Below are 230,686 nucleotides of genomic sequence, written 5' to 3'. Positions count from 1 at the left end.
GATGCTTATATCGGTGTATTAATTGATGATCTTGTGACAAAAGGGACGAATGAACCTTACCGTTTATTAACTTCTCGTGCAGAGTATCGTTTATTACTACGTCATGACAATGCTGATCTTCGTTTAACAGATATTGGTCATGAGATGGGTCTAGTAAAAGAAGATCGTTACGAGCGTTTTATGGAGAAAAAGCAGCATATTGCGGATGAAATGGACCGCTTAAAACAAACACAACTTAAACCAACAGAAGAACTTCAGTCGATTATTCGTGAAGTTGGTGGTAGTGAGTTAAAAGACGGAATTAAAGCAGCAGATTTACTAAGAAGACCAGAGATGTCTTATGCACATATTGAACGTGTATCACCTTCACATGTAGAGATTAGTGAAGATGTCAAAGAACAGGTAGAAATCCAATTGAAGTACGAAGGATATATTGAAAAATCTCTTCAACAAGTGGAGAAACTTCAAAAAATGGAGAGCAAACGAATTCCAGAAAATATTGATTATGACGATATTAACGGTTTAGCTTCTGAAGCTCGTCAAAAGTTAAAAGAAGTACGTCCACTTTCTATCGCACAAGCATCTCGTATCGCTGGTGTAAATCCAGCTGACATATCTATATTGCTTGTTTACATTGAACAAGGTCGTATTGCAAAAGTCTCTAACGAGTAAGGGGTGCTTTATGAATAAAGAACAGTTTAAACAAATGTTACTGGAAAAAGGTATTACTTTAACAGAAAAGCAAATGAAACAGTTCGATCAATACTTTCACTTGCTTGTAGAGTGGAACGAAAAAATGAATTTAACAGCGATTACGGAGGAACAAGAAGTGTATTTGAAGCACTTCTTTGACTCTGTGTCTGCTGGTTTTTATCTTGATTTCACAGAAGAATTAACACTTTGTGATGTTGGAGCGGGAGCGGGATTTCCTAGTGTTCCTCTAGCTATCTGTTTTCCAAACATACAAGTAACAATTGTTGATTCATTAAATAAACGAATTACGTTTTTAGATACTCTGTCAAAAGAATTAGGTCTTACGAACGTTCGAGCGTTTCATGACCGTGCGGAGACTTTTGCTCAAAATAAAGATCATCGTGAACAATATGACATCGTAACTGCACGTGCTGTTGCTAGAATGTCAGTGCTTTCGGAGTTATGTTTACCACTAGTAAAAGTTGGAGGTAGATTTGTTGCTATGAAAGCAGCAAGCGGTGATGATGAGTTGTCGATAGCGAAAAAAGCTATTACAACAATGGGAGCAAAAGTGAAAGAAACATATCGCTTCTCACTTCCTTTAGAGGATAGTGAACGAGTTATCTTTGAAATAAGCAAAACAAAGCCAACACCGAAAAAGTACCCAAGAAAAGCAGGTACTCCTAATAAAACGCCAATCGAATAATGTAAATGTTGCTTCATTTTTCCTATAAGTATGCAAGAGATTTGTAGTCGTTAAGCAGGATTTTGTCGTACAATAGAGAATAATAGTATGTAGGAGTTACAACAAAGGTGGTGTAAAAGGATGAAAAGTCCTTTTTCTCGACTCTTCGGTGTTTCAGAAAAGGAAGAGCCTGTTCAAGAAAATACACAAGAAGTGGAACAAACAGAACCGATAGAAGTGGTAGAAGTGGAACGAGATGAAGTTCACCAAATACCTATTCATCAGATTGTACCTAATCGTCATCAACCTCGAACTGTCTTTCAAGAGAGCAAAATAGCTGAGCTAGCGGAAACAATTTCTCAGCATGGTATTATTCAGCCTATTGTATTGCAAAAAATTGCAGAAGATCAGTACGAGCTCATCGCTGGAGAACGAAGATGGCGAGCTGTTCAAATGCTTCAATGGGAAAGAGTTCCCGCTATTTTGCGTACAATGTCTGAAGAAGAGATGGCTTCTGTCGCGCTTATTGAAAACCTTCAACGGGAAGAGTTATCTCCGATTGAAGAAGCATTTGCATACGAAAAGTTATTAAAGTTTCATGGCTTAACGCAGGAAGCACTGGCACAAAGACTTGGGAAGGGTCAATCAACCATTGCGAATAAATTGCGTTTATTAAAGCTGCCTAAAGAAGTGCAAGATGCAGTTTTACAAAAATTTGTTACAGAAAGACATGCTCGTGCATTAATACCTTTAAAGAAACCGGATCTTCAAATTGCTTTGTTAGCAGATATTATTGAGAAATCCTTTAATGTTAAGCAAACAGAAGACCGTGTATCTAAAATGCTAGAAAAGAATCCAGAACCATCAAAAGCAAGACGAAAGGCGTTTAGTAAGGATATGCGTATTGCTGTTAACACGATACGTCAGTCTTTAACGATGGTAACGGATAGTGGAATAAATTTAGATGCTGCAGAAGAGGAATTCGACGAGTATTATCAATTTACGATTAAAATTCCTAAAAAGAAATCTTAATAGATAACTAGAGGAAAAGCTGTTGATGATTTGTCGACAGCTTTTCTTTGAGCTTTTTTCTTACAATTGGTAAAATAAAAAAGAATAAAATACGTTACCACAAGGGGAGCGAAAGCTGAGAGTGAACACTTATGTGTTCTGACCCTTCGAACCTGTTAGTTAATGCTAACGTAGGGATGTGGAAGAGCGCATGAATACTTGGAATTCATGCTGTTTTCCCTCTCTCTTTTGGTACAAAAAAAGGAGAGTTTTTTTATGCAAACAGGAAAATTAGTAAAATTAGTGGAAGCAAGTATCATGGCGGTTTTTGCGTTGCTAGTAGACCTTTTACCTTCCATTAAACTTTCACCAAGTATCTCTATTTCTTTTGCCATGGTGCCCATATTAATTTTGGCTATGAGAAGGGGAGTTGGAATTGGGCTTCTAGGAGGATTTTTGTGGGGGACGCTGCAAGTTGTGTTAGGTGAAGCGTGGATTGTAGCTCCTTCTCAAGTAATTATTGAGTATTTCATTGCTTTCACTTGTATCGGATTTGCTGGACTTGTATCGAAGAGAGTTACTAGATCGTTACAACAAAAAAACGTCAGTGCAATATTATTTGTGTTAGCAGGTGTCATGATTGGGACAGTAGCGAGGTATTTTTGGCATTTCATCGCTGGCGTAGTTTATTTTGCAGAATACGCTCCAGAGAATCTATCTCCGTGGATCTTTTCTTTATACGCGAACGGATTAACAGCGTTAGGGTCTGCCATTCTATGCTTTATAGTAATTAACTTATTGGTGAAGACTAGAAAGCAACTACTAATCCCAGAAGAGCTCGTTGACCGTGCAGCATAAGTGTGAATAGAAATGACTAAAAGGTGCTGAAGCGGAATTAATTCCGCTTCAGCACCTTTAATTATTGTGTATCGTGTGCAAGGGAAGAAATTTAAAAGGAGAGTAACCGTATTTTTTACACTCCTACTTGTATCCTCCTATTTCTCTCTTTATTTTGACTAAATAGGCATACTTTCTCTCATTCCTAACATTATTCGATAAATCTTTCTACTCAATTCATTTTATTCACACTCTTTTTCTATTTTTTTGATAAAATAGTAATCAGGCTTGCCATTTTAGAAGGAAACTAGAGGTAGGTGAAAAGAATGGGCAAGATCATTTCGATCGCTAATCAGAAAGGCGGAGTAGGAAAAACCACTACTTCCGTAAATTTAGGAGCTTGTTTGGCTCATATAGGTAAAAAAGTTCTTTTAGTTGATGTCGATCCTCAAGGAAATGCCACAAGCGGTGTTGGTATTGAAAAAGGAGATGTACATCAATGTATTTACGACGTATTAGTAGACGACGTAGAGATAAAAGATGTTATTTTACCGACAGCTGTACCAGGATTATCTGCTGTACCTGCTACCATTCAATTAGCTGGTGCAGAAATTGAACTTGTTCCAACTATCTCACGAGAAGTTCGCTTAAAAAGGTCTATCGAGCAAGTAAAAGACCAATATGACTATATTATTATTGATTGTCCACCATCTTTAGGTTTATTAACGATTAACTCTTTAACAGCTTCTGACGCAGTACTTATTCCAGTTCAATGTGAGTATTATGCATTGGAGGGTTTAAGCCAATTATTAAACACTGTTCGCTTAGTTCAAAAACACTTAAATCATGAGCTAATGATTGAAGGTGTGCTGTTAACTATGTTAGATGCAAGAACAAACCTAGGCATACAAGTTATAGAAGAAGTAAAAAAATACTTCCAAGATAAAGTATATCGTACAATTATTCCTCGTAACGTCCGATTAAGTGAGGCTCCATCGCATGGTGAACCAATTATTATTTACGATGCAAGGTCACGTGGAGCAGAAGTATACTTAGACTTAGCAAAAGAGGTGGTTGCGAATGGCTAGAGGGCTTGGAAAAGGCATCAACGCATTATTTCAAACACCAGAAGTGGAAGCGGGAGAAAAAGTAGAGAAGTTAGCGCTAGAAGAGCTTCGCCCAAATCCTTACCAACCTAGAAAGATATTTCAACAAGAAGCAATAGATGAACTATCCGCTTCCATTCGTGAACATGGTATTTTACAACCTATCATCGTTCGTAAAGGAAGAAAAGGATATGAAATTGTCGTCGGAGAGAGACGTTTCCGTGCGGCTAAACAAGCTAAGCTAACAGAAATTCCTGTTGTTGTTCGTGATTTGAACGAGCAGCAAATGATGGAGCTTGCTGTGTTAGAAAATCTTCAACGTGAAGATCTATCCTCTATTGAAGAAGCGATTGCGTATCAAACTTTGATGGATAAACTATCTTTAACACAAGAAGAGGTAGCAAAACGTTTAGGAAAAAGTAGACCACACATTACCAACCATCTTCGTTTATTAACATTGCCTGATAAAGTTCAACAGCTAATCAATGATGGTAAGCTATCTATGGGACACGGACGAGCTTTAGTTGGTCTGAAAAATAAAACTCAATTAGTAGCTCTAGCAGATAAAACAATTAAAGAATCATTGAATGTACGACAATTAGAATCTATCATTCAACAATTAAACGAAAATGTTTCACGTGAAACAACGAAAAAGCCAGAGAAGAAAAATGTCTTTATCCAAGAGCAAGAAGAATGGTTAAGAGGGTATTTTGGAACAGCAGTTTCCATTAAACAACAAAAGAAAGATAAAGGGAAGATTGAGATAGAGTACTATTCCAACGAGGATTTAGAACGAGTCTTAGAACTCCTTTCAAAAAAATAAAGTAAGAAGGTCAACGCATGGTTTTAGAAGGAACTTTAGTAAACGGTGCGACAATCATCGTCGGTACACTGATTGGGTTATGTTTTAGAAGAATTCCAGACCAAATGAAAGATACAGTTATGAAGGTGTTAGGACTAGCTGTTATTCTCCTGGGCATTCAAATGGGATTAGAAGGAAATGACTTCTTAATTGTTATATTCTCTTTAGTTATTGGTAGTGTACTAGGAGAATGGTGGCGATTAGACTTAAAACTTCAATCTATTGGTGAATGGCTGCAAGTAAAAATGAAAAGTGAGAAAGAAACACCTGTTGCAGAAGGTTTTGTTACAGCAACACTAATCTTTGTAATTGGAGCTATGGCCATTTTAGGACCTTTAGATAGCGGTATTCGACAAGATCACACGGTTCTTTATACAAAGTCGATGATTGATGGTTTTACCTCGATTATCTTAGGTTCTACACTTGGGATAGGAGTATTGTTTTCTTTCATACCGGTTGTAGTATATCAAGGTAGCATTGCATTACTTGCAAATGTGATAAATCAGTTGGTTTCAGAAGAATTGATGGCAGTATTTATTGCTAACTTAACGGCTACTGGTGGTATCTTGATTATGGCTATCGGCCTATCTGTTATGGGACTAAGCCAAATTCGGATTGCAAATTTATTACCTAGTATCATAGTGGTTGTCCTTTTGACTGTAGGACAGTCTATGTGGCCATTTTAAGAAATAAAACAGCTTCCTGTAAAAATGGAAGCTGTTTTATGTTATGTGCCAAATAACAACTCATGGAATCTTTATGCATTCTTCTCATCATTAAAATATTCTTTTGAAAGAGCATCATATCGTTTAGAAAAGGCACTTACCTTATAAATGGCATCTGCTATACACTTCGCCATCTCCATTACTAGAAATAATCTAGTATTTTGAAGTACCATGTACTCCATAAACCCGCTAACATTTACAATTCCTGTAATATGAATGTCTCCTACAGGTGGTAATTCTTTTTGTACTCCTGCACCAGGTTTTAGAGGTCCTTCTAGCACTTGAACTCCGCCAACACTTTTAAGCCTTCCTAAACAAGCATCTATTGCTACAATAAATGCGTCCGGATGAAGAGCTTGAATAAGCTCTAACTTTTCTGTTAAATTTACGGCATGAATAGGGTCTTCTAACGTACCGTAAATATAAAACGGATCTACTTGCTTATCTTCTAACAGTGATCCAATTAAAGGACCAAGAGAATCACCAGTAGAACGGTCTGTACCTATGCAGATGAATACTATTGGCTTGCCCGATGTAATCGGTAAGTGTGGCCATAATAAAGTAGCCAATTTTTGACCACTATTTTCTTCATCGTAAAGTATTCGATTGGATTCTGGTGGCCTTGGAAAAAGTCCAAATGAGCTACTCATGACGTCACTCCCTTTTTTTCATACTAGCAGTATACGAACCTACTACGATTTCTATACGTTTAAATGAAAGATTTTTTCACTAAACTGAATAGTAGAGTAGTTTTGAATCAGGAGTTGTGGAAGGAAATTTGGTAGAATAGACGTCATATAGGATAGGATGGTGTAAGTTATGGACAAAAACTTAAAAGAAGTTGAAGGTGCTCTAAATGAGTCAGCAGAAAAACTATTAGATAAAGAAATGTGGTTGAATATAGGTGAAATCACGCTACAAATCATTGTTATCCTTTTGTTAACAATGATAGCGCAACGAATTGTCAAATCCATGCTTTCAAATGTGTTTAAAGTTAGATCTCGTACACCTTTAAATTTTTCACAAAGAAGAGAAACGACACTTCAAAAATTACTAGAAAATGTCGCGACATATGTTATTTATTTTGTGTCTCTAGTAACTATTTTAGGAACGTTTAATATTAACGTACAAGGTTTAATTGCCGGTGCCGGAATTGTCGGTTTAGCAGTTGGTTTTGGTGCTCAAAACTTAGTTCGAGACATCATCTCGGGTTTCTTCATTATTTTTGAAGACCAATTTTCTGTTGGCGATTATGTACGAATAGGTCAAGCAGAAGGATTTGTAGAAGAGATTGGGCTACGTACTACAAAAGTAAAAAGTTGGACCGGAGAACTGCATATTTTTCCAAATGGTAGTATTGTAGAAGTAGTGAACTTTTCTATTCATAACAGTATTGCTGTTGTAGATATATCAATTGCTTATGAAGGTGACATCGCAAAAGCAGAAAGTGTCATACAAGAATGGTTGCAGACGGTACCAGAGAAGTATGTCGATGTAGTGAAAACACCTGAATTGCTTGGTGTTCAAACATTGGGTGCTTCTGAAGTCGTTTTACGTCTCATCGCCGAAACGTTACCAATGAAACACTTATCTGTAGCTAGGGGGCTTCGCAAGGATCTAAAAGTTGTGTTAGATCAACACGGTATAGAAATTCCTTTCCCTCGTCTTGTTATGTACTCTCGAGAAGAAGAAAAGCAAAATGTACCGGCGACAGAATAAGGAGGTTATCTAGATGGAAGCAAAAGAGTTTGGTATTTACGATGTTGTGCAAATGAAAAAAGCTCATCCTTGTGGTACAAACGAATGGCAAATTATCCGATTAGGGATGGATATTCGAATCAAATGCCAGGGTTGTGGCCATAGTGTGATGATTCCAAGGCGTGATTTTGTTCGTAAAATGAAAAAAGTGTTAGTAAGGCATGAAGAATAACACTACATTGATGGATTTCCAACTGTAAAACATTGTTTTTTAACGAAGCCTTTTCTATAATGGAAAAGGCGTTTATTTGTTACGTAACCAGTAACAACTCATCGTTAGCCACGTCATGTGGCTTGCTATTAATTTAGTCTCATTTTCATGTATTCTTATAGACTTGTTAAATTCACGATGATTTTTCATTTGTTTTTAATAGAGAAAATTTAATTTTGAGGAGTGACCATAATGGCATTAACAGCTGGTATTGTAGGTTTACCGAACGTTGGTAAATCAACGCTATTCAATGCAATAACAAAAGCAGGTGCAGAATCTGCTAACTATCCTTTCTGTACAATTGATCCAAACGTAGGAATCGTAGAGGTTCCAGATGAGCGTCTTCAAAAGCTAACAGAATTAATTCAACCGAAAAAAACAGTTCCAACTACTTTTGAGTTTACAGATATTGCTGGTATTGTAAAAGGTGCTAGTAAAGGGGAAGGTCTAGGTAACAAATTCTTGGCTCATATTCGTGAAGTAGATGCTATTTGCCAAGTAGTTCGTTGTTTCGTAGATGAAAACATCACGCATGTTGCTGGTACAGTAGATCCAATCGCTGATATCGAAACGATTAACCTAGAGTTAATTCTTGCTGACCTTGAATCAGTAGACAAGCGCCTTGCTCGTGTCGCAAAAATGGCAAAGCAAAAAGATAAAGCTGCAATGGCAGAAGAAGAAGTGTTAGTGAAAATTAAAGCTGCTTTAGAAGAAGAAAGACCAGCTCGTACAGTAGAGTTTTCTGATGAGCAAGCTCGTATTGCAAAAGGTCTACACCTTTTAACAGCGAAACCCGTACTTTACGTTGCAAACGTAGGGGAAGATGAAGTTGCGGATTCTTCTGATAACGAATTAGTACAAAGAGTACGTGACTTTGCTTCTAATGAAGGCGCAGAAGTAATCGTTGTTTGTGCGAAAATTGAATCAGAAATTGCTGAGTTAGATGATGAAGAAAAAGCAATGTTCTTATCAGAGCTTGGTATTGAAGAGTCTGGGTTAGATCAATTGATCCGTGCTGCTTACTCTCTTCTTGGCCTAGCTACTTACTTCACTGCTGGTGTGCAAGAAGTTCGTGCGTGGACGTTCCGCCATGGTATGAAAGCACCTGAGTGTGCTGGAATTATTCATACTGATTTTGAACGTGGATTTATCCGTGCCGAAACGGTTTCTTATGAAGATTTAGTAGCGGGTGGAACAATGTCTGCTGCAAAAGAAGCTGGTAAAGTACGTTTAGAAGGAAAAGAATATATCGTAAAAGACGGAGATGTGATTCACTTCCGCTTTAACGTTTAATAGTTAAGGCCACCTATTTAATAGGTGGCCTTTTTCGTATGTTATGTGACCAGTAACAACTCATCGTTAGCCCCAAAAAGGCTTATTCCTATAGGATTCGCCCTTGCGTTATGAAGTTTATGACATTCCTTAAAGTGACATCTATATGCAGCTTTGTCTATCTTTCTGTATTTGTCATAAAATTTTAACAATTACTTAGTAAACCACTTACATTGTTTAGAAATTCTTTACACCTAGTTTATGTAGTAATAACAATCAGTCGATAGACTTGAGCTAGGATTAACAGAAAGGGGATTTCTGACATGGACAGGGCAAGAGAATGGATTACAAAGCATGATGAGACTTGGTTTTATCTATGTAATCAATCTCAACCAGCATTTATTCAATTTTTCAAATGGATTACGCATCTTGGTGGAGCGACACTGACTATTGGAATACAGTTGTTTTTTATCCTGTTTCCTCAGTTTGAACTACGAAGAGTTGCCATTGTAGCAGCTGTTGCTCTCACAATTAGTCATATTATTGTTGTGTTAATAAAAAGGTTAGTTAAAAGAATTCGCCCTTATTTGTCACTACCAAATGTTACGCCTCACGGGCACTTATTTAAAGATCATTCTTTCCCATCAGGACATTCGACAGCCATTTTTTCTGTCGTAATCCCATATATGTTAGCAATGCCTAATGTGACATTTATTTTGTTACCTCTTGCAGGTCTAGTTGCTTTTTCACGAGTAGTGCTAGGAGTGCATTATCCAACTGATATTGTTGTAGGTTCTTCTTTGGGTACTATCACAGCTATGTTCGTGTTTGCTTTGATATAAAAAACTGGAGGAGTGGTCGATATGCGAGTTGCTTTATTTACCGATACGTACTTTCCGCAAGTAAATGGTGTTGCGAGGACCTTAAAAAGATTTGTGGATCATATGGGAAAACGTGGGATACAAGTAGAATTGTTCGTCCCTGAAATGGAAGAAGCTCCTGTTTATCCAAATACACATCAGTTTACAAGTATACCTTTTGTGTTTTATCCAGAATGTCGCACGGCCATTGCAAATCCAGCCAAAATACAGCAACGATTACGTTCATTTCGACCAGACATTATCCATGTGGCAACACCTTTAACCATGGGACTTTACGGGGCACATGCAGCAAAAAAATTAGGGATTCCGCTAGTAGGTTCTTATCATACGCATTTTGATCATTACTTAGAATACTATAAATTAACATGGTTATCACCGCTGTTATGGAGATATATGAAATGGTTTCATGCACCGTTTGAAAGAATTTTTGTTCCATCTGAAGAAACAAAAAATCATTTAGATGACAAGGGGTTTGAGAACTTATCGATATGGTCACGGGGTGTAGAGCATACCTTTTTCCACCCGCAACATGCATTAAAGAATGCGATTAGAGAGCAATACTCTATTCATGAAAAGTACGTCTTCACTTACGTAGGAAGAATTGCTCCAGAGAAAGACTTAGAGACTCTAGAGAATATTATCAAGCGTTTTCCTTTAGATAAACAAAAAGATGTACATTGGGTGATTGTGGGGAACGGACCAAGTTATGATGAGTTTAAGCAATCTATGAGTGATCGTACAAATGTGACGCTAACTGGGTACATGAGTGGAGAAGAATTAGCTGGTGCTTACGCTGGAGCAGATGCATTTGTTTTCCCTTCACCAACGGAGACGTTCGGAAATGTAGTCTTGGAAGCATTAGCCTGTGGAACACCATCATTTGTAGCGAATTCAGGTGGAGTAGCAGGGATTGTTCAGCACCATAAGACGGGTGCCATTTGTGAAGCAAGAAATGCAGAGTCTTTTATTGGAGAGCTGGAGAACTTTATGGATAATCCATCGAAACAGAGAGAATGGTCTTTAGAATCGAGAGCCTTTGCCAAAATGCAATCTTGGGATGCCATTTTTGATCAGCTTTTAAGTGAATATGAGGAAGTATTGTTTAAGCAGCCGATGTTAAGGCATGCATGAGGATGGCGACTGTCTGGGGTGGAACCCTTAGGCGGTTTTTTTATTTTTATACTCATCTGGGACGAGGGAAATGGAGCTGAGAAGAGAATAAAGTGCCTAAAACTCATGAATCACCAAGAAAAGTATCTAAAGAAGAGAATAAACCAATCTTAGAACCTTCATCGACTAATATTTTTATTAAAGAGTAATATCAATCCACTGTTTAGGAGAATTCTCCAGAAACCCTTTGATTCTTAACAGGTTATATGCTATAATTCTAACTTGTGAGTAATGAACGCATTGCTCCTTGCTCCTCTTAAAATAAGAAGAGCCGCATAGTCCATAAGGAGGTGACACAAAGATGACAAAGTACGAAGTTATGTACATTATCCGTCCAAACATTGAAGATGAGGCGAAGAAAGCGCTAGTTGAGCGTTTCGATAACGTTATCACTTCTTTCGGCGGTGAGATCATCGAGTCTAAAGAGTGGGGTAAACGCCGTTTAGCGTATGAAATCAATGATTTCCGCGATGGTTTCTACCACATCATCAAAACAAACGCTCCAGCTGATGCTGTTAGAGAATTCGAGCGTCTTGCTAAGATCTCTGAAGATGTGATCCGTCAAATCGTAATCCGTGAAGAAGCAAAATAATCAATAGATTTTCCAATACTGCTTATAGCAGATAAAAGGAGTTGATTCTGATGATGAACCGTGTCGTATTGGTCGGTCGATTAACGAAAGACCCTGAACTTCGTTATACACCTAGTGGAGTTGCTGTAGCAACATTTACTTTAGCGTGTAACCGTCCTTTTACAAGTCAAAACGGAGACCGTGAAGCGGACTTCATTAACTGTGTTGTCTGGCGTAAACCGGCAGAGAACGTTGCTAACTTCCTTAGCAAAGGTAGTTTAGCTGGAGTTGATGGCCGTATTCAAACTCGTAGTTTCGATGGACAAGATGGTAAACGTGTCTTTATTACGGAAGTAGTAGCAGAAAGCGTTCAATTCTTGGAGCCTCGCTCTGCGAATAGTGGTAGCTCTAACCGTGGTGGACAAGACTTCGGATATAATGGTGGTCAACAACAGGGTCAAGGATCGAGCCCATTTGGTAATCAGAATCAACAACGTAACCAAGGCTTTACTCGTGTAGATGAAGATCCATTCTCTAATGACGGTAAACCTATCGACATTTCAGATGACGATTTACCATTCTAATACAGTAACCTTGAAAAATAAAAAATGAAGGAGGCGAATATAATGGCAGGAGGACGTCGTGGTGGTCGTAAGCGCCGTAAAGTGTGTTATTTCACAGCTAACGGTATTACAAGCATCGATTATAAAGATATCGATCTACTGAAAAAGTTCATCTCTGAGCGTGGAAAAATCCTTCCTCGTCGTGTGACAGGAACGAACGCGAAATATCAACGTATGTTGACTATCGCTATCAAACGCTCTCGTCAAATGGCATTACTTCCATTCGTAACTGGAGAGTAAGCTAGACGGGAAAACCCCCTATTACCTTGTAATAGGGGGTTTTCGTTTGTTTAGTCAGCGTTATTACTTCTATCCCCTCTCAAAGTACCCCTATTCTTGATTCTCGTTTCAATCATCGATAGAATAGTGAAAGAGTCTGTCTATTGAAAGGAATGAGGTTGTGGAAAATAACCAACTTTGGCGAACAGGTTTACTCTTAGGTGCTTTATACATAGCTGGGATTACTTTTACGGCATTTGTCCCTTATTTAGCGCTAGTAACCATGTTTTTATTGCCTGTTCCCGTAATGTTTTTTGTTTATAAGCATGAACGGAAGCCTATCCTAGTATACATATTACTTACTTCTTTACTTTCTATTGTCATAGGTAGTATAGGAGTAATTCCTATCGTTGCTATAACCATGATAGCTGGATATATCATAGGTACCTCTTTAAAACAGAAGTGGCCATATTTAACTACTTTCATGGCGGTTAGCATGAGCTTTTTGGTCTCTTTTGTCTTGTCTTATGCATTGATCTCTGTAGTGGCTAATATTAATGTTTTCCAAGAGTTAATAACAGCTGTAGAGCAATCAGTAGAAGACAGTATGGCTACATTTGAGAACCTAGATGAGGAAACGAGACAAGGTTTAGAAGAGCAAGTGGAACAAATCCCACAAGTAATTCAGACGCTAATTCCTAGTGCTTTAGCTTTAACTTCAGCTGTAGCTGGATTTTTAATGATACTAATTGCTTTTGTATTTGGAAAACGTAAAGGGCTTCCTGTGCCAAAAGCACCGTCACTTGCATCTATTTCGTTACCAAGGTCTATCATTTGGTACTATTTAATTGTTTTATTACTTCTGTTATTTGGACCTGTGGAATCTGGAACATATTTAGATACTGCATTGGCTAACTTGCAGTTTATGTTACGAGTATTGCTCTTTGTACAAGGTATCACTTTCCTCTTCTTTTTAGCACAGTGGAAAAAATGGCCTAAGGCATTGCCAATTTTAATTTCTTTCTTTACCGTTATCTTTTTCCCACTAGTTCAAATCGTTGTATTCTTCGGTATAATGGATTTAGGATTACAACTGAGGCAACGATTAACTGCACAGAAGAAGTAAGGCAAAGTAAACAATAGGAGCTGATGACATGCCGTATTTTATTACAAGGCGAATGATACGTTATCCGCTATATGGGTTAATTTCCGTCTCTGTTCTTATTAGTATTTTATTATTCACTTATAACTGGTGGCTTAGTTTAATTAGTGTGCTAATTAATGGGGCATTATTTTATGCCGTATTCTACTTAGAACAAAAGACGTTTTTAGATGTAGAAGAGCATATTAATACCTTATCTTATCGAGTTAAAAAAGTTGGCGAAGAAGCGCTAATGGAACTTCCGGTGGGAATTATGCTAATAAACGATGATTTCTTTGTAGAGTGGACAAATCCATACATGGCTGCTGCCTTTAATGAAGACAGTGTAGTAGGGAGATCCCTGTATGATGTAGGAGAATCTTTAATTCCTCTGATTAAACAGGATGTTCAATCTGATGTTATTACTATCAATGATAAAAAGTTTAACGTCATACTACGATTAGAAGAAAAGCTATTATACTTTTTTGATGTGACGGAGAAAACTGAAATTGAACGTAAGTATGAAGATGAACGAACAGTCATCTCCATTATTTTCTTAGATAACTATGATGAATTAACGCAAGCGATGGATGATCAAACACGTAGTACACTTAACAGTATGGTGACCTCTACATTGAATAAGTGGGCAAAAGAAACGGGAGTGTTCCTAAAAAGGGTTTCCTCTGAGCGTTTCATCGCAGTCTTTAATGAACGTATTTTACATGTTTTAGAAAAAGAGAAATTCTCTATCTTGGATGAAGTAAGAGAGTTAACCTCTAAGCAAAGTGTCCCTCTAACCTTAAGTATTGGAGTGGGCACAGGGGTGTCCAGTTTACCTGAGCTAGGAGCGTTTGCTCAGTCTAGCCTAGATTTAGCATTAGGGCGTGGTGGAGATCAAGTAGCGCTAAAGCTTCCTAATGGTAAAGTAAAGTTCTATGGTGGTAAAACGAATCCGATGGAAAAGCGTACACGAGTGAGAGCTCGCGTCATTTCTCATGCATTAAAAGAGTTAATTGCAGAGAGTGATAAAGTAATCGTAATGGGGCATAAACACCCTGATATGGATGCAATAGGAGCTTCTATAGGGGTTCGAAAGATGGCGGAAATGAATGGCGTAGAAGGGTATGTTGTGTTAAACTTCACCGATATAGATACTGGAGTAAGAAGATTGATCAAAGAGGTTGAGAATTATCCAGATCTATACGACCAAATTATTACGCCGGAAGAGGCTTTAGAGCTAGCAACGGAAGATACCTTATTAGTAGTAGTCGATACACATAAACCATCCCTTGTTATAGAGGAAAAACTGGTAAATAAGGTAGATAGAATAGTTGTTATTGACCACCACCGTCGTGGGGAAGAATTCATTAAGAATCCTTTACTTGTTTACATGGAGCCGTATGCGTCTTCAACGGCAGAATTGGTAACAGAATTATTAGAGTATCAGCCGAAAACAGATAAGATTAGCATGCTCGAGGCAACTGCCTTATTAGCTGGAATTATTGTTGATACAAAAAGCTTTTCCTTGCGAACAGGGTCACGTACGTTTGATGCAGCTTCTTATTTAAGGGCGCAGGGCGCGGATACAGTACTCGTGCAAAAGTTCTTAAAAGAAGATGTAGAGACATACATTCAACGAGCGCGAATCATAGAAACGGTAGAATTTATTTATGATGGAATTGCCGTTGCGAAAGGTTCAGATGAAAAAATACATGATCCAGTAATTATTGCACAAGCTGCAGATACTTTGTTAACGATGGATGGGGTAATAGCTTCTTTCGTCGTGTCACGCCGAGCAGAAAATATGATTGGAATTAGCGCTCGTTCATTAGGAGATGTTAATGTTCAATTAATTATGGAAAGCTTAGAAGGTGGCGGACATTTAACAAATGCAGCAACACAATTAACAGATATAACAATTGACGAAGCGGAAGAACGACTTCGTACTGTAATAAGTGAGTATATAGAAGGAGGAACCGAAGAATGAAGGTAATTTTCTTACAGGATGTAAAAGGGCAAGGTAAAAAAGGTGAAGTAAAAAACGTATCAGACGGTTACGCACATAACTTCTTACTGAAACATAATAAGGCAGTGGAAGCAACATCAGCTAACATGTCTAAACTCGAAGGCCAGAAAAATAAAGAGAAAAAAGTAGCTGCAGAAGAGTTAGAAGATGCGAAAAAGTTAAAAGAAACATTAGAGGCATTAACTGTTCAACTGACAGCAAAGTCTGGTGAAGGTGGCCGCTTATTCGGATCTATTACAAGTAAGCAAATTGCTGAACAACTGCAAAAGGTAAACAAAATAAAAATCGATAAGCGTAAGATTGATTTAGACGATGCGATTCGTACGCTTGGTGTGACAAAGGTACCAGTGAAACTTCACACAGAAGTGACAGCAACGTTAAGTGTGCATGTAAAAGAGCAATAATACAGACGCCCTGATGCCCCTGTTTTCAGGGGCATCTTTTGTTACGTGACCGGAAACAACTCGTCGTTAGCCACGTGATGTGGCTTGCTCTTAGATGAGTTTCCTTTGAGACGTGCACAATAGTTGTTGATTTACTAAAAACAGTCTAACTTCAGTTACGCAAGGTAGTTATCAGTGGGTTACCTGGTGTTAGCTATGTATCTTTTAAAGTTCATTCGAAAGTAATTTCGATAGCAAGTATGACACTACTTTAAACAGCAAGGGAGTGAATTCCATGGATGAAATGATGAACGACCGTATGCCTCCTCAAAATATAGAAGCCGAACAAGCAGTAATCGGTGCAATCTTTTTAGAACCTTCTGCATTAACAGTAGCTTCTGAGTTACTAATACCTGACGATTTTTACCGAGTTAGTCATCAAAAAATATTTAATGTCATGTTGGCATTAAATGATAAAGGGAAAGCAGTAGACGTTTTAACTGTTACGGAAGAGTTATTAAACAATAATGAGATTGAAGATGTTGGTGGCGTTTCGTACTTAAATGATCTAGCAGGATCCGTTCCGACTGCTGCTAATGTAGAGTACTATGCAAAGATTGTAGGAGAAAAATCTTTACTAAGACGTCTTATTCGAACCGCTACTTCGATTGTCCAAGATGGTTATCAGCGCGAAGGAGAGGTAGAAGCTCTCTTAGCGGAAGCGGAAAAAAACATTATGGAAGTTGCACAACGAAAGAAAGGTGGCGCTTTCCATGATATTAAAGATGTGCTCGTTCGCACATACGATAACATTGAAGTTCTTCATAATCGAAAAGGCGATGTTACAGGACTTGAGACTGGATTTGTTGAGTTAGATCGTATTACTGCAGGATTCCAGCGAAATGACCTTGTAATCGTAGCTGCTCGTCCTTCAGTAGGTAAAACAGCATTCGCCTTAAATATCGCTCAGAATGTTGCACAGCGCACTGGAGAGAATGTAGCTATCTTTAGTCTCGAGATGGGTGCTGAACAGCTAGTAATGCGTATGCTCTGTGCGGAAGGAAATATTAATGCCCAAGCATTGCGTACAGGACAGTTAACGGATGAAGATTGGCGTAAATTAACGATGGCTATGGGGAGTTTATCCAATACAGGTATTTTTATTGACGACTCTCCAGGTATTCGTATAACGGATATTCGTTCTAAGTGTCGTCGTTTAAAACAAGAACATGGACTTGGAATGATTATGATTGACTACTTGCAGCTTATTTTAGGGAGTGGACGATCTTCTGATAACCGTCAACAAGAGGTATCAGAAATCTCTCGTTCCTTAAAAGCATTAGCACGTGAGCTACAAGTTCCCGTTATTGCCCTTTCTCAGCTATCTCGTGGAGTAGAATCACGTCAAGATAAGCGACCAATGATGTCCGATATTCGTGAATCAGGTTCCATTGAGCAGGATGCCGATGTTATAGCTTTCTTATATCGTGATGATTATTATGATAAAGAAACAGAGAGTAAAAATATTATTGAGATTATTATTGCCAAGCAACGTAATGGTCCAGTAGGTACAGTCGAATTAGCATTCGTAAAAGAGTATAATAAGTTCGTGAATATAGAACGACGATTTGATGATATGGGTGCGCCGCCTGGAGCATAGCATAAGTCGAAACGAAGAGCTGTCTTTCCAATAGACAGTTCTTTTTTTATTGTTAAATTATCGAACGTATTGTGTGAAATAACTTTGTAATGTTCGTGTTTGAGTTGACTAGTTTCCATTTTTAATGGTAAACTAATCATGTTTGAAAAGAAATCTCTTAATTTCAAGAGAGGCGGAGGTATTCTGATGACTTCAGTAGTAGTAGTTGGAACGCAATGGGGCGATGAAGGGAAAGGCAAAATTACAGACTTTTTATCTGAACATGCGGAAGTAATTGCTCGCTATCAAGGTGGAAATAACGCTGGACATACAATTAAATTTGATGGAGAAACGTATAAGCTTCACTTGATTCCATCAGGTATTTTTTATAAAGAAAAAGTTTCTGTTATCGGTAACGGAATGGTAGTAGATCCGAAAGCATTAGTAAAAGAATTAGCATATTTACATGAGCGTAACGTGACGACAGATAATTTACGTATCAGTAATCGTGCACACGTAATTCTTCCTTACCACTTAAAGCTGGATGAAGTAGAAGAAGAGCGAAAAGGTGCAAATAAGATTGGTACAACGAAAAAAGGTATCGGACCTGCGTACATGGATAAAGCTGCACGTGTTGGTATTCGTATTGCAGACCTTTTAGATCGTGAAGCGTTTGAAGAGAAGCTTGCTCATAACTTACAAGAGAAAAATCGTTTATTAGAGCGATTCTATGAGACAACTGGTTTTACAATGGAAGAGATTCTAGACGAATACTATGAATATGGCCAACAGATTAAGAAGTATGTAGTGGATACAAGTGTTGTGTTAAATGATGCATTAGACGATGGTCGTCGAGTATTGTTTGAAGGAGCACAAGGTGTCATGCTAGATATCGATCAAGGTACGTATCCATTTGTTACATCTTCTAATCCAGTAGCTGGTGGAGTAACAATAGGTTCTGGTGTTGGTCCTTCAAAGATTAATCACGTTGTTGGTGTTTCTAAGGCTTACACTACTCGTGTTGGTGATGGTCCTTTCCCTACAGAACTAGTTAATGAGATTGGAGATCAGATTCGTGAAGTTGGTCGTGAATATGGTACAACTACTGGTCGTCCACGCCGAGTTGGTTGGTTCGATTCAGTTGTTGTTCGTCATGCACGTCGCGTAAGTGGTATTACTGATCTATCTCTTAACTCTATTGATGTATTAACAGGTATCGAAAAGTTAAAGATCTGTACTGCATACAAGATTGGTGACGAAGTGATAGAAGAGTTCCCTGCAAACTTACGTACACTAGCGAAGTGTGAACCAGTCTACGAAGAGCTTCCAGGTTGGACAGAAGATATTACGGGTTGTCGTTCTTTAAACGAGCTTCCTGAAAATGCACGTCATTATCTAGAGAGAATCTCTCAATTAACGGGTATTCCTGTGTCTATTTTCTCTGTAGGACCTGACCGTGCACAAACAAACGTTGTGAAGAGCGTTTGGAGATAATTCTTTAAAAAGAGATAGAAAGAGGACCCTCGTGGTTCTCTTTTTTTGTATGCTAATTATAAATTCTTAAGTAATATAAATCTGGGGAAGCGCCAGCGGTATAGAAGACAGGGGAAGAACGTGTTTAGGTATATCAGGGGAAGCGCCAGCGGTATAGAAGACAGGGGAAGAACGTGTTTAGGTATATCAGGGGAAGCGCCCGTGGTATAGAAGACAGGGGAAGAACGTGTTTAGGTATATCAGTGGAAGCGCCCGTGGTATAGAAGACAGGGGAAGAACGTGTTTAGGTATATCAGTGGAAGCGCCCGTGGTATAGAAGACAGGGGAAGAACGTGTTTAGGTATATCAGTGGAAGCGCCAGCGGTATAGTAGAAAGGAAAAAATGTGTTTAGGTATATCAGTGGAAAAGCATACGATAAAGTCAAAGGATATAAAGTAAGTTCAAGTATGTAGGAATAAGTTAATAGAGATAAAGGAATATAAACGATTTGTAAAGTTCGTAAATATTATTTGAAGAAATTTGACGAATTGTGTTGCTTTTTGAAACTTTTCTATGATAATATAAAACTCGTTGTTACGAAAGAAATACGGCCCGTTGGTCAAGCGGTTAAGACACCGCCCTTTCACGGCGGTAACACGGGTTCGAATCCCGTACGGGTCATCATCGTAGGAGGCATGACTGAGTGTCTCTTACGATTCTTGTAATAATATGCCTACATAATAAAGTAACTTAGGTCCCGTGGTGTAGCGGTTAACATGCCTGCCTGTCACGCAGGAGATCGCGGGTTCGATTCCCGTCGGGACCGCCATTTTACCTTTAGGCTCAGTAGCTCAGTTGGTAGAGCAAAGGACTGAAAATCCTTGTGTCGGCGGTTCGATTCCGTCCTGAGCCATCACAAAAAAGTGCTGCGATGACTTTGCTCTCGTAGTGCTTTTTCTTTTGTTACTATTTACCTATTGTCTCTATAACAAAAGTAATGTTACAAACCTGTAACATTACAAAAGTCCTCCTCATGTCGAATGTAGGAGGACTTTTTCGTATTAAACACTATATATTGTAGAGATTTGTCGCTTACCTTTACTAAATGTAGAAAACAAAGTGTTTTAATGTAGAAAACAGTAGAAAACAGATATTCCAGAAACTATACAGTTATGTTACAGATCAGGGAAATTGCCGTACTCTTACTTAAAATATGCTATGTTAGTTTAGTAGAAAAATGTAAATAAAACTTAAGTACTAGATTAATATAAATTGTTTTTACTAGGAAACGTTACAGGAGGAAAGCAAAGCATGAGCAAGCGGTCTTTACTAAATACAAGTAATATACGTTTAACATCAACTATAAAGAAAACTGTAGTAGCTGCTCTTTTCTTATCATCTGTGATTGTACCAACTGCAGGAGCGAATGAAGGAAAAGAGAATCTGCGCACAGTATATCATGTGTATATGAACGGAAATCATGTAGGTATTACAGCAGAAGCTGACTTAGTTAAACAAGCAGTGCAAGCAAAGATTGATGACGCAGAAAAACGTCTTGGTGATTTAAGTATTGAAGTAAAAGATCAAGTAAGTCTAATTCCTGAACAAGTTTTCCGTAAATCAACGGAAGAGCAAGAAGTTTTAACCTATATTAAGGATGAGTTTGAAGTACAGGTTCCTTCTATTTCCATGATGTTTGGTGATGCTGATGCACCTCAAGTCTATGTGAAAGATCAAGAAGCTGCAGACGAGTTGATAAAAGAGTTAAAATTAACACAGGTAACAGAAGAAGAACTTGCTTTGGTAGAAAAACGTAAAGAATCTACTGAATCTTTACCCGCTTTAGAAAAAGATCAAACACGTATGACAGATGTTCGTCTTTCCACAGATGTTATGGAAGGTGAAGAGACGGTTGAAGTGGCTAAAGTACTATCTGTAGAAGAGGCAGTAGAGCTTATACAAAAGGGAACTTTAGAAGAACGTAAATATACTATTCAAGATGGCGACGTTCTAGGGAAAATTGCCAGCAAACATAATTTATCTACAAAAGAACTACTAGAATTAAATCCTTCTTTATCAGAAGATGGATTTTTACAAATTGGTGATGATCTTAATGTTACCGTCTTAAAACCAATTGCAGAAGTATTAGTAGAGAAAGAAGTTTTCACAACAGAGACTATTGCATTTGAAAAACAAGTAGTAGAAAACGATCAATTACCTAAAGGTGAGACTCGTGTGAAGCAAGAAGGGAAAGACGGTAAGAGTGAATTGACGTATCGTGTCACATCTACTAACGGTAAACAGGTAAGTAAAGATGTTATTACAGAAAAAGTTGTTTCTGAGCCTGTAAAATATATCGTGGAAAAAGGTACTAAAGTAATTCCTTCACGTGGAACAGGAGAGTTTGTCTGGCCAGCAGTAGGAGGATACGTTTCTAGTAAAATGGGAATGCGCTGGGGCCGTATGCATAAAGGAATTGATATTGCGCGTCCAAGCGAGCGTACAATTAAATCTGTTGATAACGGCAAAGTGGTTTATGCAGGTTATGATGGTGGGTATGGTAACAAGGTAGTGGTAGACCATAATAATGGTTACCGTACAACATACGCTCATCTAGAATCTATTTCTGTTTCAGTTGGTCAAACAGTTGAAGCAGGAGGAAAACTTGGGGTTATGGGTTCTACTGGTCATTCAACAGGTGTTCATTTACACCTTGAAGTAGAGAAGAACGGTAAGTTAATAGACCCACTAAGTAAGCTGTAACGTGTTAGGTTGATGAGAAGGAGAACTTTTCATCAACCTTTTCTATTTGGGAAAAATAGAACCTAATTAGATGTTAGATGATTTATTGAAATGAACATGATAAATTAAAGATAGGATAGGCTAACTATATAAATAGTTGCCAGAAGGGGTGCGAAAAATGTTAGATAAAACGATTTTAGTCGTAGATGATGAAAAGCCGATTGCAGATATATTAGAGTTTAATTTGAAAAAAGAAGGTTATACCGTTCATTGTGCATATGATGGAGACACAGCTATTAAGATGGCAGAAGAAATTAAGCCGGACCTGATGTTATTAGATATTATGTTACCTGGTAGAGACGGCATGGAAGTTTGCCGTGAGATCCGAAAAAAATATGAAATGCCTATTATTATGTTAACGGCAAAAGACTCTGAAATCGACAAGGTACTAGGTTTGGAGCTTGGAGCAGACGATTATGTAACAAAACCCTTTAGCACAAGAGAATTAGTTGCACGTGTAAAAGCAAATATTCGTCGCCATCAAACGGTTCCTGCCACAGAAGAGGAACTAGAGAATCCAGAAATCGAAGTGGGAGCCTTAGTAATTAAACCAGACGCTTATGTTGTCCAAAAGCGTGGCGAAACAATTGAATTAACTCACCGTGAATTTGAATTATTGCATTACTTAGCTAAACATATTGGACAAGTAATGACTCGTGAACACCTACTTCAAACGGTATGGGGATATGATTATTACGGAGATGTTCGTACGGTAGACGTAACGGTTCGTCGTTTACGCGAAAAAATTGAAGATAACCCGTCTCATCCTGTTTGGATTGTGACTCGTCGTGGAGTAGGTTACTACTTACGTAACCCTGAACAGGATTAAAGAAATGAAGAAAGTTGGTTTTACTCGTTCAATACATTTAAAGTTTGTATTGATTTACATGCTATTAATCCTTATTGCGATGCAAATTATTGGTGTGTATTTCGTAGGGAAATTAGAGCAAGAATTTGTAGAGAACTTTGAAGAATCTGTAAGACAAAGAGTTAATTTGTTAGAGTATTACTTAAGAGAAGAGTTAGTAAAAGATCGCTCAGATAGTGAAGCGGTGCCACTAGAGCAGGATATCACTAAAATACTAGATGACTTTGTAGCTTCTGATATTAAAGAAGTTCGTGTCATTAATTCCGATTTTCGCATCATTGGAACATCTGATCCTAATCGACGAGATAAAGTGGGTCAGAGTTCCCCTGAAGCAATTGTGAAACGCTCCATGGTCTTTAATGAAGATTTTGAAGAAGTAGTAATCGATCCTGAAACAGGGGATCGTCTTTGGATACGGGCTTCTCCTATTACTACTTTAGGGGAAGTGGAAGGGGTTATCCTTGTCATGGGTAATCTTGAAACCGTGTTCTCTCAGTTGAAAGATATTAATAAGATCTTCTTTAACGGAACGGCGATAGCTTTATTGATTACAGCACTATTAGGTATTTTATTAGCACAAACGATTACTAGACCTATATCTGATATGCGTAAACAGGCATTAGCTATGGCAAAAGGAAACTTCTCAAGAAAAGTTCGAGTTTATGGATATGATGAAATTGGACAGCTTGCTATTACGTTTAATAATTTAACGAAACGACTCCAAGAAGCACAAGCGATGACAGAAGGAGAACGTCGTAAATTATCTTCTGTATTAGCCTATATGACAGATGGTGTAATCGCCACGGACCGCAAAGGACGAATTATCCTCATTAACGAGCCTGCTGCAAAACTTTTGAATGTTTCACGTGAAACAGTTATGTCTCAGCCTCTTGTAGACTTATTAGAGATTCAAGATACGTATACGTTTGAAAATATTATGGAACAGAATGATTCATTAATACTGGATTACAGTACACAAAATCAACCATATATGCTACGTGCAAACTTTTCTGTGATTCAAAAGGAAACAGGTTTTGTAAATGGTGTAATCGCCGTTTTACATGATGTTACGGAGCAAGAAAAAATCGATATTGAACGTAGAGAATTTGTTGCAAACGTTTCTCATGAGTTGCGTACACCTTTAACAACAATGCGTTCTTACTTAGAGGCCTTGGCAGAGGGCGCATGGCAAGATGATGAAATTGCTCCACGTTTCCTAGAGGTTACGCAAGAAGAAACAGAGCGTATGATTCGTTTAGTTAACGACTTGTTACAGTTATCCAAAATGGATAGTAAAGATTACCGAATGAATACAGATTGGATCAACTTTACTTCTTTATTTAATAGAGTAATTGACCGTTTTGACTTATCTAAATCACAAAATGTATCGTTTAAACGCTTGTTAATTGAGGAAGCTGTATTTGTGGAAATAGATCAAGATAAGATTACACAGGTGCTTGATAATATTATCTCTAACGCTTTAAAATACTCTCCTGAAGGTGGACAAGTAACGTTTACAACTAGCTATAAGGATGAGTTTTTACTTATTAGTGTGAAAGATGAAGGTATGGGTATTCCAAGAGATAAAGTCGAGAAAATCTTTGAGCGTTTTTATCGCGTAGATAAAGCTCGTACACGCCAACTTGGAGGAACTGGTCTAGGTTTAGCCATTGCACGGGAAATGGTAGAAGCGCATGGCGGTAGAATATGGGCAGAAAGTGAGGAAGGAAAAGGTACTACTATTTACTTCACGTTGCCATACGATCCTGCACAAGAGGATGAGTGGACATGATGAATTATGAGCATATAAAATCGTTTTTACTAACTATTTTAATTATATCTAGTATTATTTTAACCTATAGCATTTGGACGTATCAGCCGGATTATGAATTACTAGATGATCAAAGCGTCAATGAAGTTACTATCGCAAGAAAAGATGAGTTGTCTAACGTAATTAGTCCAATAAAATTGTATTATCATACGGATGGTAGCCACTATTCTTTATATGATGTAGACGATGTTAAGAGTACGTCAGACGTGATGAAATCGTGGCAGTTGTATAATCTTCGGGACCCTAAAGTGTATACAGATGCTGGCTTAGACGATTTATTAAATGAACAAGGGAAAGTGGCGTTGATTTATCCAGATCAAATTCCGTTTGATTTATTTCGAACCTTTATAACATTCGAGGATAAAGATATTCCAGTGGCAACATTTGATCGGATTGTGATTGAAGAAGAATTTACGAACTCTGATTCTGGAATGATTTATTTCGTCAACACAGAAGAACGTAGAGTATATGGTTGCAGTATAAGAGGACGAGATTTAGAAGAATTTATGGCTTCATTAGGAAACCAGCAAGAGAAATGGACATTGTCCTATCCTTTGAAACCTAGTGTATATGAGACCATTTATTTGCCTCAAGAAGCGGTAGAAATAGAAAAATTTCGATATGTACCTCAGGAACTAAGTCCAGAACTGTTTAAACGAGCACTATTTTCAGAACCTAGTATTGTTCAAAGTAACATGACAGCTACAGGGGAAGAGTATACAGATAGTTTTAACTTAATGAAAGTTCAAAGAAGACAACAAGCTTTGACATATGTTAATCCTGCTCAAGAACCAGAACAGTATACTGCATCTCCCAACTTATTGAAAAAAAGTTTTGATTATATTAATACACATAGTGGTTGGTCCGATACGTTTTACTATGAGCGAGTGGATGCTTACCAGCAGTTAGTGCGTTTCCGTTTGTATATTCAAGGTTATCCAGTATTCGGCGATGTTACTAGATCAGTGATGGAACTTGCTTGGGGTAAAGATCAGATTTATCGTTATGAACGGCCATTGTACACCATGGGTTTACAGTTACCAACAGAAGAAATTAGTGTTGAACTACCAAGTGGGTATGAATTTGAGACATGGATACGTAAGCGTGATGATATCATGCTTTCAGATGTTTCAGATGTCACCATTGGCTACCGTTTAACTGAAGAGAACAATGGTCAAGAGACAATATTTAACCTTGAGCCAAATTGGTACTACCTTTATAATGGAACATGGTTACGAGCGTCGATTAAAGATGATAGGGAAGGAGAGATAAACGTTGGATTGGAGTAAAACCAAATCAATCTTTATTATTGTCTTCCTTATTCTAAACATCTTCCTTTTGACGCAATACATGAATAAACTCTCAGCGAACCAGTTAAAGGTTTTTACAGATCCCACTTTTGAGGATAACTTAAAAGCCGAGGGAATTACCTTTAGTAATTTACCTACTGCACCTGAAACGGACAGTATTGTAAGTGCTAAGACGCGATCTTTTACTGAAGAAGATGTTAGTCAATTAGCTGGACAAAAAGCAACTATTAGAGAAGAGACTACACTAGAGTCTGTGTTTGATGAACCAATTCTAGTAGAGGATCTGTCTAAGCTTCAAGATGTATTAGCAAATCAGATTCTTTACCTTTCAGAGTATAAATATTGGGAGTATGATATTGAGGGAAATCGAGTAGTGTATAACCAGGTAGTTGATGGACGAACGATTTACCAAAATAAGAACGCTCAAATTGTTTTTACGTTGAATGATCAGGGAGAGATTATCTCATATCGTCAGACAAAGTTAGAAAACTTTCAAGAGGTAGCAAAAGGTGAAAAAGAAATTCTTCAACCGATGCAAGCATTGGAAAGTTTATATAAAAGTCGTAAGTTGCCTCCTCAAAGTAAGATTATTGGTGCGGAGTTAGGTTATCACACGTACGTTCAGTTAACCGAGTCACAAGTACTAACACCTACGTGGAATTTCGTTGTAGAACGAGATAAAGAGAGAAATAATTACTTGGTTAATGCTTATAATGAAGGACAAGTCATTGAAGTCACGCCAGAAGAAAAATAGGATGAAGAGGTCGCATGAGGAGCGACCTTTTCTTTTTTCTTATAAGGGAAGGAGAATATGTGCATGTCTATTAAGTTTAGTGTGCTGGCTAGTGGTAGTACAGGTAATGCGATATATGTGGAAAATGGAGAAATTTCCTTTTTAATCGATGCGGGTTTAAGCGGTAAGAAAATGGACGAGTTATTGGCAAAAGTGGATCGAAAAGCTAGTGATTTATCTGGGATTCTGGTAACACATGAACACAGCGATCATATTAAAGGACTCGGCGTAATGGCTCGTAAGTATAAGTTGCCTATCTACGCAAACGAGAAAACGTGGCAAGCGATGACTCCATTGATTGGAGAGGTGCAAAGTGATCAGAAGTTTACCTTTGATATGGAAACAACGAAGCATTTTGGGGGATTATCTATTGAGAGTTTTGGCGTTTCTCATGATGCTGCAGAGCCAATGTTCTATGTGTTCCATCAAGGAGAAGAGAAGCTTGTGGTTATCACGGACACTGGGTATGTCAGTGACCGTATGAAAGGTACGATTGCAAATGCTGATGCGTATGTATTTGAGAGTAATCATGATGTTGGGATGCTAAGAATGGGGAAATATCCTTGGTCCGTTAAACGTCGTATATTAAGCGATGTAGGGCACGTTTCTAATGAGGATGCTGCATTAGCGATGCATGATGTCATTGGAGACCGTACAAAGCATATTTATCTTGCTCACTTGAGTTTAGATAACAATATGAAGGACTTAGCGCGAATGACGGTGAAGCAGACGTTAGAAAGTGTTGGGTCACCTGTAGATGAGCAGTATGAGTTAGTAGATACGGATCCGTATGAGCCAACTCCACTTCGTTCACTTGGAGCGGTATTGGTGTAATATATATGAGAAGTAGATCAAGGATGAATTCCCTGATCTACTTTTTTCATATGAATGATAAAAGCTCTTAGCTATTTACAGGATCTGAATCCTATTAATAGAAGCCTTTTTTATCTAGGTGGCAATTGAAACCCCTCGAATAGTCTCCCCCCATGTGGTGTTAGTACTTCGTCTACTAAGTGTAGTAAAGGTTCTTTTTGATCTTCTTGATAATATGCTTCTAACGCTGCTATGTATTGCCATGCTAGCTCCTCATTAAAGTGTTTAAGGGAGCGAAAAATCCACTTAGAAGAGCCAATCCATTGTTTATTAGTCCGTAGAATAAACTCATGAAGTTGATCTGCTATAGAGTTTGCTATACAGATACCTTCTGCTCGGTTAGTACATCCAATGAAATCATCCAGTGCATCTGTGAGGAAGTATCTTTTTAGACGAATAGTGTGTTCGTCCCATACTTCTGGACCTTGCATCAGTTGTAGTGATGCTTCTTCTTTTACTAGTTGTAAGAAAGGATGATCTACTAAAGGAGTTCCCTCTGCAATCATTCTTTGAAGCGTTGGTCTTGCTCGTTTGGCGTCAGATTCAAAGTAAGTTTTGTAGGTAGTTTTGTTGTGAATAAATAATTCGACTGGCCAACCTTCATAAAGAAAAGACTTGCGTGTAGCCTCAGTAGTATGTTTGTCGATGATGATAATATCTAAGTCGGAAGTTGCTGTTGCTTGTCCACGTGATACGGATCCAGCTAATACTGCAGCTAAACAAGTTGGAGCTACTTCTTGAATGAGTTTCTGCGCTGTTTCCAGTGCGGGTTTCCTTTCCATGTTTATTCCTCCTAGTATGTTTTCTTTAGTGTAGTTTCGGGTATCCTCCAAGTAAAGGGAATTTTTCAGATAACTTTCTGTATTCTTAAGTTTCTTTTCATGAAATTTTCATATTTGGTGGGTAAGATAAAACTACATAAGCCAAACTAATGATTAGTGAAATTGAGGAAAGGATGGTTTTGCAATGGGATACTATGATGATCACATGCAGGATCCACAACGACAAAATAGAAAACAAAAAGGGAACCGTGGAGGCACCATATTAGCTAGTTTAACGGGTGCAATACTTGGTGGCTTTCTGGTATTAATTTCGGTTCCACAGTTATCAAATATGGGCATTTTACCGTATGATATGGATTTACAAGGTAGTGTAACAGAGGAAGAGTCAGCGCCAGACCGTAATGCCATTCAAGGGGAACGTGTTTCCTTTGACGTAAATACAGATGTTACGGAAGCTGTGCAAAAAGCTGAAAAAGCAGTAGTCGGTGTTACTAGTATTCAATCTGGCTCAGGTTTCTGGAATAATAATATGCAACAGGAAGCGGGAACAGGTTCTGGTGTCATTTATAAAAAAGAAGGCGGGAAAGCTTTCGTCGTAACGAATTATCATGTTATTCAAGGAGCAGATGCCATTGAAGTTTCATTAAGTGATGGAACGAAAGTACAGGCAAAAGCTGTCGGGGAAGATCCATGGACAGATTTAGCAGTTCTAGAAATGGATGCTTCTCAAGTGAAGCAAGTAGCTGAGTTTGGTGATGCAGAATCTCTTAAAACAGGTGAACCAGTAATTGCAATTGGTAACCCGTTAGGCTTGCAGTTCTCTGGTTCCGTTACGCAAGGAATAATATCTGGTCTAGAACGTACAATCCCAATTGATATTAACCAAGATGGTGTGCAAGATTGGCAAGCAGATGTTATTCAAACGGATGCTGCAATTAACCCTGGTAACTCAGGGGGAGCGCTTGTAAACATGGCTGGTCAAGTTATTGGAATTAACTCGATGAAAATAGCACAATCCGCTGTTGAAGGTATTGGTCTTGCGATCCCTATTAATTACGCTGAACCAATAATCTCTGATTTAGAACAATTTGGTGAAGTAAAACGTCCTTCTATTGGTGTTGCAATTCAAGATGTTTCGATGGTATCTGAGTATCATCAAACAGAGACGTTAAAGTTACCGAAAGACGTAAAAACAGGTGTAATGGTTCAACAAGTTGTACCAAATTCTCCAGCTGAATTAGGTGGACTTCGTGAGATGGATGTCATTGTGGAGTTAGATGGAGAGAAAATAGATACGGTAATTGATCTTCGAAAGCATTTGTATGAAAAGAAAAAAGTAGGCGATGCGTTAGAGGTAACCTTCTATCGTGGTGGTGAGAAGCAAACACAGACGATAAAGTTAACAGATGAGTCTCAATTATAAGGTATGTGGATAAAAGTTAGAGAATAACTCACGAAAACTTATCCACAAAACAGGAAAAAAGCGGCCAAAACGTGGTCGCTTTTTTTGTTGTGAGTAAATGTCCTGTTGATAACTTTATATGTGATATACTGTATATTGGTTAAAAACTACGGAAAAAACGTTGATACGACAGCGTTTTCAATGGTCAGAAAATACTAACAAGATTACAATCAATTTATCCACAGGGTGTTTATAACTTTTTGGATAGAATATATATGGTGGAGAACATATATTCTTACACAATATACAGACTTGTTTTGTGGATATGTGGACAACTTCTGTGGGTAACTTGTTTGTAAAAGGAGGAATACCTGTGAATATCTCAATTATTACGGTTGGAAAGTTAAAAGAAAAGTATTTAAAGCAGGGAATCGCGGAATATACAAAACGTTTATCAGTGTATTGTAAAATAGATGAGATAGAAGTTCCTGATGAAAAAGCACCTGAAAATCTTAGTGATGCAGAGATGATGCAGGTTAAGCAAAAGGAAGGAGAACGTATTTTAGCAAAGATTGGCCAGGATGTACATGTCATTGCGTTAGCAATTAATGCAAAGCAGCGAACGTCAGAAGAATTTGCCAGAGAACTGGATAAGTTGGGGACGTATGGAAAGAGTAAAGTAGCATTTGTTATTGGTGGTTCGCTTGGATTGAGTGATGAGGTGATGAAGCGTGCGAATGATACAATTTCTTTCTCAAAAATGACGTTTCCTCATCAGTTGATGAAACTTGTTTTGGTGGAGCAGATCTATCGTGGGTACCGAATTAATAGGAATGAGCCTTATCATAAATAAAATATTACTTTTGTTAATTCATTTTTATATCTTTAGTTTTTTACTATTACATTATAGGTTGTCCATAAAATTCTAAGTAAATTTGAAGGATAAACCCCATGTTGTGTGGAATTATTTTAATGAATAAGGTTAATGTCCTAGTTTATTTTATTAATATATTAAAACTAATTTAAAATTTAGTTTAATGTGGAGTATACAAAAATGAAAGTTGGGAACAAATTATGAACTCAAGTAAGAGTGTAATAGAGAAATTAAATGTTAATAAATATGAAAATAAATTAATATTATATAAACCACAAGATGTAGAAGATTTCGATGAAGTTGAATTTGACGTCGAAGTAAAGAAAGAAAAGTATGACTTTATTTGTGCATTTATCTTTGATTTAAATGAATTTTCAAAGGTATTACAAGAGGTTTTAAAAAAACAGTTGTTAAAGGACAACGGTTACTTGTTTATTGCATATCCTAAGAAAAACAATCCAAAGTATGATCAATACATAGAGCGAGACAGTATTTATACAGAAGATACTTACACTAGCGATGGCTATGTGCACGGAAGTAATTTAAAGTTTTCACGAATGATTAGTTTAAACGATGTTTTTACTATTATCGGTATGAAAGCCATTCCCCAAAAAGCGCAAAAGGCAAAGAGTACTAAAAGCAGCCAATGTGTCGATGACTATATTGAACATATAGAACTGATAAAAGCTTACATAAAAGATAAGGAAAACATTTCAGAATTATACGAAAGTCTTACACCTGGTTATCAAAAAGACTGGGCTAGATACGTGTACAGTGCTAAACGAAAAGAGACACAGGAAAAACGTTTGTCAGACATGGAGAGCATATTAGAACAGGGGTATAAGTCAATGGACTTATATCGAAGAAAAAAGAAATAATCTAAATTAAATGTAAACAAAAACTCCCTCGTATTTTTGAATGAGGGAGTTTTTACTTCTAATTCTTATTTAATCGCCTTACTTACTTTCAATTTCTTTCCTTTAATCGTAGCACCATCTAATGCCTGTAGAACTAGCGAACCTTTCCCATTCAAAATATCTACATAAGACATTTGATCATGGATAGAGATAATACCGATATCTTCTGCTGTCACTCCAGGAATCTTCGCAATTGTTCCAACAAAATCAACGGCACGGATTTTCTTCTTTTTCCCGCCTGTAAAGTGAAGTTTCATAATATCTTGATTGATTCGTGCTGTTTTGTTGTTTCTGACCACACGCTTGCTAGAAAGTTTCTCTTCAAAAGCTGCTTTATTACGAGTGACTTCTTGCTGTTTTGGCGCCTCTACAACAGGTAGTTCAAAATCGACGTATCTTTCAATTGCTTTTACGAACTTTCCTTCATATGGGGTTGCAAAAGTAACCGCTCTTCCGGTCTTTCCTGCACGACCTGTTCTTCCTGTTCTGTGCACATAGCTCTCTTTTTCCATCGGAACATCATAGTTGATGACAAGTGTTACATTATCAATATCGATACCTCTCGCCGCGACATCAGTAGCCACAAGATAACGGAATTTTCCTAGTTTAAAGCCTTCCATCACGGAGAAACGATCTTCTTGTTCTAGTCCACCATGTAGGCGCTCGCAAGGATATCCAGCTTTATTCAGTTCGTTGTAAACAAGATCAACATTTTCTTTCGTACGACAGAAAATCATACAACTGTCTGGATTTTCTACAACCGTAATGTCTTTAAGAAGAGAAATTTTTTCATCCTCTTTTACTTCCATTAAAGAATGTTCGATTGTATCGGCTGTCACGCCAGTTGCTTCGATCTCAATTTGAGTTGGATTTTTCATATACTTATGACAAAGATTTTCTACATCTTTCGGTAACGTGGCTGAAAAGACCATTGTTACTCGATCAGAAGGCAATTCGTTTATAATTGCTTCTACTTCATCAATAAATCCTCTGTTAAGCATCTCATCAGCCTCATCAATGATTAGATACTTTATTTGATCCAGTTCTAACGTACCACGCTCAATGTGATCCATGACACGCCCTGGCGTACCAACGACTATGTGTGTTTTTTGTTTCAATTCTTCCTTTTGTTTAGAAAATGGTTCTTTACCATAGACTGCTACTGCTTTAATACGTTTAAATCTACCGATGTTTGTAATATCTTCCCGTACTTGAACAGCAAGTTCTCTTGTTGGGGTAAGGATTAAAGCTTGTGGTTTTTTCTCTTCCCATTCCACCATGTCGGAAACAGGGATACCAAAGGCAGCCGTTTTACCACTTCCTGTTTGCGCTTTTACAACAAGGTCTTGGTTTTCTATTGCTGCTGGGATGACTTTACTTTGGACCTCTGTTGGAGTTTCATATTTTAAAACAGCTAATGCTTTTTTTATCTCAGGGCTTACAGGGTAATCTGTAAAACTTGTTTTCGTCATTTTTTTACCTCTTTACTTGTTTTTTCGTCCTATGTATAGGATTCTCTATCACCAGTATCGTATGCATGATTCGACTATGCTTCATTATACTTGAAAAGTGATAGATATATTGTTTTTTTCATAAGTTTTAGATAGCAGTAGTAGAAAATGGTGACTCGTACCCAAAACTTCATCACCATATATTACAATGAAGAAAAGCAAAAAAGAGTTCATGTTACTTTATCTATCTAAAATAGGAGATGAACAAAATGGAAGTAATTTACCTTGCAGGAGGGTGCCTCTGGGGAGTACAAGCATTCATCAAAACATTACCTGGTGTCACATCGACAGAAGCAGGCAGAGCAAACGGTACTAGTAACACGCTAGAAGGGGAATATGATGGGTATGCGGAATGTGTAAAAACTACATTTGATCCAGCTGTATTATCTGTAAAAAAGCTGATGGAGTACTATTTCGAGATTATTGATCCTTACAGCGTAAATAAACAAGGAATAGATGTGGGAAAAAAATATCGTACTGGTGTGTACAGTGAGAATCTCTCACATATACAAGAGGCTAGGGTTTTTATAGATAAGAGACCAGATGCCGGCCGTATCGTAGTAGAAACACTTCCTCTTACTAATTATGTAAGAAGTGCAGAGGAACATCAAGATAGATTAAGTAAATGTCCGAATGATTATTGTCATATACCGAACGAATTACTAAACAAATATAAGCAATAACTTGTTAGGACCAAGATGTGAATTCGTTGAATACCAGCGATTCACATAATAGGTCTTTTTTATTTCGATAATCTGTCAAAATTCTTAAGCATGAGTCAAGCCACGCATTAGTATACATTTACAGACTCCATCTACGCATAAATCCGTATGATAAAAAGTTTATTTACGCTACAAGAACAATTTGTTGACAAATTTAGGAGTTACCTGTAACTTAAAACCGACTATCTCTATCTGTTTTATTACTTTAACAAATAAAAGGAGGTTTTTGTTTTGGACATGGGATTTGTTTTACTCAATATAGCCCTGTTACTTGGACTTATTTATGTACTTATTCGTATGCAACAAAAACACGTTTCGTTTAGTAAACGTGTGTTCACAGGGTTAGGATTCGGTATATTACTAGGAACATATCTTCAAATAGCTTTTGGATCTGATTCTGCAGTAGTTAGTCAAACATCAGAATGGTATAACATTGTAGGTCGTGGATATGTAAAGCTCTTGATGATGATTGTTATTCCTCTAATTATGGTATCTATTATTCAATCGATTATTAACTTAGAGAAAACGTCTCAACTTGGTAAAATGTCATTCTCTATTATTGGTATTTTAGTAGGGACGACTGCTATCGCAGCAGTTGTGGGAATTGGAAGTGCTTTTCTTTTTGATTTGAATGCTGATCAAATTCAAGTTGGTCAAGCGGAAGAAAGTCGTGGATTGTACTTAGAAGAAACGTTAACGCAAGTAGAAGGTATGTCTACTCCTGCGAAAATTTTAGAGTTCTTTCCAGCGAACCCATTCTTGGACATGACGGGAGCTAGAGCGACATCTACTATTGCAGTAGTTATACTTTCTGCGATTATTGGTATAGCTGTATTAGGAGTAAGACGTAAGCAACCGGAACAAGCAGAGATTTTCGTAAAAGGGGTTAATGCAATCTATACGGTTGTCATGCGTGTAGTAACACTGGTACTTCGTTTAACACCTTATGGAATCCTAGGGCTAATGGCGACAACAGTAGCCAAGACAAATGTAGCTGGTATTTTAGAATTAGGTAAGTTTGTCTTAGCGTCTTATGTGGCATTAGCAGTAATGCTTGTCATTCATTTATTACTCATTTCATTTGCTGGTTTAAATCCATTAACATACCTTCGTAAAGTAATTCCTGTTTTAGGTTTTGCTTTCACATCACGTTCTAGTGCGGGAACACTACCGTTAAATATCTCTGCTCAAAAGAACAGCCTTGGTGTCGATGAAGGAACAGCTAATATGAGTGCATCATTCGGGGCTACAATAGGTCAAAATGGATGTGCAGGTATTTATCCAGCTATGTTAGCTGTCATGATTGCACCGTCTGTAGGAATCGATCCGTTAAGTCCAGGATTCTTGCTACAACTTGTTCTAATTGTTGCTATTAGCTCATTTGGTGTAGCTGGAGTAGGGGGAGGAGCAACATTTGCAGCATTGATTGTTCTATCTTCTATGAACTTACCAGTTGCTCTTGCAGGGCTTTTAATCTCTGTGGAGCCATTAATTGATATGGGGCGTACAGCAGTGAACGTAAATGGAGCGATGACTTCTGGAACATTAACTTCACGCTTCTTACGCAAGTTAAATATCGAGCGATTTAATGATCCTAAGGCAGTGGAGAAAGATATTGCTCTTTAATCATAAAAAAGAACGGAGCCGATTAACTGCTGGCTTCGTTCTTTTTTGTACCTCTTAACTCTTTACTTGAGACTTACAATAAACATCCACAAAGTGACTAGGATTTAACTTTTCACCTGTCACACGGCTAATTTTCTCGTTCCAGTCATAAAGAGCAGCGGGCTTAAAGAAATCATTGATTAGCATGTCTCCTGTTTCTTTCGTGAAAAAGTCAGGAGAAATCTTTGTTTCCACATGACGTAGAAGTTGAGCAGCCATTAGTTCACCTAACAGATAGTTTTGATAGTATACAGGTGCTAAAGTGAAATGGATTTTTGCAGCCCAATCTGGATTGTCCGTATTTTCAGGAGGAGTTACCAGTTGGATTTCATTAACGGTTTTCCACCAAAGAGCATTTAAATCTTGATCTGGATTTTCGTACAGTTCTTTTTCAAAAAACACAAATGTGATAATCCAACGAGCAGAGATAAGCATTTGCAGTTGTTGATACTTTTCTAACTCTGGTGTAAGTGTATCTACTGTTGCTTCTTCTACTTGCAAGAAGCGGCGCAACCAACGAGGGTCTTTTCCCATTTTTCCAAATAACATGGCAATAGCTTCTGTCGTTAAAGTATGGCTAACGGTACGCAGTCCAAATGGAAGCGTAGAATCTACATACTTAAAATAAGCAGCGTGACCAAATTCATGTAAGTTTGTTTCCATCCAATACGCATCTTCCGTTAAGTTACATAGAACTCGAACGTCCCCTTCACGATCATAATCTGTACAAAAGGCAGTTGGATTTTTCTTTTCTCTAGGGAATAAATCACTATTTGCATATAGGTCATCAATTTCGATTCCCATAGAATTAAACGTATCTGTAGTGATTTGTAAAATGTCTTTCCCTTTATAAAAAGGATCTAAGTTCGTAGCATCTGATGGTGGTGCTTCTTGGAAAAAGGGATCAACGTAATGCCAAGGACGAATTTCTTCAGCGGTGATACCAAATTTAGTTGCTAAACGTTCGTCTAGCTCTTTTTTCATCAGGCGATACGCTTCGTCTGATTGAGTAATAAGATCATTAAAAATAGCAAATACTTCATCACGGTCAAGTTCTTGTAAAGCAAATCCCATTTGATGATGGTTATCATAACCAAGAAGCTGTGCAGCTTCATTACGCTTCTTCACAAGCTCGATTAAGCCTTTCTCTACGACTTTTCCTACTTCTTTACTAGCAAACCAAACTTTCTTACGTAGTTCCTGGTCATCACTGTTTACAAGAATGGAACGAATCTCGTTAGCAGAATATTTCTTTCCATCTACTTCAGGTGTATACGTATTAAATAGTAAATTTAGTTCAGAAGAGCGCTTGGCTAAATCAGCAATTATTTCTTCCGGTAGTTGGTTGGCTTCCATTTCATGAAGAAGAAGCTGTAACTGTCGTTTTTCCACTTCTGTTAAGCTTTCTGTTCTGAAGAACTGTTTTGTTTTCTCGTAGGTTTCTTTAGAAGAGAATAAGAGACTATATTTTGTATCAGCTTCACTTACCTTATCTGCCCACTCAGGATCTCCAGTTGTTTGCACCATCCAACTAGCTACGGATCCCTCTTTATATAAAACGTGCATTTGGTTATTTAAATCATGTAAGAATTCTTGTAGTGTTTGCATATGTATCACTGCCTTTCTAAGTTTAAGTAGTCATCGTAGTAACAATATTATTAGTTCGATAAAGTTTTTCGTAATCCTTTAATTGTTTATTGAAATGTAGAAAGTGAACTAAATTTTATAAGGTCATTAGTAAATGAAATTATCCCTCATAAGGAAGCGTTATGATAGTTAGGAGGGTCAATTGGAAGAATAATATATTAAGATTTAGTTGGATTGTACCAAATGTTATGTGTTACTTAATATTTACTCTTATATCTTCCTATGTCTTTATTGATTCAAATGAATCAGAGGAAATTAATAGTCTATCAATATGGGTTATAATGATGCTATTACGCTTAATCGTTTCTATATTTGGTAGTTATCGAATTTGGACATGGATTAAGGAAGGTAAGATGTGAAAATTAGAAGGAGTAAAGTATGAATATTATAAAACAAAGAGTGATACAAGCGATGGAATTAACAAATGAATTCTATCAAAATTTAGAAGATGTCGATCTTAGACTTAAAATACCTAATGTACCTTCTAATACAATTGGAGAACAAGCATATTGTATTATAGGAGCAAGAGAGAGTTACTTAGAAGCGTTAAAAGAGGGTCAGTGGAGTAAGTTCCGATGTAGTTTAACGGATTCTACTGAAAAAGAATTAGTGGTTAATAAATTAACAGAGTCAAATGCTAATATAGGGCTATTTTTAGAGAAACATATAGACGTTGAAATTAATATAAACTTTCTTATTGATTTGTTAGAACATGAAGTACAACATCATGGCCAGTTGATAAGATTTGCTTATGCAAATAAGTTGATCTTTCCCGAGAGTTGGCATAACCGATATACGGTGTAGCATTTTTTGTATCGATTTTTTAAAAATAACTGGGTTAAATTGTTATCACAATTTATATTTACATTTTAAAGATGCCTAAGTAAACTTGCATTTGATATCAAGTAACAAAACATGATATAAGTGATAGATGTGTATTATTAGTCTTTTTACTATTTTGTTCATTATATAGATTTGTCATTACAACGAGAGGATTTGAGTTTGTCATGAAAGAAAATTTTTGGCGTGATCTACCACGACCATTTTTTGTGCTAGCACCTATGGAAGACGTAACAGATGTTGTGTTTCGTCACGTAGTTAGTAAAGCTGGGCGTCCAGATGTGTTTTTTACGGAATTTACGAACTCTGATAGCTATTGTCATCCAGATGGTATTAATAGTGTACGTGGTCGTTTACTTTTTACAGAAGACGAACAGCCTATGGTCGCTCATATTTGGGGAGATAATCCTGAATACTTCCGTCAAATGAGTGTAGGTATGGCGGAGATGGGCTTTAAAGGGATTGATATTAATATGGGCTGTCCAGTGCCGAATGTGGCATCAAGAGGAAAAGGAAGCGGACTTATTTTACGCCCAGATGTTGCTGCAGATTTAATTCAAGCGGCTAAAACAGGAGGATTACCTGTTAGTGTGAAAACACGTCTTGGGTTCACGGAAGTAGAAGAATGGAAAACGTGGTTAAAGCATATCCTAGAGCAAGATATTGCAAACCTCTCTATTCATTTACGTACGAGAAAAGAAATGAGTGAAGTCGATGCACACTGGGAGCTGATCCCGGAAATTAAAACATTACGTGACCAAATAGCACCGGATACGCTGATAACGATAAATGGTGATATTGCAGATCGCCAGGTGGGTCTTGAACTTGCTGAGAAATATGGAATTGACGGTGTCATGATTGGACGAGGTATTTTTAAGAATCCATTTGCGTTTGAAAAGGAGCCAAAAGAACACAGTCCGAAAGAGTACCTAGACTTGTTGAGATTGCAACTCGATCTTCAAGATCATTATTCAGAGATGATTCCACGTTCCATTACGAAGCTTCATCGTTTTTTCAAAATCTACGTGAAAGGATTCCGTGGAGCTGGGGAGTTACGAAACCAGTTAATGAACACGAAGTCTACGAATGAAGTTCGTGATTTGTTAGATAGCTTTGAACAAGAGAATCCTGTGGAGTAAGATATGTTTACAAAAAGGGAACTACCACTTTCATTTGGTAATTCCCTTTTATAGTTCTCAGAAATAAATAACAAATGAATAAGTATCAGTAATGGTAAATATTACACTATGCTATTTGCTTCACTGTCGCCCAACCGCACCGATAGAAATAGTAGTCACAAACTACTATTCTATCTCTTGAAGGAGCGACATCTATGAAAAAGACTATTGCAGCATTATCCTTCTTTACCATTCTTGCAAGTCCTATCGGTATCCCATCTGTAGAAGCGGCAGAACACATCGTGCAACCGAATGAAAGTCTCTTTCTTCTGTCACAGAAGTACGGTACTACTGTGAAAGATATTAAGTCGTCAAACAATTTAACAAGTGACATGATTATCGTTGGTCAAAGGTTAACAGTACCAGACAGCATACATATTGTGCAATCAGGAGATTTTCTTTGGAAAATTGCAAATCAATATGGTGTAACGGTTGCCCAATTAAAAGAGTGGAATCATTTAACTTCTGATATGCTATACCCTGGTCAACAACTATCACTAAATGCAACCACGACGATGAAAAATACACCTGCTACCATTACTGGTGAGCTTTATCGAGTAGTTTCTGGTGATTCTTTGTCTGTTATTGCGAAGCGAGTAGGAGTCACGGTAGAACAGTTACGTCTGTGGAACCGCCTAACATCTGATTTGATATTTGTAGGGCAAGAATTAAAGATAACTGGTCCTACAATTAGTAAAGTAGTAGATATCGCAAGTGCCCAAACTGGCATTCCGTATAAATGGGGTGGTAGTACGCCTGTAGGTTTCGATTGTAGTGGATTTGTTTTCTATGCGTTTAGTCAAGCAGGTTATGATGTGAAAAGATTAACAACAGAAAGTTTTTATGCTACTGGAAAAGAAGTAGGAACTCCGCAAGTAGGAGATATTATCTTCTTTAAAAATACGTACAGAACGGGCCTTTCTCACATGGGGATTTATTTAGGGAATCGCCAATTTATCCATGCTAGTTCTTCTGCTGGAATCACCGTATCATCCATAGATAATACGTACTGGAACCCTAGAATAGTAGGCTATAAAAGGATTCATTAACCAGAGCAGGTAAAAACGAGGGTATGGAGTAAAAGTTTCCATGCCCTCATCTAGTTGTATCAACCGATTCAGTTTGAGAATTTGAACGGATCTTTTTTTGGACATATTGACGAAATTGAAGGAAAAACAAAATATTAAACGCCATGACAGGGAGATAAAATAGGAGAGAGTACCATAATTTCCATTATTTATAGGTAAATAAGTTAAAAAACTTTACAGATATCCATTCTAAAATACAAAGAAGCATTGCTCCAAAGATAATGTACATAAAAGAGTTTAGCTTATACCTTGCGTAGAAGTACATTAAGATAAGAAGGGTGAAAGGATAGACAATGTTTTGCAATAATATATCCATTATTTCACCACTATTATGATCGACGGTATCATAAAAATCATATGGCTTCATAGCTAAGAAGTAGTCACCTAACGTCGTGTAAAGAAGGTTTAAAAGTAGAATTGCAATAATCTCTGTTGTTAAAAACACTTTTTTCTTTTTTTGTAGCACCGTAATACAGACTATTACTAGCACAGATATGGCCAAAGTAAAGTATTCGTTTTCATCAAACTGCTTTGGAAGGATAGGTTGGAAAATGTCATTAGATTTTTGAAGAAATCCGCTCATATAATCCGCTCCTTCCTTAGCACTTGTTGAAGTAAGTTTGTGAAAAATAAGGTGAGAAGTATGACTAGCATGGAAAAAAACATATCAAGAGAGGGGTACCAGCTAATACTTTGAGATTCTAACACCCCTAGAATTAAGAATGTTTTTTCTACAATAACCCAAAAAAGAATCCAAGCAAAGGTTGCTGTTAGTTTTCGAAACAACGTCCAATTCAAACGATAAATAACCATTAACCATAATAATGTGATTGCAAAAACAACACCATATTGCAGACGTACTGTCCAAAATGGAAGATGGTCTTCTACTACTCTCAAACGGTCATACGGTGAGGATAAGGTATAAAACAAATGTTGACAAAGATAAGACGTAAATAGGAATAAGAGAAAAATTTCAATTGGTTTAAACCATCTTCTCATGGAAAAAAAGGTAAAAAACAAAAGGATAGAAAGAATGAGAATAACAAAGAATGTTATAGATAAATTCATAGTAAAACTCCAATACTGTATCAAGTAGTAGGTAGTTTTACCAATTAAATGTAGAAACATGTACTATATTTTTAATAGAGCGGTGTTTGTTCTTTTGAACATTATAAATAGTGCTACTAGTTACCTATTCTCCTGCATTCTACGTATATTTTCTGTATGATATGGAGATCCTTCTACTTCGTTAACGACACAAAATGGATTGCCATCTAAGTCAAAGAAGTCAAAAAACTTCATGCCTCCGAAATCCTTTATGTCAGTAGCTTTTACTCCCGCATTGGTAAGGTGTATATAAGCAGCTTCAATGTCTTCCACAAGAAAGTTAAAATAACCATTTGATTGACCTAGAATTGTTTCGAATTCAGTTGCTTGTTGATTTTTTACTTGTACCAGCGCTAGTTGGGTAGGGCCAGTTGATAAGTAGAAACCCGCTCCACCTTCCCAGCGATCAATGAGCTTTATATTTAAATTAGTTTCGTACCAATTAATGGCTTTTTCTAAGTTTGTTACAGGGATGAAAATGCTACCTACTCTGAACATACTATTCCTCCTTTTTTCTTGGAACTTTTAATTTCTCCCTTTTTTAACTGTTTCCCTCTACTTCACTTATAAACGCATGAGTATTTCCTTCTGTATCGTAGAAAAACACCATCCACGTTTCTACATTCCCCATCTTTGACACCACATGTGGCTCACCACGGAATACAACTTTCTTTTTTGCTAGTTGGTCATACGTATCTTCTATATCATCTACTTGAAAATAAACGACAGAGCTCGCTGTAGCATATTCTTCTTTTTCTGGAAGAGATAAAAGAATTCGAAGTCCATTGCTTTCTAAAAAGGCCATCGTATCTGTTTGAAACAAAAGAGAAAGTCCAAGAGTTTCATGATAAAAACTTATAGCACGATCAACATTCTTCACGGGTATACCAATCTGGCCAACTTTACTAATAGAAATCGTCATAAAAAAAGGCTCCTTTTTATAAGGTACATACAGCATGCTTTGGATTTATCTTCCTTTATTATACAAAATAGATAATAATAGAGATAGAATAATATCTAGAATACTTAGATAATCTAGTTATTTAAAAAGGCAATGTTATGAAAGGTGGAGAAAGATGAATAAGTATGTCAGAGCTGTAACATATGTAACGGCTTATTTATTATGTTTTGCGTTCATCGATTATTTTGTTCACAGTGGTTTTATCAATTATTTATGTAAGGGGCTTCTACTAAGCTACTTAGTTTTTCCTCCGCATAGGATCGCAAATGAAAGGTAAAGGGAAATTTTAAAAGAGAGGTTTCTCTTTTTAGTTACAACCTATCTCTTGCAATCCCTACAACCTCCATATTCCCATTCCCGTCAAATTATGCTCTAATAGAAGAAGCATTAATTCAGTCACAAGTAGTAAAAGAAGTGAGGAGTCAACCTTGAGAAAATTTAAGAAGTTCTATTTAGAGATTACAAGCGTATGTAATCTTGCCTGTACCTTTTGTCCACCGACCGAACGCCAGAAACAGTTTATTTCTATAGAAGATTTCACTAAACGATTAGACCAAATTAAGCCCCACACAGATTATATCTATCTGCATGTAAAAGGGGAACCATTACTTCACCCTAAGATTGGTGATTTGTTAGACATTAGTCATGAAAAAGGATTTAAAGTTAATATTACGACCAATGGTACGTTAATTAATAAAAAAAGAGAAAAGCTATTAAACAAACCCGCGCTAAGACAGATGAACTTTTCGCTTCATAGTTTCGATGGACATATTGGTTCAAAGGATAAAGAAGGGTATGTGCGTAGTATTCTTTCTTTTATTAAAGAAGCTACAGCGGATTCAGAACTTATCGTTTCGTTACGTTTATGGAATTTAACAGAAGATAATAAAACTAATTTAGAAAAAGAAAGAAATAGAGAGTTGCTTTCTATCATTGAGAGAGAGTTCGATTTAGATTATAGAATTGAAGAACGGGTTAGTCCTGGAAAGGGAATTAAACTAGCGGAACGAATTTATATTAACCAAGATTACGAATTCCAATGGCCAGCGCTTCATGAAGAAGAGGATGATGGTAAAGGTTTCTGTTATGGTTTACGAAATCAAGCTGGTATTTTAGCTAATGGTACAGTGATTCCATGTTGTTTAGACGGGGAAGGTGTCATTAATCTTGGAAATATTAATCAAGACTCTTTTACTGATATTATCGAAATGGACCGCGCGAAAAACTTGGTCGATGGCTTTTCTAGAAGGGAAGCGGTTGAGGAGCTTTGTCGTAAGTGTGGGTATCGTAAGAGGTTTGGGAAGTAGGAGAGAGGTGTCTATTGAAGCACCTCTTTTTTTTACGAGTACTTAAGAATTTGTCTCCATCCTTTTCTCCAAAGTATACACGATTGTTAGTATTTATTAATGGATAAAGGAATAGTAAAATTATTAGAGAATATGAAATAAATGTAAGAGTATGAATAGAAATAGGTACAGAGTAATTTGCTATTAATCAAACTATTCTAGGAGGACAAGAGATGACAAAAAAGAAAATGTATATCATCTGGGGACTCATCACTATGTTTCTTATCGCTCCATTAGCCTCATGGGGGATAGGGATCCTTTATGGAGTTAGCGAAGGAAGCGGATTTGCGGCTGGATCGTTATTTATTGTTTTGTTACCTATCTTTTTCTTCATAGGTGTTGGCATCCTAATTAAAGGATTTTTAGAATTAAACTAAAGATGTAAAAACCTCGTTAGCAAATTTTATAGCTAACGAGGTTTTTCTACTTATTTGGAAAGATCACTTGGAACACAGTTTCCGCATCAGAAGATGTAACCGTAATGGTCCCCCATATTGATGAACAATTTCCTTTACAATAAACAAACCTTGGCCACGCTCTTTTCCTTTTCTTTCTTTGGTTGAAAATCCTTGAATAAAGATTCGTGTCGTGTCCTTGATCTTACTACCTGTATTCATAACAGAGAAGAAGTATTTTTCTTCTTTTGAATAACAAGATATACGCACACATCTATTATCTTCTGGTAATTCTAATGTTGCCTCCATCGCGTTATCAATTAAATTAGACAAAATCTTAATTAAATCGATGGTTTTAATTCCTTCAAATTTACTATCTGAAACATTTAATTGCATATCCACTTGATAGTTTTGTGCAGATAATTTTTTCGTTTGAAGTAAAACAGAAAGTCCAGGATGCTGTACATCTAACTGAAGAGAATCAATAGATTTAACTTCACTAGATAGGGATGTTGCATACTCTAAGGCTTGTTCATACCGACCGATTTTTAATAACCCATGTAAAACCTGAACGTGGTTACTAAAATCATGTCGAACAGAGTACACAGAAGCAATTAAACCTTTAATTTCAGACTGATATGTATCTTCTGTTGCTGCAACTTCACTTTCTACGGTTCTTTGGTACCACCTTTGTAAGAAGAGAAAAGATAGGACGACTATGAGTACAAAAAGCCCGTTAAATCCGAAAATTGCTAGGCTGTTTTGAAGCACCTCTGATTTTGTTTCATTTAGAGTATCAATACTAACATCGATTCCTAGATAGCCAATGATTTGTCCAGATTGGTCCGTTATAGGTGCTCCAACAGATATATAATTCACATCATAATTAGGATCATAGATGGAGTTTGTTATGTATTTCTTCCCTTCATATGCTAGTTTTACTTTATCTGGCGGAACAGTACAAACCATGCCAGTGTAATACTCCATGTCTGTATCCTCGGGCAATCCTGCTATCATGACATGAGATACTTCTGGATTATCAATCTCTAACGTGTATACGAAAAGAGCACCTATTTTATCGTTAGCATCACGCAAGTCATTGCGTATTTTCCAATAGTTTTCATCTTGATCTTTATCTAATAAAAATCGTTGATATGTATCTATATCGAAAGATTCTGCAATAGATGTAGCCGCAGAAAGGGTTCGTTCTCCAATAGATTCTTCAACAGTATTTTTGATATTAACATAAGCCATATAGATGTTTATCCCTGTAAAGCATAGAAATAGAATAATAGATAGGATGAGAATTGGTTTTAATTTGTTTTTCATGGTTGTATTATATCGTAAATTTAACCATATTGAACCTCTGCTTATTATAATTGTAAAACAGCTAGGTAAAATGTTTCACGTGGAACAATTTTTACTTTTACATCTGTTGCAGCTACTACGCTATATGGTAAAATTTACTTAAGAGATGTATGGGAAGGGGAATCGACACTATCTATGTGGACTAACTTGTAATGATTAGTAATTGGATACTGACAAAAACGAACCTATTACAATAGGACGTTTATTTGTCTTTCTAAAATCATTCAAGGGACACATGGTGTGGACAATATTATCCCCATCGTCAAACAGTTACCTTTGTGTACCTGTTTTTATTTTGGGTAAAAATACATCTCTATTGGCACATGCTAGAGTCCTCATACTAGGAGGAAAATCAATGAGTAAAGAATTTGTAGAAGAAAAGTTATCAGGCGGGAACGTCTCGAACGTATATAGAAACGGAAATACTGTCTTACGTGATAGTAAACCAGAGAGTGCTAGAATTCATTTGTTGTTGAAGCACCTTGAGAACAAAGGGTTTTCTCATGCTCCAAGGTTTATAGGTGTAGATAAGCAAGGAAGAGAACAGTTATCTTATATTGAAGGAGAGGCTGGTAATTATCCTCTAAAACCATACATGTGGTCGGAAAGTGTTTTGGCAGGCATAGCAAAAATGCTTAAATCATACCACGATGCAGTAAGTGATTTTCCTGTAACAGAGGGTTGGAGTGCTTATGATTTAACACCCAATAATACAGAAGTCATTTGTCATAATGATTTTGCGATATACAATATTATTTTTAATAAAGAGCAACCAGTGGGGATTATTGATTTTGATCTTGCAGCTCCTGGGCCAAGAATATGGGATATTGCGTATACGCTTTATACATGTGTACCTTTGAGTAGGCATTATCATACAGAAACAGGGGAAGAAATAAGATATAATCCAGAAAGTGGTGCTGCGGAAAAGAAAGAGAGAGTCAAGTTATTCTTTAAGGCATATGGGTTAAACGGTTTAGAGAAAGGTTATTTAGATATGATTATCTTACGTTTAGAAGCCTTATGTCACTTCATGAAGAGAAAAGCTAGTGAGGGTGATGTGGCGTTCCAAAAGATGGTGGATGAAGGGCATTATGAGCATTATCAGAAGGATATAGCATTCATTCAGGAGTTTGGGGGCGACTGGGTGTAAGTTTCAGTTTAGAGGTATAAGATCATAATCTTATACCTTTTTTTATTAATATTAATTAATATTATTATGAACTCTTAATGCAATTGGGAAAGAAAGTATATGTATTACTAAAATAAAAAGAAGAACATAGAGTAGTTCAATGATAACATTATACTGATAAAGCAAAATGGTGAAAATGATAGAAACTAGACTACATAAATATGCAGTATGTCCACTTCTGCTGTTAATCTGAAAGCTTCTTTCATCAGCAGGTTCATTGGGAGGGAAAACAAAATCTGAAACGATGGATGAGATACCAGCTACAATCATTATTACACTTGGCACTATAAGATTATCATTTAGTAATAAAAAGTTCCTATAAGGCACATTAATATGCCTATTCCAATAGTACAGTTTTTCACTTTGAGCCTCTGGAATTATAGTTTTTTTCGTAAGTTTGTAATTATTGCTCCTTGTATAATAAACATTAAAATAATTAATATCCAAACAGTATCGCGGAAAAATTCTAACGATAGATCTGAAATATATTTATGATAAGAGTCTAATAATAACCATCCAATAGGAAGAATAGGGATGGAGTATTTAAAGGAGATATTCTGGATTTGCTGACCTCGTTCATCCTTTCCTTCCAAGCTATAAGTAAATTTCAGTGTTTTAAAGAAATAATAAAGAAATAGAGGAACAAGAATTATAAATAATAAAATCATTTTGTATTCTCCTTTTTCTCATAGTGAAAAACCTCATTAATATCAACTTCAAATAAGAGCGCAATTTCAAAAGCAAGTTTTAATGATGGACTATAACGATTGTTTTCTAGAGAAACGATTGTTTGTCTACTAACTCCAAGCAATTTTGCTACATGTTTCTGTGACCATTTCTTTTCAGCACGTAAAACAGTTAGCTTATTCTGTAGATTTCCTTGTTCTATTAGGGCCAAAAGAAAAACCTCCAATTACTGGTTATTACCCCTTTAATGTAAAGTATTTTTTACTATGTGTAAAGTATTTTTACTTTTAGTCGTAAATAAGTTACTTCAACTGATTATCTTTGAATTTCATTCCCACATTCCTAGGCTCCAACATACGATACATATATCGACAAGGAAAGGATTGAGAATATGTATCGAAATCAATATCCATATCAAGTCCATCCACATTATTACACGGACCAGAACTATAGAAACTACAGTCATTTCAATACAATTCCACAAAATTACCAATATGCAAGAGCACAAGATTATGGAAAACAGCCTTTTGTATTAGACATCAACCAAGCAACCTTGCAAAACAACACGTACCGTACAGCTATCTGGACTGGTCAATACCTTCAAACAACACTGATGAGCATCCCGGTTTACGGTGACATAGGACTAGAAAGACATCCAGATTTAGATCAATTTCTTCGAATAGAACAAGGGCAAGGGATTGTTCAAATGGGGAAAGATAAGAATAATCTTACCTTTCAACAACCAGTGGCGGATGATTATGCTATCTATATTCCAGCTGGATATTGGCATAACCTGACGAATGTCGGGAATGTCCCCCTTAAACTATATTCTATCTACGCTCCACCTAATCATCCACCAGGAACCGTACATGTAACCAAAGCTGATGCCATGGCTGCTGAAGAATAATGGTAATAACAAGTTTGAGCAGTTAGGGATTTAACAATAGAGTACTAATAATTAAATGTATACAGAAAAAATAGATAACACCTAAACTATTACTTTTTAGGTTGTTATCTGTTTCTTTGTTAAATTAATTGCCACATGGGGCTTTAAGGTATAAAGAGTAATCAAACTTATATATATAGTCTTAATAACGTATAATAGTCACATAAGATTTAATTGAAATTATATGTTGTGAAAGGATGAAGATGAAAGTGGAGAAAGATGCAGCATTTCAAGTCATAAGGGATACCTTGTTGAAGAAGTTGTCACCTTCACTTATCTATATTTTTGGTTCTCAAGTCTCCGGATACACTCATGAAGAAAGTGACTACGATGTAGCTTTTTTAAGTGAAAAAAAGCTACATAACTATGACCGTTTTATCCTTTCACAAGAGATAGCGTCATTGCTGAATAAAGATGTTGATTTAGTAGATTTACATCAGGCGTCTACTGTATTTCAGGTACAGATCATAATGAAAGGAAAGTTACTGTATTGTGGAGATGAAAATAAAAAAGAGTTATTTGAGATGTTAGCACTAAAAAAATATGCTCGGTTAAATGAGGAAAGAAATATTATTATTAAAGAATCTTTAGAGAGAGGATATATCTATGAAGAGTGATGTGATTTTAAATAAAGCGAGTACAATAGAACGATGTTTAAGAAGAATAAACGAAGAATATGAACATAACCCTAAGAATTTAGAGAACTTTACAAAACAGGATGCTATTCTTTTAAATATTCAAAGAGCCTGTGAAGCAAGTATCGATATTGCTATGCACATGGTTGCGCAGAATAAATTAGGAATCCCCCAAAATAGTCGTGACGCTTTTGAGTTTTTAGCGAAAAATAATTATATCACAGAAGAAGTTTCATTTATGATGAAATCTATGGTTGGGTTCAGAAATATTGCTGTTCATGATTATCAAGATATAAATTTAGAAATTGTTCAAGCAATCATAGAAAAACATTTATCAGATTTCAAGTTATATGTAAAACAAGCACTGCAGGTAAATTCAGATATTAATCAAAAATAAGAGGACGATGCACTGTTGCAGAAACGTCCTCTTATTGGCTAAATCCCTGTAACTAAATCTTCCTATTTCTACACGTTAGTCATCTTCCAAATTTCACGAGTCCCCCAAGTTTGTTCTAAAAACACATCACATAGATCAACTTCCCGCTGTCAAAAGGCTGTCCACTAAATTTATCATCTGTTTCATGACCTACAGTTAACTTTTTAAATTGGTGAAGTTTATTAAGTACGACTTAATTTTTTCTATTAACAATGAACTCCAAGAAGTGAATCTAATTAATGTTAATTTTCTTCTGTACACTTACTAAGAAAAGGTCTACACCATGCTTTGAGAATCTGCCAAATATCTATGTTAAAGTTAGTTGCAAAATTATTAGTATAAAAATCCAAACCTTTTCTATCTAGCATCGTCAAAGTAACTAGAGAGGAGCAGATAGCTATGGAGGAAATAGTATTGGTTAATTTAATAGAACATGATCCAGACGCTTTGTTGGATCATTTAATGGACGAACACGGACAAGCTATTTTAAATCTTGCCTACTCGTACGTAAAAGATGTAGAAATAGCTAAAGATCTAACGCAAGAAATATTTATCAAGACATATCAACGCATAGATCAATTTCAACAAAAATCTTCTTTAAAAACCTGGCTTTGGAGAATAGCCATTAATCATTGCAAAGATTATGTGCGGAGCTGGAATTATCGCAATGTCATTACAACAGAAGACAATCTAGAAGAGTCTTTGTCACTGGGTGAGAATACAGAACAGCAGGTAATAAAATTAGAAGAAGAGTCACAGTTACTAAAAGAAGTTTTACATTTACCAGAGTTGTACAGAGAGGTAATATATTTATTTTACTTTGAAGAAAGTACACTTAAAGAGATAGCAGCCTTACTTAACATCAACACTAATACTGTGAAAACTAGATTAAGAAGAGCCAAGGAGCTTTTACGGCAACGACTGGAGGATTAGATATGGAAGAACAATTAAAGAAACTAAAAAACTCTTTACATAACGTGCCAGATCTTACTTTTTCGAATGATGATAAACAAATAATAAAACAACGCTTAGAGAAGAAAGCTGTAACATCTAAAAGAAATCTACTATTGTCTTTATTTCAATTATTAGAGAGACCTAGAAGCGGAACAGAAGTACTAACATTGTTACGTGCCAGAGGTATTAAAAATTATGAATATAATGAAGGTACCTTATTTATTAAGCTTCATGAGTTAGAGCAAGAAGGTTATTTACAATCGGGTTGGATAGATGATGTTAAAGAGTATCAAATAACTAAGAATGGCAGAAAACAATTACATGCATTGGAAAGTAAACAAGTAAAAGAAGCAACCAAACTTCATGAAATTTGGGAGAGATGAAGAGATGAGCTACCTTAAGGAACACTTCTTTTCTGAAGTGCTACAAAATATTATGTCAAAAGAAGTGAGAGAAGCTGTTTGTAAAGAGTTAGATCAACATATTAACTCAACTAAACAGTCTCTTACGGAAAAAGGTCTAAAGGAAATAGAAGCAGAGAAATTAGCCATTAAGCAGATGGGGGATGCTTCAGAACTAGGGATTAAGTTCAAAAATCTTTATCGGCCTTTGTTTGATTGGAAATTGTTTGGAGTCTTTTTCGTTATTATCGTAATGGGTATACTTCCTGTTATTCATGCACCTGGTGATTTCTTAACGAAAAGAATTATTATTACTGTTCTCGGGATTGCTACTGTTATAGGTATAACACTTTTCGATTATCGGATTTTATATAAATGGAAATGGTTAGTTTTTTTAGTAGCTTGTATTCTTATGCTATGGGTAATATTTTTACCGAACGTAACAATAAACGGTAGAGGCTATCTACTTATAGGCGGAGTTTTAATTAATGCTCTAACAGTTATGCCATTATTTATATTATTTTGGGCTAGTTATTTTGTAAAGAAAACAATAAATAATATATATACTTTCCTGCTTTTCCTGCTCACTATTTCTTTATTTATACTAAATATGGATTTTGTTCCTTTAGTACTATTTTGTATCGTGTGGTCAGTATTATTAATTATTAGTAATACTAAGACGAAAAGTAAAATATTCCTAATGTTAACTTTCTTACTATCTATGTTTCTATATTTTACTATGTCGTTTAATACTTACGAGCTAGAGAGATTTAAGACAATTTTAGATTTTCAAAGAAATGGAGATACCTATATAACTACTTATCTGAGGGATTTACTGGCTAATGCAGGATGGTTTGGAAATAGTAGAATGCCTGAGAACTTTATGGAACTGCATACAGATATGGCTTTTGTGAATATTACTTATTTTTTTGGATGGGTAGTTTCGGTGTTCTTGCTTTTGTGTATTATCGTACTGCTAGTTAGACTTTCTTTCATAACTCTAAATATCAAAGATGAATTTGGTAAGTTACTAGTGGCAGGTATAGTAACAATTTTAATTAGTCAATTTGTTTATAATATTCTTATGATGCTAGGATTAGTTCCATACATCTCTATGTCCTTACCTTTTATAAGTTATGGGTTTGGGCCAACCGTTATTAATTCGATTCTCATAGGCCTAGTTTTAAGTATTTATAGAAGAAAAAATCTTATTAAAGGTAAGTAATGGATTAGTTAAATATTTAGCGAGAAAGGAACAAAGATAATAGTGAGAAAAGTAGAGGTTACTCCATATAATGATAAGTGGGCATCTATGTTTAAAGTAGAATGGGAACGTCTTCAGCAAATCTTTGGATCAGTTGCTTTGAACATACATCATATCGGCAGCACTGCAGTCCTAGGGCTAAGTGCTAAACCTGTAATTGATATTTTAATAGAAGTGAAAAACATAACTATTGCCGACTCTTTTAATAAGGATATGGAGGAGCTAGGGTATGAAGTAAAAGGAGAAAATGGAATAGAAGGAAGACGTTATTTTCAAAAAGGCGGGAGTAACCGAACGCATCATGTGCACGTTTTTCAGCACGGAAGTCCAGACGTTGAACGACATGTAGCTTTCAGAGATTTTCTTCGTGTTCATCCAGATGAGGCGGCAAGGTACGGACAGTTGAAAGAAACATTAGCTAGTCGTTTTCCTTATGATATGGCTGCTTACATAGATGGGAAGAATGATCTGGTTTTAGAGATAGAGAAAAAGGCATTAGAGTGGTATAGAATGGTTTAAACTCACGAAGGTTAAAGAATTTAGAGTCTAGGAGAGAATAAGAGGGTCTTAAACTCACGAAGCGTGAAGAATTTAGAGTCTAGGAGAGAATAAGAGGGTCTTAAACTCACGAAGCGTGAAGAATTTAGAGTCTAGGAGAGAATAAGAGGGTCTTAAACTCACGAAGCGTAAAGAATTTAGAGTCTAGGAGAGAATAAGAGGGTCTTAAACTCACGAAGCACAAAGAAATTAGGATCTAGAAGAGAATAAGAGTACCTTTAACTTCTTAAAATAAGCAATTTAAGAAAACAGGAGTGAAATCATGGAACAAAAATTAGTTACTCTATCAGATCGTATTACTTATTTAACACCTGTTGCCCGAACGGATCGTCCCATCCTTATGACGATTACTGGAGAGAAGCATACGTTACTAATTGATGCAGGCAATTCCGTTGCACATGCAGAGTTATTTATGAAGAAGTTAAAGGAAGCGGGTAAATCTCTACCAGATATGTTGGTTCTGACACATTGGCACTGGGATCATATATTGGGACTCCCAGCATTCCAAATTCCGTCTATCTCAACTGAAGATACGAAAAACGAGATGGAAAAAATGGTGCATTATAAATGGGATGATACTTCTTTAGATGAGCGAGTAAAAACAGGAGAAGAGATAGAGTTTTGTGCGAAGGCAATTAAAGAAGAGTTTAAAGGTAATAGAAACATACATGTATCTCTTCCGACTATTACGTTTGAGAACGAGTTAACTCTAGATTTAGGTGGCGTGACATGCGTGTTAAAACAAGTAGGTGGGGACCATTCACCTGATGGATTAGTTGTATATGTTAAAGAAGATAAATTAGTATTCTTAGCAGATTCTATTGCTCCAAACTTATATGCTCCTAATTGGAGATACACTTCAGAGAAAACTAGAATATTACTAAACAATTTAGATGAGTTTGATGCGGAGACATATGTTATATCTCATTGGCAACCAGTAGCTAAAGAAGTGATAAAAACTGAAATAACGTTGTTGAGAACATTATGTGATTTGGTTGAAAAATATCAAGGTAAAAAAGATATGATAACAAAAGCATTAGAGAATAAATATGAGAGAGAATTAACAAATGAAGAGCTAGATAATGTCACTTATTTTGTGAATGGATATGAAGATGCATTAGACTATTAAAATAGAAAGGAGGGCTACATTTGGTAATAGTTCTCTTCTTATTTATTGGAGCTTTTTCGTCATATACTCACTCTTAGCATTTGTTCTTATCAGTTGGAGATTTAAGAGTAGCATTCGAAAAACCACTAACCTACCTAAATACCCATTCTTAAAACTAATATCTTTCCACTATGGGATTTATATAGTTTCAGGAACGATGATTTCAGCGTTAATTTTATATTGGCTACTTGGGTCAGAGGCTGATACAGGACTCTCTTCTTTTACGGATATCGCAACAGCTTCTATTATGTTAACCGGCATGATTGGTCTACTTGGCAGTCCTTTTATTCTATTCGCATATTATTTAGTAATAAAATCTTATAAAAAAGAATATATGGATAGCTGATACTAAATTATATAAAAAAATGAAATAGTTAATGTAACGTGGCTAAAAAGGAATTCCCTTTTTAGCCTTTTTTGGTACGTGACCAGTAAAACTTATTGCTGAATACGTGATGTAACCTGCTTTTAAATGAGTCTCATTAATTATACACGTAGACTTTTTAGTCCAACCAATGCATTATCAATCTGCTCATGGAAATCAAGCGCATCAAGAAAAACTATCCCTTCTACCAACACTAAAGCGAGAGCAGAAACTCTTTCTCTTTCTTCCTTACCATCTAGGAAATTCTTATGAAGAAATTGCCTTAGGTGCAGTATGGATATTATGGGGGCTTTTGGTTTTCTTGCAGCAGCTTTCTTTGAACAATGGAGAAAAGATAAATAGTTTAAAGTTAAAGACTATTAATTGTAATAAGGTGTACACTTTATCTAATTGACGAAGTGTATTTACTTACTACAGTTTTTTTTATATTTGAATGCAACTATTTTTATCGTTGGAACCTCTAACATTATGTAAAGCAAAGGAGGGAGAAAATTGAGCAACAATCATTTAGTGAGAAGAGCACAAAGTGGAGATGGGGAAGCCTTTATTGATCTAATTCGTCAGTACGAATTGACGTTGTATCGAACAGCAAAAAGGTTAAACATTTCGGATGATGATATAGCAGACTTATTACAGGAAACCATAGTAACTGCTTTTGAAAAAATTAGTTCGTTAAAAGAACCGCAGTTTTTTAATACATGGATTTGTAGAATTTTATTAAATAATTGTTATCGTTTCATGAAAAAGAATAAACAAGTTGTGGCGTTGGATGTAGAGACTTTAAACAGTTTGGGTTATCAAGATACGTTATCGATGGAATTAGATGATGCACTTAGTAGTCTAGATAGTATGTATAGAATTGTTTTAACACTTTATTATGTCAACGAATTAACGACAAAAGAAATCAGTGAACTTCTTCAAGAGTCGGAAGGGACAATTAAATCTCGGATTTCAAGGGCAAAGAAAAAATTGAAAAATAACTATTATGCCGAGGGGGTTACATTACTATGAGGGACCATGTAGATGCTAAGTTGCAGGTCGACATGAATAAAGAAACAGAGTTACCGAGCTCTATTAGAAACGCTCTAGACACTACGTATACGCAAATTCGTAAGAAATCTATTAAAAGAAGAAAATCACCATGGGTCAAATCGTTATCAGCAGCGGTAGTAACCTTTTCATTAGTTTCTGGATTGATACTGACAAATGATACAGTGTTGGCAAAGGTCCAAGCTTTTATAGGATTAGGTGATAAAGGGGTTGAGTTAGCCGAAAAGAATGGAGATATATTATTTGTAGGGCACACTCAAACGTCAGAGAACACAACTATTACATTAGAAAATTTATTTATAGACGCTTATCGTTATGGTTTTGATTTTACAATTGATTCTAATCATATGCAGGATAATAATGTAACCGATATGTCTCTAGAGTTTCGCTTATATAACGAAAAAGGGGAAGAAATAGACGCGTTGGTATCGGATACAAAACCTAAAGTGGGGACAGGATTTACCTCTGGAGTGGAGTATCAGCTTCAAGAAAGTAAGAATAATCGTGCTTCCTTACTTATGTTAGCGAATTCTACTAGTAAGGAAGTTCCAAATTTAAATGGTGGAAAGTTAGTGATTGAATCTATTCATTTCCTTAGTACAAAAAATGATTATGTCTCTATTAATGGAAGTTGGTCTTTTGATTTAACGGCAACAAAAGCTGAAAAACAAGCTTTCATTGCAAAGAATTCGGTGGATGGTGTAGATGTAGTAAACGCCGTTATCTCAAACGGTTCCATGCTTGTGACGTACCGGGTAGAGGGAACAAACTACGACGAAAATGATATATTAAGTACTACTATTATAGATGGTATGGGAGAAAAATATCTTTCCGATTCAGCACAGGTAAAACAGTTAAAGAAAACTAACGAAACAGAAATAAGTTTAGTTTTTCCAATAAGTATGTGGAGTAAAGAGGAATTGATATCGCTTAAGGTGAAAGGTTATGAGAAAATTCAACTGGTTCTTCAAAAATGATAGTATGTAACACTTTTAGGAGAAATGTCAGTGATCTATTGGGGCGGTATAGGTGAAGGATGGTTTTCGAATGGAACTGTTTGGTTTCATACCTAGCAATTACTCATTTTGGTTGAGAAGAGATAATTAATTTCTACAAAATAAGAAACCCTTGAATAGAAAGCACACTAAAAGGTAGATGTTTTAGTGCACTATTTCATTCAAGGGTTTTTCTTATTTCTTCTTATCGCCAAATACTTTATTTGTCGCACCTTTTACCATCTTAGAAGAAGTGTCTACTGTCTTTCCGATAACATTGTTTCCGAAACTAGATGTATTTTTTAATACGTTAGATGATACATCTGCCGCTTTCCCAATTAATCCGCCTTCTCCAGAAATTGTTTTCACAACTTTGTTAGCACTATCTACCGTATGGTGGACAAATTCGTTCGCTTGATTGGCGGTATTCTTCACAATGTTTTCGTTTTTTCGTTCTTGTGAGATAAGAATCTCCTCCTTTTTAAGTATTCAACAAATGCTTATGAGGAGGAATCTTAAAATATGCGATTTTTCGCCAATTGTTGGGTTTGAACCATCTTGCTGAGCCTTCCGCTAGAACAATTGCAAGTCTGAAAGTATCTCTGTATGTTATATTCCTCTCTCTAACCCAGTAACAAGGAAAGTTGATAATACAAAGGGATTCCCACAATCAAGTTGAACGGGAAAGTAATACCTAGTGCTAGGCCTAGATAGATGGATGGATTAGCTTCAGGAACAGAAGAACGGATAGCAGCTGGTGCTGCAATATAAGATGCACTACCTGCTAAAACTCCCATTAACATCATACCTCCAACGGATAATCCGGTAACAGAGCCGACTATTACACCGAGTGATCCAAACACGACTGGAAAAGCTAAACCAAGAGCAATCAATTTTACCCCATGAGCAAAAATGTCTGGTAATCGTTGACCAGTTACTATTCCCATTCCTAGTAAGAATAGAACAAGGATGCTACCATAGAGGTCGATAAATAGGGGCTTCACAGTTGGTAGTGCACTCTCTCCTAACGCCCATCCAATTAGTAAACTTCCTACTAATAAAAATACACTTTTTCCAAATAAGCTCTCTCGAATAAGCGATGAATCTCCATTCTTCGAAATTATTCCTAATTGTGGAGCAGTAGAAGAGCTAGATAATTCGCGGCGTTTTAGTAAGAATAGGGCCATAAATATTGCTGGACTCTCCATCAAAACTACTAGCGTATTCATAAAACTTTCATATGAAATATTATTAGATTCTAAAAATGTAATTCCAGCACCGAACGTCACAATACTGACAGAACCATAACTGGCAGCTATAGCTGCGGAGTTCTTTAGATCGATACCAAGCTTCTCGCAAATAATGAGTACGATAATAGGTACCAGGAACCCTAAAAACAACACGCCGAGCACTGGCTGCGTGACATCTGCCAAACTATGCGTGGAAAGTTCGATACCTCCTTTTAAACCAATAGCAATTAATAAATATATACTTAAAAATTCACTTAGTCCTTTAGGGAATTGTAAATCCGATTTCACCATTGCGGCAATAATTCCAAGTACGAAAAATAGTACGGCGGGTGATAGTAAGTTTTGAATAACTAAATCCATTATTTTTCCTCCTTTAAAAGCAGAAAAACCGGAAATAAACAAGCTAATGCTTGCTCATTTCCGGTTTATCTTCAACTTGCTATTTTAGCATTTTGAGTATCTACCAGATTATTTTGTTTCTAACGGTTTTTCCAACATAAACACCATAATTCGTTCGCCGGTTACAGTGCTGATATCTGTGAAAAAACTTGTCACTTGAATACCTGTTATTTCTGACACTATGTTTTTTAAGTGTTCAGATCCAGTCTCTACTAAATCTGCGCGTATTTTCTTAACGGATAAAATGCCTTCTTTTGTTTCTGTCAGTTCTTTTTCGGCAGGTGTTAATATACCTTTCAACAAAACAACTATCATATTGCGGATAATATCTGTTTTTACTAAGACAGAACCTCTGCCTAAATACTCTTTTTCCCACTGAGTTAACGCTTTACTCAGTGTATTTTCTAGTTCACCTTTAGACATACGTTCACCTCTTAGTTCTTAGTAGATCTATTAAGTATAAAAAAACGGTATATTCCTATTGGTAGTGGAACCAAACAAAGAATATACCGATTTACATTGGCCTCAATCCTGTTTGATAAACTTTTTCATTGTACCCTGATACCAGAATATAATGCTAAAGTTGTTTTAAAACGAATTGTTTCCATAGATCTTTCGGACTTTTAACGTTGAAATCATTATATGTGTGATCCCAGGAAGTTGTCAACGGTAATATAGAGATTGGACTATTATCTTAAGTAAATTATTATATTTCTTCGCGAAGAAGTTCCTAATGAACAGAGGGAAATCTTATGGTACCGTCGAAAGTAAATAAAGATGATCTTTAGGAGGGAATACTATGACAATAATCAACGTGTATTTAAACTTTGATGGACAAACAAAAGAGGCCATGGAATTTTATCATGGAATTTTTGGTGGTGAACTATCTTTACAGACGTTTGGAGAAGCGTATGAAAATACATCAGAGAGTGTAAAAAATAGGATTATTCATGCTAATTTAAAGAATGATACGTTGACGTTTATGGCTAGTGATACGCATCCGGAATTTAGTCCTCCTCATAAAGTCGGGAACAATGTTTCCTTATCTATTAACGGATCTGATTTAGAGTTGTTAACAGAGTACTTTCAGAAGTTAGCAGAAGGCGGAGAGGTGACAATGCCTTTAGAGAAACAGTTCTGGGGAGACACTTTTGGTTCATTAACGGACAAATTTGGTATTCATTGGATGGTAAATGTGACAGATGCATAAGAGTGATAATGCCTAGCGTGGTTCGCTAGGTATTTTTATCGTTTCACCTTGATAGAAAGAGTGGTGGAGGACACAAAAAAGAATAACGTGTGCTCAAGAAGGAGAGAGATACCTCCAGAGCACACGATAAATGGATAACGTGTGCTCAAGAAGGAGAGAGATACCTCCAGAGCACACGATAAATGGATAACGTGCGCTCAAGAAGGAGAGAGATGCCTCTAGAGCACACGATAAATGGATAACGTGCGCTCAAAAAGGAGAGAGATGCCTCTAGAGCACACGATAAATGGATAACGTGCGTTCAAGAAGGAGAGAGATGCCTCTAGAGCACACGTTAAATGGATAACGTGCGTTCAAGAAGGAGAGAGATACCTCCAGAGCACACGTTAAAATCAACAACACAAAACAAACGGATGAGCCTCACTAACATCATTCCAAATCCACGTCGACGTTCTCTCCTCATAACACCATGCAGCCAGTGCCGCCGCACACGCATCCACTGTATGTGTTTCAGCATGCAAATTCTCGGGCAATCCATTTAGACCAAGAGCCTGCATCCATTTCACCACCACAACACGTGATTCTTCGTCTTTCTTATACATCAACGCATGCAAAACATCTGGTATTCGACTACCAATCGCTGCGCCGGGGTGCACCTCTAATATGGTGAAGTGCTCTAATTCTTCTTCCATCTGAATTCGTCGCGTCAACGCTATACCTCGAAGCGTCAAGTAAGCCATACGAGTAAGTGTTGGTGGCATCACAGAACTACCGTTTAACCCATACTCCTTCATGAACCACCGCAAACCTTTATCTTGCGGGCGATCTCCGCCTCCATCCTGGTAAGAAAGAGGTGCATCAATTCCAATAGTTACCCGTTCTTCCTGACGTAAATCCATCAACTTATCCATCACCATTTGGTCAGATGCACCTACAATCATTTCATCGAGGTGTAACATCTCATCACTAGCGGTAAAAACAGTCATCACAGTATCTTTCCAGTTGCTCGGTCCAGACAAATCAATTCCAATAATCTTCAACATGCACACCCCACTTATAGGTCAAATGACAGTTGTTCCGGCTTCTCTGTCTTTTTCTTTCTGCTCTCTCGCCTCATCCGACTACCGTGCTTGTCTAGCTGTTCCTTTGATATTTCTCTAGCTTCCTCAGAACGTTTAACACGATACAGTACGTCACGTGCTCTTCGATTAGCCTCCACAATATCGACCATCGGCTCCGGATATCCTAGCGTATCAAATTCTTCATAAAGCCATGGTTCATGAATATACTCATCGGGAACATCTACTAACTCTTTCACAAATCGACGGACAAAAGCACCATTTGGATCATGATTTTTTCCCATCTTAATGGGATTATAAACTCGTATAGTATTAAAACCCGTCGTACCAGCCTGCATCTGCACTTGGCTAAAATGAATCCCTGGCTCGTAATCTAAAAATAATTGAGCCAGGCCCATAGAAGGTCGTCTCCAATCTAACAATAGCGTATTGCAGACAAAGGAAACAAGCATGGCTCTTGTCCGGAAGTTAACCCACCCAGTTTCATGTAAACAACGCATCGCTGCATCTACAAGCGGGATACCAGTTTTACCATAAAACCAACGTTGGCATGCTTCCTCATCCCACTTTGTCCGAATGGTATCATAGGCAGCATTAATTGGTTTTGTCATAATTTCGGGATCACTTTCGAGACGTTGGATAAAGTGACAGTGCCAATGAATTCTAGATATAAATGCTGTTAGCTGTTTTTTGTGAAAAGAATTAGTAGTTTGTTCTAAAGCCTGTCTAGTTTGGTGCACGACTGTCCGCATCGAGATGTTTCCCCAAGCTAAATAGGAAGACAAGCGACTGCAAGATTCAGCAGATGAGTATGGTTTCGAAATGTGCACATTATACGATTGAAACCGATAATCTAGAAAACTATTTAACACTTGGATAGCATTACTTTCACCGCCACGTTGACCTTGTAAAATGGGCCTACCTTTCACAACAAAATCACGGAGTAAATGCAGGTCAGACGAAAGGTTAGAAGGAACATCCCTCACCAGTTCTAACTTCTTTGGTGCAGGCAGAATGTTTCTAGACATAAAATCTTCCCATTTCTCTTGAAATGTATTACGAGACTTAAGTTTACGGACCACACCAAAGTGTTGAAATTCGGTAAAGGGGAGACTTCGTTCTTTCATCCACTCATGCACTCGTAAATCTCGAGCGAATGTAATCGGTGTGCCGTTTTCTTCATGTGCAAACAATCGAAAAGGTCCATGCTTTTCATAAATAGCGGCTAAAACTTCCTCTACTTCTGCGATAGCAACGAACAGCTTGCTCCCTGTTTTAGATAGGTTTTCTGATAAGTCTAGTAAACTTTCCCAGACAAATTGAAAGTGACGCGAAGATAAGTCTGCTTCTTTCCAGATAGAAGGTTCTGCTACATAGATAGGTAAAACAGGACCTAGTTTACTAGCTTCTACCAATGGCTGATGATCCGTGATTCGAATGTCTCGTTTGAACCATACGACATTGATCATGTTAATCACTCCAGATTATCAAATGAATTTTATCTATTGTACAATAGGTGTATAAGATATGTATAACTATGGTGTTTGGTAAATTTAGAGAGGGGATGAGAGTATGAGCAAGTGTGCGCCAATTGTGATTGTCGGGGCTGGAATGTCTGGTTTAATGGCAGCGAAAACATTGCAGGAGAAAGGCCACGACCATGTTTTGGTAGTGGATAAGGGAAGAAGTGTTGGAGGAAGAATGGCCACGCGTAGAATTGCAGAGGGGAAAGCAGATCATGGAGCACAATTTTTCACAGTGAGAACAGGGGAGTTTCAGCGATTGGTGGATGGATGGTTGCAAGAAGGGGTTGTAGAGCACTGGTTTGGAGAGGATTATCCTCGTTATAAAAGTGTAGAAGGTATGAATGCGCTTGCGAAGAGGATAGCGAAGAATGTACCTGTTCAATTGAACACGAGAGTGGAGAAAATTGTGGAGTCAGATGCTGGGTATGAGCTTATAACGAGTAATGGAGATGTCATTGCTGCTAGTGGGGTTATTATTACTTCTCCAGCTCCACAAACAACAGAGATTCTAACAAGCGGGAACGTATCTTTGCGTTTAGATGCGATGCGTAAGCTAGAAGATATTATCTTTTATCCATGCTTAGTAGGGTTATTTCACGTAAAGTCTCCTTCGCATTTGCCTGTATCAGGACACGTAGATACTGACTTGCCTGAAGGAGTGTTACGAGTGGTGGATCACCAGAAGAAAGGTGTATCTGCAGCCGTGACGGTTAGTGTGTATATGACGAATGAGTGGAGTAAAGAGTATTTTGATGAGTCGGATGAGCACAGTCTAGCAAAGATAAAGGAATCAGTTCAACATGTAATAGATTTAGAAAATCTTGAGTCTGTTCAACTGAAAAAATGGCGTTACGCAGAAGCGGTAAAGTTTTTACGCGAACCGTTTGTGGAAGTGACGAATTCAGAAAACCCTATCCTTTTAGCTGGAGATGCATTTTTGAAACCAGACGACCAAGCTACACGTACTAGATTAGAGAGTGCTGTGCTATCTGGCATTGCTGCAGGAGAGCGAATGGAGTCGGTAATGAAGTTGAATGGAGAATAAGATGAAGATTAGAAGTTTAGATGAAATGGAAGCACCTCCGCTAGACTTGTTGTTACTCGCTGATCCTTCGGAAGAGTTAGTGAAGGAGTATCTTCAAAAAGGTCAGTGCTATGTTGCAGAAGATGGAGCCGAAATCATAGGTGTATATGTACTTTTACCAACCTCTAACGAAAACGTAGAATTAATTAATGTTGCAGTAGTAGAGAAATATCATGGTAAGGGAATCGGAAAACAGTTAGTGTTAGATGCGGTAGAGAGAGCGAGAATGAAAGGGTTTAAAACAATTGAAGTTGGTACAGGGAATTCTAGTATCGGTCAATTAGCGCTCTATCAAAAATGTGGCTTTCGAATTATAGGAGTCGATCAAGATTTCTTTGTTAGGAATTATGACGAGGAGATTTTTGAGAATGGGATTCAATGTCGAGATATGATTCGGTTGTCGCAAGGATTAAAATGTTAGTTGGAAAATGTTACACGTGGAACATTTTATAAGCTGTATTTTAGGTTTTCACTATACTTTTTGTTATACTTCAAAAATCAAGAAGTGTAGGAGTGATACGATGAATAAGTTAGAAGGTAAGGTAGCTCTGATTACAGGAGCTGGACGTGGAATTGGACGTGCAACAGCACTAGCATTTGCGCAAGAAGGTATTCATGTAGGACTAGTTGGTACAACTCGTGAAAATCTAGAAAATGTAGCAGCGGAAGTAGAAAAGTTAGGTGGTAAGGCAACTGTAACTGTTGCAGACGTGACAAATTTAGAAGCTATCCAAGAAGCCGTGGGGCAAGTAAAACAAGAGCTTGGGCCAATTGATATCCTTATCAACAACGCTGGTATTGCCAAATTCGGTGGATTCTTAGATCTTTCTCCAGAAGAGTGGCAAAAGATCATTGATGTGAACTTGATGGGAGTGTATAACGTTACTAGAGCAGTACTTCCTGAGATGATTGAACGTAAAACGGGAGATATTATTAACGTATCTTCTTCTGCGGGTCAAAAAGGAGCACCAGTAACAAGTGCGTATAGTGCATCCAAGTTTGCAGTACTTGGTCTAACGGAATCTCTAATGTTAGAAGTAAGAAAGCATAATATCCGTGTGAGCGCATTAACACCAAGTACGGTGGCGACTGATTTAGCAGTAGAAGCAAATTTAATCAGTGGTGATGGAGAAAATATGATGCAACCGGAAGACTTGGCAGAATTAATGGTTGCTCAGTTAAAGTTACATCCTCGCGTTTTTGTGAAAATGGCTGGTATGTGGACGACGAATCCATCATAATAGGAGAAGGCAATGTTGATAAAGCGAACATTGCCTTTTTATTTTGAATGGCACATTTATTAGTTGTACATATTACTATATAAAGTAAAAATATCTTCTTGACAATTACATCCAACACTTTATAATAAGAAACAATATTCTCATACGTTAAAAGCGATGAAGAGAACCAGTAGCGATAACAGAAGCAAACAGAAAGGTGCCGGTTGCTGAGAGGCCCATGTGGAGTTAGCGTGAATACATCTCTGAGCTGTGTACCGAACTTACAGTAGGCTACATCGGGGTTGCGTCCGTCATCAAAGCACAAGTATCGCTTCGGCCGTACTTATGGAGGAGAGCTGCGTGAGTAGTTCTCAAATAAAGGTGGTAACACGTTCATAAAACGTCCTTTAGGTATATCCTAAAGGGCGTTTTTTTGTTACGTGACCAGTAACAACTCATCGTTAGCCACGTGATGTGGCTTGAACTTAGATGAGTATCCATATTCCATAAGACAACTCAGAGTAGTCAAATTAATGTAGCTAGATTCAACTCAATTTTCATTTCCAAATTTAAAGGAGGGCATTCCTATGTTAGTTCAACCATTAGAGCAGTTAGCCATTATTAAAAAAGGGTCATCCTCTATCATTGAGGAGCAGGAATTACTCAACAAACTGGAAAAATCGTTTGCAGAACAAAGACCTTTAAAAATTAAATTAGGATTAGATCCATCTGCACCAGATATTCATTTAGGGCATGCAGTCGTTCTTCGTAAAATAAAACAAATGCAAGACCTTGGGCACGAAGCTATTTTCGTTATTGGAGATTTTACTGGAAGAATAGGTGATCCAACGGGGAAAGCGAAAGGTCGTGTGGCGTTGAGTGATGAGGTGGTGAAAGCGAATGCTGCTACTTACTTTGAACAAATCCAACGCGTGCTGGATCCTAAGAAGACAACGATACGATTTAACAGTGAGTGGTTGTCTGCTTTAACGTTTGAAGAAGTCATTAGGTTAGCCGCAACTACTTCTGTTGCAAGAATTTTAGAAAGAGAAGATTTTAAAAAACGCTATGAAACACAAGTACCAATCGGCATTCACGAGTTTTTCTACCCATTGATGCAAGCATACGATTCTGTCGAATTACAAGCGGATATTGAACTTGGGGGTACGGACCAAACCTTTAATATTTTAATGGGGCGTACGTTACAAAAGCACTTCGACCAGGAAAAGCAGATTGCTATTTTTATGCCACTTTTAGAAGGGCTAGATGGTAAAGAGAAGATGAGTAAGAGTCTTGGTAACTATATCGGCATAATGGAAGCGCCGGAAGTGATGTTTAAGAAGGTGATGGAGGTGCCAGATTCGTTAGTGATGAAGTACTTTGAGTTAGCGACAGATGAACATCCAAATCGTGTGGAGAAGATCCAAAGAAAATTAGAAAATGGAGAGAATCCAAGGGATATTAAGCTAGAGTTAGCGAGGATTATTACAACGTTATACCACGGGGAAGAAGCTATGTTGGAAGCGGAGAAGTTTTTTCAAATTGCTTTTCAACAACGTAAAATACCTGATAATATTCCCGATTTAGTGCTTGAGGTAGAGAAGGATTTGTTAGTGGATATTTTACCGTTATTAATGAAAGAAGGAGTTATTCATAGTAAAAGTGAATTCCATCGCTTGGTGAAACAAAACGGTGTCGCGATTAATGGAGAGAAAATTGAGCTAGATGAGATGCAGAGAGTGATGATTTGTGGTGATGTGCTGCAGATTGGGAAGAAGCGATTTTTTAAAATAGTGAAATAGAAATTATAAAAGGCATGAATTTTACATCATGCCTTCTTATTTAGAATTAGTACGTTTTATCCCCATTAAAAATAGAATTCTTCACCACAACATAATCCACCGTACGTATAGCCTCTAGCTTCGTTCCACCTGCATAAGAAATAGAAGATTGAAGATCTTGCTCCATTTCTGTCAGCGTATCTTGAAGCGCACCTTTGTACTGTACGAACATTTTCTTTCCTTCTACGTTCTTTTTTTCGCCTTTTTGGAACTCAGATGCAGAACCAAAGTACTCTTTAAACAATTTACCATCTTGTTCCACGATTGTTCCAGGTGACTCTTCGTGACCTGCAAATAAAGAACCAATCATGACCATAGAAGCTCCGAAACGTACAGATTTCGCGATATCTCCGTGTGTACGGATTCCACCGTCAGCAATTATTGGTTTCGTCGCTGCTTTCGCACACCAGCGAAGCGCTGCTAATTGCCAACCACCTGTACCAAATCCCGTTTTAATTTTTGTAATACATACCTTACCAGGTCCAATTCCTACCTTTGTTGCATCTGCACCTGCATGCTCCAATTCTCTAACAGCTTCAGGCGTTCCAACATTTCCAGCGATGACAAAGCTTTCTGGTAAGTGAGTTTTTATATGCTGAATCATTCGAATGACAGCATTAGAGTGTCCGTGAGCAATATCAATCGTAATGTATTCTGGTGTTAAGTCAAGTTGCGCTAATTCTTCTACAAAGTCGTATTCTTCTTCTTTTACTCCTACACTAATAGAGGCAATTAATCCTTTTGCATGCATATCCTTGATAAATGATACACGAGTCTCTGGATTGAATCGATGCATAATATAGAAGTATTTATTCTCCGCAAGATATGTGGCAACCTTCTCATCAATGATTGTTTGCATGTTAGCTGGTACAACAGGAAGTTTAAACGTGTGTTTACCAAACGTAACAGAAGTATCACACTCTGAACGACTTTCTACTATGCATTTTGCGGGTATTAATTGAATATCTTCGTAATCAAATACGTTCTCCATCACTAAACACTCCTAAAGCCGAATATTTTATGTTAATTAAATTGTAATTGTTCGTACATTTGATAGTTTACTTGATATTATCACTGGTGTCAAAGTAGAAAGTTCAAATATTTTTATCTGTAGAAGTAGAAAAGTTGTAACAATTACGATTAATATCCCAACTTCCATTATTTTTTTCATAGTCAATTAGCCTATTTCCATGTACGATGGGAATAGGCCTTTAGCTCTTTAAATGGATAAAAAATACAATAGTTCTCATGGAGGATTTTAATGATTAAATTGATGGCTGATTCAACTTGTGATTTATCTGATGCAGTACTCGAAAAGTACAATATCAGCTTAGCTCCACTAACAATCAACATTGAAGGAAAAACATATAGAGATAGAATAGATATCCAACCAGATGAGTTTTACGGACTTTTGGAAGCGCTACCTGAATTTCCAACCACTGGAATGCCTAGTCCTGCAGAATACGTATCTATTATGAAACAAGCAGTAGAAGAAGGACATCAAGAAATTCTTTGTATCTGCATGTCTAGTGGAACTAGTGGTTCTTATCAGTCTGCGGTGTTAGCGAAAGATTATTTCTATGAAGAGTTTCCAGATTCGATTGTGCAAATTCACGTAGTAGATTCGAAATGTATGAGTCATGGAAGTGGATGGTTAGTATTAAAGAGTGCCATGATGAGAGAACAAGGAGCTTCTTTTGAAGAAATCATAGCATTTAACGAACAATATAAGAAAAAAGTGAAGCACTTCTTATCTGTTGATGACTTAGATCATCTGATTAAGAGTGGTCGATTGACGAACACTTCTGCCATGATTGGAAAAGTACTAATGTTAAAGCCGATTATGTCTATGAAAGATGGACGCGGGGCAATTGTGGGGAAGGAACGAGGACTTAAAAGAGTATTAAAACATTACACGCAAGAATTCATTAAACGTAACGAGACTACTGTGACAGATTTTCTTATCATTGGGTACACGTCTGATATTAAAGTAGCGGAGAATTTGAAAGCTAAGTTACTAATGGATACAGACTTTACTGGCGATATACACATTATGCAAATGGGAGTGTCTGTTGGAACGCATGTTGGTTTAGGTGCGATATCGATGTTTTTCGTGGAGAAATAAGAACTGGAGAAAAGACTGTTGAAAAGCAGTCTTTTTTTCTATTAATTGCACAACCAAGTTTTTCAATACTCCATTTATCCTATATAGTTAAATTGTACTAGATATATATAAAATTCAGCGAGGTTGAAAGTATGATTGAAGTTCGATCCACTAACACTACGTTACAAAGTAAGTTAGATATGTTTGTACAAGTAATCCCAACCATTCATGCGATGCTTCCTGATATTGGAATTGGAATCGCAAATAGAAATGAGTGGATTGCATACTATCCGGGAAAGAAAATAAATATAGGAGCTAGTCCAGGGAGGAAAATAGACCCTCAGGAACCGTTAGCTGACTGTATTCGTCATAATAAAGCTATAAAAGAAGAAGTTCCAGAACACTTTTTTGGTGTTTCTTTTACGGGACTTGCTTACCCTATAGTTGAAGATGGGTCAGTAATAGGCGCAATTGCAATCCAAATGCAAGAACAAAACGAGAGAGAACTACGAAAAATATCTGATCAAATTTTTCAGTCTTTATCACAAGCAAATCAACGAGTAACCACCATACATAATAAAGCAGAAGGATTAGCAGCTGTTAGTCAAACTCTCTTAGCACAATCTAATCAAGCGGTAGAAGCAATGAATAATACAGATGAAGTAATTCAATTCATCAAAAATATTGCAAACAAAACCAACATTTTAGGAATCAATGCCTCTATTGAAGCAGCTCATGCTGGAGAAAAGGGTAGAGGATTTAATATTGTGGCAAAAGAAATTCGTAAGCTTTCGCAAGATACACTTGCTTCTACAGAAAAAATTAGTAACACCTTACTTCAAATGCAGGAATCCATAGATGAGATTAAAACAGTTGTAGAACAAGTAGTTTCGGTTGGAACACATCAAGCTATGTCTACGGAAGAAGTTGCTTCATTTATGAACGAAATCGAAGAAATGAGTAAAAAGTTAAATCAATATGCTGCTAAACTTTAAAAAGAAAAAACCCTTCACGGTGGAAGGGTTTTTTCTTTAGTTACGAATCAAATAATCAAATGCGCCTAATGCTGCAGTAGCACCAGATCCCATTGAAATGATAATTTGTTTAAACATTGTGTCTGTACAATCACCTGCTGCGAAAACGCCAGGTACAGATGTTGCACCTTGCTTATCGACAACAAGCTCACCAATACGAGTGCGTTCAAACTCTTCGCCTAACCACTCTGTATTCGGAACAAGACCGATTTGAACAAATACACCTTCTAATTCTACATGTTTTACTTCTTCTGTTTCACGATCCATATACGTAATACCGTTCACTGTATCTGTACCAGTAATTTCTTGCGTTTGTGCATTCGTCACGACAGTTACATTTGGTAAACTATGAAGTCGTTTTTGTAAAACAGCATCTGCTTTTAATTCAGCATTGAACTCAAGAACCGTAACATGCTTTACGATACCTGCTAAGTCAATCGCAGCTTCTACTCCAGAGTTACCTCCACCAATTACCGCAACGCGTTTTCCTTCAAATAAAGGACCGTCACAGTGAGGGCAGTAAGCAACACCTTTGTTCTTGAATTCTTTTTCCCCAGGAACGCCAACATTACGCCAACGAGCACCTGTAGAAAGAATAACTGTTTTACTCTTTAGAATCGCGCCATTTTCTAGCTCGATTTCGACAAGGTCTTTTTTCTCTAAGCTGCGAGCACGTTGTAAATTCATTACGTCAATGTCGTAATCCTTTACATGTTCCTCTAAGCTTGCTACAAGTTTAGGACCTTCTGTTTTCGGAACACTGATAAAGTTTTCGATGCCCATCGTGTCCATAACCTGTCCACCAAAGCGCTCGGCTATAAGCCCTGTGCGAATACCTTTACGCGCAGCATATATAGCTGCACTTGCACCAGCAGGACCGCCACCAACAACAAGTACATCGTATGGATCTTTATCAGCGAACTCTGCTGCATCTGGGCCACTACCCATTTTGTTTAAAATTTCTTCTAACGTCATACGACCGCCACCAAATTCTTCTCCGTTAAGGAAGACAGTTGGAACCGCCATAATTTGTTTGCTTTCTACTTCTTCTTTATAAGCTGCACCGTCGATCATAGTATGCGTGATACCTTCGTTAAGAACACTCATTACATTTAGAGCTTGTACCACATCTGGGCAGTTATGACAGCTTAAGCTGATATAAGACTCAAAGTGATAGTCACCTTTAATGTTTTTAATTTGCTCAATAACTTTTTCATCAACTTTTGGCGCACGACCACTTACTTGAAGTAGTGCAAGTACTAAGGACGTAAACTCATGTCCTAGTGGAACTCCAGCAAATGTTACACCTGTATCTTCTCCAATACGATTAACACTGAAGCTCGGTGTGCGTTCTAACTCAGTTGTTTCTACTTTAATGCGAGGAGACATCGTAGCTAACTCGTCTACAAGTCGTAGCATGTCATGAGATACTTTATCTTCCCCGGCACTAACTTTAAGCAGAATATCACTCTCTAATAACTGAAGATATTGTTCTAGCTGTGCTTTGATATTTGCATCTAATAACATTTAATCAGACTCCTTAAATTTTACCTACTAGGTCAAGTCCTGGAGTTAATGTTTCAGAACCCTCTTCCCATTTAGCTGGACAAACTTCACCTGGGTTTTTACGTACATATTGTGCTGCTTTAATTTTATTTACTAGAGAGCTTGCATCACGGCCGATACCGCCAGCATTAATTTCAACAGTTTGGATAACGCCATCTGGATCGATGATGAACGTACCACGCTCAGCAAGACCATCTTCTTCATTTAGTACTTCGAAGTTACGAGAGATCTTTTGAGATGGGTCACCAATCATGATGTACTCAATTTTGTTAATTGTCTCTGAATGATCGTGCCATGCTTTATGAGTGAAATGAGTATCAGTGGATACAGAGTAAACTTCTACGCCAAGATCTTTAAGAGTAGCGTATTGGTCTTGTAGGTCACCTAACTCAGTAGGACATACGAATGTGAAATCTGCAGGATAGAAGCAAACTACGCTCCACTTACCTTTGAAATTTTCTTCTGTTACGTCGATGAAATCTCCATTGTGGAATGCTTTTGCTGCAAAAGGTTTTACTTCAGTTCCGATTAATGCCATATCGAAATTCCTCCTCAGTTAATTATAATAATTCTAATTCGATATTTATTATTATATATAACGATCTTTTTGTCAAAGGAAAACTTGCTAACTCTGCACAAAAAAACGTCACCCACTTATCTTTCCCGTTTTGAATGGGTTATATAATACCTATTTTCTTCTATGTTATCACTTTGTTGTGACAGTAATCTAATTATATGATTGTGTGAAGAGCTGAACGATTAGGTTGGAGGGGATATGTGTTTGAAAATCTTTCGGATTACTTGAGAATATGGTTGTTTAAAACTCGTCTAGGGAGGGGTTTTGGGAGCTGAGGAGAGAATAGGGGGATTCTATACACATCTGGGGAGGAGTTTTGGGAGCTGAGGAGAGAATAGAGGCGTTCTATACACATCTGGGGAGGAGTTTTGGGAGCTGAGGAGAGAATAGAGGCGTTCTATACTCATCTGGGGAGGGGTTTGGAGAGTTGAGGAGAGAATAGAGGCGTTCTATACACATCTGGGAAGGAGTTTGGCGAGCTGAGGAGAGAATAGAGGCGTTCTATACACATCTGGGAAGGAGTTTGGATAGTTGAGGAGAGAATAGAGGCGTTCTATACACATCTGGGAAGGAGTTTGAAGAGTTGAGAAGAGAATAGAGACGTTCAATACACATCTGGGGTGTAGTTTTGAGAGCTGAGAAGAGAATAAGAGCGCCTTAAACTCACGAAGACCCAGGATTTCTGCCCGTAGAAGAGAATAAGAGCGTCTTAAACTCATGAAGGACGAGAATTTCTGCCCGTAGGAGAGAATAAGGGCGTCTTAAACTCATGAAGGACGAGGATTTCTGCCCGTAGAAGAGAATAAGAGCGTCTTAAACTCACGAAGGACAAGGAATTTTACGCGTAGGAGAGAATAAGAGCTCCTTAAACTCATGAAGGTCCAGTATTTTTACCTGTAGAAGAGAATAAGAGTCCAAGGTCTTCAATTAGGAGTAAAATCGTCGATTCATAAGAAAAATTCCACAGTATATTTAGCCAAAAATTACTATTATCAAATAATTCACAATATACATTCGTAAGACATCTACCACTTTTCCTCAACATATTATAAAATGTTAATAGGGTAACAATGTAGCAACAAAGGGAGGGGAAGTCGCTTCATGAGTCACACACATGAGAAGACAGATGTTATTTTGATCGGTGCTGGGATTATGAGTGCAACGCTGGGTTCTTTGTTAAAAGAAGTTGCGCCTGAATGGGAGATAAAAGTTTTTGAAAAGCTTACAAGCGCTGGGGAAGAGAGTTCGAATGAGTGGAATAATGCTGGGACAGGGCATGCCGCACTGTGCGAGCTTAACTATACTTCGGAAAAGCCAGATGGAACAGTAAATATTTCAAAAGCAGTGAAGGTAAACGAACAGTTTCAGCTTTCTAGACAGTATTGGTCTTACTTAGTGGAAAGAGGATTGATACAAAATCCAGCAGAATTTATTCGTCCAATTCCGCATGTCAGCATGGTTCAAGGGGAAGAAAATATTGCTTTTTTAAAGAGAAGAATGGAAGCGTTGTCAAAAAATCCGTTGTTTCATGGGATGGAATTTACCGATGACCACGCTACACTAACAGAATGGTTGCCTTTAATGATGGAGGGCCGTGATGAAGATGAACAAATCGCTGCGACAAAGGTCGATTCGGGAACAGATGTAAACTTTGGGGCTTTGACACGCATGTTATTTACCTACCTAAAAGAAAAGAACGTAGAAGTTAACTATGAACATGAAGTGAAAGATATTACCCGCACGAAAGATGGGTTTTGGGAGTTAACAATCTGGAATCAAGAGAAGAGAAGAACGGAGCATCATCAAGCAAAGTTTCTTTTCATCGGCGCAGGTGGGGGAAGTCTGTCGCTACTACAAAAAACGGGTATTCCAGAGGCAAAGAAAATAGGTGGTTTCCCAGTTAGTGGCCTATTTTTAGTATGCAATGACCCGGATATTGCAGAGCAGCATCATGCGAAAGTGTATGGAAAAGCAAAAGTGGGAGCACCTCCCATGTCTGTTCCTCATCTGGATACAAGATATATTGATGGGAAAAAGTCATTATTGTTCGGTCCGTTCGCGGGTTTTTCACCGAAATTCTTAAAGTCCGGTTCTAATTTAGATTTAATAAAATCGGTAAATGTAGATAACGTCATCACGATGTTGGCGGCTGGTGCAAAAGAGATGGAACTGACCAAGTACCTAATCCAACAGTTGATGCTGTCACACGAGGCTCGCATGGAGGAATTGCGTGAATTCATCCCTTATGCGCAGAGCGATCAGTGGGAAGTGGTAGTTGCTGGCCAGCGTGTACAGGTAATTAAAGATACAGAAGAAGGCGGTCGAGGAACGTTACAATTTGGAACAGAAGTTGTTAGCGCAAGTGATGGGTCGGTAGCTGCCTTATTGGGTGCCTCTCCAGGTGCTTCAACGGCCGTTCACGTTATGTTAGAAGTGTTAGAAAAGTGCTTCCCAGAGCGTATGAAAGAATGGGCGCCGAAGATTAAAGAAATGATTCCTTCTTATGGAATCGAGTTGTCGAAGAAGCCAGAGTTATTTAGAAAATTATTTGCTGAGAATGAAGAGGCACTTGGTTTGTCTTCACCTGTTGAGGATAGAGAGAGTTTACCTGCTAGTTCATAAGGGGAAACCAGTTGTCTGTTGGCAGCTGGTTTATTTTCTTTAAAATAAAGGTTAGGTAGGCTAAATATATGAAAAACCTTTATCTAGATCTTGTTTCCATGATTAAAGGATTTACCTGAGGCTTTTGATTAGTAGGAGCTTTTAAGCTTTTACTGGCGTGGGTTTATTATGGAATGTTGCTGATTAGAAATTACTTTTTTATTAGGAAGAGAGAAGAAGTCAAAATATCTTCTCTCTTATTGCTTATTTAACCCTATATTTCACTTGCACTAATCCCGTATCAAATGACTGACTTTCCACTAACTCGAGGGTTTGTTGATGATCTAAGTCTTTAAACAATCGTATCCCGTTACCAAGAAGAACTGGAATAATGGAAATAACATATTCATCAATCAGGTTTTGTTCTCGGAGTGCATGCACTGCTCCTGCACCGCCATCTACGAAAATATTCTTTCCCTCTTTTTTCTTTAGCTCATCTACCAAGTCTTTTACATTTCCGTCATAAAAAGTTACGTTATTGTCTTTCCCTTTTTTGGACTGAGAAAGGACGAAGCAATCACGTTCCTTATGAGGGAAGTCTACTGGGAAACTTAATACTTTTTCATATGTTTTACGCCCCATGATGACGGTATCAACTGTTTCAACGAATCCATAATAGCCATAATCTTCATTTTCTTTTTCTACCACAGATAAAAAATCGATAGTATCATCTTTCTTAGCGATGAACCCGTCTAGACTTGCTGCAATGTAGACAATTACTTTTCGTTTGGATGTAGACATGTGGCACCACCTCTTTTTTCTTTTTTAAATAACCTAATTTACCTACATTATATAGGACGGAATAGTAGAAATAAAAAAGAGGCTAGTTGTAAGCTAGCCTCTAAAAAGATATTAAACAGTTTTAGGTTTAGACTTAATCCAACCGATAACTCCAATTAAAATTAGAACCGCCCAGAAGATTCCTTTCCATACAGGCCCTTTGGCAAATTCATAAGAGATAAAACCAAGTGAAGGGTGCGCTAACGTGTATACAGCAAGTTTTACCCCTACCCAACCTACAATGGCAAAAGCAGCTGACTCTAAACCTGGGCGATTCTCTAGAAGCCCTACAAATGCAGAAGCGGCAAAACGCATGATCACTAAACCGATGATCCCTCCAAGTAGGATAACGATGAAGTGTCCACCGTCTAGTCCTCCTATGGTTGGTAAGTTTGTTTCTGGTAACGTGACTGCTAGTGCTACTGCTGCTAAAATTGCATCTACCGCAAAAGCAATGTCTGCAAGTTCCACTTTAATAACTGTTGTCCAAAATCCAGAACCTTCTTTAACTTCTTTCTGTTTTTCTAGGTGTTTCTTTAACACATGTTTCTTTAGCAAGTGGTAACCTGCAATACCTAATAGATAGACGGCTCCAATCGCTTGCACTTGCCAAATATCTACTAAGTAAGAAATTAAAAATAATGAACCGAAACGGAATACAAATGCTCCAGCTAATCCATAAAACAGAGCTTTCTTTCTTTTTTCTTCCGGCAAATGTCTTACCATTGTTGCAATTACAAGAGCATTATCTGCAGCCAAGATACCTTCTAGAGCAATTAATATTAATAAAACCCAACCGTACTCGAACAAAATAGACCACTCCATGCTATTTACCCACTTTCTATTAGATTATTTATCTATAATTCTGTTGCTCGATGACTTGTGCTGATGAGTAAAAATTAAGCGAACGAGGAGGATTCTTTATTTCTCCCGTTACCATATTCCACATCCATGTTTGTAAAACAACTAACAAAGCAATGAAGATAAAATACTTCTGTATCCTATCTACGTCCAACGACAATTCCCTCTCCTTATTGTTTAATGTGAGTTGTACAATAATTAAGTAATTGTCTTATTCTCCTCCTTTATATAACAAAAAGACCTCTACCAAATTGGTAAAGGTCTCATCTACATATATACGTAGGGGGTCCTTTACCGTTAAGGCAAAGGTCTCGCAAGCAACGAAATGTTGCCAAGTATGCCGGAGATGGTAAACCATCACGAAATGACGACAGACTTGTAAGCTACTCCCCTTTGGAGTCAATTTGCTTTTTAAATGCACCAGCCAAACTCATTCGGCTGATAAGAAAAGTATATGCAGAATGGAACCAATCGTCAATATAAATATTTTTACGACGGATTGACATTAATAGTGATTACATGTAATATCATGGTAATTTACTATTAAAAGCCATGAAAAGAAGAGTACACATACGAAAGCAGTACAGAGAACTCCGGTAGCTGAAAAGGAGGATGTGGAAGTGTGTGGAAACAAGTCTTGGAGCTATGCAGAGGATACCATTTTGGTTGATGATGTATCGGGTTCTCCCGTTATTGAGATAGAGTATACCCTACTTTAGGGCCGTACTTGAAAAGGCTTTTGTGGCGACACGAAAGCAAAATGAGGTGGCACCGCGAACTTCCTACTGACGAATGTAGAAGTCTCGCCCTCAAGTTTATTAACTTGGGGGTGGGACTTCTTTTTGTTACGTGACCTGTAACAACTAGTGTTAGCCACGTGATGTGGCTTGAACTTAACTGAGTATCCTTGAATGTCTACCACCTTTTAAAGTGGAAACTCGAACAGAGCAGAGTCAATGTGACTTGCTCATCGATGGAAAATTCAAGGATATCAATTGTTGTGAGGGTAAAATTACATTTCACATAGGAGGAAATCGAGGTGCTTTGGAGAAAGATTTGGTTACTTTTTATTGGGATAGGTGTATCTAATATAGGGGGATGGGTGTACTTTATCGCCCTTAATTTATACGTGTTAGAGGAGACAGGTTCTGCATTTGCTGTATCCATTCTGTACTTATTGGTGCCACTAGCAATGCTTTGTACAAACTTTTGGAGTGGTAGCTTCATCGATCGGTGGAATAAGAAACATATGATGATAGGATTAGATATTGGTAGAGCTGTGCTGATAGGACTCCTACCATTCCTTTCGTCTTTACCTACTTTATATGTATTCGTCTTTATGATTAACATCGGCACAACCGTGTTTTCTACTACATCTGAAGTATATATGGTAAAGCTAGTACCAACGGATAACCGTCAACGATTTCATGCTATACGCAATTTTATACAGTCTAGCGGATTTATTATCGGTCCGAGTATTGCAGGAGGATTAATCTTTATTGGATCAGTCGAGATTGCCATTTGGGCGAATTCCTTCGCTCTACTAGTATCAGCTTTGCTTCTAATGTTCTTACCAGCAGTAGATGGGAAGGATGTGGTGGATAAAATAACAAAAGAACTCATACTGCAAGATTGGAAGCTTACAAGGATATTCATGGATCAAAATAAATTTGTTTCTATTATATATATACTTTTTATTTGGATGATGATTGCGATGGCTACGCTAGATTCATTGGAAGCCTCCTTTGCTATCAAAGAGTTAAAGCTTACAGAAGATATGTATGGGTACTTAGTAAGTGTGGCGGGAGTCGGGATTGCATTTGGATCGTTCTTAAATGCCACCTTATCCAACAGATTTTCTATTAGATTTTTATTACTTTTTGGTGGGATTGGGACACCAGTTGGATATTTGATCTTTGCCACTTCCGTTGATTTTTGGATGTCCGCACTCGGATTCTTCTTTTTAACGTTCTCTCTATCTTTCGCCAATACTGGTTTTTATACGTTTTATCAAAAGCACATACCAGAAGAAATGCTAGGGAGATTTACTAGTATTTTGGGCCTCATGGAAGCGGGATTAGTCATTGCTTTCACTAGTCTCATTGGATGGAGTGCATCCGTGTTTGGAATTAGGGAAGTTTATTTTATTGGGTGTATTTTATTTTTACTCTTAGGATTTTTAACGCTCAGAGTAGTGATGAGTCCCACAGGTCGAAAGTATTTTGGTAAACAACAAGATGAGAGAACTAGCGAGGCGGAGTTTGGTGCCTAACGAGTGCTCAAGCGGCTGTGGAGAGATGGTAGAGCGCAAAATAGATGGAACAATATTTAGAAGAGAATGCAAAGTTTAGAGGAAATTAAACGACTACTTCCAAAAAGCTAAAGGGCAAGCGTCCTTTAGCTTCTTTCTTGTTTAATTACATAATAAATATACAACGTTAAGATACTACCTAAAGTAATGAAGATCCCACCAAGTACTTGGAAAATATCAATATAGTTGTTTGTAATCATCGTGAAGTAAGATTGCTCAAATCCCCCTCTTTCCCTTAACCAATTCTCCGATAAAGCTGTTCCCAAATACACACTAGCGAATAAGAAGATTCCGCCTACTACTAAGGCAGCAATAGATATAAACAGCATATCTGCCCTAACTACATTTTTCATCCAATCCCCCCTGTAAACGTTTACTGCTCTAATTTAGCATATATTACCTTTTAACGCCTAAAATAAGTGAAAATTCTGTGCATTTAACAACATATTGTATATTTATTCATTATAATGATATATTATAGAAAATTAATTTAAGGGAGATGGGGAAATGGCTGTTGAAAAAGTAATGCAAACTACTATAAATAAAAAGACATTTACGTATAAACAGTATGTAAAATTTTGGCTGCCATCTTTACTAGGTGTGCTATTATTCTTAGTACCTATTTCGATTAACGGGAAAGTAACAATTGGACTTGGGATATTAGCAGATGGGTTACAAGGTGCCATTGCAGAGTATATACCTCTTATCATGACGACTATCCTATGTATATCAGCGCTTGGGAGTTTATTAACGAAAGTAGTAAAGGTTGGTTTTGTGGAAAATAGTACCTTCTTATCGGGGGTATTCAAGTTAACTCCTTTCTGGTTAATACTTCGTCTTGTGGGGGCAGTTTTTGCCGTAATGACGTTAGTAGAAATTGGCCCAGAATTTATCTGGTCTGACTTTACAGGAGCTGTAGTGTTATACGACTTGATTCCCGTGTTAATGGTGTGGTTCTTTTTTGCATGTTTATTCATGCCGTTACTTTTGCAATTTGGTTTGATGGACTTTATTGGAACGTTAGTGCGTAACATAATGGTACCTTTATTTAGATTACCAGGTCGCTCGTCTGTGGATGCGCTAGCTTCTTGGATGGGAAGTGGTACGGTCGGTGTCTTGCTTACTACACAACAATATGAATCTGGTTATTACACAAAACGTGAAGCAGCAGTTGTTGCAACGAATTTCTCCATTGCTTCGATTGCGTTCAGTCTAGTGATAGCAAAGTTTTTATCTATTGATCACATGTTTATCCAGTTTTATTCCACCGTTATTGTGACTGGCGTTGTTGCTGCGATTATCTGTCCACGAATCCCCCCTTTATCGAAGAAGTCGGATTCTTACTATGAGCCAGTTGGAAAGCAAATCGAAGAAGATGTCCCAAATGGCGTTTCTAACTTCCAATGGGGATTAGAAAAAGCAGTAGAGAAAGCAGATCAAGTGAAAAGTGTGCGTGGAATAATGAAGTCTAGCTTGTTCAACGTGGTAGATATCTGGTTTTCGTTGATTCCGTTGGTAATGGCAATTGGAACATTAGCGCTTATCATTGCAGAGTTCACACCAATTTTTACGTATCTATCTTATCCGTTTGTACCTTTTTTAGAGTTACTTCATATCCCAGAAGCAGAGGCTGCAGCACCAGCGATGATCGTTGGATTTGCAGACATGTTCTTACCAGCTGTCATAGGAAGCGGTATTGAATCAGAATTAACACGCTTCGTTATAGGGGTTATGTCCTTATCGCAATTAATTTACATGTCCGAAATAGGGATTCTCTTACTAAAATCCAAGATCCCACTAACGATTCTTCAGTTATTTGTTGTTTTCCTACAACGAACGATTATAACTTTACCTATTGCGGCTTTAATGGCTCACGTATTTTTCTTTTAAGAAAGGATTGGATTAGATGAACACGTCTCTCTTATTTTCTACCTCTACTAAATTAGCATTGAAGAATGACCCTCCTGGAGAGTGGATGCCTAATGTTCCAGATGGCGCAATACGCTTAAGTTCAGGGTTTCCATATCCATTGGTTGTCCCAGTCGCAGAGTTACAAAGTGCGGTAAATCGTTTAGTGGAAAAGGAGTGGGATTTGCCACTGCATTATGTGGGAAGTGAGAAGAGTGACCTTTTACAGCAACAGTTACAGGTGCGTTCAGCTGTTCGTGGTATGAAGGTAGCGTCTTCTGAACTGCTTGTTACATCTGGTGCTTGTCAAGCGCTCGATCTGTTGGCTCGCGTGTTCTTGGATGAACATTCTGTCGTGATAGTGGAATCACCAACATATATGGAGGCGCTGGAGATCTTTCGTAACTACACTTCTCATATTATCTCCATTCCGGTGGACGAGGATGGGATACAAACAGATTTGATAGAGGAAGTGTTGCGAGAGAGAATGACGACTGGGCTAGCGATGCCGAAGTTTGTTTATACCATTCCTACTTTCCAGAACCCGACTGGTACGACGATGTCGATGGAGCGACGGGTTTCTTTATTGGAATTGGCGAAGCGATTTGGCTTTATCGTGGTAGAGGATGATGCGTATGGAGAGCTGTTTTTTGAAGAAGCTTTCCCTACGTTGAAGTCATTAGATGAGGATGGCGTCGTCGTGTACGTCGGTTCCTTGTCAAAGTTGGTTGCACCAGGCCTTCGCATTGGATGGATTGCTGCGAGTGAGGAGATTGTATCTGCAGCGTATTGGTTCAAAAAGGATTTAGATCACCCGTTTGCACAAGCGGTTATGGCGACTTATTTAGAAGAAGTGGATTTTGGTGACCACGTTGTGCGATTGCGCGATGTGTATGCAAGGAAATTGGACGTGATGCTCGAGGCGCTGGCGGAATGGATGCCAGATAGCGTTACCTGGGGAGTGCCGAGTGGAGGTTACTTCGTGTGGGTGCGTGTGCCAGGTGTAGATACCGCGGGAGTGTTGAAGGCTGCGTTGGAAGCGGGAGTGTCGTTTATTCCAGGAAAGTATTTTTACTTGGATGGTGAGGATGGAAGGGAGTATTTGCGCTTATCGTTTAGTTATATGAGTGAGGCGAAGATTGTGGAGGGTGTGCGGTTGCTTGGGGATGTGCTCGGATTATTGCAAATTACTGAGTAAGTTAGAACTTGTTTATTGCAGGCAGTCGTTTAAGCGATAAACCCTAGGAAGTGAGGACCCTCAACAACGCGAGGAGGTCGTGAAAAGTGGGAAGAGAGTGAGTTGAGGACCGTCAGCAGCGCGAGGCGGTCGTGAAAAGTGGGAAGAGAGTGAGTTGAGAACCGTCAGCAGCGCGAGGCGGTCGTGAAAAGTGGGGAGAGAGTGAAGTGAGGACCGTCAGCAGCACGAGGAGGTCGTGAAAAGTGGGGAGAGAGTGAGTTGAGAACCGTCAGCAGCGCGAGACAGTCGTGAAAAGTGGGGAGAGAGTGAAGTGAGGACCGTCAGCAACGTGAGACGGTCGTGAAAAGTGGGAAGAGAGTGAGTTGAGAACCGTCAGCAGCGCGAGGCGGTCGTGAAAAGCGGAAAGTCAGTGAAGTGAGGGCCGTCAGCAACGCGAGGCGGACCTAAAATATAGCTTTTCTTAAAAATAACGACCACCTAAAAAATAGGCGGTCGTTTTCTCAAAATAGATCCCTTTTGTAAAACTTGATGGGATTGGTATTATCCAATTGATCAAAATACTTTGCTAAAACGTTTCTTATAGTCCTTTTACATGTAAAGATCCTACAAAATCTTTGTAAGTTTACTGTGGTTAAATCTATATTAGGAAATAAAATGGTAAATTCTTCTGCATTCTTTAGTATTGTCTTCTCCAAGTTCATTTTTCCCCCGCAAGATGTACAGACTACTGACTTTCCATTAAATAAAGTATCAATACTACCACATTTAATACAACGAGCTCCTTTATTTATGCTTTCAAATGAATACTTTGGGATGGTGGGATTTGGGTATTTAGGAATATGAGTATCCATTATAGAGTTGACTAGTTGGTTATCTTTTGGAGTAAGAGAAGAGGTTGATGAACTTATACTTTGAATATGTTTTTTTAGTTGAGAGTTAAAAAGAAAAGGTAGACTCTGGGGAGTTTGATACATAAAGAAAGAGGGATTAACAAAAACAACTTTAGAATTGACCACAGGCCTGTGTCCCATACTTTTTACTAAATGTTGTAGAAGAGTTTCGCTTTTTTGAACTTGGTGCAGAGGGTTTTGAACTTCGAAATGAGGAAGTTTAATCAAGTGTTTATCACCATAAATATAATCTTCTTTAAAATTCTTCACTTCATAGACATATAGTAAACTAGGAAGAACTAATAAAGTATCAATTTGAAATAGCGTATTGTTCCAAGAGAGTAATAAGTCTTGTATAATCACATGTTCGCAGGTAATTTTAGAAGTAAAACTATCAAACAAAAGTTCACCATGATACCCATCTTTTAATCTTTGGTGCCGCTGAGTATCCGTTAAGCTAAAATTAATACGATTGCAAAGGTAGTTATGAATCACCAATTCCTCACTCTCCACCCGCTTTTTCAATATCATTCGCATCAGCCTCCTACAAAATAATAGACCCACGATTGTGGGCCTTTATTACTTTTCGGCAGGACCTCCGAATTTTCCTTCCTGAAAATCGCGGTAAGCTTGTCTGATCTCCTCCATAGAGTTCATGACAAATGGACCGTATGCTACGACTTCTTCTCGGATTGGGACACCTGAGTAAATCAAAGCTTTTGAACGTGTTTTAGCTTTTATTTTAAGTTTGGACTTACCTTTCGCGTTAGAGTTCTCGTTGTAAGTAAGTGTAGCTACGCCTGTTTTTGATAAACGAATACCTGCTTCTCCAAAGTCCATTTCTCCACCCAACATGTATACAAATGCATTATGGTTTTCAGGTAAAACGTGTGTATAAGTAGCGCCTGCACGTAAAGAAATTTCCGTCATGGTGATGGGAACTAAACTATTCATAGGACCTTTTACTCCAGCAACTTCTCCAGAGTAAACACGCAAAGAACCATTTTCCACATTTACTATCGGTGCGTCTTCTAACCGAACATTTTGATAAGACGTTTTCGTCGTTTTTAACGATTTCGGTAAGTTTAGCCATAATTGAAGTGTGTGAATAACGTCCTCATCCACTGCCTCTTCCGCATGACGAGCAGCCCAGCCAGCATTCATGTATTGGACGTCACCTGCGTCCAAAATGGAATGGCCACCAGCGTTATCAATGTGCTCCAATCGACCATCAATGACATAAGTAATCGTTTGGAAACCACGATGAGGATGGTCAGAGAACGTACCTCGCTTAAACCAATCGTCCGCCATTAAAATAAATGGATCAAACTCTGCTTTTCGTTCAGGTGGTAGAACCCAACCTTGTTGTACATGTGGATATCCGTTTTGATTAAATTTTACGTACCAATGATCCTTGATTTCTCGTTGGAAATTAGTCATGTTTATCCCCTTTCCGATCCTTTTATCTTTATCCTAACCGATATAGAATCGAGAAAACAAATAAGATGAACGCCAAAAAGCACTTAAAAGTCCGAACTCTTAAGTGCTCTAAATCAAGTTATTCTGCTTCTTCCTCAAACAATCTCGCAATCTCCACAATAACCTTCACAGCTTTCTCCATATTATCAACAGAGACGAACTCATACTTACCGTGGAAATTCTCGCCGCCTGTAAAGATATTTGGCGTAGGCAGTCCCATGTACGAAAGCTGGGAGCCATCCGTTCCGCCACGAATTGGTTCGACGATTGGTTGAATATCAAAATTAGTCATTGCTTTATGCGCGATATCGACAATATGCTTTACTGGCTCAATTTTCTCTCTCATGTTATAGTACTGATCCTCCATCTCCAGTACTACTCGCTCTTGACCGTACTTTTCTTGAAGCTCAGCTACTACATTCGAAAGTAATTGCTTTTTCCCCTCGAACTTCTCTTTATCAAAGTCACGAATAATGTACTGAAGAGTAGTCTTCTCCACATCGCCTTGGAAAGAAAGAAGGTGGAAGAATCCTTCATATCCTTCTGTTAACTCAGGTGCTTCTTCACTAGGCAATAAACTTTGCAACTCCATCCCAATTTTAATGGAATTGACCATTTTCCCTTTTGCTGTACCGGGATGGATGTTCGTACCATGAATCGTAATAGCTGCACCTGCAGCACTGAAGCTTTCGTATTGCAACTCGCCAAGCGGTCCACCATCCACTGTGTAAGCATACTGGGCGTCAAACGCCTTTACGTCAAACTTATGAGGTCCACGGCCGATTTCTTCATCTGGTGTAAACGCTACGCGAATCTTGCCATGCTTGATCTCTGAATGCTGTCTTAAATAATTCATCGCTGTCATAATCTCAGCGATTCCTGCTTTGTTATCGGCACCTAGTAAAGTCGTTCCGTCTGTCGTCATAAGTGTGTGACCTACGTAATTTTGTAAGTTAGGGAAAGCCGATGGTGACAGGACCACGTTGTTGGCTTCGTGTAACACAATATCGTTCCCATCATAGTTTTCATGAACCTGTGGACGAACGTTCTTTCCTGTGAAGTCTGTTGCGGTATCCACGTGAGCGAGAAAACCAATCGTTGGAACATCCTTTGTTGTGTTAGATGGTAAGGTAGCCATGACATAGCCAAACTCGTCCATCTGTACATCTTCTAAACCTATAGACTTTAGTTCTTCTACTAACTGCTTAGCTAAAACTATTTGACCTTCTGTGGATGGGCAAGATTCATTAGCATCATTGGATTGCGTATCAACTTTTACATAAGACGTTAAACGTTCAATTAATTCTTGTTTCATTATTCTTCACCTTTCCTTAACTGTTCTAAGATTTCTTGTGCTTCTAATCCTTCTTTAAACGTAACGATATTTCCTTTTTCTCCACGAATTGATTTTGCCAGTTCCTCTAGTAAACGATCGTTATCATTAGGAACAGGAAGTGTGTTCATTTTATCCCCAATCTTTGCACCCTCTAGTTGAGCCCAGTTAACAAGAGAAAGAGTCCCTTCAGAACCGTAAACAGTAAAGCGAATTTCCTCTTCTCCAGCAATCTGACTTAAACCGTTGATAACGACAGGCGTTCCATTTTCTAGTTCAAGGTGAGCAATGATGCTATTTTCAGAAGCTGTTGGATCTTCTGGGAATCGAAGGTCCATGTGTTTAACAGAAAGAGGTCCAAACATCGTTTGCATTTGATGGATGTAGTGAACGCCAACTTCTAAAACAAAGCCACCTTGTTCTTTCTTTCCAACCCAATCATTTTGCTGCCATGGACGAGGCCATTCCGGGAAACGTAAGAATAGTTCTACTCTTCTCAGAGAGCCTATGTAGTTTTCTTTTAGTAATTGTCTAAACTTACTACTTCCAGGACTGTAATGAAGTGGGAAGTTCATGGCGTGAACAATGGATGACTTTCTTGATGCATCATGAATCTCCTGTGCTTCTTCTAACGAATTTGCCAATGGTTTTTCACATAAAATGTGCTTTCCTCTAGCAATGGTGTCTAATACTATTTGATGATGGTATTTAGGAGGAACAGCGACATACACAAGATCCACCTTTGTGTCATCCAATAATTGTTGGTAGTTATTTGTAAACGTTCCTATGTTGTATGTAGTAGCAGTTTGTTCAGCCAGCTGCTGGTTGACATCGCACACCGCATAAATTGTATAGTCTGGGTGCTGTTGAAAAGCTGGGATAAGGCGTTGTCCAATTGCGCCTAATCCAATAATAGCAACATGTATCACGAGAACAGCTCCTTATTTGTCAGTTAATTTATTATAGTAAGAATCTTGTTATTTCGTAAAGCGAAATAGATATTTTGTTGATTAGATTGACTTTACTGGCTAGATAGAGTATGATTACATTTATGCGATGAGCCCGTTTGCATAAGACGGATAAGCACTCCTTTTTAAGGAACACGTTGTGGAGCGTGGCTTATGACCGCCGCAAACTTGGAGAGCCCCTTACTTTTGTAAGGGGCTTATTTTTGTTACGTGACTAGTAACAACTCAGCGTTGACCACGTGATGTGATCTGTTTTTAGCTGAGTATCCTATAGCTAATATTATAGTAATAGTGTAAAAACTTTCTAGAAGCATATAGTTTTACAATTCTCTTGTATAGGAGTAAGGTGATAGACATTGTTAAAAGATATACTTCCATGGAAGGAGAATTTGAAATGAACAATCAGCAGGTAACAAATGACTTTAATAAAATCGTAAAAGAGCGTCGTTCCATAAAAAATTATGATCCAACTGTGAAGATTAGCCGAGAAGAGATGGAGGAAATCTTAACCGTTGCAACAACTGCCCCATCTTCGGTTAACATGCAACCTTGGCGTTTTCTAGTGATTGAAAGCCCAGAGGAAAAAGCGAAGTTAGCAGAAATTGCGAAATTTAATCAAAACCAAGTCAACACTTCAGCAGCTGTCATTGCCGTATTTGGCGACTTGCAAAACTTTGATTATGCAGAAGAGATTTATGGGAAAGCTGTAGAAGTTGGCTACATGCCGCAAGATGTGAAAGAGAACATTTTGAACATGTTCACACCGTTTTTTGAGCAAATTTCTCGTGAAGACATGAAAGATATCGTGCTAATCGATGGTGGTCTTGTATCCATGCAAATCATGTTAGCGGCCCGTGCTTATGGCTATGATACTAACCCAATTGGTGGGTACGAAAAAGATAAAATTGCAGAAGTATTCGGAATGGAAAAAGATCGCTATGTTCCAGTGATGCTTATCTCAATGGGGAAAGCAGCTGACGAAGGGCACCGTTCAGTCCGTTTACCAATTAACCGCGTAGCGGAGTGGAAATAAAGGAGAGATTAAGATGATTATTATTCATGCAACGATGCACGTTCAACCGGAAAAAGAGCAAGAATTTCTTGTAGAGTTAAAGCCGTTAGTAGCAGGTTCGCAAGCGGAAAGTGGCAACATTATGTATAAATTAATGAAAGATACAGAGAAGGAACATGTTTATACAATGGTAGAAGTATGGAAAGATCTTGACGCTGTGTCTGCACATAATGCAAGTGACCACTTTACAGATTTCGTTGGCAAAGCGAAGAACTTCTTATCTGCTCCTTTAGATGTGAAGTCATATGATGGTACAGAGTTAAAGCACAATTAAATAATAGTAGAAGGACGCCTCGCGGATTGCGATGGTGTCCTTTTTGTTACGTGAAAAGTAACAACTCATCGTTAGCCACGTGATGTGGCTTGCTCTTAGATGAGTCTCTTTTGAATTATAAACTGATCTAGGGCGGGAAACTCTGTGCCGAGAAGAGAATAGAAAGGGTCTATACCCATCTGGAGTGGGGAAATCATTGCCGAGAAGAGAATAAGAGCCTCTTAAACTCATGAAGGAGCGGAAAATCCAGTCGTAGAAGAGAATAAGCACTTCCCCATCACTCCTTCTCCAAATCCCTCGCTGTAGCACTTTTTTCCACGTCCTTCTGATCCTTAAAGGTTCCTAACGCATAATCGTATATAGGACTTGTTACCCCATACCAATACTGTTCATTTTTATAGTGGTGCCACAGATGCACTTTCTTCATCCACTTTCCCCAAGGAGTTTTCGGATTAATTGGACGGTGTGCGACATAATGTGTGTATTCATAATAAATGATGAAAATTACCACACCGCTAATGAATCCACTAGTTACAGCTAAGTTTCCTGTAATGAAAAATACTAAAATAGCGACTACTACAATATTGGGAACAGAATACCATAAAGGTAAAAATAATAAATGCAGATCTTTTGGTTTTACGTGGTGATCATAATGTACTCTTTTCATCAACTTTAAGAAAAATGGATGCTTTGGTGGCTTCATGTGAAACACGAATCGATGTGTAAGATATTCTCCTAATGTATAGGTAACCATTCCGATAAGAATCGACAACCACTGAGTCCAAGAGGTAGCAAAAGTAAGAAAGAAAAAGAAGCTGCCGATAAAAAGCAAAGATAAACAGATGATATCCGGATAGAACCAAAACTCTTTTTTCATACGGTATCCTCCTCTTTTGTTTATATATAATATGAGTAGACGTGCTACCCTAGAAGTTAAGTTAATACGAATCTATTTGGTTTAATAATATATATGGACCTTCATACTGTTGTAAAAAATCCAGACTTTACCTATACTTCAAATCAGAAAAACGAAAGTAGGAATGCATGTGACTTTTCATAATCAAAAAATCCTTCCAGCGATTAGAACCATGAAAGAGTTTGATAAAATGCTTCAAACATCCTTCCAGTATGGGGTTTTCCTTGATATGCATGTTGGAATGCTAAAGAGCGCAGTCGAGTATGCAAGGCAACAAAAGCGAGAAATGTTTGTTCATTTAGATTTAATCCAAGGTTTATCAAGTGATGAATACGCCACAGAATTCGTTTGTCAGGAAATTAAACCGTACGGTATTATCTCTACAAAAGGAAGTGTTATTAAAAAAGCTAGGAAAAAAGGAATTCATGCGACTCAACGAATGTTTGTCATTGATTCTAGTGCTATGAAGAGAAGTATTGAACTCATACATAAAACAGATCCAGACTTTATTGAAGTATTACCGGGAGTAGTGCCGAAAATTATTAAAGAGATCAAAGAAAAAACAGGAAAGCCTATCTTTGCTGGTGGATTAATTGAAACGGTAGAAGAGGTAGAAGCGGCGCTAGAAGCCGGTGCTACAGCTATCACTACATCAGATCATCAACTTTGGAAACATTTCGATGGAAATTAACTGTGGTAAATGGAGTATTGACAACGCTTACAGCACTTTGTAAAATCGATATCAAGTTAATACATGGTGAAGAGATTAGGAGACTCACAGTTTTGGCCTTTTCATAAGGCTATTATTGTGAGTTTTTTATTTTACTCCAATGGAACAAAAACAGAAGTAGAGGAAATGACAACGTTCTTAGAAGAAGTGATTGGTACAGCATTACTAACTATTTTTGGTGCAGATGTATTTGCGACTGGAATAGCTATCCCACTTTGTATTTAGAATTAATTTAGTAAAATGACAGATCTAATTTATAAAGCGGTATTTGGTGGTCAACTAACAACAAGTTTTTGGATAGTATTAGTAATCAGGTTAGTTGTGTTAGGATTGCCTTATATGAGCGCACGTCAAATGACGACAGAAAAAAGCTAAGAAAAATATACGCATAACGAAGTAGGAGGAGAAACCATGGAAAAATACATTTTATCTCTAGATCAAGGAACAACTAGCTCAAGAGCAATTCTGTTTACTAAAAAAGGGGAAATTGCACACACAGCACAAAAAGAGTTTACGCAGCACTTTCCAAAACCAGGTTGGGTAGAGCACAATGCAAACGAAATATGGGGATCTGTTTTGTCTGTCATTGCAAGCGCTTTATCAGAATCTGGTGTGAAACCTGAGCAAATTGAAGGAATTGGTATCACAAACCAGCGTGAAACGACGGTTGTATGGGATAAAGAAACCGGTATTCCTGTTTATAATGCTATTGTTTGGCAATCTCGTCAAACAGCCGAAATCTGTGAAGAGTTAAAGGCAAAAGGTTTAAACGATACGTTCCGAGACAAAACAGGGCTTTTAATCGACGCATATTTTTCAGGAACAAAAGTAAAGTGGATTCTAGATAATGTTGATGGAGCTCGTGAAAAAGCAGAGGAAGGTAAACTTCTATTTGGAACGATTGATTCTTGGCTAATCTGGAAGTTATCTGGTGGAAAAGCTCACGTAACAGACTACTCCAATGCTTCTAGAACATTAATGTACAACATATATGATTTGAAGTGGGATCAAGAGTTATTAGATATTTTAAGGGTACCAGCTAGCATGCTTCCGGTAGTTCGTCCATCTTCCGAAGTATACGGCACAACGGTACCATATCATTTCTTTGGGAAAGAAATACCAATTGCAGGTGCAGCAGGCGACCAACAAGCAGCTCTATTTGGGCAAGCGTGTTATGAGGAAGGAATGGCGAAAAACACGTATGGGACTGGCTGCTTTATGTTAATGAATACTGGTGAAAAAGCAGTGAAGTCAGAGAATGGTTTATTAACTACTCTTGCCTGGGGAATTGACGGGAAAGTAACCTATGCTTTAGAAGGTAGTATTTTCGTAGCGGGATCTGCAATTCAATGGTTACGAGATGGTCTACGACTAATAAAATCTGCTGGTGACACAGAAGGTTATGCGGAGAAAGTAGCGTCAACAGATGGGGTATACGTGGTACCTGCTTTCGTAGGTCTTGGTACGCCATACTGGGATAGCGATGTACGTGGAGCTGTCTTTGGCATTACACGTGGTACTTCAAAAGAACATTTTGTTCGCGCAACACTAGAATCCTTAGCGTACCAAACAAAAGATGTGCTAACAGCAATGGAAGCAGATTCTGGTATCTCCTTAAAAACACTTCGCGTAGATGGTGGAGCAGTAAAGAATAATTTCTTAATGCAATTCCAAAGCGACATGTTATCGGTTCCTGTTGAACGCCCTGAAATTAATGAAACAACTGCATTAGGAGCAGCGTATTTAGCTGGTCTAGCGGTTGGATTCTGGAGTAATCGAGAAGAAATCGCTACACAATGGAAGAAAGAGAAAGAGTTCGAACCTGCGATGGAAGTTGCGAGAAAAGAGGAATTATATAGCGGATGGAAAAAAGCAGTTAACGCAACAATGGCTTTTAAATAATGGTTTTTCATGCTATAATAAAATTAAGTTAATATTCGGTTAGAGACGCAGAGAGACCATTCTACATTACGAAGCAACTGCTTTTGTAATGCTAGTTTGGTCTCTCTTTTTTTGTACATGATACCTAATAGGAGGTTACACATATGACATTTTCAAGCACACTACGAGAAGAAGTAAAAACACGTTTACAACACACAAACTTTGATCTGATTGTTATCGGTGGAGGAATTACTGGAGCAGGTATTGCGCTAGATGCCTCTAAGCGAGGCATGAAAGTTGCCTTAGTGGAAATGCAGGACTTCGCATCAGGTACCTCCAGCCGTTCTACGAAATTAGTTCACGGTGGTTTACGTTATTTAAAACAATTTGAGGTTAAGATGGTGGCGGAAGTTGGTAAAGAACGTGAAATCGTATATGAAAATGGGCCTCACGTAACCACTCCAGAATGGATGCTACTACCATTACATCAAGGAGGTACGTTTGGTAAGTTCAGTACTTCTATTGGATTAAAAATATACGACTATCTTGCAGGTGTAAAGAAAAGTGAACGACGCTCTATGTTATCTGTATCCGATACTCTATCTAAAGAGCCACTGGTGAAGAAAGATGGTTTAAAAGGTGGCGGTTACTACGTTGAATATCGTACGGATGATGCTCGTCTGACTATAGAAGTGATGAAAGAAGCAGTTGCTCACGGAGCGACAGTCATGAATTATATGAAATCAGCCCGTTTTCTTTATGGTGATAAAAAAGTTATTGGAATTGAAGCAGAAGATCTAATTACGAAAGAACTTTTAGAGATTAAAGGGTCTAAAGTAGTGAACGCAGCTGGTCCTTGGGTAGATGAGGTGCGCGGAAAAGACTACAGTCGCAATAATAAAAAGCTTCGTCTGACCAAAGGTGTTCATATTGTTATTGATCAGAGTAAATTCCCGTTGCGACAAGCGGTATATTTTGATACGCCAGATGGTCGAATGGTATTCGCTATTCCACGTGATGGTAAAGCATACGTTGGGACAACGGATACTTTCTATGACAAGGAAAAAGCAAAACCATACATGACAGATGAAGATCGTGAGTACATTTTGAATAGTATTCACTACATGTTCCCAGAAGTGAAAGTGACAAAGGAAGATGTAGAGTCCAGTTGGGCTGGAATTCGGCCACTAATTTATGAAGAAGGAAAAGATCCGTCTGAGATTTCACGCAGGGATGAAATCTGGGAAGGCGAAAGCGGATTGATTACCATTGCAGGTGGAAAGCTGACAGGATATCGTAAAATGGGAGAAACAGTAGTGGATCTTGTAGTAAAACGTTTAGAAGAAACAGCTAAAAAGAAATTCCCTAAGTCCACTACGAAGAATATGCCAATCTCCGGAGGACATGTTGGAGGATCTAAAGGTTTCCCTAGATTTGTAGAGCAAAAGGCGAAGGAAGCGGTACAACACGGACTTACTATAGAACAAGGAAGTACGTTAGCTAGAATGTATGGATCTAATGTTGATCAATTGTTTAAACTAGCGCAAGCATATAGTGTAACAGACCATACTTCTCGTATTCCGGCGACTCTATATGCTCAAGTAATATATAGCATCCAAGAAGAAATGACAGCCACACCAGTAGATTTCTTCATTCGTAGAACAGGAGCATTGTTCTTTGACATTGCTTGGGTTCGAAAGTGGAAAGACGAAGTGGTTGAGTTAATGAACCACTTACTAAAATGGACTCCGGAGCAGAAAGCAAAATATGTAGAAGAGTTAGAGAAAGAAATAGAATTTGCTGTGGTACCACAAGCATAAGAAGAAAAGCGTCTCTAGACTTTCCTAGAGACGCTTTTGGCATTTATTACAATTTTATAATCTCCTAAAAATGTTATAATTGTCCCAGAAATCAATTTTTAACAACAAGGGAGATTTATTTTATGCAGTGGTATGTAGAAGTTTTAAAAAAATATGCGACGTTTAGTGGACGTGCGCGTCGTAAAGAATATTGGATGTTTGCTCTAATTAGTGCAGTAATATCGTTACTTTTAGGTGTAGTAGACAATTTACTAGGTCTACCATTTGGTTTACAAGTTATCTATTCTTTATTAGTTCTTATTCCAGGACTAGCAGTATGTGTTAGACGTTTACACGATATTGGAAGAAGCGCTTGGTGGCTGTTAATTGTCCTTGTTCCTTTAGTTGGAGCAATTGTCCTTCTAGTATTTGCTTGTCTAGACAGCCAAGAAGGTTCGAACAAATACGGACCTAATCCAAAGACTCTATAATTATATAACGATAAAAAGACGTTGCTTACTGGCAGCGTCTTTTTTATGTAGTCCTCTTTCTTTTCTGTTTAGGTCATTTATTAGAAGGGTAAAAATATCTTTACATAGTATATTCCGATAATCTTTTCAAAGAATAATAAAAAGGGGGGGTTATATGTTTGAAATACGCGATCTGAGATACAAGGATATTATTCATATACCTTCTATGAACATCCCTTCTAAAAGTATTATTAGTATTGTCGGGCCGAGTGGTAGTGGAAAATCAACTTTCCTTCGTTTACTTACTCATTTAATAACCCCTACAAAAGGAAAGGTTTTATATCATAATGAGGACTTAAAAGAGATGGATCCTATTTCCATTCGTAAAAAAATCTTAATGGTCCCTCAATCACCGGTTATGTTTGATGGAACGATTAAAGATAATTTACTGATTGGGTTAAAATTTACTGAACAAGAATTTCCAGAGGATAATCGACTTAAGGAAATATTAAGTATGTTTAGATTGAATAAAGAACTGGCAGAAGATGTTGACCATTTATCAGGTGGGGAAAAACAACGTTTAGCGCTCGCAAGATCATTGTTGATGTACCCAGAGGTCTTATTACTAGACGAACCGACCTCTGCGCTTGACGATGATACGGCCGAAAGTATTATGAGTAGTGTTATGGAGTATGTGAAACAAAAAGAAATGAGTGTGTTGATGGTAACACATGATGAAGAGATAGCAGAGAAATATGCAGAGGATACAATTGACATGGGGCCTTATCGTTTAACGGAAAAGAGGGACGAAGATGAATGATATGATGAATTTGTCTTTTTGGCAAATTGCTTCTGCATACATATTTGTGTTGATATTAATTGCTATTATTCGTTTCAGAAAAATCCCTCGTGAAAAAGAAGTTCTAATTGCGACAGCAAGGATGACCTTGCAGTTAATTATTGTTGGATACATATTAGTATTTATTTTCGATAACGCAAGTCCTTGGTACACTCTATTAGCTGTCTTTGTTATGTTGCTTTTTGCGATTGTTAACGTATATCAGCGCACAAAAGTGACAATCGGAAAAGACATTAAGAAAATTGTGGCTTTTGCAATGACTGTTGGCATTATCTGTACCATAGCCTTTTTTATGTTTGTGGTTCTACAGTTAGAGCCATGGTATAACCCACAATATTTTATTCCTATTGCTGGGATGATCATCGGTAAGTCGATGACAGCTGTCACGCTTGGAGTAAACCACTTGGCTATTGAAATGAAGTCCAAAAAACCTCAAATCGAGGGAGCATTAATGCTTGGGGCTACTCCTAAAGTTGCCGCTGCAGAGGTTGTAAATCAAGCTTTTGATGCTGCGATGTTGCCCACAATTAATTCTCTAGTAGGGATGGGAATTGTATTCTTACCAGGGATGATGACAGGACAAATTATCGCAGGAGCGTCTCCATTAGTTGCTTTAGGCTATCAAATAGCTACCATGTTAGGAGTGGTTGGAAGCGTTGCACTTTGTGTCATTATTTTTTTACAGTTAGGTTATAAAACATATTTTAATGATCGACAGCAGCTAGTGGATTTAGAGGATTAAAAAAGGATGAAACCTAACGAATGAGGTTTCATCCTTTTTTCTTACCATTCGTTAGGAGTGTAATCCAATTCTCTAAACAACTGCTCACGCTCTTTTTTTGAAAGATCGCGCCACTGCCCCATTGGAAGATTTCCTAATGTTATGTTCATGATTCTTGTTCTTTGTAAACGAAAAACTTCATATCCTAACACCTCGCACATGCGGCGAATTTGTCTGTTCAACCCCTGTGTTAAGGTGATTTTAAAATCAAACTTTGACAATTGTTCCACCTTACAAGGTAACGTCTTCGTCCCAAGAATTTTTACCCCTTCAGACATCTGCTTTACGAATTCTGGTGTAATAGGCTTGTCTACTGAAACAATATATTCTTTTTCATGTTTATTCTCTGGACGTAAGATTTCATTTACAATGTCTCCATCGTTTGTAAGTAAAATCAATCCTTCCGATTCCTTATCTAGACGACCTACGTGCGAAATGCGTAGCGGATGGTTGACAAAATCAATGATATTCCCTTTTACACCTTTTTCAGAAGTACATGTTATGCCAACTGGTTTATTTAACACAAGGTATACATTGTTTCTAGCTAAACGAATGGTTTCACCGTTAACCATAATTTCATCACCAGGATGAACTTGATCACCAATTTTTGCTTTCTTCCCATTTATCTTCACTCGACCTTCTTCAATTAACCGATCCGCACCACGGCGAGAAGCTTTTCCTGAATCTGCAATAAATTTATTTAAACGCAAGATAATACACACCCTTAGTTTGTTATTTGATAAAATATAAGCATATTATAGACATTATGATGAATCGACACAAATACACTAACATATAATTTTTAAGACTACGAGAGTAGAAAATTACAGTTTTGTTATGTTTTGTGTCTACAAAGATCCCACCATTCTCGTTAATGGTAGTAACTGTAAAGATTTGAGGTGACAACATGTACGTAGATCTTTTTATTAATATCTGTATTATAGTAGCACTAGCATTTACGTATCTTCAACTTAGGTGGAGGAAGCTACTTTCGATATTTACTAGCGATACGTTGAAAATGATTGACGGACTGGCAGGTGCAACGTTAGGAATCATCTTAATGAATTTTTCTATCGCAGTAACACAGCAAACAATCATTGATTTACGATTTATCCCTGTAATGTTATTAATGATTTTTGTGGGGTTAAATCAAGCCATGATTAGCACTATTCTAATTGTTATCTATCGCTTTTATTTAGGTGCTAATGCCTCTGCAGTTGGAGCTGCCATATTATTGTTAGTTGTATTGATTGGATACTATATCATAATTAAATTAATGAAAGACAAAAAATTAATCAATAAAGTATTAGTAATGTTACTTCATACTAACATTACATTTACGGTTGTTATTTCTGTCTTAGTAAAAGACCTTTCGATTCTCAAAGAACTATTACCAACATATTGGGTTCTCTCGTTACTAGGTGGGGTAGCTTCCGTATTCTATGTAGATTATTTAATACGTTCTCAAGAACTTATGCTGAAATATAAAAATGAATCGACTGTAGATTTTTTAACTGGATTAAACAATGTGAGGGCATTTGATCTTCAATTAAATAATTTAATGTATACTGCAGAAGAGAAAAAAGAAGATTTATCTATTTTAATGATAGATATTGATTATTTTAAAAAAGTTAATGATACGTATGGGCATAAAGCGGGAGATTTAGTTCTTGCTCAACTAGGAGAAATTCTAAGAAAGACTACTAGGTCAGTTGATACTGTTTCTAGAAATGGCGGAGAAGAGTTTTCTGTTTTATTACCGGACTGCCATGTTGAAAGAGCAGAGGAAATTGCAGAAAGAATTCGAGAGACAGTGGAGGCAGCGTCTTTCACTATAAGTGATCATAAAAAGCTGTCCATCACAATTTCTGTCGGTGTTTCCTCTTACCCTCAAATAGTAGAAAATGGGGACGACTTAGTAAGATACGCTGATCAAGCCTTATACAAAGCGAAGAGGCTAGGTAGAAATAGAGTGTGTATTGATTTTTAAGAGAGCCTGTGAGTTTAGCCACTCACAGGTTCTTAAGCATTCTAATTGACCTATTATTCCCGCATACGTTATAGTCAAACCCGATTAAGATTATATGATTAATGTGTTTAATACGAACCATTCATATAGGGTAATCTAATAAAAAACTAATTTAGTCGGGTGGTTAATAATGAAAAATGTCTGGAATTTATATACACGGTCCTCTTTAATTCTTAAAGTTTCCGTTGCGCTTATTTTAGGTATTATAGTCGGAATAGTTTTTGGGGAAGATGCTGCTGTAATAGCTCCTTTAGGAGATTTACTGTTACGTTTGCTAAACTTTTTAATCTTACCATTAATTCTCTTTACATTAATGGTAGGTGTTAACCAAACAAAGTGGAGTACTTTAGGTCGAATGGGAGGAAAAACATTTCTATATTATCTTCTTTCCTCTGCATTTGCGATTATAGTCGGTATAACTGTTGCGACGATTTTTAGTCCAGGAACGGGATTGACTTTACCAACGAATGAGACGTTTGAAACGCCAAACAATCCAGGGATTGTTAGTGTCCTTTTAAATATTGTGCCGAGCAATATTGTTACGGCTTTTACAGAATATAATTTCTTAGGAATTATTTTTACAGCTATCGTATTTGGGATAGGAATCTCCTATTTGCGTTCAACAGAAGAGTATCGTGAGTTTGGAGACCAATTGTATAAAGTGTTAAATGGTCTTAATGAAGCAACCTTGTTTATTATGAAAGGAATTTTACTATATTTACCGATAGGTATCTTTGCAATTATTGCAAAAACCGTTGGAAATCAAGGTCTAGATACTTTGTTGCAACTAGGGAATGTAGTATTAGTACTTTATGTTGCAATAGCAGTACAAATTATTTTTTATATTATTGCGATGGTATTCTTTAAGATTAGTCCTAAACAGTTTTTCACACAAGCTCGTACACCAATGATTACGGCTTTTGTAACCCAAAGTAGTTCTGGAACTCTTCCAGTAACGTTAAATGCAGCGAAAAACTTAGGGTTGTCTAAAAGTTTGTATGGATTTAGTTTACCTTTAGGTGCAACTATTAATATGGATGGTGCAGCAATCCGTATTGCCGTATCTGCTGTATTCGCGGCAAATGTTATTGGTAATCCTTTAACCATTACCGATATGTTGGTAGTGGTGCTAATTGGTACGTTAGCTTCCGTCGGAACAGCTGGAGTACCAGGAGCAGGACTGGTGATGATTGCTACTGTTTTCGCACAACTTGGGTTACCTATGGAAACTGTTGCTTTGTTAGCAGCAATCGACGCATTAGTTGGAATGGGTGCTACGATGTTAAATGTTACGGGTGATCTTGTGGGGACATCTATTATTGATAAGACAGAAAAAAGCGATAATGCATAGCTTGGATAGTAAAAGGTTTGAGTGGTAGGGGATACTGCTCAAACCTTTTTCTGTTCTGTAATGGATGAGTGAAAAAGTAACGTTCGAGATAAACTAACAAAAGTACTTATATAATTGATGGTTGTAACGATAAGTTGTCTTTTGTTATAATGGCCACTTGTGCTTTTCAGAAAAGCTTATTATTAGATAAGGAGGATTACATTGTTTAAACAAGATAATATAGATTGGCCAGTAGTAATAATTAGTGGCGGAGCGCTACTACTATTTGTAGTAGCAGCATTGATAGATGCTAGTCGAGTAGGGGAACTAGTAAGTACATCATTTACCTTCTCGGCTACGTATTTTGGAGCGTTTTGGCAAGTCTTAATGTTAGCGACATTTCTTGTCGCAATAGGGATTGCTTTCTCTAAATACGGGGAAGTGGTGTTAGGGAAAACAAATGACCCAGAATTAAGTACGTTTAAATGGATTGCTATTATCATGTGTACGTTGTTAGCTGGTGGCGGAGTATTTTGGGCTGCAGCAGAACCACTGTATCATTTTTTATCTACACCACCTATGTATGGGGATGTAGCCCCTGGTACAACAGATGCAGTTGCTCCGGCTTTAACTCAGTCATTTTTGGATTGGGGATTCTTAGCTTGGGCGATTCTAGGTACTCTAGGTGCCATAGTTATTATGTACGGGCATTTTCATAAGGGAATGCCACTGAAGCCTAGAACGTTGCTGTATCCGATCTTTGGCGAAAAGATTATGAAGAAGAGTGTATTAGGGACTGTAGTAGATGCTTTTTCAATCATCGCAGTAGCTGCAGGTACTATTGGACCTATAGGGTTCTTAGGATTACAGGCCTCCTATGCTGTTCAATCTATTTTTGGAATACCTGATACCTACTTGACGCAGCTTTTCATTATTATTGGGCTAATCACCGTTGCATCGATATCGGCAGTATCTGGTGTTCATAAAGGGATACAATTGTTGAGTAGATTTAATGTTATCTTTACTATTATTTTAATCTTATTTGTTTTACTTTTAGGTCCAGCTGCCTTTATATTCGATTCATTTATTGGGTCGTTTGGTCTTTATGTTAGGGACTTCTTTATGGTCAGTTTATATCGTGGAGACAAAGATTGGCTAGCATATTGGACAGTATTTTTCTGGGGCTGGTTTATCGGCTATGGTCCAATGATGGCAATTTTTATCGGTCGTATATCTAGAGGTCGAACTATTCGTCAGCTTGTCACAGCAGTAGCTATCATTGCTCCATTAGTGACCAATTTTTGGTTCTCAGTAATTGGTGGTTCGGGTATTTTTTATGAATTACAGAAAGCTGGGTCTGTTTCAGGACCATTAGAAACTGGTGGAATGCCGGCAGCGATGATTGCTATTGTAACGCAAATGCCATTTGGAACTGCGTTAGCAATAGGTTTCTTAGTCGTTACAGTTGTGTTTGTTGCAACAACTAGTGATTCGATGTCCTATACCATATCTATGGCTGTAACTGGTACTGGTGATCCTTCTGGTGCTCTTCGTGTATTTTGGGCTGTTACGATGGGTGCGGTAGCGGCTGTTCTACTATTCATCGGAAATGGTAGTATTGATGCGCTTCAATCGTTTATTGTAGTGTCGGCAGTGCCGGTATCATTTATCTTATTGCCATTATTGTGGTTAGCACCGAAAGTGGCAAGATCACTCGCAATAGAGCAAGGGATAGTACGATTCAAGAATGATTAAACATGTCATATTGATATAATAAAGGCGAGCTATAAATAACAACCCTAAAAACAAATGTGTTATGGTTATTTCAAGTCCATAAAGAGGTGAAGACATGATAAATTTTACTCAACACAATCCAACTAAATTAATCTTTGGTGAAAATCAAATAACATCATTATCCAATGAGGTAGCCCCAAATAGTAAAGTCCTTCTAGTCTATGGTGGGGGTAGTATAAAGAGGAATGGTGTTTACGACGATGTGATGGAGCAATTAAGTAAGATAGATGCTACCGTATTTGAGTTATCAGGAGTAGAACCAAATCCTAGATTGAGTACTGTGCAAAAAGGAGTAGATATCTGTCAGAAAGAAGAGATTGATTTCATTTTAGCAGTCGGTGGAGGAAGCGTCATTGATTGTACTAAAGCGATTGCTGTTGGTGCTAAATATAAGGGGAGCACATGGGACCTTATTACAGGAAAAGTAGCTATCGAAGAAGCATTACCATTTGGAACAGTGCTTACACTTGCTGCAACAGGTTCAGAAATGAATCCTGTATCCGTGATAACAAACTGGGATACGAAAGATAAACTAGGCTGGAGTTCACCATTTGTTTATCCTACTTTCTCCATCCTAGATCCAACTTACACGTACTCTGTACCAAGAGATCAAACCATTTATGGAATAGTGGATAGCATGTCTCATGCGTTAGAGCATTATTTCCATCGTACAGAAAATACTCCTATGATTGACGGTTTTATTGAATCATTACTCAGAACAGCTGTTGCAACAGGTCCGAAGCTTCTAGAGGATTTACATTCATATGAACATCGCGCAACGATGATGTATGTCAGTACAACTGCCTTTAACGGAAGTTTAGCCTATGGAACAGATGGTGGAGATTGGGCAACACATCGAATCGAACATGCAGTATCTGCCGTGTACGATATCCCTCATGGTGGTGGTTTAGCCATCTTATTCCCTAATTGGTTGGAGCATGTTTTAGAAGAAGACCCTTCTCGCGTGAAACAATTAGCAATGAACGTTTTCGGGATTTCTTCAGAAGAAAAAACGGTTGAAGAAATTGCTAGAGAAGGTGTAAATGCGCTCCGAATATTTTGGAAGTCTTTAGGAGCACCAACTACATTAAAAGACTATGATATTGATGATAGTATGTTGGATGTTATGGTAGAAAAAACGTTTATTAAACCAGGCGTAGGCACATACAAGACGATGGATAGAGAAAGCGTTCTTGATATTTTAAAAAGATCATTATAATAAAAGCTCCAGAGTACATTGGTAATATGCTCTGGAGCTTTTTGTATAAATAACCGTCTTATGCTGTCAACATTTCTTTTAGTGGTACTAAACTTTCCCATTCATTATCAGGATGTAACTGTAGTACCTCTACAGGCAGTTGACCTCTATTGATCCATGCTGTATGAAAGCCGAAACTCTTTGCTCCAGTTATATCCCACCCATTTGAGGACATAAACAATACCTCTTCCCTGTTAAATCCTAGATGGTTTAATGCATGCATATAGGAAGCGGGTGTAGGTTTATAGTTTTTGATGTCATCTACGCTAATGATATGATCAAAAAAGGAATTAACTTTAGCATTATCTAAAAGAGGCTCTAACATATCCCTAGACCCATTGGAGAAAACGGCCAATTTCTGATCACCTTTTGTAGTTAACACATCTATGACTTCTGGATAAAGGTCTAAATGAAGATATTGGTCTATTAATCGTTTTACACTTTCATCATCTACCTTTTGGTCATGCAATGTTAAGGAGTATACTAGTGCATCTTTTGTTACTTGTTTAAACGATTTGTACTGACCCATTAACTGACGTAAAAAAGAGTATTCAATCTGCTTTTGACGCCAAGTTTGGCTGATTTCTGTCCCTTTTCCGGGAAAGATTTCGTTTGCAACCTGCTGGATAGAGTGAACGTCAAATAGAGTACCGTAGACATCAAATACAAAAGCTTTAATTGTTGATTGCATATTGTCACCTCTTTCTTCATAACAAAAGCTACAAAGAATCTCTGGGGGATTCTTTGTAGCTACATTAGATATTAATATTCTAGGGGGAATACTATTCTATAGTTATTTATAGACAATTATGCGTATCTTTAAACATTATTCTGTCTCTTTTTTTCGGAGCCAAGCAGTCAATACCACAGCTCCTAACACCATGTTGGCTCCTACCCAAGGAGTATGAATTACACCGATGGAATCTACAATCATCCCACCAACAATGGAACCAATTGCAATCCCTACGTTGAATGCAGCGATATTAAATGCGGAGGCAACATTTACAGCGGAAGGAGTGTACTTTTCAGCAAGAGATACTACCACTAATTGAAGGCCTGGTACATTCATAAATGCAAATAAACCAAGTAAGAAAATAGCAATTAATGCAAGTATCTTTGTCGTAGAAACTAAGCTTAAAAGTAATAAAATAATAGCTTGTCCAACAAACATCCATTGAAGTGCTCGTAACGGTTTACGATCAGAGAATTTTCCGCCTAATACATTCCCTATGGCTACTGCAATTCCATAAACTAATAAGATGATGGAAATAACACTTCCACTAAATCCTACGACATCTTGTAATAGAGGTGTTAAATAGGTAAAGGTTACGAATGTACCTCCATATCCAAGAGCTGTTATAGCGAAAGCTAACATTAACTTTCCGTTACTTAAAATGGCTAATTGATCCTTGAATTCTGCCGGAGGTGCTTGTTTTAAATCTTTTGGGAGTAAAAAGAAAATAGCAATAATGCCGATTATTCCTAGAATCGCGACTCCCGCAAATGTTGCTCGCCAATTAAAGAGTTGTCCTATAAATGTTCCAAGTGGTACTCCAGTGACAGTTGCTACTGTTAAACCAGTAAACATAAATGCGATGGCGCTTGCTCGTTTAGATGGTGCAACAAGATCCGCTGCAATGGTGGCTCCAATGGAGAAAAAGATACCATGAGAAAAAGCCGTTAAGAATCTAGCTACTAAGAGAAGTTCATAACTAGTAGAGAGTGCTGCTAGTCCATTTCCGATAATAAATAAAAGCATCAGGGATAGTAGCAATGTTTTACGATTCATTTTACTTGTTAAAGCTGTTAAAATAGGTGCTCCAATAGCTACCCCAATGGCATAACCAGATATTAAAAATCCAGCTACAGTAATAGATATGGAAAGGTCATCTGCCATAGCAGATAGTAAACCTACGGGAACAAACTCTGTTGTACCAATGCCAAAAGCACTGATTGCTAATGCTAATAAAGCTAACGTACTATTTTTGGATGATGAAGTTGAGCTCATCCGAACCCCTCCTTGTTGTGTTTTTCGAAGAATGTTCTTCGCATGGAACAGTATGCACCGAATAGGAGAAGAGTGGAAGTACGCACTTTAAAGTACGATAGTCACTGTTTTGTGATATAGGTACTTGAAAGTGCCTACTAGTTGTTTTGTAATGTATGGGTAAAATAAATAGTAACTATGTTAAAGGTAAGAGGTGAAAGTTATGAAAAAATATCAAATTCCAGTCGAGGCAGCACTAGAAGTAATCGGAGGAAAATGGAAGGTGGTAATTCTTTGCCACTTAATAAAACATAAACGACGTACCAGTGAGTTAAAAAAATTAATGCCTGGAATTACACAAAAAATGCTAACACAGCAGTTAAGAGAGTTAGAAGACGCAGGTGTTTTAAATAGAATCGTATACAATCAAGTCCCACCAAAGGTTGAATATGAACTAACGGATTACGGTTGGACTCTGAAGCCTGCATTAGACATGTTGTGCGTTTGGGGTGAACAACATATAGAAAAGACGTACCCTGAGAAAGAAGAAGTATTATTAAACCCGGAAGAGTTGGAGCAGACGTTGCAGTAGTTTAAAAATTTAAATATCTTATTCTAAGCCATGCTATCTCGCTATATAGTTAATCAAATAATAAATTTGATGAGGTGAAGAAAGTGTGGAGATACCTAGGTGATCAAGTTCGGTCAGAGAATAATGCTACGCATACGTTTCCGTCCTTTTCAAATAGAGAATTATGGGAAGAAACCCCTGAGCAAACAGTCGTTGATCGGGATGGTGGCCGAATGTCTTCTCCGGTGCACCAAAGGAGAGTTAGAGGTCGTTAAAATGAATATACAAAAAAGCTGGAATGCACCTTTATAGGTTTGTTCCAGCTTTTTTTACAACCTTAATGCCTACGTGCAAAATCCACAAATCGAAACTTATCTGGTCGATGCCTTGATTCTGTGTATTGGAAAAGCGTTGTGTCTTCTAAATACACTTGGCTCTTGACTACTACGATCATATCGTAGCCCTCTAAATCCAGTAGTGCACGATCTTCCTTTGTAGGGGGTTCTACTGTAATCTCTTTTTTAGCAAAGCTTATCGATAAACCTAATTCCTTTTCAATATAGGCATAAATCGACTTTTCACAAGCCTTTTTTGGCAAAGTTGGAATCGCATCTACTACCAAATAATCTTTATCAAGGATGATTTTCTCTCCATCAATGCTACGTACACGATGAAGCTCCCATATCTCTTCTGTTTGACTTAGCTCAAGTACTTCATTTAGAAATGAAGTACTTTGAATCTTTACAAGCTTCACCACATCAGTTTCTGCTCGAGTCCCCATCTTCTTCGCAAGTTCTCGAAAGCTCACCAAACCCGAAATCGGAAAATCAATTCGGCTGATGTCTAACACAACAGACCCTTTTCCACGGATTTTTTGGATATATCCATGTTCGGATAGAAGCTTCAGCGCTTTTCGAATCGTCTCACGTGAAGTTTGATATGTCTCTGCTAACTCATTTTCGGAAGGTAAACTTTGCTTTGGTGCGTATTCACCTGATTGAATTAACTGTGCCAACTCATCATAAATAACACGGAATTTACTTTTCGTCATAATATTTCACCCACATCAGTGTATCATGAACGACGTAAGTGATACACCACTGACTCATATGGTCGAAGCGTAATAGATTCTCCAAAGGCTTTAGAATCTTTATAGTTACTAATTAGGATTTCCGCAGTAAATGCTGTTAAATTATGAGTGAACGAAGTTGTCTTATCGTAGAAGTTATTCACGACTAACAATTGCTCATCTCCATTGGTTCTCACATAAGCAAACACATCTTCATGTTCAGCAGAAAGTAACTTGTAATCCCCAGTCGTAATGACGTCGTACTCTTTGCGCAGTTGAATCAATTTTTGATAGTGATAGAAAATAGAATTTTCATCAGCAACTGCAGCTTCTGCATTAATCTCAGGATAGTTTTCGCTTACCCCAATCCAAGGTGTACCAGTGGTAAAACCAGCATTTTTATCCGAATTCCATTGCACAGGAGTTCTGGAGTTATCACGAGACTTTTGCTGAATAATTGCCATAATCTCTTCTTCCGCAATACCTTTTTCTTTCATAATGGAGAAATAGTTTAACGTTTCCACATCACGATACTGGTCGATAGATGTGAATCCTGGGTTCGTCATCCCAAATTCTTCTCCTTGGTAAATGTACGGAGTTCCCTGCATTAAATGAACAGTGGTTGCCAACATTTTGGCGGAATCCACTCGGTATTCTTTGTCTTGACCATAGCGAGAGACCACTCGTGGTTGGTCATGGTTGCACCAAAACAGCGCGTTCCAACCTCCACCTTTATTCATCTCTACTTGCCATTTAGAAAGAATTTGCTTTAACGCGTGGAAATCCATTTCTCCAATAGCCCATTTTTCCCCATTAGGATAATCGACTTTTAAATGATGGAAATTAAACGTCATACTTAACTCTTTGCTAGATGGATTGGAGTATTGAATACAATGCTCAATAGACGTAGAGGACATTTCTCCAACTGTAATTGCATCGTATTTAGATAAAACTTCTTGATTCATTTCTTTTAAATACTCATGAACGCGCGGTCCGTCTGTATAAAACTTTCGGCCATCACCTGGTGCAACGGAACCGTCGTCATCTGGGAAGTTTTGATCTTTAGAAATAAGATTAATTACGTCTAAACGGAATCCATCGATGCCTTTTTGGAACCAAAAATGCATCATATCGTACACATGTTGCCTCATTTCTTCGTTTTCCCAGTTTAGATCTGCCTGTGTCACATCAAAAAGGTGAAGATAATATTGTCCTGTCGCTTCATCATACTCCCATGCGTTGCCACCAAACTTTGATTCCCAATTAGTTGGCTTATCACGCCAAATATAGAAGTTACGGTACTTGTTATCTTTAGACGAACGTGATTCTTTGAACCAGTTGTGTTCTGTTGAGGTATGGTTTACCACTAAGTCCATAATGAGCTTCATGCCGCGTTTATGCGTTTCTTCTAATAACTCATCAAAATCTTTCATTGTCCCGTACTCATCATGGATAGAGTAGTAGTCACTAATGTCATAGCCATTATCTTTTTGAGGGGAAGCATAAACTGGTGTCAGCCAAAGAATATCAACACCTAAGTTTTTTAGGTAATCTAACTTTTCTTGAATCCCTTTTAAGTCGCCAACACCGTTTCCGGTCGTGTCATTAAAGCTTTTTGGATATATTTGATAAACAACGGATTTTCTCCACCATTCGTTCATTGTTGTCACTCCTCTTCAACTTGTATATACAAGTTTATCTGAATTCTATTATTTTCTCAAGAAATGTTGTAAAGCTCTATATTCTCTAGTATTCCCAAAGCTATGATAGGAAATAAAAAAGAAATCAGAGAAAGTATTATTTTCTCTGATTTCTATGAGGTTATTGTAGCTTGATGCGACGTGCCTTCACATATACGTAAGTTAGAATAATCGGAAGAACAAACGCAATCACCATACCGATCGCAAATGCAAACCAGCCGTCTCGGTCGATGGAGAAGATACCTGGCAATCCACCAACACCGATAGATAATGCCTGTACGTTATTCGCTGTAATCCACATCGCAGCTACAGCAGAACTGATAATAGCTGTGATGAATGGGAAGCGGAATCGTAAGTTTACTCCAAACATAGCCGGTTCTGTAATACCAAGGTAAGCAGATATAGCAGATGTCATAGACAGACCTTTAAGTTTTTCTTCACGAAGTAAGAAGAACATTGCTAATGCTGCAGACCCTTGTGCGATATTGGATAGTGCAAGAATTGGCCAAAGTGGCGTTGAATTTGTAGAACCAATTAGTTGTAAGTCTACTGCTAAGAATGTGTGATGCATACCAGTGATTACTAATGGTGCGTAGATTGCTCCATAAATTAATCCACCAATAATTGCAGCGTTTTCAAATACCCATACAAATGCACCAGTGATTCCATTACCAATCGCAAATGTAATTGGTCCAATGATTGCAAATGCTAGGAAACCTGTTACTAGTAAAGCAATTGGGCCAACAAGTAGAAGCTGGAATCCGTCTGCGATTTTTTTACGTAAGAAAATTTCTATTTTCGCTAAGATGAAAGAAGCAAATAGGATAGGAAGAACTTGTCCTTGATACCCCATCTTATTTATTTCTAACCCAAATAAGTTCCATGTAGGCATGGTTCCTTCTTCGATTGCCTGTCCGTAGCTCCAAGCGTTTAGAAGATCCGGATGAACTAAAATTAGTCCGAGTACTATACCTAAGATTTCACTACCACCGAATCGTTTCATTGCTGACCAACCAATTAAAGCAGGTAAGAAGACGAAAGCAGTGTTTGCAATGATATTGATAATGTTAGCAATATCAGCTATGCCAGGGTACATTTCAATTAGAGAAGCATCTCCAAAAATGCCACCTGCAGTAAGAATGTTGTTAATACCCATTAGAAGACCAGCAGTAACGATGGCTGGAAGAATAGGTATAAAAATATCAGCTAGTGTTTTAACTGCGCGTTGCAGAGGGTTTAAGTTCTTTTCTGCTGCTGTTTTTGTTTCTTCTTTAGAAGATTGTGAAATACCAGCTTCATCTGCTAGTTCTTTAAACACTTTATCTACTAAACCTTGTCCTAAAATAACTTGGAACTGACCATTAGTAGCAAAAGAACCTTTTACTACATCAATTGCTTCTAACGCTTCTTTATCTACAACGCTTTCATCGTTAAGCGCAAAACGAAGACGTGTAACACAATGAGTAGCGGAAGCGATATTCTCTTTTCCACCAATAGCTGCAAGTACTTGTTTAGCAACTTCGCGGTTTTTACTCATTAAGTTCTCCTCCTTTGAGACCGTTTACATGTATTGGAACCTGTATATACAGGTTTTGTTTACGTTTTCATCATAACTTGTATATACATCTTTCGTCAACAAAAAATGTGCTATATTTCGACAAAGTTAGTATGGATAGAAAGTGTTATTTTATGAGGTACCAAGAAAAAATAAAAAAACGTTCTCTATTTTTAAGAGAACGCTACTTCCTTACTATTTTGAAAACGATTGGTTCCACTCATGAACTTTTGCGACAGCGATCGTATCATCTTTCACTTCCCCAGGTTTTACCCCTTTACAAATAACATAGTCGTTAAAGGTCATTCCCATAAATTCAAAGATGTAAGCAAATTGTTGTACTAACGGTAGGGCTTTCACACCAGCATCTTTTCCTCCAGAAATGATGACATAATTCTCTTTCTTTTGTAACTCTGACTTTAATTGGTAGCGGTCGTCTCGCAGGTACTGAGACCAACGATCAAAGAAGTCTTTCATAGGACCACTCATTCCATACCAATAAAGAGGTGTAGCAAAGATTAAACGATCGTGAGAAAGCATAAGCTCCACAAGGTGGTCATAGTCATCTTGTATATGAGTAAATCCGCCCTCTTTATGTCTTTGATCTACAATTGCTTGTATAGATAAGTCAGCTAAAGCTACCATTGTATATTCCGTTCCATTAACAGCTTCTTTTGCTAGCCATTCGCTGTTTCCGTTTTCACGTGTACTTCCTAAAAGAACTAACGTTTTCAAAAAATCTCCACCTTTATGTAGAATTTTTCCTAACATCACTATACCATTTACTAAAGGGCGAACAAAATGGGGAGGAAGAAGGACATTGAATTGGACCGTAGAACAAATGAAAGAGGACTACGCTAACGAAATTATGCAGTGGCGCTATCCTGCTCCGTATGACTTTTATCATTTACCTAACACAGATGATGTGTTTGCCGCACTAATGAATGATATGTATTATGTGGTAATAGATGACCGAGAAGAAATGGTAGGATTTTTTTGCACGGGGAATGAAGCGCAAGTTCCCTCTGGTAATACAGTAGGAGCATACGCCGAAGATTGTATTGATATCGGATTAGGGATGAAACCATCTTTGACCGGTAATGGATTAGGGAAAAGCTTTTTTGGCTTTATACTAGATCAGGTTCAAATGGAAGAGATGCCGTTTAGGGTAACGGTAGCGACTTTCAATCAACGAGCAATCTGCTTATACGGAAAATTTGGCTTTGTACAACAGCATACGTTTCTGTCACCAGTAGGACAGTTTGTTACGATGAGGCGTAATCCATAAAAGAAAACCAGTGTAACTTTGGAGGCAGCACTGGTTTTGGGTTACGTGATGAGATCTGTTTTTAATCGGAAGACAATACGTATTGTACTACTTCGTTTGTTAAATTAGGTACCACCTCTAAGGAGTAGGTCATTTCCATCCGTTCCAATTTTTTATGAGCATCCACGCCGTATGGTCCAATATTAATAACAGGAACGTTCAACGCTCTTATTTCTTCATAATTCACACGCAATTTTGTCCCAAAGCTTGGATTATTTACGTTTGCAGCTCGAATACCTTCCTCGTTATCACTAATTGCAACGAAACTCATATCCGATATATACGGGAAGAAGTTTCTCGTTACGATTGGATAAGCATAAGATGGTTGAACGGTTTCCACTGCTTTTTTTACACCTTCTAGTAATCGCTTTTCTTCATTGGTTTTCCCACTAATCTCAATTCGAGGGGAATAGAGCGATGAGTAAAAAGCGATAATTGTAGGTTGTTTTTCTGGCATCCATCTCCATGCTTCTTCTACCACTCGGGCAGCATACATCCGAGTATCTAGATCCTCTCTTTCCATTAGAGCGGCTTTAAACTCTTCCATGTGTGTTCGATACGTATCGCCATGTAGGTCTACAAGTTGTTGCTCTAATTGCTCATATGTCATTACATTTGACTTCCAAGGTAGAGGATTAGCTGGCTGCCCACTTAGTTTGGCATATGCTTCGTACCTTTGTTGTAAAGATTCCAGAGCATTTGTAAAGGCATCTTCAGCGATAGCGCAGAGTTTGTCGAGAACCATCTTTGGAGTCCAAGAATGGATAAAGAAATTATAGTACACATATGCAGACAAAGCCGTTTGAACATCATAGGAAGGCTTTAAGTCCATTTGCTTTAAGGAAACTGGAGGTACAGTTGTCTCTCCAAGCGATTCATCGCACAAAGCTGGATTATAGTTGATAGCTCTAGTTAATTCTGCCGCAATAAAGTTTGGATCTAACCCTTCAAAAGCAGAGCCAACATGTGTTTCGGCACCTGTAATAAAGAAGGAAGGTAGAAGCTTTCCAACGGTTCCCTGATAAATATATCTGTTTGGATCGTCAGCGTATCTTGGGGAAACAAAGTCTGCATTTACGGCTCCCACATACTGAAAACCGTATTCCTCTTTCCATTTATTTAACGTGGATACCGCTGTTAAAATACCATTCGATCCGTCTTCTTCATCACACTCTCCAACAAAAACGATATTCCCTTCCAGTAGATGAGGATTTTCACTGTAGTAATGTAGTAAAAATAAGTGACTTGCTAGGCCGCTCTTCATATCTAAGACACCACGTCCGAACATCCAATTGTCGGAGTGTACGTGTTCTTTCACATGTTCCGCGAGCGGTTCTTCTTTCAAGGCTTCTTTTAATTTTTCTGGGTTATAAGCTAGTGACTGCAGCTCGTCGTAATCATTGGTGCCAACAGTATCAATGTGACCCATAAGAATAACTGTCCGATTGCTTGGTGCTTTTGTTCCTTTTACAAAAGCCAGAACGTTAAAACGATCTTGTGCGTCATCCACCGTTTTTTCCAGAAGAACTTGGTCGTAGTGCTTTTGAAAATAAGGCATAGAAGCAATAAGAGTGTGTAAGGAATGCGCGATTACTTTTTCTCCTTCGGTGTTCACAATACTTTCTATTTGAACTAATTGTTTCGTATAAGCTAACACTTGCTCGCGGGATTGTAACATAAAATAACTCCTTCGCTTTTAAAAGAATAGTAGCTATAGTCTAACAAAGGTAGAGAATTTTTAGAAATCTTAATCTTTATAAAATCTTTACATAAATAACAAAGGAAATCCAATAAAACTTACATAATATTTTACTAGATACAGAAGAATTTCTTATGATTTGTTAGATTAAGTAAAATTAACCTACATAACGGTATAGTGCTTGAAGTTAAGAAATTATTCTATTTTGTTCTACTAAAGGGAGGATTCACTGTGAAATCGACTAAGGTGTTGATTTTGACCGGAAGCTACGGCAACGGTCATCTTCAAGTAACAACCACACTCGAAAAGCAGTTTCGCGCGAAAGGAATAACGAATGTTACGACATGTGATTTATTTCAAGAAGCACACCCAGCTATTACAAAAATGACGAAATACTTATACATCAAGAGTTTTACAGTTGGTCAGAAAGTATATGGAAGTTTTTATTATGGGACAAACAATATGAAGAATGATTACCGTGTCACGACATGGTTTAACCAATTTGGAATGGAGCGACTAAGAGAAGTAATCTCGAAAGTTCAACCTGATATCATCGTCAATACGTTCCCTATGTTAGTTGTAGGAGAGTGGAAGAAACAAACAGGATCTGCTATTCCTGTTGTTCACACATTAACAGATTTCTGTCTGCACTCTAGATGGCTACATCCTAATGTAGATCATTATTTTGTGGCCAGTGAAGAAATGAAGCAAGAGATGATTGATTTAGGTTTCTCTCCAACATGTATAAGTGTGACAGGAATCCCAGTAAGAGCAGCTTTTGAAGAGAAGAAAGACAAGCTAAATGTATGGATGAAGTATGGTTTAGATGCAACAAAGAAGACCATTTTATTGATGTCAGGTGCTTTTGGCGTGTTAAAAGATACGGACTACTTAGCAACTGAGTTAGCAGAGATGAAAGATTCGCAGTTACTAATCGTCTGTGGCAATAACATAGAGTTAAAAGAGTTGTTGGAGAAGAAGGTAGGAATGTACCATAATGTTGCAATTTTAGGATATGTACAAGAAATAGATGAACTGATGGAAATGGCAACAGTGATGATTACCAAGCCTGGAGGAATAACGTTAAGTGAAGCTCTAGCTAAACATGTTCCCTTGGTGTTATATCGAGCTGTTCCTGGACAAGAGAAAGAAAACGCTCAATTCTTTGAGTGGAAGAAGGCAGCAGTGCATGTGCACACAGTGGAAGAAGTACTCTGGAATACAAGTAGAATACTAGAAAATGAAGAAGTGCGAATAACCATGGAACAAGCAATGATCCAATTATACCAACCTTTTGCTGCAGCTGTTATTGTAGATAACCTACTGGAGATGGTAGAGGAGAGATTGGAAGTCGGCGTAGGATGACACTAGCTAAAAGTCGTTTTATCTATTTAGCATTCATGTTGAGTTTTGCAGAATGTGTAAGAGGGGCATTTATCATTGGGTACCTACCAACTTTTGCAACAGATCAACTACATACCTCCATTGCGATAGTAGGCGTAGCTGTGTCTGTTCATTTTGTGTTCGATGCCTTATCCAATGTCTTTATTGGGTTTTGGATGGAGTGCTTTGGAGAAAAAAGAGTGTTACGGGTAAGTTATATGGTAATGTTCTTTGGCTTATTTTGCATGTGGTATTACCCTAGTTATATGACAGCCTTGGCTGGAGCAGCTTGCCTAGGCGTGGGGCTTTGCCCGGTGTGGATTTATATATTGGCAAAGGTAAAAGGAAAAGAAAGAGGATCGAAAATGGGAGTCATTTACTTAGCCTGGTTAGTGGGTTTAAGCGTAGGTGCCTTATCTATAAACGTATTAATTCAATTCGCTACCATGTTCTCTTTCTGGTTACTAGTAAGCAGTACGTTCGCTAGCTACCTGCTGTTTGAGCTTTTTACACAAGAAAGAATAATTGAGTCTACTCCTTCTCGTTCGTTAAAGCGGGAGTGGGTGGCTACATTAGTAATGATTCGAAAAGGCAGAGTGGTGTATCCAGGGATTCTATTACAAGGTGTAGCTGTGGGCATGTTACTGCCGATATTACCGAGCTTTATCTATCAGGAACTGAGATTATCGCCAACGGAGTATTCCATGCTTTTAGTAGTTGGTGGTGTGTTGATAGGAATATCACTTATTCCAATGGGTAAGTTTGCTGATTTAGTAGGAAGAAAAATTCCTATCTTACTAGGATTCATGACACTAGCTGCAGGAATCTTAGGAGTAATAGTAATCTCTTCTTTTCAAGCTGCCATTGTTGCTGCAGCAATTATCGGTGTAGCCTATGCCTTACTGATGCCAGCGTGGAACTCTTTCCTATCTACTTTCATACCAGATCAGTCTAAAAGCTCCGGCTGGGGTATACTTTCTGGAATTCAAGGGCTCGGTGGAATGGTAGGCCCTATGGTAGGAGCCTTGGTAACAGTCTACTACTCTACGGACACAGCTTTTCTAATAAGTGGAGTGCTGCTAATGGTGGCAGCGGCTTATTATGGAGTTTATTTTTTGCGGGAGAAGTGGTAGCGGAGGGGAGATGAGATAGTACTTATTGCGGCTTAAGCGCTTAAGCCGCAGGAACTTGGGTGCAAAAGCGCTTAAGCCGCAGAAGAGAAGGCAGGAACTTGGGTACAAAAGCGCTTAAGCCGCAGAAGAGAAGGCAGGAAATTGGGTACAAAAGCGCTTAAGCCGCAGAAGAGAAGGCAGGAACTTGGGTACAAAAGCGCTTAAGCCGCAGGAGAGAAGGCAGGAACTTGGGTGCAAAAGCGCTAAAGCCGCAGAAGAGAAGGCAGGAACTTGGGTGCAAAAGCGCTAAAGCCGCAGGAGAGAAGGTAGGAAATTGGGTGCAAAAGCGCTAAAGCCGCAGAAGAGAAGGCAGGAAAGTAGGTACAAAAGCGCTAAAGCCGCAAGGATAGAGAAGGAAGAAGGCGACAAAAGGGTTAAGTCGCCATGGGTGAAGAGAGAAGAAGGCGACAAAAGGGTTAAGTCGCCATGGGTGAAGAGAGAAGAAGGCGACAAAAGGGTTAAGTCGCCATGGATGGAGAGGGAAGAAGGCGACAAAAGGGTTAAGTCGCCATGGATGGAGAAGGAAGAAGGCGACAAAAGAGTTAAGTCGCCATGGATGGAGAAGGAAGAAGGCGACAAAAGGGTTAAGTCGCCATGGATGGAGAGAGAAGAAGGCAACAAAAGCGCTTAAGCCTAAAGTTTATAAGGAAAACACGCCGAAAAACCCAAAGAAAGCCGCAGAACCCCAATTAGGTTTCCGCGGCTAAACGCTCACATTTAATAAGGATCCGATATCCTCGAATCAGTATTGGCTTCATGGACGCCTTCTTCCCCTTTTAAGTTACCCAACACCCCGCGGGAACTCATTTCCGATTGGTCAGCCTTCATCTTTAATCCTTCTGCCACTCGTTTCCCATAATCCGCATCTGCTTCTGAGAAATGTTTTACCATTTGGTCTTGGATCTCTTTACGACAAGTTGCTAAAGCGCCTACCAAGTTGTTGATTAGTTCTTCTCTCTCAAACTCACTCAGTCGTCGATATGTCTCACCAGCTTGACCGAAATTATTGGTGCGATCAATGCTTTCCCGTACTAAATTACCTTCTACATGAGGTGTATGCTCTACGCCTGACTGGTTATGTTCTTTCAGTCCTCCCATAACAGAAGGTTCGTAATTCACATGAGGGTTCTGGTGAGGACCCTTATTGACCTTGTATTCCATCGATCCTGCACGTTGGTTTGTGGCTACATCTTTCTTCGGCTTGTTAATTGGTAATTGCAAGTAGTTTGTGCCTACACGGTAACGCTGCGTATCTGAGTAGGAGTATGTTCTACCTTGAAGAAGTTTGTCGTCTGAAAAATCCAATCCATCTACCAATACCCCAGTTCCAAACGCAACCTGCTCTACTTCGTTAAAATAGTCTTCTGGATTTTTGTTTAGCACCATTTTTCCTACCTTAACCCATGGATATTGATCTTTGTACCACAATTTTGTAGGGTCTAGTGGATCAAAATCTAACTCTGGATGTTCTTCATCAGACATAATTTGAACATACAATTCCCACTCGGGGAATTCTTCACGCTCAATTGCTTCATATAAATCTTGCGTTGCATGATTAAAGTTCTTCCCTTGAACTTCTTCTGCTTCTACTTGAGTTAAATTACGGATTCCTTGAACAGGTTCCCAATGATACTTCACTAACACCGCTTTTCCTTCTTCATTTACCCACTTGTACGTATGTACTCCCGATCCTTGCATATGACGGTATGTTGCTGGAATACCCCAAGGAGAAAATAGGAAAGTGATCATATGTGTTGCTTCTGGCGACTGAGATACAAAGTCAAAGAAACGCTCCATGTCTTGAATGTTTGTTAATGGATCTGGTTTGAAAGCATGTACCATATCAGGAAACTTTAACGGATCACGGATAAAGAAAATCTTTAGGTTATTCCCTACTAAGTCCCAGTTGCCGTCTTCTGTGTAAAACTTTACGGCGAATCCACGTGGATCACGTAATGTTTCTGGAGAATGGTTACCATGAATAACGGTAGAAAAACGAACAAAGACTGGAGTTTGTTGCCCTTTTTTAAATACTTTTGCTCTTGTGTAATTCGTAATCGGTTCATCATTATATGTACCATATGATTCAAAGTAACCATGTGCACCAGCACCTCGAGCATGTACGACGCGCTCTGGAATTCGCTCGCGATCAAAGTGGCTAATTTTCTCTAAAAAATCATAGTTTTCTAGCGTAGTAGGGCCACGGTTACCAACAGTACGAACATGTTGATTGTTTGTTACAGGGTGACCTTGGCTGTTAGTTAATTCATCTGGACCATTAGGTTGATTGGACATATTTTTATCTGACACAAAAAAACCTCCTTTTTTTCATCAAACAGTATTACCATTCTTAAAATTTATAAACCTATTGAAAAACAAGGAAGTAAATATAGGTTAAAGGTTTTAATGTGGAAAAACGATAAAAGAGATGCTATAAGAGCATCCCTTTTGAGAAGTGTTATTTAGGTTGTTTAAAAGAAATTTCTAAACAGAAGTGAAGATGACGACACATTACTTCATAGGAAGTACCTTCAATTTGAGGGTTAACTGTGGCAGAAAACCCATGTTCTTTATGATATGTCCCAATGTACATAGGAGGAGGTAACTCGGAAGGAGTTTCATCTTCAAAAGTGCATTGAGATAATTGAAATACAGGAACTTGAAGCTGATCCCCTTTTACGGTAGAAAGTAGAAGTAGATCTAGTTCTTCGACTTTCACTACTTTATCTTGCCCAGTAGTAATCGTATGTCGTACCGTTTTTTTTAGTGAATTCAATAATAATGTTTGGTGTTCTTTTGTTAACTCTGGCATGTTTGAAGTGGAAGTCATGAGATTTCTCCTTGTTAGAATATTTAGATTAAATAGATTATACCACATGAATGCATTAATATTATAGGATAGTAGATTATGAAAAGAGGAGTAATTATAGAGGTCTATATATTATTTATCTGCGCAAAATAGAAAAAAGACGAGTCAATAGACTCGCCTTTCGTGTTAAGGAATTGAATTTTTGAAGCATCTACACTTTCATCAAAAATTATGTTTTCAATATTCTCTGCACCTTGAATTTGAATAACATTATTATTTTTAATTATTACTTCTTTTACTTCTGCACCACTAAAATCAATCACTGTGTTTTCTTTTGTTGGATTTACAATCACTGTTGTGGCAGCAAGTCCTTCTCCCAGTAAGCGGGCATTTCCCTGCAGTTCAATCCCCTTTGTAATAGGAGAGGTACCATCCATGTTAATAAGAGAACCGTCTACTTTCACTTTAAGTTTATTCGACTTAAACCCTTTAAGGTTATATGTCTTATGGATTTCAAACGGAATAACGTTATTTTCTGCCTTCTCTAATTTTACTTGAATTAGTACAGGATCATGGTCACTTGCACGTCCGTGTTCTTCCATATATGGAGAGTTAATGTTTAGAACATCAATTTCCGTTTGTTCCTTCATGTTATTTGTTACTAAAATATGATCTAGTACTTGTGCGTTTCCTTGATAAACATACGTATAACGCTGCTCAACCGGAAGCTCTTCAATCATATTCGTTAAAATAGAACCCTTAAGTTTCTTCATTGAATTGGAGAACTCGAAGTCGTTGAAATCTCCTAGAAGTACTACGTTCGCATCTTTATCTTTCTCCACAACGTCTTGGACAAAATCGTGTAAGATCGTAGCAATTTTCATACGTTGTACTTCTGACCCTAGGACAGCAGGTTGATTTTTACCGAATAGAGGCTGGTCGCCACCTTTTGAGTTAAAGTGGTTAGCAACGACAAGGACGGATTCTCCTTGGAAATCAAACTGTGCAGCTAGAGGTTTACGGCTACTTCTAAATGCATCGTTAGTTGGATCAATACGACCTGGGTTTAGTGTTAGTTTGCCATTCTCAAAACCTACTGATTGCGTTGCAGTACCTTTTTCAGCACCTTCCGTTAACGCAACACGTTCAGGATTGTATAAGAAACCTACGCGAATATTACCGCCAGGAGCCCCACCGTCTTTATTGTTCTCTGGAGCGATATCGGTATAGACGTATGTTGGACCACCTAAAGCAACAATTTTATCAATTAATTTTTGTGCACTTAGGGAAGCGTCCACATTCCCACTATCAGTTTGACCATCATTATCTTGTACTTCTACTAAACCTACAATATCTGGCATCGTCATGTTTGTGACAATTGCTTCTGCAAGCTTTGTAACCTTGTCATCAGGTGTTTGACCTGAAAAGTTTTCTACATTATAAGAGGCAATAGAAAGTTTATCGTCTTCTTTTACTAAAGTAGTGCTACGACGATTAATTTCTGCCTTTTCTAAAGTAGGTAATGAAGCAGTTTCTGTAAGAAGGCGGAAATTACTAAATCCGTAGCTCATCACTCCAGTAATGCTACCTTTAAACTGGTCGCCAGCTTTACTGTCAAAATCTTTATCATTAGTGAAAACAACAATTCTCTCAGGATTGAAGTCATTTTGTGAAATTCGTAAGTTACCAGTTACCGTATTTGTTTCATAATTACCAGGAATGACAACAATTTCACCATATTTTTGAGGTGCAACTACTTTAGCGTCTTTCACTTCTACTAGCATACCTTCTACACTCTCGTAGAAGTCAATTCCGTCTTCTTCTGGGTCAAACGTTGCGAACGCATCGTTATCAATTACTTCTGTTGGTGGAAAACGATCTTCTCCTAAAACAATTGCTTTTGGTAATGCTTGGCCAGAAGCTAGTTTTTCCGTAGAGCTTGCAGAGATTTGTGTTTCTGTTAAATCTGTTTGTGTTTTTTCCGCATAACCTTCACCATAGTACTCTACTACTTTTCCAGCTACTTTTACTTTGTCTCCAACTTGAAGGGCGTGAGCTTGTTTGTATACATAGATGGCATCAGAGGTCTTATCATTATTGTCTCCTGTTACATCTTGCATAAAGAAGCCGTTTGCCCCTTTAAGTTGAGTTACAACACCTTCTACATTAGATACATTTTGCTCAACGTAAAGGGAAGAATGAGATTCTCCTTGGATATCATAGATCTTTAATTTATCTAGATCTTTACCGATTACGTAAGCGAAACTTGATACGATACTATCACTCAAGTCAATCGATGTTGCGTAAGCTTTTACTGTCAAGTTTTCAGAGATAGTAAAAGGACCTGTGTACTCTATTTTAGTAGGGGAGTTAGTTGGATCTGTCCCGTCTACCGTGTAAAAAATAGTTGCATTCGGAGTAGCTGTGGATAGTTTTACTTGTCCATCTTGTGCAATGACTCCAGCACCAGGATCTGCTTTAACTGGTTGAACAATTGTTGCATCCTCTACAATATCAGCAGTTCCACGAGGGATTATTTGAAACTTTCCGTTATACTCTTGTACGATACCGGTAATAGAATCGTACGTAGTATCAGCTTGTAAGTTTAGATCACGCTTTTCATCACGAACGATAAATTCCCCAGCGGCATCCGTTGCCGTGTAATTTTGAGCAGTGCCAGAGATTGTAACATCTTTCACTGTCGCAAGCATGGATTCTGTTGTTTCGTTTAATTGGTCACTTGTTAATGTAATAGGAGTTGGTACTTCTTCTTGTCCAATTACTGTTGCAACAGCATTTTGCACTTGTAAAAGTCCGTTATATGCTCCTAGAGTTCCAGTTACTTCTACTTTAGCACCAAGAGATAGGTCTGTATTCTTAACGCCATAAAGAGCGATTGCAGCATCTGCGTCTTGGATATGAATAGTGTTAGAAAGTTTAGCTGTGACGATACCTGTAGTGAAAACATCAGAACCGCTAGTTTGAGCTCTTGTTTCAGCGATCGTCTTGTTTACTAGCAATGTATATTCGAAAGTAGTAATCTCGCTGTCTTCTAAATCATTTGCTACAGCAAAAGCTTTAATAGTAGTGTCTTTTGCAATAGTGATTGGAGATGTATAAACTTCACTTTCTTTCGTTGGAGTTGATCCGTCTAAAGTATAATAAATAGTCGTGTTTGGTGTAGAAGACGCTAATTCTACAGTTGAACCTGATGTTAAGCCACCACTAGTTTTGTTTGAAGTAACATTTGCTACTTTATTTGATGGTGTTACTTCTATAAATTCTAGATTAGTGGGTGTTTTTAAACCTGGCATAGAATAATAAGCTTCTAACTTTCCAGTTACTTGAACTTTTTTACCTAAGTTATTGGGATTAGTTTTTAATCCGAAAGTTGAACGATATTGTGTTGGTAACTGTACAGGCATTATCTTTGAAACATCTGTCTCGTTCGGATCATCAGCAATGGCAAAGTTAGTATCAGCAAAAGCTGTACTATCTTTAGTAATAGAATTAGTTGCTTTTACGTATCCAACAATGTATCCTTCAACCGTTGCTAGATCACTGTTACTAGGTTTTGTGATGGCATCTGCTACAGATAATACTGTTTCTGCTTTTACTGCAAACGGGGAAAACATACTAAAGACTAAAGTAAAGACTAGTGCAAAACTAAGTATCGCGCGTACTTGTTTATTTTTCATGTTCCGTCTCCTTTATCATAGGTATGGAGCCTGATAAAACAGGCCCCATAAGGATTGTTTGACTAAAATTTTTATATTGAAATGTTGCTATTAGTCTAAAAACTCCGTATCACCATCCACTTCAACGTTTTCCATCGTTACATTAGCAGTACCTTTAATGAAAAGGTTCCCTTTTATGTGAGCATGTTGAAGAATAACGTCTTCATCTTGAGTTGCTAGTACTGTTATGTCTTTGTAAAACACTTTTACCTCTTCCGGTGTTCCATTAAATTCTTCTGGTGTTACAGTAGAAGGTAGGTTTACTACATCTACAATACGCCCTTCTATAGAAGGATTTACTGTTTTTACATTACGTAAATGTTCCGCGAAATTCTCCCAATCAGATAAACCCAGATCCGTTACACGCCCTTCTTTGTAGGCATTTGCAAATACCGTGTACCCGTCTCCACCTTTAGCTGTAAAGGCGTTAGTTGCAACCTTGTAAGTCTCCTCGTCTTTAATAGAAACGTACTGACCGTTTGTATCTTTGTAAGCTATGGAGACTACACGAGAGTTTACTGGTTTAGTAGAATCGTATACTACCTTCGCTCCAGAAACATGAAGGAAACCGCCGTTTTCACCAGGAACGTTTTTGAAACTAATCTCAAAGGCTTCTTTTAGCTCTTTTCCTGTTAATTGCATGGTTGCTAAGGTGTTACCAAAAGGAAGAACAGAGATTACTTCTCCAACCGTAATAGGTCCAGCATCAATAGAGTTACGGATACCTCCACCGTTTTGTAGTGCCATAATAACGTTAGAGTCGTACTGCTGTGCTTTTGCTAACATTCCGTCTGTAATGACATTTCCAAGTGTCGTTTCGTTACTACGAACACTGGTGGTGCTTCCGTTACCTTGACGTGGGTTCTCTAGAGCATTTATCGCTGTTGCTCCTGTTTCCGTGCTTTCAATTTCTTTAATTTTATCTTGGTACGGTTTTAGAATTTTTAAAGCTTTTTTGTCATCTGCAAATGTCGCCGTTTCTATTAGCTTTCCTTTGTGTGACACTACTTCACCAGCTGAGTTAAAAGATACATCTAAACTTCCAAGGAAATCACCATATTGATAAGCCTGTACAATTAAAGTCTTATCTTTTACTTTACCATCTTTATCAGCGTCAATTACTACTGGCTCAGTTAATTTGTCATGGCTATGTCCGCCAACGATTACGTCAATTCCAGGAACGTTTTGTGCTAAAAGAATGTCATTGTCCACATTTGGATTATCGTTATACCCAATATGTGTCACAGCAACAATCTTGTTAACTCCCATATCTTCGAAAGCTTTAACTGCTTTTTTTGCCTCTTCAATATAATTTTCGAATTGAACTTTACCAGGACTAGCGATATCCGCAGTTTCTTGAGTTGTTAACCCAAAAAAACCTATTTTTTCTCCTTTCACTTTCTTCACCATTCCTTGATAGATCTTTCCGTCTTTTGGCTTACTTGAGATGGTGTCAGAGAATAGACCTTGTAAAGCTTGATCATTAGAGAAGTCTACATTAGAACTTACAAACGCGAATTTAGCTGCTTCTATGAATTCAGCTAAAGCTTTATTACCTTCTTCGTCATTACCTAAATCAAATTCATGATTACCTAGTGTCATAACGTCATAACCCATAAGATTCATAAATTTTAAGTCAGCTTGACCTTTAAATTCATTAAAGTATAGGGTGCCACTAAATACATCTCCTGCATCTAGTAGTAGAGAGTGAGGGTTTTGTTTACGAGCTTCTTTAACAGCAGTCACTAATTTAGGAAATTGTTCTGTACGGGCATGTATATCATTGGTGTGGAGTAACGATAATGTAAATGATGCTTTTCCGGGTGGAGTTTTTTTCTGTGTTTCTTGTTGATCTTTTTTAGCAAATGAAACAGATGGAGAAATGGATATAACTGCAGTAGTTGCTAGTATAGTAGATAATGTTACATGTAATAATTTCTTATTAGTAAAGATGCTCATCTTAATCCCCCTATAAATCTATTTGAATAGTAAGAACAATCTACTTATACCATAGCCGATAACAGTAAATGAATAGGTAATTTAGGGGATAAAAGTTAACTAATGCACGTAAATCCATCATTAATACCGTTACTAATCACTTCATTAGGAATATTTTATTTGTTTTACAAACGAGTAAATAGAAAATTTACATACTAATTTTACTTATTTTGTATAAATGTAATTAATCAGTGATATTGTGGTAATCCATATTAGGTACATTTTTTACTATGATAGAATATAGAGAAACATTATAAGGAGCAAATGGATGATAAAAGAATGGATCTTAAAAGAAGAAAACACCGTTTGGTCAAAACCATTGTTATATTCTATTTTTTCGTTAATTCTCGTAATCTTTATACAAATTATCGATAGAGGAATAATTCCATTAGAAAGTTACTTACCTTCTATTTTCTTAGTAGAAAAACCCCTAGTTGAGACAGTACTAAGTACACTCTCAGGTGCACTATTAACCATGACGACTATTACCTTCTCCACAATCATGGTAGTGTTAACGACGTATTCTACACAATTTTCACCTAGAACTTTAAAGAATTATTTGACGAAACCTACTGCTACAAGAGTTCTAGGCGTTTTTATGGGAGGGTTTGTTTATTCCACTGTCTCGTTATTGATGCTAGATGTAAGTGAAGAAAACAGTGGAGTCGTTCTTTCTGCTACTGTTGGGGTATTAGTAGCACTAGTCTGTTTAGGGTACTTCGCCTACTTTATTCATAATGTAGCAACATTCATTAGAGTATCTAATTTAATAGAGGAACTAACCAGTGACGCATTAGCATCTTCTGTAAAAGAGAAACAAGAAATAGAAGATATAAATGGAGAGCTAATTCACGGGAGTTTTACTTTGTTTAGTAAAGAAGGTATGCCGACAGCTACGATATACGCAAAAAAAGATGGCTACGTACAGCTGATTAACTATAAAGGGTTAGTAGAATTTGCGGAGAAAAATGATTGTTTATGTATGTTTACAATACCTATTGGAACGTACGTGACTACTTCAACGGCTATAGCAACAATAGTAGGTACCAAAACAGTAGAGATGAATAGTGAAGAGTATATAACAATCGGAGCGGAGCGAACGACTCTACAAGACAGAGAATATGGAATTCAAAAACTTGTGGAAGTAGCGCTGAAGGCAATATCACCGGGAATAAATGACCCTAATACAGCAATTGATTGTATTAAGCATTTAAAGGAACCCTTAAAGGAAGCGATATTGATTAGTGGAGTTTACTTGTTATTACCCAATGAGAACGGGGAGCAAAAAGTATTAATACCGAGAAGAACAGCAGAAGATATTCTGTACGCGGCTTTTTATCAACTTGCTCACTACGGTAGGCAAGACGTTTCCGTTCTTCGTGCTATTCTAGAAACGCTACATTTTGTGGAGCACCACAGTAATATTGAAGGGAAAGAGGCTGCACAGAAAATGAAGGATTATTGCAGCGGTAAATTCGATAAGGGGTCCCTACATCCATTAGATAATCAGAAACTTAGTGATCTACTAGAATAGCGAAAGAAATCTTGTTTTACTAATAAAAGGTTTTCTTTTACAATAGAAGAGATGAACGTTAATGAAACGAAAGTGAGTGGAATTCCATGGGACGTAAATGGAACAATATTAAAGAAAAAAAAGCAGCAAAAGATGCTAATACTAGTAAGGTCTATAATAAATTTGCAAAAGAAATCTATGTAGTAGCGAAACAAGGTGAGCCAGATCCAGAGCTAAACACATCGCTTCGCATGGTAATTGAAAGAGCAAAAACGTATAACGTACCTCGTAATATTATCGACCGTGCCATCGATAAAGCAAAAAGTGGTGCAGACGAAAACTTTGATGAGCTTCGTTACGAAGGATTTGGACCGAGTGGTTCTATGATTATCGTAGATGCTCTGACAAACAACGTTAACCGTACAGCTTCAGAAGTTCGTGCTGCTTTTGGTAAAAATGGCGGAAATATGGGTGTATCTGGTTCCGTTTCTTATATGTTTGATGCTACAGCTGTTATTGGTTTCGAAGGAAAATCAGCTGATGAAGTTTTAGAAATTTTACTAGAGGCGGATATTGATGCTCGTGACGTGTTAGAAGAAGACGATTCCGTCATCGTTTATGCAGAGCCAGACCAACTTCACGCCACGCAATCAGCAATTCGTGAAGCTGGTGTCGAAGAGTTCTCCATTGCCGAGATTACCATGCTGCCACAGACAGAAGTGGAAGTGTCAGAAGCGGATTTAGCGCAGTTTGATAAACTGATCGCAGCATTAGAAGATTTAGATGATGTGCAACAAGTCTATCATAACGTTGATCTAGGTGAAGAATAAGGATACTCATCTAAGAACAAGCCACATCACGTGGCTAACGATGAGTTGTTACCGGTCACGTAACAAAAAGTAAAGACGAGGATCATCTCCTCGTCTTTTTTATTAAAGAAAAAAGGAAAGAGGGGACAAAATGGAATTCTCTGTTTTACGGCCGTGTTTTTATGAAAAGCCCACCATAGAACTGGCGCAAGAATTGATTGGTAAACTCTTGGTGAAAAAAACAGATGAGGAAACATTAGTTGCTCGAATAGTAGAAACAGAAGCGTATCTCGGCACCAACGATCGTGCGGCACATAGTTTTGGAAATCGAAGAACGAAAAGAACAGACGTCATGTTTGGACCACCAGGTTATATCTACACCTATCTTATGCATACACATTGTTTAATCAATGTTGTTGGAGGCCAAATTGATCAACCAGAAGCTGTATTAATTAGAGCAGTGGAACCTATAGCAGGTATGGAGGAAATGCAAAAAAGGCGAGGTTCTCTGAAAAGAGATGTGGATGTAACAAATGGGCCTGGGAAACTAACAAAAGCTATGGGAATTACCATGGAAGTATATGGTGAGCCGTGTTGGGGAGAAAATTTATTTATTGCAAATGGTGAAAAACCTTCTTCTATCATGGCTAGCAGAAGAATAGGTATTGATGGATCGGGAGAAGCAGTTGATTACTTATATCGATTTACATCTCCGCAAAGTAGATTTGTTTCTGGAACTAAAAAACAGAATAATGGAATAATCTTGAACAGAGAGGAACAATGAGTGATATGTCTAGAAAATTTATTACAGTGACCTACGAATCTCTGATGTTCATCTTAATCATTACTTCCGTCGTTTTGTCATTTTCTGAAGATCCTGCTTTACAGCTTTTCGATAACTTTGTCTACGGACTATTAGTGATTGATTTTGCTGTAAGATTTTTTAAAAGCCCAAATAAGCGGAAATTTATTAAACAACATCCTTTAGAGATTATTGCACTTATACCATTTGATGCATTATTTAAAGCAGCAAGATTAGCAAGATTATTTATGATATTTCGCCTGTTTGGGCTTGGAAGTAGGTTTATTACACCTTTATTTTCTATTTTACAGACAAATGGCCTAGGTAGAATACTATTATTAACTTGCATGATGATATTTTTAATTCCCATTCCTATACTTTATTTTGAACCTAACATCAGTACATATGAAGATGCTATCTGGTGGGCTATCGTAACCACTACGACTGTTGGATATGGTGATATCTCCCCTAGCTCTCCAGTTGGAAGAGTTTTGGCGGTCATCTTAATGTTCTTGGGAATAGGGATAATAGGTACGTTTACAAGTGCTGTATCGGGATATTTTCTTCAACAACCAGAAAGTAAACAAGAAAAGGTCTCTGATATACTAAAACACATTGAGAAAATGGATTCCCTGACGGACTATGAGGCTGATTTTCTGCAAAAAGCAATTGATGCTAAGCGTTTTTCATCAATTGAAAAAAACAAAGAGCATATAGAGTAAACGACAGATTTGACTTTTATTTTTGGTAGTCGTATCGTGAAGAAAAGGAGTGATACATATGTCAACGATTTATGAATACTCAGCGAACAGATTGTCAGGCCAAGAGGAGTCATTAGAGACTTACCAAGGACAGGTTGTACTTATTGTTAATACTGCAAGTAAATGTGGGTTAACACCGCAATATAAAGAATTACAGGAATTATATGATCAGTATAAAGATCAAGGATTTGTTGTTCTTGGATTCCCTTGTGACCAATTTATGAATCAAGAATATGACGATGCTAATAAGATTGAAGAATTTTGTCAGATGAATTACGGGGTTACTTTCCCAATGTTCGACAAGGTGAAAGTTAATGGTACGGAAACGCATCCACTGTTTACTTTCCTAAAGAAAGAATTAAAAGGGACTCTAAGTAGCGAACTTAAGTGGAACTTTACAAAATTTTTAGTAGATCGTAATGGGAAACCCGTAAAAAGGTATGCACCACAAACAGTTCCATCAAAAATAGAAGATGATATAAAAGAACTTTTATAAAAAGAAGATTGGGATAAATCAAAAAGGTACATTTCGAAAAAACGAATGTACCTTTTTTGCGTGGTATTTGAGTTAATAATACTGCAGAGTTAGTGTTTTTAAAGAATATATCTTTGGGATTGGAGCGGAAGGGGGCGACTCCTACGGGAAAGGCGGGTTACTGAGACCCCACAGGAGCGCGAACTATCGCGACGAGGAGGCATGTCTAGCTCCAGGTTCGCAGATGCTCGACAAACTCAGATGGCCCTGTGGTGGCTGAAGAGCTGCCTCCTCGGTCCCTCCAAGTTTGCTACCGCATCTAAACGCGAGCCTTACGCTTTTCGATACAGCAACCCGCCCCGTGGAAAGCGTCCCCCTGCAGCGGAAATCCCAGTGCAGTCACTTTCAGTTTTTGTCTCAGCCTTTTTTTATCGTCTTAAAGTACCTTTCTTGGAACGCTTGTCCCAATACTTCTTCGCAATTGGATAGATAATAGGAGCATATTTTATAAGTAATCGGATAAACTTTTTCAACAGAAATCCCTCCCTAATTACTAAATATACTTCCCTGCGAAAACGAAAATCAAACAAATAAATAGAAGACTAACTAACTTTTGATACAGACTCACGTGATGATAACCAAATCCTTTTCCACCTAGCATAACTGAACAATAAGATAATGGATAACGTCGTAATACCAATTAAAGCAACGTATGTCATCTGGAAAGCAGACACTGGATAACCAGCGCCACCTAATTCAATTAATAAGGCACCAAGCACAGCACCTGAAGCACTTCCCACAAATTGAGTTAGTTGCTTTAATCCAATAGCTGATGCAACTTGTTCAGGGGATAGGATCATGGATACCTCATTAGTTGAACTAGAAGAAAGGCTGGCAAACCCGAAGCTAGTTAACATGTAACTAAGTGCAATAAATGATTCATGTATAGGAGAAAGGAAATAGAACATTATTGCTGACACCCATAAACAAGCATTTGCAATTAACATGACATACACGTTACCAAACTTTCCAATCATACGACCAACAAACCCGGCAGCTAATGCAGAAACCATAGCACCTGGGAAGATAATTAAGCCTACGGAAGATGGTGCTTGATTAAAGACAAACTGTAACATTAAAGGCATTGCAATTAATAATGCAAAGTGAGTAGTAAATCCAATAAAACTCATATAAAGAATATATCGATATCCACTCATTCGTAACAGTTCAGGTCGAATAAATGGCTCATCTGTCTGATGAATCCTAAACCAGACTGCACTGAATAATACCAATGCTATTGCTAATAACCACCAGTCATTCATAGAGATAAAAAGTAAAAATGATGTTACTCCAGTACCGGTTAATACTCCACCAATATAATCAAACCGAACTTTTCTACTTTTTTCAGTAGGTAGTCTCTTCACTATAATAGGTATAAATAAAAGGACAAAGAGTGTAATAACAAAAAGACCACTCCAATGGATGTACTCGGTAACGGCTCCACCTACAACAGGACCTAAGCCAAACCCTAATGAGGTAGCGGATGCGATATAGGATACAGCATGTCCACGCTTTGCGGGACCAATAAATCTACTGGCATAAACCATAGATAATCCTGGGATAGCGGCTGCTCCCATTGCTTGAAATAATCTAGCTAATAAAAGAGTCGCAAAACTATTTGAAAAAAGTCCAACTAAAGAAGCCACAGCAAAAAGGCAAATTCCAATTACCATTAATCGGCGAATTGGAACAAAGTCCGACAATCTTGTATACGTAATTGTCGCAATAGCTAGGACAATAGAATATCCAGAAACAATCCATGCGCCTTGGGAAGGTAAAAGTGTAAAATCGTTCATAATAGTAGGTAAAGCAACGTTAAACATTGTTGTATTCATCACGACAAGCCAAACGCATAATGCTAAAAACATCATCGTTCTTTGTCTATATAATTGATCGTCCATGAGTATTTCCTCCAAAAAATTGCAAACTATGTTCACTATATCACACAATTTGTCGAATGTTCCATGTGAAACATCGACAAATTGTGTGGGAAATACGACATTATTTTCCGGGGAATAAAACAAATGAAGATTAGGAACAAACATCTCTAGTGACTGCAAAGGGATTACCGCTACATGGGGACGCTTTCCGCGGGGCGGGCATCTGAGCCACCTTTTCCGCAGGAGTCGCCCCCTTTCGTTTTAATCCCTACTTATCATGGGTTTGTAAGGATTTTCTCTGCACCTATTTACTAAACTTTTGTATACACAACGAAAGAGATCTATTAACATGTCTAAGCATGTGTTACAAAATGTTCTAATTAATGAATAGTACCGTTTCCTTGCACTGGCACGTAACTGTTGATCATCGTTTGAGCATCTTGTGGTTGAAGTTGTGGTGCTTGGTAATACTTGTGTTTGTTTTGATATAGGAAAATTTCATAAGACATCTCAATAAAGTTAGGAACGCTATCAGCTAAGATTCGACGCAATGTTGGGTTAGTCATCTCTAATGCTGTCATGCTTAGTAGGGAAGAGGTAGTTTTCATTAAACCTAACATGTAAGCAGAGACTCCGTTATCACTGATGTCTTGAACAGATTGGTTTGGTTTTTTTGGTTGAGTAGGTTGAATGCCATACTGAACTTGTGACCAATCCTGTGCACCCATCTCGTACGTAGTTGTAGGAATAGATGGCTTTTGACCTGATCTAAACGCATTTACCATGGTATTGTAAACTTGAAGTGTATATTGATGTTGTCTTTGGCAAATTTGCTTTAACTCAGGATCTTGAATGTGCTGTTCAAATAACTGAAATTGATCTAAAACGTTTATTATGCCAGCAATAGTTTCATGTGCGTCAAATAACTCATGACCACCGTGATTTTGATTGGATGGCATTCCACCAGCAGTAGGTTGTTGTTGTTGGTTCATTGGATTTAAGTTCATATTCTTTTCCTCCTTTAATTCATAATGAAGACAACATACATAGGTTGCCTTAGAAGGAAAAAGATAAAACAGATAAAAGATGGAGGGAGTAGGGAATTATGGAATTAGCGATGTTTGGTGGTGGATGTTTTTGGTGTATGGTAAAGCCGTTCGATCAGCTCCCTGGTGTCAAGTCTGTTACTTCTGGATATACAGGTGGGAGTGAAGACACAGCTAGTTATGGTGCTGTGAAAGCAGGTGAGACAGATCATATAGAAGTTGTACAAATGGAATATGATGAATCACAAATATCTTATCAACAGTTATTAGACCATTATTGGAAAAATATTGACCCAACTGATAATGGTGGACAATTTTCCGACAGAGGGAGAATGTACAGGCCTGTTATATATTATTACACTACATCACAAAAAGAAGCGGCTATCGAGTCAAAACAAAATTTAGAACAAAGTAGGATTTTTGGTAAACCTATTGTCGTAACGATTCATAAAGCGGAAGATTTCTATCCAGCAGAGGAGTTTCATCAGAATTTTTATCAAAAAAATGCCTTTCGATATGCCCTATATTTAAAAGGATCAGGGAGAGAAGCATTCTTAAAGAAGAATTGGCCACGAGATAAGGAAGAACTTAAGAAGAAGCTTACTCCTATTCAATACGCAGTGACACAAGAAGGAGCAACGGAGCAGCCTTTTGAAAATGCATATTGGGATCAAAAAGAAGAAGGGATATACGTAGACATAATTTCTGGTGAACCTTTATTTTCAACGAAAGACCAATATGATAGTGGTTGTGGATGGCCATCCTTTAAAAAACCAATTGCATACGGCATGGTGACAGAAGAATATGATCTCTCTTATAGAAATACAAGGATAGAAGTGAAGAGTAAAGAGGCAGACTCTCATTTAGGCCATGTATTTGATGATGGTCCTAAACCTACTGGGAAGAGGTATTGTATTAACTCTGCAGCATTAAGATTTATCCCTCTTCAAAAATTAGATGAAGAGGGATATGGTGATTTTGCATTATTGTTCCCTAGCAGATAGCTTGCGAAGTCCGGTAATATCTAAAATACTGAATCCTACTTTAGAGAAAATAGGTAGAACAATAAATGCAATGACACTAGAAGACAATGATGCTGCACCTGTACCAGATGGGCTTAATGCCCAAAACACGGGATATGCAATCCAAAAAAAAGATAAATACAAAGCGCAAATTCGATAATGTTTGTGAAGGTCAGGTCCACCACGCTTGGCAATTTTGTTTAATGGCCCAAAGACGAAATAGAAAATGCAGATTAATGCAATAACACCGATACTATACCAAATCCATTTGGAAGAAGTAACTGCGATATCCGCAACCATACCAGTTAGAATCATGACAATATCCGCAATCACTAGCGCAATTAGAATAGTGAAGTCTTTCTTCTTTTCTCTAAACATGGCTGTTAATGCTAAGGCAACTAGTAACAACGGGGTGGTAATAAGCCAGTCCAAATATCTACCGAAAAAGACGGGAGTACCTCCAAGCTCAATTACACCAATGTCATAAGCAATAGTTAAATACATAGTTCCAGACCAAACCGGGATAAACATTGCGATCAAATACTCGATTCGAGGAATACCTTTTGGTTTTCTACTTAACCACCAAAAATATAGAAATCCAGCAATCATAAAAAAAGCATATACTACATGTGTAGATTGAATAAATGTAGGCATGAAAATGGTCCCTCCTTTTACGGGATGGGACCTAGTATAGTCATAAAAGATGATCTGTAATCGTCTAATTTACAAGTTTTCCATTAAACGTTTAGCAATTCGAGCATAATCATCCCGATCTATACCTGGAGCAAACTCCTCAGGTAAGTTATCCAGATCAGGAATTGGTCCTCCTTTTGGATATCCTTCTTGTACGATGAGACGTTCGCCAGACTCAGGATGAACTCCTTTCCAAATCTTAGAGATCTCTTTATAATCCCCGTTAACACTCCAAGTGTATAATACATTTCCTAGACCTTGATCCTCATACTTTCTAGCTACATCGAACTTACGGTTACTGACATCTGGAATTGGTATCAGCTTCGTTACATCAACACCAGTGGCCATTTCGATTGCTCTAGCATAGGCAACAACGTGTACTCCACCACGAACAAGTAAGTATCCAATCATTTCACGAGCAGTCTCGTGATCTGTCATTTCATATACACGCATTTTATGTGTTCTTGCACCACATTCTAAGAAGAAATTATGAAGTAAATCTAAAACAAGATTTCCACTAGTGAATACGTTATCACCAGTCCATGGTCTTCCCATTGAATCAGCTGCTAAAGATGCTTGTGCTGAAGCGATAAAATGGTGTGTGTTACGCATGTCTTTTCCTAGTCCTAATTGAGGGATATTTGGATCCCCGACATTAAATGTATTGCCAACAGAAAGAAGATTGATTGTATTAGAAACTAACTCTACGTGGCCAAATTCCTCAGCAGTAATACTTGCGACGAGGTCATAGAAAGGACGCAGTTTACTCTTATGACGGAAGTTAAATGATTGATACATATAGTTGTTTAAGGTAGACATCTCACCAAATTTACCACCTAGTAGTTCTTGTACTGCAGCAGCAGCATTTGCATCACCGTGCTCTGGGATAGGTAATTCAATTAACAAACGATCTAATCGTGTAAACATCAGTTGTCCTCCTTATCCTTTTGGTAAAATCCATACGATTTGCTCAATTCGAATAAAGAAGGAACCACCGTGGGAGTCTACAATCGCGTGGTCTGGAAAAGCACCTTTTAACATGCCGGAGACTGTACCTTTTGTCGTTTGGATGACGACTTCGCTACCAACTATGCTGGCTAAAGTTTGATAAACATAGGGATCGATGTTACTGACTAGCTTTGGTGTATGTTCATTCATGGGAAATACTCCTCTCGCCTATTCTTTCAACCACTTAACATATATGACGAGGAAATTTTGTCCTATGCGTGCCTTTTTTTTATCTTTTAATACATAAAAAAGGCTAAGAAAGGACGATAACAGTCTCTTCTCAGCCTTATACATTATTGTTCTTCTAGATATTCCATTGCCTCTTCCCGCGTTTCAAAAGCCATTTCTAAGACATCATCTGCGTAGACATTCCACAGGTCGTGTTCGAATATTAATCTTAGTTTTTCTCCTGTTGAAGACGTAAATGTGACAGCTTCTTTAGTGGACGTAGTGTCCTGACTTGCATTCGGAGATAAAGAAGTAATTGTTTTTGACACCACTTCTTTTAATGCAGCTTCTGAAAAATCTCGGATGGATAAATACCCTTTATCATCTGCCTGGGATGTATATGCATCTTCTAATCTTCCCACATACACATAGCCATTTCCATTAGGATGAAGATGTTTGACTACTATTTTCTTCTCAAATGCACTCTCCGGAAAATGGTAGTTTACTCGTTTAAGAGATATAGGTTTTTTTTGTAATTGAGTGAAAGTATCTAAGATGGCGCTTTTTTCTTTAAACGAAAGCATGAGTAACTCCTCCAAAATGGCTTTTCTTATAGTTTACCTGCTTCTTATGAAAAAGAGAAAATAATTTACTTATTAATTTATGAAACTTTTTCTGTTCTGTTTCGTATTAGTAGTCGTAATACAATAAAGAGGTGAATACATGAATATTTTCAAAAAAATATTTGGTGGTAATAAAGCAATAGATAATCCAATCCAAGAACGTACGTTGCATACCATTCAAGTGGGGGATATTGTCACGTACGACCTAGTGGATTATCAAGTAGTAGGGGTAATGACATATCGACAAAATAGATACGAATGGAAAGCCTATCAATTAGAAAACGTATCTGGTACCAAATGGTTAAGCGTGGAACAAGATGATGAGTTAGAAGTAGGAATATATGAAAAAATAAAGTTGAGGCTGACAGAGCCACTACCCGAAGAGATAACTCATAGTAGAAGAACATATTACTTTGATGAACGTGGTGTTGCTCGTGTTACTGGCCAAGGTCGTAGTCAGGCTGTCACAGGACAGGAATGTCGTTACGCAGGGTATACAGATGAGGAAGAAGAGAATTATCTATCTGTAGAAATTTGGGGTAGTGAGATTGAGGTAAGTGCAGGATATGGTATTGAACCATATGAAATCAAAATATTAGCAGGTACTGCAAACTAAACTTAGGAGGAATTGACATGTTTCAATTTTTTAAGCGTGTAAAAACGGTAGTGGGTTCAGAATTAAATTCTATGTTAGATAAAGCGGAAGATCCGGTGAAAATGTTAGATCAATTTATGCGTGAAATGGAAGCAGATATACGAGAAGCGGAGACAGCAGTTGCACAACAAATTGCCAATGAGAAAATGTTAGAAAAGCGTTTAGTAGATGCAGACGCTATGGTAGCAAAGAGACAAGAGCAAGCACTTCAAGCGTTGGAAGCTGGTAATGAAGATTTAGCAAGACGCGCACTAGAAGACAAACAAACTCATCAGTCCCAAGCAGATTCCCTACGTGAGGGATATGAAAGAGCAAAACGTGATGCACAGGCGCTTCGTGAAAAGCTAGATGAGATGAAACAAGAATATCAAGAAATGAAGTTGAAAAAAGATTCTTTAAAAGCTCGTGCAGAATCAGCTAAGACACGTACAAAAATGAATCGTGCCATGTCTTCTATCGGTGGAGATCGTTCTAGACAAGGTTTTGAACGTATGGAAGAAAAAGTAATGCGTTACGAAGCGGAAGCAGAAACTAGTGAAGATTTACGTTCGTCATCACGCTCTCTTGATGACGAACTTAATCAATTAGGAAAATCAAGTGTAGACGATGAACTTGCTGCTTTAAGGAAGAAATTAGAAACGAAAGAATAATCGTGTATAATAAGGTCATGGGTTATCAACATGACCTTTTCTTATGTAAAAAGGTGGTGAAATCATTTGTTTAAACAAAAACTTGTCATTGGTTCTATTTTAAGTACATTATTCTTAACAGCTTGTACGACTGGAACGGGAACTACACAAACCTTTGATAATAACTCTAGTAGTACATCCTTTTTTAAAGAAGATATAGATAATTTTATATCTAGTAGCTACTCTTTACTTGATGTTGTATCAGGTGAAAATAACCCGAGTATGACAGAGTATATTTACTTGGCAACCAACGCCACGATTGAAGAGGTTTCATCTGAACTACAAGCACACGAGAGACCATATGAAGTCAGTGAAATAAAAAACGACAAACAGATCCTAGTATATGATAATCATTTTGTCACATTAACAAAATACGCAGAGGATGATTCTTCGGTACAGATCCAGTTGGCAACAAAAGAATTTGTTAGAAGAAACTATGCACCTGGTTTTTTTGAAGGATATTTACTTGCAAGTTTACTAGATGATGTATTTGATAGCAGATGGAGAAAAAATAGAAGTAACGAGTGTAGGAAGAATCCAGAGGGATGCTACACAGGTTACAGTGGTACAACAGGTGCTGGTGGATCGTTTCGATCAGCTAATCCGTCTACTCAACCACCTTCTATAAGGGGAAATCAAAATCGAGGTGGCGGACCTGGTGCAGGAAAATAAAATAAAGAGGTGAAAGTATGTTTTCAATTGAGAGTCTATTATTAACATTGATGTATTTTGGTGTATCTATCGCTATCATACTAGTCGGAGTATTCATTTTTGAATTATTAACGACAAAATATAAGGATTGGGATGAAATTTTAAAAGGAAATAACGCTGTAGCATTATCAATTGCGGGTAAAATAACAGGAATCAGTATCATCTTAGGCTTTTCCATTTATCACAGCGTACAGTTATTAGACACGGTAATCTGGGGAGCAATTGGTGTTGTTCTACAAATGGTTGGTTATTTATTATTTGAACTTTTCACTAGAAGATTTTCAGTAGAAGATCAGTTACATAAAGGAAATATTTCAGTGGGGATTATTAGCTTTGCTGTATCTGTAGGCATTGCACTAGTTGTTGGTGCTTCCATTACGTAAATAAAGGGTGCAAAAAATGATACATGATCAAAAACAGACAAACGCTCTGTATTGGGCTTCAGGAATAGTTTCCATCTGTGGAATTATTTTTGAAGTATTGTTTGGAGCAGCTGGTTCTTATTTATTAGGGGATGGTGTGAAGCAGTATACGCTCACCATCTCTCTTTTTTTAACAGGTATGGGGATTGGCTCTGCGTTAAGTGAAAAAGTGACAAAAAACCTTTTACTCTCTTTTGTTTATGTAGAGTACTTAATTGGCCTTTTAGGTGGCTTCTCTATTTTTGTCCTATTCGGTGTTACAGCTTTCTTTAGCTCTGGAACAGATGCTTTTTTCTTGTATACGATGACTCTTCTGGTGGGTGGATTAACTGGTATTGAGCTACCAATTCTCATTAGAAAAGCCAACGAAATTGGGGAGACATTGAGTAGAAGCACGGCAAGAGTATTGTTTTCTGATTATTCCGGTGGATTAATTGGAGGACTGCTATTCGTTTATATCTTAAGACCATCCTTTGGATTAGTGAAAACTTCTTTATTAATTGCAACAGTAAACGTTGCTGTAGCACTGTGGGTACTTTGGTATTTTCGTAAGCAGTTTAAACGGTTGAAAATTCATGCTACTGTAGGAGCAGGATTGTTTATCACGTTGTTTTCTGGTTTGTTCTGGGCAGAAGAGGTAGCATTTACCTTTGAACAAAAACTGTATCGAGATCCTATCATCCACCAAGAACAGACTGCATATCAATCTATTATTCTGACGAAAGAGCAACAAGATCTCCGATTATTCTTGGATGGGCAATTGCAGTTTAGTTCGTCAGATGAATATAGGTACCATGAAATGCTAGTACATACACCTCTCTCAGCAGTTAACGACCCTAAGTCTATCCTGGTACTAGGGGGTGGAGATGGGCTGGCGATAAGAGAGCTGCAAAAGTATTCTACTATTCAAGAAATAACACTTGTTGACCTGGACCCAGCGGTTGTGAACATGGCAAAGAACAATCACCATCTTTTAGCTCTAAATGAAAATGCGTTTGCAGGAGAAAAAGTAAAAGTTGTCCACGAGGATGCGTTTACGTTTTTAAAAGAAGAGAGTCAATTCTACGATGTAATAATTATTGATTTACCAGACCCGAATAATGAATCTTTAAACAAGCTTTATACGCTAGAATTTTATCAGCTAGTTCGAAATCATCTAACGCCAGAGGGAGTAATGATGATGCAAGCAACCAGTCCTACTTTCTCCAAGGAAGTATATTGGACGATAGAGGCTACGGTGAAAGAAACCGGAATGGTAACGAAAACAATGCATATCGACGTACCTAGTTTCGGTGATTGGGGGTTTATTTTAGCTGGAAAGACCCCAATTGAAATGAGAGATCTTAACGATGATATCGCCTTGCGTTATCTTACAGATGAGGTAATCCTCAGTAGTCAAACATTTAGTAAGGATATTGCTCGAGAATCATTAGAAGAACAGCCAAAGGTGAATACGTTAATTAGGCCAATTATCATTGAACTTTATGAGAAAGCATGGAGAGCGTATTAGGTGAATTATTTGTATTATTATCTGGTAAAGGATAAAATAAAAGAAAATTTATGTCTTGGAGGAAACTATGTTTGACCCCATATTTATAGCCATCGCTTTTTTCATGTTTATGTCTTTCTTTTTATCAGGAAGTGAAACAGCATTAACTGCAGCAAATCGGATGAAGGCACAGACGAAAGCAGAAGCAGGAGATAGAGCTTCTGTAGAGTTGTTAAAATTGTTATCCAAACCAGATCGAATGATCACAACGATTCTAATTGGAAACAACATCGCTAACATTATGTTGCCAACATTAGTAACGATTGTTGCTATTGATCGCGGATTTAGCGTAGGTCTTGCTACAGGGATTTTAACAGTTTCATTAATTCTATTTGCAGAAGTAATTCCAAAGAGTATTGCGGCAACTTTTGCCGATCGGATAGCATATCTTGTTTTACCTGTTATTCGTTTCTTAGTAATCATACTAAGTCCATTAACATACATCATTTCGTTTGTTACGACATTTATTATTCGCTTGTTATCAAAAGGACAAATTAAAGAAGCAACCATTTCAAAAGAAGAGTTAAAAACAATGGTTGATATAGCAACCTCAGAAGGTACTTTTAAAGATGAGGAGTACTTACGTATCCGAGGTGTACTAGATTTCCAAACGAAGAACTTACGGGACGCTCTTCAAACTCCACGTGTCGATATGATCGGTATCCCATCTGACGCAGATTTTGAAACAACACGTAAGATCGTTATGGAGCATAATTACACTCGTTATCCAGTGTACAAGGATAATATGGATAACATTGTAGGTGTTTTCCATAGTAAACAATTAATCACTTGGTCTGTAGATCCTACGAGAAGCCTAGATGAATTCATTGACGACGAACCACTATTCGTTATTCATTCCTTATCCATGTCTAGAGTGTTTAAGATGATGTTAAAAGAAAGACGTCATATTGCAATTGTTTTGGATGAGTATGGAGGAACACTAGGATTAATAACAACAGAAGATATTATTGAGACGATGATTGGACAAGATATTGCTGATGAAACGGATGATCAAGAAGATGTCCTAATTGAAGAATTAACTGAGTCACATATTATCTGTCATGGTAAATTAACGCTTCACAGATTTAATGAGGCGTTTAAAACAAGATTACCAGAAGAAGAGGATACTGTTTCTGGCTTTATTTTCTCTCAGCTACGTGACTTCCCAGATGAAGGGGCTACTTTTGATTACCAACACTTACGTTTCACAGTGAACAAAACGGACCAAACGAAGATTATCCAAGTAATAGTAGAGAAAAGAGACCATAGTGACGAACTAGCTACAGAATAAATTAGGTAATGGTTATAAAGAGTCTTATACTAAACAAATAGAACAGGTGCATTCCAAATAGGAGGCACCTGTTTTTTTGTTTTCGTAGCCCAAATAACTCTATCCCTCTAGGCTATAACATATTTTTAGATAAACAGTGATACTTGTCTGTTTGCACTTGCGCTATTTGTACATATGTTACAAGTGAAAGATTATTTCGAATGAAGATATCTTATATGAAAGTAGACATGCTTTGTAATGTAAGGGAACAAAATTGATGGAAGAAATCTTAATAAAGACCGTGTAATTCTAAAAAGGGAATGTAGTATCCCTTGATATTATGTGGAGTGAATATCAGATAGATTTATGAGATAGAAAAATTCGTCTAGGAGGAAAGGATCGAGCGAACGATGTCATTGAGGTATACAATACTAGGTTTAATAAGTGGTAAAAGTCAAACGGGTTATGATATATATAAGAACCTACAACAAGGGGTATTATACGCATGGGGCAACTCTCATTCTCAAGTATATAGGGAATTGAGCAAGTTAGAAGACGAAAAATTAGTAACATATGTAGTAGAGCATCAAGAACAAGCACCTTCAAAGAAAATCTACAGCATTACGAATAAGGGCAAATCAATTTTATTGTCATGGGTGTTAGAGAATGAGGTGAAGGAAAGAAAAGTAAAGGATGAAATGCTTCTAAAGCTAAGTGGGATCCATTTATTAAAACCCGATGAGGCGAAAGCGTTCTTCCAATCTATTTATGATAGAGAAGAGAGTGAATTAAAAAAACTTGAAAAAGAATGGAAGAATGAGCTGGATCAACGCCTCTTTGATGAATCTCCTCTATCAAAAGAATTTTCAAGAAGACTTGCACAAATGTATATTGATTGGTGTACTTGGGCGGAAGAACAACTAGAAGACTGAGGGAGAAATCTCTCGGTCTTCTAATTGTTCAAAGGACAGAACATGGATGATGTAAGACGATTACCAATAAAAAAATCTGTATTTAGCTCTTGCACCTTTTACTATTTTGATATACAATCACAGATGCAAACGATTGCACAAACGCTTTCATTTTAAAAAAATAAAGATAAATTTCTCTAATACAATCGAGAAGAGGAGGAGAAAAAAATGAGTGAAAAGAAAAAGCTAATCTCATTTGATTTTTGGCAGAAGCTAGGTAAAGCCCTACTAGTCGTGGTAGCTGTTATGCCAGCTGCAGGTTTAATGATCTCACTTGGTAAGCTACTAGGAATGTGGGTTGGAGACATCACACTAATGCAAACGATTGCACGTGTAATGGAAGACATCGGATGGGCTATTATTACAAATCTACACATTTTATTTGCAGCTGCAATAGGTGGTTCGTGGGCTAAAGAACGTGCAGGTGGTGCGTTCGCAGCTGTTATCGCATTTATTTTAATTAACCGTATCACTGGTGCTATCTTCGGTGTAAGCGGTGCCAGCTTAACAGAAGAAGGAGCAACAGTTAAGTCTCTTTTTGGAGCTGAATTAGTTGTTGGTGATTACTTCACTAGTATCATGGGAGCACCTGCTTTAAACATGGGAGTCTTCGTAGGTATCATTTCAGGTTTCTTAGGGGCTAACCTTTTCAACAAATACTATAATTACAACAAGCTTCCACAAGCACTTGCATTCTTTAACGGGAAGCGTTTTGTACCGTTCATGGTTATTGTTTGGTCAGTAGTTGTAGCAATTCTATTATCTCTTGTTTGGCCATTTATCCAAGGAGCGTTGAATGACTTTGGTAAATGGATCGCAACTTCTCGTAATACAGCTCCAGTCGTTGCGCCATTCGTATTCGGTACATTAGAGCGTCTATTATTACCATTTGGTTTACACCATATGTTAACGGTTCCTATTAACTATACGGAATTAGGTGGAACGTACCAAATCCTAACAGGGTCTAATGCTGGTTCTACCGTAGCAGGACAAGATCCATTATGGTTAGCTTGGATTGCTGACTTAAATAACTTTATTTCTGAAGGTAACACAACAGGTTATGAAGCATTATTAAATGATGTGACACCTGCTCGTTTTAAAGTAGGTCAAATGATTCTTTCTACAGCATCACTAATCGGTATTGCATTAGCAATGTACCTAAATGTAGATAAAGAGAAGAAAAAAGCGTACAAATCTATGTTCTTATCTGCTGGTTTAGCAGTATTCTTAACTGGTGTAACAGAACCGATTGAATTTATGTTCATGTTTGCAGCACCTCTATTATATGTAGTCTATGCAATTCTAACTGGTGCAGCATTTGCAATGGCCGACATCATTAACATGCGTGTTCACTCTTTCGGTTTTATTGAATTCTTAACTCGTACACCACTGGCTGTTAATGCAGGGTTAACAAGAGACGTATTCAACTTTGTTTTAACATGTATCGTGTTCTTCTTCTTAAACTTTGGAGTATTCTATGTCCTAATCAAAAAATTCAACTTACCAACTCCAGGGCGTGCTGGTAACTATGTTGAAGGTCAAGGTGAAGAAACAACTACAGATGCAAAAGCGGTAGATACAAAAGGTGGACAAGCTGGAGAAATTATTGACATGCTTGGTGGAGCAACGAACGTGGAAGATGTGGATGCTTGTATGACTCGTCTGCGTATAACAGTAAAAGATATGAGCTTAGTAGCACCAGAGGCGGATTGGAAACGTAATGGAGCACTGGGATTAGTTACAAAAGATCGTGGCGTTCAAGCAATTTATGGACCAAAAGCCGATGTATTAAAATCTGATATCCAAGATCGCTTAGGGTTATAAAATGAAGTTACTTTCGTTCAACGTACACGCCTGGCAAGAAGAAGATCAACTTCGCAAAATTGCTGATCTTGCAGCGGATATTGCGAAAGAGAGATATGACGTCATTGCTTTACAAGAGGTTAGTCAACGTATCGACTCTCCACTTGTCGATAGTAATCTTCGTGAGGATAATTATGGTTTGGTACTTTTAAAAGAATTGGAACGATTAGGAGTAACGGATTACTCTCTTCATTGGACACAAGCACATATTGGCTTCGAGGTATATGAAGAGGGAGTTGCCATCATAACGAGACATAAAGTAACAGATGTCCAAGAATTGTTTACGACGACTTCACGTACGATGGATTTTTGGAAAACAAGAAGAATCATTCGTACGGAAATAAAAGTAAACAACGAAGATTATACATTCTACTCGGGTCACTTCGGCTGGTGGAATGACGAAGAAGAACCATTTAAAGACCAATGGGAACGACTTGTAGAAACTGTTCAACCAGATCAAACAACGTTCGTCATGGGGGACTTAAATAATGACGCACTAGTTCGTGCAGAAGGATATGACTATGTTTTATCTGACGGTTTTTATGACACTTACATCCTAGCAGAAAAGAAAGATGATGGCTTAACCATTACTGGAGAGATTGCAGGATGGGAAGGAAATAAGGCTGGAAGAAGAATTGATTATATTCTCGTTAACAAACGTCTAACGGTTCAATCCTCTTTTGTAAGATTTGATGGGAAAGAAACACCTATCCTTTCCGATCATGCCGGAGTAGTGGTAGAGATATAAATAACATTGCCCAAAAAGTACTTAATTGCTTTTTGGGCTTTTTGTTACGTAAGTATGCTTATGTATAAGTAGAAATATTTTTTTATAAACATATAACTACTAGCTAAAGTGGAAAATTAGTTATACTGAGAATATTAACTATCTAGCTTATGAGGAGTGGTCTTTTGAGAAAATGGATTGCTATTATTGTTACTATTCCTGTACTAATTATTGGTTGGTGGCTAGTTTCTCCTTTGTTTTTAGATGAAGTAGTAAATGAAGAACCTGTTACGGTAACAGTAGCACAACCAGAAGAAGCTGAAGAGGCAACTGATCAACAAGTCGTGGAGGAACAGGAAGTAACGACTGTTACTATGTTAAGTGGAAGCTTTGTAGATGCAGATGCCATTCATCAAGTGTCTGGGGATGTAAAAGTAGATGGGGAAAATATCCGTATAGAGAATCTAGATGCTACGAACGGACCTGATTTGTTTCTGTATTTAGTGGAAGAAGGACAAGAAACAAAAGACGGTGTGAACCTTGGTGAATTAAAAGGGAATAAGGGAAACCAAAATTATTTCATTCCAAAAGATATCACGGTCAAAGAGGGAATGAGATTAGTTGTGTGGTGTAAGCAATTTGATGTTGATTTTGGCTACGCAATCTTGTCTATTGTATAAAATAGGGTGTGCAAGAACGTTTTTACGTGGTGGTGCTAGCCACTGCTTTTTTTATGGGTTTCTTTATCTATCACTTACTATATTTTTGTTATAATAAAACAATTAAATTTAAAGAAATACTAGATTTCTTGTGGAAGGAGGGTTCAAGATGTTCGGGTTTATCTTTGATTTAGATGGAGTTCTTGTGGACACAGTCCATTACTATTATTTAGCTACAAAAGAAATCACAGATAGAATGGAAGTCTCTTTTTCAGAAGAAGATAACTATCGCTATCAAGGAGTACCTAGACTGACGCTAATGAAAGAGTTAGCGAGACGCTCCAATAAGTCCTATTCAGAAGAAGAACTAAAATCGCTTGGTGAAGTTAGGAACCAATACTATCAACGATACCTTTCTACTTTAACGAAAGAAAACATGATTCCTGGTGCAGAAGAATTTCTATTGGCTATTTATGATCGAGGGTATCCTATAGCGCTTGCTTCTTCTAGTTCCAATGCGCATTACGTGTTAGAGAAATTACAGATTAAGCATCTTTTTCAAGCTATTATTGATCCTAAAAAGGTCCAAAACGGAAAACCAGCACCTGACATATTTCTTGCAGCTGCAAAAGCAATAAATATCGCACCTGAAAACTGTTTTGCGTTTGAAGATGGTGAAGCGGGATTAACGGGGATTTTGGATACTTCTATGGTTGCTGTTGGAATTGGTCACGAGGAGCATTTAAGTAGAGCGAATGTACATGTGAAGGATTTTAGAGAGATTACGTTAGAGAAGTTGCGAAAGGCAATGGAGTGAGGAGACTCATCTAAAAGCAAGCCACATCACGTGGCTAACGATGAGTTGTTACTGGTCACGTAACAAAAAGGACCGTTTGATCCGTGCCAGATCAAACGGCCGCTGTACGCAAAAGATATCCTAGGGGTAGTAGGATAAAAGGGTTGCAGGGTTGACTAGATCCTGCAATTTTATTATATCCAACAAAAGTTAAGAATTCGTAACAAGTGTATGAAGATAGTAAATAAGGGGAATGGAAGTAAGAATCGTGATGGAACCAACAACCGTCTACATAGTTAGATCATTGCTGAAGTCAAGAATCCTTGATTTTATCTAAAAACTATTTTAGTAATTTACATTTTTACGTTTTGTTTACAATTGTTATGGCGTGAAGCAGTATACGGAGTCATGAAAAAAAGAAAAGAGTGCCATTTGTTTAACCTGATCTCTATGCATTAATAAGAAAAAGCCGAGATGAAATATTCATCACGGCTTTTTATCTTATACGAAGTAAACACGAGCTTCAAAAGGTTGAAGCTTAAGAGTTGTTGCATATTCATGCTTAGACACTTCATAGTTATTTAATAGAAGATTATCAGAAGATAAGGCAAAACCTTCTTCTTCAAATGTAGCTTGCTCACCAGTTAAATTGGCAATTACTACAATTTTTTGGTCGCCTAGTGTACGAGTGTAAGCATAGATTTGCTCGTCTTTTTCTAAGATTAGATCATAATCACCATACGTGAAAATATCGTTCTCTTTCTTGATGCGGATCATCTTTTTATAGAAATTCAAGATAGAATTTTCGTCTTTTTCTTGTACTTCTACGTTGATGTCCACAAAGTTTGGATTTAGTTTCATCCAAGGAGTACCTGTTGTGAAACCTGCGTTAGCTTCCGCTGACCACTGCATTGGTGTACGACTGTTGTCTCGAGAAGAAGCCCAGATGATATCCATGATTTCTTCGTGGCTTAATCCGTCTTCTAGTTTCGCACGGTATAAGTTTTTCACTGCTACATCATCATAATCTTCAAGAGATTCAAATTGTACGTTTGTCATACCAATTTCTTGTCCTTGATAAATGAACGGAGTACCTTGCATTAAGAAGTACATTGCAGCCATACTCGTTGCACTTTCTCTCCAGTACTGACCGTCATTACCCCAAGTAGAAACAACACGTGGCTTATCGTGGTTCTCAATAAATAATGCATTCCAGCCAGCATTTTCTAAGCCTTTTTGCCATCTTGTTAAGACAGTCTTCAAACCAACGATGTCAAGTTGGCGGTCGCTTTCTACATCCCATAGTCCAAGGTGCTCAAATTGGAAGATCATATCCATCTTACCATTTTCTGCTCCTACCCAAAGGTCCGCTTCGTCTATAGAAACGCCATTTGCTTCTCCAACAGTCATAACATCATAGTTAGCGTATGTCTTTTCTTTAAACTCACCCAAGAACTCATGAATGCCTTCTTGGTTCATATGCATGTCAAAGGAAGACACATATTTCTTCTTATCAGGGTTCGGCATGTCAGGGAAACCAGGACGCTTTTTGATATGAGAAATAGCATCAATACGGAATCCGTCAATTCCCTTATCTAACCACCAGTTTACTGTATCGTATAGCGCTTCACGCACTTCACCATTTTCCCAGTTTAAGTCTGGTTGTTTCGTAGAGAAAACATGTAGATAGTACTGATCCGTTTTTTCATCATATTGCCAAGCAGAGCCATTGAAGATACTCTCCCAGTTGTTTGGCTCTTTACCGTCTTTTGCATCTTTCCAAATATACCAGTCACGTTTCGGATTATCTTTTGATTCACGAGACTCAATGAACCAAGGATGCTCATCAGATGTATGGTTTAACACTAGATCAATGATTAGCTTCATGTCGCGCTTATGAACTTCTGTTAATAAATCATCAAAGTCCTGCATGTTACCGAAGTCTTCCATAATATCTTGATAGTCAGAAATATCATATCCGTTGTCGTCATTAGGAGACTTATACATCGGACAGATCCAAATGACATCTACACCTAATTCCTTTACGTAATCTAAACGATTAATAATACCGCGTAAATCTCCAATTCCGTCCCCATTGGAATCTTGGAAACTACGAGGGTAAATTTGATAACCTACTGCTTCTTTCCACCAAACTTTCTCCATGGATAGTCACTCCTTACATACTTATTTTATGAGTTTGTGCAATCGTTTGCACAATTATATATTTAATGAATTACACTAAAATCATTTAATGCAATCGGTTGCATATACATTGTAAGATAAAACGCTTTCAATATCAATCTTTTCTTCCATATATTTTTCGATAAAGAATTTTTCTCTCTCTACATATAAATATAGGTAAAAGGAGAGTGGAGATATGTGGATGTATGTAGATGGCAAGTGGGTAAAAGATGACCAACCGGTTGTCTTTGCACAAAGTAAGGGGGTGCAATATGGTCTAGGTATCTTTGAAGGTATTCGTGCTTATTGGTTAGAAGATCGTGAACAATTGTCTATCTTTCGACTTGAAGACCATATAACTAGATGGGTAGAAGGGGCAAAGATTCTTAACATGGAGTTTCGAGAGAGCATGGATGAACTTGTGAGCATCATACAAGAATTATTATGGAAGAATAACGTTCGACAAAATATATATATACGGCCTGTCGCTTTAAAATCAGTACAGACTATTCGCCCACTTATTAGTGAAGTTGGACAACAAATCATTATCTACCTAACTGATCCTGTTTATACAATAAAGGAAGGTTTAGATGTTCAGATATCCACCTGGACAAGACCATCACCACAGTCATTTCCATTACATATAAAACTAACATCTCACTATCTAACTCTTGGGTTAGCAGCAACAGAAGCAGTTCAAAATGGGTATGACGATGCACTACTTTTAAATGATCAAGGCATGATTAGTGAAGGCTCAGGTGCTAATGTGTTTTTTGTGAAAGGAAACGAGCTATATACTCCTCCTATATCAGACGGAATTCTTGCTGGAATTACACGAGCAACTGTTATGGATCTTGCGCTGGCAAGAGGTTTAATCGTAAAGGAAAAAAGTGTCCCAAGGAGTTACGTATATCAATTTGATGAAGCTTTCTACACCGGTACAGCGATTGAGATAAAGCCGATTTTTTCGATAGATCAAAGAAAGCTTGGAACCGGTCATATTGGACCAGTTACCAAGCTGCTAAAGGAAGATTATTTACGTTTGGTGTACCGAAAATAACTAGTTGGTCTCTTTCACCCGTACACCCACCTTAAACAAGATGATGGAAAGGATAGCTAAAATACTTAACCCTAAATATAAATTACTGTATAAGGCATTTACTGGGGAAGCTGCTGTTAATGGATTGAACTGAATGCTGTTCTCTTGTAAATCCAGTAAACGACCAAAGATTGCAGCCGCGAATGCTCCAGCCATAAAGTTAAAGAGGTTAAATAAGCCCATTCCTACCCCAACATCTTTAGAGGATAGCTGGTTGGTCAGAAGGTCGGCCGTTGAACTTTGTATTAAAGGAAAACCTAGATAGGCAACGATTAAACATGGGATTAGCCAATATGCCGTCTGTCCAACGAAGCTAGAAATTAGGAAAGTCCCTGCCGTCACTAAGGATAAAGCTACAGTCACCACAAAAGGTGAACCCTTTGTTTCTATTAGACGTCCTCCAACTTGACCCATAAACCCAGATAGAATTGCACCAGGGAATAGAATAAACCCAATTTCTAAAGTAGATAAGGTGTTTAAATCGCGTAGCATAATCGGCAAAACAAAGATTAATCCGAAAAGACATGTTGTCCCTAAGAAGCTCGTGCCGATTAACGAGACATATGAACGGTCTTTTAATAAAAATGGATCGATAAATGGATTAGATACTTTGACAATTCTCCAGATAAATAAGGTAGTAAACGTCACAGAAATAACTAGGAACCACCAGTTAAATGTGGTGATAAACCCTAACAAATTAGCGATAAGGACAGAAACTAAGAAAGCTCCAATCCAATCAATTTTTCCTTCTCGTTTCTCTTCTTTTGGAATCCATTTTAAAACAAGTGGGATTGCAAGAGCGGATAACATAGATAAGATAAAAAGGAATCTCCAGTTTAATAAGCCTCCAATTACTCCACCAATAATAGGACCCACTCCAGAGGCAAAAGCTACGGTAGAAGAGATGACTGCAAAAACTTTTCCTCTATTTTGCTGGACAAATCGAGCAGGCACTAAAAAAGCCATAGCTGGAATAGCTGCACCACCTGTTGCTTGAATGAGACGAGCTGCAAGTAGTGTAGGATAGTTTGGGGCTAGGAACCCTAAGAAAGCTCCTATAGCAAACAAACTAATACCAATAGAATAAATTCTCCTAATAGGATAAATATCTGCTAACTTTCCATACAGTAGAGAGCCTATAGCGAAAACTAAAATATAACTGGTTAAAACCCAACTAACCTCAGAGGGATCTAGTTTAAACGTAGCAGCAATATCAGGAATAGCAACATTAAACATGGTTCCATTCACAACAGCGAAAGCTAAGACGGAACTAATAAGTATGACAACTCGCTTTTGTTCTGCCAACGAGAGCACAGGATGTTCGTAGGGATGGTCTTCCATCATAATCAATCCTTTCGTTGTTTTTAGTTTATACAAAGAAATAAATTTCTACGAAAAGTAAAGCTTAAGCATTTTTGGGAAATCTATTGATGAACAACAGTAGGATTGTACAGGAATGTAACTTGGGTTGCACGGATGTTGCTCATGTTTCATGGGATTATGAGAAAAGTAGTACATACAGCTCACTGTGGTACTATGCATGCTCATATTGTGAATTACTGTACACACGGGGTGGAATACATGACAAATAGAAGTATTTTATGTATGATAAATGCATAGTATTCGTAAATATCTTCTGTCTTTTTGAGGAGGACAGTTGTATACATGTTGAGAAAGGGTGGTAGTTCATGGGAAGTCATTTACTAGATCAATTTTTACAAGAAAATGTGCAAGCGTTAAAAGATCAAGGGATATATAATGAAATTGACCCAATCGAAAGTCCAAATGGTCCAAAAATCCGAATCGGAGGAAGAGAGTTAATCAACCTTTCTTCTAACAATTACCTAGGTCTTGCAACGCATGATCGACTTCGAAAAGTTGCTAAAGAGGCGATAGATGAGTGGGGAGTAGGAGCCGGAGCGGTACGTACAATTAATGGTACGTTATCTTTACACGTGGAATTGGAAGAAGCTATTGCAAAATTTAAAGGTACAGAAGCCGCAATTGCCTATCAGTCAGGTTTTAACTGTAATATGGCTGCCATTTCTGCTGTGATGGATAAAAATGATGCCATTCTATCTGATGAGTTAAACCATGCATCCATCATTGATGGTTGTCGTCTATCAAAAGCGAAAGTAATCCGTTTCAATCACTCAGATATGGAAGATCTTCGTCAAAAAGCAAAAGAAGCAAAAGAATCTGGTCAATATAATAAAATTATGGTTATTACAGATGGCGTTTTCTCTATGGATGGAGATATCGCAAAGTTACCTGAAATCGTGAAAATTGCAAAAGAATTTGACATTATGACATATGTAGATGATGCACATGGTTCTGGGGTTACTGGAAAAGGTGCTGGAACGGTAAAACACTTTGGGCTTCAAGATGAAGTAGACTTCCAAATTGGTACCCTTTCTAAAGCGATTGGAGTAGTTGGTGGTTATGTAGCTGGAACACAAAACCTAATTGACTGGTTAAAAGTTCGTTCTCGTCCATTCTTATTCTCTACTTCTCTTACTCCTGCAGATGTCCGAGCAGCAAGAGAAGCGATTCATATGTTAATGGAAAGCACAGAATTACATGATAAACTTTGGGAGAATGGTGACTACCTAAAAGCTGGATTGAAAAAGCTAGGGTTCAACATTGGAGATAGTGAAACGCCAATTACACCATGTATTATTGGTGATGAAGCGAAGACACAATTGTTTAGTAAGCGTCTGAATGAGGAAGGCGTTTATGCAAAATCCATCGTCTTCCCAACTGTTCCAAAAGGTACTGGACGCGTAAGAAACATGCCAACAGCGGCACACACAAAAGAAATGCTAGATGAAGCATTAGCTATATATGAAAAGGTCGGTAAAGAGTTAGAGATAATATAAGATTTTACTTGGAACTGGTTTGGATAGGAGGAATTTTACACATGAAAAAGGTAATAGTAACAGGAGCGCTCGGCCAAATCGGTTCCGAGCTTGTCACAGCAATGAGAAAGCAGTACGGTGCGGACAATGTTCTGGCAACAGATATACGTCACATTGACCATCCAGTTACACAAGAAGGACCATTTGAAGTGTTGGACGTTATGGACGGCGAGCGTATGGCAGCTCTAGCTAAAGGTCATGGTGCTGATACCATGATCCATTTAGCTGCGCTACTTTCTGCAACGGCAGAAGCGAATCCACTACTAGCATGGAACTTAAATATGGGTGGATTAATGAATGCACTAGAAGTTTCAAAAGAGCAAAATATGCAATTCTTTACGCCAAGTTCTATAGGAGCGTTTGGTCCGTCCACGCCTAAAGATGGCACACCGCAAGATACGATCCAACGTCCAACTACGATGTATGGGGTAAACAAAGTATCTGGAGAATTGCTAGGAGACTACTACTTTCATAAGTTTGGGTTAGATACTCGTGGCCTTCGTTTCCCGGGATTAATCTCCTATGAAGTGTTACCAGGTGGCGGAACAACGGATTATGCAGTAGATATCTATTACAAAGCGATAGAAGAGGGTGCCTATACTTCCTTTATTAATAAAGGCACGTACATGGATATGATGTATATGCCAGATGCGATTCAAGCAATTATTGATTTAATGGAAGCAGACCCTACTAAACTAGTGCACCGTAATTCTTTCAACGTAACGGCAATGAGTATGGAGCCAGAAATGGTTGCGGCGGAGATTAGGAAGCACATTCCTACGTTTGAGCTTTCTTATCATGTGGACCCAATTCGTCAAGGAATTGCAGAGAGTTGGCCAAACTCCATCGACGCATCTGCTGCTAAGCAAGAGTGGGGCTTCAACCCAACTTATAGTTTAGAAACGATGACTGTTGATATGTTGGAGAAATTAAAAGTGAAATTAGGTAAATAAAAAACAGATGCTCGGAAAGTTCTCAGTGGAACTTTTTAGGGCATCTGTTTTTTTGCTAATCACTTTACTCCTCGTTTCCTTGAAGTAGTATTTTTGTTCGTTCTCTTAACTTCTTTGGGACAAGTACATATAAAATGTCGTCTTCTTCAATAACGGTATTGCCGCGAGGTGTAACAACACAGTCTCCTCGGATGATTGCCGTAATTAGTGTTTCTTCTGGCAAGATAATCGACTGTAAGTTCTTTGATATAACAGGTGAATCTTTTTTCACCTGTATCTCCATCATATCTGTATTTGTTTTCCCCATAGAAACAAGCTCCATGGAATGGGGAGGGACTACTTTATCGGCTCCTGCCAGTCCCAGTTTGTCAGCTAACTTGGAAATGGTTGCTCCTTGAATTAAAGCAGACGTTAGCACAACGAAAAATACTACGTTAAAGATTAAAGCACTATTTTCTACACCTGCAAGAAGAGGGTAAGTTGCGAGTACGATTGGGACAGCCCCTTTAAGACCGGACCAGGCAATAAACGTTTTTTCCTTTAGAGAAAACTTACTACGTATCATACTGATGAACACGCCTACTGGTCTTGCAACCAGCATTAAGATGATAGAAAGTAAGATACCTTGCCAAGCAATATAAATTAGCTCGTCGACGAAAACAAGTAGTCCTAGAATGATAAACATGACAATCTGCATCATCCAAGCAAAACCTTCGTTAAAGCGGAATATAGAATGTCTATAAGCAATGTCGCGATTACCGATAAATACAGCCATTAAGTATACCGCGAGTAAGCCACTTCCCCCAAGTAATGCAGTTACGCCATAGGTAAATACGGCGCAACCTAATGCGAAAATTGGATATAAGCCGGATGAATCTAAGTTGATTTTATTTAAAGCCCAAACAGCTCCAACACCAGTTAGTAAGCCAAATAATGTACCTAGCCCCATTTGTAAGACAAAGTCCCACAAAAGAGCCCAAGCAGAAAGTTCCGGGAATTGTATGAGCTCAATTAAAGATATAGTCAGGAAAACGGCCATGGGATCGTTCGTTCCTGATTCTGCCTCTAAAGTAGATGCTAGACGGGGGCGGATATTTTTACTTCCAATCGCAGCGAATACAGCAGCAGCATCTGTAGAACCAACAATGGCCCCAATTAGTAAACCTTCTAGCCAGGATAGATCTAATATAAACTTGGCAGCTATTCCAACGATGCTAGCCGTTAATAGTACGCCAATTGTAGCTAAAGATAACGAAGGTGCTATAACAGGTTTTACTTCACGCCATTTTGTCTGTAGCCCACCTTCGAAGAGAATAACAATCAGTGCAAAAATACCTACAACTTGAGAGATTTGTGCATTATCAAAGTAATAAAATTGCGAGAGGAACATACCTACTGCTAAGAAGAGAATTAGAGAGGGAACGCCAATTTTATTTGAGAATTTCGTGGTTAGAACTCCGATTAGTAAGATTAGTCCTGCTAAGAAAATCATGGAATCACCGAGCATAGCGTGTCTCCTTTCTTGTGAATATAAAATTTTAGTGTAGTTCTGCTTTGCAACATAGGGAAGTGGTACTTTCCTATGTTGCAAAGCAGAACTCAGAAAAAGTGAGCAGAACTCAGAAAAAGTGAGCAGAACTCAGAAAAAGTGAGCAGAACTCAGAAAAAGTGAGCAGAACTCAGAAAAAGTGAGCAGAACTCAGAAAAAGTGAGCAGAACTCAGAAAAAGTGAGCAGAACTCAGAAAAAGTGAGCAGAACTCAGAAAAAGTGAGCAGAACTCAGAAAAAGTGAGCAGAACTCAGAAAAAGTGAGCAGAACTCAGAAAAAGTGTAGCATACTTACGTAAAAAAGTTCTTCATGAAGTATTTTGTCGGACCTCATAAGGATTAGATAGTATAAATCTTCTTCTATGGTAAAATATATGTAGTTTTACCACGTTTATTAGTCCTAGTATAGGGGGTGTTCTCTTGTTTACATTAGATGATGCCATATTTTTAACACTCAGTTTTATCATTTCCTGTTGTTCTTGTTATTTTGCTATTTCAGGTACTGCATACGCTACTAAGCGAGGAATGACTCCCGAAGAAATGAAACCGTTCCAGTGGGCTTTTGGTTCCACATTTTTATTCTTATTAAGTCATCTTTGTACAGCGTTTTCCTATTCTCCAGAGCAACTGGTGAAATACGGATGGATATATGCTGGGTCCTTTTTTGTCTTTGCGACAATTGGCACTTATTTAGTCATAAAATATATGACTCGAAAACTTTTTACTCCTAAGCATTATGCCATAGGCTCTGTTCTATTCTTTTTTTCTACCGTATTAGCTAATTACGGAAGTTATTTAGTATTAACGAGAGACATATTAGTTTTTCAGCCAGTATTTATTCTTATTACTCTACTCATTATGTTAGGTGTAGCATTTCCATTTTATCGATTACTTTCTCAATTGTCTTATAGAGTGTTTCCTTCTCTAACAGTTAAAAGAAAAGTAATGTGGAGTGTATTAATGGGCTTAGCATTTGCAGGGATACCTTTTATTACGTATGCTTCTTTAACAGATATACATCTTTATTACCCTTCCATATCCGTATTGCACGCAGATGTTATCCCTTATGCAGTGGTTCTTGGGTCGATGATTATCTTATGGTTAATTCCCGATTTAAATGGGGAAGATTTAAAACTATCACAAGAAAGAATGATTTTAGAAAGCGAAGCAAATTATCAGTCGTTATTTGACCTAAATCCATTAGCTGCTTTTACCATTAAATCAGATGGAACAATAACCAATAGTAATCAGAGAGTATATGATTATTTTGGTTACCGAAAAGAAGATTTTATCGGTAAAACGTTTGTACCGTTTATTCATCCAGATGAGCTAAAAAGTGTATTTGAACATTTTAAAAATTCTTTAAATGGAATCCCTGCCACATTTGAAGTAAGATTGCTACACAGAAATGGTTCTTATCTGTACACAAATGTGTTAATAGCTCCGATGAAAGAGGAAGAAACAATTTCTGGTGTATTTGCTCTCGTTCAAAACAAAACAAAAGAAAAAGAAGCGGAAGCACAAATTGAACAATTAGCCTATCATGATCACCTAACGGGTTTACCGAATAGATTGTTAGCGGAAAAGCAAATCTCCGAATATCTATCAAAAAAACCAAAGCCTGCAGCGCTATTAGTAATGGATTTAGATCGATTTAAAGTAATCAATGATACGTTAGGACATGCTTATGGTGATTTACTTCTGCAAGGAGTCGCCAACCGCTTTAAAGAATGGGTAAAAGATAAGGGGATTATTGCTAGGATGAGTGGGGATGAATTTATCATTTTCCTACCTGATGTGAAGTCTATTCAAGAAGTAAAGATGTTTATCCACCATCTTTTGCAGCAGCTTCATAAGCCTCTTTCTATAAAAGGACATGATATTGTCGTGTCTACTAGTATTGGAGTTACGATGTTTCCTGATGATGGAACAGATATCAATACGTTACTTCGAAGAGCGGACATATCGATGTATGTTGCCAAAAAAGAAGAGCAGAACAGTTTTATATTTTATTCTGCCCGAAATCAAAAATCATCTACAAACTTAATCGAACTAGAAGAAGACTTGAGAAAAGCGTTAACAAAGGATGAATTTTTGTTACATTATCAACCGAAGCAATGTTGTCATACGGGTAAGATAATAGGTGTAGAAGCGTTGCTTAGGTGGGAGCATGGGAAAAAAGGTCTCATTTCACCAGCGGAATTTATTCCTTTAGCAGAAGAAACAGGATTAATCATTCCGATTGGGGAACAGGTTATTGATCAAGCGTTAAAACAATTAAAAGAGTGGCAGCAAACGCTTAGCAGTTCAATCTGCATGGCAATCAATGTATCGGCAAGACAAGTCCATCATGAAAACTTTTTAACGATGCTAACAGGAAAACTGATGAAATATGATGTAGACCCAAAGTGTATTGAAATAGAACTTACGGAAAACACGGTAATGAAGAATTCTAGTCAGTCGTCAAAGGTTTTTGAAAGACTAAAAGATATTGGTATGAAGATTGCGATTGATGACTTTGGTGTAGAGTATAGCTCTTTGAATTATTTGAAGAACTTCACATTTGATACGCTAAAAATTGATAGAAGCTTTATTGCGGATATTACAACAATAGATCACCAGGCAAAGATTGTAGAAGCTATCATCGCCATGGGAAGAGCATTGGATTTAGTAGTTGTAGCAGAAGGGGTAGAGACGAAAGAGCAAGTTGATTGGTTAAAGAGCAGAGATTGCGACGTCTTACAAGGATATTATATTGGTAAACCAATGGAAGTATCTCAGGTAGAAGAACTGTTAAAACAACCAATATCCAATAAATAGAAGTTACAAAGAAGCCGGGTAGATTTTTCACCTGGTTTTTTTCTATATGCAAGTCAACAGGGATTAGAACATCAAAAGAACCACTCTTTTATATATTGTGAAAATTTAAACAAACTCATTTCCCGTTGAAGAATTCCACTATTGGGTATACAATCCATATTTGTGGCTGGATTGTGACGAAACTTTAACAAAAATGTGAGAGTTTGATGAGAAACAGGTGAATCTTTGTGAATATGCGAACAGAGAGAGTTGTAATTTGGTATAGTAATAGCACGATCATGTATGATCAATTTAGGCTTATTTCGATTCATGCATAGTTGCCATAAAAGGAAAAGTAGTTGAAGGGAAGGTGACTGCGCCTATGCGTAAGTGGTGGAAACTCTTTAGCTTGAGCTTAATGATGCTACCTCTATTGGTATTATCGGGATGCTCACAGCTACTGGTACTTGATCCTAAGGGACCGATGGCTGAAATTCAAGCAAACCTAATTTGGCTTTCCATAGGATTCATGTTATTTATCGTTCTTGTAGTCTTTATCTTGTTTACTTATATGCTAGTAAAATACCGTGATCGCGATGGAGATGAAGATTATGATCCAGAACAACACGGTAGTACAAAACTAGAGATTATTTGGACAGTAGTTCCTATTTTAATCGTTATTGCTCTATCTGTTCCTACAGTGCGCGCGATATATGCGCTAGAGGAAATACCGGAGAACGGCAGTGACAAAGATCCACTAGTAGTTCATGTAACATCTGTAGACTGGAAGTGGATGTTTAGTTATCCAGAAGAGGATATTGAAACAGTTAACCACTTAGTAATTCCAGCTGATCGACCGGTAATGTTCCGTCTGACATCAGCTGACTCCATGCAATCATTTTGGATTCCAGCTCTAGGAGGACAAAAGTATTCCATGGCTGGTATGGAGACAAAGTTAATGCTAATGGCGAACGAACCAGGCGAGTTCTGGGGACGTAACTCTAACTTCAATGGGGAAGAGTTTACAGGGCAAGAGTTCACGGTAACCGCAATGGAAGAAAGTGAATTCGACGCTTGGGCAGAAGAAACAAAAGAAACTGCTCCTGAATTAACGCAAGAATTTTATGATGAAAATTTAATGGTTCAAGGACAAGTAGAAGAGATGATATTTAGTGGTACTCATTTAGATTGGGTTAACCACGCACAAAATGCATCTTACGCAGTAGAAGTTCGTGAGCGACTTGGAAAAGAGCCAGTAAACTATCATTTACGTGAAAAAGTGAAAGAGGAAGAATAGAAGGGAGGCGCCTTACCAATGGATGTGAAATGGTATGACTATATCATTACAGGTGACCCGCTAATCTTAGGTGCTCAAGTGTCAATCGTCATGACGTCGATTGCTATCGTAGCGGTCCTTACTTATTTTAAAAAATGGGGTTGGCTTTGGAGAGAATGGCTAACTACTGTTGACCATAAGAAAATTGGTATTATGTATATTATCGCCGCAGTATTAATGTTCTTCCGCGGTGGTGTCGATGCGCTTTTAATGCGTGCGCAGCTAACGGTGCCGAACAATGATTTCTTAAGTTCGCAGCACTATAATGAAATATTTACAACACATGGTACAGTCATGATTATCTTCATGGCAATGCCGTTCTTAATTGGTTTAATGAACGTGGTTGTTCCACTTCAAATTGGAGCGCGTGACGTTGCGTATCCATACTTAAATGCAATTAGTTTCTGGACATTCTTTATGGGAGCGATGTTGTTTAACATCTCTTTCGTGTACGGAGGATCTCCAGCTGCAGGATGGACTTCTTACATGCCACTTGCAGGTAACGAATTGAGCCCTGGTCCTGGTCAAAACTACTATCTATTAGGTCTACAGGTATCTGGTATCGGTACGTTATTAACAGGTATTAACTTCTTAGTAACAATCTTGAAAATGCGTGCACCAGGTATGACATTAATGAGAATGCCAATCTTTACTTGGTCAACGCTTATTACATCAATTATTATCATCTTTGCTTTCCCAATCTTAACGGTTGCTCTTGCAATGATGACAACAGACCGTCTGTTTGGTACTCACTTCTTCACACTTGCTGGAGATGGTATGCCAATGCTTTGGGCGAACCTTTTCTGGATTTGGGGACACCCTGAAGTATATATTGTTATTCTTCCTGCGTTCGGTATGTTCTCTGAAATTATCGCAACGTTTGCGAAGAAAACACTTTTTGGATACAAAGCGATGGTTTATTCCATGGTTGGTATCGCAGCACTTTCCTTCGTTGTATGGGTTCACCACTTCTTTACAATGGGAGCGGGTGAAGAGGTTAACTCCTTCTTCTCTATTACAACAATGGCGATTGCAATCCCTACAGGGGTTAAAATCTTTAACTGGCTATTTACGCTATATAAAGGGAAAATCAGCTTCACGACACCAATGCTTTGGTCTCTAGCGTTTATTCCTAACTTTGTTATCGGTGGAGTAACAGGGGTAATGCTTGCGATGGCAGCAGCCGACTATCAGTATCATAATACGTACTTCTTAGTGGCCCATTTCCACTATGTTTTAATTTCTGGTACGGTATTCGCTTGTTTCGCAGGTCTATACTTCTGGTACCCAAAAATGTTTGGTCACAAATTAAACGATCGAATTGGAAAATGGAGCTTCTGGTTCTTCGTTATCGGATTTAATATTTGTTTCTTCCCGCAATACTTCTTAGGTCTAGATGGAATGCCTCGTCGTGTTCATACGTATGCAGCAGAAACTGGCTGGATGGATCTAAACGTTGTATCAAGTATTGGGGCAGTAGGAATGGCAATTGGTTTCGTTATTCTTGTGTATAACATCTACTACAGCTTCCGTTTTGAAGCTCGTGAAACGTCTGGAGACTCATGGAACGGCCAAGGTCGTACGTTAGAGTGGTACACACAAACACCAATTCCTCACTACAACTTTGCAGTAGTACCAAAAGTAGAATCTTTAGATCAATTCCACTACATGAAGAAAAACGGTTGGAAACCAGGTCAACCTCAAAAGATTGTGCCTATTCATATGCCAAGCTATTCTGGTATTCCGTTTATCCAATCAGTGTTCTTCTTTGTAGCAGGATTCGGTTTAGTCTTTGAGTGGTATGGAATGGCGATTGCCGGACTAGTTGGAGTTCTTATAACTCTTGCAACGCGTTCATTTGACTATGATGACGGATTCTATGTACCTGTAGAAGAAATTCAAGAAGATCTGAAAAAGTCTGTGTAAAGGAGGACGAAACATATGGCATCTGCAAATGATGCGGCATACAAACATATGCCGCTTGAATATCAAACGGAAACAGGCCGCCTAAACATCTTAGGATTCTGGATTTTCCTTGGTGCCGAGGTGGCGCTATTCTCGACACTGTTTGCTGCATACTTCGTCCTTCTACAACGGACGAATGGCGATGTAACAATGGCTGACGTGTTTGCAGTGGATTCTCTACTGATTCAAACATTCATTCTATTAACATCCAGTTTTACATGTGGTTTAGCAATTCATGAAATGCGCGGTGGTAGATTAAAAGGTACTATTACTTGGTTAGTAGTAACGATTCTACTGGGCGTTGGATTCTTATACTTTGAGATTGAAGAATTCTTACACTTCATTCACGAAGGTGCAAATATTGGTACAAGTGCTTATTGGTCATCCTTCTTCTTACTAGCTGGAACTCACGGTGCCCACGTATTTATGGGTATCCTATGGATTATCTTAATCCTAATTCAGTTAAGTAAACGTGGATTAACACCAGTAACTGCACGTAAAGTATTTATCTCTAGTTTATACTGGCACTTCCTTGATGTTGTGTGGATCTTCTTATTCACAGGAGTTTATCTAGGAGGGTTGGTGTTGCAAAATGGCTAAAACAAAAGAAGCTCATGCACACGATTACGATTCCTTTCCATGGAAACACTTGATTGGATTTGTATTATCACTAGTTTTAACAATCGCAGCTGTGTTCGTAGTCCTGAAAATGGACTTCTCTAACGGAGCTACAATGTGGATTATCACCATCTTTGCTCTCGTTCAAGCAGTTCTTCAGCTAGTAATGTTTATGCACATGACAGAGTCTGAAGATGGAATCTGGCAAACTGGTACCATATTATACGCAGCTTTCATTGCAGCAGTAGTAGTAGTTGGATCTGTATGGGTTATGTACTTCGGTATTCACCGAGATCATGAACATAACTCCAACATACCAGCTGGGCAAATGGAGCATAACTCATCCACTGAGGAACATGGTGGAGAGTAACAAATGAGGACTTCCTACGGGGAGTCCTTTTTGTTATGGTGTGGAGATTATTTGTGGAAGAATTGTGGATAGATGTTTGGGTTGGTGCAAAAGCGGTTGTGCACCTTAGATGAATCTCTATTTGTACGGCGTAAGCGCTTATGCCGTTGGTTAGCTTAGAGAAAAGAGGCGGCGTAAGCGGTTAAGCCGCTGTGAAAGAGAGGGAAAAAGGCGGCAAAGCGTCAAAGCCGCCATGAGAGTGGGGAAAGGAAGGCGGCAAAGCGTCAAAGTCGCCATGTGAGCGAGGATAGTAAGGCGACAAACCGCTAAAGTCGCCATGCGATCGAGGGGAAGGAGGCGACAAAGTGGTTAAGTCGCCATGAGAGCAAGGAGCAGTAGCCGACAAACTGCAAAATCGCCAAGAGAAAAACAAATCAACACAAAAAAGTTAACAAAATCAAAAAAACTGTGTACAACAAGTAGGTTTAAATTTATCTCCTTAATAAGTTGTTGAAAAGGTATGGAACAATTCAGTTATCAACACTTTGTCCACAAATATAGACGAAACAAAAAAGCAGCCCTCCACAGGCTGCTTTTTGTATTTTATCGTTGAGTAGAACGTTTCATTTTCTTTAAGAACGGGCTTGCGTATAAGACATAAGCCGCAACGTGTGCAAAAATAAAGTTTATTAAAATCATGGACCAAACACCGATATGACCCATCAGCGTTATTTGTTCACTTGCTAGATAGTAACCAAATCCTACCCATAAACCGATAATAAACGGGATATGGATGATTGCCATTTTACGATGCTCCTTCCACATGAAAAGTGGTGTTGCTGTTGCGATACATAAATATAGTACAAATACATCCATAATTTTTCCCTCCTGTTAATGATAGCGGTTTCAAATTTGTCTAAAAAACATATAAAATGTGAACGTTTTGTTACAACTATAATAACATACTTTATGAAAAAGAAAAGAGCTTGTGCTTAATTTTTTCCAATACTAGAAACTTTCTTCTTTTAATAGGAAAAAGAGTGTAAATTTAGTAAAATAAAAGTACTACCTAAGAAAAGGCGGGTTATGTTAGATGAAGACATGGCTCTATCGTTCAACTATATACATACCTTTTATTATTGGAATTATTTTATTAGAAGAATTGTGGGCCCAAATAGCTTTACTAATCGGTTTGATTTTTTTTAGTGTAAAGACGATAAGGGAGACTACTTCTGTTAAAACTGGGGTAACCATAACGGAAACGCTTTACTCTCATATGCTAGAGTCGATGCCTGATTTTGTCTGTTATAAGGATGGAGACGGAAGATGGTTATACGTAAATGAATTTGGTAAACGTTTATACTGTATGCAAGAAATCAATTACATTGGGAAAACAGATACAGAACTAGGTGAACTTATTCCGTTTTTTAAAGAGTCGTTTGAATACTGTAGAGACTCTGATCAAAAATCCTGGGAAGTGGGTGAAAACACTCGAGGAGACGAAGCTTTCTATATTCCATCAGGAGAATTTAAAACGTTTGATGTGATAAAGATTCCTTTGTTTCACCCAGATGGGAGCAGGAAAGCTTTAGTGACAATTGGTCGCGATATATCTCAATTAAAAGAGACAGAAGCTATTGTTCTTCAAAGAGAAAAGCTAGGGGTCATAGGTGAATTAGCTGCTGGAATCGCACATGAAGTAAAAAATCCGATTACCACTCTTCAAGGTTTCGTCCAATTAATTAGTGAAAGTGGAACGGTGGATAAATATTATACACAGGTAATGAAGGTAGAACTAGATCGAATACATATTATGTCCAGTGAATGGTTGAGTTTAGCAAAACCACAAGCAAAAACCAAAACACCGTGTAACATAATAGAAGCTCTCGATTATGTAACATCTCTACTACAGCCAGAGGCGACAAAAGAAAGTGTAGTTCTAGATTGGGAACCAACTTGGCCACAAGTGGAAGTGATGGGAGATCGACAGCAACTGATCCAGATTTTTATCAATATTATAAAGAATGCTATTGAAGCAATGCCTGCTGGTGGTTATGTTTTTATAAGTTGCCAAGTTGTAGATAGCTCTATTATTCTATCAATTAAAGACACAGGGATTGGAATCTCCAAAGAACGATTAAAGCACATTGGACAACCATTCTTTACGCTAAAAGAGAAAGGTCTTGGATTAGGCCTTACGCTGACTACAAAAATGGTTCAGGAACATAAGGGTACATTAGAAATTACCAGTGAAGAGTCTGTGGGAACTGTAGTGAAGGTAACGTTACCGATTTATGAGGAAAACGTTGCATAATATAAAGAGGGTGCAGAGTAAATTTATAAACTCTGCACCCTTTTTATTAGAAAATTAAATGAGCCATACCCACGATAATTGGCAACGTAATTAATGTGCGAAGTAAGAAAATTAATACTAAGTCTTTAAAATTCACAGGAATTTTTGACCCTAGTAATAGCCCACCAACCTCTGACATGTAAATTAACTGCGTAACGGACAATGCTGCAACGATAAACCTAGTTAGCTCTGACTGTACTTCCGAAATTAAGATTGCCGGTAGGAACATATCTGCAAAACCGATCACAACGGTCTCAGCAGCCTTATTAGCTTCTGGAACTTGCAGAAGTTCTAATAGAGGAACGAATGGCATTCCTAAGTAAGTGAAAACAGGCGTTGTTTCCGCAATAACGACGGCAATGGTACCAAAGGCCATTACGACTGGTGCAACACCCATCCACATGTCTAGAATATTTTTTCCGCCGTCTTTCAAGAACTCACGTACACTCGTGTTTTTCTCTGCACGTTCAACAGCTAATTCGATTCCATGTGCAAAACGACCTTTGCCTTCTGGAATATCTTCTTCCTTTCCATCTGAATCTACTTCTGTTACATACGTGTTTGCTTTTGTAGATAAAGGAGGAATGCGCGGCATTATTATGGCTGCAACAACTCCAGCTAAAACGATGGTTCCATAGAAGGAAAAGAAGTAACTAGATAGTTCAACTTTTTCTAAGATAACGATAGTGAATGTAATAGATACAACAGAGAAAGTTGTCCCAATGACAGCAGCTTCTCTTTTTGTATAAAATCCTTCTTGGTATTGTTTACTAGTTAATAAAACGCCAATAGTGCCGTCTCCTAACCAAGAAGCTAAGGCATCAATGGATGAACGACCCGGTAGTTTAAAGATGGGTCTCATAAATTTAGATAAAAGTGTACCGAATAATTCTAATAACCCGAAATTTAATAGAAGCGGTAAAAATAGGCCGGCAAATAAAAAGACTGTGAATAGAATAGGTAGCAATTCATAAAGGAGTAATCCGCCCGTGTACTCCCCTGTAATTTCTTTAGGTCCAATTTGCCAAAGTGTCATCGCAGCAAATATTGCTCCAATGATACGAGTAATGACCCAAACAAGGTTTACGGCAAATAGCCCTTTAAAGAATGGGTATTGTTCAAAAGCATTAGGGTCTGCTTTTACTTTAATCGTAAAAACGATGGTTAAGATAGCTGTAATAATGATTAACCAAGTCATGATAGTAGGTACAGAGTTACCCAGTAATGCCCCTAATTCATTGGACAGAATAGCTACTGGTATGGTAAATCCTCCGTCATAAGGTAGAGGAATCATAAATAGGATGATTCCTATCAGGGAAGGGATAATAAATAGGCTTAATCCTTTTGTAGATTTCATAATCGTTCCTCCTTTAATGAATGTATATATATAACACATTATTGTATAAAAATAAAAACTCGTCTTATTTTAATACAATAATGTGAATAAATCTACTGGTTTCACTAATCTCTATATAGACGAAACATTCCGAAAACTATTGTATCACAAGTATCATTACCTTGTAAGCGCTTTACACTTTTGTTTGAAAGGAAAGACAGGAAGTATCGTGAAAATAATATCCTTGAATAGAATTACGCAGAGCCAAAACTGTTAGTGTAAGAGATCATCGTGGTACAATACAGATACTACTATCATAAAGGGGCGATTTGACATGGTAATGTGTATAGCAACAGATATGGACGGAACTTTATTGAATCAACATCAAGAGATTACAGAACAAAATCGCTTGGCTTTATTGAATGCTATCGAAAAAGGTGTTCACGTAGTGGTTGCGACAGGCCGTTCCTACGTGGAAGCGAAGAATGTTTTACAAGAAGCTGGTTTGAGAGTACCTCTTATTTGTGTAAATGGAGCAGAAATTAGAGAGCCAGACGGCACAATCATAGAGATGAACGGTATGGGTGTGGAAGAATCTATGCGTGCTGCGTCCATTCTTCGTGAGGAAGATATTTATTTTGAAGTGTATACAAGTCATGGTACCTACACAGAAAATGAGCAACGTGGCGTAGATGTTTTGGTGGATATCTTTTTAACAGCCAATCCAGAAGTACCAAAAGAAGAGGTAGAAAAGAAAGCGCTAGAACGATTCAAAGAGAGCGATATAAAAGAAGTAGAAGGCTATGATACTTTATTTAACAATGATGACGTAACGATCTATAAATTCCTGGCTTTCTCCAGAAAAGATCAGTCGTTAGACAATGCGAATATAGCTTTACGTGAGATTCCTAATTTAGCGATAAGTTCATCAGGTAGCGATAATATTGAAGTAAATAGTCTACATGCTCAAAAGGGGATTGCGTTGAAGAAGTACGTAGAAAAACATAATCTCCTTCTAAAAGACACCATGGCGATTGGCGACAACTTTAATGATTTATCGATGATGAAGGCAGTGGGTATACCTGTAGCCATGGGTAATGCAGCTGAACCAATAAAACAGTACTGTGCTTATCAAACGTTATCCAACAGAGAAAGTGGCGTAGGGTATATCGTCAATAAATTTCTGGAGAAATAGGGAGACTGAGAAGTGATTTTACCCATCTGCCAGAGGGTTAGGAGGAGAACATGAGGATTTTTCGTATTCTAAACAATAACGCTGTTGTAGTGGTAGATGGGCCGCAAGAAAAGATTGTGATGGGAAAAGGGATTGCATTTGGAAAGCGAAACAATGATATTATTCCGAGAGATAAAATAGAGAAAATCTTTATCATGCATGCAAACTCGTCAGAAAAATTTCAGCAACTTTTAGCTACGGTGCCGGAAAAGCATATTGATTTGGCAGAAAAAATCATCAGTCAGGCAGAAAGAGAACTTTCTGCTCCACTAAGTGATCACATACATATTGCTCTTACGGATCACCTATCTTTTGCCTTAGAAAGAATGGCCAATGGATTTGTTATACACAATAAGCTATTAAATGAAATTCGTACATTGTATCGAAAAGAATATGAAATAGGTATGTGGGCGAAAGAATTGATTAGAGAAGAAATCGGTGTGGAGATACCTGAAGATGAAGTGGCACATATTGCTCTTCATATCCATACGGCCAAGATGGACGCTCCTTCTATGAACGAATCGTTGAAGCAAGCAACGATTATGAGAGAGTTTGTGGAGCAAATAGAAGAGAAGCTACAAATTCGTATTGAGGAAGAGTCTATCAACTATCAGAGGTTAATTACCCATCTGCGTTTTGCGCTTCATCGCATCGAGCAAGGGGAAGAATTTCATCCGATAGACGAAGATATGTTAGAACTTATCAAAGAAAAGTATCAAGAGGCTTATCAATGTGCGAAAGAAATCATTATTTCTTTACGAGAAGATGAGCAGTACCATTTTCCTGATACAGAAATTGCGTATATAGCATTGCATATTCAGCGTTTAATGAAGTGAACAATCAGTATTCTACAAGTTTCGACAAGAAATAGGTTTCATCTATTGACGAAAGCGTTTACGATTCGTATACTGGAACCATCAACTTCATACCGCAGGATTGTGACTGGTAATGCAGGCAAGACCTAAGATGTATTCGACGACATAGGTAGATCGTCTAGTTTGACCTACCCATATCTCGGTACAGCTTAGGTCTTTTTTGTGTCTTTACAGTAATTATCACATAAATTTTATGCTTTCACAGCTTTAGGGAATGCTAATAAGTAATTATTATGTCATCCGTACACCAGTCTTCATTCTTGTAAATGAAAGCGATACACAAATAAGAAGGGGGAATTTCGCATGAACCATCGCGAGGTTGCAGAAAAGTTAGTTCAAGCGTTAGGCGGAAAAGAAAACGTCATCAGTGCGACACACTGTGCTACTCGTCTACGTCTAGTGATAGATGACGAAAGTAAGATTGACCAAAGTACAATAGAAGAGTTAGATGGAGTGAAAGGAGCGTTTTCTAGCTCTGGACAATACCAAATTATCTTTGGAACAGGTACAGTAAACAAAGTGTATGCTGAATTTGGCCCAATGGTTGGTGCAAATGTGGAAGGCGGAGACGAAAAGCCAGCTAATCATAGTGATGCTGCGAAGAGAAAGATGAATCCATTTGCACGCTTTGCAAGGACACTTTCGAATATTTTCGTACCAATTATCCCGGCAATCGTAGCAGCGGGTATGTTAATGGGTCTTCTAGGTTTGTTTAAGACTTATGAAATTGTAGATGCCACAAGTGGACTATATACCATGTTAGATATGTTCTCTTCTGCAGCATTTATCATCTTACCAATTCTTATTGGTTTTTCTGCTGCTAAAGAGTTTGGAGGAAACCCCTATTTAGGTGCTGTACTTGGTGGAATTATGACTCACCCTGCACTATTAAATCCTTGGGGACTTTCCAACGCATCACCGGAGAGCATTCAAGTATTTGGATTAAATGTTGAAATGTTAGGATACCAAGGTACAGTAATACCTGTACTACTTGTTGTCTATATCATGTCTAAAATTGAAAAAGGATTACGTAAAGTCATCCCTAATGTTGTAGATTTACTAGTTACACCTTTCTTAACGGTTATATTCACTGGATTTATCGCATTAATGGTTGTTGGTCCGGCTGGACGTATTTTAGGTGAGGGAATAACCACGACCTTAAACTTCTTATATGATACAGTTGGTCCTATTGCTGGGTTAATCTTTGGAGGATTATACTCAACAATTGTTTTAACTGGCGTTCATCACAGTTTCCATGCAATAGAAGCAGAGCTTTTAAATGCAGGTGGTAACTACTTACTACCAATTTGGGCTATGGCAAACGTAGCACAGGGTGGAGCAACAGTCGCTGTTTTCTTCCGTACGAAAAACAAGAAAACAAAAGAAATTGCACTTCCAGCTGCCGTATCAGCTTTCTTAGGTATTACAGAACCAGCAATCTTCGGGGTTAACTTGAAATACCGCCGTCCATTTATCGGTGCTGCAATCGGTGGAGCATTAGGTGGAGGATACGTGGTATTAATGGGCGTAAAAGCAAACGGTATTGGTTTAACTGGTATTCCGATGTTTGCAATTGCTAATAACCCATTGCAGTACGGAATTGCATTTATCATCGCTGTTGTAGGTGCGTTTTTAGCTACACTATTACTTGGTTGGAAGGAAGAGAAATAATAGTCCTTCCTCATACAGTAAGTACGATTCCTTATCGGAGGAAGCCTCCGATAAGGATTGTTTGTTTATAGGAGCTGTAACCCCTTTCCTTTAGAAGAGAGGGTGGTTGGTTTGGCTGATACGGTTTGAGGTAAAATATAAATAAAGAATTCGAGGGAGGAATAAGTGGTGAAGAAGAACGGTGTTATTTCTCTAGGAGAAGCATTAATTGACTTTATTCCATTAGATGATACAAACACAACTTATCAAAAAAGTCCTGGTGGTGCCCCTGCAAATGTGGCTGTTGGTGTAGCACGACTTGGAGCGAAATCTAGCTTTTTAGGTAAAGTTGGAGAGGATGTTCTTGGGAAGTTTATGAAAGAGACACTAGCATCTTTTGGTGTGGAAACGTCTCAAATGTCTTTTACAAAAGATGTGCGTACAGGAGCGGTTTTTGTAACTCTTGCTGAAAACGGTGAACGGAGCTTTGATTTTTACATAGAACCATCAGCAGATCGTTTCCTGGAAGCGGGGGATATTAATGAGCAAGAGTTTACTTCGCATAAAATCCTTCACTTCGGTTCTATATCGATGATTAGCGGTCCTTCAGTAGAAGCTACTCAACACGCGGTACAGTTAGCAAAAGAATCGGGCATGGTTATTTCGTATGATCCTAATTTACGTCTGAACTTATGGCCTTCTGAAGAACAAGCGCGCGATACGATTCTTTCGATGATGGGACATGCAGATGTTGTAAAGATCTCTGAAGAAGAATTAGAATTTCTAACGGGTGAAAAAGATATGGATACAGGTGTCAAAAAACTAGAGGGCTATGAGATTCCTTTCCTATTAGTTACCTTAGGGTCTGAAGGAAGTTATGTGTTTACGAAAGATGGCAGCAAGAAAGTACCTGCGATGAAAGTAAAAACAGTTGATACAACTGGAGCTGGAGATGCTTTTGTATCAAGCATTCTTTACGGTGTACATGAATTTGATGGTGATATAACCGAACTAACTTCAGAAGAAGCAGCCGAAATGGCTCGCTTTGCAGCGGTTTCCGGTGCACTTGCAGCATCGACAAAAGGTGCGATGACAGCTTTACCTACATTAGAAGAAGTACAAAATCGACTTCAGCGAAGCTAAGGAGGATCTCCTATGTCAGTAAACGATCAGCAATTAAGAGATGCAGCGTGGAAAGCAGTAGAAGAGAAGAAAGACGTAGTGGAAAGTGATTCATATCGCTTGAAATTCCATGTGATGCCTCCAGTAGGTTTATTAAATGATCCAAATGGATGGATTCACTGGAAAGGGACATATCACCTTTTCTATCAATGGATGCCTTTTAAGACCGACCATGGAGCAAAATTCTGGGGGCATTTTACTTCCAAAGATCTAGTAAACTGGAAACACGAAGATATTGCGCTAACTCCTTCTGAATGGTTTGAAAAAAATGGTTGCTACTCAGGGAGTGCTATTTCGAAAGAGGACGAGCTTTGGTTGTACTACACGGGTAACTTGAAAAATGAGAAAAACGAAAGAAGTACCTATCAGTGTTTAGCTATTTCGAAAGATGGGCTACGTTTTGATAAAAAAGGTCCTGTCGTAGAGCTGCCAGAAGAATACACGCCTCATTTCCGCGATCCAAAAGTGTGGAGTCAGGATGGAAAGTACTTTATGGTAGTCGGCGCTCAGACAAAAGAGGAGAAAGGAGCGGTAGCATTACTTTCTTCTATAGATGGGATGGAGTGGAAACATGAACGAATAATTGCTGGTGGAGGGAAGGACTCTCTAGGTGATTTTGGATACATGTTTGAATGTCCGGATCTATTCCGATTAGACCAAAAAGACGTACTTGTTTTTTCCCCACAAGGATTAGAAGCGCAAGAGTGGAAATATCAAAATGTTTACCAAGCAGGGTATGTTATGGGAGAGTTTAACGCAACGGATGCGAGTTATACGTTCGGTGCGTTTCATGAGTTAGATCGAGGTTTTGATTTTTACGCACCACAAACAACAGAAGATGAGTTCGGACGCAGAGTTTTAGTAGCGTGGATGAGTGTCCCAGATCAACATGAGCAAGAACATCCAACCATAAAACACGGCTGGATTCACTGCATGACAATACCACGTGAGATAAAGATCGTGCAGGATAAAATTTATCAACTACCAGTAAAAGAACTAGAAGAACTTCGTTTAGGAACACCACGGGAGCAGCAGATTGAGTTAGAGGGTTCGACGTTAACGTTTGAAGCAGCAGACGCCCATGAGTTGCAACTAAACGATATCTCGTTAGACGGTGACTGGTTTGCTGTGGAGTGGTCAGGTGCTGCGAGATTCTCTTATAATAAGCAGACAAAAATGGCAACTTTAGAAAGAGTGAGCTATGTAGACGGCTTATGGGAAAAGCGCCAATGTCCAGTCGAAAACGTAACAGATATTCAAGTGTTTCGAGATACATCTTCTATTGAGGTATTCGTTAATGGAGGAGAAGAGGTATTTACAGCTCGTATCTTCCCTCAAGGAGATGATCCGTTCGTAACCATTACTACAAAAGGAGAGCTTGGTGCAAGCTTTGCGATGTGGGAGTTGGAATCATAAGAAGAATGAAAAGAAGCTCCAGATGATCCTGGAGCTTTTTTTATGGTTTTTTATAAAACCAATCAGGATCGTGATCATACGGAATCCACATGGTTCCTACTGTTGTTGGTGATTCTTCTTGCTGTACTAGGATAGGAGGATTCACTTTCTCTGTTTGTTCTTCTTCTGCTCCTCCACTTACTAAACTACCTACTAATAGAACACTTTTTATCAACATTTATCTTCCCCCTTCCCCTTTATATTTCTTAATACGGACAACTTTTTAAAAAAGTTTCTATATTTTAAAATTCTTTTATCCCTTGGTATGACAGGTTTGATGCTAACAGCGAAAACTTTTTTTAAAAAAATTATATAAAAAGTGATCTAAATAAAATTGGGCTCCGTTATCTTAGTGAATCAACAAAATAAAAAAAGAATGTTTAAAAGGGAGCGTGTAGGAAAGATGAAGAAAAAATGGATGAACAAAATTGCCGCACCAGTCATTGGTGCAACTCTGTTATTCCCAACGGTGGCAGGAGCACAAGAAGCACCTACTGCTAAAACACCAGCAGGAGACCTACGTGCAACACTTGATACATTATTATCAGAACACTACGTATTAGCTGTAACATCTATGATGAAATCGTACGACGGTGCACCTGATGCAGAACAAGTAGCTAAAGCGTTAGATCAAAACGCAGCAGATATGACTCCAGCCATAGCCTCTGTATACGGAGAAGAAGGTTCGAAAGAATTCGAACGTATCTTCCGTGGTCATAACGATTACTCAGCTGACTTCGTAACAGCAGCAAAAGAAGATAATGCGGAACTTCGTGCAGAAGCGGAAGCAGAAGTAGACGAGTTCGTGGAGGAATTCTCTACATTCCTAGATGCTGCAACAGAAGGTAACCTACCGAAAGAAACAGCAGCAGAAGTTCTTGAGTTACACGAAGATCAAGTGTTAATGACATTTGAATCTTACGTAGACGGTGAATATGAAGAAGCGTACACAACATTCCGTGAAGGTTTCAGTCTGATGTTTGATATTTCTAAAGCATTATCTGTCGCAATTACTACGCAAATGCCTGATAAGTTTGAAAGCACAAAAGCAGATACTCCAGCTGTAGAGTTACGTTCTACTTTAAACAAATTAGCATCTGAGCACTTTGCTTTCGCATCTCTTGGCTTACAAAAAGGATTTGATCAAGCAAAAGACTACGACTTTACTACGTGGGCAGAAGATGCTAACACAGCAGATTTTAAAGCAGCAATTGCATCTATTTACGGTGATGAAGGTGCAGCTCAATTTGAAAAGATCTGGCAAGAAAATCACATTACAGCAGAAGCTGATTTAGTTGCAGCAGCGGTTGCAGGTGATGATGAAGCGAAAAAAGCAGCAGAAGATCGTCTTTACAACGAATTCGCAACTGAATTTGGTACTTTCCTAGGAGCAGCAACGGAAGAAAACCTTCCAACTGACGCAGCAATCTCTTCTGTACAAACACATGAGAAACAAAAGCAAGAAGCGTTTGACGCATATATTGCAGGTGACTATGAAACAGCATGGAACAAATTCCGAGAAGGCTTCCAATTTATGTTCGGTGTTGGGGAAGCGCTAGGTGGAGCGATTGTCGCTCAAAACCCTGAAGCTTTTGGTGGTGACGTAACAATGCCAGAAGAAATGCCAAAAACGGGTATGGGTGGAACGGCTGACAATGACTCTACAACTATGGTGATGGTAGGTCTTGGTTCTATTGCAGCGATCGCTGGTGCATTCGTTCTACGCCGTCGTATGAGTAACCAAGCGTAAGAAGTAATGAAAAGAGAAGAGTCCCTCCCCTGGAGCTCTTCTCTTTATTATAAGGAAAAGTAGGTGAAAACGATGAACAAGCGTAAGGTTTGGTACGGGGTAGTTAGTGTAATGATCTTGGCTTCATGCCAAGTTAATGCAGCGTCACCAGGAAAAGAAGAGAGTGCTAATGGAACACCCATTTTAACAGGAGAGGATTTAAAAGGAATCCCGCTAGCGGATGAGTTTGTTATTTTAGATAAACATCGTGAAGCGGTAGTGAAGCAAGCTGAAGCTCAAAAAGCTGTAACGATCGAGCCTACAAGGATTGAAATAGAAAAAATAAATGTTTCAGCAGAGGTTAGTGAAGTGGGAATTCTAGAAAATGGACAAATGGGTGTACCAGAAGCAATGGACGAAGTTGGCTGGTTTGAGCCGGGTGCGAAGCCAGGTGAGAAGGGGAATGCCGTACTTGCCGGGCATGTCGACAGTAGATCGGGTCCAGCGATCTTTTTTGACTTGGAAAAATTAGAGAAGGGCGATGAAGTGAAAGTCACAGACAACGAAGGCCAAACCTTAACGTTCGTCGTAACTGGTAAAGAGCGTTATCCTTATCAAGATGCGCCTATTGGTAACATCTTTGGTGCGACGGATAAACGTGCATTAAACCTAATTACCTGTATTGGTACTTTTAATCGAGATGCTAGGACGCATGAAGAACGCTTGGTTGTCACGACAGAGTTGAAAGACCCTGTAGTGGCTGATAGGGAAAGTAGCGATGTAGGTTACCCTTCTAATGTTAAAGTGAGCGGAGAATTAGTTTCTTGGCACGCAGTGAGGAATGACGCGATCGTTGGCTATCGAATTTACCGAAAAGAAGATGGTGGATGGAAGCATATCGAAAGTGTATCTGCTCACGAACGAAAAAGTATTCATGATGCAAATGCAGAAGAGAATACGTATGCTGTGACAGCTATTCATGTAAGTGGGGAGGAGTCTCTTCGTTCTGCGCCTTCTAGTTTGAAGAGGTAATTAGAAAAGCCAACTAGTTCCTATACTAGTTGGCTTCTGTATTAAGAAACGGTATCCTTGTCAAAATCATAGATGTAGAATCGCTCTGTTTCCACCCACGCTTTTGCTTCTGGATCGCCTGCCTGCAATCGCTTTTCTAAGTCTGCTAACATCCACACAGTTTGGGATGCGTGTGCTCGCATAGCGCTGAGTTTTACTTCTCTCATAGTAGATACATCGTGTAATACATGAGGTGCACCTAATTTTTGGCTTGTATTGTTCGCGAATGCCACTCCGTATAGAGTTGGACGTTCGGAAGCGGGGATTGCACGCATGGCTCTAACTACTGCTCTTGCAGTCGCCTCGTGATCAGGGTGTACCGCGTAGCCAGGATAGAAAGAGATAATTAAGCTTGGCTTCACATCATTGATTAAAGTGGTAACCATGTCCGCCATTTTTTGATCATCTTCAAATTCCAACGTTTTGTCACGAAAGCCCATCATGCGTAAATCTTGAATACCCATTACTTTTGCTGCATCAAGTAACTCTTTTTGCCGTATCTTCGGCAGTTCTTCGCGCGTTGTAAATGGTGGATTTCCCATATTTCGTCCCATCTGACCTAATGTTAAACAAGCATAGGTTAATGGAGTTCCTCTTCCAGTGAACGTTCCAATTGTTCCAGATACACCAAATGCTTCATCATCAGGATGTGGGAATATCACTAGTACACTTTTTTGTTCTTGTATGTTCACGCTTTTCCCTCCCTTATTCAAACGGTGTACGGCTGATTTGCAGTGCAACAGCCAACTTCCCTTGTTGATCATGCCCAGCCATAAGAAGTCTTTCTTCTTCATCTAGCATCGCATGTGTTAAGCCTTCTGCGTAGACCCAGCCAATGGCTAATTTTAATCCTACTCGGTATGGTCCGTCGCCAACAATTTTGCCGTGTTCATAGTGAACTTGGGCATTTCGTATATAAGCTCCTGCTGAAAAAAAGTTCTCATTAAAATGAGAAGCGTAAGCTCCATTCGTTGTTTCTAGGTGCAAATAGATCTCTTCATTTGCAAAAGAATCAATCCAACTCTGCACAGTAGTAGTATCTATCGGTTTCATCGTAAGCCTCCTACGAATTATATAAGCTCTTTATTGTATATTACTAAACGCTGAAAGGAAATGCGAATAAGGGGACTTGCCTAATTGTGGATGATTAGGGGGGAGGGAGGGTAACGTGTGTTCATGATGGAGTGGATGGGGACTAGAGCACACGTTAAAAGAATAACGTGCGTTCAAGGAGGAGTTGGTGAGTTGGAGAGCGCACGTTAAAAGAATAACGTGCGTTCAAGGAGGAGTGGGAGAGTTGGAGAGCACATGTTAAAGAAATAACGAGTGTTCAAGGTGGAGTTGGTGAGTTGGAGAGCGCACGTTAATGGAATAACAAGTGTTCAAGGAGGAGTAGGAGAGTTGGAGAGCACATGTTAAAGAAATAACGAGTGTTCAAGGTGGAGTTGGTGAGTTCTAGAACACATGTAAAGTCCAAATCCAGCTCCATCATAAAAGAGAGGCTGGTACAGAACAAAAAAGGTACATTTCGAGAAAACGAATGTACTTTTTTGCGTTGTATTGAAGATCATGATACTGCAGAATTAGTGCATTTAAAGAATAATTCTTAGGGATTGGAGCGGAAGGGGGCGACTCCTACGGGATAGGTGGGTTACTGAGACCCCACAGGAGCGTTCTTCAGCGACGAGGAGGCTCAGCAAACCGCCCCGTGGAAAGCGTCCCCCTGCAGCGGAAATCCCAGTGCAGTCACTTTCGGGTTTTGTTCCAGCTTCTCCTCAAGAAAATTACTTTTTATTATAAGCACCATGCATAACTGGTCCTACATACTCGTTTAACTTCCAACCGTGCTCAATCGCTGCCGTCACAAACGCTTTCGCAGCATGAACAGCTTCTTTCACACTCTTACCGTTTGCTAGGTTTGCTGTAATAGCAGCTGCAAATGTACAACCAGCACCGTGATTATACGTAGAGTCTACTTTCTCAGCTTCTAGTAACTCAAACGTATCACCATCAAAATATAAATCTACAGCTTTCTCCGTTTTAAGCTCGCTACCACCTTTAATAACAACATGCTTAGCACCAAGATCGTGAATACGTTTAGCTGCTTCTTTCATCTCTTCTACAGAACGAAGTGCACCCATTTCCGCCAACTGTCCAGCTTCAAATAAGTTCGGCGTAACCACCGTTGCTACTGGAAGTAAATGTTCTCGCATCGCCACAGTATTCTCTGGAAGTAATACTTCATCTTCTCCCTTACAAACCATAACCGGATCGATTACCACGTTTGTAATCCCGCTTTGCTTAATTGCTTGTCCAGCCACTTCAATAATTTCAACAGTTGGCAACATGCCAGTTTTCATCGCATCAATTCCTACGGATAAAGCTGTCTTCAACTGAATTTTCACCGTTTCTACGTCAATTGGGAATACTTGATGATGCCAATGGTTTTCAGGATCCATTGCTACAATTGTTGTTAAAGCTGTCATGCCATATGTACCGTGCTCTTGAAACGTCTTTAAATCTGCTTGGATGCCTGCGCCTCCACTTGTATCAGAGCCTGCTAATGTTAACGTCTTACGTAATGCCACGTTTGATCATCCTCTCTTAGTTGCATGTTCCGCTAATAGGAATGGTTAGCGAGTCCATACAACCCATTGTATAATAAAAGGAATTCAAGGAGAAGTACGATGACAAAGGAAGTGAGAAAGTGAAACCGAACTGGATTAACGATTGGACACCTCTACTAGAAGAAGAGTGGTCGAAAGAATACATGCAAAGATTACAAGACTTTATAGAAATAGAAAGAGAAAACGAAATGATCTATCCGCCGGAATCTCAAGTCTTTCGCGCTTTAGAGCTAACACCATTGCACCAAGTAAAGGTCGTCATTCTAGGACAAGACCCGTATCACGGAGAAAGGCAAGCAAACGGACTGAGCTTCTCGGTAGAAAAAGGAGTGCCCATTCCAAAGTCACTCCAAAATATTTTCAAAGAGTTACAAGACGATCTGCAAGTGCCGATCCCAAAGCATGGTGACTTAACAAACTGGGCAAAACAAGGTGTTCTTCTTTTAAACACTACGCTTACGGTTCGTAAAGGGAAAGCTTTTACCCATAAAGGAAAAGGATGGGACCAGTTCACCAACACCATTATCCAACATCTTAATAATAGAGAAGACCCAATATTATTTATCCTCTGGGGCAAACCGGCACAACAAAAAGAGATAATGATAGATACGGATAGACATGGGGTCATTAAAGCACCACACCCAAGCCCACTTTCTGCCTACAGAGGCTTTTTCGGTAGCCACCCATTTTCTAGAGCGAATGCTTGGTTAGAAGAGAAAGGTCTTACCCCCATTGAGTGGAAGCTTCCATAATCACCAAACCTACTAATCACTAGTAGGTTTTTTCGTTCATAAACCGAATATGGATCTACCTACAATGCACGCCCGCACCATCTAGTACAATCTTCATACTCTAACAAGAACAGTGGACAAGTTAGAGTAGGGGGAGAGTAAGTGAAGCGTTTCTTTGTAATATTAGTTGTTTTATATTTATCTATCACTTTCCCAGCAAGTGTAGGTAGCCAATCAGATACCGCACCACCTGTAGATAAAGAAAGAGTAATCGTCACATATAAATCTACGGATGGACAAGCAACAACTTCATCGGTTAATTCTTTGGAAGTGAAGTATGTCTCAGACGAGGAACTGGTAGAACTATCAAATAATCCATTAGTGGCTACTATTGAAAAAGATCAAGTCGTGACAGTTTCTACAAGTCTGGGTACTGATCAAAGAGAAAATTGGGGAATAACTCGATTAAACCCTCAGCCCTTTTGGTTAAAAGGTGTGACAGGAAAAGGAATTAAGGTTGCCGTCTTAGATACAGGAGTGGAAAATCATGAAGATTTAGTGGTGAAAGGTGGAACGTCCTTCATTCCTTCTATGGAAAGTTATGCAGATGACCACGGCCACGGGACACATGTTGCGGGAATTATTGGAGCAAGAAATAACTCTATTGGTATAGTGGGCGTAGCACCAGATGCGGATATCTATTCTGTAAAAGTATTAAATAAACAAGGTGTAGGATATCTTTCAGATGTGATAAGAGGGATAGACTGGTCCATTGAGAATGAAATAGATATCATTAATTTAAGTCTATCCGCCAAGGAATCTTCTGTTGCGCTATTAGAAGCAGTGAAGCGTGCAGAAGATAACAATATTTTGATCATGGCTGCAGCAGGAAATCAAGGAGATTCTGTTGCCGATTCCATCGGTTATCCTGCAAAATTAGATAGCGTAATCGCAGTTGGTGCGACAAATGAATTAGATAGGAGAGCGAGCTTTTCTAGTGTTGGGCCATCATTAAAAATTGTTGCGCCTGGTAATGACATTTTAAGTACCTACAAAGATAATACGTACAAGTCGTTGAATGGTACTTCAATGGCTACACCGTTTGTTGCTGGTACTGCAGCATTACTGTTGCAAGAAAATCCTAGTTTACTAGCAAAAGAGATGAGAGAACTACTTTATACAGAAGCACTTGATTTAGGAGAAAAGGGCGTAGATCACACAACAGGATATGGACTTTTACAGATTCCTACTTTTGCGGAGATGGATGTAACTATCCTGCACCCCAAAACAGCAAGTGTGAATAGAAAATATTTGATCAGGGTAAGGGTAAACGGGTTGGAGGGGGAGCCCCTATCTAAAGCTTCGGTAACATCTACTTTGGAACGACAAGGCAAAGTAACAAAGTACTGGAGAAAAGTAACGACAAAACAAGGGGTAGTAGTTTTTCCTTTTCATCCGAAGTATGCTGGAGATTATACTATGACGATCCAAGTGTCTAAGGATCAATTTAAACCAAAAACGGTAGAAATACCAATTGCGGTAACCAAGTAAAGCGTATCGTGGTACACTAGAAGAAAAAGTTGGTGATTTATATGCCAAATTGTTTTCAATGTCAGTACTTCTATGTCACTTGGGATAAGCACCATCCACGGGGATGTAAGGCATATGGGTTTAAAACGAAAGAAATGCCATCTATGACAGTGAAAAAAGCCTCGGGCCAGGAGTGTTTAAAATTTTTAGAGAAGAAAAAGTAAAAAAGACTGTGGAGATTTAGGATAAATTTCTACAGTCTTTTTTGTGTGGTCTAGGAATGTGTGCACAAAGCCAAAGACTTTTTACTTCTTTCTAGCAAATGTCTATAATGAAAGAGAGAAATTTGTTTTAGGAGGCAGCACCGTGAATATTTCATCCAAAGATATTTTGTTAAAAATAGAGCAAGAAGTGATGAGAGCAAAGCAAGGGACTGAAGCTAACATACAAGGTCACTTATATGCTATCAAGACTTTAGCAGAATTGGTTACAGAAAAGAATGGTTCACCCACTTCCGCAGTTCCGCAAGTTGCTACTAATACAGGTAGCTATACTGCAATGCAACAACCACAAGTCGTTACACAAAGTCCTCAACCATCTCAACCAATGAGTCTATCATCTCAACCTCTTCCATCAGATGACGGAAGTAACGGAGATTCGATTTTTGATTTTTAATTTTTAAAAGGGGGAACAAATCATGAAGTTGCTTTTATTATTCGGTGCAATTAATGGATTTCTAGCTGTAGCGCTTGGGGCTTTTGGTGCTCACGGACTAGAAGGTCGAGTACCAGAGAAGTACTTAGCCACTTGGAATACCGGTGTGCAATACCACATGTACCACGCGTTAGGGATGCTTACGGTAGGTGGCTTAGCGATGATTATGGGGAACGGAAGCATGTTGTTTACTTATGCAGGCTGGGCGATGCAAGTAGGGATTGTTTTCTTTTCTTTCACTTTATACGTCTTAACCTTAACGCAAATTAGTATTCTAGGTGCGGTGGCACCAATTGGTGGCGTTGCATTTTTAGTAGGTTGGTTGTTGTTAGCGATTGCTGTGATGAAATAAGAAAGGATGCCGGGATATGCCCTGGCATCCTTTTCTGTTAAGTAGTGATTATCCTTACTATATCCGTTTATCGTTGCGGATAACCAGCCATTCCGCCACCAAATCCATTAAACGGATATTGGTATTCGATTTCTTCATCAAACGTAATATAGTCTAAGTAAATCATCGGTAACAAATAACGAGTTCCTGTTTGTGGATCAGATAAAATCAAGTGGTCACGGCCAGCTGCTTCAATAACCCCCTTGAAAATCTTGCTGTTCCACTCTTTATTGTTTTCAAACGTCATATAAACCGTAGCAATCTTTCCTTTGTTTAATCGTAAAATGTTCTCGATATACGATTCTTCAATCGGAAGCATACCTGGGACGTTTTGTGGCTTTGTAGGATTTTGTGGGACTGGCACAGAGCCTTGTTGAGCACCTGCTACTTGTTGCGGATTATAATTTTGTTGTTGGCCATAACCTTGACCGTACCCTTGTTGTGGGTAAAATGCTTGTGAACCTTGTGGATAAAACTGATTCATGAGTTGACCGCCTCCTTTATCTACATAGCAAAATGACTAATAAACACTTGGGCAATTGGCACGAGTTGGCTGAAAGAAACAGTGAGCTTTGTAACGGCCAGTATTGTACTGGTTATACCATTGGGAAGGACAAGCTCCTTCTGGTCTGAAGAACCAGAGAGAGTACTCCGCAGGGTTATAGCGAAGCCCTTTTATTACTTTTCTGGCTAAAGCTATTTCTTTTTCTCTAGCACGTTGATAAAAGTACCCTTTTTGTGTCGCCTCAAAGCCCCCAGGACTTTGAAACACCATTTTTTGAATGGAGGTGATGTTTTTAAAGTCTAAACAGTTTGCGCGAACGCGATTTACTCCAACATTTCCAACTAGGAGCATACCTAACTGTCCTTCTCCTTCCGCTTCTGCGCGGAGAAGACGGGCGAGTAGCTTTACTTCTTCTTCGTTGTAGGCGATTACCGCCATCTGAGCCACCTCTTTCTCCTACTCATCAAAGCGCTAGTGCAATCCTCACTATTCCATAGTTATGTGGAAGAGGAAGTAAATAGAACGGATACTTTCTTGTTGGACACAAATACAAAAAAAGCTGTTCGGAACATGTAGCCCGAACAGCTTCTTCATTAAATATTTAGGAAAGTTGGTAGCTCTTGTGGAGTAAGCAATGTACCCACAAAGAAAGAACCGAATAGTCCATAACGTGCACTTACTTCATCAAAACGCATTTCATACACTAGCTTTTTAAACTGAAGCACGTCATCTGCAAATAACGTAACACCCCATTCGTAATCATCGAATCCTACAGAGCCAGTAATGATTTGCTTTACTTTACCTGCATATTGACGACCAATCATTCCATGGCTTCTCATCATAGATTTACGGTCTTCCATATCAAGCATGTACCAATTGTCATTGCCTTCACGTTTTTTGTCCATTGGATAGAAACAAACGTGCTCTGCTTTTGGTAATTCTGGATATAGACGCTCACGAACGTATGGATTTTCGTAAGGATCTCCCTCACTTGGCATATAGTTTCCTAACTCTACAACGGAAACGTAGGAACCAGATGGAAGTAAATACTCTGCAATTGTCAGCTTGTTAAATTCATTTTCTAACACATTTAACTCTTTCATCGTAGGACGTAAAATCATCAGCATGATGTCTGCTTTTTGACCAACAATAGAGTAGAACGCGTGAGATCCTTTTCCTTCTGTTTGCGTTTCATCTAATTTTTCTAAAAATGCTTGATATTCTGCGATAGCGTTGCCGCGCTCATCTGCAGTTAGAGCTTTCCATGAAACCCAATCCATTGTACGGAAATCATGTAAGGAATACCAACCATCTAACGTTTGTGCTGCTTCTGCCATTACTAACACTCCTTTTATTTAAACAAAATCCTTCATAATTCCCACTATACCATAAAATAGGACGAACAATCTTTTAGGAGAACAAGAGGGGATCAATTGTCAGAATTTCAACACTTTTTAAGTGTAAACGATTTCATTTGTACCATTTCTTGAATTTTTCTTACAGTGGGGTATGCTAAAAAAGATATAGATAATGAGGAGGCACATCCATGAGTGACTTATTTACAGGATTGGTTTCAAAAGTAACAGGTCAAGATCGAAAAATCGTATTCCCAGAAGGTACAGATGAGCGTGTATTAGGCGCTGCAATTCGTCTGCAAAACGATGGTATTTTATCTTCTATTGTAGTAGGAAACCCTGCAGAAATTAATGCAGTGGCAGAAAAGTTAGGAAAAACAACAGAAGGTCTAACGATCTTAGACCCTTCTTCTTATAGTGAAATGGACGAGCTAGTAGCAGCATTCGTTGAGCGTCGTAAAGGAAAAGCATCAGAAGAAGATGCTCGCAAAATTCTTTTAGATGAGAACTACTTCGGAACAATGCTAGTGTACACGAATCGTGCACATGGGCTAGTAAGTGGTGCTGCTCATTCAACAGCAGATACAGTTCGTCCAGCACTTCAAATCATTAAAACAAAAGAAGGCGTGAAAAAGACATCTGGTGTATTCATTATGGTTCGTGATGAGGAGAAATATGTGTTTGCAGACTGTGCAATCAATATTTCCCCAGACAGCAATGACCTAGCAGAAATCGCCATTGAAAGTGCTAAAACTGCTGAAATGTTTGACATTGAGCCACGCGTTGCAATGTTAAGCTTCTCGACAAAGGGATCAGCTAAATCTCCTGAAACAGATAAAGTAGTAGAAGCTGTTCAAATTGCTACAGATAAAGCTCCGCATCTACTGTTAGATGGAGAATTCCAATTTGATGCTGCATTCGTCCCATCTGTTGCGGCGAAAAAAGCTCCAGACTCTCCAATTAAAGGAGATGCAAACGTATTCGTATTCCCATCATTAGAAGCAGGAAACATCGGATACAAAATTGCACAACGTTTAGGTAAATTCGAAGCAGTAGGACCTATTTTACAAGGGTTAAACGCGCCAGTTAACGATCTATCTCGTGGATGTAACGAAGAAGATGTGTATAAACTTGCGTTGATTACGGCAGCACAAAGTTTATAATTTTACATGAGAGGAGCGCTGTAATGATAAACATTTCAGCGCTTACTCTTTGTAAAGAGCTTACAAGAAAGTAGGGAACTAAATGGTACAATTATTAGTTCAACCAAAATGGCGTGTGTTAGATCAGTCTAGTCTTGGTCCTTATTTTCATGCACTGCAATCCTTTGCAATGGATGACACTCTTTGTACTTCTGTTGGTTTAAAGGAATCAGACAGTGTCGTTAGGACATGGGTTCATCACGATACTATTGTATTGGGAGTTCAAGACTCCAGGTTGCCCAAAATACAAGAGGCAATTAATTACTTAAAATCAGAAGGCTACGATGTCATCGTTCGCAACTCAGGTGGATTAGCCGTCGTCTTAGATGAAGGAGTGCTTAACATTTCTCTTGTATTTCCGGATCAAGAAAAAGGAATAGACATTGATCGTGGATATGAAGCAATGTTGACACTTATCCAACAGATGTTTGCAGAGTATGGTAAAGAAATTAAAGCGTATGAAATAGTAGGTTCCTATTGTCCGGGTTCATTTGATTTAAGTATTGATGGAAAAAAATTCGCTGGTATCTCCCAACGTAGAATTAGAAATGGAGTAGCCGTTCAAATTTATCTATGTGTGACGGGAAGCGGAGCTGATAGAGCGAAGGTCATTCAACGTTTCTATGAAATAGGGAAAAACGAAGAAGAAACAAAGTTCACATATCCAGAAATTAAGCCAGCTGTGATGGCGTCGCTGCAAGAGTTATTCGGAGTGGAGCTAACAGTAACGGATGTAATGTTTAAACTGTTAAATCAAATGAAAGTCTATACGCAGGAAGGCTTATATGCAAAAGAGTTAACACCTAACGAATCTCATTTATACCAAGAATATTATCAAAGAGTAGTAGCAAGGAATGAAAAGATATTAGGTTGAAGCCATTGAAAAACATATTACTCTTACAAAAAAAGAGAGGAAAACCTTTCTTTTTTTTGTTGTAAATAACGAACATACGTTCTATACTATAAGTAGAAAAAGCAGACACACTCCCAATTGGAATGTGCCTGCTGTTCCATCAACCTTCTGCAACTTTTTCTAAGTTACCATTGCGATCCATTTTGAATTTAGAGTGATTTGTTTCTTCCTCTTCTTCAAACAATACTAGCTTTCTTGCACGATTCATGATTTTCATTAATGTTTCATAGTCTTCTTGCATGGTAACAGTAGTACGTTCTAGTTTAGCTACATGTTTCTTCAATTGCTCATTTTCTTGAAGTACTAGATGTAACTGCTGGTTCAATCTCTCATTCTCCGATTTTAGCACAGAAGATTGATCGCTTGAGCGGTCTAACTTGCTTAAATAAGAGATAACGCTAGATAGGGACACTTGGTCTTGTGATGAAGTACCTGCTAATCGTTGTGTAAACGAACTTGCTACAGGGGTAACTTCTTCTGCTAGTTCTTCTTTTTCATAAGAAGGTATTGTAGATGTAGTAACTTCAGGTGTTTCTTCTTCCACAACTTCTTCTGATTGATAACTAGACGCTGCATTACGAACCATTTCTTCTTCTTGCTCGTCTGTTAATATTGATGCCCATGCAGGTGCTTGATTCATATCTAATAGACTAGGGTCTACTGTAGGTGGTTGATAAAGCAATTTCTTCTTGCCGCTCTGTTCTTTTCCTAACAAACGATTTCGTTGTTTTCGCTGTTTTTTTGCCAGTTCCAAGGCTTTTTCGTATTCATGTCTTACGACGGCATTCCAGCGAAATCCACATGCTGCAGAAGTTCTGTTAAGTGCATCGCCGACTTCCTCGAATGCGTTTAATTGGGTACTACCTTCGCGAACGTGTCTTAGTACCGTTTCTGCTAGTAAAAGATCGTTTTCTTCCGTCCAAGCGTCTTGTCTCGTTTTCGTCATCATTGCTTACCCCTTTTCTTATCCATTTCATGGTACTATCATGGACAAGAAAACATCTGTTTATACCAAAATGCTAAAAAATTTACTAGTTTGCAGTATGCTAGTTTAGCGGTTGGTCATGTTTGACAGGGCTATAGACCTTGCAAAAGGTGAAATGACCATGTAAAATACCGAATAGTGAATAAGAACGACTAGGTATAATTAGAAAGGGTGACGATGCGTGGCAAACGAGTTTCGTATTTGTGACGATTGCCAAGCTGTTAATATAAAGACACTCATCCCAAAATTAAAAGAAATTGATCCGGATGCACCGATCGATGTTGGGTGTCAGTCCTATTGTGGACCAGGACGAAAGAAGACATTTGCATTTGTCAATAATCGTCCATGTGCAGCGTTGACAGAAGAAGAATTAATGGAAAAAGTTAAGCAGAAGCTGAAAAAATAAGAAGGAATCGCCTCTTCCGTGTTGGATAAGGTGATTTTTTTATTGTTACGTTAATAGAAACAATGCCTCTATAGCCACGTGTTGTGGTCTGCACTTAGAGGAATCTCTTTCTATTTCTTTGTCTTCAGCGGTTGTCAAGACTCTCTATTTGTCGTAAATTTTTTATAGGAATATAAAGTCTCATAAAATCTATCATTGCGGCTAATTAGGAAAATTTTCGACACGATTCGTGGTAGACGACTACTTTCATGTTGGCTATGATAGAAAGACCATTTAGAGGAAGTGACTAACAAGATGGATTATGCAAAGCAGAAGCTAAGTGAAGAAAAGGTATTTAAAGACCCTGTACACCGTTATATACACGTAAGAGATCGAGTGATTTGGGATTTAATCGGAACAAAAGAATTTCAACGATTACGTCGTATTCGACAGTTAGGAACGACTTATTTAACATTCCACGGGGCAGAGCATAGCCGTTTCAATCATTCTTTGGGTGTTTATGAAATAGTCCGACGTATGATTGACGATGTGTTTACTGGGCGTCCAGAGTGGAAAGAAGAAGAACGCCTTCTTTGTCTTTGTTCTGCTTTACTACACGATCTTGGACATGGTCCCTTTTCTCATGCGTTTGAAAAAGTATTTGATCTAGATCACGAAGAATTTACACAAGCGATTGTATTAGGTGATACAGAGGTCCATGCTGTTTTAAAACGAGTGCATAATCAATTTCCTCAACATGTGGCAGATGTCATTAACAAAACTTATGAAAACAAACAAGTTGTCAGCATGATTTCATCTCAAATTGATGCAGACCGTATGGATTATTTACAACGCGATGCGTATTTCACAGGTGTGAGTTATGGTCATTTTGATATGGAACGTATTTTACGTGTCATGAGACCACGCGAAGACCAAGTGGTTATTAAACACAGCGGTATGCACGCAGTAGAAGATTACATCATGAGCCGTTATCAAATGTATTGGCAAGTATACTTCCATCCAGTTTCGCGAAGTGCAGAAGTAATTTTAACCAAAATTCTACACCGAGCGAAAGAACTTCATCATCAATACTACGAATTTAAGCACCATCCTATACATTTTTACTCCATTTTTGAAGGAGAAACCACTTTAGAAGATTACATTAAATTGGACGAGTCTGTTGTCATGTTTTACTTCCAAATGTGGCAAGAAGAAGAGGATCCTATTTTACGAGACTTAAGTCGCCGTTTTATGAACCGTCAATTATTTAAATATGTTGAGATTGATCCTGCAAAAGAATATAAAAAACTAGCTGAGTTAGAACAGTTATTTAAAAAAGCAGATTTAGATCCTAATTATTATTTAGTGCTAGATTCTTCTAGTGACTTACCATACGATTTTTATCGCCCAGGTGAAGAGGAAGAAAGACTTCCTATCCACTTACTCATGCCGAGCGGAGAGCTGCGTGAGCTATCAAGACAGTCATCTATCGTAGATGCCATCTCGGGTAAACGTCGTACAGATCATAAGTTGTATTTCCCAGCTGATTTGTTGCGAGATGAACGTACGCGTAAAAATACGAAACGCCAAATCCGAGCTATTTTAGAGTTAAGTGATGACCGTGACCGTTAATTCGTTTTAGTAGGAGTGAACGACCATTGTTGAAAGAACATGCGAAACTGATGAAGGCATTTGCAGCATCAGGTGAAATAATTGGACGAAAAAAGCTACAAAAAATGATATATATTGCGAAGAAATTATCTTTTCCATTTCAAGAAAAATATCAATTCCATTTTTACGGACCTTATTCAGAAGAGTTGACGCTAAAAGTTGAAGAACTTTGTAATATGGGTTTTATCGATGAAGTGCGAGAAAAAAAAGGTGGTTATTTTCAATATCGATATACGATTACAGAAAATGGCCAAGAGTTTTTATCTCTATATGAAGAGCCTGTGCTTAATATGGAAGGCTGCTTTCAAAATATGAACGAAAAGAGCTCTCGTTTCTTGGAGTTGGTATCCACCGTACTTTATTTTGATACGTTGACGAGAGAAGACGTTTCTGCGAAGATTGCGAAAGTGAAGAGTAAGCAGAATTATTCAGAAGAAGAAATTGACGAAGCATATTCCTATATTGAGCAGTTGAGAGATGAGGTAAAACATTGAAACTACTAAGCTATGCGCTTGGTGGTTTTTCTTTTGTAGAAAAATCCCCTCGTTTTCACGAGAGGAGGGTTGGGGTTATTCTGCGTCACTTAGACGTTTTCCACCAACAGCATAGTGGCTTTTTTGCATGTCTTCAATAAAAACAACCACCTTGTCTGGAGAAGCACCTGTTGTTTCTGCAACGGCTGCAGTTACTTTTTCTACTAATGCACGTTTTTGCTCGTCAGTACGACCTTCTAACATTTTTACCGTAACGTATGGCATGACAAAACCTCCAAGATTCATTTGATAAAATTGTAATCCTAAACATAGAAGAAGACAAGCAAGTCACTTTCTTTTCCATGAAATCGCGGAGATGATACGCTATACTAGTAGTAGGTTTGTTTTTATAAAGGAGCGAGTATAGTTGGATTGGTTAATTGAGTTTCTAGATAGATTTCTGGCTTTTCAAGTAGAGGATTTACCATTCATTGTCGTAAGCTTAGTAATAGCATTCACGGTCCATGAATTTGCACATGCTTATGTTGCATATAAATTTGGGGATGATACAGCTGCCAAACAGGGCAGACTAACATTGAATCCTGTTCAGCATTTAGATCCATTGGGAACATTATTAATTTTACTTTTTGGCTTTGGTTGGGCAAGACCTGTTCCGGTGAACCGTTTTAAGTTCTCTAAACCGCGGTTAGCTGGAGTAATGGTTTCGGTTGCAGGACCACTTAGTAACTTTTTATTAGCGTTTATAGGTTTCGTGTTATTATTCTTGATGTTTCAAGTGAATACTAGTGGGAGTATGCAATTCTTAATAGACTTTTTAGATAGGTTTGTATTTATAAATTTATTGTTATTTGTATTTAACTTACTACCGTTTCCTCCATTAGATGGATTCAGAATTATACAAGATTTGGTACCTTCTTCCGTGCGCCCTAAGCTAACAAAATTAGAGCCTTTCGGAGCATTGTTCTTTTTATTTGTAGTACTAACTCCTTTAAGTGGATATATTATTGAACCAATCTTTTTTACGTTTATTCCGTTATTCCAACAGTTTTTCACTATGTTACTTTCCGTATTTGTGTAATAGGAGGTTATTAATATGTCAGATTCTAAAAAGCAAAAACTAGGTTTTAATATTATTAAAAATGATCCAACAGATGGCCATGGTGGCTTTGGTGTAGGTGCGTTAAGTTTAGACAATGTCTCACCAGTATTTATCGATATTAAAGAAAAGAGTGTGTTCATTGATATCGGTGCTATGCATGCCCGAAGTCAAGTCGAAAGAGGGATTAAATTTACACCGAATCGTGAAGATTCTCCTGGAGCGAAGCCGTTCTGGTTAGTATGGGTAACGGTTGATCGTAAAATGGAAGGACCTTTTTACAGAGGCGTAACGGCTTGTGAAATGAGTGTGAATAGAGAAATCCGAAGAGGCTACAAATCTCTACCTGAGCATGTAAACAAAATGGATAAGTCCATGAAAGGTCATATTATGGTCGATCACATGGATGATGTGTCGAAGGGTTTACTAACAGAATTCTTACGTTCTCATAACGAGCAAATGTGGGAACTTTCTTCTGATGAGCTAAAGAATGGATTAAGTGTGTAGAGGATTTCGTGTGTGTAAATTGTAACTGTGATAAGTAATTGTGACAAAAATGTGACATTCGCAACTACTCATTGTCTAACGCCTCGAAAACCCTTACACTTACAGTACAGTTAGCATATGCATAACTAGGACAAGAGCCCCTTTCCAGACCGGACATCTGGAGAGGGGCTCGTTTTTGTTACGTGACTGGTAACAACTCAGTGTTGGCCACGTGATGTGGCCTGCTTTTAACTGAGTCTTCTTTTAAAGGTCTGCGGTTGCGCCAGACGTTGATAATAAGGACGTCAAAATGAGAGAGCGGGTAATTTGAGAACCGTCTCGACCTCGAGAAGGACGTCAAAATTGGGGAATAGGGAATTTAAGAACCATCTCGACAGTGAGAAGGACGTCAAAAGTAAAGAGTAGGGGACTTGAGAGCTGTCTCGAACTTGCGAAGGACGTCAAAAGTAAAGAGTAGGGAATTTGAGAACCATCTCGAACTTGCGAAGGACGTCAAAAGTAAAGAGTAGGGAATTTGAGAACCGTCTCGACAGTGAGAAGGGCGTCAAAACTGAAAAATGAGCTATTTGAACACCACCTGAATGCTAGGATGGTTGTCAAAATTCAGAAGTCCCCAATCTGAGAACCACCAATCCCTTGCCATCGGCTAAAAAAAAGAAGCACCTATTCTACTGGTGCCCCTCCTAAAACCATTTACCAAAACTTCCACCAAGGTTTATCTTTCTTTTCTTCAACCGGAAGCGGCTCGGATAATTTCGGTGTTTCTTCTTCTGTGTCAAACTGCTCCTCTGAAACTACATCACAAAATTCTGTGGGTTCTGATCCTTTTATAAAGTACATAGAGCGTACATTTTCCGAGCAGTGATTCGTTGCAATTTTGCCGCTCTTCGGATCAATTGGTAAAGAAACCACATTACCAGTAGGTGTGAAGTTCTCAGATTGAGTTCCGGATGCCACGCGTTCCATAAAGCGAATCCAGATGTTTTTTGCGTATAACTTGTCTGAAAGTAAAGTAATCTCTCTTCCTTCATCATACCCCGTCCAAATAGCGGTTGATAAACTAGGGGAATACCCTACCATCCAGTTATCAGACGAAGTAGATCCTGTTTTACCAGCGTAAGGTCTTGTCATCTGAGGGATAAGGGAACTACCCGTAACACTCGCGTACCCATTTAATTTTGTATCGAACATTCCAGTTAGCATATTCGTTGTCACATAAGCTACGTCAGGGTTCAGTTGTTGCTTCTCACTAGGTTTGTGTTCATAGAGAACCTCCCCGTTATAAGTCTCCACCTTCGTAACTAACACAGGTTCAATTTCCACTCCGCCGTTTGCTAACATTCCATACGCGTTCGCCATATCGATGACCCGCACGCCAGAAGTACCTAAAGCGAGAGAAGGTACATCTTTCATCTTCGTCGTTAATCCAAAGCGCTTTGCTGTGGAAGCAAGTATGTTATCTCCTAAGAAGAGATGAGTCTTTACAGCGTAGATGTTATCTGATACGGCAACCGCTTGGGCCATCGTAATTTCACCGTTTGCATAATAGTGATTAAAGTTTTGTGGTTCATACACTTCGCGATCATCGTCATATCGGAATGATGTTGGTTCACTGCGCAGCATGGTAACTGGTGTAAACCCACGTTCTAATGCAGCGTAATATAATAAAGGTTTCATCGTTGAACCAGGTTGACGAATAGCTTGAGTCGCGCGATTATATGGGCTTTCTTTATAGTTCCTTCCGCCGACAAGTGCTGTCACGTAACCTGTTTTCGGATCAAGAGAAGTGAATCCTAGTTGAATCTCACTTTCCTCTGAAATCGTCTCGGCTACGACTTGTTCTGCAATCTCTTGATGTTTCGAATTCAAAGTCGTGTAAATTCGCAGTCCTCCAAGCGCAATTGCTTTAGCATCTAATCCAATCTTATCTTGAAGTTGAGCACGAACAGCGTCTTGGAAGTAAGGAGCCATTTCTTGTTGGTTACCAATATGTTGTCCGATAAACGTCAAACGCTCTTTTAACGCAGCTGCTTTTTCTTCTTCTGTAATATATCCGTTCGTCACCATGGAGGATAGAACGATATTCATACGGTCAAAAGCTTTATCTTTATTAACAAATGGAGAAAAGTAGGTAGGGCCCTTTGGAACGCCTGCAATCATTGCGCTTTCTGCAAGGGTCAGCTCTTTAGCACTTTTTCCAAAGTAATAGATACTAGCTGCTTCGATTCCATATGCTCCATGTCCATAATAAATTGTATTTAAATAGCCAGATAGAATGTCATCTTTTGTATAGTTCATTTCTAGTCTTAGTGTATAAAAAGCTTCAGAGATTTTCCTTTTCCATGATTTTTCGTGTGATAGAAAAAGGTTCCTAGCGTATTGTTGGGTGATAGTGCTTGCTCCTTGTGCCATGGACATAGATCGTAAGTCGGCTAAAACAGCTCCACCAATCCTCTTTACATCAAATCCCGGATGTGAATAAAAATTACGATCCTCAACAGCAATTGTAGCGTGAACTAAATCTTCTGACATATCTTCAATAGGTATCCAATATCTTATTTCACCAGAATGACTCTCCCCAATTTTTTCTCCAGTAGAGGAAAAGTAAAGACTTGACTGAGGAACAGCTAAAGGGGGTGCCCCTAAAATACGTGCGTAAATAAGTAAAGCGATACAAACCGTCACAATTGCAGCTGCTACAAAGCCACCAAGTATAAGTCCTGCGCGAAACCACTTCTTTGACCGTTCGCGACCAACGGGAGGAAACATCTCCATCTTCATCACCACCAAATCTAGTATTCTTACAATTAGTATGGTCTGAAGGATAAGAGATTAAACGGTATATGACAAAAAATTGTCTTCAAAGCATTTCTTTACTTTTTTCGACAAAAACACTATACTTTTGCTCATGTTTTTCATTATACTAACGATGAATGTCTTTAGCGATTTAGCGAAAAGCTAGTGCAGTAGAGCACAGTTCTAATAAAAACTTTTAAACAAAGAGAGGAAGCGAAAAATGAGCGGATTTTGGTTCACAGAAAAGCAGACAGAAAACTTTGGTATTACGATTAAGGTAAATAAGACTTTACATACAGAGCAGACGGAATTCCAGAAGCTTGATATGGTAGAAACAGAAGAGTGGGGCAACATGCTTTTATTAGACGGTATGGTAATGACTTCTCAAGTTGATGAGTTCGTTTATCACGAAATGGTTGCACACGTCCCTCTATTCACTCACCCTAACCCTGAAAACGTACTAGTTGTTGGTGGTGGAGACGGTGGAGTAATCCGTGAAGTTCTGAAACATCCAAGCGTGAAAAAAGCTACTCTAGTAGAAATCGACGGGAAAGTAATCGAGTACTCTAAAAAATATCTACCAGAAATCGCTGGAGATCTTGAGGATGCTCGAGTAGAAGTTAAAGTTGGCGACGGATTCCTTCACATTGCAGAATCTGAGAACGAGTATGATGTAATCATGGTGGATTCTACTGAACCAGTTGGACCAGCTGTTAACCTATTTACAAAAGGATTCTACGCAGGTATCTCTAAAGCGCTAAAAGAAGATGGTTTATTCGTAGCGCAATCGGACAATCCGTGGTTTACGCCTGACCTAATCCGTAACGTACAACGCGACGTAAGTGAGATATTCCCAATCACTCGTCTATACATTGCGAACATCCCTACGTATCCAAGTGGAATGTGGTCGTTCACAATTGGATCTAAGAAACATGATCCTCTTGAAGTAGCAGATGAGCGTTTCCATGAAATGGAGACGAAGTACTACACGAAAGAGCTACACAAAGCAGCATTTGCACTACCTAAATTTGTTAAAGATTTAACGAAATAAGGAGGACGAATAGATGCGTTTTGATGAAGCATACTCGGGTAATATCTTTATTGGAAGTCAACAAAACTTTGAGGAAGCGGAAGTCGTACTTTACGGCATGCCAATGGACTGGACAGTAAGCTACCGTCCAGGCTCTCGTTTTGGTCCCACTCGTATCCGCGAAGTTTCTATTGGCTTAGAAGAATACAGTGCGTATTTAGACCGTGAGTTACACGAAGTTTCTGTTTACGACGCTGGTGATATTCCTCTACCATTCGGTAACGCGCCAAAGAGCTTAGATGTTATTGAAGCATACGTAGATGAAATCCTAGGTCATGGGAAAATGCCACTTGGAATCGGTGGGGAACACTTAGTTTCTTGGCCAGTTATGAAAGCCGTAGCAAAAAAATATCCTGATCTAGCAATCATCCATATGGATGCACATACGGATCTTCGAGTGGATTATGAAGGAGAACCTCTTTCTCACTCCACTCCAATTCGTAAAATTGCAGAACACATTGGTCCTAAAAATGTCTACTCTTTCGGAATTCGTTCTGGAATGAAAGAAGAGTTCAAATGGGCAAAAGAGAACGGTATGCACATCTCTAAATTTGAAGTGCTAGAGCCGTTGAAAGAGATTTTACCTACATTAGCTGGTCGTCCTGTATACGTAACAATCGACATAGACGTGTTAGACCCGGCACATGCACCAGGAACTGGAACAGTGGATTGCGGCGGTATTACATCTCGTGAATTACTAGCATCAATTCATGCTATCTCTCGTTCTGATGTACAAGTAGTTGGAGCAGACTTAGTAGAAGTAGCGCCAATCTATGATGCATCTGAGCAAACAGCGAATACAGCTTCTAAGCTTATTCGTGAGATGATTTTAGGGTATACAATGACAACAAAGAAATAATAGAGCAAAGCCCAGAAAGAAGATTGACTACTTTCTGGGCTTTTTTTGTTGCGTGAACAGCAACAACTCATCGTTGGCCACGTGATGTGGCCTGTTCTTAGATGAGTCTCCTAATAACTTGTGGCAAGAAGTGTGTGAAGAGGAGGAGTGGAGTACACAGTTACAATGTAATGAGTTCTCAAAAAGGTGAGAAGTAGTAGCAGAGCACACGTTAAGGATGTAACGTGCGTTCAAGAAGGGGCAGAAGGAGAGTAGAGCACCCGTTAAGGAGACAACGTGCGTTCAAGAAGGCGGAGAGGGAGAGTAGAGCACCCGTTAAGGAGATAACGTGCGGTCAAGAAGTTGTAAAAGAGAGGTAGAGCACCCGTTAATAAAATAACGCGTGATCACGATGGAGATGAGAGTGAGTAGAACTCCTGTTGCGATTCTAAGTTTAAACCAGCGAAAAAAAACAGTTAAAATCACCTAAAATTACCAAAATACCGCTTATAGGAGGTGGATAGATAGTATTTTTATTGATATAATTATAAATTTTTTAATTAACAAAAGTAATAATGTGACACTACCCGGGGGATCGATTCTTGCGACCAAAAAAAGAAAGAATATCGCTAAAATTACCTAAAAATAGCCAAAATACCGCCTATAAGAGGTGTACAAATACATAAAAATATTTTATAATTAAATATTTTTGTCTGAACTTTATCTCCTGTTCTTCATTTCCTTCCTTCCACCATTGCAATTTTGCTCAATTATTTCTATAATGATTTAGTTATAGAGAGCGAAAAATATGTAGAAAAGGAAGTGGACAATGTGGCGACTAACAAGCTTCAAACGGCTGTTCGTGTGAAACTTCTCACGTCCATAACCATTGAGCAAGAAACGGAAAGTTATGAATTGCAGACTACTGGGACAATCCAGTTCAAAAATGGTTCTGCTTACTTGCATTATGATGAGGTGCAGGAAAATGGAACGGTTAATACATTAGTGAAAGTTGCACCAGAAAAGACATTGATACAACGAAGAGGTGCGGTAAATATGCGCCTTTCTTTCAATAAAGAAATTCCTTTAAATGGATCTTACGACACGCCGCAGGGTACACTGTTATTTACAACTGAAACAAATGAGCTGAAAACGGTATTTGGAGAAGAAGAAGGCTCTATTTCTGTAGATTATGAGTTATTTATGAATGAACAACATGTTGGATCATATAAAATGGACATTACCTATAAGGAGGACGAAACGGCATGAATGCAGTAGAACAAGTGCAAGAACAGTTAAAGTTATCGATTCGTGAAGCGGTAATAAAAGCAGGATTAGCGACAGAAGAGCAAATTCCTTCTATTATGTTAGAAACGCCGAAAGATAAAACGCATGGGGATTTTGCGACGAACACAGCGATGCAGCTTGCGCGTGTTGCTCGTAAGGCACCACGCCAAATTGCGGAAGAAATCAAAGCTAATTTAGACCTGGAAAAAGCTTCTGTGGAAAAAGTGGAGATTGCTGGACCAGGCTTCATCAACTTTCACATGAACAATAGTTATTTAACAAAACTAATTCCTTTAGTACTAGAACAAGGTCAAGGATACGGTTCTTCTAATTATGGAAAGAAAGAAACAGTTAATGTGGAGTTTGTTTCTGCCAATCCAACTGGAGATCTTCACTTAGGTCATGCTCGTGGCGCAGCTGTTGGGGATTCTCTATGTAATATTCTAGATATGGCTGGCTACGATGTAACTCGTGAGTATTACATTAATGATGCTGGTAATCAAATTCATAACCTTGCGAAGTCGGTAGAAGCTCGTTATTTCCAAGCGCTTGGAGAAGACTTTCCGATGCCGGAAGATGGATACCATGGACAAGATATCATTAACATTGGTAAGGATCTAGCAGAAGAGTTCAGCGAGAAGTATAAGCAAACAACAGAAGAAGAGCGTTACGAGTTCTTCCGTAGTTACGGTTTGAAATATGAAATGAAGAAATTACAGCAAGATTTAAGTGATTTCCGTGTGAACTTCGACGTGTGGTACTCTGAGACTTCTTTATACCAAAACGGTAAAATTGATGAAGGGTTAGCTGCTCTTCGTGAAAACGGACATATTTATGAAGAAGATGGAGCAACTTGGTTCCGTTCTACTGAGCTTGGTGATGACAAAGACCGAGTATTGATAAAGAATGATGGTACTTACACGTATTTAACTCCAGATATCGCTTACCATAAGGACAAATTTAATCGTGGACACGAAACACTTATTAATATTTGGGGTGCTGATCACCACGGATACATCCCTCGTATGAAAGCGGCTGTAGAAGCACTTGGATTTAATCGTGAGAAGTTAGAAGTAGAAGTTATTCAATTAGTACATCTGTATAAAGACGGCGAGAAAATGAAGATGAGTAAGCGTACGGGTAAAGCAGTAACCATGCGTGACCTAGTAGAAGAAGTTGGATTAGATGCAACTCGTTACTTCTTTGCAATGCGTAGCGCAGATACTCATATGGACTTTGATTTAGATTTAGCTGTATCTCAGTCTAATGAAAACCCAGTGTATTATGCACAATATGCACATGCTCGTATCCACAGTATTTTACGTACGGCTTCTGAGCAAGGCTTCGCATTAGATGGTGATCTTGATTTGACACAAGTAGCTTCCGAGAAAGAGTATGATGTGTTAAAACAAATCGGTGACTTCCCTGCGGTAGTAGCGGAAGCGGCAGAAAAGCGTATTCCTCACCGTATTTCTAACTACATCAATGATCTTGCATCTGCATTCCATAGTTTTTACAATGCGGAAAAAGTATTGGATGCAGAGGCGCCAGAACGTACGAAAGCACGCTTAGCGTTAATTCAAGCAGTTGCGCAAACGTTGCGTAATGCACTTACGTTAATTGGAGTTTCAGCTCCGGAGCAGATGTAATAGTAAAGTGAAAAGAGCTTTAACGACTGCAATGTGATTTCCGCTCCAATCCCTACTGAAAACTAGTTACTACGTTGGCTCTGTGGAAATTACTATTTAATTTCAAATTTGCTTAAAACAAAAACCGCTGCAATCAAATCTGCAGCGGTTTTTTGGTTTATTAAATAATTTTTATCACGCAGTCGTACGCTTTTCCTTCTCGCGAGTAGGCCAAGCCTCAACGCCTTTAAGTCCATCAATATCATTAGCGTAGAATTTTGGATCTAAGCCTTGGCTTCGTTGATCCATATAATTATTTAGAGCTTTGAATGCAATTGGTGCCAGGATACCAATTGCCACTAGGTTGATGATTGCCATTAGTGCCATCGAGAAGTCTGCTAAGTCCCATACGATTTGTAGAGATGCAACAGATCCGAATGCAACCATTCCAAGCGCTAAGATACGATACACAACAAGCCCTGTTGCACTCTTGTTGATGAAAGGTAAATTTGCTTCTCCGTAGTAGTAACTTCCAACGATTGAACTAAATGCGAAGGAGAAGATAGCGATTGCTAAGAAAATACCTGCCCATGAACTAAAATGCTCAGCCATTGCTGCTTGTGCTAATTCGATTCCGATAAGACCAGAAGTTGTGTACGCATCTGCAGTAAGAATGATAAAAGCAGTAGCGGAACACACGATTAATGTATCAAAGAATACACCAAGTGCTTGAATTAATCCTTGTTTAACTGGGTGAGAAACGTTCGCTGTAGCTGCTGCGTTTGGTGCAGATCCCATACCAGCTTCATTTGAGAATAGTCCACGTTTTACACCATTCATGATAGCAGCACCAATACCACCACCAACTACTTGCTCAAGTCCAAATGCGCTCTTAAAAATAAGTGCGATGACACCAGGGATCTCTGTAATATTTAACGCAACGACTATTAGGGCTAATAAGACATAGAATCCAGCCATGAAAGGAACGATGATTGAAGAGAATGTTGCGATACGTTTTACTCCACCAAAGATGATAAGAGCAGTAAGTGCAACTAATATCCCAGCCATAACCCAAGGGTTTACATTAAATGAATTTTCAAAAGCAGTAGCAATGGTATTTGCTTGAACCGCGTTAAATGTTAAACCAAAAGACATGATGATTGTAACGGCAAACGCTGCACTCATCCAAGGCTTTCCTAATTGTTTTTTAATGTAATAAGCAGGACCACCTACGAATCCGTCTTTACTTTTTACTTTGTAAATCTGAGCTAGTGTACTTTCGACGAAAGCGCTCGCTCCACCTAAGATTGCGACAACCCACATCCAAAATACCGCACCAGGTCCTCCAAGTGCTAAGGCAATTGCTACACCTGCTAAGTTACCTGTACCAATTCGAGTACCTGCTCCGATAAAGAAGGCTTGTAAGGAAGAAATGCCTCGTTGTCCTTCAGCGGATTGAACATCTTTATCAGACAATAACCTAAACATTTCCCCAATACGAGTGATTTGAACAAACCTGGAACCAAACGTAAAGTACAGTCCTAAACCTAGTAACAAGGCAATTAAAATGTACCCCCAAAGATATCCGTTTGCTGCAGCGACGAACTTTTCAATAAACTCCATACTCCATTGACCTCCCCGGAAACTGTATTTTCTTTATCTGTCTTAATTATCAGAAAACATTTATGAAAAGTCAATAAATTATTTTCAATTTACTGAACTTTCAAAGTTTACTGTTCGGAAATTTAGGGTATCGAAAATTACGAGTACGAAACTGTTGGTAAATCTGACTTAATCACTCTGTTTTCTGTCAAGACAGAGTTTATTTTAACGATGAAGCTAAAAATGTAATTATCTTGAAATAGTAATGGGTAGACAGTTGAATTTCATAGGAAAACGAAAAAAGGTGGTGGATTATTTTATGGAAAGAATAATGTTCCTCCGTCTATCCGCTTAACACCCCTAATTTTTGACCACTCTTCCATTAGAATAAGAAGGGAAAGATCTTTCTTTTTCGATTCCAACATGATGTCAATATCTTGTCCTACTTCTCGCAATGCAGAAAGAATGGGAGTTGCAAATGCTGGATCTACATGATCTGCATGTTTTCGACTGTTTCCTTTTTCGTTCAATGCAAACTGAGGCGAGGATAAATGTATTTTTGGTCGCAAATTGGTGTGATTCCATGTTTCAAACACTTGAGGTAATAAGCTTTGCCACTTGTCTACTTCATCACCTGGATTACAAACATGGTGGTGGTAATCAAAAACCATTGGTATTTTCAACTTCTGACAAGTTTCGAGTGTTTCCTTCATAGTGTATGTCTTATCGTCGTTTTCTAACGTCATTCGTTTATATTGCTTTGATGGAAGTAACGTAACTTGTTGGTAAAATCGCTTTAAAGTGGCTTGTTTATCCCCGTAAGTACCACCAATATGAATATTAATAACACCTTCTACTCCCATGGCATCTAGCATAGTGGAATGATAGTCAAAATCTGCTAGGGCGTTCTGGGTAACATGTTCTTCAGGGCTAGTAAATAAAGTGAATTGATTTGGATGAAAGCTTACCCGTAAAGAATGATCTCTCACCAACTGGCCTATTTCTTGCCATTCTTTTTTAAAAGGGGTAACATAATCCCACTTCGCCTCTGGGTGAGTAGCAAGAGGAACAATGGAACTAGACATGCGGTATACCGAAATCTGTTGAGCAATGCAATAGTGAATGATTCTCTTAGTAGTATCTAAGTTTTTTCTCGTTACTTCTACTAATTTTTCTTTCGCTTCTGTAAGTGGTTTTTTGGAGTAATTAGCAAATGTTAAAGCTTTTGCTGGAGTACCCTCATATAAGGAAAGTGCATGCGAAACAAAACCAAGGCGAATGATCATCCTGTGTCCCCCTCATAATAAACTTTCTACAGAACGTGCTATCCATTCTTTTAAACGAGTAAGCAAGGGCATATGCTGAAGTTTTTCTCTTGTTAAGTTACTCGATTGAGAAAGATCTATGTTATATGTTTCTAACACTTCATTAACAACACTCTGATCATAAATAAAACAATTCAATTCGTGGTTTATCCTAAAGCTTCGTCGATCAAAGTTTGCTGTCCCTACATCACAAAAAGTATTATCGATAATTAATGCTTTCGCATGGTAGAAGCCGTTTTGGTATTGATAGACTTCTACATTTTGTCCTGCAGCATATAATTTTCTGAAGTAACGATATGCGGCTTCTTTCACGAGTTTGTGATCGGCTATATCTGGTACTAATATTTGGATAGTTATTCCTTTTTTAGCTTGAGCTTCTAGTATTTCAAACACGGCAGGGGAAGGGATAAAGTAAGGACTGCCAATTTTAATAGAGGTTTTGGCATTGGATAATACGTCAATAAACTTTTCTTCTAACTGCCCTGCTTCTGATGGAAAGAGTTGATAAGGAGTAAAACCAGCTTCTGTTTTTGTAAAGGAGGCAGAGAGATCTTCTTTCACAGCTCTCTTCCAGTCTACGGCGAATTCATCGTATAAATCTTGTATTCCTTCTCCGCTTAATCGTAAGTGATAATCTCGCCAAGGAGAAAGTTTTGGTTGTTGGCTGATATATTCTTTTCCTATATTAAAGCCACCTAAAAAACCAATTTTTCCATCCACAATAGTAATCTTTCTGTGGTTACGACGTTGGATAGAATAAAAAGTATATGGGAAGGTAGGACGGTGACTAGCATGTAATTGGACTCCAGCTTCTTTTAAATCATCTCTTAGGGATTGGGTAAGGGAGTGTCCGCCTAGCCAATCTATTAACAATCTAACAGTAATACCTTCTCTCGCACGATCCATTAGAATAGAAAAAAACTCTTTACTGAAATCATCCTGCTTTGTGATGTAAAAAGAAACATGAATAAATGATTGAGCTTTACGTAGTTCTTTAAAATAGGAAGTAAAAAAAGTTTGTCCATCATCAAAAAAATCGATTGTGCCATGTCGGACTGGATACTCTCTTTTTTTAGAATTTCGTTGGTCAGCTTTATATCCCATGTGAAAATCTAGCCATGCCAAAAAAATGAACAGAGCTATTATAGCTAATACGATTAATAACCACATAAATGCTCGCTCCTTTTTGCGTGCTAGTATGAGGCTATCTTTCCCTAAAAAGAAAAAAAGACTCTTGAAAAGAAAAGAATAAGTTATTGACTGAATGCTCATTCATTATGTAATATAAAGATAAGATAATTTAGATAATTCTATCTCACAATGAGGGGAACATTTTGAGAGAAGTAGGGAAGGGGTAATAATGATGGGAGTATTACTTTGGGTCAACTGGATTGCATTCCTTATTGTAACCGCTTACGCACTAACGCTGTTTGTTTACTTAATAAGAACACGTATTGCTTTTATTAAGCTAGGTAAAAAAGTAGAATTCGATCAAAATGTCAAAGAACGTTTAGGAAAAGTTTGGGTCAACGTTTTTGGTCAAAAGAAACTTTTGAAAGATAAGAAAAGTGGTATTATACACGTCATGTTTTTCTATGGTTTTATCCTGGTACAGGCTGGAGCGATTGATTTTATCATCAAAGGTTTGGTGCCAGGTGCGCACTTACCGCTAGGGTCGTTATATCCAGGATTTACGTTCTTCCAAGAAATCGTTACAGCAATGATTTTAGTAGCGGTAGTATGGGCGTTTCACCGCAGATATGTGGAGAAATTAGTTCGTTTAAAAAGAGGATTTAAGTCAGGTTTAGTGCTTCTGTTCATTGGAGGACTAATGCTATCCGTTCTTTTGGGGAATGGGATGTCAATGATTTGGCACGGACATGAGGCTACTTGGACAGAACCAGTAGCAAGTCTATTCGCAACGATTTTTGCGGGAGCTCCAGAAGCTTTTGTCATCACACTATTCTATGTAGCTTGGTGGATTCATTTATTGTTCCTTCTTGCATTTTTAGTCTATGTGCCACAGTCCAAACACGCACACTTAATTGCAGGACCAGCGAACGTCTACTTTAACCGAACAGAGCAAGTTGGGAAGTTAAAACCGATTAACTTTGAAGATGAGTCCCAAGAATCATTCGGAGTAGGGAAAATTGAAGATTTTACACAATTACAGATGATTGACTTCTACTCATGTGTAGAGTGTGGTCGTTGTACTAATATGTGTCCTGCAACAGGGACGGGTAAAATGCTGTCACCGATGGATCTTATCGTAAAACTACGTGATCACTTAACACTTCATGGAGCGGCGGTAACATCTAAACAACCATGGGTGCCAACATTTGCATTTGGCGGAACAAAAGGGAATCAAATTGCACTTGCAGCTGCGAGTGCTGGAGCGGAAGAAGCAGCGGCAACTAGTATGTACAGTCCTTCTTTAATTGGCGATGTTATTACGGAAGAAGAAATCTGGGCTTGTACTACTTGCCGAAATTGTGAAGATCAATGTCCGGTTATGAATGAGCACGTGGATAAGATCATTGATTTACGTCGTTACCTTGTTTTAACAGAAGGTAAGATGGATCCTGATGCGCAGCGTGCGATGACGAACATTGAACGCCAAGGAAATCCTTGGGGATTAAATCGTAAAGAAAAAGAGAACTGGCGTGAGCTAAGACCAGATGTAATCGTTCCTACTGTAAAAGAGATGAAAAAAGCAGAGGAGGAATTTGAGTATTTATTCTGGGTTGGATCTATGGGATCTTTTGATAACCGAAGTCAAAAAATCGCTTTAAGTTTTGCGAAATTATTAAACGAGGCTGGCGTGAAATTTGCGATTCTTGGTAATAAAGAAAAGAACTCTGGAGACACGCCACGTCGACTTGGAAATGAGTTCTTATTCCAAGAGTTAGCTGGTCAAAACATTGCAGAGTTTGAAAAAGCGGGAGTAACGAAGATTGTTACGATTGATCCGCATGCTTACAACATTTTCAAAAATGAGTATCCAGACTTCGGATTTACTGGTGAAGTGTATCACCACACAGAAGTGTTGGCTCAGCTATTAAAAGAAGGAAAACTTACACCACAGCACGAAGTAAAAGAGACCATTACTTTCCACGATTCTTGTTACTTAGGAAGATACAATGAGGTGTATGAACCGCCTCGTGACATCCTAAAAGCTATTCCAGGCGTAACTGTTGTGGAAATGGAACGCAATCGCGACACGGGAATGTGCTGTGGAGCTGGTGGCGGACTGATGTGGATGGAAGAAGATGCAGGCCACCGTGTCAACGTGGCAAGAACAGAGCAAGCGCTTGAAACACAATCCAGTGTCATCTCCTCGGGATGTCCATACTGCTTAACGATGTTATCAGATGGAACGAAAGCAAAAGAAGTAGAAGAAGATGTACAGACTTTAGACGTTGCAGAGCTATTGGAACAATCCGTCTGTGGTCCTTATCAACCAATAACAGAAGCATCATAAACTAGATACTAGATTCATAGAATAGGAGAGAGAAGTGTGTGTACCACCTTCTCTTTCCGTTTTGTCTAGAAGCTGAGCGTTCGCTCGGAAAAAATGGAAGCGTTATCAATTATAGAGAGGGGAATTCAAAATGGGGAAAACAGTAATCGTAGCAGGAGCACGTACACCTATTGGAAAACTTGGAGGATCTCTACAAACTTTAACGGCACCAGAACTTGGGGGAAAAGCCATCGAGGCTGCATTACAACGAGCAGGTGTTGCGCCAAGTGACGTTACCAACGTGATTATGGGAACCGTTTTACAAGCCGGTCAAGGTCAAATTCCATCTCGTCAGGCTGCTAGAAATGCAGGGATTCCTTGGAATGTACGTTCCGAAACCATTAATAAAGTGTGTGCTTCTGGTATGCGTAGTGTGACGCTTGCAGACGGGTTACTCCGTTTAGGTGAAGAAAACGTTGTGGTAGCAGGTGGTATGGAATCCATGTCTAATACTCCTTATGCATTGCCTAAAGCTCGCTGGGGTTTCCGTATGGGCGACTCTCAAGTGAAAGATTTAATGGTTTCTGATGGACTGACTTGTACATTTACTGGTGTTCATATGGGGACGTACGGAAACGGAACAGCTGAAAAGTTTGAATTATCTAGAGAACAGCAGGACGTGTGGGCGCTTCGCAGTCACCAAAATGCATCAAGAGCAATAGAAGATGGTGTTCTTGCGGAAGAAATCGTGGCAGTGGAGATTCCTCAGCGTAAAGGTCCAAGTTTAGTAGTGGATCAAGATGAGTCACCGAGAAAAGATTCTACTTTAGAGAAGTTAAGTTCGTTGAAGCCTGTTTTCCAACAGGATGGAACAATTACAGCAGGAAATGCACCAGGAATAAATGACGGAGCATGTGCAATGGTGTTAATGAGTGAAGAGACAGCTGCTGACAAAGGATTAGAGCCATTAGCGACGATTCTTTCTCATACAAGTATTGCAGTTGAGGCGGAGCGATTCCCGGAAACACCAGGATTAGTTATCGAAGAATTGTTGAAAAAAGCAGCATTAACGGTTGAGGATATCGATTTATTTGAAATCAATGAAGCATTCGCAGCAGTAGCATTAGCAAGTGCGAAAATTGCTGGCGTTTCAGAAGAAAAAATCAATGTAAACGGTGGTGCAGTCGCACTAGGACACCCAATCGGTGCAAGTGGTGCACGTATTATTTTGACTTTAGCACACGAACTAAAGCGCCGTGGTGGAGGAAAAGGAATCGCTGCTATCTGTTCAGGTTCTGGTCAGGGAGATGCCGTGTTGATTGAAGTGAAGTGAAGGTTTGGTGGGGATGTGACCGAACTTCGGAGAGAAGCGACCGAATTATGGTGAAAGCGACCAAATTTCAGCGGAAGCGACCGAACTTCAGCGGAAGCGACCGAACTTCGGTGAAAGCGACCAAACTTCAGCGGAAGCGACCGAACTTCGGCGGAAAGCGACCAAACTCCGGCGAAAGCGACCGAACTTCAGCGGAAGCGACCGAACTCCGGCGAAAGCGACCAAACTTCGGCGGAAGCGACCGAACTTCGGTGAAAAGCGACCGAACTCCGGTGAAAGCGACCAAACTTCGGTGGAAAGCGGCCGAACTCCGGCGAAAGCGACCAATCTTCGGTGTAAAGCGACCAAACATCAGTAAAAGCAACCAAAATAAGGAGGATACCAACATGAAAGAAATTATGGTAGTCGGAGCTGGCCAAATGGGCTCCGGTATTGCACAAGTGGTAGCCCAAGCTGGAATTCCAGTTTGGCTCCACGATATCTCGGAGGAGAGTGCGCAGCGTGGCGTGGCAGGGATTGCAAAACTTTTAGCTAGAAACGTAGAAAAAGGACGTATGACTGAAGCGGATTCTCAAGAGATACTTCAAAGAATAAGACCAACTGCGGATCTTCAGATGGCGAAGTCAGTCCATCTTGTTATTGAAGCTGCAACGGAAAGAGTGGAGATAAAGAAATCAATCTTCCAGCAACTAGACGAGATTACTCCTCCTGAAACCATTTTAGCAACTAACACATCTTCGTTACCGATAACGGATATTGCTGCCGTGACGAAACGACCTGAAAAAGTGATCGGCATGCATTTCATGAATCCGGTACCTGTTATGAAATTAGTGGAAATCATTCGTGGTCTGGCCACAACACAAGAAACATACGATACGATTCATCAGTTAACGCTTCAATTAAATAAAGTTCCAGTAGAAGTAAATGACTTCCCTGGATTTGTCTCCAATCGTATTTTGATGCCAATGATTAATGAAGCAATTTTCACCTTATATGAGGGTGTTGCAACGAAGGAAGCAATTGATGAGGTCATGAAACTTGGAATGAATCACCCAATGGGACCACTGACACTTGCTGATTTTATCGGCTTAGATACTTGTCTGTACATTATGGAAACGTTGCATGAAGGGTTCGGTGATGATAAGTACCGACCGTGTCCACTTCTTAAGCAATATGTGATGGCAGGGTGGTTAGGGAAGAAGACAGGAAGAGGTTTTTACGAGTACAACTAGATTTATGAACAGGAGGGTGAGGGAAAAACATGACACATTTTTTAACGGATGAACAAATAATGGTTGCCAAGATGGTTAGAGACTTTGCAAAAGAACGCGTCGAACCATGGATTCCTCGAATGGAAGCAGGAGAATTTCCAAGGCCTTTACTAAAAGAAATGGCGGAACTGGGTTTAATGGGGATGACCATTCCAGAGAAATACGGCGGAAGTGAAATGGACTTTACCAGCTATATTCTAGCAATTCATGAACTATCGAAAATTAGTCCTACTTTAGGAGTGATTCTATCCGTTCATACTTCTGTTGGAACAAACCCAATTCTTTACTTTGGTACGGAAGAACAAAAGCAATACTATGTACCGAAATTAGCTTCTGGCGAATGGTTAGGGGCCTTCGCTTTAACTGAACCTGGTGCAGGCTCAGATGCTGGTTCACTTCGAACGAGAGCAGAGAAAAAAGACGGTGCCTACATCTTAAACGGTTCCAAGATCTTTATTACTAACGGAGGAGAAGCGGATACGTATATTGTATTTGCGACGACCAATCCGAAGCTAGGTACGAAAGGCATTTCTGCTTTCATCGTAGAAAAAGAGACACCTGGCTTCATTATTGGAAAAGACGAAAAGAAAATGGGGTTACACGGATCTAGAACGACAGAAATTATATTGGAAAATGTGAAAATATCTGAAAGTCAATTACTTGGCAAAGAAGGTGACGGGTTCAAGGTTGCTATGGCTAATTTAGATTCCGGCAGGATCGGTATTTCGGCGCAAGCGCTAGGGATCGCTGAAGGAGCCACGGATGCTGCAATTGAGTATGCCAAACAAAGAGTACAATTTGGCAAACCAATCTCTCAACAACAAGGAATCGGATTCAAGATTGCAGATATGTCGACACGAGTTGAAGCGGCAAAACTACTTGTGTATCGTGCTGCTATGTTACGTTCGAACAACCTTCCATGTGGAAAAGAAGCTTCCATGGCGAAGCTTTATGCGTCCGAAACAGCTATGCACGTAGCGACGGAAGCGATCCAAGTATTTGGTGGATATGGATATACGGAGGAATACCCAGTAGAGAGATATTTTAGAGATGCAAAAATTACGCAAATATATGAAGGAACAAGTGAGATTCAGCGCATCGTTATCTCGCGTCAATTGCTTCATTAACATACATAAAAGGGGATGGGGAATATGCAATTTAAATTATCAGAAGAACACGAAATGTTACGAAAAACAATCCGTGAGTTTGCTTTAAACGAAGTGGCTCCAACAGCAGCAGAGCGAGATGAAGAAGAGCGTTTTGATATGGAGATTTTTGAAAAGATGGCAGAGCTCGGTTTAACAGGGATTCCGTGGGATGAGAAATACGGCGGAATTGGCTTTGACTACGTAGCTTATTGTATTGCGGTGGAAGAATTATCACGAGTTTGTGCATCCACTGGTGTAACGTTATCCGCACACACTTCCTTAGCGGGGTGGCCTCTATATAAGTTTGGGACAGAAGAGCAGAAACAAAAATTCCTGCGACCAATGGCAGAAGGAAAAGTTATTGGTGCCTATGGTTTAACGGAACCTGGCTCCGGCTCTGATGCTGGTGGCATGAAAACCAATGCTAGAAAAGTAGAAGGTGGCTACATTTTAAATGGATCTAAAATCTTCATCACAAACGGAGGGATTGCTGGCATTTATATCGTATTCGCCGTCACTGATCCAGAATTACGCCAGCGCGGGACTACTGCATTTATCGTAGAGAGTGACACAAAAGGATTCTCTGTTGGAAAGAAAGAGAAAAAGCTTGGGATTCGTTCTTCGCCAACGACAGAAATTGTATTTGAAGATTGCTTTATTCCTGAGGAAAACCGCTTAGGAGAAGAAGGGCAAGGTTTTAAAATTGCTATGATGACACTTGATGGTGGTCGAAACGGGATTGCTGCTCAAGCAGTTGGGATTGCACAAGGTGCACTAGATGCTTCTATCGCGTACGCAAAAGAGCGTGAACAGTTTGGAAAGCCAATTAGTGCGAATCAAGGTATTGCATTCAAACTTGCAGATATGGCTACAACCATTGAAGCATCCAGACTATTAACGTACCAAGCTGCATGGTTAGAGTCAGAAGGGCTTCCTTATGGAAAAGAATCTGCCATGTCAAAATTAATGGCCGGTGACACCGCGATGAACGTAACGACGGAAGCTGTGCAAATCTTTGGTGGTTACGGATACACAAAAGAGTACCCAGTAGAACGTTACATGCGCGATGCGAAAATTACCCAGATTTACGAAGGAACACAAGAAATTCAACGTCTAGTAATCTCTAGAATGCTGACAAAATAAACGAAATGGAGGACAGCCCATGACAGGTCGACGAGAAGTGCAAGCCTCGGTGAAAGATGAACGTCTAGTCTTACAACGAAGGGAACAAATGATTGCCGGGGCTGTCCGTCTCTTTAAAGAAAAAGGATTCCATCGCACCACGACAAGAGAAATTGCAAAAGCTGCCGGCTTTAGTATAGGGACTTTATATGAATATATTCGAACGAAGGAAGATGTGTTGTATCTCGTTTGCGACCATATCTATGATACCGTTCGAGCAAGACTTGATCATATTAATTTAGATGTGCGAACAGTGGAAGGTCTTCAATCTGCCATAGCGCACTATTTTCTCATTATGGATGAGCTGCAAGATGAGGTATTGGTCATGTATCAAGAGGTCAAATCACTGACGCGTGACGCTCTTCCATATGTTTTGCAAAAAGAAAAAAACATGGTTGATATGCTGCAGAAAATGATTCAACGCTTTGTTTCTACACATAAACTGCCCTTAACAGAAGATGGTGTGCATCTCCTAGCACATAACATGTTTGTCCAAGGACAAATGTGGGCGTTTAGGCGTTGGGCACTTCGAAGTACGTACACGCTTACCGATTATACGAAACACCAAACAGAATGGTTAATTGCTATATTATTAGAATCAAAAAAGGGGGAAGTACGATGATTACTACGGTTTATCGTCCGAGACATCACGTTCGTTTTATTACTGCATCCAGTTTGTTTGACGGTCATGATGCCTCCATTAATATTATGCGAAGAATTCTTCAATCTACAGGAGCAGAAGTTATACACTTGGGCCACAATCGCTCCGTAGAAGAAGTGGTGAATGCGGCAATTCAAGAGGATGCGCAAGGAATTGCGATTTCTTCTTATCAAGGTGGTCACATAGATTACTTTAAATACATGGTTGACCTTCTAAGAGAACGAGGAGCTGGGCATATTCGCGTCTACGGTGGTGGAGGTGGAGTGATCATTCCACGCGAAATCAAAGAGCTGCACGAGTATGGGGTAGCGCGCATCTTTTCTCCAGAAGACGGTCGGAAGCTAGGGCTACAAGGAATGATTAATCTCATGATGGAAGAATGTGATTTTTCCACCACTGACACATGGAATATGGAAGAAGAATTGGAGAAAGTAGCGAAAGCGGAAACCGGCGCACTAGCTCGATTGATTACATGGGTAGAAAATAAAGGGGAAGCCCCAGTAGAAACAGCTGTAACAACCGAAGTGCTTTGGGATGAAGCGAAAGCTGTAGAGAGAAAGCAACCGGTTTTAGGTATCACCGGGACAGGTGGAGCTGGGAAAAGTTCTTTAACAGATGAGTTGATTCGCCGATTCTTGATGAATATTCCCGATAAAAAAGTGGCAATTCTTTCTGTCGATCCAACAAAGCAACGTACTGGTGGAGCTTTGTTAGGTGATCGAATTAGAATGAACGCAATTTTTAACCCTCGCGTTTACATGAGAAGTTTGGCTACAAGGGGATCTCGTTCCGAACTGAGCGCGTCCATTCAAGATGCGATAACTGCTACAAAGATGGCGGGATATGATCTCATTATCGTGGAAACTAGTGGAATTGGCCAAGGTGATGCGGATATTACAGACGTTGCAGATATCTCGATGTATGTGATGACTGCAGAGTTTGGAGCACCTTCTCAATTAGAAAAAATAGATATGCTTGATTACGCTGATCTTATTGTTATCAATAAATTTGAGCGTAGTGGCTCGGAGGATGCTCTTCGTCAAGTTCAAAAGCAAGTACAACGAAATCGAATGCTGTTCGAACAAGAATTAACGGAGATGCCGGTGTATGGAACAATAGCTAGCCAGTTTAATGACGCTGGGACGAATGCACTTTTCTCAGCCATTATAGAGAAGGTAAATGCGGCTTCAAATCAAACATGGCCTGTGCCATTTGAGAAAAACGTCAAAGTGGAAAAGCAAAATCGTATTATTCCAAACGATCGAAATCAGTATTTGCGTGAAATAGCGAAAACAGTGCGGATGTATCATCAAGAAGTAGAGCAAGAAGTGGTAAAATTAGCAGATTATCAGGCTCTTAAAATCACTTCAACGTTAGTGGCTAACCAACCTGATGCCGTTCAAAGTGCTATTCAAGGCCTATTAGATGATGTCACGATGAAACTGCGTAATGATACGCTCTTGACTCTTTCTAACTGGGAAACATTGAAGCAGAGCTATCAGCAAGATGAGCTTGTAACGAAAGTACGAGACAAAGAAATTCGTACAAAACTATATACGACTAGTTTAGCAGGATTACGTATTCCTAAAGTGGCCCTACCAAAGACAACGGACGCAGGAAGTGTGTACCGTTGGCTGAAAAAAGAAAATGTACCAGGTGTGTTTCCTTTTACAGCGGGAGTGTTTCCGTTTAAACGGGAAGGAGAAGATCCTAAACGTCAATTCGCTGGAGAAGGTACACCGGAAAGAACAAATCGACGCTTCCACTATTTATCAAAGGATGATACGGCAAAACGACTTAGTACAGCGTTTGATTCCGTTACACTTTATGGGGAAGATCCGAACGAACGTCCTGATATTTACGGGAAAGTCGGAGAGAGCGGCGTTAGCATATGTACGGTAGAGGATATGAAAAAGTTGTATGCAGGATTTGATCTTTGTCACCAAATGACGTCTGTTTCCATGACAATTAATGGTCCAGCACCAATTATTCTTGCCATGTACATGAACACGGCAATTGAGCAACAATGGGAGAAACAGGAGAAAGAGCTTGGTCGACCTTTGACGTTAGAGGAAAAAGAAGAAGTGAAAGCTTGGACGCTGAAAACGGTTCGTGGTACAGTACAGGCGGATATTTTAAAGGAAGATCAAGGACAAAACACCTGTATCTTCTCAACGGAGTTTGCTTTACGCATGATGGGTGACATTCAGCAATATTTTATCGACCATCAAGTGCGTAACTACTATTCTGTATCTATTTCTGGTTACCATATTGCGGAAGCAGGAGCAAATCCTATTTCTCAATTAGCATTTACATTAGCTAATGGCTTTACCTATGTCGAATACTACTTAAGTCGAGGGATGAATATTGATGAATTCGCACCGAATTTATCTTTCTTCTTCTCCAATGGATTAGATCCAGAATACACAGTAATAGGCAGAGTGGCTCGTCGAATTTGGAGTATTGTCATGAAGGAAAAGTACGGTGCTAATGAACGTTCCCAAAAGCTGAAGTACCACATTCAAACTTCAGGTCGTTCGTTGCATGCGCAGGAAATCGACTTTAACGATATTCGCACGACGCTTCAAGCATTATTGGCGTTGCAAGATAACTGTAATTCCCTTCATACAAATGCGTATGATGAAGCCATTACAACCCCGACAGAAGAATCTGTTCGACGTGCAATGGCGATTCAAATGATTATTACAAAAGAACATGGCTGGTCTAAGAACGAAAATCCAGTTCAAGGCTCCTTTATCGTGGAAGAACTAACAGATTTAGTCGAGGAAGCGGTCTTGGCGGAATTTGATCGCATTAGCGAACGTGGAGGAGTCCTTGGAGCAATGGAGTTACAATACCAACGTGGAAAAATTCAAGAAGAATCCATGCATTATGAACACCTAAAGCACAGTGGTGAACTCCCGATCATTGGAGTAAACACATACCAAAATCCAAACCCTCCATCGGAAGAATCTATTGACTCCATGGAACTTGCAAGAGCAACAACAGAAGAAAAACAACAACAAATCAATTCCCTACGTGCCTTCCAACAAAAGCACGAGGAAGCAGCACAAATTGCACTTAAAAAACTACAACAATCAGCCACATCAGGTGGAAATATCTTTGAAGCCCTAATGGAGACAGTGAACGTAGCAAGTCTTGGGCAAATTACGAACGCACTATACCAAGTCGGTGGACAATATCGTCGCAACATGTAGAGTATAAATAGAAGGAATGGTATTTTTGGGGCTCAATTTCGTGAAACATAGTTTCGCGCGCCTTTCAGCATAACTGAAAGGTAGGTAGAACAACAAGAAGTCGCCGAGAAAGCTTGCTTTCTCTAAAGACTTCTTGTTGTTCTACCTAAATGAGCCCAAAAACCAATCCAAAGAATTTGCAGCCAACAATTACTTTCAAGATAAACGAAAGGAACAAAACTAGTTCCAGTAAAAAAGCAAGATACATAACCTCACCATCATCACAAAAGCCCTACCATTAACGATTTCTTTACAAAAGATACCTTTTATTTAGGATATAATAGGAGGAGATGATATCATAGAACCAAAGAAATGGTTGGGGCGTGTGCAAATGAAGAAATTTCTTGTCTATATCCTAATTGGGCTGCTACTGATGGTCACGCACTTTTTATACATCCGTCAACTCGGCGCCGTTCCTTTTTTACTAGCCGCTTTATACTTTTATTATCGTGCATATCAAGAATGGAAGACTAACCGGACCACAGTAAAAACGGGACCGAAAAAACATTCTTGAAAAAATTTAAGGAAATCTACCACTATATCTAGCATAAATTCATGTGCGTTGTTTATAATGGGAAGTATGCATTTATGCCGTAGGGACACGTATGTCTATTTTCCATGACTATTTGTCCTAAAACAGGCTTGTCTATATACAAGAGGCTATGAACCTCTTTTTCGTAGAGAAAGGAAGTGCCAAGATGAGTGTAAGAGAATTACCACAAGATCAGCTGCAAGAAATGTCTTTCATTGAAGTAGCGACTGCACTATTAACAGAATCAAAACAACCAATGACGTTCCAAGAGATGGTGGATGAAATTTCCTCTATTCTATCTTTATCTGAGGAAGAAACAAAAAGAAGAATGATTCCATTCTATACAGATTTAAACGTAGATGGTCGTTTCTTAGCCGTAGCGGAAGGTCGCTGGGGACTTCGTGCTTGGTATCCACTTGACCAAGTAGAAGAAGAGCAAGCTCCAACTATTAAAGTGCGTAAGAAAAAAGCAAAAGCGGAAGATGAAGAAGATGGCTTCGACGATATCGAAGAAGATCTTGACCTTGAAGAGTTAGATGACTTTGAAGACGAAGATCTAACAGATGAGGAAGACTTTGATGATATCGATGAAGACGACGATGAGGAAGATGATGACGATCTAGAAGTAATCGACGAAGATTTAGACATTCTTTCTGATGATGAAGAGGAAGACGAAGAAGATTTAGAAGATGATCTAGATGAGGATGAAGAGCTGTAAGCTTGAATAGTTAGAAATATCTTTTCATATTGACTTCCGCCGTACAGGCGAGTAATATGGTGTTTGGGCTCTCATTGAACGGAAACTTCAAGCGCTCCCTTAATATTTTAAGGGGGCGCTTTTCTGTTTATATGAGAAAAATCGTATCTACATGTATATAAAAAGCGACCCGAGACATACTCGAAAAGCAGAGACTGAAGGGAGTTTTCATCCATGACAAAGTATATTTTCGTAACAGGTGGCGTTGTATCTTCTCTAGGAAAAGGTATTACAGCTGCATCACTAGGCCGTTTACTTAAAAACCGTGGTTTACAAGTAACTATCCAAAAGTTTGACCCATATATCAACGTAGACCCAGGTACAATGAGTCCGTATCAGCACGGGGAAGTTTTCGTAACAGATGACGGTGCAGAAACGGATCTAGACTTAGGTCACTACGAGCGTTTTATCGATATTAATTTAAATAAATTAAGTAACGTAACTGCTGGTAAGATCTACTCTACTGTTTTACGTAAAGAGCGTCGTGGAGACTACCTTGGTGGAACAGTTCAGGTAATTCCTCACATCACGAACGAAATCAAAGACCGTGTATACCGTGCGGGTAAAGAAACAAATGCGGATGTTGTAATCACGGAAATCGGTGGAACAGTTGGAGATATCGAGTCTCTTCCAGTTCTAGAAGCAATTCGTCAAATTAAGAGTGATATTGGTCGCGAAAATGTTATGTACATCCACTGTACATTAGTACCTTACATTAAAGCAGCTGGTGAAATGAAAACAAAACCAACACAACACAGTGTAAAAGAACTTCGTAGCTTAGGTATTCAGCCAAATATTATCGTTGTTCGTACAGAAAGCCCAATCTCTCAAGACATGAAAGATAAAATTGCATTATTCTGTGACATCGATAAGCATGCTGTAATTGAGGCTCGCGATGCAGAAACACTTTACTCTGTGCCATTAGCCCTTCAAGAGCAAAATCTTGATCAAATCGTTGTCGACTACCTAGGCTTAAATGCTGGGGAAGCAGACATGACGGAATGGATGAACCTTGTAGAAAAAGTGACCAATTTGAAAAAGAAAACTCGTATTGCCCTAGTTGGGAAATATGTAGAACTTCAAGATGCCTACATTTCTGTAGTAGAAGCAATGAAACACGCTGGTTATGCATATGATGCTGATATTGAAATTGATTGGATTAATGCAGAGCATGTAACTAAAGAAAATGTTGCAGATCTTCTTCAAGAGGCAGACGGTGTGCTAGTTCCAGGAGGATTCGGGGATCGAGGAGTAGAAGGGAAAATAGAAGCTACTCGCTTTGCTCGAGAAAATAAAATTCCTTTCCTTGGTATTTGTTTAGGTATGCAGCTTGCTTCTATTGAATATGCACGTAACGTTTTAGGTTTAGAAGGTGCGCACTCTGCAGAGATTGCTCCAGAAGCACCTTACGCAATTATTGACTTACTTCCAGAGCAAAAAGACGTAGAAGATATGGGTGGTACGCTTCGCCTTGGACTTTACCCTTGTAAACTAACACCAGGAACAAAAGCGTTCGACGCTTACAGCGAAGAAGTAGTTTATGAGCGTCACCGTCACCGTTACGAGTTCAACAATGAATTCCGACAACAAATGGAAGAAGCGGGATTCACTTTCTCTGGGACAAGCCCTGATGGCCGCCTAGTAGAAATTATCGAACTTGTTGATCACCCATGGTTCGTGGCATCTCAGTTCCACCCAGAGTTCACATCAAGACCAACTCGTCCACAACCACTATTCCGTGACTTCATCAAAGCAACACTTGATGTAGCAGGGAAATTAGAAGATTAATGAACGGAAGTCACCCTTTTGATGAGGGTGGCTTTTTCTTGTGGTATAGAAGCATAGGAAAAGTGCGATTAGATATACCAGAGGAGAGTCCCGCGGTATAGGAGAAGGGAGAAAAAAGAGCACAGGTATACCAGAGGAGAGTCCAGAGGTATAGGAGAAGGGAGAAAATAGAGCTCATGTATACCAGAGGAGAGTCCCCTGGTATAGGAGAAAGGAGAAAAACGAGTTCAGGTATACCAGAGGAACGTCCCGCGGTATAGAAGAAGGGTGAAAATAGAATTCAGGTATACCAGAGGAGCATCCAGCGGTATAGAAGAAGGGCGAAAAAAGAGTTCAGGTATTCCAGAGGAGCGTCCCGTGGTATAGAAGAAGGGAGAAAATAGAGCACAGGTATACCAGAGGAGAGTCCCGCGGTATAGGAGAAGGGAGAAAAACGAGTTCAGGTATACCAGAGGAGAGTCCCGCGTTATAGCAGAAGGGAGAAAAGGGAGTTCAGGTATACCAGAGGAGAGTCCCGCGGTATAGGAGAAGGGAGAAAATAGAGCACAGGTATACTAGAGGAGAGTCCCGCGGTATAGCAGAAGGTCGAAAATAGAGCTCAGGTATACCAGAGGAGCATCCAGCGGTATAGAAGAAGGGCGAAAAAAGATTTTAGGTATACCAGAGGAGAGTCCAGCGGTATAGAAGAAGGGAGAAAAACCAGTTCAGGTATACCAGAGGAACGTCCCGCGGTATAGAAGAAGGGAGAAAAACGAGTTCACGTATACAAGAGGCACATCCCGCGGTATAACAGAAGGAAGAAAAGCTTGTTCAGCTATACCGCAGTCTCACTCAACATCGATTCTCCTATCACTCACTGTATAAACAAAAAACAGACGCCTCCCAGCGCCTGTCCATAACCAATCTTAATCTTCTTCTTCTTCAAACAACTCTTCCGCAAATTCCATATATACAAAAAACAACTGATGGTAGCTATACAAGGCGGCTAAGGCACTCGGGAATCCCATTCTAGTACCATCTTCTTTCGGTAACATTGGCTTTCCGACTCCAGTATATAAGAAAGAGTCTGCCAAAGTATGAAGACCTTCTTCATCCTTTCGGTCGCGCTCTACTTCTGCAATTGCAACGAACGGGATATTGGCAGCAACTAGTTTTTTGGCCAAAATCATTGCGGCTGGATTATGCGCAAAGCGAGAGACAACTAGCACTCGATCGACAGAGGTCAATGCATCGACATCATCTAGAACCTTGGCGTTTGGCCAAGGTTCCGCACCAACAGTAGCCTCTAATTCAACAGCAGCCATTTCACCAAAACCTTTAACATATACGGAGCCATCCCCAACTAATACCTGCGCCAGAAGTCTTGCAGCGACTTCATATTCGAACTCATTTTTACTGGAGTTTCTGGAGAATAATCCAGTTAACTGAGTGGTAAACATTTTCAACATTATGTCACGTCCTTTAATCCTAATGTCCCACATTATAGCGAACTGCATCTGTTTATGTAAAATATATTGAAAAATAAGCAGGAATCTAGGAGTGTAGAGAGAACTAAGTACAAATACACCCATTTTTTGTTAATAATTTCAAAACTGCACCTATAAATATGAGTGTGGTGCCTAAAAGTTCATTCCAGATATTGTTTTCCCAATAAACCTACTATTTCCATAGTCGAATGGAAGTAGTACAATGGAAAAAGGAGGAGATACAACATGAAAGAAAAAATTCTGATTGTGGACGATCAGTTTGGGATCCGTATCTTGTTAAATGAAGTGCTTTCAAAGGAAGGCTACGAAACGTTTCAAGCTGCAAACGGTTTTCAAGCGCTAGATATTGTCCAAAAACACGCACCACATTTAGTTCTCCTAGACATGAAAATTCCAGGAATGGATGGTATTGAAATCTTAAAACGTATGAAAGTCATCGATCCAGCAATTCGTGTGATTATCATGACAGCTTATGGGGAACTTGATATGATTCAAGAAGCTAAAGACTTAGGCGCTTTAACACATTTTGCAAAACCATTTGACATCGACGATATACGTAAAGCAGTAAAAGAGTACATTGTTACAGTACCATCGGAATCTTAATTTATACATATCTAAAATAACTGTCGGTATCGGCAGTTTTTTTCGTGAGCAGTAAAACGGAATCAATGTAAGAGAAGGACTTTATTAATAAACCCCAACATAATAGTAAAAACTAAACTTTGTGAAAAAAATTTAGTCGAAAGTTGGTATTCGTGCACGAAATTTGGTATCATACGAATGACATTCAACCAACCTATAGAGAGTAACGCACGTCTATATAGAGAAATGACGTGCAACGATATTCGTGCTTTTGGCACAGAAAAACCCAATTTAGGAGGACATCTCATGCCTTTAGTTTCTATGACAGAAATGCTTAACAAAGCAAAAGACGGCGGTTATGCTGTTGGACAATTTAACTTAAACAACCTTGAGTTCACTCAAGCGATCCTTATGGCTGCAGAAGAAGAAAAATCTCCTGTAATCCTAGGTGTATCTGAAGGTGCTGCTCGTTACATGAGTGGTTTCACTACAGTTGTTAGCATGGTAAAAGGTCTTATGCATGACCTTAACATCACTGTTCCTGTAGCTATCCACCTTGACCACGGTTCAAGCTATGACAAATGTAAAGAAGCAATCGATGCAGGTTTCACATCTGTAATGATCGACGCTTCTCATGACCCATTTGATGTAAATATCGAAACAACGAAAAAAGTAGTAGAATATGCTCACTCTAAAGGTGTTTCTGTAGAAGCTGAACTAGGAGTAGTTGGCGGACAAGAAGACGATGTAGTAGCAGAAGGCGTTATCTATGCAGATCCAGAAGAGTGTAAAACGCTTGTAAAAGAAACTGGTATCGACTGCCTAGCTCCTGCTTTAGGTTCTGTTCACGGTCCTTACAAGGGTGAACCAAACCTAGGTTTCAAAGAGATGGAAGAAATCGGAGCAGCTACTGGTGTACCTCTAGTTCTTCACGGTGGAACTGGTATCCCAACGAAAGATATCCAAAAAGCGATTTCTTTCGGTACTGCGAAAATCAACGTAAACACAGAGAACCAAATCGCTTCTGCAAAAGCAGTTCGTGAAACACTTGCTGCGAAAACAGAAGAGTACGATCCACGTAAATATCTTGGACCAGCTCGTGATGCAATCAAAACGACTGTTCAAGGTAAAATGCGCGAATTCGGTTCTTCTAACCAAGCTTAATAATCATCACAAAGAGAAGCCACCTACATATTTGTTAGGTGGCTTTTTGTGTTATTCTTTAGAAGTAGAGAGTGCAATGGGATTTCCGCTGCAGGGGGATGCTTTCCACGGAGCGAGCAGCTTGAGCCTTCACGCCGCTACAGTACGTGTTCCTGTGAGGTCTCAGCTGCCCACCTTTCCCGTAGGAGTCGCCCCCTTCCGCTCCAATCGCAATGATGTAGCTCTAAATCGTATGTTTGAAATATGACGCTAGTCCAATAAAAACCAACCCAAAGTAGTAGTACGTCTTAATTTTTAAACTTTATGAACATAAAAAGGGGAGAATTTTATCATGAAATTTTTTGTAGACACTGCTAACATTCAAGAAATAAAAGAACTAGTTGAACTTGGGGTAGTTGCAGGGGTAACCACCAATCCAAGTCTTGTTGTAAAAGAAGGGGTAGACTTTCACTCTAGATTAAAAGAAATAACAGAGATTGTTCCGGGGTCAGTGTCAGGGGAAGTCATTGCGACAGACGTGGAAGGAATGATTCAAGAAGGTGTAGCGTTAACGAAGATTGCACCTCAAATTACAGTAAAAGTTCCGATGACGGTAGATGGTTTAAAAGCCGTTAAGGTATTTACGGAAATGGGTATCAAAACGAATGTAACCCTTATTTTTAGTGCGAACCAAGCACTGTTAGCTGCACGTGCGGGAGCAACGTATGTATCTCCATTTGTAGGCCGTCTAGATGACATTGGACAAAACGGAATGGACTTAGTTCGTGATATTCGTCACATTTTTGACTTGCATAAAGTAAAAACAGAAATTATCGCAGCATCGATTCGACATCCACAACATGTACTAGAAGCATCATTGGCTGGAGCACATATTGCTACCATTCCATCGAAAGTGTTGCTACAATGTGTACAGCATCCTTTAACAGATAAAGGATTGGATGCGTTTTTGAAGGATTGGAATAATGCAAAGGGATAAGACTTGTGGTGTCTAGCTGCAGGTGCGCAGCCGCTCGGCAAACTCGGAAAGCCCTCCGTTGGCTGAAGAGCTGCCTACTCGGTCTTCCCAAGTTTGCTGCCGTGGCTTAACGCGCGCCTTTCGCTTTTCTTTGTCGAAACTTACGAAACACTTCATTCATAAATTTGTGCAAAACCATACATGTTTTTGCCAAAATCGTTTAAAATAACATCAAACTACCAACATTTTACTCGGATAGCGAGAGAATGTGTGTAAATTAGCTGGGAGCAAGACAACCAGAACGGAAGGGAGCCGATTATGGATAAATTAATGATTGCTGGTGGAGATAAGCTAGAAGGTACAATTAAAGTGAGTGGTGCAAAAAACAGCGCTGTCGCTTTAATACCAGCTACCATCTTAGCGGAATCACCTGTTACGATTGAAGGCTTACCGGATATTTCAGATGTGGAAATGCTTAAAGGACTTTTAGAAGAAATCGGAGGATCTGTCTCTTTCGATGGAAGTAATATGACAGTGGACCCGTCCACGATGATTTCTATGCCGCTACCAAACGGACGTGTGAAAAAATTACGTGCGTCTTACTATTTAATGGGTGCGATGCTAGGTCGATTTAAAAAAGCAGTAATCGGACTTCCAGGTGGTTGTCATTTAGGCCCCCGTCCGATTGATCAACATATTAAAGGTTTTGAAGCACTTGGTGCAAAAGTGACAAATGAACAAGGCGCTATCTATCTTCGTGCAGATGAACTTCGTGGTGCACGAATCTACTTAGATGTAGTTTCTGTAGGTGCAACCATCAATATCATGTTAGCTGCTGTTCGTGCTAAAGGAAAAACGATTATTGAAAATGCAGCAAAAGAACCAGAAATCATTGATGTTGCAACGCTTCTTACTAACATGGGAGCGAAGATTAAGGGTGCGGGTACAGATGTTATTCGTATTGAAGGTGTAGACCATCTTCATGGATGCCAACATACAATCATCCCAGACCGCATTGAAGCTGGAACGTTTATGATTATGGCTGCAGCATGTGGAAACGGAGTAGTCGTGGACAATGTTATTCCGTTACACTTAGAGTCTGTCATTGCGAAACTTCGTGAAATGGGCGTACCAGTGGAGATTGGCGATGAACAAGTCTATATCGGTCGTTCTGAATGCCTTAAGGCGGTTGATATTAAAACGCTAGTATATCCTGGATTCCCGACCGATCTGCAGCAACCAATGACAACACTGTTAACACGGGCAGAAGGGTCATCTGTCGTGACAGATACTATTTACTCGGCGCGATTTAAACATATTGATGAGCTACGCCGCATGAATGCTACCATTAAGGTGGAAGGTCGTTCTGCCATTATCAATGGCCCTTCACCGTTACAAGGTGCAAAGGTCAAGGCAAGTGACCTGCGCGCTGGAGCTGCTCTTGTCATCGCAGGTCTGATGGCGGATGGTGTAACAGAAGTGACAGGCCTTGAGCACATTGACCGTGGTTACGCTAATCTTGTGGAAAAACTTACAGGTTTAGGAGCAACGATTTGGCGTGAAGCGATGACAGAGGATGAGCAAGAACAAATTAAGAGTTCATAAATTATCAACCTTACTCGTAGGATGGCTATGAGTAAGGTTTTTTTTTACTAAATTTTTTTTTACTAGAATTACTAGTACTTTTGTATCGTTGTTATAATAGAATGATAATAGTAACTATTTTAGTTTGATGTGAGGGAACGCAGATGAAAGTGTTAGTAACAGGAGGTTTAGGTTTTATAGGATCTTCCATTGTAGAGTTATTAGAAAGGGAAGGTCATGAAGTTTTTGTCATGGATGATGTACGTTCAGGTGATAGAAATAATGTAAACATGGATGACAATCGTCTTTATGAGATGGATATTCTCTCCGAACAGGTAGAGGACATATTTAGAGAGCAACGTTTTGATGCTGTTATCCATCAAGCCGCTCAAGTTTCTGTTTCCTACTCTATGAAAAATCCACTAGAAGACATGGCATGTAACGTAAATGGAACAGTAAGAATGCTAGATTTATCTGTTAGATATAAAGTGAAAAAATTTATCTATGCAAGTACCGCCGCCGTATATGGATCTCCGGTTAAACCGCTTGTAAACGAAGATACAGTGCCGAATCCAATCTCCCCATACGGTTTATCTAAACTTACAGGAGAAGAGTACTGTAAAATGTATCATCGTTTAGATCCAAGTATGTCTATTACTATTTTACGCTATTCCAATGTGTATGGTCCTAAACAAAAAAGCACTGGGGAAGCAGGCGTTGTGACGAAGTTTTTAGAGGCAATGAAATCGAATCAGGCTATCACTGTCTATGGAGATGGAAAACAAACAAGAGACTTTGTCTATGTGGAAGATGTAGCAAGAGCTAATGTATTAGCTCTAGAAGAACGACACCCCTTTTCGTTATATCAAGTTGGTATGGGGCAATCCATTACTATAGAAGAGTTAATTATGAGTATGTCTACTGTTTTTCGAGTCTCTTTTACAATTAACTATGAACCAGAACGAGAAGGAGATATTCGTCATAGTAAGGTCGACATTTCAAAGATAGTCAATGCCTACAATTGGCGTCCAAATACGACTATTAGTAAAGGGCTTGAAAAGATGAGACATTATTGGGGGTGGAAAGATGTTTAAGCAAAATAAACACTGGATTAAATGGATAGAGCTAGTTACGATTGCGTTTGTATTAACCCTTTTTACGTATATGATTTCATTAGATGAAATAGTAAATGTATCTATTTTCTCCACATTTATTTTATTAATTGCTATTAGATATGGGATTTTACTAGGCATTTCTGCTGCAACTTGGAGTGTTATCCAACTATTTTTGACTCAAGTGAAAGCTGGCAACGATGTCTTTCTATTTGTAACGTTTGGTCCTTTTTGGGTCACTGTTATATTTTACTTTGTCATTGCCTACGTAGGGGGGTTATACGCTACTCGCTACAAAGAACGTTACGAGGATAAAGAAGCAGAAAGGCGAGAGGTAGCAATACAACTTCAACAAGCTGTTGCTACTTTGCAAACTGTACATGAGACAAATTCTATCTTAGAGAAGAAAGTTTTGACGACAGAAACGACCATTAATAGCGTATATAGAATGCTTCGATCTCTGGATCAAGAAAATGTAGAAAGTTTTACAAATAATGTTGCGGAAATCTTAGAAAACTATTACGGAGCTAAGAATTATGGAATTTACCATGTTGATCAAAATGAGCGTGTACTTCGATTAAAGCTAAAAAATGGGGAATTAACGCAACTTCCAACTACTATTTTTACAGATCAGTCGCCATCTTTTTATCAACGAATGTCCTCTACGGGTAATATCACAATGAGAAATATCTCAGAAGAAGAAAAAAATGCACCACTACTAGCTATTCCTCTTCGTTATGACTATTCCTTAAAGCAGGTAATTATCATAAATGACATGGATATCAGTTCCCTAAGTAGAGAAGGAGTTCTCATTCTCCAACACGTTCAATCAATTATGGAAGATTATTTAAGAAAGATTACTAGAAAAGAAGAGCAAGAAAGAGAACAGCACTTTTACCATAACACGTCAATTTGTAAGCCTGCGTATTTTAAAAAACGTGTGGAAATTGAAAAAGAGAGATGGGAGAAGTTCGGGATAGCATACAGCTACTTTAGACTAGAGGCGAAAAAAATAGATGAATTGATCTTAAGTGATTTAGATCAAGCTCTACGTCCTTATTTAAGGGAAGTAGATATACTCGGATATTTTCCTCAACGGGAATGGATTGTCGTGCTTTTACCTGCGACGTCTAAAGAACATATAAACATCATTCAAACTCGTATTCAACATGTAGTTGGGGAGTTGATGGTAGTCCATGACTAATATAATCATCGTTTTTTATGTCTTCCACACCATATTTTTATACTTTTGGATGAAACGATACAAAAAAGAAAATGGAGTACGTGATTGGGTAGGGGTGATAAGCTTCTTTTTCCCTATTATCGGAGAAGTAATTTTTCTACTACTAGAATATTTACAGAAACGACATCCGAACCAAGAAGGGTATATCCCGTATGAACGATTTGCTGTAAATAACTATCAAATCATTCAAGTAGTATCCATGAAAGAGAGAGAATCATTACCATTTCTTTCAGGGATTCAAAGTAACGACGAAGAGACAGGGAAGGAGCTTGTCTATCGTCTACTAGAAAGTGATATTGATAAACAAGGTCACTATATGAAAGAAGCAGTAAATGTTTCTAATTCAGAGACAGTTCACTATGCAGCGACAGGGTTTCAGCTGTTAGGTAGGAAATATGAGGCAGCTATTAGAGAACTTACTCAATTGGTAGAGGAACATGGTACGGAAAAAGAATATGATTTACTATTAAGTGTTTACCGAGAGTATCTAAATAGCGATGTATTAACAAAGGAAATACATCAAAAGAAAAAAGGAATGTATGAAGTTTGGTTGAAGCAAGCGCTAGAAAAATATCCAAACAATTATACGTTTTTCCGTGCAAAAGGAAATTGGATGCTAGAGACAAATGTAGAGGATGCCTTTAGTTATTGGGAAAATGGATTAAAACGTTTCCCTGATCAAGTAGAATGCTATTCAGAGGTAGCAGTTCTCTATTATAAAAATGGAAATATAAAAGAGTTGCATAAACTTTTACTAGAAGTGGAAGAGAAGTTTAGTCCTCAGAAACGCACAAACGAGTTAAACATGCTACTCGCAATAAAGAGAGGTAATTTATATGTGGAAGAAAACATCTCTTAATCTTTTTACAGTTGTCTTCATTACCGTAATATGTATTTCGGTAATTCAATATGTAAAAGTGAAGGGATTTCACCAAGTAATACCAACGACTATTCCACCTGCCGAAGAAGAAATTTACACATCTATTGACCATCCTTCTATAGAATCTGAAGAAAGTATTCTTTTATTAGGGAAAGAAGGTAAATTGGAAAATGATTCTGCATTTCAGCAATTCAAAGAATCAATGAAATTGGCAAAAAAATCATATCAATTTCTAGATTCGCTAGAAGGTTTGAAACCAAACAGTTACCAAGTGGTTGTCCTATTAGAAAAAGATATTGCTGAAGTAGAAAGGGATAATATTCGAACGTATGTTGCAAAAGGTGGAAATGTACTAGTTGGGCAACGTTATATTGATGCAGCAACCCAAGATCTGTATGGAATAGAATCATCAAATGGCTATTTTGAAGAAAGTTTAAACGGTATTACGTTTAGGAAAGACTTTGTTCCTCTTTACGAAGATCTGTTGGGAGAGGATATAACAGTACCAAACAGTTCTTTAGATGTAACACTAAAAGAAGAAGCAGAAGTTTATATTACAGCGGAAGATGTTCCGATATTTTGGACGTATAAGTACGGAGAAGGCAAGATTGGTTATTGGAACGGTACCATGCTTCATGCAAAGGAGTCCAGAGGCTTGTTTCTTCAATCCATCTCATTATTACCTGATAAGTTCGTATCAACTCAAGTTGGAGCTAGTGTCTTCTTTATAGATGATTTCCCTTCTCCTATCACAACAAGTGATTACGATGAGATAGAAAAGGAGTATAAGGAAAGCACAACTTCTTTTTTTAGAAATATATGGTGGGAAGAAATGAAAGGTTTGCGTTCTGAATTTGGTTTAAAGTACACTCATGCATTTATTGGGACTTATCAAGATACCCACTCTATTGATGCTGAGGAGCTGATAGAATTAAACGAGAGAAATTTCTTGTTCTTTGGTCGTGATAGTCTTGCATTAGGAGATGAATTATCCCTGCACGGCTACAACCATCAATCATTAGTGACGAAAGATGAACCAATAGATCCCGAACTAGGTTACACTCCATGGAAGTCTCAGAAGGCTATGGAAGCAGCTACGAAAGATGTAATGGACATGTTTGATTACTTCTTTCCTGATTACCAGGTGATCACATATGTTCCTCCTTCTAATGTCATTAATGATACAGGAATTCGAGCTATTAAGTCAGCTCATCCTCCTATCCAAATTATATCTTCCCTTTACCTAGGTAATGCAGAGCTCGGTACTTATATACAAGAGTTTGGACAAGATCAAGTAGATCCGAGCCTATTCCATTTACCACGTTCTTCAAGTGGATTTGACCCCAACGAAACAGAAAAAAGGGGCTATATAGATTTGTTAGCTAACGCAGGTATGTTTTCTCATTTTATTCACCCTGATGATCTACTTGATCCAAATAGAAATAAAGGGGGGATTGGGCAAACTTGCACCAAAAAATGAAGCGTAACTTACAAGAAATTTATCGTGCGTATCCATTTCTTCAGGGGATGACAGCGAAAGAGGCGCGGGAACATTTATTAGCTTATGAAAAAATGAAAGTAGATTTATCTTTTGAAGACAATCGATTAGTTATTAGTGGTGAGGAGTTAAACTTACCTTTAATCATAAGTGTCAGACTAAATGACGGTACGTCTATAGAAAGCGGAAAATTTAACAGTTATGAAGTCGTTAAAGTACCAGGAGTATCCGATATCTACTCTATTAAACTGTCAGAGTCTGTATCGGAAATACCCATTACAAGGGAGCGGGGAAGATGAAAATAGCTCTAATTGCAGAAGGGAGTTATCCCTATGTTAGTGGGGGGTATCAACGTGGATGCATAGTCTTATCAAAGAAAACCCTTCTATTACCTTTACGGTCATTGCTATCCTCCCAGCATCTGCCTCAGAAAAAGATAAAGCATTTAAGTATGCCCTTCCTAACAATGTCAAAGAAGTGCAAACGTTATTTTTAGGATCTCCTGAGGAAAAGTTGGTAGAACCGGTGATGAACCAAGAACAATTCGAACTACTTGAGAAGTTCTTTTTATCTAGAGCTAGTATGGACCAAATCTTTCCTATCCTTTCTAACAAAAAAGTGATGGGTTCTCCTAGTGGATTTTTTAATAGTAGAGTATTTTGGGAGATTGTCCAAAACTGCTACGAAAAGGAAGGGCTACACAGTTCTTTTATTGATTATTTTTGGATGATTCGAAATAAATACGAACCTATCATATCTTTAATTCAATCACCCATTAAGGACAAATTTAATTTAGTGCATTCTGCTTCTACGGGATACGCAGGGGTTTTAGGAGCATTTCTCTCCTATCAACAAGATATACCGTATTTAGTTACAGAACACGGAATTTACTCTAGAGAGCGAGAAGAGGAAATTTTACAATCTACATGGGTGCCGGCAGTATACAAATCTAGGTGGATAAATTATTTCCATTATTTAAGCAATATTGCTTACAGTCAGGCGTCAAAAATCATTTCTTTATTTGATCGAAATGCAACCATTCAAGAAAGAGTAGGAGCTTCAAAAGAAAAGATTATGGTGATAGGGAATGGAGTAAACATCGCTTCAACACCGAAATTTGAGGTCAAAAAAGTAGGAGAAAAATTACACATAGGTGCAATCGTACGTATTGTTCCAATTAAAGATATTTTAACGATGCTACAGGCAGCACATCTCTTAAAGGAGAAAAGAGTTAATTTTCACCTCTATATCTTTGGGCCAGTAGATGAAGATCCCTCTTATGCGGAAGAATGCCAAGTGAGTTGTAGAGAGTTGAACCTTACAGAACATGTAACCTTTACGGGCAAAATTAATGTAGCGGATTGGATTCCTAAAATGGACCTTTTCTTACTTACTAGTATTTCAGAAGGTCAACCAATGGCGATCTTAGAAGGCTTTTCTTATGGTAAACCATTTGTAGCTACAAACGTTGGGAATTGTAGAGGGCTTGTGGAAGGAGAGGGAGATGATTCTTACGGAAAGGCTGGGGAGATTGTACCACCTGTAAACGCAGGTCAACTTGCAGAAAAGATAACACAGTATGCAAATAATCCTCAGATGTTGGTAGAGCATGGGATGAATGGCTTTAAGAGAGTGAAAGCAAAGCACTTATTAGAAGATATAATCCATCAATATGCAAACTTGTATAAACAATTAGGAGGGAAGTAGAATGGCCGGCATTGGATTTCAATTGAAAAAAATGTTTCGAGAAGACTACTTCTCTACTAGAGCACGAGCGTATGCGTTTACTATTCTCATCACTTCTGGACCTTGGTTGGTGACAATACTAACCTTGGCATTCTTACAGTGGGGGATGCTAAGGGATGGAGCGAATTTACTGACAAAAGAGCTATTTGTTGTGAGTGTGTCCTACACCTTTGTTTTCTCTCAAGTTATCTTTATGTCCTTACAACTTTTTGTTACGAGATATGTGGCAGACCTATTTTATGAGAAAAAAATGAATGATGTCTTTTCATCCAGTATTGGATTAATGAAGGTAACGGTAGTAGCAGCCTTGTTATTGTGGCTACCTTTTGCCTTATTGACTCCTATTCCCTTCTGGTATGATTGGTTGTTACTTTTACTTTTCTTAACAATGAACTTAATTTGGGTGCTGTTTCTATATAGTAATGCTATGAAGACGTATCAATATGTCATTCGAGCTTTTGCAGTAGGAGCTGGAATCATTGTCCTAAGCTATATCTTACTACCATTTGATCGGTGGTTATCCTATATGACTCCGCTACAAGGAGCTGCAATCATGCTTGTGGTTTTCTTATGCGGGATGTTGACCACTTTTTGTATGCTTTTATACAACATGTTAAGAAGTTTTCCAGATCGAAATTCTAAGCGTCCGTTTGCAGCGTTAGCTTATGCAAAGAAGTATCCTGCTTTAGTAATTACTGGAGTTTCGTATGGGATTGGCTTATGGGTTCATAACGGCATTATCTGGTTTGGGGAAGGGGCAATCCTATTAGAAGGAACATTTCGTTATCATCCGTCTTATGATACAGCAGTGTTTTGGTCTTTTTTATCCATTATTCCTACCATGATGATGTTTGTGATTTCTATTGAAACAAGATTTTATGAAAGATACTGGTCGTTTTACGGGTATATAAACGAAGGAGGAAGCCTGGAGCAAATTAAAGAAAGTAAATCTTCCATGTTACGGGTGCTAAGAGAGGAAGTCATTCGACTGGTGAGAACACAGGGTCTCTTTTCTTTTCTACTACTCTTGTTACTTCCTACAATGGTAAGTATTTTTGAGCTTAGTGGTAAATACTATGATATTTTACCGATGACCATTATAGGCGTTTTTTCTACTAGTTTAGTCTTATCGTTTTCTCTATTGCTACTCTATTTTGACGATCGAAAGGGAGCAGCATACACGAATCTCTTATTTTTAGTTGGGATTGCTAGTGTGACAGCATTCTTATTACCTTTTGGAATTGATTGGTACGGAGTTGGTTTTGCCATTGGTGCCACGCTTTCCTTCTTATTTGGTGCACTTCGTTTACAATACTATGTGAAAGATGCAGATTATTATATCTTTATGAGAAAAGAAGTTTCGTAATTTTTCAAAAAATACTAGTCAATATCCTGCACAAAAGGATAGAATAAGACATATAGTACATTATAATTAAATACTAGTTGGTGATGGGCAAACTTGGTGAAAGCCAAGGACGCAAAGACATGGGTCTTCGATTCTATTAGAATAAAGATCGCCAGTCTGCGAAACCACCCATCCCTCGGTAAATTGGAGGGATTTTTGATGAAGAAGTTAGCTTCTTTATTGATGTTGATTGTTTTATTTCTTGTGAGCAGCTTTACTGGACATGCTTACGAAGGGAAAGCAGTGAATGTATTGGCAGGAGTAGAAAGTTATAAAATCTTTTATAATACACCTAATAGTAAAATAATAGAAAAACTACGTACCTATGATCTAGTCATTATTGAACCACAGTTATACACAAAAGAGCAGATTGACTATATTCAATCTAGTGGAACGATTGTGATGGGATACATCGGAGTAATGGAAACACCGATGTGGAACCAACGTCGTGTAAAATTACTAGAACCAACAGATTATTACCATAAAAACGGACAGCGTATCCATTACCCACAATGGGATTCCTACTACATGGACATTACGAAACCTCACTTCCAACAAGTTCTGCTAGATGAAGTACAAGAGCAGATCGTTGCGAAAGGATTTGACGGAGCTTTCCTGGATACGGTGGGAAATATAGATAACGAACATTTTTGGACAGATAAACCACAGTACTATGTTCAATTAAACGGATTATTAACTTTCTTGGAAGAGTTGACTACAACTTATCAAGAGCTTTTATATATTCAGAACTGGGGTATGGAAACGATTATGCATACACACCAGTACATGGACGGATTTATGTGGGAAGGGTTTAATTACAACGTAGTGAAAAAAGATGAGTGGGCACAAAATCAAATTAGTCGTTTAACAAGATTGCAAGAAGAAACAGAAACAAGAATATTAACGGTTTCTTTTGAAACAGAGAAAAAGAGTACAAAATATGCTAAGAAGTTTGGGTTTGCCCACTATCACGAGAAGAAATCATACGATGAATTTTAATAAAGTAGGTAGAGACAAGGAAAAGTCTCTACCTATTTTTTATTTTACCTACTCCATAACGCTATTAATGTGTTACAATATTTATAAATATGACATACTAATTTAAGGGGCGATACACAATGGAACGAAGTCTTTCGATGGAATTAGTACGAGTAACAGAAGCGGCAGCACTTGCAAGTGGGCGTTGGATGGGGCGCGGCTGCAAAAATGAGGCAGATGAAGCCGCAACTTCCGCCATGCGCGATGTGTTTGATACAGTTCCAATGAAAGGAACGGTTGTAATTGGGGAAGGAGAAATGGATGAGGCACCAATGCTATACATTGGGGAGAAACTTGGAACTGGTTACGGGCCTCGAGTGGACGTTGCAGTCGATCCGCTAGAAGGAACCAATATTGTTGCTTCTGGTGGCTGGAATGCGCTGGCAGTTCTAGCAATAGCGGACCACGGTAACCTTTTACATGCACCCGATATGTACATGGACAAAATAGCAGTTGGCCCTGAAGCAGTTGGGCTGATTGACATTGACGCTTCTATTGAAGATAACGTGAAAGCGGTAGCTAGAGCAAAAGGAAAAGATTTAGAGGATATCGTTGCGACGATTTTACAAAGAGACCGTCATGCGGAAACAATCGCAGAATTACGAAGGTTAGGTGTTCGTATCAAATTAATTCAAGATGGTGACGTTGCAGGTGCTATTAACACGGCATTTGACCATACTGGCGTCGATATTTTATTTGGATCAGGAGGTGCCCCAGAAGGAGTCATTGCCGCGGTCGCTCTAAAATGCCTAGGTGGTGAAATCCAAGGACGTCTTCTTCCGCAACATGAGGAGGAACTATCTCGTTGTGTCAGAATGGGAATTGATCCTGATAGAGTTTTGAGAATGAGTGATTTAGTCAGAGGGGACGACGCCATTTTTGCAGCGACTGGAGTAACAGACGGAGAACTCCTTCGCGGTGTACAGTTTAAAGGTACCTATGGAGAGACTCATTCACTAGTCATGCGAGCAAAATCTGGTACGGTACGCTTCATTGACGGTCGTCATTCTCTGAAAAAGAAACCAAATCTCGTGATTAAATAAAGGGATTTTAAAAAGTAAATCGAATTACATATAGGAAGGGAGCGTTTACATTTTGTTAAAGGCTTCCTTCCTATTGATTCTTCCCACACCATAGATGTACAATATAAGAGCTACGAATACGTCTTCTTTGGACAACATCTTCCTAGCTTCTACTCGTTTTTACCTTCCTTATATATCTAATAGAAATCCAAACAAACCTATTCCAATTACCTATCGTATGGAGTAAATATTTGAAAAGCGTGGTGTCATGATGGCGGAATTAACCATCTCCAACTTAGAAAACATGAAATTAAAAGAGCTTTATGAGCTTGCAAAAGGCTTAAAAATCTCTTATTACAGTAAATTAACCAAAAAAGAATTAATCTTTGCTATTTTAAAAAGTCGTGCAGAACAAGAAGGTTTCTTTTTCATGGAAGGTGTTTTAGAAATCATTCAGTCAGAAGGCTTTGGATTCCTACGTCCTATTAACTATTCTGCGAGTTCAGAAGATATCTATATTTCTGCGTCTCAAATCCGCCGTTTTGACTTACGTAACGGAGACAGAGTGTCAGGAAAAGTTCGTCCTCCTAAAGAGAACGAGCGTTATTTCGGACTTCTATATGTAGAAGCAGTTAATGGAGAAGATCCAGACTCGGCAAAAGAACGTGTGCATTTCCCTGCCTTAACACCTCTATACCCAGATAAGCAAATGGTGTTAGAAACACTTCCAAACAAGATGTCTACTCGAATTATGGACATGATTGCACCTGTTGGTTTTGGTCAACGTGGATTGATCGTTGCTCCGCCAAAAGCAGGTAAAACAGAGTTGTTGAAGGAAATTGCAAATGCCATCTCCACAAACTATCCTGAATCAGAACTGATCGTGCTTCTAATTGACGAGCGTCCAGAGGAAGTAACCGACATTGAACGTTCTGTTAAAGGTGATGTAGTTAGTTCCACTTTTGATGAAGTGCCAGAAAATCATATCAAAGTGGCTGAACTAGTGTTAGAGCGTGCAATGCGTTTAGTGGAACATAAGCGTGATGTTATTATCTTAATGGATAGTATTACTCGTCTTGCTCGTGCTTATAACCTTGTTATTCCTCCAAGCGGACGTACTTTATCAGGTGGTATCGATCCAGCAGCATTCCATCGTCCTAAGCGTTTCTTCGGTGCAGCGCGTAACATTGAAGATGGGGGTAGCTTAACAATCCTTGCCACTGCTCTAGTAGATACAGGTTCTCGTATGGATGATGTGATTTATGAAGAGTTTAAAGGTACTGGTAACCTAGAACTTCACTTAGATCGTGGTCTTGCAGAACGTCGTATTTTCCCTGCTATCGATATCCGTCGTTCCGGTACGCGTAAAGAAGAGCTTCTTCTACCAAAAGATAAGCTAGAGCACTTATGGACAATCCGTAAATCTCTATCCGATCAACCAGACTTTATCGATCGCTTCATGAAAAAACTTCGTCAATCTAAGACGAACGAAGATTTCTTTGCAGTTTTAGATGAAGAGGTAAAAGCGCGTCGTAGCGGGCTTTCACGTAATAATCGTTCGGAATAGTTGCACTCAGCACTCTTGCAAACAAGCTACTCGATTGCTATAATGTTCCGAGTGAAGTGAACCACATTTCACTAAACTTACTCTGTTTCAGATGACTCAGGGCGGAAGGAGATGAATAGGAATGCAATCAGGTATTCATCCAACGTACAACAAATTAACGGTTACTTGTGCATGTGGTAACGAATTTACAACAGGTTCTGTTGTAAAGGAACTTAAGGTAGAGGTTTGCTCTAACTGCCACCCATTCTACACAGGCCGTCAAAAGTTTGCCGATGCTGGCGGACGTGTTGATCGTTTCAACAAACGTTACAACCTTAAATAAGCAAAAGACTGGAAGGGCGCAGAGGGAAACCAAACGCCCTTCCTTTTCAGGATGGGTGTGCGAAGAGATAGAACCAAATTTGAGAGGAGCCATGGGGATGTACAGTACGATGCAACAAGGTTGGATAGAGGTAGTATGCGGGAGTATGTTCTCCGGCAAATCAGAAGAACTAATCAAACGAGTTCGTCGCGCTCAGTTTGCAAAAAAAACCGTGGCGGTATTTAAGCCAGCGTTGGATAACCGTTATAGCGAACAAGAAGTCGTGTCTCATAACGGTACTTCCGTCATGGCAAAAGCAGTCCAAAGTGCATCAGATATTTTAGAGCACGTTACTGCAAACGATGACGTAGTAGCAATTGATGAAGCGCAATTCTTTGATGACGAACTAATTGCCGTTTCGCAGCAACTTGCTGATGCAGGCCATGTTGTGATCCTAGCCGGACTAGACCAAGACTTCCGCGGAGAACCATTCGGCCCAATGCC

The 230,686-nt window shown here is 38.5% G+C and carries 216 protein-coding genes, 3 tRNA genes, 1 pseudogene, 2 riboswitches and 1 other annotated feature (2 of these 223 only partly in view); of the genes and pseudogenes, 154 read left to right on the top strand and 66 right to left on the bottom strand.

The window, feature by feature from the left end:
* From mnmG to G8O30_RS13620, 7 genes are all read left to right on the top strand, one after another.
* Nucleotides 1-672 carry the 3' portion of a tRNA uridine-5-carboxymethylaminomethyl(34) synthesis enzyme MnmG gene (mnmG, locus tag G8O30_RS13650; RefSeq protein ID WP_239672608.1) on the top strand. 1,221 nt of this gene lie to the left of the window's left edge, so only the last 672 of its 1,893 coding nucleotides appear in the window; its start codon lies beyond the left edge, outside the window; the stop codon is at nt 670-672.
* Nucleotides 673-682: 10 nt separating this feature from the next.
* On the top strand, nt 683-1,399 hold the full coding sequence (rsmG, locus tag G8O30_RS13645) for a 16S rRNA (guanine(527)-N(7))-methyltransferase RsmG (protein WP_239672607.1): 717 nt from the start codon (nt 683-685) through the stop codon (nt 1,397-1,399).
* 120 nt (nt 1,400-1,519) lie between these two features.
* A complete protein-coding gene (gene noc, locus G8O30_RS13640) occupies nt 1,520-2,410 on the top strand; it encodes a nucleoid occlusion protein (protein ID WP_239672606.1) in 891 nt (296 codons plus the stop codon).
* 92 nt (nt 2,411-2,502) lie between these two features.
* Nucleotides 2,503-2,604, top strand: a riboswitch (TPP riboswitch).
* Between the two features lie 61 nt (nt 2,605-2,665).
* Nucleotides 2,666-3,247, top strand: a complete 582-nt coding sequence (gene thiT / locus G8O30_RS13635) for an energy-coupled thiamine transporter ThiT (protein WP_239672605.1) — start codon at nt 2,666-2,668, stop codon at nt 3,245-3,247.
* Between the two features lie 305 nt (nt 3,248-3,552).
* Nucleotides 3,553-4,314 (top strand): ParA family protein, encoded by a 762-nt coding sequence (locus G8O30_RS13630; RefSeq protein WP_239672604.1) that lies wholly within the window; start codon nt 3,553-3,555, stop codon nt 4,312-4,314.
* Complete coding sequence (locus tag G8O30_RS13625; RefSeq protein ID WP_239672603.1) at nt 4,307-5,155, top strand: ParB/RepB/Spo0J family partition protein; 849 nt, start codon at nt 4,307-4,309, stop codon at nt 5,153-5,155. Before G8O30_RS13630 ends, G8O30_RS13625 begins: the two co-directional genes overlap by 8 nt.
* 17 nt (nt 5,156-5,172) lie before the next feature.
* Nucleotides 5,173-5,880 carry a DUF554 domain-containing protein gene (locus G8O30_RS13620; RefSeq protein ID WP_239672602.1) on the top strand — a complete coding sequence of 236 codons (708 nt, stop codon included), beginning with the start codon at nt 5,173-5,175 and terminating at the stop codon, nt 5,878-5,880.
* Nucleotides 5,881-5,951: 71 nt separating this feature from the next.
* Here the strand turns inward: G8O30_RS13620 and yyaC are convergent, their stop codons facing one another.
* A complete protein-coding gene (yyaC, locus tag G8O30_RS13615; RefSeq protein WP_239672601.1) occupies nt 5,952-6,569 on the bottom strand; it encodes a spore protease YyaC in 618 nt (205 codons plus the stop codon).
* A gap of 169 nt (nt 6,570-6,738) precedes the next feature.
* On the opposite strand from yyaC, the gene G8O30_RS13610 reads away from it, so the two are divergent.
* From G8O30_RS13610 to G8O30_RS13505, 22 genes are all read left to right on the top strand, one after another.
* A complete protein-coding gene (locus G8O30_RS13610) occupies nt 6,739-7,638 on the top strand; it encodes a mechanosensitive ion channel family protein (RefSeq protein WP_239672600.1) in 900 nt (299 codons plus the stop codon).
* Nucleotides 7,639-7,651: 13 nt separating this feature from the next.
* Entirely contained in the window at nt 7,652-7,849 is a 198-nt protein-coding gene (locus tag G8O30_RS13605; RefSeq protein WP_239672599.1) for a DUF951 domain-containing protein, read from the top strand.
* Nucleotides 7,850-8,080: 231 nt separating this feature from the next.
* Nucleotides 8,081-9,181, top strand: a complete 1,101-nt coding sequence (ychF, locus tag G8O30_RS13600; RefSeq protein WP_239672598.1) for a redox-regulated ATPase YchF — start codon at nt 8,081-8,083, stop codon at nt 9,179-9,181.
* A gap of 302 nt (nt 9,182-9,483) precedes the next feature.
* A complete protein-coding gene (locus tag G8O30_RS13595) occupies nt 9,484-10,002 on the top strand; it encodes a phosphatase PAP2 family protein (protein ID WP_239672597.1) in 519 nt (172 codons plus the stop codon).
* Between the two features lie 21 nt (nt 10,003-10,023).
* Nucleotides 10,024-11,172, top strand: a complete 1,149-nt coding sequence (locus G8O30_RS13590) for a glycosyltransferase family 4 protein (protein ID WP_239672596.1) — start codon at nt 10,024-10,026, stop codon at nt 11,170-11,172.
* Nucleotides 11,173-11,512: 340 nt separating this feature from the next.
* Nucleotides 11,513-11,803, top strand: a complete 291-nt coding sequence (gene rpsF, locus G8O30_RS13585) for a 30S ribosomal protein S6 (RefSeq protein WP_239672595.1) — start codon at nt 11,513-11,515, stop codon at nt 11,801-11,803.
* Nucleotides 11,804-11,853: 50 nt separating this feature from the next.
* Nucleotides 11,854-12,366 carry a single-stranded DNA-binding protein gene (ssb, locus tag G8O30_RS13580; protein ID WP_239672594.1) on the top strand — a complete coding sequence of 171 codons (513 nt, stop codon included), beginning with the start codon at nt 11,854-11,856 and terminating at the stop codon, nt 12,364-12,366.
* Nucleotides 12,367-12,408: 42 nt separating this feature from the next.
* On the top strand, nt 12,409-12,645 hold the full coding sequence (gene rpsR / locus G8O30_RS13575; protein WP_239672593.1) for a 30S ribosomal protein S18: 237 nt from the start codon (nt 12,409-12,411) through the stop codon (nt 12,643-12,645).
* Between the two features lie 160 nt (nt 12,646-12,805).
* On the top strand, nt 12,806-13,750 hold the full coding sequence (locus G8O30_RS13570) for a YybS family protein (RefSeq protein ID WP_239672592.1): 945 nt from the start codon (nt 12,806-12,808) through the stop codon (nt 13,748-13,750).
* A gap of 28 nt (nt 13,751-13,778) precedes the next feature.
* The gene (locus tag G8O30_RS13565; RefSeq protein WP_239672591.1) at nt 13,779-15,752 is read left to right on the top strand and encodes a DHH family phosphoesterase; all 1,974 of its coding nucleotides are present in this window, start codon (nt 13,779-13,781) and stop codon (nt 15,750-15,752) included.
* Nucleotides 15,749-16,195, top strand: coding sequence for a 50S ribosomal protein L9 (rplI, locus tag G8O30_RS13560; protein WP_239672590.1), 447 nt, complete (start codon nt 15,749-15,751; stop codon nt 16,193-16,195). Before G8O30_RS13565 ends, rplI begins: the two co-directional genes overlap by 4 nt.
* A gap of 274 nt (nt 16,196-16,469) precedes the next feature.
* A complete protein-coding gene (gene dnaB, locus G8O30_RS13555; RefSeq protein WP_239672589.1) occupies nt 16,470-17,834 on the top strand; it encodes a replicative DNA helicase in 1,365 nt (454 codons plus the stop codon).
* A 186-nt stretch (nt 17,835-18,020) separates the two neighbouring features.
* Nucleotides 18,021-19,307, top strand: coding sequence for an adenylosuccinate synthase (locus G8O30_RS13550; protein WP_239672588.1), 1,287 nt, complete (start codon nt 18,021-18,023; stop codon nt 19,305-19,307).
* 589 nt (nt 19,308-19,896) lie between these two features.
* A tRNA-Glu gene (locus tag G8O30_RS13545) sits at nt 19,897-19,968 on the top strand.
* A 72-nt stretch (nt 19,969-20,040) separates the two neighbouring features.
* Nucleotides 20,041-20,116, top strand: a tRNA-Asp gene (locus G8O30_RS13540).
* A gap of 11 nt (nt 20,117-20,127) precedes the next feature.
* Nucleotides 20,128-20,200, top strand: a tRNA-Phe gene (locus tag G8O30_RS13535).
* Between the two features lie 398 nt (nt 20,201-20,598).
* A complete protein-coding gene (locus G8O30_RS13530) occupies nt 20,599-22,050 on the top strand; it encodes a peptidoglycan DD-metalloendopeptidase family protein (protein WP_239672587.1) in 1,452 nt (483 codons plus the stop codon).
* Between the two features lie 157 nt (nt 22,051-22,207).
* Nucleotides 22,208-22,918, top strand: a complete 711-nt coding sequence (yycF, locus tag G8O30_RS13525) for a response regulator YycF (protein ID WP_239672586.1) — start codon at nt 22,208-22,210, stop codon at nt 22,916-22,918.
* 4 nt (nt 22,919-22,922) lie between these two features.
* The gene (walK, locus tag G8O30_RS13520; RefSeq protein ID WP_239672585.1) at nt 22,923-24,749 is read left to right on the top strand and encodes a cell wall metabolism sensor histidine kinase WalK; all 1,827 of its coding nucleotides are present in this window, start codon (nt 22,923-22,925) and stop codon (nt 24,747-24,749) included.
* On the top strand, nt 24,746-26,077 hold the full coding sequence (locus G8O30_RS13515) for a YycH family regulatory protein (protein WP_239672584.1): 1,332 nt from the start codon (nt 24,746-24,748) through the stop codon (nt 26,075-26,077). Before walK ends, G8O30_RS13515 begins: the two co-directional genes overlap by 4 nt.
* Nucleotides 26,064-26,852, top strand: coding sequence for a two-component system regulatory protein YycI (locus G8O30_RS13510; protein ID WP_239672583.1), 789 nt, complete (start codon nt 26,064-26,066; stop codon nt 26,850-26,852). The genes G8O30_RS13515 and G8O30_RS13510 overlap by 14 nt, the downstream gene beginning before the upstream one ends.
* A 63-nt stretch (nt 26,853-26,915) precedes the next feature.
* On the top strand, nt 26,916-27,725 hold the full coding sequence (locus G8O30_RS13505) for an MBL fold metallo-hydrolase (protein WP_239672582.1): 810 nt from the start codon (nt 26,916-26,918) through the stop codon (nt 27,723-27,725).
* A gap of 110 nt (nt 27,726-27,835) precedes the next feature.
* Here the strand turns inward: G8O30_RS13505 and G8O30_RS13500 are convergent, their stop codons facing one another.
* The gene (locus G8O30_RS13500; protein WP_239672581.1) at nt 27,836-28,546 is read right to left on the bottom strand and encodes a nucleotidyltransferase domain-containing protein; all 711 of its coding nucleotides are present in this window, start codon (nt 28,544-28,546) and stop codon (nt 27,836-27,838) included.
* Between the two features lie 184 nt (nt 28,547-28,730).
* Between G8O30_RS13500 and G8O30_RS13495 the strand changes: the two genes are divergently transcribed.
* The 3 genes from G8O30_RS13495 to G8O30_RS13485 all read left to right on the top strand — a co-directional run bounded on the left by G8O30_RS13495 (nt 28,731) and on the right by G8O30_RS13485 (nt 31,700).
* A complete protein-coding gene (locus tag G8O30_RS13495; RefSeq protein ID WP_239672580.1) occupies nt 28,731-29,969 on the top strand; it encodes a S1C family serine protease in 1,239 nt (412 codons plus the stop codon).
* A 352-nt stretch (nt 29,970-30,321) separates the two neighbouring features.
* Entirely contained in the window at nt 30,322-30,801 is a 480-nt protein-coding gene (gene rlmH / locus G8O30_RS13490) for a 23S rRNA (pseudouridine(1915)-N(3))-methyltransferase RlmH (RefSeq protein WP_239672579.1), read from the top strand.
* A gap of 221 nt (nt 30,802-31,022) precedes the next feature.
* Nucleotides 31,023-31,700 (top strand): YdeI/OmpD-associated family protein, encoded by a 678-nt coding sequence (locus tag G8O30_RS13485; RefSeq protein ID WP_239672578.1) that lies wholly within the window; start codon nt 31,023-31,025, stop codon nt 31,698-31,700.
* Nucleotides 31,701-31,765: 65 nt separating this feature from the next.
* On the opposite strand, the gene G8O30_RS13480 is transcribed toward G8O30_RS13485, so the two are convergent.
* A complete protein-coding gene (locus G8O30_RS13480) occupies nt 31,766-33,211 on the bottom strand; it encodes a DEAD/DEAH box helicase (RefSeq protein WP_239672577.1) in 1,446 nt (481 codons plus the stop codon).
* Between the two features lie 248 nt (nt 33,212-33,459).
* Here G8O30_RS13480 and G8O30_RS13475 point away from each other — a divergent pair, with 248 nt between their 5' ends.
* Nucleotides 33,460-33,933, top strand: a complete 474-nt coding sequence (locus G8O30_RS13475; protein ID WP_239672576.1) for a peptide-methionine (S)-S-oxide reductase — start codon at nt 33,460-33,462, stop codon at nt 33,931-33,933.
* A gap of 270 nt (nt 33,934-34,203) precedes the next feature.
* Nucleotides 34,204-35,598: an L-cystine transporter gene (locus G8O30_RS13470; RefSeq protein WP_239672575.1), complete on the top strand. Its 1,395-nt coding sequence runs from the start codon at nt 34,204-34,206 to the stop codon at nt 35,596-35,598.
* Between the two features lie 54 nt (nt 35,599-35,652).
* On the opposite strand, the gene G8O30_RS13465 is transcribed toward G8O30_RS13470, so the two are convergent.
* On the bottom strand, nt 35,653-37,245 hold the full coding sequence (locus G8O30_RS13465) for a M2 family metallopeptidase (RefSeq protein WP_239672574.1): 1,593 nt from the start codon (nt 37,243-37,245) through the stop codon (nt 35,653-35,655).
* Nucleotides 37,246-37,662: 417 nt separating this feature from the next.
* Here G8O30_RS13465 and G8O30_RS13460 point away from each other — a divergent pair, with 417 nt between their 5' ends.
* From G8O30_RS13460 to G8O30_RS13450, 3 genes are all read left to right on the top strand, one after another.
* On the top strand, nt 37,663-38,088 hold the full coding sequence (locus G8O30_RS13460) for a hypothetical protein (protein ID WP_239672573.1): 426 nt from the start codon (nt 37,663-37,665) through the stop codon (nt 38,086-38,088).
* Nucleotides 38,089-38,291: 203 nt separating this feature from the next.
* Nucleotides 38,292-39,263, top strand: coding sequence for a tRNA dihydrouridine synthase (locus tag G8O30_RS13455; protein ID WP_239672572.1), 972 nt, complete (start codon nt 38,292-38,294; stop codon nt 39,261-39,263).
* Between the two features lie 194 nt (nt 39,264-39,457).
* A complete protein-coding gene (locus tag G8O30_RS13450; protein ID WP_239672571.1) occupies nt 39,458-40,351 on the top strand; it encodes a C40 family peptidase in 894 nt (297 codons plus the stop codon).
* Nucleotides 40,352-40,535: 184 nt separating this feature from the next.
* Here the strand turns inward: G8O30_RS13450 and G8O30_RS13445 are convergent, their stop codons facing one another.
* From G8O30_RS13445 to G8O30_RS13430, 4 genes are all read right to left on the bottom strand, one after another.
* Nucleotides 40,536-40,973 carry a hypothetical protein gene (locus G8O30_RS13445; protein ID WP_239672570.1) on the bottom strand — a complete coding sequence of 146 codons (438 nt, stop codon included), beginning with the start codon at nt 40,971-40,973 and terminating at the stop codon, nt 40,536-40,538.
* The gene (locus G8O30_RS13440) at nt 40,970-41,458 is read right to left on the bottom strand and encodes a hypothetical protein (RefSeq protein WP_239672569.1); all 489 of its coding nucleotides are present in this window, start codon (nt 41,456-41,458) and stop codon (nt 40,970-40,972) included. The genes G8O30_RS13445 and G8O30_RS13440 overlap by 4 nt, the downstream gene beginning before the upstream one ends.
* A 120-nt stretch (nt 41,459-41,578) precedes the next feature.
* Nucleotides 41,579-41,995: a VOC family protein gene (locus G8O30_RS13435; protein ID WP_239672568.1), complete on the bottom strand. Its 417-nt coding sequence runs from the start codon at nt 41,993-41,995 to the stop codon at nt 41,579-41,581.
* A 43-nt stretch (nt 41,996-42,038) separates the two neighbouring features.
* The gene (locus tag G8O30_RS13430) at nt 42,039-42,419 is read right to left on the bottom strand and encodes a VOC family protein (RefSeq protein WP_239672567.1); all 381 of its coding nucleotides are present in this window, start codon (nt 42,417-42,419) and stop codon (nt 42,039-42,041) included.
* A gap of 467 nt (nt 42,420-42,886) precedes the next feature.
* Between G8O30_RS13430 and G8O30_RS13425 the strand changes: the two genes are divergently transcribed.
* Complete coding sequence (locus G8O30_RS13425; RefSeq protein WP_239672566.1) at nt 42,887-43,765, top strand: radical SAM/SPASM domain-containing protein; 879 nt, start codon at nt 42,887-42,889, stop codon at nt 43,763-43,765.
* Between the two features lie 212 nt (nt 43,766-43,977).
* Complete coding sequence (locus G8O30_RS13420) at nt 43,978-44,181, top strand: hypothetical protein (protein WP_239672565.1); 204 nt, start codon at nt 43,978-43,980, stop codon at nt 44,179-44,181.
* Nucleotides 44,182-44,244: 63 nt separating this feature from the next.
* On the opposite strand, the gene G8O30_RS13415 is transcribed toward G8O30_RS13420, so the two are convergent.
* Nucleotides 44,245-45,528, bottom strand: coding sequence for a GHKL domain-containing protein (locus G8O30_RS13415; RefSeq protein ID WP_239672564.1), 1,284 nt, complete (start codon nt 45,526-45,528; stop codon nt 44,245-44,247).
* A 394-nt stretch (nt 45,529-45,922) separates the two neighbouring features.
* Here G8O30_RS13415 and G8O30_RS13410 point away from each other — a divergent pair, with 394 nt between their 5' ends.
* Complete coding sequence (locus G8O30_RS13410; protein WP_239672563.1) at nt 45,923-46,717, top strand: aminoglycoside phosphotransferase family protein; 795 nt, start codon at nt 45,923-45,925, stop codon at nt 46,715-46,717.
* A 51-nt stretch (nt 46,718-46,768) separates the two neighbouring features.
* Here the strand turns inward: G8O30_RS13410 and G8O30_RS13405 are convergent, their stop codons facing one another.
* From G8O30_RS13405 to G8O30_RS13395, 3 genes are all read right to left on the bottom strand, one after another.
* Nucleotides 46,769-47,041: a hypothetical protein gene (locus tag G8O30_RS13405; protein WP_239672562.1), complete on the bottom strand. Its 273-nt coding sequence runs from the start codon at nt 47,039-47,041 to the stop codon at nt 46,769-46,771.
* A gap of 92 nt (nt 47,042-47,133) precedes the next feature.
* Complete coding sequence (locus tag G8O30_RS13400) at nt 47,134-47,424, bottom strand: hypothetical protein (protein ID WP_239672561.1); 291 nt, start codon at nt 47,422-47,424, stop codon at nt 47,134-47,136.
* Nucleotides 47,421-47,654, bottom strand: coding sequence for a helix-turn-helix transcriptional regulator (locus G8O30_RS13395; protein ID WP_239672560.1), 234 nt, complete (start codon nt 47,652-47,654; stop codon nt 47,421-47,423). The genes G8O30_RS13400 and G8O30_RS13395 overlap by 4 nt, the downstream gene beginning before the upstream one ends.
* Before the next feature lie 180 nt (nt 47,655-47,834).
* On the opposite strand from G8O30_RS13395, the gene G8O30_RS13390 reads away from it, so the two are divergent.
* The 11 genes from G8O30_RS13390 to G8O30_RS13340 all read left to right on the top strand — a co-directional run bounded on the left by G8O30_RS13390 (nt 47,835) and on the right by G8O30_RS13340 (nt 56,217).
* Nucleotides 47,835-48,350 carry a cupin domain-containing protein gene (locus G8O30_RS13390; RefSeq protein WP_239672559.1) on the top strand — a complete coding sequence of 172 codons (516 nt, stop codon included), beginning with the start codon at nt 47,835-47,837 and terminating at the stop codon, nt 48,348-48,350.
* A gap of 236 nt (nt 48,351-48,586) precedes the next feature.
* Nucleotides 48,587-49,006 (top strand): type VII toxin-antitoxin system MntA family adenylyltransferase antitoxin, encoded by a 420-nt coding sequence (gene mntA / locus G8O30_RS13385; RefSeq protein WP_239672558.1) that lies wholly within the window; start codon nt 48,587-48,589, stop codon nt 49,004-49,006.
* On the top strand, nt 48,996-49,421 hold the full coding sequence (hepT, locus tag G8O30_RS13380; RefSeq protein WP_239672557.1) for a type VII toxin-antitoxin system HepT family RNase toxin: 426 nt from the start codon (nt 48,996-48,998) through the stop codon (nt 49,419-49,421). Before mntA ends, hepT begins: the two co-directional genes overlap by 11 nt.
* Before the next feature lie 438 nt (nt 49,422-49,859).
* The gene (locus G8O30_RS13375) at nt 49,860-50,393 is read left to right on the top strand and encodes a sigma-70 family RNA polymerase sigma factor (RefSeq protein ID WP_239672556.1); all 534 of its coding nucleotides are present in this window, start codon (nt 49,860-49,862) and stop codon (nt 50,391-50,393) included.
* A gap of 2 nt (nt 50,394-50,395) precedes the next feature.
* The gene (locus tag G8O30_RS13370; protein ID WP_239672555.1) at nt 50,396-50,797 is read left to right on the top strand and encodes a helix-turn-helix transcriptional regulator; all 402 of its coding nucleotides are present in this window, start codon (nt 50,396-50,398) and stop codon (nt 50,795-50,797) included.
* A 4-nt stretch (nt 50,798-50,801) separates the two neighbouring features.
* Entirely contained in the window at nt 50,802-52,040 is a 1,239-nt protein-coding gene (locus G8O30_RS13365; protein ID WP_239672554.1) for an FtsW/RodA/SpoVE family cell cycle protein, read from the top strand.
* Nucleotides 52,041-52,082: 42 nt separating this feature from the next.
* Nucleotides 52,083-52,598, top strand: a complete 516-nt coding sequence (locus tag G8O30_RS13360) for a GrpB family protein (protein ID WP_239672553.1) — start codon at nt 52,083-52,085, stop codon at nt 52,596-52,598.
* A gap of 301 nt (nt 52,599-52,899) precedes the next feature.
* Nucleotides 52,900-53,766 (top strand): MBL fold metallo-hydrolase, encoded by an 867-nt coding sequence (locus G8O30_RS13355; RefSeq protein ID WP_239672552.1) that lies wholly within the window; start codon nt 52,900-52,902, stop codon nt 53,764-53,766.
* Nucleotides 53,767-53,962: 196 nt separating this feature from the next.
* On the top strand, nt 53,963-54,151 hold the full coding sequence (locus tag G8O30_RS13350; RefSeq protein ID WP_239672551.1) for a hypothetical protein: 189 nt from the start codon (nt 53,963-53,965) through the stop codon (nt 54,149-54,151).
* A 531-nt stretch (nt 54,152-54,682) separates the two neighbouring features.
* A complete protein-coding gene (locus tag G8O30_RS13345) occupies nt 54,683-55,201 on the top strand; it encodes an RNA polymerase sigma factor (protein ID WP_239672550.1) in 519 nt (172 codons plus the stop codon).
* Nucleotides 55,198-56,217, top strand: coding sequence for a DUF4179 domain-containing protein (locus G8O30_RS13340; RefSeq protein ID WP_239672549.1), 1,020 nt, complete (start codon nt 55,198-55,200; stop codon nt 56,215-56,217). Before G8O30_RS13345 ends, G8O30_RS13340 begins: the two co-directional genes overlap by 4 nt.
* 213 nt (nt 56,218-56,430) lie before the next feature.
* Here G8O30_RS13340 and G8O30_RS13335 read toward each other — a convergent pair whose 3' ends face one another.
* From G8O30_RS13335 to G8O30_RS13325, 3 genes are all read right to left on the bottom strand, one after another.
* On the bottom strand, nt 56,431-56,670 hold the full coding sequence (locus tag G8O30_RS13335) for a hypothetical protein (protein WP_239672548.1): 240 nt from the start codon (nt 56,668-56,670) through the stop codon (nt 56,431-56,433).
* A 188-nt stretch (nt 56,671-56,858) separates the two neighbouring features.
* Nucleotides 56,859-57,848: a sodium-dependent bicarbonate transport family permease gene (locus G8O30_RS13330; protein ID WP_239674564.1), complete on the bottom strand. Its 990-nt coding sequence runs from the start codon at nt 57,846-57,848 to the stop codon at nt 56,859-56,861.
* Between the two features lie 105 nt (nt 57,849-57,953).
* Nucleotides 57,954-58,307: a Na-translocating system protein MpsC family protein gene (locus tag G8O30_RS13325; protein ID WP_239672547.1), complete on the bottom strand. Its 354-nt coding sequence runs from the start codon at nt 58,305-58,307 to the stop codon at nt 57,954-57,956.
* A gap of 376 nt (nt 58,308-58,683) precedes the next feature.
* Between G8O30_RS13325 and G8O30_RS13320 the strand changes: the two genes are divergently transcribed.
* Nucleotides 58,684-59,094: a VOC family protein gene (locus tag G8O30_RS13320; protein ID WP_239672546.1), complete on the top strand. Its 411-nt coding sequence runs from the start codon at nt 58,684-58,686 to the stop codon at nt 59,092-59,094.
* A gap of 392 nt (nt 59,095-59,486) precedes the next feature.
* Here G8O30_RS13320 and G8O30_RS13315 read toward each other — a convergent pair whose 3' ends face one another.
* On the bottom strand, nt 59,487-60,137 hold the full coding sequence (locus G8O30_RS13315; RefSeq protein WP_239672545.1) for a DUF429 domain-containing protein: 651 nt from the start codon (nt 60,135-60,137) through the stop codon (nt 59,487-59,489).
* 11 nt (nt 60,138-60,148) lie between these two features.
* Nucleotides 60,149-61,642 (bottom strand): FAD-binding domain-containing protein, encoded by a 1,494-nt coding sequence (locus tag G8O30_RS13310; protein ID WP_239672544.1) that lies wholly within the window; start codon nt 61,640-61,642, stop codon nt 60,149-60,151.
* 103 nt (nt 61,643-61,745) lie between these two features.
* Here G8O30_RS13310 and G8O30_RS13305 point away from each other — a divergent pair, with 103 nt between their 5' ends.
* The 4 genes from G8O30_RS13305 to tyrS all read left to right on the top strand — a co-directional run bounded on the left by G8O30_RS13305 (nt 61,746) and on the right by tyrS (nt 65,805).
* Nucleotides 61,746-62,744, top strand: coding sequence for an NAD(P)/FAD-dependent oxidoreductase (locus G8O30_RS13305; protein WP_239672543.1), 999 nt, complete (start codon nt 61,746-61,748; stop codon nt 62,742-62,744).
* 1 nt (nt 62,745) lies between these two features.
* Entirely contained in the window at nt 62,746-63,204 is a 459-nt protein-coding gene (locus G8O30_RS13300) for a GNAT family N-acetyltransferase (RefSeq protein ID WP_239672542.1), read from the top strand.
* A 100-nt stretch (nt 63,205-63,304) separates the two neighbouring features.
* Nucleotides 63,305-64,024 (top strand): 3-ketoacyl-ACP reductase, encoded by a 720-nt coding sequence (locus tag G8O30_RS13295; RefSeq protein WP_239672541.1) that lies wholly within the window; start codon nt 63,305-63,307, stop codon nt 64,022-64,024.
* Between the two features lie 147 nt (nt 64,025-64,171).
* Nucleotides 64,172-64,414, top strand: a binding site (T-box leader).
* Nucleotides 64,415-64,590: 176 nt separating this feature from the next.
* A complete protein-coding gene (gene tyrS / locus G8O30_RS13290) occupies nt 64,591-65,805 on the top strand; it encodes a tyrosine--tRNA ligase (RefSeq protein ID WP_239672540.1) in 1,215 nt (404 codons plus the stop codon).
* A gap of 46 nt (nt 65,806-65,851) precedes the next feature.
* Here tyrS and guaC read toward each other — a convergent pair whose 3' ends face one another.
* Entirely contained in the window at nt 65,852-66,835 is a 984-nt protein-coding gene (gene guaC / locus G8O30_RS13285) for a GMP reductase (protein ID WP_338040630.1), read from the bottom strand.
* A gap of 270 nt (nt 66,836-67,105) precedes the next feature.
* Here guaC and G8O30_RS13280 point away from each other — a divergent pair, with 270 nt between their 5' ends.
* The gene (locus G8O30_RS13280; protein ID WP_239672538.1) at nt 67,106-67,969 is read left to right on the top strand and encodes a DegV family protein; all 864 of its coding nucleotides are present in this window, start codon (nt 67,106-67,108) and stop codon (nt 67,967-67,969) included.
* Between the two features lie 131 nt (nt 67,970-68,100).
* Complete coding sequence (locus G8O30_RS13275; RefSeq protein ID WP_239672537.1) at nt 68,101-68,943, top strand: methyl-accepting chemotaxis protein; 843 nt, start codon at nt 68,101-68,103, stop codon at nt 68,941-68,943.
* 36 nt (nt 68,944-68,979) lie between these two features.
* On the opposite strand, the gene ahpF is transcribed toward G8O30_RS13275, so the two are convergent.
* On the bottom strand, nt 68,980-70,509 hold the full coding sequence (gene ahpF / locus G8O30_RS13270) for an alkyl hydroperoxide reductase subunit F (RefSeq protein WP_239672536.1): 1,530 nt from the start codon (nt 70,507-70,509) through the stop codon (nt 68,980-68,982).
* Between the two features lie 13 nt (nt 70,510-70,522).
* On the bottom strand, nt 70,523-71,086 hold the full coding sequence (ahpC, locus tag G8O30_RS13265) for an alkyl hydroperoxide reductase subunit C (protein ID WP_239672535.1): 564 nt from the start codon (nt 71,084-71,086) through the stop codon (nt 70,523-70,525).
* 1,140 nt (nt 71,087-72,226) lie between these two features.
* On the opposite strand from ahpC, the gene mqo reads away from it, so the two are divergent.
* Nucleotides 72,227-73,747 (top strand): malate dehydrogenase (quinone), encoded by a 1,521-nt coding sequence (gene mqo / locus G8O30_RS13260; RefSeq protein ID WP_239672534.1) that lies wholly within the window; start codon nt 72,227-72,229, stop codon nt 73,745-73,747.
* 243 nt (nt 73,748-73,990) lie between these two features.
* Here the strand turns inward: mqo and G8O30_RS13255 are convergent, their stop codons facing one another.
* The 3 genes from G8O30_RS13255 to G8O30_RS13245 form a co-directional block, all read right to left on the bottom strand.
* Nucleotides 73,991-74,527, bottom strand: coding sequence for a dihydrofolate reductase family protein (locus tag G8O30_RS13255; RefSeq protein WP_239672533.1), 537 nt, complete (start codon nt 74,525-74,527; stop codon nt 73,991-73,993).
* A gap of 111 nt (nt 74,528-74,638) precedes the next feature.
* Nucleotides 74,639-75,391, bottom strand: coding sequence for a TerC family protein (locus tag G8O30_RS13250; RefSeq protein WP_239672532.1), 753 nt, complete (start codon nt 75,389-75,391; stop codon nt 74,639-74,641).
* A 28-nt stretch (nt 75,392-75,419) separates the two neighbouring features.
* Entirely contained in the window at nt 75,420-75,587 is a 168-nt protein-coding gene (locus G8O30_RS13245; RefSeq protein WP_239672531.1) for a hypothetical protein, read from the bottom strand.
* Between the two features lie 879 nt (nt 75,588-76,466).
* Here G8O30_RS13245 and G8O30_RS13240 point away from each other — a divergent pair.
* Entirely contained in the window at nt 76,467-77,699 is a 1,233-nt protein-coding gene (locus G8O30_RS13240) for an MFS transporter (protein ID WP_239672530.1), read from the top strand.
* Between the two features lie 125 nt (nt 77,700-77,824).
* Here G8O30_RS13240 and G8O30_RS13235 read toward each other — a convergent pair whose 3' ends face one another.
* Nucleotides 77,825-78,091 (bottom strand): hypothetical protein, encoded by a 267-nt coding sequence (locus tag G8O30_RS13235; RefSeq protein WP_239672529.1) that lies wholly within the window; start codon nt 78,089-78,091, stop codon nt 77,825-77,827.
* 154 nt (nt 78,092-78,245) lie between these two features.
* Here G8O30_RS13235 and G8O30_RS13230 point away from each other — a divergent pair, with 154 nt between their 5' ends.
* Both G8O30_RS13230 and G8O30_RS13225 read left to right on the top strand, forming a co-directional pair.
* Entirely contained in the window at nt 78,246-79,628 is a 1,383-nt protein-coding gene (locus G8O30_RS13230; RefSeq protein ID WP_239672528.1) for a YjiH family protein, read from the top strand.
* A gap of 16 nt (nt 79,629-79,644) precedes the next feature.
* Nucleotides 79,645-80,844 carry an aminotransferase-like domain-containing protein gene (locus G8O30_RS13225; RefSeq protein ID WP_239672527.1) on the top strand — a complete coding sequence of 400 codons (1,200 nt, stop codon included), beginning with the start codon at nt 79,645-79,647 and terminating at the stop codon, nt 80,842-80,844.
* Between the two features lie 500 nt (nt 80,845-81,344).
* Here the strand turns inward: G8O30_RS13225 and G8O30_RS13220 are convergent, their stop codons facing one another.
* The 4 genes from G8O30_RS13220 to G8O30_RS13205 form a co-directional block, all read right to left on the bottom strand.
* Nucleotides 81,345-82,265, bottom strand: a complete 921-nt coding sequence (locus tag G8O30_RS13220) for a nuclease-related domain-containing protein (protein WP_239672526.1) — start codon at nt 82,263-82,265, stop codon at nt 81,345-81,347.
* 48 nt (nt 82,266-82,313) lie between these two features.
* On the bottom strand, nt 82,314-83,174 hold the full coding sequence (locus tag G8O30_RS13215) for a pirin family protein (protein ID WP_239672525.1): 861 nt from the start codon (nt 83,172-83,174) through the stop codon (nt 82,314-82,316).
* Between the two features lie 118 nt (nt 83,175-83,292).
* Nucleotides 83,293-84,528, bottom strand: coding sequence for a peptidase T (gene pepT, locus G8O30_RS13210; protein ID WP_239672524.1), 1,236 nt, complete (start codon nt 84,526-84,528; stop codon nt 83,293-83,295).
* Nucleotides 84,528-85,475, bottom strand: a complete 948-nt coding sequence (locus G8O30_RS13205) for a Gfo/Idh/MocA family protein (RefSeq protein WP_239672523.1) — start codon at nt 85,473-85,475, stop codon at nt 84,528-84,530. Before G8O30_RS13205 ends, pepT begins: the two co-directional genes overlap by 1 nt.
* Nucleotides 85,476-85,908: 433 nt before the next feature.
* Here G8O30_RS13205 and G8O30_RS13200 point away from each other — a divergent pair, with 433 nt between their 5' ends.
* Both G8O30_RS13200 and G8O30_RS13195 read left to right on the top strand, forming a co-directional pair.
* The gene (locus tag G8O30_RS13200) at nt 85,909-86,547 is read left to right on the top strand and encodes a nitroreductase family protein (RefSeq protein ID WP_239672522.1); all 639 of its coding nucleotides are present in this window, start codon (nt 85,909-85,911) and stop codon (nt 86,545-86,547) included.
* A 13-nt stretch (nt 86,548-86,560) separates the two neighbouring features.
* A complete protein-coding gene (locus G8O30_RS13195) occupies nt 86,561-86,860 on the top strand; it encodes a putative quinol monooxygenase (protein WP_239672521.1) in 300 nt (99 codons plus the stop codon).
* A 277-nt stretch (nt 86,861-87,137) separates the two neighbouring features.
* Here G8O30_RS13195 and G8O30_RS13190 read toward each other — a convergent pair whose 3' ends face one another.
* Complete coding sequence (locus G8O30_RS13190; RefSeq protein WP_239672520.1) at nt 87,138-87,737, bottom strand: sterol desaturase family protein; 600 nt, start codon at nt 87,735-87,737, stop codon at nt 87,138-87,140.
* 169 nt (nt 87,738-87,906) lie between these two features.
* Between G8O30_RS13190 and G8O30_RS13185 the strand changes: the two genes are divergently transcribed.
* From G8O30_RS13185 to G8O30_RS13155, 8 genes are all read left to right on the top strand, one after another.
* On the top strand, nt 87,907-88,467 hold the full coding sequence (locus G8O30_RS13185) for a glycerol-3-phosphate responsive antiterminator (protein WP_275576494.1): 561 nt from the start codon (nt 87,907-87,909) through the stop codon (nt 88,465-88,467).
* Nucleotides 88,468-88,584: 117 nt separating this feature from the next.
* Nucleotides 88,585-88,731 carry a hypothetical protein gene (locus G8O30_RS13180; protein ID WP_239672518.1) on the top strand — a complete coding sequence of 49 codons (147 nt, stop codon included), beginning with the start codon at nt 88,585-88,587 and terminating at the stop codon, nt 88,729-88,731.
* A gap of 15 nt (nt 88,732-88,746) precedes the next feature.
* Nucleotides 88,747-88,881 carry a hypothetical protein gene (locus tag G8O30_RS16155; RefSeq protein WP_275576493.1) on the top strand — a complete coding sequence of 45 codons (135 nt, stop codon included), beginning with the start codon at nt 88,747-88,749 and terminating at the stop codon, nt 88,879-88,881.
* A gap of 36 nt (nt 88,882-88,917) precedes the next feature.
* Nucleotides 88,918-90,408 (top strand): glycerol kinase GlpK, encoded by a 1,491-nt coding sequence (gene glpK / locus G8O30_RS13175; RefSeq protein WP_239672517.1) that lies wholly within the window; start codon nt 88,918-88,920, stop codon nt 90,406-90,408.
* 143 nt (nt 90,409-90,551) lie between these two features.
* Nucleotides 90,552-92,207 carry a glycerol-3-phosphate dehydrogenase/oxidase gene (locus tag G8O30_RS13170; protein ID WP_239672516.1) on the top strand — a complete coding sequence of 552 codons (1,656 nt, stop codon included), beginning with the start codon at nt 90,552-90,554 and terminating at the stop codon, nt 92,205-92,207.
* A 122-nt stretch (nt 92,208-92,329) separates the two neighbouring features.
* Nucleotides 92,330-92,677: a DUF805 domain-containing protein gene (locus G8O30_RS13165; RefSeq protein ID WP_239672515.1), complete on the top strand. Its 348-nt coding sequence runs from the start codon at nt 92,330-92,332 to the stop codon at nt 92,675-92,677.
* 154 nt (nt 92,678-92,831) lie between these two features.
* Entirely contained in the window at nt 92,832-93,476 is a 645-nt protein-coding gene (locus G8O30_RS13160) for an ABC transporter ATP-binding protein (RefSeq protein WP_239672514.1), read from the top strand.
* Nucleotides 93,469-94,257 (top strand): ABC transporter permease, encoded by a 789-nt coding sequence (locus G8O30_RS13155; RefSeq protein WP_239672513.1) that lies wholly within the window; start codon nt 93,469-93,471, stop codon nt 94,255-94,257. The genes G8O30_RS13160 and G8O30_RS13155 overlap by 8 nt, the downstream gene beginning before the upstream one ends.
* A 41-nt stretch (nt 94,258-94,298) precedes the next feature.
* Here the strand turns inward: G8O30_RS13155 and rluF are convergent, their stop codons facing one another.
* On the bottom strand, nt 94,299-95,006 hold the full coding sequence (gene rluF / locus G8O30_RS13150) for a 23S rRNA pseudouridine(2604) synthase RluF (protein ID WP_239672512.1): 708 nt from the start codon (nt 95,004-95,006) through the stop codon (nt 94,299-94,301).
* A gap of 197 nt (nt 95,007-95,203) precedes the next feature.
* Between rluF and G8O30_RS13145 the strand changes: the two genes are divergently transcribed.
* The 4 genes from G8O30_RS13145 (at nt 95,204) to G8O30_RS13130 (ending at nt 100,668) form a co-directional block, all read left to right on the top strand.
* Nucleotides 95,204-96,286, top strand: coding sequence for a GGDEF domain-containing protein (locus tag G8O30_RS13145; RefSeq protein ID WP_239672511.1), 1,083 nt, complete (start codon nt 95,204-95,206; stop codon nt 96,284-96,286).
* A gap of 169 nt (nt 96,287-96,455) precedes the next feature.
* Nucleotides 96,456-97,676 carry a dicarboxylate/amino acid:cation symporter gene (locus G8O30_RS13140; RefSeq protein WP_239672510.1) on the top strand — a complete coding sequence of 407 codons (1,221 nt, stop codon included), beginning with the start codon at nt 96,456-96,458 and terminating at the stop codon, nt 97,674-97,676.
* Nucleotides 97,677-97,877: 201 nt separating this feature from the next.
* The gene (locus tag G8O30_RS13135; protein ID WP_239672509.1) at nt 97,878-99,410 is read left to right on the top strand and encodes a BCCT family transporter; all 1,533 of its coding nucleotides are present in this window, start codon (nt 97,878-97,880) and stop codon (nt 99,408-99,410) included.
* A gap of 94 nt (nt 99,411-99,504) precedes the next feature.
* Complete coding sequence (locus G8O30_RS13130) at nt 99,505-100,668, top strand: iron-containing alcohol dehydrogenase (protein ID WP_239672508.1); 1,164 nt, start codon at nt 99,505-99,507, stop codon at nt 100,666-100,668.
* A gap of 58 nt (nt 100,669-100,726) precedes the next feature.
* Here G8O30_RS13130 and G8O30_RS13125 read toward each other — a convergent pair whose 3' ends face one another.
* Together G8O30_RS13125 and G8O30_RS13120 are read right to left on the bottom strand one after the other, a co-directional pair.
* Nucleotides 100,727-101,398, bottom strand: a complete 672-nt coding sequence (locus tag G8O30_RS13125; RefSeq protein WP_239672507.1) for a haloacid dehalogenase type II — start codon at nt 101,396-101,398, stop codon at nt 100,727-100,729.
* 135 nt (nt 101,399-101,533) lie between these two features.
* On the bottom strand, nt 101,534-102,715 hold the full coding sequence (locus G8O30_RS13120; RefSeq protein ID WP_239672506.1) for an MFS transporter: 1,182 nt from the start codon (nt 102,713-102,715) through the stop codon (nt 101,534-101,536).
* A 202-nt stretch (nt 102,716-102,917) separates the two neighbouring features.
* On the opposite strand from G8O30_RS13120, the gene G8O30_RS13115 reads away from it, so the two are divergent.
* Nucleotides 102,918-103,286, top strand: coding sequence for a winged helix-turn-helix transcriptional regulator (locus G8O30_RS13115; protein WP_239672505.1), 369 nt, complete (start codon nt 102,918-102,920; stop codon nt 103,284-103,286).
* Nucleotides 103,287-103,602: 316 nt separating this feature from the next.
* Here G8O30_RS13115 and treR read toward each other — a convergent pair whose 3' ends face one another.
* The 4 genes from treR to G8O30_RS13095 all read right to left on the bottom strand — a co-directional run bounded on the left by treR (nt 103,603) and on the right by G8O30_RS13095 (nt 108,324).
* On the bottom strand, nt 103,603-104,316 hold the full coding sequence (treR, locus tag G8O30_RS13110) for a trehalose operon repressor (RefSeq protein WP_239672504.1): 714 nt from the start codon (nt 104,314-104,316) through the stop codon (nt 103,603-103,605).
* A 23-nt stretch (nt 104,317-104,339) separates the two neighbouring features.
* Nucleotides 104,340-105,995 (bottom strand): alpha,alpha-phosphotrehalase, encoded by a 1,656-nt coding sequence (treC, locus tag G8O30_RS13105; protein WP_239672503.1) that lies wholly within the window; start codon nt 105,993-105,995, stop codon nt 104,340-104,342.
* Nucleotides 105,996-106,155: 160 nt separating this feature from the next.
* Nucleotides 106,156-107,571 carry a PTS system trehalose-specific EIIBC component gene (gene treP, locus G8O30_RS13100; RefSeq protein ID WP_239672502.1) on the bottom strand — a complete coding sequence of 472 codons (1,416 nt, stop codon included), beginning with the start codon at nt 107,569-107,571 and terminating at the stop codon, nt 106,156-106,158.
* Between the two features lie 213 nt (nt 107,572-107,784).
* A complete protein-coding gene (locus tag G8O30_RS13095; RefSeq protein WP_239672501.1) occupies nt 107,785-108,324 on the bottom strand; it encodes a flavodoxin family protein in 540 nt (179 codons plus the stop codon).
* An 85-nt stretch (nt 108,325-108,409) separates the two neighbouring features.
* Here G8O30_RS13095 and G8O30_RS13090 point away from each other — a divergent pair, with 85 nt between their 5' ends.
* Entirely contained in the window at nt 108,410-108,877 is a 468-nt protein-coding gene (locus G8O30_RS13090) for a GNAT family N-acetyltransferase (protein ID WP_239672500.1), read from the top strand.
* Between the two features lie 61 nt (nt 108,878-108,938).
* On the opposite strand, the gene G8O30_RS13085 is transcribed toward G8O30_RS13090, so the two are convergent.
* On the bottom strand, nt 108,939-110,594 hold the full coding sequence (locus tag G8O30_RS13085; protein WP_239672499.1) for a M20/M25/M40 family metallo-hydrolase: 1,656 nt from the start codon (nt 110,592-110,594) through the stop codon (nt 108,939-108,941).
* A gap of 252 nt (nt 110,595-110,846) precedes the next feature.
* Between G8O30_RS13085 and G8O30_RS13080 the strand changes: the two genes are divergently transcribed.
* The 3 genes from G8O30_RS13080 (at nt 110,847) to G8O30_RS13070 (ending at nt 113,801) form a co-directional block, all read left to right on the top strand.
* Nucleotides 110,847-111,980: an MGDG synthase family glycosyltransferase gene (locus G8O30_RS13080; RefSeq protein ID WP_239672498.1), complete on the top strand. Its 1,134-nt coding sequence runs from the start codon at nt 110,847-110,849 to the stop codon at nt 111,978-111,980.
* Entirely contained in the window at nt 111,977-113,131 is a 1,155-nt protein-coding gene (locus G8O30_RS13075; RefSeq protein ID WP_239672497.1) for an MFS transporter, read from the top strand. Before G8O30_RS13080 ends, G8O30_RS13075 begins: the two co-directional genes overlap by 4 nt.
* A gap of 313 nt (nt 113,132-113,444) precedes the next feature.
* Nucleotides 113,445-113,801: a hypothetical protein gene (locus tag G8O30_RS13070; RefSeq protein WP_239672496.1), complete on the top strand. Its 357-nt coding sequence runs from the start codon at nt 113,445-113,447 to the stop codon at nt 113,799-113,801.
* An 86-nt stretch (nt 113,802-113,887) separates the two neighbouring features.
* Here G8O30_RS13070 and G8O30_RS13065 read toward each other — a convergent pair whose 3' ends face one another.
* The 4 genes from G8O30_RS13065 to G8O30_RS13050 form a co-directional block, all read right to left on the bottom strand.
* Nucleotides 113,888-115,465 carry a catalase gene (locus tag G8O30_RS13065; RefSeq protein WP_239674563.1) on the bottom strand — a complete coding sequence of 526 codons (1,578 nt, stop codon included), beginning with the start codon at nt 115,463-115,465 and terminating at the stop codon, nt 113,888-113,890.
* A 163-nt stretch (nt 115,466-115,628) separates the two neighbouring features.
* On the bottom strand, nt 115,629-116,000 hold the full coding sequence (locus tag G8O30_RS13060) for a hypothetical protein (protein ID WP_239672495.1): 372 nt from the start codon (nt 115,998-116,000) through the stop codon (nt 115,629-115,631).
* Nucleotides 116,001-116,104: 104 nt separating this feature from the next.
* Entirely contained in the window at nt 116,105-119,677 is a 3,573-nt protein-coding gene (locus G8O30_RS13055; protein ID WP_239672494.1) for a chitobiase/beta-hexosaminidase C-terminal domain-containing protein, read from the bottom strand.
* A gap of 90 nt (nt 119,678-119,767) precedes the next feature.
* Entirely contained in the window at nt 119,768-121,675 is a 1,908-nt protein-coding gene (locus G8O30_RS13050; protein ID WP_239672493.1) for a bifunctional metallophosphatase/5'-nucleotidase, read from the bottom strand.
* A 307-nt stretch (nt 121,676-121,982) separates the two neighbouring features.
* Here G8O30_RS13050 and G8O30_RS13045 point away from each other — a divergent pair, with 307 nt between their 5' ends.
* From G8O30_RS13045 to G8O30_RS13025, 5 genes are all read left to right on the top strand, one after another.
* On the top strand, nt 121,983-123,248 hold the full coding sequence (locus G8O30_RS13045) for a DUF2254 domain-containing protein (protein ID WP_239672492.1): 1,266 nt from the start codon (nt 121,983-121,985) through the stop codon (nt 123,246-123,248).
* Between the two features lie 86 nt (nt 123,249-123,334).
* A complete protein-coding gene (locus G8O30_RS13040) occupies nt 123,335-124,057 on the top strand; it encodes a YebC/PmpR family DNA-binding transcriptional regulator (protein ID WP_239672491.1) in 723 nt (240 codons plus the stop codon).
* A 130-nt stretch (nt 124,058-124,187) separates the two neighbouring features.
* Entirely contained in the window at nt 124,188-124,820 is a 633-nt protein-coding gene (locus G8O30_RS13035; protein WP_239672490.1) for a DNA-3-methyladenine glycosylase, read from the top strand.
* 26 nt (nt 124,821-124,846) lie between these two features.
* On the top strand, nt 124,847-125,560 hold the full coding sequence (locus tag G8O30_RS13030) for a potassium channel family protein (RefSeq protein ID WP_239672489.1): 714 nt from the start codon (nt 124,847-124,849) through the stop codon (nt 125,558-125,560).
* Nucleotides 125,561-125,618: 58 nt separating this feature from the next.
* Entirely contained in the window at nt 125,619-126,095 is a 477-nt protein-coding gene (locus tag G8O30_RS13025) for a glutathione peroxidase (RefSeq protein ID WP_239672488.1), read from the top strand.
* 581 nt (nt 126,096-126,676) lie between these two features.
* On the opposite strand, the gene G8O30_RS13020 is transcribed toward G8O30_RS13025, so the two are convergent.
* Both G8O30_RS13020 and G8O30_RS13015 read right to left on the bottom strand, forming a co-directional pair.
* Nucleotides 126,677-128,035 carry an MFS transporter gene (locus G8O30_RS13020; protein WP_239672487.1) on the bottom strand — a complete coding sequence of 453 codons (1,359 nt, stop codon included), beginning with the start codon at nt 128,033-128,035 and terminating at the stop codon, nt 126,677-126,679.
* Between the two features lie 359 nt (nt 128,036-128,394).
* Entirely contained in the window at nt 128,395-129,006 is a 612-nt protein-coding gene (locus G8O30_RS13015) for a spore coat protein (RefSeq protein ID WP_239674562.1), read from the bottom strand.
* A gap of 113 nt (nt 129,007-129,119) precedes the next feature.
* Here G8O30_RS13015 and msrB point away from each other — a divergent pair, with 113 nt between their 5' ends.
* Complete coding sequence (gene msrB, locus G8O30_RS13010) at nt 129,120-130,064, top strand: peptide-methionine (R)-S-oxide reductase MsrB (RefSeq protein WP_239672486.1); 945 nt, start codon at nt 129,120-129,122, stop codon at nt 130,062-130,064.
* On the opposite strand, the gene G8O30_RS13005 is transcribed toward msrB, so the two are convergent.
* From G8O30_RS13005 to G8O30_RS12990, 4 genes are all read right to left on the bottom strand, one after another.
* Entirely contained in the window at nt 130,044-130,736 is a 693-nt protein-coding gene (locus G8O30_RS13005; protein ID WP_239672485.1) for a bacteriorhodopsin, read from the bottom strand. The genes msrB and G8O30_RS13005 overlap by 21 nt on opposite strands.
* Nucleotides 130,737-130,805: 69 nt before the next feature.
* Nucleotides 130,806-131,702: a manganese catalase family protein gene (locus tag G8O30_RS13000; protein ID WP_239672484.1), complete on the bottom strand. Its 897-nt coding sequence runs from the start codon at nt 131,700-131,702 to the stop codon at nt 130,806-130,808.
* Between the two features lie 12 nt (nt 131,703-131,714).
* On the bottom strand, nt 131,715-131,933 hold the full coding sequence (locus G8O30_RS12995; protein ID WP_239672483.1) for a YuzF family protein: 219 nt from the start codon (nt 131,931-131,933) through the stop codon (nt 131,715-131,717).
* 143 nt (nt 131,934-132,076) lie between these two features.
* Entirely contained in the window at nt 132,077-132,535 is a 459-nt protein-coding gene (locus G8O30_RS12990; protein WP_239672482.1) for a hypothetical protein, read from the bottom strand.
* Between the two features lie 139 nt (nt 132,536-132,674).
* Here G8O30_RS12990 and G8O30_RS12985 point away from each other — a divergent pair, with 139 nt between their 5' ends.
* The 11 genes from G8O30_RS12985 to pgmB all read left to right on the top strand — a co-directional run bounded on the left by G8O30_RS12985 (nt 132,675) and on the right by pgmB (nt 142,907).
* Entirely contained in the window at nt 132,675-133,190 is a 516-nt protein-coding gene (locus G8O30_RS12985) for a DUF4178 domain-containing protein (RefSeq protein WP_239672481.1), read from the top strand.
* Between the two features lie 17 nt (nt 133,191-133,207).
* Complete coding sequence (locus G8O30_RS12980; RefSeq protein WP_239672480.1) at nt 133,208-133,879, top strand: PspA/IM30 family protein; 672 nt, start codon at nt 133,208-133,210, stop codon at nt 133,877-133,879.
* A gap of 66 nt (nt 133,880-133,945) precedes the next feature.
* Nucleotides 133,946-134,590: a DUF4247 domain-containing protein gene (locus G8O30_RS12975; RefSeq protein WP_239672479.1), complete on the top strand. Its 645-nt coding sequence runs from the start codon at nt 133,946-133,948 to the stop codon at nt 134,588-134,590.
* Nucleotides 134,591-134,616: 26 nt separating this feature from the next.
* On the top strand, nt 134,617-135,012 hold the full coding sequence (locus G8O30_RS12970; RefSeq protein ID WP_239674561.1) for a DUF350 domain-containing protein: 396 nt from the start codon (nt 134,617-134,619) through the stop codon (nt 135,010-135,012).
* A gap of 16 nt (nt 135,013-135,028) precedes the next feature.
* Complete coding sequence (locus tag G8O30_RS12965) at nt 135,029-136,561, top strand: polyamine aminopropyltransferase (protein ID WP_239672478.1); 1,533 nt, start codon at nt 135,029-135,031, stop codon at nt 136,559-136,561.
* Between the two features lie 67 nt (nt 136,562-136,628).
* Entirely contained in the window at nt 136,629-137,891 is a 1,263-nt protein-coding gene (locus G8O30_RS12960) for a hemolysin family protein (RefSeq protein WP_239672477.1), read from the top strand.
* 389 nt (nt 137,892-138,280) lie between these two features.
* On the top strand, nt 138,281-138,802 hold the full coding sequence (locus G8O30_RS12955; RefSeq protein ID WP_239672476.1) for a PadR family transcriptional regulator: 522 nt from the start codon (nt 138,281-138,283) through the stop codon (nt 138,800-138,802).
* 207 nt (nt 138,803-139,009) lie between these two features.
* Complete coding sequence (locus G8O30_RS12950) at nt 139,010-140,665, top strand: PTS transporter subunit IIBC (protein WP_239672475.1); 1,656 nt, start codon at nt 139,010-139,012, stop codon at nt 140,663-140,665.
* 1 nt (nt 140,666) lies between these two features.
* A complete protein-coding gene (locus G8O30_RS12945) occupies nt 140,667-141,452 on the top strand; it encodes an endonuclease/exonuclease/phosphatase family protein (protein ID WP_239672474.1) in 786 nt (261 codons plus the stop codon).
* A gap of 164 nt (nt 141,453-141,616) precedes the next feature.
* The gene (locus tag G8O30_RS12940; RefSeq protein ID WP_239672473.1) at nt 141,617-142,111 is read left to right on the top strand and encodes a DM13 domain-containing protein; all 495 of its coding nucleotides are present in this window, start codon (nt 141,617-141,619) and stop codon (nt 142,109-142,111) included.
* Between the two features lie 148 nt (nt 142,112-142,259).
* Complete coding sequence (gene pgmB, locus G8O30_RS12935; protein ID WP_239672472.1) at nt 142,260-142,907, top strand: beta-phosphoglucomutase; 648 nt, start codon at nt 142,260-142,262, stop codon at nt 142,905-142,907.
* A gap of 480 nt (nt 142,908-143,387) precedes the next feature.
* On the opposite strand, the gene G8O30_RS12930 is transcribed toward pgmB, so the two are convergent.
* Nucleotides 143,388-145,049 carry a glycoside hydrolase family 13 protein gene (locus G8O30_RS12930; RefSeq protein ID WP_239672471.1) on the bottom strand — a complete coding sequence of 554 codons (1,662 nt, stop codon included), beginning with the start codon at nt 145,047-145,049 and terminating at the stop codon, nt 143,388-143,390.
* 214 nt (nt 145,050-145,263) lie between these two features.
* Here G8O30_RS12930 and G8O30_RS12925 point away from each other — a divergent pair, with 214 nt between their 5' ends.
* Entirely contained in the window at nt 145,264-146,127 is an 864-nt protein-coding gene (locus G8O30_RS12925) for a branched-chain amino acid transaminase (RefSeq protein ID WP_239672470.1), read from the top strand.
* Here G8O30_RS12925 and G8O30_RS12920 read toward each other — a convergent pair whose 3' ends face one another.
* Nucleotides 146,128-147,543: an MFS transporter gene (locus G8O30_RS12920; RefSeq protein WP_239672469.1), complete on the bottom strand. Its 1,416-nt coding sequence runs from the start codon at nt 147,541-147,543 to the stop codon at nt 146,128-146,130.
* A gap of 311 nt (nt 147,544-147,854) precedes the next feature.
* On the opposite strand from G8O30_RS12920, the gene G8O30_RS12915 reads away from it, so the two are divergent.
* The gene (locus G8O30_RS12915; protein ID WP_239672468.1) at nt 147,855-149,045 is read left to right on the top strand and encodes a glycine C-acetyltransferase; all 1,191 of its coding nucleotides are present in this window, start codon (nt 147,855-147,857) and stop codon (nt 149,043-149,045) included.
* A 41-nt stretch (nt 149,046-149,086) separates the two neighbouring features.
* Nucleotides 149,087-150,037, top strand: coding sequence for an L-threonine 3-dehydrogenase (locus tag G8O30_RS12910; protein ID WP_239672467.1), 951 nt, complete (start codon nt 149,087-149,089; stop codon nt 150,035-150,037).
* A gap of 64 nt (nt 150,038-150,101) precedes the next feature.
* Here the strand turns inward: G8O30_RS12910 and G8O30_RS12905 are convergent, their stop codons facing one another.
* Nucleotides 150,102-151,544: a potassium/proton antiporter gene (locus tag G8O30_RS12905; RefSeq protein ID WP_239672466.1), complete on the bottom strand. Its 1,443-nt coding sequence runs from the start codon at nt 151,542-151,544 to the stop codon at nt 150,102-150,104.
* Nucleotides 151,545-152,005: 461 nt separating this feature from the next.
* Between G8O30_RS12905 and G8O30_RS12900 the strand changes: the two genes are divergently transcribed.
* The 5 genes from G8O30_RS12900 (at nt 152,006) to qoxD (ending at nt 158,673) form a co-directional block, all read left to right on the top strand.
* Entirely contained in the window at nt 152,006-154,405 is a 2,400-nt protein-coding gene (locus G8O30_RS12900) for a putative bifunctional diguanylate cyclase/phosphodiesterase (protein ID WP_239672465.1), read from the top strand.
* Between the two features lie 361 nt (nt 154,406-154,766).
* On the top strand, nt 154,767-155,681 hold the full coding sequence (gene qoxA, locus G8O30_RS12895; protein ID WP_239672464.1) for a cytochrome aa3 quinol oxidase subunit II: 915 nt from the start codon (nt 154,767-154,769) through the stop codon (nt 155,679-155,681).
* 18 nt (nt 155,682-155,699) lie between these two features.
* On the top strand, nt 155,700-157,646 hold the full coding sequence (gene qoxB / locus G8O30_RS12890; protein ID WP_239672463.1) for a cytochrome aa3 quinol oxidase subunit I: 1,947 nt from the start codon (nt 155,700-155,702) through the stop codon (nt 157,644-157,646).
* Between the two features lie 15 nt (nt 157,647-157,661).
* Nucleotides 157,662-158,285: a cytochrome aa3 quinol oxidase subunit III gene (qoxC, locus tag G8O30_RS12885; RefSeq protein ID WP_239672462.1), complete on the top strand. Its 624-nt coding sequence runs from the start codon at nt 157,662-157,664 to the stop codon at nt 158,283-158,285.
* Entirely contained in the window at nt 158,278-158,673 is a 396-nt protein-coding gene (qoxD, locus tag G8O30_RS12880; RefSeq protein ID WP_239672461.1) for a cytochrome aa3 quinol oxidase subunit IV, read from the top strand. Before qoxC ends, qoxD begins: the two co-directional genes overlap by 8 nt.
* 582 nt (nt 158,674-159,255) lie before the next feature.
* Here the strand turns inward: qoxD and G8O30_RS12875 are convergent.
* Nucleotides 159,256-159,528 (bottom strand): spore morphogenesis/germination protein YwcE, encoded by a 273-nt coding sequence (locus G8O30_RS12875; RefSeq protein ID WP_239672460.1) that lies wholly within the window; start codon nt 159,526-159,528, stop codon nt 159,256-159,258.
* A gap of 217 nt (nt 159,529-159,745) precedes the next feature.
* Here G8O30_RS12875 and G8O30_RS12870 point away from each other — a divergent pair, with 217 nt between their 5' ends.
* On the top strand, nt 159,746-160,966 hold the full coding sequence (locus G8O30_RS12870; RefSeq protein WP_239672459.1) for an ATP-binding protein: 1,221 nt from the start codon (nt 159,746-159,748) through the stop codon (nt 160,964-160,966).
* A gap of 46 nt (nt 160,967-161,012) precedes the next feature.
* Here G8O30_RS12870 and G8O30_RS12865 read toward each other — a convergent pair whose 3' ends face one another.
* The gene (locus tag G8O30_RS12865) at nt 161,013-162,362 is read right to left on the bottom strand and encodes a YjiH family protein (RefSeq protein WP_239672458.1); all 1,350 of its coding nucleotides are present in this window, start codon (nt 162,360-162,362) and stop codon (nt 161,013-161,015) included.
* Nucleotides 162,363-162,675: 313 nt separating this feature from the next.
* Between G8O30_RS12865 and G8O30_RS12860 the strand changes: the two genes are divergently transcribed.
* The 5 genes from G8O30_RS12860 (at nt 162,676) to G8O30_RS12840 (ending at nt 168,698) form a co-directional block, all read left to right on the top strand.
* Entirely contained in the window at nt 162,676-163,536 is an 861-nt protein-coding gene (locus G8O30_RS12860) for a Cof-type HAD-IIB family hydrolase (RefSeq protein ID WP_239672457.1), read from the top strand.
* Nucleotides 163,537-163,586: 50 nt separating this feature from the next.
* Complete coding sequence (locus tag G8O30_RS12855) at nt 163,587-164,411, top strand: PRD domain-containing protein (protein WP_239672456.1); 825 nt, start codon at nt 163,587-163,589, stop codon at nt 164,409-164,411.
* Nucleotides 164,412-164,753: 342 nt separating this feature from the next.
* Nucleotides 164,754-166,121, top strand: coding sequence for a sucrose-specific PTS transporter subunit IIBC (locus G8O30_RS12850; RefSeq protein ID WP_239672455.1), 1,368 nt, complete (start codon nt 164,754-164,756; stop codon nt 166,119-166,121).
* A 165-nt stretch (nt 166,122-166,286) separates the two neighbouring features.
* Nucleotides 166,287-167,243 (top strand): aminoimidazole riboside kinase, encoded by a 957-nt coding sequence (locus tag G8O30_RS12845; RefSeq protein ID WP_239672454.1) that lies wholly within the window; start codon nt 166,287-166,289, stop codon nt 167,241-167,243.
* Between the two features lie 12 nt (nt 167,244-167,255).
* Nucleotides 167,256-168,698 (top strand): sucrose-6-phosphate hydrolase, encoded by a 1,443-nt coding sequence (locus tag G8O30_RS12840; protein ID WP_239672453.1) that lies wholly within the window; start codon nt 167,256-167,258, stop codon nt 168,696-168,698.
* A 40-nt stretch (nt 168,699-168,738) separates the two neighbouring features.
* Here the strand turns inward: G8O30_RS12840 and G8O30_RS12835 are convergent, their stop codons facing one another.
* Nucleotides 168,739-168,915, bottom strand: coding sequence for a hypothetical protein (locus tag G8O30_RS12835; protein WP_239672452.1), 177 nt, complete (start codon nt 168,913-168,915; stop codon nt 168,739-168,741).
* Between the two features lie 225 nt (nt 168,916-169,140).
* Here G8O30_RS12835 and G8O30_RS12830 point away from each other — a divergent pair, with 225 nt between their 5' ends.
* Nucleotides 169,141-170,487: a copper amine oxidase gene (locus G8O30_RS12830; protein WP_239672451.1), complete on the top strand. Its 1,347-nt coding sequence runs from the start codon at nt 169,141-169,143 to the stop codon at nt 170,485-170,487.
* Nucleotides 170,488-170,559: 72 nt separating this feature from the next.
* A complete protein-coding gene (locus tag G8O30_RS12825; RefSeq protein ID WP_239672450.1) occupies nt 170,560-171,498 on the top strand; it encodes a class F sortase in 939 nt (312 codons plus the stop codon).
* Between the two features lie 41 nt (nt 171,499-171,539).
* Here the strand turns inward: G8O30_RS12825 and bshB2 are convergent, their stop codons facing one another.
* From bshB2 to pdxK, 3 genes are all read right to left on the bottom strand, one after another.
* Nucleotides 171,540-172,229, bottom strand: coding sequence for a bacillithiol biosynthesis deacetylase BshB2 (gene bshB2 / locus G8O30_RS12820; protein WP_239672449.1), 690 nt, complete (start codon nt 172,227-172,229; stop codon nt 171,540-171,542).
* A gap of 13 nt (nt 172,230-172,242) precedes the next feature.
* Entirely contained in the window at nt 172,243-172,590 is a 348-nt protein-coding gene (locus G8O30_RS12815) for a YojF family protein (protein ID WP_239672448.1), read from the bottom strand.
* 731 nt (nt 172,591-173,321) lie between these two features.
* On the bottom strand, nt 173,322-174,125 hold the full coding sequence (gene pdxK / locus G8O30_RS12810; RefSeq protein ID WP_239672447.1) for a pyridoxine/pyridoxal/pyridoxamine kinase: 804 nt from the start codon (nt 174,123-174,125) through the stop codon (nt 173,322-173,324).
* Between the two features lie 119 nt (nt 174,126-174,244).
* On the opposite strand from pdxK, the gene G8O30_RS12805 reads away from it, so the two are divergent.
* The 4 genes from G8O30_RS12805 to G8O30_RS12785 all read left to right on the top strand — a co-directional run bounded on the left by G8O30_RS12805 (nt 174,245) and on the right by G8O30_RS12785 (nt 177,491).
* Nucleotides 174,245-174,916 (top strand): uracil-DNA glycosylase, encoded by a 672-nt coding sequence (locus tag G8O30_RS12805; RefSeq protein ID WP_275576492.1) that lies wholly within the window; start codon nt 174,245-174,247, stop codon nt 174,914-174,916.
* 141 nt (nt 174,917-175,057) lie between these two features.
* The gene (locus tag G8O30_RS12800; RefSeq protein ID WP_239672446.1) at nt 175,058-176,446 is read left to right on the top strand and encodes a S8 family peptidase; all 1,389 of its coding nucleotides are present in this window, start codon (nt 175,058-175,060) and stop codon (nt 176,444-176,446) included.
* 345 nt (nt 176,447-176,791) lie between these two features.
* Nucleotides 176,792-177,100, top strand: coding sequence for a YwdI family protein (locus G8O30_RS12790; RefSeq protein WP_239672444.1), 309 nt, complete (start codon nt 176,792-176,794; stop codon nt 177,098-177,100).
* 22 nt (nt 177,101-177,122) lie between these two features.
* Complete coding sequence (locus tag G8O30_RS12785) at nt 177,123-177,491, top strand: DUF423 domain-containing protein (RefSeq protein WP_239672443.1); 369 nt, start codon at nt 177,123-177,125, stop codon at nt 177,489-177,491.
* Nucleotides 177,492-177,558: 67 nt separating this feature from the next.
* Here the strand turns inward: G8O30_RS12785 and gerQ are convergent, their stop codons facing one another.
* The 3 genes from gerQ to hemQ all read right to left on the bottom strand — a co-directional run bounded on the left by gerQ (nt 177,559) and on the right by hemQ (nt 179,372).
* The gene (gene gerQ, locus G8O30_RS12780) at nt 177,559-178,014 is read right to left on the bottom strand and encodes a spore coat protein GerQ (protein WP_239672442.1); all 456 of its coding nucleotides are present in this window, start codon (nt 178,012-178,014) and stop codon (nt 177,559-177,561) included.
* Between the two features lie 36 nt (nt 178,015-178,050).
* Nucleotides 178,051-178,473, bottom strand: coding sequence for a cell wall hydrolase (locus G8O30_RS12775; protein ID WP_239672441.1), 423 nt, complete (start codon nt 178,471-178,473; stop codon nt 178,051-178,053).
* Between the two features lie 155 nt (nt 178,474-178,628).
* Nucleotides 178,629-179,372, bottom strand: coding sequence for a hydrogen peroxide-dependent heme synthase (hemQ, locus tag G8O30_RS12770; protein WP_239672440.1), 744 nt, complete (start codon nt 179,370-179,372; stop codon nt 178,629-178,631).
* Nucleotides 179,373-179,581: 209 nt separating this feature from the next.
* On the opposite strand from hemQ, the gene pta reads away from it, so the two are divergent.
* Complete coding sequence (gene pta, locus G8O30_RS12765) at nt 179,582-180,553, top strand: phosphate acetyltransferase (protein WP_239672439.1); 972 nt, start codon at nt 179,582-179,584, stop codon at nt 180,551-180,553.
* 82 nt (nt 180,554-180,635) lie between these two features.
* The gene (lipL, locus tag G8O30_RS12760; RefSeq protein WP_239672438.1) at nt 180,636-181,466 is read left to right on the top strand and encodes an octanoyl-[GcvH]:protein N-octanoyltransferase; all 831 of its coding nucleotides are present in this window, start codon (nt 180,636-180,638) and stop codon (nt 181,464-181,466) included.
* 139 nt (nt 181,467-181,605) lie between these two features.
* On the opposite strand, the gene G8O30_RS12755 is transcribed toward lipL, so the two are convergent.
* Nucleotides 181,606-182,451 carry an RsfA family transcriptional regulator gene (locus G8O30_RS12755; protein ID WP_239674559.1) on the bottom strand — a complete coding sequence of 282 codons (846 nt, stop codon included), beginning with the start codon at nt 182,449-182,451 and terminating at the stop codon, nt 181,606-181,608.
* A 220-nt stretch (nt 182,452-182,671) separates the two neighbouring features.
* On the opposite strand from G8O30_RS12755, the gene G8O30_RS12750 reads away from it, so the two are divergent.
* From G8O30_RS12750 to G8O30_RS12740, 3 genes are all read left to right on the top strand, one after another.
* Nucleotides 182,672-182,896 carry a YuzB family protein gene (locus tag G8O30_RS12750; RefSeq protein WP_239672437.1) on the top strand — a complete coding sequence of 75 codons (225 nt, stop codon included), beginning with the start codon at nt 182,672-182,674 and terminating at the stop codon, nt 182,894-182,896.
* A 294-nt stretch (nt 182,897-183,190) separates the two neighbouring features.
* Nucleotides 183,191-184,507 (top strand): HD domain-containing protein, encoded by a 1,317-nt coding sequence (locus G8O30_RS12745; RefSeq protein WP_239672436.1) that lies wholly within the window; start codon nt 183,191-183,193, stop codon nt 184,505-184,507.
* A 26-nt stretch (nt 184,508-184,533) separates the two neighbouring features.
* The gene (locus tag G8O30_RS12740; protein ID WP_239672435.1) at nt 184,534-185,040 is read left to right on the top strand and encodes a YwgA family protein; all 507 of its coding nucleotides are present in this window, start codon (nt 184,534-184,536) and stop codon (nt 185,038-185,040) included.
* 75 nt (nt 185,041-185,115) lie between these two features.
* On the opposite strand, the gene G8O30_RS12735 is transcribed toward G8O30_RS12740, so the two are convergent.
* A complete protein-coding gene (locus G8O30_RS12735; RefSeq protein WP_239672434.1) occupies nt 185,116-185,304 on the bottom strand; it encodes a 2-hydroxymuconate tautomerase in 189 nt (62 codons plus the stop codon).
* A gap of 142 nt (nt 185,305-185,446) precedes the next feature.
* Here G8O30_RS12735 and G8O30_RS12730 point away from each other — a divergent pair, with 142 nt between their 5' ends.
* Both G8O30_RS12730 and G8O30_RS12725 read left to right on the top strand, forming a co-directional pair.
* A complete protein-coding gene (locus G8O30_RS12730; RefSeq protein WP_239672433.1) occupies nt 185,447-186,118 on the top strand; it encodes a site-2 protease family protein in 672 nt (223 codons plus the stop codon).
* Nucleotides 186,119-186,133: 15 nt separating this feature from the next.
* Nucleotides 186,134-186,643, top strand: coding sequence for a YwhD family protein (locus G8O30_RS12725; protein ID WP_239672432.1), 510 nt, complete (start codon nt 186,134-186,136; stop codon nt 186,641-186,643).
* Nucleotides 186,644-187,336: 693 nt separating this feature from the next.
* Here G8O30_RS12725 and G8O30_RS12720 read toward each other — a convergent pair.
* Complete coding sequence (locus G8O30_RS12720) at nt 187,337-189,418, bottom strand: transglycosylase domain-containing protein (protein WP_239672431.1); 2,082 nt, start codon at nt 189,416-189,418, stop codon at nt 187,337-187,339.
* A gap of 241 nt (nt 189,419-189,659) precedes the next feature.
* Here G8O30_RS12720 and speE point away from each other — a divergent pair, with 241 nt between their 5' ends.
* From speE to argS, 4 genes are all read left to right on the top strand, one after another.
* Complete coding sequence (gene speE / locus G8O30_RS12715) at nt 189,660-190,490, top strand: spermidine synthase (protein WP_239672430.1); 831 nt, start codon at nt 189,660-189,662, stop codon at nt 190,488-190,490.
* 13 nt (nt 190,491-190,503) lie between these two features.
* Complete coding sequence (speB, locus tag G8O30_RS12710) at nt 190,504-191,388, top strand: agmatinase (protein WP_239672429.1); 885 nt, start codon at nt 190,504-190,506, stop codon at nt 191,386-191,388.
* 810 nt (nt 191,389-192,198) lie between these two features.
* The gene (locus tag G8O30_RS12705) at nt 192,199-192,636 is read left to right on the top strand and encodes a YwiB family protein (protein WP_239672428.1); all 438 of its coding nucleotides are present in this window, start codon (nt 192,199-192,201) and stop codon (nt 192,634-192,636) included.
* Nucleotides 192,633-194,303 carry an arginine--tRNA ligase gene (gene argS / locus G8O30_RS12700; RefSeq protein WP_239672427.1) on the top strand — a complete coding sequence of 557 codons (1,671 nt, stop codon included), beginning with the start codon at nt 192,633-192,635 and terminating at the stop codon, nt 194,301-194,303. The genes G8O30_RS12705 and argS overlap by 4 nt, the downstream gene beginning before the upstream one ends.
* A 174-nt stretch (nt 194,304-194,477) precedes the next feature.
* Here argS and G8O30_RS12695 read toward each other — a convergent pair whose 3' ends face one another.
* The 3 genes from G8O30_RS12695 to cls form a co-directional block, all read right to left on the bottom strand.
* Nucleotides 194,478-195,905, bottom strand: a complete 1,428-nt coding sequence (locus G8O30_RS12695; protein WP_239672426.1) for an alanine/glycine:cation symporter family protein — start codon at nt 195,903-195,905, stop codon at nt 194,478-194,480.
* Nucleotides 195,906-196,201: 296 nt separating this feature from the next.
* Complete coding sequence (gene uvsE / locus G8O30_RS12690; protein ID WP_239672425.1) at nt 196,202-197,170, bottom strand: UV DNA damage repair endonuclease UvsE; 969 nt, start codon at nt 197,168-197,170, stop codon at nt 196,202-196,204.
* Between the two features lie 12 nt (nt 197,171-197,182).
* Nucleotides 197,183-198,379, bottom strand: coding sequence for a cardiolipin synthase (gene cls / locus G8O30_RS12685; RefSeq protein ID WP_239672424.1), 1,197 nt, complete (start codon nt 198,377-198,379; stop codon nt 197,183-197,185).
* Nucleotides 198,380-198,572: 193 nt separating this feature from the next.
* Here cls and G8O30_RS12680 point away from each other — a divergent pair, with 193 nt between their 5' ends.
* The 9 genes from G8O30_RS12680 to G8O30_RS12640 all read left to right on the top strand — a co-directional run bounded on the left by G8O30_RS12680 (nt 198,573) and on the right by G8O30_RS12640 (nt 212,598).
* Nucleotides 198,573-200,690, top strand: coding sequence for a (Fe-S)-binding protein (locus tag G8O30_RS12680; protein ID WP_239674558.1), 2,118 nt, complete (start codon nt 198,573-198,575; stop codon nt 200,688-200,690).
* Between the two features lie 130 nt (nt 200,691-200,820).
* On the top strand, nt 200,821-202,002 hold the full coding sequence (locus G8O30_RS12675; protein WP_239672423.1) for an acetyl-CoA C-acetyltransferase: 1,182 nt from the start codon (nt 200,821-200,823) through the stop codon (nt 202,000-202,002).
* A gap of 386 nt (nt 202,003-202,388) precedes the next feature.
* Nucleotides 202,389-203,234: a 3-hydroxybutyryl-CoA dehydrogenase gene (locus G8O30_RS12670; protein ID WP_239672422.1), complete on the top strand. Its 846-nt coding sequence runs from the start codon at nt 202,389-202,391 to the stop codon at nt 203,232-203,234.
* Between the two features lie 29 nt (nt 203,235-203,263).
* Nucleotides 203,264-204,400 (top strand): acyl-CoA dehydrogenase, encoded by a 1,137-nt coding sequence (locus tag G8O30_RS12665; RefSeq protein WP_239672421.1) that lies wholly within the window; start codon nt 203,264-203,266, stop codon nt 204,398-204,400.
* Between the two features lie 24 nt (nt 204,401-204,424).
* Complete coding sequence (locus G8O30_RS12660) at nt 204,425-205,564, top strand: acyl-CoA dehydrogenase (protein ID WP_239672420.1); 1,140 nt, start codon at nt 204,425-204,427, stop codon at nt 205,562-205,564.
* Nucleotides 205,565-205,583: 19 nt separating this feature from the next.
* Entirely contained in the window at nt 205,584-206,225 is a 642-nt protein-coding gene (locus G8O30_RS12655) for a TetR/AcrR family transcriptional regulator (RefSeq protein WP_239672419.1), read from the top strand.
* Nucleotides 206,222-209,482, top strand: coding sequence for a fused isobutyryl-CoA mutase/GTPase IcmF (icmF, locus tag G8O30_RS12650; protein ID WP_239672418.1), 3,261 nt, complete (start codon nt 206,222-206,224; stop codon nt 209,480-209,482). The genes G8O30_RS12655 and icmF overlap by 4 nt, the downstream gene beginning before the upstream one ends.
* 737 nt (nt 209,483-210,219) lie before the next feature.
* On the top strand, nt 210,220-210,771 hold the full coding sequence (gene rpoE, locus G8O30_RS12645) for a DNA-directed RNA polymerase subunit delta (protein ID WP_239672417.1): 552 nt from the start codon (nt 210,220-210,222) through the stop codon (nt 210,769-210,771).
* 213 nt (nt 210,772-210,984) lie between these two features.
* On the top strand, nt 210,985-212,598 hold the full coding sequence (locus G8O30_RS12640) for a CTP synthase (protein WP_239672416.1): 1,614 nt from the start codon (nt 210,985-210,987) through the stop codon (nt 212,596-212,598).
* Between the two features lie 905 nt (nt 212,599-213,503).
* Here G8O30_RS12640 and G8O30_RS12635 read toward each other — a convergent pair.
* A complete protein-coding gene (locus tag G8O30_RS12635) occupies nt 213,504-214,046 on the bottom strand; it encodes a DUF2529 family protein (protein WP_239672415.1) in 543 nt (180 codons plus the stop codon).
* A 264-nt stretch (nt 214,047-214,310) separates the two neighbouring features.
* Between G8O30_RS12635 and G8O30_RS12630 the strand changes: the two genes are divergently transcribed.
* The 16 genes and pseudogenes from G8O30_RS12630 to G8O30_RS12555 form a co-directional block, all read left to right on the top strand.
* Complete coding sequence (locus G8O30_RS12630) at nt 214,311-214,688, top strand: response regulator (protein WP_239672414.1); 378 nt, start codon at nt 214,311-214,313, stop codon at nt 214,686-214,688.
* 285 nt (nt 214,689-214,973) lie between these two features.
* Nucleotides 214,974-215,831, top strand: coding sequence for a class II fructose-bisphosphate aldolase (locus G8O30_RS12625; RefSeq protein WP_239672413.1), 858 nt, complete (start codon nt 214,974-214,976; stop codon nt 215,829-215,831).
* A gap of 331 nt (nt 215,832-216,162) precedes the next feature.
* On the top strand, nt 216,163-216,807 hold the full coding sequence (gene fsa / locus G8O30_RS12620) for a fructose-6-phosphate aldolase (protein ID WP_239672412.1): 645 nt from the start codon (nt 216,163-216,165) through the stop codon (nt 216,805-216,807).
* A 297-nt stretch (nt 216,808-217,104) separates the two neighbouring features.
* Nucleotides 217,105-218,391 (top strand): UDP-N-acetylglucosamine 1-carboxyvinyltransferase, encoded by a 1,287-nt coding sequence (locus tag G8O30_RS12615; RefSeq protein WP_239672411.1) that lies wholly within the window; start codon nt 217,105-217,107, stop codon nt 218,389-218,391.
* A 143-nt stretch (nt 218,392-218,534) separates the two neighbouring features.
* On the top strand, nt 218,535-219,464 hold the full coding sequence (locus tag G8O30_RS12610) for an NAD-dependent epimerase/dehydratase family protein (RefSeq protein WP_239672410.1): 930 nt from the start codon (nt 218,535-218,537) through the stop codon (nt 219,462-219,464).
* A complete protein-coding gene (locus tag G8O30_RS12605) occupies nt 219,457-220,686 on the top strand; it encodes a hypothetical protein (protein WP_239672409.1) in 1,230 nt (409 codons plus the stop codon). Before G8O30_RS12610 ends, G8O30_RS12605 begins: the two co-directional genes overlap by 8 nt.
* Nucleotides 220,679-221,584 (top strand): tetratricopeptide repeat protein, encoded by a 906-nt coding sequence (locus tag G8O30_RS12600; protein WP_239672408.1) that lies wholly within the window; start codon nt 220,679-220,681, stop codon nt 221,582-221,584. Before G8O30_RS12605 ends, G8O30_RS12600 begins: the two co-directional genes overlap by 8 nt.
* Nucleotides 221,562-223,085: a DUF2194 domain-containing protein gene (locus G8O30_RS12595; RefSeq protein WP_239672407.1), complete on the top strand. Its 1,524-nt coding sequence runs from the start codon at nt 221,562-221,564 to the stop codon at nt 223,083-223,085. Before G8O30_RS12600 ends, G8O30_RS12595 begins: the two co-directional genes overlap by 23 nt.
* Nucleotides 223,070-223,402: a hypothetical protein gene (locus tag G8O30_RS12590; RefSeq protein ID WP_239672406.1), complete on the top strand. Its 333-nt coding sequence runs from the start codon at nt 223,070-223,072 to the stop codon at nt 223,400-223,402. The genes G8O30_RS12595 and G8O30_RS12590 overlap by 16 nt, the downstream gene beginning before the upstream one ends.
* Before the next feature lie 55 nt (nt 223,403-223,457).
* Nucleotides 223,458-224,810 (top strand): annotated as a pseudogene (gene pelF, locus G8O30_RS12585) (GT4 family glycosyltransferase PelF); the annotation flags it as partial.
* Nucleotide 224,811: 1 nt separating this feature from the next.
* Nucleotides 224,812-226,215, top strand: coding sequence for an exopolysaccharide Pel transporter PelG (pelG, locus tag G8O30_RS12580; RefSeq protein WP_239672404.1), 1,404 nt, complete (start codon nt 224,812-224,814; stop codon nt 226,213-226,215).
* A gap of 76 nt (nt 226,216-226,291) precedes the next feature.
* A riboswitch (cyclic di-GMP riboswitch) is annotated at nt 226,292-226,379 on the top strand.
* A 34-nt stretch (nt 226,380-226,413) separates the two neighbouring features.
* Nucleotides 226,414-227,253, top strand: a complete 840-nt coding sequence (locus G8O30_RS12575) for a glycoside hydrolase family 191 protein (protein WP_239672403.1) — start codon at nt 226,414-226,416, stop codon at nt 227,251-227,253.
* A gap of 119 nt (nt 227,254-227,372) precedes the next feature.
* Nucleotides 227,373-228,335, top strand: coding sequence for a class II fructose-bisphosphatase (gene glpX / locus G8O30_RS12570; protein ID WP_239672402.1), 963 nt, complete (start codon nt 227,373-227,375; stop codon nt 228,333-228,335).
* A 250-nt stretch (nt 228,336-228,585) separates the two neighbouring features.
* Entirely contained in the window at nt 228,586-229,881 is a 1,296-nt protein-coding gene (gene rho / locus G8O30_RS12565; RefSeq protein ID WP_239674557.1) for a transcription termination factor Rho, read from the top strand.
* 121 nt (nt 229,882-230,002) lie between these two features.
* Nucleotides 230,003-230,203: a 50S ribosomal protein L31 gene (gene rpmE, locus G8O30_RS12560; protein WP_239672401.1), complete on the top strand. Its 201-nt coding sequence runs from the start codon at nt 230,003-230,005 to the stop codon at nt 230,201-230,203.
* Nucleotides 230,204-230,300: 97 nt separating this feature from the next.
* Nucleotides 230,301-230,686, top strand: the 5' portion of a protein-coding gene (locus G8O30_RS12555) for a thymidine kinase (RefSeq protein ID WP_239672400.1). Its footprint extends 235 nt past the window's final position; only the first 386 of its 621 coding nucleotides appear in the window; it begins with the start codon at nt 230,301-230,303; the stop codon falls past the right edge of the window.

Source organism: Mangrovibacillus cuniculi, from assembly GCF_015482585.1.
Taxonomy (GTDB): domain Bacteria; phylum Bacillota; class Bacilli; order Bacillales; family R1DC41; genus Mangrovibacillus; species Mangrovibacillus cuniculi.
Note: the sequence above shows the minus strand (reverse complement) of the source record. Positions and strands in the feature narration are given on the sequence as shown.

Bases quoted from the DNA above. Each gene is read 5' to 3' on its own strand.
- rsmG (WP_239672607.1), top strand. From the start codon at position 683: ATGAATAAAGAACAGTTTAAACAAATGTTACTGGAAAAAGGTATTACT.
- noc (WP_239672606.1), top strand. From the start codon at position 1,520: ATGAAAAGTCCTTTTTCTCGACTCTTCGGTGTTTCAGAAAAGGAAGAG.
- thiT (WP_239672605.1), top strand. From the start codon at position 2,666: ATGCAAACAGGAAAATTAGTAAAATTAGTGGAAGCAAGTATCATGGCG.
- G8O30_RS13630 (WP_239672604.1), top strand. From the start codon at position 3,553: ATGGGCAAGATCATTTCGATCGCTAATCAGAAAGGCGGAGTAGGAAAA.
- G8O30_RS13625 (WP_239672603.1), top strand. From the start codon at position 4,307: ATGGCTAGAGGGCTTGGAAAAGGCATCAACGCATTATTTCAAACACCA.
- G8O30_RS13620 (WP_239672602.1), top strand. From the start codon at position 5,173: ATGGTTTTAGAAGGAACTTTAGTAAACGGTGCGACAATCATCGTCGGT.
- yyaC (WP_239672601.1), bottom strand. From the start codon at position 6,569: ATGAGTAGCTCATTTGGACTTTTTCCAAGGCCACCAGAATCCAATCGA.
- G8O30_RS13610 (WP_239672600.1), top strand. From the start codon at position 6,739: ATGGACAAAAACTTAAAAGAAGTTGAAGGTGCTCTAAATGAGTCAGCA.
- G8O30_RS13605 (WP_239672599.1), top strand. From the start codon at position 7,652: ATGGAAGCAAAAGAGTTTGGTATTTACGATGTTGTGCAAATGAAAAAA.
- ychF (WP_239672598.1), top strand. From the start codon at position 8,081: ATGGCATTAACAGCTGGTATTGTAGGTTTACCGAACGTTGGTAAATCA.
- G8O30_RS13595 (WP_239672597.1), top strand. From the start codon at position 9,484: ATGGACAGGGCAAGAGAATGGATTACAAAGCATGATGAGACTTGGTTT.
- G8O30_RS13590 (WP_239672596.1), top strand. From the start codon at position 10,024: ATGCGAGTTGCTTTATTTACCGATACGTACTTTCCGCAAGTAAATGGT.
- rpsF (WP_239672595.1), top strand. From the start codon at position 11,513: ATGACAAAGTACGAAGTTATGTACATTATCCGTCCAAACATTGAAGAT.
- ssb (WP_239672594.1), top strand. From the start codon at position 11,854: ATGATGAACCGTGTCGTATTGGTCGGTCGATTAACGAAAGACCCTGAA.
- rpsR (WP_239672593.1), top strand. From the start codon at position 12,409: ATGGCAGGAGGACGTCGTGGTGGTCGTAAGCGCCGTAAAGTGTGTTAT.
- G8O30_RS13565 (WP_239672591.1), top strand. From the start codon at position 13,779: ATGCCGTATTTTATTACAAGGCGAATGATACGTTATCCGCTATATGGG.
- rplI (WP_239672590.1), top strand. From the start codon at position 15,749: ATGAAGGTAATTTTCTTACAGGATGTAAAAGGGCAAGGTAAAAAAGGT.
- dnaB (WP_239672589.1), top strand. From the start codon at position 16,470: ATGGATGAAATGATGAACGACCGTATGCCTCCTCAAAATATAGAAGCC.
- G8O30_RS13550 (WP_239672588.1), top strand. From the start codon at position 18,021: ATGACTTCAGTAGTAGTAGTTGGAACGCAATGGGGCGATGAAGGGAAA.
- G8O30_RS13530 (WP_239672587.1), top strand. From the start codon at position 20,599: ATGAGCAAGCGGTCTTTACTAAATACAAGTAATATACGTTTAACATCA.
- yycF (WP_239672586.1), top strand. From the start codon at position 22,208: ATGTTAGATAAAACGATTTTAGTCGTAGATGATGAAAAGCCGATTGCA.
- walK (WP_239672585.1), top strand. From the start codon at position 22,923: ATGAAGAAAGTTGGTTTTACTCGTTCAATACATTTAAAGTTTGTATTG.
- G8O30_RS13515 (WP_239672584.1), top strand. From the start codon at position 24,746: ATGATGAATTATGAGCATATAAAATCGTTTTTACTAACTATTTTAATT.
- G8O30_RS13505 (WP_239672582.1), top strand. From the start codon at position 26,916: ATGTCTATTAAGTTTAGTGTGCTGGCTAGTGGTAGTACAGGTAATGCG.
- G8O30_RS13500 (WP_239672581.1), bottom strand. From the start codon at position 28,546: ATGGAAAGGAAACCCGCACTGGAAACAGCGCAGAAACTCATTCAAGAA.
- G8O30_RS13495 (WP_239672580.1), top strand. From the start codon at position 28,731: ATGGGATACTATGATGATCACATGCAGGATCCACAACGACAAAATAGA.
- G8O30_RS13485 (WP_239672578.1), top strand. From the start codon at position 31,023: ATGAACTCAAGTAAGAGTGTAATAGAGAAATTAAATGTTAATAAATAT.
- G8O30_RS13480 (WP_239672577.1), bottom strand. From the start codon at position 33,211: ATGACGAAAACAAGTTTTACAGATTACCCTGTAAGCCCTGAGATAAAA.
- G8O30_RS13475 (WP_239672576.1), top strand. From the start codon at position 33,460: ATGGAAGTAATTTACCTTGCAGGAGGGTGCCTCTGGGGAGTACAAGCA.
- G8O30_RS13465 (WP_239672574.1), bottom strand. From the start codon at position 37,245: ATGCAAACACTACAAGAATTCTTACATGATTTAAATAACCAAATGCAC.
- G8O30_RS13460 (WP_239672573.1), top strand. From the start codon at position 37,663: ATGAATATTATAAAACAAAGAGTGATACAAGCGATGGAATTAACAAAT.
- G8O30_RS13455 (WP_239672572.1), top strand. From the start codon at position 38,292: ATGAAAGAAAATTTTTGGCGTGATCTACCACGACCATTTTTTGTGCTA.
- G8O30_RS13450 (WP_239672571.1), top strand. From the start codon at position 39,458: ATGAAAAAGACTATTGCAGCATTATCCTTCTTTACCATTCTTGCAAGT.
- G8O30_RS13445 (WP_239672570.1), bottom strand. From the start codon at position 40,973: ATGAGCGGATTTCTTCAAAAATCTAATGACATTTTCCAACCTATCCTT.
- G8O30_RS13440 (WP_239672569.1), bottom strand. From the start codon at position 41,458: ATGAATTTATCTATAACATTCTTTGTTATTCTCATTCTTTCTATCCTT.
- G8O30_RS13435 (WP_239672568.1), bottom strand. From the start codon at position 41,995: ATGTTCAGAGTAGGTAGCATTTTCATCCCTGTAACAAACTTAGAAAAA.
- G8O30_RS13430 (WP_239672567.1), bottom strand. From the start codon at position 42,419: ATGACGATTTCTATTAGTAAAGTTGGCCAGATTGGTATACCCGTGAAG.
- G8O30_RS13420 (WP_239672565.1), top strand. From the start codon at position 43,978: ATGACAAAAAAGAAAATGTATATCATCTGGGGACTCATCACTATGTTT.
- G8O30_RS13415 (WP_239672564.1), bottom strand. From the start codon at position 45,528: ATGAAAAACAAATTAAAACCAATTCTCATCCTATCTATTATTCTATTT.
- G8O30_RS13410 (WP_239672563.1), top strand. From the start codon at position 45,923: ATGAGTAAAGAATTTGTAGAAGAAAAGTTATCAGGCGGGAACGTCTCG.
- G8O30_RS13400 (WP_239672561.1), bottom strand. From the start codon at position 47,424: ATGATTTTATTATTTATAATTCTTGTTCCTCTATTTCTTTATTATTTC.
- G8O30_RS13390 (WP_239672559.1), top strand. From the start codon at position 47,835: ATGTATCGAAATCAATATCCATATCAAGTCCATCCACATTATTACACG.
- mntA (WP_239672558.1), top strand. From the start codon at position 48,587: ATGAAGATGAAAGTGGAGAAAGATGCAGCATTTCAAGTCATAAGGGAT.
- hepT (WP_239672557.1), top strand. From the start codon at position 48,996: ATGAAGAGTGATGTGATTTTAAATAAAGCGAGTACAATAGAACGATGT.
- G8O30_RS13375 (WP_239672556.1), top strand. From the start codon at position 49,860: ATGGAGGAAATAGTATTGGTTAATTTAATAGAACATGATCCAGACGCT.
- G8O30_RS13370 (WP_239672555.1), top strand. From the start codon at position 50,396: ATGGAAGAACAATTAAAGAAACTAAAAAACTCTTTACATAACGTGCCA.
- G8O30_RS13365 (WP_239672554.1), top strand. From the start codon at position 50,802: ATGAGCTACCTTAAGGAACACTTCTTTTCTGAAGTGCTACAAAATATT.
- G8O30_RS13355 (WP_239672552.1), top strand. From the start codon at position 52,900: ATGGAACAAAAATTAGTTACTCTATCAGATCGTATTACTTATTTAACA.
- G8O30_RS13350 (WP_239672551.1), top strand. From the start codon at position 53,963: ATGATTTCAGCGTTAATTTTATATTGGCTACTTGGGTCAGAGGCTGAT.
- G8O30_RS13340 (WP_239672549.1), top strand. From the start codon at position 55,198: ATGAGGGACCATGTAGATGCTAAGTTGCAGGTCGACATGAATAAAGAA.
- G8O30_RS13325 (WP_239672547.1), bottom strand. From the start codon at position 58,307: ATGTCTAAAGGTGAACTAGAAAATACACTGAGTAAAGCGTTAACTCAG.
- G8O30_RS13320 (WP_239672546.1), top strand. From the start codon at position 58,684: ATGACAATAATCAACGTGTATTTAAACTTTGATGGACAAACAAAAGAG.
- G8O30_RS13315 (WP_239672545.1), bottom strand. From the start codon at position 60,137: ATGTTGAAGATTATTGGAATTGATTTGTCTGGACCGAGCAACTGGAAA.
- G8O30_RS13310 (WP_239672544.1), bottom strand. From the start codon at position 61,642: ATGATCAATGTCGTATGGTTCAAACGAGACATTCGAATCACGGATCAT.
- G8O30_RS13305 (WP_239672543.1), top strand. From the start codon at position 61,746: ATGAGCAAGTGTGCGCCAATTGTGATTGTCGGGGCTGGAATGTCTGGT.
- G8O30_RS13300 (WP_239672542.1), top strand. From the start codon at position 62,746: ATGAAGATTAGAAGTTTAGATGAAATGGAAGCACCTCCGCTAGACTTG.
- G8O30_RS13295 (WP_239672541.1), top strand. From the start codon at position 63,305: ATGAATAAGTTAGAAGGTAAGGTAGCTCTGATTACAGGAGCTGGACGT.
- tyrS (WP_239672540.1), top strand. From the start codon at position 64,591: ATGTTAGTTCAACCATTAGAGCAGTTAGCCATTATTAAAAAAGGGTCA.
- guaC (WP_338040630.1), bottom strand. From the start codon at position 66,835: ATGGAGAACGTATTTGATTACGAAGATATTCAATTAATACCCGCAAAA.
- G8O30_RS13280 (WP_239672538.1), top strand. From the start codon at position 67,106: ATGATTAAATTGATGGCTGATTCAACTTGTGATTTATCTGATGCAGTA.
- G8O30_RS13275 (WP_239672537.1), top strand. From the start codon at position 68,101: ATGATTGAAGTTCGATCCACTAACACTACGTTACAAAGTAAGTTAGAT.
- ahpF (WP_239672536.1), bottom strand. From the start codon at position 70,509: ATGTTATTAGATGCAAATATCAAAGCACAGCTAGAACAATATCTTCAG.
- ahpC (WP_239672535.1), bottom strand. From the start codon at position 71,086: ATGGCATTAATCGGAACTGAAGTAAAACCTTTTGCAGCAAAAGCATTC.
- mqo (WP_239672534.1), top strand. From the start codon at position 72,227: ATGAGTCACACACATGAGAAGACAGATGTTATTTTGATCGGTGCTGGG.
- G8O30_RS13255 (WP_239672533.1), bottom strand. From the start codon at position 74,527: ATGTCTACATCCAAACGAAAAGTAATTGTCTACATTGCAGCAAGTCTA.
- G8O30_RS13250 (WP_239672532.1), bottom strand. From the start codon at position 75,391: ATGGAGTGGTCTATTTTGTTCGAGTACGGTTGGGTTTTATTAATATTA.
- G8O30_RS13235 (WP_239672529.1), bottom strand. From the start codon at position 78,091: ATGAAAAATGTAGTTAGGGCAGATATGCTGTTTATATCTATTGCTGCC.
- G8O30_RS13230 (WP_239672528.1), top strand. From the start codon at position 78,246: ATGGCTGTTGAAAAAGTAATGCAAACTACTATAAATAAAAAGACATTT.
- G8O30_RS13225 (WP_239672527.1), top strand. From the start codon at position 79,645: ATGAACACGTCTCTCTTATTTTCTACCTCTACTAAATTAGCATTGAAG.
- G8O30_RS13220 (WP_239672526.1), bottom strand. From the start codon at position 82,265: ATGATATTGAAAAAGCGGGTGGAGAGTGAGGAATTGGTGATTCATAAC.
- G8O30_RS13215 (WP_239672525.1), bottom strand. From the start codon at position 83,174: ATGACTAATTTCCAACGAGAAATCAAGGATCATTGGTACGTAAAATTT.
- pepT (WP_239672524.1), bottom strand. From the start codon at position 84,528: ATGAAACAAGAATTAATTGAACGTTTAACGTCTTATGTAAAAGTTGAT.
- G8O30_RS13200 (WP_239672522.1), top strand. From the start codon at position 85,909: ATGAACAATCAGCAGGTAACAAATGACTTTAATAAAATCGTAAAAGAG.
- G8O30_RS13195 (WP_239672521.1), top strand. From the start codon at position 86,561: ATGATTATTATTCATGCAACGATGCACGTTCAACCGGAAAAAGAGCAA.
- G8O30_RS13190 (WP_239672520.1), bottom strand. From the start codon at position 87,737: ATGAAAAAAGAGTTTTGGTTCTATCCGGATATCATCTGTTTATCTTTG.
- G8O30_RS16155 (WP_275576493.1), top strand. From the start codon at position 88,747: ATGACAGATCTAATTTATAAAGCGGTATTTGGTGGTCAACTAACAACA.
- glpK (WP_239672517.1), top strand. From the start codon at position 88,918: ATGGAAAAATACATTTTATCTCTAGATCAAGGAACAACTAGCTCAAGA.
- G8O30_RS13170 (WP_239672516.1), top strand. From the start codon at position 90,552: ATGACATTTTCAAGCACACTACGAGAAGAAGTAAAAACACGTTTACAA.
- G8O30_RS13165 (WP_239672515.1), top strand. From the start codon at position 92,330: ATGCAGTGGTATGTAGAAGTTTTAAAAAAATATGCGACGTTTAGTGGA.
- G8O30_RS13160 (WP_239672514.1), top strand. From the start codon at position 92,832: ATGTTTGAAATACGCGATCTGAGATACAAGGATATTATTCATATACCT.
- G8O30_RS13155 (WP_239672513.1), top strand. From the start codon at position 93,469: ATGAATGATATGATGAATTTGTCTTTTTGGCAAATTGCTTCTGCATAC.
- G8O30_RS13145 (WP_239672511.1), top strand. From the start codon at position 95,204: ATGTACGTAGATCTTTTTATTAATATCTGTATTATAGTAGCACTAGCA.
- G8O30_RS13140 (WP_239672510.1), top strand. From the start codon at position 96,456: ATGAAAAATGTCTGGAATTTATATACACGGTCCTCTTTAATTCTTAAA.
- G8O30_RS13130 (WP_239672508.1), top strand. From the start codon at position 99,505: ATGATAAATTTTACTCAACACAATCCAACTAAATTAATCTTTGGTGAA.
- G8O30_RS13125 (WP_239672507.1), bottom strand. From the start codon at position 101,398: ATGCAATCAACAATTAAAGCTTTTGTATTTGATGTCTACGGTACTCTA.
- G8O30_RS13120 (WP_239672506.1), bottom strand. From the start codon at position 102,715: ATGAGCTCAACTTCATCATCCAAAAATAGTACGTTAGCTTTATTAGCA.
- G8O30_RS13115 (WP_239672505.1), top strand. From the start codon at position 102,918: ATGAAAAAATATCAAATTCCAGTCGAGGCAGCACTAGAAGTAATCGGA.
- treR (WP_239672504.1), bottom strand. From the start codon at position 104,316: ATGACGAAAAGTAAATTCCGTGTTATTTATGATGAGTTGGCACAGTTA.
- treC (WP_239672503.1), bottom strand. From the start codon at position 105,995: ATGAACGAATGGTGGAGAAAATCCGTTGTTTATCAAATATATCCAAAA.
- treP (WP_239672502.1), bottom strand. From the start codon at position 107,571: ATGAGTAAAAACCGCGAAGTTGCTAAACAAGTACTTGCAGCTATTGGT.
- G8O30_RS13085 (WP_239672499.1), bottom strand. From the start codon at position 110,594: ATGTTACAATCCCGCGAGCAAGTGTTAGCTTATACGAAACAATTAGTT.
- G8O30_RS13075 (WP_239672497.1), top strand. From the start codon at position 111,977: ATGACACTAGCTAAAAGTCGTTTTATCTATTTAGCATTCATGTTGAGT.
- G8O30_RS13065 (WP_239674563.1), bottom strand. From the start codon at position 115,465: ATGTCCAATCAACCTAATGGTCCAGATGAATTAACTAACAGCCAAGGT.
- G8O30_RS13060 (WP_239672495.1), bottom strand. From the start codon at position 116,000: ATGACTTCCACTTCAAACATGCCAGAGTTAACAAAAGAACACCAAACA.
- G8O30_RS13055 (WP_239672494.1), bottom strand. From the start codon at position 119,677: ATGAAAAATAAACAAGTACGCGCGATACTTAGTTTTGCACTAGTCTTT.
- G8O30_RS13050 (WP_239672493.1), bottom strand. From the start codon at position 121,675: ATGAGCATCTTTACTAATAAGAAATTATTACATGTAACATTATCTACT.
- G8O30_RS13045 (WP_239672492.1), top strand. From the start codon at position 121,983: ATGATAAAAGAATGGATCTTAAAAGAAGAAAACACCGTTTGGTCAAAA.
- G8O30_RS13040 (WP_239672491.1), top strand. From the start codon at position 123,335: ATGGGACGTAAATGGAACAATATTAAAGAAAAAAAAGCAGCAAAAGAT.
- G8O30_RS13035 (WP_239672490.1), top strand. From the start codon at position 124,188: ATGGAATTCTCTGTTTTACGGCCGTGTTTTTATGAAAAGCCCACCATA.
- G8O30_RS13025 (WP_239672488.1), top strand. From the start codon at position 125,619: ATGTCAACGATTTATGAATACTCAGCGAACAGATTGTCAGGCCAAGAG.
- G8O30_RS13020 (WP_239672487.1), bottom strand. From the start codon at position 128,035: ATGGACGATCAATTATATAGACAAAGAACGATGATGTTTTTAGCATTA.
- G8O30_RS13015 (WP_239674562.1), bottom strand. From the start codon at position 129,006: ATGAACCAACAACAACAACCTACTGCTGGTGGAATGCCATCCAATCAA.
- msrB (WP_239672486.1), top strand. From the start codon at position 129,120: ATGGAATTAGCGATGTTTGGTGGTGGATGTTTTTGGTGTATGGTAAAG.
- G8O30_RS13005 (WP_239672485.1), bottom strand. From the start codon at position 130,736: ATGCCTACATTTATTCAATCTACACATGTAGTATATGCTTTTTTTATG.
- G8O30_RS13000 (WP_239672484.1), bottom strand. From the start codon at position 131,702: ATGTTTACACGATTAGATCGTTTGTTAATTGAATTACCTATCCCAGAG.
- G8O30_RS12995 (WP_239672483.1), bottom strand. From the start codon at position 131,933: ATGAATGAACATACACCAAAGCTAGTCAGTAACATCGATCCCTATGTT.
- G8O30_RS12990 (WP_239672482.1), bottom strand. From the start codon at position 132,535: ATGCTTTCGTTTAAAGAAAAAAGCGCCATCTTAGATACTTTCACTCAA.
- G8O30_RS12985 (WP_239672481.1), top strand. From the start codon at position 132,675: ATGAATATTTTCAAAAAAATATTTGGTGGTAATAAAGCAATAGATAAT.
- G8O30_RS12980 (WP_239672480.1), top strand. From the start codon at position 133,208: ATGTTTCAATTTTTTAAGCGTGTAAAAACGGTAGTGGGTTCAGAATTA.
- G8O30_RS12965 (WP_239672478.1), top strand. From the start codon at position 135,029: ATGATACATGATCAAAAACAGACAAACGCTCTGTATTGGGCTTCAGGA.
- G8O30_RS12960 (WP_239672477.1), top strand. From the start codon at position 136,629: ATGTTTGACCCCATATTTATAGCCATCGCTTTTTTCATGTTTATGTCT.
- G8O30_RS12955 (WP_239672476.1), top strand. From the start codon at position 138,281: ATGTCATTGAGGTATACAATACTAGGTTTAATAAGTGGTAAAAGTCAA.
- G8O30_RS12950 (WP_239672475.1), top strand. From the start codon at position 139,010: ATGAGTGAAAAGAAAAAGCTAATCTCATTTGATTTTTGGCAGAAGCTA.
- G8O30_RS12945 (WP_239672474.1), top strand. From the start codon at position 140,667: ATGAAGTTACTTTCGTTCAACGTACACGCCTGGCAAGAAGAAGATCAA.
- pgmB (WP_239672472.1), top strand. From the start codon at position 142,260: ATGTTCGGGTTTATCTTTGATTTAGATGGAGTTCTTGTGGACACAGTC.
- G8O30_RS12930 (WP_239672471.1), bottom strand. From the start codon at position 145,049: ATGGAGAAAGTTTGGTGGAAAGAAGCAGTAGGTTATCAAATTTACCCT.
- G8O30_RS12925 (WP_239672470.1), top strand. From the start codon at position 145,264: ATGTGGATGTATGTAGATGGCAAGTGGGTAAAAGATGACCAACCGGTT.
- G8O30_RS12915 (WP_239672468.1), top strand. From the start codon at position 147,855: ATGGGAAGTCATTTACTAGATCAATTTTTACAAGAAAATGTGCAAGCG.
- G8O30_RS12910 (WP_239672467.1), top strand. From the start codon at position 149,087: ATGAAAAAGGTAATAGTAACAGGAGCGCTCGGCCAAATCGGTTCCGAG.
- G8O30_RS12905 (WP_239672466.1), bottom strand. From the start codon at position 151,544: ATGCTCGGTGATTCCATGATTTTCTTAGCAGGACTAATCTTACTAATC.
- qoxA (WP_239672464.1), top strand. From the start codon at position 154,767: ATGCGTAAGTGGTGGAAACTCTTTAGCTTGAGCTTAATGATGCTACCT.
- qoxB (WP_239672463.1), top strand. From the start codon at position 155,700: ATGGATGTGAAATGGTATGACTATATCATTACAGGTGACCCGCTAATC.
- qoxC (WP_239672462.1), top strand. From the start codon at position 157,662: ATGGCATCTGCAAATGATGCGGCATACAAACATATGCCGCTTGAATAT.
- qoxD (WP_239672461.1), top strand. From the start codon at position 158,278: ATGGCTAAAACAAAAGAAGCTCATGCACACGATTACGATTCCTTTCCA.
- G8O30_RS12875 (WP_239672460.1), bottom strand. From the start codon at position 159,528: ATGGATGTATTTGTACTATATTTATGTATCGCAACAGCAACACCACTT.
- G8O30_RS12870 (WP_239672459.1), top strand. From the start codon at position 159,746: ATGAAGACATGGCTCTATCGTTCAACTATATACATACCTTTTATTATT.
- G8O30_RS12865 (WP_239672458.1), bottom strand. From the start codon at position 162,362: ATGAAATCTACAAAAGGATTAAGCCTATTTATTATCCCTTCCCTGATA.
- G8O30_RS12860 (WP_239672457.1), top strand. From the start codon at position 162,676: ATGGTAATGTGTATAGCAACAGATATGGACGGAACTTTATTGAATCAA.
- G8O30_RS12855 (WP_239672456.1), top strand. From the start codon at position 163,587: ATGAGGATTTTTCGTATTCTAAACAATAACGCTGTTGTAGTGGTAGAT.
- G8O30_RS12850 (WP_239672455.1), top strand. From the start codon at position 164,754: ATGAACCATCGCGAGGTTGCAGAAAAGTTAGTTCAAGCGTTAGGCGGA.
- G8O30_RS12840 (WP_239672453.1), top strand. From the start codon at position 167,256: ATGTCAGTAAACGATCAGCAATTAAGAGATGCAGCGTGGAAAGCAGTA.
- G8O30_RS12835 (WP_239672452.1), bottom strand. From the start codon at position 168,915: ATGTTGATAAAAAGTGTTCTATTAGTAGGTAGTTTAGTAAGTGGAGGA.
- G8O30_RS12830 (WP_239672451.1), top strand. From the start codon at position 169,141: ATGAAGAAAAAATGGATGAACAAAATTGCCGCACCAGTCATTGGTGCA.
- G8O30_RS12825 (WP_239672450.1), top strand. From the start codon at position 170,560: ATGAACAAGCGTAAGGTTTGGTACGGGGTAGTTAGTGTAATGATCTTG.
- G8O30_RS12815 (WP_239672448.1), bottom strand. From the start codon at position 172,590: ATGAAACCGATAGATACTACTACTGTGCAGAGTTGGATTGATTCTTTT.
- G8O30_RS12785 (WP_239672443.1), top strand. From the start codon at position 177,123: ATGAAGTTGCTTTTATTATTCGGTGCAATTAATGGATTTCTAGCTGTA.
- gerQ (WP_239672442.1), bottom strand. From the start codon at position 178,014: ATGAATCAGTTTTATCCACAAGGTTCACAAGCATTTTACCCACAACAA.
- G8O30_RS12775 (WP_239672441.1), bottom strand. From the start codon at position 178,473: ATGGCGGTAATCGCCTACAACGAAGAAGAAGTAAAGCTACTCGCCCGT.
- hemQ (WP_239672440.1), bottom strand. From the start codon at position 179,372: ATGGCAGAAGCAGCACAAACGTTAGATGGTTGGTATTCCTTACATGAT.
- pta (WP_239672439.1), top strand. From the start codon at position 179,582: ATGAGTGACTTATTTACAGGATTGGTTTCAAAAGTAACAGGTCAAGAT.
- lipL (WP_239672438.1), top strand. From the start codon at position 180,636: ATGGTACAATTATTAGTTCAACCAAAATGGCGTGTGTTAGATCAGTCT.
- G8O30_RS12755 (WP_239674559.1), bottom strand. From the start codon at position 182,451: ATGACGAAAACGAGACAAGACGCTTGGACGGAAGAAAACGATCTTTTA.
- G8O30_RS12745 (WP_239672436.1), top strand. From the start codon at position 183,191: ATGGATTATGCAAAGCAGAAGCTAAGTGAAGAAAAGGTATTTAAAGAC.
- G8O30_RS12735 (WP_239672434.1), bottom strand. From the start codon at position 185,304: ATGCCATACGTTACGGTAAAAATGTTAGAAGGTCGTACTGACGAGCAA.
- G8O30_RS12725 (WP_239672432.1), top strand. From the start codon at position 186,134: ATGTCAGATTCTAAAAAGCAAAAACTAGGTTTTAATATTATTAAAAAT.
- G8O30_RS12720 (WP_239672431.1), bottom strand. From the start codon at position 189,418: ATGGAGATGTTTCCTCCCGTTGGTCGCGAACGGTCAAAGAAGTGGTTT.
- speE (WP_239672430.1), top strand. From the start codon at position 189,660: ATGAGCGGATTTTGGTTCACAGAAAAGCAGACAGAAAACTTTGGTATT.
- speB (WP_239672429.1), top strand. From the start codon at position 190,504: ATGCGTTTTGATGAAGCATACTCGGGTAATATCTTTATTGGAAGTCAA.
- argS (WP_239672427.1), top strand. From the start codon at position 192,633: ATGAATGCAGTAGAACAAGTGCAAGAACAGTTAAAGTTATCGATTCGT.
- G8O30_RS12695 (WP_239672426.1), bottom strand. From the start codon at position 195,905: ATGGAGTTTATTGAAAAGTTCGTCGCTGCAGCAAACGGATATCTTTGG.
- uvsE (WP_239672425.1), bottom strand. From the start codon at position 197,170: ATGATCATTCGCCTTGGTTTTGTTTCGCATGCACTTTCCTTATATGAG.
- cls (WP_239672424.1), bottom strand. From the start codon at position 198,379: ATGTGGTTATTAATCGTATTAGCTATAATAGCTCTGTTCATTTTTTTG.
- G8O30_RS12680 (WP_239674558.1), top strand. From the start codon at position 198,573: ATGGGAGTATTACTTTGGGTCAACTGGATTGCATTCCTTATTGTAACC.
- G8O30_RS12675 (WP_239672423.1), top strand. From the start codon at position 200,821: ATGGGGAAAACAGTAATCGTAGCAGGAGCACGTACACCTATTGGAAAA.
- G8O30_RS12670 (WP_239672422.1), top strand. From the start codon at position 202,389: ATGAAAGAAATTATGGTAGTCGGAGCTGGCCAAATGGGCTCCGGTATT.
- G8O30_RS12665 (WP_239672421.1), top strand. From the start codon at position 203,264: ATGACACATTTTTTAACGGATGAACAAATAATGGTTGCCAAGATGGTT.
- G8O30_RS12660 (WP_239672420.1), top strand. From the start codon at position 204,425: ATGCAATTTAAATTATCAGAAGAACACGAAATGTTACGAAAAACAATC.
- G8O30_RS12655 (WP_239672419.1), top strand. From the start codon at position 205,584: ATGACAGGTCGACGAGAAGTGCAAGCCTCGGTGAAAGATGAACGTCTA.
- icmF (WP_239672418.1), top strand. From the start codon at position 206,222: ATGATTACTACGGTTTATCGTCCGAGACATCACGTTCGTTTTATTACT.
- rpoE (WP_239672417.1), top strand. From the start codon at position 210,220: ATGAGTGTAAGAGAATTACCACAAGATCAGCTGCAAGAAATGTCTTTC.
- G8O30_RS12640 (WP_239672416.1), top strand. From the start codon at position 210,985: ATGACAAAGTATATTTTCGTAACAGGTGGCGTTGTATCTTCTCTAGGA.
- G8O30_RS12635 (WP_239672415.1), bottom strand. From the start codon at position 214,046: ATGTTGAAAATGTTTACCACTCAGTTAACTGGATTATTCTCCAGAAAC.
- G8O30_RS12630 (WP_239672414.1), top strand. From the start codon at position 214,311: ATGAAAGAAAAAATTCTGATTGTGGACGATCAGTTTGGGATCCGTATC.
- G8O30_RS12625 (WP_239672413.1), top strand. From the start codon at position 214,974: ATGCCTTTAGTTTCTATGACAGAAATGCTTAACAAAGCAAAAGACGGC.
- fsa (WP_239672412.1), top strand. From the start codon at position 216,163: ATGAAATTTTTTGTAGACACTGCTAACATTCAAGAAATAAAAGAACTA.
- G8O30_RS12615 (WP_239672411.1), top strand. From the start codon at position 217,105: ATGGATAAATTAATGATTGCTGGTGGAGATAAGCTAGAAGGTACAATT.
- G8O30_RS12610 (WP_239672410.1), top strand. From the start codon at position 218,535: ATGAAAGTGTTAGTAACAGGAGGTTTAGGTTTTATAGGATCTTCCATT.
- G8O30_RS12605 (WP_239672409.1), top strand. From the start codon at position 219,457: ATGTTTAAGCAAAATAAACACTGGATTAAATGGATAGAGCTAGTTACG.
- G8O30_RS12600 (WP_239672408.1), top strand. From the start codon at position 220,679: ATGACTAATATAATCATCGTTTTTTATGTCTTCCACACCATATTTTTA.
- G8O30_RS12595 (WP_239672407.1), top strand. From the start codon at position 221,562: ATGTGGAAGAAAACATCTCTTAATCTTTTTACAGTTGTCTTCATTACC.
- pelG (WP_239672404.1), top strand. From the start codon at position 224,812: ATGGCCGGCATTGGATTTCAATTGAAAAAAATGTTTCGAGAAGACTAC.
- G8O30_RS12575 (WP_239672403.1), top strand. From the start codon at position 226,414: ATGAAGAAGTTAGCTTCTTTATTGATGTTGATTGTTTTATTTCTTGTG.
- glpX (WP_239672402.1), top strand. From the start codon at position 227,373: ATGGAACGAAGTCTTTCGATGGAATTAGTACGAGTAACAGAAGCGGCA.
- rho (WP_239674557.1), top strand. From the start codon at position 228,586: ATGGCGGAATTAACCATCTCCAACTTAGAAAACATGAAATTAAAAGAG.
- rpmE (WP_239672401.1), top strand. From the start codon at position 230,003: ATGCAATCAGGTATTCATCCAACGTACAACAAATTAACGGTTACTTGT.